The sequence below is a fragment of the Janthinobacterium tructae genome, from assembly GCF_006517255.1.
In the GTDB taxonomy this organism is placed as follows: domain Bacteria; phylum Pseudomonadota; class Gammaproteobacteria; order Burkholderiales; family Burkholderiaceae_D; genus Janthinobacterium; species Janthinobacterium tructae.
On record NZ_CP041185.1, the window covers coordinates 170,774 to 396,999 of the forward strand.

The 226,226-nt window shown below is 63.6% G+C and carries 203 protein-coding genes, 2 tRNA genes and 2 pseudogenes (2 of these 207 running past the window's edge); 113 read left to right on the forward strand and 94 right to left on the reverse strand.

The window, feature by feature from the left end:
- Positions 1 to 579, forward strand: partial view of a dienelactone hydrolase family protein gene (locus FJQ89_RS00775; protein ID WP_141168647.1) — the 3' portion only. The gene continues 87 nt to the left of window position 1, outside the view; the window shows 579 of its 666 coding nt (coding positions 88-666); its start codon lies beyond the left edge, outside the window; its stop codon occupies positions 577 to 579.
- 9 nt (positions 580 to 588) lie between these two features.
- Here FJQ89_RS00775 and fghA read toward each other — a convergent pair whose 3' ends face one another.
- The 5 genes from fghA to FJQ89_RS00800 all read right to left on the reverse strand — a co-directional run bounded on the left by fghA (position 589) and on the right by FJQ89_RS00800 (position 5,504).
- A complete protein-coding gene (gene fghA / locus FJQ89_RS00780; protein ID WP_141168648.1) occupies positions 589 to 1,455 on the reverse strand; it encodes an S-formylglutathione hydrolase in 867 nt (288 codons plus the stop codon).
- Positions 1,456 to 1,511: 56 nt separating this feature from the next.
- Positions 1,512 to 2,375 (reverse strand): NAD-dependent protein deacetylase, encoded by an 864-nt coding sequence (locus FJQ89_RS00785; RefSeq protein WP_141168649.1) that lies wholly within the window; start codon positions 2,373 to 2,375, stop codon positions 1,512 to 1,514.
- Between the two features lie 47 nt (positions 2,376 to 2,422).
- The gene (lepB, locus tag FJQ89_RS00790; RefSeq protein WP_141168650.1) at positions 2,423 to 3,094 is read right to left on the reverse strand and encodes a signal peptidase I; all 672 of its coding nucleotides are present in this window, start codon (positions 3,092 to 3,094) and stop codon (positions 2,423 to 2,425) included.
- Positions 3,095 to 3,254: 160 nt separating this feature from the next.
- On the reverse strand, positions 3,255 to 4,829 hold the full coding sequence (locus FJQ89_RS00795) for an oleate hydratase (protein ID WP_141168651.1): 1,575 nt from the start codon (positions 4,827 to 4,829) through the stop codon (positions 3,255 to 3,257).
- A gap of 135 nt (positions 4,830 to 4,964) precedes the next feature.
- Positions 4,965 to 5,504, reverse strand: a complete 540-nt coding sequence (locus FJQ89_RS00800; RefSeq protein WP_141168652.1) for a GNAT family N-acetyltransferase — start codon at positions 5,502 to 5,504, stop codon at positions 4,965 to 4,967.
- A gap of 81 nt (positions 5,505 to 5,585) precedes the next feature.
- Between FJQ89_RS00800 and FJQ89_RS00805 the strand changes: the two genes are divergently transcribed.
- Positions 5,586 to 5,978: a VOC family protein gene (locus FJQ89_RS00805; protein ID WP_141168653.1), complete on the forward strand. Its 393-nt coding sequence runs from the start codon at positions 5,586 to 5,588 to the stop codon at positions 5,976 to 5,978.
- Here the strand turns inward: FJQ89_RS00805 and FJQ89_RS00810 are convergent, their stop codons facing one another.
- Positions 5,979 to 6,563: a DinB family protein gene (locus FJQ89_RS00810; protein WP_141168654.1), complete on the reverse strand. Its 585-nt coding sequence runs from the start codon at positions 6,561 to 6,563 to the stop codon at positions 5,979 to 5,981. It lies immediately after the preceding gene.
- Positions 6,564 to 6,727: 164 nt separating this feature from the next.
- Between FJQ89_RS00810 and FJQ89_RS00815 the strand changes: the two genes are divergently transcribed.
- Positions 6,728 to 7,714, forward strand: a complete 987-nt coding sequence (locus tag FJQ89_RS00815) for an HDOD domain-containing protein (RefSeq protein ID WP_141168655.1) — start codon at positions 6,728 to 6,730, stop codon at positions 7,712 to 7,714.
- 26 nt (positions 7,715 to 7,740) lie between these two features.
- Here FJQ89_RS00815 and FJQ89_RS00820 read toward each other — a convergent pair whose 3' ends face one another.
- The 8 genes from FJQ89_RS00820 to FJQ89_RS00855 form a co-directional block, all read right to left on the reverse strand.
- The gene (locus tag FJQ89_RS00820) at positions 7,741 to 8,442 is read right to left on the reverse strand and encodes an ABC transporter ATP-binding protein (RefSeq protein WP_141168656.1); all 702 of its coding nucleotides are present in this window, start codon (positions 8,440 to 8,442) and stop codon (positions 7,741 to 7,743) included.
- On the reverse strand, positions 8,435 to 9,148 hold the full coding sequence (locus tag FJQ89_RS00825; protein WP_141168657.1) for an ABC transporter ATP-binding protein: 714 nt from the start codon (positions 9,146 to 9,148) through the stop codon (positions 8,435 to 8,437). The genes FJQ89_RS00820 and FJQ89_RS00825 overlap by 8 nt, the downstream gene beginning before the upstream one ends.
- Positions 9,141 to 10,124 (reverse strand): branched-chain amino acid ABC transporter permease, encoded by a 984-nt coding sequence (locus tag FJQ89_RS00830; RefSeq protein ID WP_141168658.1) that lies wholly within the window; start codon positions 10,122 to 10,124, stop codon positions 9,141 to 9,143. The genes FJQ89_RS00825 and FJQ89_RS00830 overlap by 8 nt, the downstream gene beginning before the upstream one ends.
- Positions 10,121 to 10,993, reverse strand: coding sequence for a branched-chain amino acid ABC transporter permease (locus tag FJQ89_RS00835; protein ID WP_141168659.1), 873 nt, complete (start codon positions 10,991 to 10,993; stop codon positions 10,121 to 10,123). Before FJQ89_RS00835 ends, FJQ89_RS00830 begins: the two co-directional genes overlap by 4 nt.
- Before the next feature lie 117 nt (positions 10,994 to 11,110).
- Entirely contained in the window at positions 11,111 to 12,277 is a 1,167-nt protein-coding gene (locus tag FJQ89_RS00840; protein WP_141168660.1) for an ABC transporter substrate-binding protein, read from the reverse strand.
- Between the two features lie 60 nt (positions 12,278 to 12,337).
- Positions 12,338 to 13,876, reverse strand: a complete 1,539-nt coding sequence (locus tag FJQ89_RS00845; RefSeq protein ID WP_141168661.1) for a class I adenylate-forming enzyme family protein — start codon at positions 13,874 to 13,876, stop codon at positions 12,338 to 12,340.
- A gap of 11 nt (positions 13,877 to 13,887) precedes the next feature.
- On the reverse strand, positions 13,888 to 15,042 hold the full coding sequence (locus FJQ89_RS00850; protein ID WP_141168662.1) for an acyl-CoA dehydrogenase family protein: 1,155 nt from the start codon (positions 15,040 to 15,042) through the stop codon (positions 13,888 to 13,890).
- A 51-nt stretch (positions 15,043 to 15,093) separates the two neighbouring features.
- On the reverse strand, positions 15,094 to 15,918 hold the full coding sequence (locus FJQ89_RS00855; RefSeq protein WP_141168663.1) for an IclR family transcriptional regulator: 825 nt from the start codon (positions 15,916 to 15,918) through the stop codon (positions 15,094 to 15,096).
- A gap of 293 nt (positions 15,919 to 16,211) precedes the next feature.
- Between FJQ89_RS00855 and FJQ89_RS00860 the strand changes: the two genes are divergently transcribed.
- Positions 16,212 to 18,194: a TonB-dependent receptor plug domain-containing protein gene (locus tag FJQ89_RS00860; protein ID WP_205704546.1), complete on the forward strand. Its 1,983-nt coding sequence runs from the start codon at positions 16,212 to 16,214 to the stop codon at positions 18,192 to 18,194.
- Between the two features lie 29 nt (positions 18,195 to 18,223).
- Complete coding sequence (locus tag FJQ89_RS00865; RefSeq protein ID WP_141168664.1) at positions 18,224 to 18,763, forward strand: molybdopterin-dependent oxidoreductase; 540 nt, start codon at positions 18,224 to 18,226, stop codon at positions 18,761 to 18,763.
- A 50-nt stretch (positions 18,764 to 18,813) separates the two neighbouring features.
- Here the strand turns inward: FJQ89_RS00865 and FJQ89_RS00870 are convergent, their stop codons facing one another.
- The 3 genes from FJQ89_RS00870 to FJQ89_RS00880 are packed head-to-tail and all read right to left on the reverse strand — an operon-like array spanning position 18,814 to position 21,693.
- Positions 18,814 to 19,743, reverse strand: coding sequence for an alpha/beta hydrolase (locus tag FJQ89_RS00870; RefSeq protein WP_141168665.1), 930 nt, complete (start codon positions 19,741 to 19,743; stop codon positions 18,814 to 18,816).
- Positions 19,740 to 20,618, reverse strand: coding sequence for an alpha/beta fold hydrolase (locus FJQ89_RS00875; protein WP_141168666.1), 879 nt, complete (start codon positions 20,616 to 20,618; stop codon positions 19,740 to 19,742). The genes FJQ89_RS00870 and FJQ89_RS00875 overlap by 4 nt, the downstream gene beginning before the upstream one ends.
- A gap of 13 nt (positions 20,619 to 20,631) precedes the next feature.
- Positions 20,632 to 21,693, reverse strand: a complete 1,062-nt coding sequence (locus FJQ89_RS00880) for a sugar phosphate isomerase/epimerase family protein (protein WP_141168667.1) — start codon at positions 21,691 to 21,693, stop codon at positions 20,632 to 20,634.
- 140 nt (positions 21,694 to 21,833) lie between these two features.
- Here FJQ89_RS00880 and FJQ89_RS00885 point away from each other — a divergent pair, with 140 nt between their 5' ends.
- On the forward strand, positions 21,834 to 22,430 hold the full coding sequence (locus FJQ89_RS00885) for a TetR/AcrR family transcriptional regulator (protein WP_141168668.1): 597 nt from the start codon (positions 21,834 to 21,836) through the stop codon (positions 22,428 to 22,430).
- A gap of 14 nt (positions 22,431 to 22,444) precedes the next feature.
- Here the strand turns inward: FJQ89_RS00885 and FJQ89_RS00890 are convergent, their stop codons facing one another.
- Positions 22,445 to 22,816, reverse strand: coding sequence for a flagellar basal body protein (locus FJQ89_RS00890; RefSeq protein WP_141168669.1), 372 nt, complete (start codon positions 22,814 to 22,816; stop codon positions 22,445 to 22,447).
- Between the two features lie 213 nt (positions 22,817 to 23,029).
- Here FJQ89_RS00890 and FJQ89_RS00895 point away from each other — a divergent pair, with 213 nt between their 5' ends.
- The 5 genes from FJQ89_RS00895 to FJQ89_RS00915 all read left to right on the forward strand — a co-directional run bounded on the left by FJQ89_RS00895 (position 23,030) and on the right by FJQ89_RS00915 (position 28,630).
- On the forward strand, positions 23,030 to 24,160 hold the full coding sequence (locus tag FJQ89_RS00895) for a dienelactone hydrolase family protein (RefSeq protein WP_243136333.1): 1,131 nt from the start codon (positions 23,030 to 23,032) through the stop codon (positions 24,158 to 24,160).
- Positions 24,161 to 24,272: 112 nt separating this feature from the next.
- Positions 24,273 to 25,775, forward strand: a complete 1,503-nt coding sequence (locus tag FJQ89_RS00900; RefSeq protein ID WP_168208316.1) for an NYN domain-containing protein — start codon at positions 24,273 to 24,275, stop codon at positions 25,773 to 25,775.
- A gap of 85 nt (positions 25,776 to 25,860) precedes the next feature.
- The gene (gene trhA / locus FJQ89_RS00905; RefSeq protein ID WP_096234910.1) at positions 25,861 to 26,478 is read left to right on the forward strand and encodes a PAQR family membrane homeostasis protein TrhA; all 618 of its coding nucleotides are present in this window, start codon (positions 25,861 to 25,863) and stop codon (positions 26,476 to 26,478) included.
- A 69-nt stretch (positions 26,479 to 26,547) separates the two neighbouring features.
- Positions 26,548 to 27,429, forward strand: a complete 882-nt coding sequence (locus tag FJQ89_RS00910) for a LysR family transcriptional regulator (RefSeq protein WP_141168670.1) — start codon at positions 26,548 to 26,550, stop codon at positions 27,427 to 27,429.
- Positions 27,430 to 27,577: 148 nt separating this feature from the next.
- Positions 27,578 to 28,630: an MORN repeat-containing protein gene (locus FJQ89_RS00915; protein ID WP_141168671.1), complete on the forward strand. Its 1,053-nt coding sequence runs from the start codon at positions 27,578 to 27,580 to the stop codon at positions 28,628 to 28,630.
- A gap of 12 nt (positions 28,631 to 28,642) precedes the next feature.
- On the opposite strand, the gene FJQ89_RS00920 is transcribed toward FJQ89_RS00915, so the two are convergent.
- Entirely contained in the window at positions 28,643 to 31,519 is a 2,877-nt protein-coding gene (locus FJQ89_RS00920) for a bifunctional diguanylate cyclase/phosphodiesterase (protein WP_141168672.1), read from the reverse strand.
- 154 nt (positions 31,520 to 31,673) lie between these two features.
- Entirely contained in the window at positions 31,674 to 32,444 is a 771-nt protein-coding gene (locus FJQ89_RS00925; protein ID WP_141168673.1) for a spermine/spermidine synthase domain-containing protein, read from the reverse strand.
- Between the two features lie 165 nt (positions 32,445 to 32,609).
- Between FJQ89_RS00925 and FJQ89_RS00930 the strand changes: the two genes are divergently transcribed.
- Positions 32,610 to 32,885 carry a hypothetical protein gene (locus FJQ89_RS00930; RefSeq protein ID WP_071078435.1) on the forward strand — a complete coding sequence of 92 codons (276 nt, stop codon included), beginning with the start codon at positions 32,610 to 32,612 and terminating at the stop codon, positions 32,883 to 32,885.
- Positions 32,886 to 32,922: 37 nt separating this feature from the next.
- On the forward strand, positions 32,923 to 34,074 hold the full coding sequence (locus tag FJQ89_RS00935) for a GGDEF domain-containing protein (protein ID WP_141168674.1): 1,152 nt from the start codon (positions 32,923 to 32,925) through the stop codon (positions 34,072 to 34,074).
- Between the two features lie 6 nt (positions 34,075 to 34,080).
- On the opposite strand, the gene FJQ89_RS00940 is transcribed toward FJQ89_RS00935, so the two are convergent.
- Complete coding sequence (locus tag FJQ89_RS00940) at positions 34,081 to 34,419, reverse strand: hypothetical protein (RefSeq protein ID WP_141168675.1); 339 nt, start codon at positions 34,417 to 34,419, stop codon at positions 34,081 to 34,083.
- Between the two features lie 238 nt (positions 34,420 to 34,657).
- Here FJQ89_RS00940 and FJQ89_RS00945 point away from each other — a divergent pair, with 238 nt between their 5' ends.
- From FJQ89_RS00945 to FJQ89_RS00965, 5 genes are all read left to right on the forward strand, one after another.
- Positions 34,658 to 35,740, forward strand: coding sequence for a calcium:cation antiporter (locus FJQ89_RS00945; protein ID WP_141168676.1), 1,083 nt, complete (start codon positions 34,658 to 34,660; stop codon positions 35,738 to 35,740).
- 164 nt (positions 35,741 to 35,904) lie between these two features.
- Positions 35,905 to 37,362 carry a Ppx/GppA phosphatase family protein gene (locus FJQ89_RS00950; protein WP_099759685.1) on the forward strand — a complete coding sequence of 486 codons (1,458 nt, stop codon included), beginning with the start codon at positions 35,905 to 35,907 and terminating at the stop codon, positions 37,360 to 37,362.
- Between the two features lie 93 nt (positions 37,363 to 37,455).
- Complete coding sequence (locus FJQ89_RS00955; protein ID WP_141168677.1) at positions 37,456 to 38,154, forward strand: hypothetical protein; 699 nt, start codon at positions 37,456 to 37,458, stop codon at positions 38,152 to 38,154.
- A 69-nt stretch (positions 38,155 to 38,223) separates the two neighbouring features.
- Complete coding sequence (gene fdhD / locus FJQ89_RS00960) at positions 38,224 to 39,051, forward strand: formate dehydrogenase accessory sulfurtransferase FdhD (protein WP_141168678.1); 828 nt, start codon at positions 38,224 to 38,226, stop codon at positions 39,049 to 39,051.
- A gap of 191 nt (positions 39,052 to 39,242) precedes the next feature.
- Positions 39,243 to 40,004 (forward strand): GNAT family N-acetyltransferase, encoded by a 762-nt coding sequence (locus FJQ89_RS00965; RefSeq protein ID WP_071077956.1) that lies wholly within the window; start codon positions 39,243 to 39,245, stop codon positions 40,002 to 40,004.
- A gap of 618 nt (positions 40,005 to 40,622) precedes the next feature.
- Here the strand turns inward: FJQ89_RS00965 and FJQ89_RS28670 are convergent.
- The 3 genes and pseudogenes from FJQ89_RS28670 to FJQ89_RS00985 all read right to left on the reverse strand — a co-directional run.
- Positions 40,623 to 41,030, reverse strand: a pseudogene (locus FJQ89_RS28670) (CHAT domain-containing protein); the annotation flags it as partial.
- A gap of 360 nt (positions 41,031 to 41,390) precedes the next feature.
- Positions 41,391 to 41,678, reverse strand: coding sequence for a hypothetical protein (locus FJQ89_RS00980; RefSeq protein ID WP_034786045.1), 288 nt, complete (start codon positions 41,676 to 41,678; stop codon positions 41,391 to 41,393).
- A gap of 179 nt (positions 41,679 to 41,857) precedes the next feature.
- On the reverse strand, positions 41,858 to 42,550 hold the full coding sequence (locus FJQ89_RS00985; RefSeq protein ID WP_141168680.1) for an ABC transporter ATP-binding protein: 693 nt from the start codon (positions 42,548 to 42,550) through the stop codon (positions 41,858 to 41,860).
- A 309-nt stretch (positions 42,551 to 42,859) separates the two neighbouring features.
- Between FJQ89_RS00985 and egtD the strand changes: the two genes are divergently transcribed.
- Both egtD and egtB read left to right on the forward strand, forming a co-directional pair.
- Entirely contained in the window at positions 42,860 to 43,852 is a 993-nt protein-coding gene (gene egtD, locus FJQ89_RS00990) for an L-histidine N(alpha)-methyltransferase (RefSeq protein ID WP_141168681.1), read from the forward strand.
- 11 nt (positions 43,853 to 43,863) lie between these two features.
- Positions 43,864 to 45,108 carry an ergothioneine biosynthesis protein EgtB gene (egtB, locus tag FJQ89_RS00995; RefSeq protein ID WP_141168682.1) on the forward strand — a complete coding sequence of 415 codons (1,245 nt, stop codon included), beginning with the start codon at positions 43,864 to 43,866 and terminating at the stop codon, positions 45,106 to 45,108.
- Between the two features lie 5 nt (positions 45,109 to 45,113).
- On the opposite strand, the gene FJQ89_RS01000 is transcribed toward egtB, so the two are convergent.
- From FJQ89_RS01000 to FJQ89_RS01015, 4 genes are all read right to left on the reverse strand, one after another.
- On the reverse strand, positions 45,114 to 46,718 hold the full coding sequence (locus FJQ89_RS01000; RefSeq protein ID WP_168208317.1) for a methyl-accepting chemotaxis protein: 1,605 nt from the start codon (positions 46,716 to 46,718) through the stop codon (positions 45,114 to 45,116).
- A 169-nt stretch (positions 46,719 to 46,887) separates the two neighbouring features.
- Positions 46,888 to 48,594, reverse strand: coding sequence for a 2-isopropylmalate synthase (gene leuA / locus FJQ89_RS01005; protein WP_141168683.1), 1,707 nt, complete (start codon positions 48,592 to 48,594; stop codon positions 46,888 to 46,890).
- 370 nt (positions 48,595 to 48,964) lie between these two features.
- Positions 48,965 to 49,234: a barstar family protein gene (locus FJQ89_RS01010; protein WP_243136336.1), complete on the reverse strand. Its 270-nt coding sequence runs from the start codon at positions 49,232 to 49,234 to the stop codon at positions 48,965 to 48,967.
- A 14-nt stretch (positions 49,235 to 49,248) separates the two neighbouring features.
- Entirely contained in the window at positions 49,249 to 49,908 is a 660-nt protein-coding gene (locus FJQ89_RS01015; RefSeq protein WP_141168685.1) for a hypothetical protein, read from the reverse strand.
- A 176-nt stretch (positions 49,909 to 50,084) separates the two neighbouring features.
- Here FJQ89_RS01015 and FJQ89_RS01020 point away from each other — a divergent pair, with 176 nt between their 5' ends.
- The 6 genes from FJQ89_RS01020 to FJQ89_RS01045 all read left to right on the forward strand — a co-directional run bounded on the left by FJQ89_RS01020 (position 50,085) and on the right by FJQ89_RS01045 (position 57,254).
- A complete protein-coding gene (locus FJQ89_RS01020) occupies positions 50,085 to 50,996 on the forward strand; it encodes a patatin-like phospholipase family protein (RefSeq protein WP_141168686.1) in 912 nt (303 codons plus the stop codon).
- A 70-nt stretch (positions 50,997 to 51,066) separates the two neighbouring features.
- A complete protein-coding gene (locus FJQ89_RS01025; protein WP_102123312.1) occupies positions 51,067 to 51,474 on the forward strand; it encodes a GlcG/HbpS family heme-binding protein in 408 nt (135 codons plus the stop codon).
- A 295-nt stretch (positions 51,475 to 51,769) separates the two neighbouring features.
- Positions 51,770 to 52,948, forward strand: coding sequence for a glutamine-hydrolyzing carbamoyl-phosphate synthase small subunit (gene carA / locus FJQ89_RS01030; RefSeq protein WP_141168687.1), 1,179 nt, complete (start codon positions 51,770 to 51,772; stop codon positions 52,946 to 52,948).
- Positions 52,941 to 56,171, forward strand: coding sequence for a carbamoyl-phosphate synthase large subunit (gene carB / locus FJQ89_RS01035; RefSeq protein ID WP_141168688.1), 3,231 nt, complete (start codon positions 52,941 to 52,943; stop codon positions 56,169 to 56,171). Before carA ends, carB begins: the two co-directional genes overlap by 8 nt.
- A 163-nt stretch (positions 56,172 to 56,334) precedes the next feature.
- Positions 56,335 to 56,811 (forward strand): transcription elongation factor GreA, encoded by a 477-nt coding sequence (gene greA / locus FJQ89_RS01040; protein WP_010397233.1) that lies wholly within the window; start codon positions 56,335 to 56,337, stop codon positions 56,809 to 56,811.
- The gene (locus tag FJQ89_RS01045) at positions 56,811 to 57,254 is read left to right on the forward strand and encodes a DUF4149 domain-containing protein (protein WP_205704547.1); all 444 of its coding nucleotides are present in this window, start codon (positions 56,811 to 56,813) and stop codon (positions 57,252 to 57,254) included. Before greA ends, FJQ89_RS01045 begins: the two co-directional genes overlap by 1 nt.
- Positions 57,255 to 57,449: 195 nt before the next feature.
- Here the strand turns inward: FJQ89_RS01045 and FJQ89_RS01050 are convergent, their stop codons facing one another.
- Positions 57,450 to 57,920 carry a YhbY family RNA-binding protein gene (locus FJQ89_RS01050; RefSeq protein WP_010397237.1) on the reverse strand — a complete coding sequence of 157 codons (471 nt, stop codon included), beginning with the start codon at positions 57,918 to 57,920 and terminating at the stop codon, positions 57,450 to 57,452.
- A gap of 42 nt (positions 57,921 to 57,962) precedes the next feature.
- Here FJQ89_RS01050 and FJQ89_RS01055 point away from each other — a divergent pair, with 42 nt between their 5' ends.
- The 6 genes from FJQ89_RS01055 to FJQ89_RS01080 all read left to right on the forward strand — a co-directional run bounded on the left by FJQ89_RS01055 (position 57,963) and on the right by FJQ89_RS01080 (position 63,638).
- The gene (locus FJQ89_RS01055; protein WP_096234939.1) at positions 57,963 to 58,646 is read left to right on the forward strand and encodes an RlmE family RNA methyltransferase; all 684 of its coding nucleotides are present in this window, start codon (positions 57,963 to 57,965) and stop codon (positions 58,644 to 58,646) included.
- A gap of 203 nt (positions 58,647 to 58,849) precedes the next feature.
- Complete coding sequence (ftsH, locus tag FJQ89_RS01060; RefSeq protein ID WP_071077941.1) at positions 58,850 to 60,733, forward strand: ATP-dependent zinc metalloprotease FtsH; 1,884 nt, start codon at positions 58,850 to 58,852, stop codon at positions 60,731 to 60,733.
- 115 nt (positions 60,734 to 60,848) lie between these two features.
- Complete coding sequence (gene folP, locus FJQ89_RS01065; RefSeq protein WP_141168690.1) at positions 60,849 to 61,682, forward strand: dihydropteroate synthase; 834 nt, start codon at positions 60,849 to 60,851, stop codon at positions 61,680 to 61,682.
- Positions 61,683 to 61,721: 39 nt separating this feature from the next.
- Entirely contained in the window at positions 61,722 to 63,059 is a 1,338-nt protein-coding gene (glmM, locus tag FJQ89_RS01070) for a phosphoglucosamine mutase (RefSeq protein WP_141168691.1), read from the forward strand.
- 333 nt (positions 63,060 to 63,392) lie between these two features.
- Positions 63,393 to 63,469: transfer RNA gene (locus FJQ89_RS01075), tRNA-Pro, on the forward strand.
- 94 nt (positions 63,470 to 63,563) lie between these two features.
- Positions 63,564 to 63,638: transfer RNA gene (locus FJQ89_RS01080), tRNA-Arg, on the forward strand.
- Positions 63,639 to 63,709: 71 nt separating this feature from the next.
- Here FJQ89_RS01080 and FJQ89_RS01085 read toward each other — a convergent pair.
- The 3 genes from FJQ89_RS01085 to FJQ89_RS01095 form a co-directional block, all read right to left on the reverse strand.
- The gene (locus FJQ89_RS01085; protein ID WP_141168692.1) at positions 63,710 to 63,889 is read right to left on the reverse strand and encodes a hypothetical protein; all 180 of its coding nucleotides are present in this window, start codon (positions 63,887 to 63,889) and stop codon (positions 63,710 to 63,712) included.
- A 171-nt stretch (positions 63,890 to 64,060) separates the two neighbouring features.
- Positions 64,061 to 64,627 (reverse strand): PEP-CTERM sorting domain-containing protein, encoded by a 567-nt coding sequence (locus FJQ89_RS28245; protein ID WP_243136339.1) that lies wholly within the window; start codon positions 64,625 to 64,627, stop codon positions 64,061 to 64,063.
- A 301-nt stretch (positions 64,628 to 64,928) separates the two neighbouring features.
- A complete protein-coding gene (locus FJQ89_RS01095) occupies positions 64,929 to 65,501 on the reverse strand; it encodes a GbsR/MarR family transcriptional regulator (protein ID WP_242428456.1) in 573 nt (190 codons plus the stop codon).
- Positions 65,502 to 65,618: 117 nt separating this feature from the next.
- Here FJQ89_RS01095 and cydD point away from each other — a divergent pair, with 117 nt between their 5' ends.
- The 6 genes from cydD (at position 65,619) to FJQ89_RS01125 (ending at position 73,975) form a co-directional block, all read left to right on the forward strand.
- Entirely contained in the window at positions 65,619 to 67,319 is a 1,701-nt protein-coding gene (gene cydD / locus FJQ89_RS01100) for a thiol reductant ABC exporter subunit CydD (RefSeq protein WP_141168693.1), read from the forward strand.
- The gene (locus FJQ89_RS01105; RefSeq protein ID WP_141168694.1) at positions 67,316 to 68,998 is read left to right on the forward strand and encodes an amino acid ABC transporter ATP-binding/permease protein; all 1,683 of its coding nucleotides are present in this window, start codon (positions 67,316 to 67,318) and stop codon (positions 68,996 to 68,998) included. Before cydD ends, FJQ89_RS01105 begins: the two co-directional genes overlap by 4 nt.
- Positions 68,999 to 69,103: 105 nt before the next feature.
- A complete protein-coding gene (locus FJQ89_RS01110) occupies positions 69,104 to 70,681 on the forward strand; it encodes a cytochrome ubiquinol oxidase subunit I (RefSeq protein WP_141168695.1) in 1,578 nt (525 codons plus the stop codon).
- 13 nt (positions 70,682 to 70,694) lie between these two features.
- Positions 70,695 to 71,849 carry a cytochrome d ubiquinol oxidase subunit II gene (gene cydB / locus FJQ89_RS01115; protein ID WP_141168696.1) on the forward strand — a complete coding sequence of 385 codons (1,155 nt, stop codon included), beginning with the start codon at positions 70,695 to 70,697 and terminating at the stop codon, positions 71,847 to 71,849.
- A 22-nt stretch (positions 71,850 to 71,871) separates the two neighbouring features.
- Positions 71,872 to 71,997 carry a cytochrome bd-I oxidase subunit CydX gene (cydX, locus tag FJQ89_RS01120; RefSeq protein WP_070258990.1) on the forward strand — a complete coding sequence of 42 codons (126 nt, stop codon included), beginning with the start codon at positions 71,872 to 71,874 and terminating at the stop codon, positions 71,995 to 71,997.
- 409 nt (positions 71,998 to 72,406) lie between these two features.
- Positions 72,407 to 73,975, forward strand: a complete 1,569-nt coding sequence (locus FJQ89_RS01125; protein WP_243136341.1) for a methyl-accepting chemotaxis protein — start codon at positions 72,407 to 72,409, stop codon at positions 73,973 to 73,975.
- Positions 73,976 to 74,026: 51 nt separating this feature from the next.
- Here the strand turns inward: FJQ89_RS01125 and FJQ89_RS01130 are convergent, their stop codons facing one another.
- Positions 74,027 to 74,206 (reverse strand): hypothetical protein, encoded by a 180-nt coding sequence (locus FJQ89_RS01130; RefSeq protein WP_141168697.1) that lies wholly within the window; start codon positions 74,204 to 74,206, stop codon positions 74,027 to 74,029.
- 165 nt (positions 74,207 to 74,371) lie between these two features.
- Here FJQ89_RS01130 and FJQ89_RS01135 point away from each other — a divergent pair, with 165 nt between their 5' ends.
- The gene (locus FJQ89_RS01135; protein WP_141168698.1) at positions 74,372 to 75,100 is read left to right on the forward strand and encodes a hypothetical protein; all 729 of its coding nucleotides are present in this window, start codon (positions 74,372 to 74,374) and stop codon (positions 75,098 to 75,100) included.
- Between the two features lie 15 nt (positions 75,101 to 75,115).
- Here FJQ89_RS01135 and FJQ89_RS01140 read toward each other — a convergent pair whose 3' ends face one another.
- On the reverse strand, positions 75,116 to 75,490 hold the full coding sequence (locus tag FJQ89_RS01140) for a DUF1294 domain-containing protein (RefSeq protein WP_141168699.1): 375 nt from the start codon (positions 75,488 to 75,490) through the stop codon (positions 75,116 to 75,118).
- 58 nt (positions 75,491 to 75,548) lie between these two features.
- Positions 75,549 to 76,115 (reverse strand): methylated-DNA--[protein]-cysteine S-methyltransferase, encoded by a 567-nt coding sequence (locus FJQ89_RS01145; RefSeq protein ID WP_141168700.1) that lies wholly within the window; start codon positions 76,113 to 76,115, stop codon positions 75,549 to 75,551.
- A gap of 104 nt (positions 76,116 to 76,219) precedes the next feature.
- Between FJQ89_RS01145 and FJQ89_RS01150 the strand changes: the two genes are divergently transcribed.
- Entirely contained in the window at positions 76,220 to 76,981 is a 762-nt protein-coding gene (locus FJQ89_RS01150) for a nucleotidyltransferase domain-containing protein (RefSeq protein ID WP_168208318.1), read from the forward strand.
- A gap of 15 nt (positions 76,982 to 76,996) precedes the next feature.
- Here the strand turns inward: FJQ89_RS01150 and FJQ89_RS01155 are convergent, their stop codons facing one another.
- Entirely contained in the window at positions 76,997 to 79,231 is a 2,235-nt protein-coding gene (locus tag FJQ89_RS01155) for a TonB-dependent siderophore receptor (RefSeq protein WP_168208319.1), read from the reverse strand.
- Positions 79,232 to 79,555: 324 nt separating this feature from the next.
- Between FJQ89_RS01155 and FJQ89_RS01160 the strand changes: the two genes are divergently transcribed.
- Positions 79,556 to 80,392, forward strand: a complete 837-nt coding sequence (locus FJQ89_RS01160) for a hypothetical protein (RefSeq protein WP_141168703.1) — start codon at positions 79,556 to 79,558, stop codon at positions 80,390 to 80,392.
- A gap of 3 nt (positions 80,393 to 80,395) precedes the next feature.
- On the opposite strand, the gene FJQ89_RS01165 is transcribed toward FJQ89_RS01160, so the two are convergent.
- The 4 genes from FJQ89_RS01165 to FJQ89_RS01175 form a co-directional block, all read right to left on the reverse strand.
- Complete coding sequence (locus FJQ89_RS01165) at positions 80,396 to 80,794, reverse strand: bacteriohemerythrin (RefSeq protein WP_071077924.1); 399 nt, start codon at positions 80,792 to 80,794, stop codon at positions 80,396 to 80,398.
- A 209-nt stretch (positions 80,795 to 81,003) separates the two neighbouring features.
- A complete protein-coding gene (locus FJQ89_RS27915; RefSeq protein WP_168208320.1) occupies positions 81,004 to 81,159 on the reverse strand; it encodes a hypothetical protein in 156 nt (51 codons plus the stop codon).
- A 149-nt stretch (positions 81,160 to 81,308) separates the two neighbouring features.
- Entirely contained in the window at positions 81,309 to 81,494 is a 186-nt protein-coding gene (locus FJQ89_RS01170; protein WP_141168704.1) for a hypothetical protein, read from the reverse strand.
- Between the two features lie 137 nt (positions 81,495 to 81,631).
- Positions 81,632 to 84,163 (reverse strand): PepSY domain-containing protein, encoded by a 2,532-nt coding sequence (locus FJQ89_RS01175; RefSeq protein ID WP_141168705.1) that lies wholly within the window; start codon positions 84,161 to 84,163, stop codon positions 81,632 to 81,634.
- Between the two features lie 196 nt (positions 84,164 to 84,359).
- Here FJQ89_RS01175 and FJQ89_RS01180 point away from each other — a divergent pair, with 196 nt between their 5' ends.
- The 3 genes from FJQ89_RS01180 to FJQ89_RS01190 all read left to right on the forward strand — a co-directional run bounded on the left by FJQ89_RS01180 (position 84,360) and on the right by FJQ89_RS01190 (position 87,751).
- Complete coding sequence (locus tag FJQ89_RS01180) at positions 84,360 to 85,460, forward strand: branched-chain amino acid aminotransferase (protein ID WP_141168706.1); 1,101 nt, start codon at positions 84,360 to 84,362, stop codon at positions 85,458 to 85,460.
- A gap of 69 nt (positions 85,461 to 85,529) precedes the next feature.
- Positions 85,530 to 86,246, forward strand: a complete 717-nt coding sequence (locus FJQ89_RS01185; protein WP_141168707.1) for a ribonuclease T2 family protein — start codon at positions 85,530 to 85,532, stop codon at positions 86,244 to 86,246.
- A gap of 101 nt (positions 86,247 to 86,347) precedes the next feature.
- Positions 86,348 to 87,751, forward strand: a complete 1,404-nt coding sequence (locus FJQ89_RS01190; RefSeq protein WP_243136343.1) for an MFS transporter — start codon at positions 86,348 to 86,350, stop codon at positions 87,749 to 87,751.
- A gap of 10 nt (positions 87,752 to 87,761) precedes the next feature.
- On the opposite strand, the gene FJQ89_RS01195 is transcribed toward FJQ89_RS01190, so the two are convergent.
- Positions 87,762 to 89,396 (reverse strand): acyl-CoA synthetase, encoded by a 1,635-nt coding sequence (locus tag FJQ89_RS01195; RefSeq protein WP_141168709.1) that lies wholly within the window; start codon positions 89,394 to 89,396, stop codon positions 87,762 to 87,764.
- Positions 89,397 to 89,509: 113 nt separating this feature from the next.
- Here FJQ89_RS01195 and FJQ89_RS01200 point away from each other — a divergent pair, with 113 nt between their 5' ends.
- The 12 genes from FJQ89_RS01200 to bla all read left to right on the forward strand — a co-directional run bounded on the left by FJQ89_RS01200 (position 89,510) and on the right by bla (position 100,740).
- The gene (locus FJQ89_RS01200) at positions 89,510 to 90,211 is read left to right on the forward strand and encodes a Crp/Fnr family transcriptional regulator (protein ID WP_141168710.1); all 702 of its coding nucleotides are present in this window, start codon (positions 89,510 to 89,512) and stop codon (positions 90,209 to 90,211) included.
- Between the two features lie 62 nt (positions 90,212 to 90,273).
- Positions 90,274 to 90,897: an AraC family transcriptional regulator gene (locus FJQ89_RS01205; RefSeq protein WP_141168711.1), complete on the forward strand. Its 624-nt coding sequence runs from the start codon at positions 90,274 to 90,276 to the stop codon at positions 90,895 to 90,897.
- 8 nt (positions 90,898 to 90,905) lie between these two features.
- Positions 90,906 to 91,304: a DUF2946 domain-containing protein gene (locus tag FJQ89_RS01210; protein ID WP_243136345.1), complete on the forward strand. Its 399-nt coding sequence runs from the start codon at positions 90,906 to 90,908 to the stop codon at positions 91,302 to 91,304.
- A 64-nt stretch (positions 91,305 to 91,368) separates the two neighbouring features.
- The gene (locus FJQ89_RS01215; RefSeq protein ID WP_168208321.1) at positions 91,369 to 91,965 is read left to right on the forward strand and encodes an SCO family protein; all 597 of its coding nucleotides are present in this window, start codon (positions 91,369 to 91,371) and stop codon (positions 91,963 to 91,965) included.
- A 17-nt stretch (positions 91,966 to 91,982) separates the two neighbouring features.
- Positions 91,983 to 92,447, forward strand: coding sequence for a copper chaperone PCu(A)C (locus tag FJQ89_RS01220; protein WP_205704549.1), 465 nt, complete (start codon positions 91,983 to 91,985; stop codon positions 92,445 to 92,447).
- A gap of 123 nt (positions 92,448 to 92,570) precedes the next feature.
- Positions 92,571 to 93,245, forward strand: coding sequence for a TetR/AcrR family transcriptional regulator (locus FJQ89_RS01225; RefSeq protein WP_141168712.1), 675 nt, complete (start codon positions 92,571 to 92,573; stop codon positions 93,243 to 93,245).
- The gene (locus tag FJQ89_RS01230) at positions 93,242 to 94,450 is read left to right on the forward strand and encodes a multidrug effflux MFS transporter (protein WP_141168713.1); all 1,209 of its coding nucleotides are present in this window, start codon (positions 93,242 to 93,244) and stop codon (positions 94,448 to 94,450) included. The genes FJQ89_RS01225 and FJQ89_RS01230 overlap by 4 nt, the downstream gene beginning before the upstream one ends.
- A 122-nt stretch (positions 94,451 to 94,572) precedes the next feature.
- The gene (locus tag FJQ89_RS01235) at positions 94,573 to 95,919 is read left to right on the forward strand and encodes a DUF3422 family protein (protein ID WP_141168714.1); all 1,347 of its coding nucleotides are present in this window, start codon (positions 94,573 to 94,575) and stop codon (positions 95,917 to 95,919) included.
- 104 nt (positions 95,920 to 96,023) lie between these two features.
- Positions 96,024 to 97,505 carry a hypothetical protein gene (locus FJQ89_RS01240; protein ID WP_205704550.1) on the forward strand — a complete coding sequence of 494 codons (1,482 nt, stop codon included), beginning with the start codon at positions 96,024 to 96,026 and terminating at the stop codon, positions 97,503 to 97,505.
- A 67-nt stretch (positions 97,506 to 97,572) separates the two neighbouring features.
- Positions 97,573 to 97,965 (forward strand): BlaI/MecI/CopY family transcriptional regulator, encoded by a 393-nt coding sequence (locus FJQ89_RS01245; RefSeq protein ID WP_071077911.1) that lies wholly within the window; start codon positions 97,573 to 97,575, stop codon positions 97,963 to 97,965.
- A complete protein-coding gene (locus FJQ89_RS01250; protein WP_141168716.1) occupies positions 97,962 to 99,719 on the forward strand; it encodes a M56 family metallopeptidase in 1,758 nt (585 codons plus the stop codon). Before FJQ89_RS01245 ends, FJQ89_RS01250 begins: the two co-directional genes overlap by 4 nt.
- A 58-nt stretch (positions 99,720 to 99,777) precedes the next feature.
- Positions 99,778 to 100,740 carry a subclass B3 metallo-beta-lactamase gene (gene bla / locus FJQ89_RS01255; protein WP_243136346.1) on the forward strand — a complete coding sequence of 321 codons (963 nt, stop codon included), beginning with the start codon at positions 99,778 to 99,780 and terminating at the stop codon, positions 100,738 to 100,740.
- 6 nt (positions 100,741 to 100,746) lie between these two features.
- Here bla and FJQ89_RS01260 read toward each other — a convergent pair whose 3' ends face one another.
- Both FJQ89_RS01260 and FJQ89_RS01265 read right to left on the reverse strand, forming a co-directional pair.
- A complete protein-coding gene (locus FJQ89_RS01260) occupies positions 100,747 to 101,070 on the reverse strand; it encodes a tetratricopeptide repeat protein (protein WP_141168717.1) in 324 nt (107 codons plus the stop codon).
- Positions 101,071 to 101,143: 73 nt separating this feature from the next.
- Positions 101,144 to 102,130: a zinc-dependent alcohol dehydrogenase family protein gene (locus FJQ89_RS01265; RefSeq protein WP_141168718.1), complete on the reverse strand. Its 987-nt coding sequence runs from the start codon at positions 102,128 to 102,130 to the stop codon at positions 101,144 to 101,146.
- 121 nt (positions 102,131 to 102,251) lie between these two features.
- Between FJQ89_RS01265 and FJQ89_RS01270 the strand changes: the two genes are divergently transcribed.
- From FJQ89_RS01270 to FJQ89_RS01280, 3 genes are read left to right on the forward strand one after another with little or no spacing between them, the layout of a single operon-like run.
- On the forward strand, positions 102,252 to 103,163 hold the full coding sequence (locus FJQ89_RS01270; protein WP_141168719.1) for a LysR family transcriptional regulator: 912 nt from the start codon (positions 102,252 to 102,254) through the stop codon (positions 103,161 to 103,163).
- 54 nt (positions 103,164 to 103,217) lie between these two features.
- Complete coding sequence (locus FJQ89_RS01275; RefSeq protein WP_168208322.1) at positions 103,218 to 105,320, forward strand: TonB-dependent siderophore receptor; 2,103 nt, start codon at positions 103,218 to 103,220, stop codon at positions 105,318 to 105,320.
- Between the two features lie 3 nt (positions 105,321 to 105,323).
- Positions 105,324 to 106,487, forward strand: a complete 1,164-nt coding sequence (locus FJQ89_RS01280) for an acetyltransferase domain-containing protein (protein ID WP_141168720.1) — start codon at positions 105,324 to 105,326, stop codon at positions 106,485 to 106,487.
- A 7-nt stretch (positions 106,488 to 106,494) separates the two neighbouring features.
- On the opposite strand, the gene FJQ89_RS01285 is transcribed toward FJQ89_RS01280, so the two are convergent.
- The 3 genes from FJQ89_RS01285 to FJQ89_RS01295 all read right to left on the reverse strand — a co-directional run bounded on the left by FJQ89_RS01285 (position 106,495) and on the right by FJQ89_RS01295 (position 109,969).
- The gene (locus tag FJQ89_RS01285; protein ID WP_141168721.1) at positions 106,495 to 108,372 is read right to left on the reverse strand and encodes a transthyretin-like family protein; all 1,878 of its coding nucleotides are present in this window, start codon (positions 108,370 to 108,372) and stop codon (positions 106,495 to 106,497) included.
- A gap of 106 nt (positions 108,373 to 108,478) precedes the next feature.
- Positions 108,479 to 109,009, reverse strand: a complete 531-nt coding sequence (locus FJQ89_RS01290; RefSeq protein WP_141168722.1) for an isochorismatase family protein — start codon at positions 109,007 to 109,009, stop codon at positions 108,479 to 108,481.
- Between the two features lie 42 nt (positions 109,010 to 109,051).
- On the reverse strand, positions 109,052 to 109,969 hold the full coding sequence (locus FJQ89_RS01295) for a LysR family transcriptional regulator (RefSeq protein ID WP_141168723.1): 918 nt from the start codon (positions 109,967 to 109,969) through the stop codon (positions 109,052 to 109,054).
- 121 nt (positions 109,970 to 110,090) lie between these two features.
- Between FJQ89_RS01295 and FJQ89_RS01300 the strand changes: the two genes are divergently transcribed.
- The 8 genes from FJQ89_RS01300 (at position 110,091) to FJQ89_RS01335 (ending at position 124,452) form a co-directional block, all read left to right on the forward strand.
- Complete coding sequence (locus tag FJQ89_RS01300) at positions 110,091 to 111,308, forward strand: ABC transporter substrate-binding protein (RefSeq protein ID WP_141168724.1); 1,218 nt, start codon at positions 110,091 to 110,093, stop codon at positions 111,306 to 111,308.
- A gap of 16 nt (positions 111,309 to 111,324) precedes the next feature.
- Positions 111,325 to 112,839 (forward strand): CoA-acylating methylmalonate-semialdehyde dehydrogenase, encoded by a 1,515-nt coding sequence (locus FJQ89_RS01305; protein WP_141168725.1) that lies wholly within the window; start codon positions 111,325 to 111,327, stop codon positions 112,837 to 112,839.
- Between the two features lie 10 nt (positions 112,840 to 112,849).
- Complete coding sequence (gene mmsB, locus FJQ89_RS01310) at positions 112,850 to 113,743, forward strand: 3-hydroxyisobutyrate dehydrogenase (RefSeq protein WP_141168726.1); 894 nt, start codon at positions 112,850 to 112,852, stop codon at positions 113,741 to 113,743.
- A 214-nt stretch (positions 113,744 to 113,957) separates the two neighbouring features.
- Positions 113,958 to 117,698, forward strand: coding sequence for a DUF4132 domain-containing protein (locus tag FJQ89_RS01315; protein ID WP_168208323.1), 3,741 nt, complete (start codon positions 113,958 to 113,960; stop codon positions 117,696 to 117,698).
- 14 nt (positions 117,699 to 117,712) lie between these two features.
- Positions 117,713 to 118,819, forward strand: a complete 1,107-nt coding sequence (locus FJQ89_RS01320) for an AAA family ATPase (protein WP_141168728.1) — start codon at positions 117,713 to 117,715, stop codon at positions 118,817 to 118,819.
- The gene (locus FJQ89_RS01325; protein WP_141168729.1) at positions 118,810 to 121,299 is read left to right on the forward strand and encodes a DUF5682 family protein; all 2,490 of its coding nucleotides are present in this window, start codon (positions 118,810 to 118,812) and stop codon (positions 121,297 to 121,299) included. Before FJQ89_RS01320 ends, FJQ89_RS01325 begins: the two co-directional genes overlap by 10 nt.
- A complete protein-coding gene (locus FJQ89_RS01330; protein WP_168208324.1) occupies positions 121,292 to 122,425 on the forward strand; it encodes a VWA domain-containing protein in 1,134 nt (377 codons plus the stop codon). The genes FJQ89_RS01325 and FJQ89_RS01330 overlap by 8 nt, the downstream gene beginning before the upstream one ends.
- Positions 122,422 to 124,452, forward strand: coding sequence for an SWIM zinc finger family protein (locus FJQ89_RS01335; RefSeq protein WP_141168730.1), 2,031 nt, complete (start codon positions 122,422 to 122,424; stop codon positions 124,450 to 124,452). The genes FJQ89_RS01330 and FJQ89_RS01335 overlap by 4 nt, the downstream gene beginning before the upstream one ends.
- Positions 124,453 to 124,465: 13 nt before the next feature.
- Here FJQ89_RS01335 and FJQ89_RS01340 read toward each other — a convergent pair whose 3' ends face one another.
- Positions 124,466 to 124,855, reverse strand: coding sequence for a DUF1090 family protein (locus FJQ89_RS01340; RefSeq protein ID WP_168208325.1), 390 nt, complete (start codon positions 124,853 to 124,855; stop codon positions 124,466 to 124,468).
- Between the two features lie 152 nt (positions 124,856 to 125,007).
- Between FJQ89_RS01340 and FJQ89_RS01345 the strand changes: the two genes are divergently transcribed.
- From FJQ89_RS01345 to FJQ89_RS01365, 5 genes are all read left to right on the forward strand, one after another.
- Positions 125,008 to 125,832: a tetratricopeptide repeat protein gene (locus tag FJQ89_RS01345; protein WP_168208326.1), complete on the forward strand. Its 825-nt coding sequence runs from the start codon at positions 125,008 to 125,010 to the stop codon at positions 125,830 to 125,832.
- Positions 125,829 to 126,830 carry a tetratricopeptide repeat protein gene (locus tag FJQ89_RS01350; protein ID WP_168208327.1) on the forward strand — a complete coding sequence of 334 codons (1,002 nt, stop codon included), beginning with the start codon at positions 125,829 to 125,831 and terminating at the stop codon, positions 126,828 to 126,830. The genes FJQ89_RS01345 and FJQ89_RS01350 overlap by 4 nt, the downstream gene beginning before the upstream one ends.
- A 68-nt stretch (positions 126,831 to 126,898) precedes the next feature.
- On the forward strand, positions 126,899 to 128,113 hold the full coding sequence (locus tag FJQ89_RS01355; RefSeq protein WP_141168734.1) for an AGE family epimerase/isomerase: 1,215 nt from the start codon (positions 126,899 to 126,901) through the stop codon (positions 128,111 to 128,113).
- Positions 128,110 to 129,030, forward strand: a complete 921-nt coding sequence (locus FJQ89_RS01360) for a carbohydrate kinase family protein (RefSeq protein WP_141168735.1) — start codon at positions 128,110 to 128,112, stop codon at positions 129,028 to 129,030. Before FJQ89_RS01355 ends, FJQ89_RS01360 begins: the two co-directional genes overlap by 4 nt.
- A gap of 232 nt (positions 129,031 to 129,262) precedes the next feature.
- Positions 129,263 to 130,903, forward strand: coding sequence for a diguanylate cyclase domain-containing protein (locus FJQ89_RS01365; RefSeq protein WP_168208328.1), 1,641 nt, complete (start codon positions 129,263 to 129,265; stop codon positions 130,901 to 130,903).
- A 22-nt stretch (positions 130,904 to 130,925) separates the two neighbouring features.
- Here FJQ89_RS01365 and FJQ89_RS01370 read toward each other — a convergent pair whose 3' ends face one another.
- Both FJQ89_RS01370 and FJQ89_RS01375 read right to left on the reverse strand, forming a co-directional pair.
- Entirely contained in the window at positions 130,926 to 132,023 is a 1,098-nt protein-coding gene (locus FJQ89_RS01370; protein WP_141168737.1) for a LacI family DNA-binding transcriptional regulator, read from the reverse strand.
- Positions 132,007 to 133,920 carry a glucokinase gene (locus tag FJQ89_RS01375; RefSeq protein ID WP_141168738.1) on the reverse strand — a complete coding sequence of 638 codons (1,914 nt, stop codon included), beginning with the start codon at positions 133,918 to 133,920 and terminating at the stop codon, positions 132,007 to 132,009. The genes FJQ89_RS01370 and FJQ89_RS01375 overlap by 17 nt, the downstream gene beginning before the upstream one ends.
- Positions 133,921 to 134,264: 344 nt before the next feature.
- Here FJQ89_RS01375 and FJQ89_RS01380 point away from each other — a divergent pair, with 344 nt between their 5' ends.
- From FJQ89_RS01380 to FJQ89_RS01400, 5 genes are all read left to right on the forward strand, one after another.
- On the forward strand, positions 134,265 to 135,551 hold the full coding sequence (locus FJQ89_RS01380) for a maltoporin (RefSeq protein WP_141168739.1): 1,287 nt from the start codon (positions 134,265 to 134,267) through the stop codon (positions 135,549 to 135,551).
- Between the two features lie 245 nt (positions 135,552 to 135,796).
- Positions 135,797 to 137,050, forward strand: a complete 1,254-nt coding sequence (locus tag FJQ89_RS01385) for an ABC transporter substrate-binding protein (RefSeq protein ID WP_035817882.1) — start codon at positions 135,797 to 135,799, stop codon at positions 137,048 to 137,050.
- 113 nt (positions 137,051 to 137,163) lie between these two features.
- The gene (locus FJQ89_RS01390) at positions 137,164 to 138,048 is read left to right on the forward strand and encodes a carbohydrate ABC transporter permease (protein WP_071077887.1); all 885 of its coding nucleotides are present in this window, start codon (positions 137,164 to 137,166) and stop codon (positions 138,046 to 138,048) included.
- The gene (locus tag FJQ89_RS01395) at positions 138,045 to 138,920 is read left to right on the forward strand and encodes a carbohydrate ABC transporter permease (protein WP_141168740.1); all 876 of its coding nucleotides are present in this window, start codon (positions 138,045 to 138,047) and stop codon (positions 138,918 to 138,920) included. The genes FJQ89_RS01390 and FJQ89_RS01395 overlap by 4 nt, the downstream gene beginning before the upstream one ends.
- A 9-nt stretch (positions 138,921 to 138,929) precedes the next feature.
- On the forward strand, positions 138,930 to 140,039 hold the full coding sequence (locus FJQ89_RS01400) for an ABC transporter ATP-binding protein (RefSeq protein ID WP_141168741.1): 1,110 nt from the start codon (positions 138,930 to 138,932) through the stop codon (positions 140,037 to 140,039).
- 69 nt (positions 140,040 to 140,108) lie between these two features.
- On the opposite strand, the pseudogene FJQ89_RS01405 reads toward FJQ89_RS01400, so the two are convergent.
- Together FJQ89_RS01405 and FJQ89_RS01410 are read right to left on the reverse strand one after the other, a co-directional pair.
- Positions 140,109 to 140,855: pseudogene (locus FJQ89_RS01405) on the reverse strand (ParB/Srx family N-terminal domain-containing protein); the annotation flags it as partial.
- A 301-nt stretch (positions 140,856 to 141,156) separates the two neighbouring features.
- Positions 141,157 to 142,392, reverse strand: a complete 1,236-nt coding sequence (locus FJQ89_RS01410) for a hypothetical protein (protein WP_243136348.1) — start codon at positions 142,390 to 142,392, stop codon at positions 141,157 to 141,159.
- Positions 142,393 to 142,608: 216 nt separating this feature from the next.
- On the opposite strand from FJQ89_RS01410, the gene FJQ89_RS01415 reads away from it, so the two are divergent.
- Complete coding sequence (locus FJQ89_RS01415) at positions 142,609 to 142,962, forward strand: type II toxin-antitoxin system RelE/ParE family toxin (protein ID WP_479723893.1); 354 nt, start codon at positions 142,609 to 142,611, stop codon at positions 142,960 to 142,962.
- Positions 142,943 to 143,281 carry a helix-turn-helix domain-containing transcriptional regulator gene (locus FJQ89_RS01420; protein ID WP_141168742.1) on the forward strand — a complete coding sequence of 113 codons (339 nt, stop codon included), beginning with the start codon at positions 142,943 to 142,945 and terminating at the stop codon, positions 143,279 to 143,281. Before FJQ89_RS01415 ends, FJQ89_RS01420 begins: the two co-directional genes overlap by 20 nt.
- 13 nt (positions 143,282 to 143,294) lie before the next feature.
- Here the strand turns inward: FJQ89_RS01420 and FJQ89_RS01425 are convergent, their stop codons facing one another.
- From FJQ89_RS01425 to FJQ89_RS01435, 3 genes are read right to left on the reverse strand one after another with little or no spacing between them, the layout of a single operon-like run.
- Positions 143,295 to 144,317, reverse strand: coding sequence for a Gfo/Idh/MocA family oxidoreductase (locus FJQ89_RS01425; protein WP_141168743.1), 1,023 nt, complete (start codon positions 144,315 to 144,317; stop codon positions 143,295 to 143,297).
- A gap of 28 nt (positions 144,318 to 144,345) precedes the next feature.
- The gene (iolG, locus tag FJQ89_RS01430; protein ID WP_141172571.1) at positions 144,346 to 145,332 is read right to left on the reverse strand and encodes an inositol 2-dehydrogenase; all 987 of its coding nucleotides are present in this window, start codon (positions 145,330 to 145,332) and stop codon (positions 144,346 to 144,348) included.
- The gene (locus FJQ89_RS01435) at positions 145,325 to 146,191 is read right to left on the reverse strand and encodes a MurR/RpiR family transcriptional regulator (RefSeq protein ID WP_141168744.1); all 867 of its coding nucleotides are present in this window, start codon (positions 146,189 to 146,191) and stop codon (positions 145,325 to 145,327) included. Before FJQ89_RS01435 ends, iolG begins: the two co-directional genes overlap by 8 nt.
- 260 nt (positions 146,192 to 146,451) lie before the next feature.
- On the opposite strand from FJQ89_RS01435, the gene FJQ89_RS01440 reads away from it, so the two are divergent.
- The 9 genes from FJQ89_RS01440 (at position 146,452) to FJQ89_RS01480 (ending at position 157,260) form a co-directional block, all read left to right on the forward strand.
- Positions 146,452 to 147,456: a sugar ABC transporter substrate-binding protein gene (locus FJQ89_RS01440; protein ID WP_141172572.1), complete on the forward strand. Its 1,005-nt coding sequence runs from the start codon at positions 146,452 to 146,454 to the stop codon at positions 147,454 to 147,456.
- Between the two features lie 170 nt (positions 147,457 to 147,626).
- Positions 147,627 to 148,748 carry an ABC transporter permease gene (locus FJQ89_RS01445; RefSeq protein WP_141172573.1) on the forward strand — a complete coding sequence of 374 codons (1,122 nt, stop codon included), beginning with the start codon at positions 147,627 to 147,629 and terminating at the stop codon, positions 148,746 to 148,748.
- 3 nt (positions 148,749 to 148,751) lie between these two features.
- The gene (locus tag FJQ89_RS01450) at positions 148,752 to 149,537 is read left to right on the forward strand and encodes an ATP-binding cassette domain-containing protein (protein ID WP_071077878.1); all 786 of its coding nucleotides are present in this window, start codon (positions 148,752 to 148,754) and stop codon (positions 149,535 to 149,537) included.
- An 8-nt stretch (positions 149,538 to 149,545) separates the two neighbouring features.
- Positions 149,546 to 151,492 carry a bifunctional 5-dehydro-2-deoxygluconokinase/5-dehydro-2-deoxyphosphogluconate aldolase gene (locus tag FJQ89_RS01455; protein WP_141168745.1) on the forward strand — a complete coding sequence of 649 codons (1,947 nt, stop codon included), beginning with the start codon at positions 149,546 to 149,548 and terminating at the stop codon, positions 151,490 to 151,492.
- On the forward strand, positions 151,489 to 153,330 hold the full coding sequence (gene iolD, locus FJQ89_RS01460) for a 3D-(3,5/4)-trihydroxycyclohexane-1,2-dione acylhydrolase (decyclizing) (RefSeq protein WP_141168746.1): 1,842 nt from the start codon (positions 151,489 to 151,491) through the stop codon (positions 153,328 to 153,330). The genes FJQ89_RS01455 and iolD overlap by 4 nt, the downstream gene beginning before the upstream one ends.
- A 1-nt stretch (position 153,331) precedes the next feature.
- Positions 153,332 to 154,246 carry a myo-inosose-2 dehydratase gene (gene iolE, locus FJQ89_RS01465; protein ID WP_141168747.1) on the forward strand — a complete coding sequence of 305 codons (915 nt, stop codon included), beginning with the start codon at positions 153,332 to 153,334 and terminating at the stop codon, positions 154,244 to 154,246.
- Positions 154,243 to 155,040, forward strand: coding sequence for a 5-deoxy-glucuronate isomerase (iolB, locus tag FJQ89_RS01470; protein WP_141168748.1), 798 nt, complete (start codon positions 154,243 to 154,245; stop codon positions 155,038 to 155,040). The genes iolE and iolB overlap by 4 nt, the downstream gene beginning before the upstream one ends.
- A gap of 10 nt (positions 155,041 to 155,050) precedes the next feature.
- Positions 155,051 to 156,550, forward strand: coding sequence for a CoA-acylating methylmalonate-semialdehyde dehydrogenase (locus tag FJQ89_RS01475; RefSeq protein ID WP_141168749.1), 1,500 nt, complete (start codon positions 155,051 to 155,053; stop codon positions 156,548 to 156,550).
- Between the two features lie 71 nt (positions 156,551 to 156,621).
- Complete coding sequence (locus tag FJQ89_RS01480) at positions 156,622 to 157,260, forward strand: ANTAR domain-containing response regulator (RefSeq protein ID WP_141168750.1); 639 nt, start codon at positions 156,622 to 156,624, stop codon at positions 157,258 to 157,260.
- Positions 157,261 to 157,302: 42 nt separating this feature from the next.
- Here FJQ89_RS01480 and FJQ89_RS01485 read toward each other — a convergent pair whose 3' ends face one another.
- From FJQ89_RS01485 to FJQ89_RS01495, 3 genes are all read right to left on the reverse strand, one after another.
- The gene (locus tag FJQ89_RS01485; RefSeq protein ID WP_141168751.1) at positions 157,303 to 159,825 is read right to left on the reverse strand and encodes a TonB-dependent siderophore receptor; all 2,523 of its coding nucleotides are present in this window, start codon (positions 159,823 to 159,825) and stop codon (positions 157,303 to 157,305) included.
- Between the two features lie 94 nt (positions 159,826 to 159,919).
- On the reverse strand, positions 159,920 to 160,924 hold the full coding sequence (locus tag FJQ89_RS01490) for a FecR domain-containing protein (protein ID WP_141168752.1): 1,005 nt from the start codon (positions 160,922 to 160,924) through the stop codon (positions 159,920 to 159,922).
- A complete protein-coding gene (locus FJQ89_RS01495) occupies positions 160,921 to 161,439 on the reverse strand; it encodes a sigma-70 family RNA polymerase sigma factor (RefSeq protein ID WP_141168753.1) in 519 nt (172 codons plus the stop codon). Before FJQ89_RS01495 ends, FJQ89_RS01490 begins: the two co-directional genes overlap by 4 nt.
- Before the next feature lie 245 nt (positions 161,440 to 161,684).
- Between FJQ89_RS01495 and FJQ89_RS01500 the strand changes: the two genes are divergently transcribed.
- The 6 genes from FJQ89_RS01500 to recD all read left to right on the forward strand — a co-directional run bounded on the left by FJQ89_RS01500 (position 161,685) and on the right by recD (position 176,045).
- Positions 161,685 to 162,863, forward strand: coding sequence for a CmpA/NrtA family ABC transporter substrate-binding protein (locus FJQ89_RS01500; RefSeq protein WP_141168754.1), 1,179 nt, complete (start codon positions 161,685 to 161,687; stop codon positions 162,861 to 162,863).
- A 14-nt stretch (positions 162,864 to 162,877) separates the two neighbouring features.
- Entirely contained in the window at positions 162,878 to 163,648 is a 771-nt protein-coding gene (gene cobA / locus FJQ89_RS01505) for a uroporphyrinogen-III C-methyltransferase (protein ID WP_141168755.1), read from the forward strand.
- Positions 163,649 to 163,886: 238 nt separating this feature from the next.
- Positions 163,887 to 166,943 (forward strand): CHASE domain-containing protein, encoded by a 3,057-nt coding sequence (locus FJQ89_RS01510; protein WP_141168756.1) that lies wholly within the window; start codon positions 163,887 to 163,889, stop codon positions 166,941 to 166,943.
- A gap of 75 nt (positions 166,944 to 167,018) precedes the next feature.
- Positions 167,019 to 170,438, forward strand: coding sequence for an exodeoxyribonuclease V subunit gamma (recC, locus tag FJQ89_RS01515; protein WP_141168757.1), 3,420 nt, complete (start codon positions 167,019 to 167,021; stop codon positions 170,436 to 170,438).
- Entirely contained in the window at positions 170,435 to 174,097 is a 3,663-nt protein-coding gene (gene recB, locus FJQ89_RS01520; protein ID WP_141168758.1) for an exodeoxyribonuclease V subunit beta, read from the forward strand. The genes recC and recB overlap by 4 nt, the downstream gene beginning before the upstream one ends.
- On the forward strand, positions 174,087 to 176,045 hold the full coding sequence (gene recD, locus FJQ89_RS01525; RefSeq protein ID WP_141168759.1) for an exodeoxyribonuclease V subunit alpha: 1,959 nt from the start codon (positions 174,087 to 174,089) through the stop codon (positions 176,043 to 176,045). The genes recB and recD overlap by 11 nt, the downstream gene beginning before the upstream one ends.
- Before the next feature lies 1 nt (position 176,046).
- Here the strand turns inward: recD and FJQ89_RS01530 are convergent, their stop codons facing one another.
- Complete coding sequence (locus FJQ89_RS01530; RefSeq protein ID WP_141168760.1) at positions 176,047 to 176,709, reverse strand: thiol:disulfide interchange protein DsbA/DsbL; 663 nt, start codon at positions 176,707 to 176,709, stop codon at positions 176,047 to 176,049.
- A 198-nt stretch (positions 176,710 to 176,907) separates the two neighbouring features.
- Between FJQ89_RS01530 and FJQ89_RS01535 the strand changes: the two genes are divergently transcribed.
- Positions 176,908 to 178,848 (forward strand): methyl-accepting chemotaxis protein, encoded by a 1,941-nt coding sequence (locus FJQ89_RS01535; protein ID WP_141168761.1) that lies wholly within the window; start codon positions 176,908 to 176,910, stop codon positions 178,846 to 178,848.
- Here FJQ89_RS01535 and FJQ89_RS01540 read toward each other — a convergent pair.
- On the reverse strand, positions 178,845 to 179,744 hold the full coding sequence (locus FJQ89_RS01540; protein WP_096235011.1) for a LysR family transcriptional regulator: 900 nt from the start codon (positions 179,742 to 179,744) through the stop codon (positions 178,845 to 178,847). The genes FJQ89_RS01535 and FJQ89_RS01540 overlap by 4 nt on opposite strands.
- 109 nt (positions 179,745 to 179,853) lie before the next feature.
- Here FJQ89_RS01540 and FJQ89_RS01545 point away from each other — a divergent pair, with 109 nt between their 5' ends.
- Positions 179,854 to 180,786 (forward strand): DMT family transporter, encoded by a 933-nt coding sequence (locus FJQ89_RS01545; RefSeq protein WP_141168762.1) that lies wholly within the window; start codon positions 179,854 to 179,856, stop codon positions 180,784 to 180,786.
- On the opposite strand, the gene FJQ89_RS01550 is transcribed toward FJQ89_RS01545, so the two are convergent.
- A complete protein-coding gene (locus FJQ89_RS01550; RefSeq protein ID WP_071077862.1) occupies positions 180,787 to 181,665 on the reverse strand; it encodes a serine hydrolase in 879 nt (292 codons plus the stop codon).
- Positions 181,666 to 182,082: 417 nt separating this feature from the next.
- On the opposite strand from FJQ89_RS01550, the gene FJQ89_RS01555 reads away from it, so the two are divergent.
- Both FJQ89_RS01555 and FJQ89_RS01560 read left to right on the forward strand, forming a co-directional pair.
- Positions 182,083 to 183,333: a sensor histidine kinase gene (locus FJQ89_RS01555; protein WP_141168763.1), complete on the forward strand. Its 1,251-nt coding sequence runs from the start codon at positions 182,083 to 182,085 to the stop codon at positions 183,331 to 183,333.
- Positions 183,330 to 184,079, forward strand: coding sequence for a LytR/AlgR family response regulator transcription factor (locus tag FJQ89_RS01560; RefSeq protein ID WP_099759595.1), 750 nt, complete (start codon positions 183,330 to 183,332; stop codon positions 184,077 to 184,079). The genes FJQ89_RS01555 and FJQ89_RS01560 overlap by 4 nt, the downstream gene beginning before the upstream one ends.
- A gap of 66 nt (positions 184,080 to 184,145) precedes the next feature.
- Here FJQ89_RS01560 and FJQ89_RS01565 read toward each other — a convergent pair whose 3' ends face one another.
- A complete protein-coding gene (locus FJQ89_RS01565; RefSeq protein ID WP_034757699.1) occupies positions 184,146 to 184,364 on the reverse strand; it encodes a TOBE domain-containing protein in 219 nt (72 codons plus the stop codon).
- A gap of 236 nt (positions 184,365 to 184,600) precedes the next feature.
- On the opposite strand from FJQ89_RS01565, the gene FJQ89_RS01570 reads away from it, so the two are divergent.
- Positions 184,601 to 185,782, forward strand: coding sequence for a LuxR family transcriptional regulator (locus tag FJQ89_RS01570; protein ID WP_141168764.1), 1,182 nt, complete (start codon positions 184,601 to 184,603; stop codon positions 185,780 to 185,782).
- Positions 185,783 to 185,819: 37 nt separating this feature from the next.
- Here FJQ89_RS01570 and FJQ89_RS01575 read toward each other — a convergent pair whose 3' ends face one another.
- On the reverse strand, positions 185,820 to 186,875 hold the full coding sequence (locus FJQ89_RS01575) for a sulfate ABC transporter substrate-binding protein (RefSeq protein ID WP_141168765.1): 1,056 nt from the start codon (positions 186,873 to 186,875) through the stop codon (positions 185,820 to 185,822).
- Between the two features lie 302 nt (positions 186,876 to 187,177).
- On the opposite strand from FJQ89_RS01575, the gene FJQ89_RS01580 reads away from it, so the two are divergent.
- Positions 187,178 to 187,708 (forward strand): GNAT family N-acetyltransferase, encoded by a 531-nt coding sequence (locus tag FJQ89_RS01580; RefSeq protein ID WP_141168766.1) that lies wholly within the window; start codon positions 187,178 to 187,180, stop codon positions 187,706 to 187,708.
- A 66-nt stretch (positions 187,709 to 187,774) separates the two neighbouring features.
- Here the strand turns inward: FJQ89_RS01580 and FJQ89_RS01585 are convergent, their stop codons facing one another.
- Positions 187,775 to 188,587 (reverse strand): class II glutamine amidotransferase, encoded by an 813-nt coding sequence (locus FJQ89_RS01585; protein ID WP_141168767.1) that lies wholly within the window; start codon positions 188,585 to 188,587, stop codon positions 187,775 to 187,777.
- 255 nt (positions 188,588 to 188,842) lie between these two features.
- Between FJQ89_RS01585 and FJQ89_RS01590 the strand changes: the two genes are divergently transcribed.
- The 3 genes from FJQ89_RS01590 to FJQ89_RS01600 all read left to right on the forward strand — a co-directional run bounded on the left by FJQ89_RS01590 (position 188,843) and on the right by FJQ89_RS01600 (position 191,531).
- On the forward strand, positions 188,843 to 189,688 hold the full coding sequence (locus FJQ89_RS01590) for an EAL domain-containing protein (RefSeq protein WP_141168768.1): 846 nt from the start codon (positions 188,843 to 188,845) through the stop codon (positions 189,686 to 189,688).
- A gap of 90 nt (positions 189,689 to 189,778) precedes the next feature.
- Positions 189,779 to 190,528 carry a YcbK family protein gene (locus FJQ89_RS01595; RefSeq protein ID WP_423245183.1) on the forward strand — a complete coding sequence of 250 codons (750 nt, stop codon included), beginning with the start codon at positions 189,779 to 189,781 and terminating at the stop codon, positions 190,526 to 190,528.
- Positions 190,529 to 190,649: 121 nt separating this feature from the next.
- On the forward strand, positions 190,650 to 191,531 hold the full coding sequence (locus FJQ89_RS01600; RefSeq protein WP_141168769.1) for a LysR family transcriptional regulator: 882 nt from the start codon (positions 190,650 to 190,652) through the stop codon (positions 191,529 to 191,531).
- Here the strand turns inward: FJQ89_RS01600 and FJQ89_RS01605 are convergent.
- The gene (locus tag FJQ89_RS01605) at positions 191,507 to 191,974 is read right to left on the reverse strand and encodes a PACE efflux transporter (RefSeq protein WP_141168770.1); all 468 of its coding nucleotides are present in this window, start codon (positions 191,972 to 191,974) and stop codon (positions 191,507 to 191,509) included. The genes FJQ89_RS01600 and FJQ89_RS01605 overlap by 25 nt on opposite strands.
- A gap of 194 nt (positions 191,975 to 192,168) precedes the next feature.
- On the opposite strand from FJQ89_RS01605, the gene FJQ89_RS01610 reads away from it, so the two are divergent.
- Positions 192,169 to 192,621 carry a hypothetical protein gene (locus tag FJQ89_RS01610; protein ID WP_141168771.1) on the forward strand — a complete coding sequence of 151 codons (453 nt, stop codon included), beginning with the start codon at positions 192,169 to 192,171 and terminating at the stop codon, positions 192,619 to 192,621.
- A 117-nt stretch (positions 192,622 to 192,738) separates the two neighbouring features.
- A complete protein-coding gene (locus FJQ89_RS01615) occupies positions 192,739 to 194,904 on the forward strand; it encodes a putative bifunctional diguanylate cyclase/phosphodiesterase (protein ID WP_243136349.1) in 2,166 nt (721 codons plus the stop codon).
- Here the strand turns inward: FJQ89_RS01615 and FJQ89_RS01620 are convergent.
- From FJQ89_RS01620 to flgB, 13 genes are all read right to left on the reverse strand, one after another.
- The gene (locus FJQ89_RS01620; RefSeq protein WP_141168772.1) at positions 194,889 to 195,989 is read right to left on the reverse strand and encodes a glycosyltransferase family 9 protein; all 1,101 of its coding nucleotides are present in this window, start codon (positions 195,987 to 195,989) and stop codon (positions 194,889 to 194,891) included. The genes FJQ89_RS01615 and FJQ89_RS01620 overlap by 16 nt on opposite strands.
- A gap of 142 nt (positions 195,990 to 196,131) precedes the next feature.
- Positions 196,132 to 197,175, reverse strand: a complete 1,044-nt coding sequence (locus tag FJQ89_RS01625; protein ID WP_243136350.1) for a hypothetical protein — start codon at positions 197,173 to 197,175, stop codon at positions 196,132 to 196,134.
- 5 nt (positions 197,176 to 197,180) lie between these two features.
- Entirely contained in the window at positions 197,181 to 198,092 is a 912-nt protein-coding gene (gene flgL / locus FJQ89_RS01630) for a flagellar hook-associated protein FlgL (protein ID WP_141168773.1), read from the reverse strand.
- A gap of 10 nt (positions 198,093 to 198,102) precedes the next feature.
- The gene (gene flgK, locus FJQ89_RS01635; RefSeq protein WP_141168774.1) at positions 198,103 to 199,473 is read right to left on the reverse strand and encodes a flagellar hook-associated protein FlgK; all 1,371 of its coding nucleotides are present in this window, start codon (positions 199,471 to 199,473) and stop codon (positions 198,103 to 198,105) included.
- Positions 199,474 to 199,554: 81 nt separating this feature from the next.
- Entirely contained in the window at positions 199,555 to 199,947 is a 393-nt protein-coding gene (locus tag FJQ89_RS01640) for a flagellar biosynthesis protein FlgJ (RefSeq protein WP_423245184.1), read from the reverse strand.
- Complete coding sequence (locus tag FJQ89_RS01645) at positions 199,947 to 201,059, reverse strand: flagellar basal body P-ring protein FlgI (protein ID WP_141168775.1); 1,113 nt, start codon at positions 201,057 to 201,059, stop codon at positions 199,947 to 199,949. Before FJQ89_RS01645 ends, FJQ89_RS01640 begins: the two co-directional genes overlap by 1 nt.
- A gap of 9 nt (positions 201,060 to 201,068) precedes the next feature.
- Positions 201,069 to 201,743 carry a flagellar basal body L-ring protein FlgH gene (gene flgH, locus FJQ89_RS01650; protein ID WP_243136352.1) on the reverse strand — a complete coding sequence of 225 codons (675 nt, stop codon included), beginning with the start codon at positions 201,741 to 201,743 and terminating at the stop codon, positions 201,069 to 201,071.
- Entirely contained in the window at positions 201,743 to 202,531 is a 789-nt protein-coding gene (flgG, locus tag FJQ89_RS01655) for a flagellar basal-body rod protein FlgG (protein ID WP_167389655.1), read from the reverse strand. The genes flgH and flgG overlap by 1 nt, the downstream gene beginning before the upstream one ends.
- 42 nt (positions 202,532 to 202,573) lie before the next feature.
- The gene (flgF, locus tag FJQ89_RS01660; protein ID WP_141168776.1) at positions 202,574 to 203,302 is read right to left on the reverse strand and encodes a flagellar basal-body rod protein FlgF; all 729 of its coding nucleotides are present in this window, start codon (positions 203,300 to 203,302) and stop codon (positions 202,574 to 202,576) included.
- Positions 203,303 to 203,328: 26 nt separating this feature from the next.
- On the reverse strand, positions 203,329 to 204,507 hold the full coding sequence (locus tag FJQ89_RS01665; RefSeq protein WP_141168777.1) for a flagellar hook protein FlgE: 1,179 nt from the start codon (positions 204,505 to 204,507) through the stop codon (positions 203,329 to 203,331).
- Between the two features lie 58 nt (positions 204,508 to 204,565).
- On the reverse strand, positions 204,566 to 205,222 hold the full coding sequence (locus FJQ89_RS01670; protein WP_141168778.1) for a flagellar hook capping FlgD N-terminal domain-containing protein: 657 nt from the start codon (positions 205,220 to 205,222) through the stop codon (positions 204,566 to 204,568).
- 3 nt (positions 205,223 to 205,225) lie between these two features.
- Positions 205,226 to 205,642: a flagellar basal body rod protein FlgC gene (flgC, locus tag FJQ89_RS01675; protein ID WP_071077840.1), complete on the reverse strand. Its 417-nt coding sequence runs from the start codon at positions 205,640 to 205,642 to the stop codon at positions 205,226 to 205,228.
- Positions 205,643 to 205,650: 8 nt separating this feature from the next.
- Positions 205,651 to 206,013 (reverse strand): flagellar basal body rod protein FlgB, encoded by a 363-nt coding sequence (flgB, locus tag FJQ89_RS01680; RefSeq protein WP_034758109.1) that lies wholly within the window; start codon positions 206,011 to 206,013, stop codon positions 205,651 to 205,653.
- Positions 206,014 to 206,267: 254 nt separating this feature from the next.
- On the opposite strand from flgB, the gene flgA reads away from it, so the two are divergent.
- Complete coding sequence (gene flgA / locus FJQ89_RS01685) at positions 206,268 to 206,915, forward strand: flagellar basal body P-ring formation chaperone FlgA (RefSeq protein ID WP_141168779.1); 648 nt, start codon at positions 206,268 to 206,270, stop codon at positions 206,913 to 206,915.
- Between the two features lie 5 nt (positions 206,916 to 206,920).
- On the opposite strand, the gene FJQ89_RS01690 is transcribed toward flgA, so the two are convergent.
- From FJQ89_RS01690 to fliE, 17 genes are all read right to left on the reverse strand, one after another.
- The gene (locus FJQ89_RS01690; protein ID WP_141168780.1) at positions 206,921 to 207,673 is read right to left on the reverse strand and encodes a glycoside hydrolase family 73 protein; all 753 of its coding nucleotides are present in this window, start codon (positions 207,671 to 207,673) and stop codon (positions 206,921 to 206,923) included.
- The gene (gene flgN / locus FJQ89_RS01695; protein WP_141168781.1) at positions 207,660 to 208,100 is read right to left on the reverse strand and encodes a flagellar export chaperone FlgN; all 441 of its coding nucleotides are present in this window, start codon (positions 208,098 to 208,100) and stop codon (positions 207,660 to 207,662) included. The genes FJQ89_RS01690 and flgN overlap by 14 nt, the downstream gene beginning before the upstream one ends.
- Positions 208,097 to 208,387, reverse strand: a complete 291-nt coding sequence (gene flgM / locus FJQ89_RS01700; RefSeq protein WP_071077837.1) for a flagellar biosynthesis anti-sigma factor FlgM — start codon at positions 208,385 to 208,387, stop codon at positions 208,097 to 208,099. The genes flgN and flgM overlap by 4 nt, the downstream gene beginning before the upstream one ends.
- Before the next feature lie 16 nt (positions 208,388 to 208,403).
- Positions 208,404 to 209,408, reverse strand: coding sequence for a flagellar motor protein MotB (locus FJQ89_RS01705; RefSeq protein ID WP_243136354.1), 1,005 nt, complete (start codon positions 209,406 to 209,408; stop codon positions 208,404 to 208,406).
- Complete coding sequence (gene motA / locus FJQ89_RS01710) at positions 209,392 to 210,249, reverse strand: flagellar motor stator protein MotA (protein WP_279239619.1); 858 nt, start codon at positions 210,247 to 210,249, stop codon at positions 209,392 to 209,394. The genes FJQ89_RS01705 and motA overlap by 17 nt, the downstream gene beginning before the upstream one ends.
- A 126-nt stretch (positions 210,250 to 210,375) precedes the next feature.
- Positions 210,376 to 211,119, reverse strand: a complete 744-nt coding sequence (locus tag FJQ89_RS01715) for a FliA/WhiG family RNA polymerase sigma factor (RefSeq protein WP_141168783.1) — start codon at positions 211,117 to 211,119, stop codon at positions 210,376 to 210,378.
- Between the two features lie 33 nt (positions 211,120 to 211,152).
- Entirely contained in the window at positions 211,153 to 211,617 is a 465-nt protein-coding gene (locus FJQ89_RS01720) for a flagellar basal body-associated FliL family protein (protein WP_243136355.1), read from the reverse strand.
- A gap of 11 nt (positions 211,618 to 211,628) precedes the next feature.
- Entirely contained in the window at positions 211,629 to 212,783 is a 1,155-nt protein-coding gene (locus FJQ89_RS01725; RefSeq protein ID WP_141168785.1) for a flagellar hook-length control protein FliK, read from the reverse strand.
- The gene (locus FJQ89_RS01730; protein WP_141168786.1) at positions 212,780 to 213,088 is read right to left on the reverse strand and encodes a hypothetical protein; all 309 of its coding nucleotides are present in this window, start codon (positions 213,086 to 213,088) and stop codon (positions 212,780 to 212,782) included. The genes FJQ89_RS01725 and FJQ89_RS01730 overlap by 4 nt, the downstream gene beginning before the upstream one ends.
- Positions 213,081 to 213,467: a flagellar export chaperone FliS gene (gene fliS / locus FJQ89_RS01735; protein ID WP_373629684.1), complete on the reverse strand. Its 387-nt coding sequence runs from the start codon at positions 213,465 to 213,467 to the stop codon at positions 213,081 to 213,083. Before fliS ends, FJQ89_RS01730 begins: the two co-directional genes overlap by 8 nt.
- Before the next feature lie 72 nt (positions 213,468 to 213,539).
- Positions 213,540 to 214,955: a flagellar filament capping protein FliD gene (gene fliD, locus FJQ89_RS01740; RefSeq protein ID WP_141168787.1), complete on the reverse strand. Its 1,416-nt coding sequence runs from the start codon at positions 214,953 to 214,955 to the stop codon at positions 213,540 to 213,542.
- 86 nt (positions 214,956 to 215,041) lie between these two features.
- Entirely contained in the window at positions 215,042 to 215,479 is a 438-nt protein-coding gene (locus FJQ89_RS01745; RefSeq protein ID WP_070289072.1) for a flagellar export protein FliJ, read from the reverse strand.
- An 8-nt stretch (positions 215,480 to 215,487) separates the two neighbouring features.
- Positions 215,488 to 216,798: a flagellar protein export ATPase FliI gene (gene fliI, locus FJQ89_RS01750; RefSeq protein WP_141168788.1), complete on the reverse strand. Its 1,311-nt coding sequence runs from the start codon at positions 216,796 to 216,798 to the stop codon at positions 215,488 to 215,490.
- Positions 216,795 to 217,484, reverse strand: a complete 690-nt coding sequence (fliH, locus tag FJQ89_RS01755; RefSeq protein ID WP_141168789.1) for a flagellar assembly protein FliH — start codon at positions 217,482 to 217,484, stop codon at positions 216,795 to 216,797. Before fliH ends, fliI begins: the two co-directional genes overlap by 4 nt.
- Positions 217,481 to 218,524: a flagellar motor switch protein FliG gene (locus FJQ89_RS01760; RefSeq protein WP_099759564.1), complete on the reverse strand. Its 1,044-nt coding sequence runs from the start codon at positions 218,522 to 218,524 to the stop codon at positions 217,481 to 217,483. Before FJQ89_RS01760 ends, fliH begins: the two co-directional genes overlap by 4 nt.
- On the reverse strand, positions 218,499 to 220,235 hold the full coding sequence (gene fliF / locus FJQ89_RS01765) for a flagellar basal-body MS-ring/collar protein FliF (RefSeq protein ID WP_141168790.1): 1,737 nt from the start codon (positions 220,233 to 220,235) through the stop codon (positions 218,499 to 218,501). The genes FJQ89_RS01760 and fliF overlap by 26 nt, the downstream gene beginning before the upstream one ends.
- 60 nt (positions 220,236 to 220,295) lie before the next feature.
- Positions 220,296 to 220,634, reverse strand: coding sequence for a flagellar hook-basal body complex protein FliE (gene fliE, locus FJQ89_RS01770; RefSeq protein ID WP_141168791.1), 339 nt, complete (start codon positions 220,632 to 220,634; stop codon positions 220,296 to 220,298).
- Between the two features lie 551 nt (positions 220,635 to 221,185).
- Between fliE and FJQ89_RS01775 the strand changes: the two genes are divergently transcribed.
- The 7 genes in view from FJQ89_RS01775 to FJQ89_RS01805 are tightly spaced (at most 12 nt apart) and all read left to right on the forward strand, a layout consistent with a single transcriptional unit that may run on beyond the window.
- Positions 221,186 to 222,064, forward strand: a complete 879-nt coding sequence (locus tag FJQ89_RS01775) for a FliM/FliN family flagellar motor switch protein (RefSeq protein WP_243136357.1) — start codon at positions 221,186 to 221,188, stop codon at positions 222,062 to 222,064.
- A gap of 1 nt (position 222,065) precedes the next feature.
- Positions 222,066 to 222,431 carry a FliM/FliN family flagellar motor switch protein gene (locus FJQ89_RS01780; RefSeq protein WP_099759559.1) on the forward strand — a complete coding sequence of 122 codons (366 nt, stop codon included), beginning with the start codon at positions 222,066 to 222,068 and terminating at the stop codon, positions 222,429 to 222,431.
- Positions 222,428 to 223,198: a flagellar type III secretion system pore protein FliP gene (fliP, locus tag FJQ89_RS01785; protein WP_141168792.1), complete on the forward strand. Its 771-nt coding sequence runs from the start codon at positions 222,428 to 222,430 to the stop codon at positions 223,196 to 223,198. The genes FJQ89_RS01780 and fliP overlap by 4 nt, the downstream gene beginning before the upstream one ends.
- A gap of 3 nt (positions 223,199 to 223,201) precedes the next feature.
- A complete protein-coding gene (locus FJQ89_RS01790) occupies positions 223,202 to 223,474 on the forward strand; it encodes a flagellar biosynthetic protein FliQ (RefSeq protein ID WP_034757874.1) in 273 nt (90 codons plus the stop codon).
- 12 nt (positions 223,475 to 223,486) lie between these two features.
- The gene (locus FJQ89_RS01795) at positions 223,487 to 224,284 is read left to right on the forward strand and encodes a flagellar biosynthetic protein FliR (protein WP_141168793.1); all 798 of its coding nucleotides are present in this window, start codon (positions 223,487 to 223,489) and stop codon (positions 224,282 to 224,284) included.
- Positions 224,277 to 225,416: a flagellar type III secretion system protein FlhB gene (flhB, locus tag FJQ89_RS01800; RefSeq protein ID WP_141168794.1), complete on the forward strand. Its 1,140-nt coding sequence runs from the start codon at positions 224,277 to 224,279 to the stop codon at positions 225,414 to 225,416. The genes FJQ89_RS01795 and flhB overlap by 8 nt, the downstream gene beginning before the upstream one ends.
- Positions 225,413 to 226,226: the beginning of a flagellar biosynthesis protein FlhA gene (locus FJQ89_RS01805; protein ID WP_141168795.1), read on the forward strand. The gene runs 1,274 nt beyond the window's last position; only the first 814 of its 2,088 coding nucleotides appear in the window; the start codon lies at positions 225,413 to 225,415; its stop codon lies off the right edge, out of view. The genes flhB and FJQ89_RS01805 overlap by 4 nt, the downstream gene beginning before the upstream one ends.

The window sequence follows — 226,226 nt, forward strand, 5'->3', positions numbered from 1 at the left end:
CTGTTTGCCCATGGCGCGGGCGCCGATAGCGATTACCTGGGCGCTTCCAGCCACGCCACTTCCCAGGATTTTTTGCGGGCGGGCATCGCCACCCTGCGCTTCGACCAGGGCGGTGTCGGGCCCGGTGGCGGCAGCAATGGCCACGCGTATTTCGTGCGCAGCGATATCGTGCTGCTGGCGCGTCAACTGGAAAAAGCCCTGGGCTGGCTGCAGCTCGACCCGTCCACGCGGCGCTTGCCCTGCGGCCTGTATGGCTATGGCACCAGTGCGGCCGTGGTGATGCAGCTGGCAGCCTGGCGCAGCGCGGAAATCGCCGCGCTGGCTGTCTGCGATGGCCAGGTGGAAATGGCGGGCAAGGCGGCGCTGGAAAACGTGCGCGTGCCATCGCTGTTGATCGTGGGCGGGCGCGACCCCGACGTGGCTGGCCTGAACCGCATGGCGTTTGCCACCTTGCGCTGCGACAAACAACTGGAACAGATCGCCGCACCCGGCGGCCCCGACACGCGCCACCAGGCGGCCTTGCTGGCTACCGACTGGTACACGCGCCATTTCAGCGGGCATACCAGTACGGCGCAGTAGCGCAGCTGGTCAGGCGGCGCGCAGGTTCTTCGCATGGAAGCGCACATGCTCTTCCATGAAGCTGGCGATGAAGTAATAGCCGTGGTCATAGCCGGCATGGCGGCGCAGCCGTAATGGCTGGCCGGCGTCGCGGCACGCAGCTTCGAAGACCTCGGGGTACAGTTGCTCGGGCAGGAACTTGTCGGCCAGGCCCTGGTCGATCAAGATGCCATTGGGAAATAGTGCCGGCTGGCCTTGCAGGCCGCGCATCAGTGCGCTGGCGTCGTATTGCTGCCAGCTGGCTGCGTCGCTGCCCAGGTAGCCCGTGAATGCTTTTTTGCCCCACGGACACTGGCTCGGCGCGGCGATGGGGGCGAAGGCGGAGACGGAGCGGAACAGGTCAGGGTTGCGCAAGGCCAGCACCAGCGCGCCATGGCCGCCCATCGAGTGGCCGAAAATACCCGTGCGTTGCGCGTCGATCGCCAGTTCCTGTTCCAGCAGGGCGCGCAGTTCCAGGATATAGCTGTACATGCGGTAGTGACTGCTCCACGGCGCTTCGGTGGCATCGACGTAAAAGCCGGCGCCCGCGCCGAAATCCCAGGCATCCGTCTCGCCCGCGATATTCGCGCCACGGGGGCTGGTGTCGGGCGCGATCAGGATCAAGCCTTCCTCGGCCGCCACGCGCTGCGCGCCACCCTTGATCATGAAGGTTTCTTCCGTGCACGTCAGGCCCGCCAGGTAAAACAGGGCGGGGCGTTTGGTGCTGGCCGTGGCGCCTGGCGGCGTATCGGGAATGAAGGCCGAGAAACGCATGGGCAAGCCGATGGCGTGCGCGTCGTGGCGATAAAAGCGTTGTACGCCGCCAAAACAGGCGTGTTCACTCAACAGTTCCAGCATGAATTCTCCTCGTTAATGCCACAGTATAGCGAGAGCGGCGCAGCGCCGACACAGCATCAGCCCAGCATGGCCGCTAATGCAGGCAAGATGTCCTGTGCCGGTGCTTCGGTCTTGAATGCCAGCAAATGGTCGGCGCGCGTCTTGCCCAGGTTGATGGCGGCCACGGGCTTGCCCGTTTCGGCCGCCATGCGGCACAGGCGAAAGCTCGAATACACCATCACGGACGAGCCAACCACCAGCAAGGCGCTGGCGGCCTGCATCTTGCGCTCGGCCTCGGCGGCGCAGGCGGCGGGCACGCCATCGCCAAAGAACACCACGTCGGGCTGCAGGGTGCCGCCGCAGCGGGGACAGGCGGGCAAGTGGAAGGTGGCCAGCTGCATTGGTTCCAGCAAGGCGTCGCCGTCGGGCGCCGGCGTGGCCGTGGCACCCAGCATCTGCGGATTGTCGCGTTCGAGCTGATCCTGGATCAGGCGGCGCGTATGGCGGGCCTGACAATCGAGGCACACCACGCCGTGTATGCTGCCGTGCAACTCCGTGACGGCGGCGCTGCCTGCCTGCTGATGCAGGCCATCGACGTTTTGCGTGACCAGGCCGCCGATGTGCTGGCGCTGGGCCAATTGCGCGATGGCCAGGTGACCGGGATTGGGCGTGGCGCGCGCCAGGGTGGGCCAGCCCACCATGCTGCGCGCCCAGTAGCGGCGGCGCACGGCTTCCTGGCGGCGAAAATCGGGACCTTGCACGGGGGCGTTGCCGCGCCGCACGCCGTCCGCATCGCGGTAGTCTGGTATGCCGGACGCCGTGCTGATGCCGGCGCCCGTCAGCAGCAGCACGTCGGGATGGCGGCGCAGGAACTGCGCCAGCTGTTCCAGGGCGGCATCGTCGCTGGCGCGCTGCAAGCTGGCTGAGGGAAAGTTTTGCATGATGCGCCATGCTAACCGAAAAGCGCGGCGCCGTTGCAAGCGGATGTTTACTCCAGCTTCATGCCGAAACGCTGCAGCCGCGGCTGCCAATGCTCGTCAATATTGGCCGAGACGAGGATGCGCTCGGCCTTGCCGATCAGTAATTCACGGGGCACGAAGCCGAAGTAGCGCGAGTCGGCGCTGTTGTCGCGGTTATCGCCCAGCATCATGAAGTGGTCGGCCGGCACCGTCACGGGGGCAAAGCTGCGCGCCGCGCCCGCGATTTGCGGCAAGACCTGGATGCGGTGCTGCTCGGTTGCGTTGCGCTCGCTGATGCGCTGCGCCGTCAGCTGGCCCAGGTGGGCGATGGTTTCGGGCGCCGTGTCGAGCGCCGTGTAGCGGGCGGGCTGGCCATTGATGACCAGCTTTTCATTGCGCATTTCCACCGTGTCGCCGGGCAGGGCGATGATGCGCTTGATCAATCGCGTGCCGTCTTTTGGCGAGGAAAAGGTGACGATATCGCCCCGCTGCGGTTCACCCAGGCGCTGCAGCACGATATCGGTGAGCGGCACTTTCAGGTTGAAGGCGAGGCGGTTGACGAAGACCACGTCGCCTTCGAGCAGGTTGGGCCGCATGGACGCCGACGGTATCGGATTCCAGTCCGCCACGGCCGTGCGGAACACGCCGAACAGCAGCAGAAACATCAAAAAACCTTTGTTGGCGCGCATCCATGTTGTCATCTTGGCTCTTTCGCTGGGCCGTGCCCGTGAGTGTGAGGGAAGGCGCCATTGCTGCTGGCGCCCTATCCACGATGCACGGCGAGGCTGAAGCCAGTCTTAAATCAGGCGCCTGCGCGGCCGATGGCGCGGCCGTTGTTGCGCGCAAGCGTCAGCAACAAGGCTATTTGAAGGCCTTGATGACGGCATCGAGCTTGACCTTGAGCGATTTGTCGTGCGCCTGGATGGCCGGCACTGCGCGCTGCACGCCGAGCAGCTGGTAGACGGCTGTCTGCGCCGCGCGCACCGAGTATTCCACGGTGAAGACGACATCGTCGGCGATTTCCACGAACTGGCTGACGAAGGCCAGGTTGACGGAGCTGGCCGGCACGGGCAGCGGGCGGTCGCTCTTTGCGCGGGGCATGAACATGCTGGTGATGTAGGGCATGCGGCAGGGAATGCAGTTTGCCGTGGCCATGATGTCGAGGTCGAAGTTCAGGTGGCCGCACAGCTCGCGCAGGATGTCTTCGCCGCTGCATTCGGACATGGGCTTGGCGACGAAGTTGCCGATGCGGTCAGGGTGCAGCGCATAGCCCCAGAATACTTGCACGCCCTCGGGCTGGCCGGCGAAATGGGGCTGGTGCGCCAGCACGACGGACATGAACCAGTTGCTGTCCTTGAAGGTGACGAGGCCGCCCGTGCCCGCGCTGTTGCCCGTGAATTGCTCCATCCTGTCAAAGAAGGCGCTGTCTTTCAAAGTGACCGTGTACGAGGCCCAGTACGATTCGGGGATGCTGCTGTTGAAGGCGGCTGGACGGCCCAGCGCCGGGCGGCCTTCGGCCAGCTTTTCCCACAGGCGCCAGCCCTGGCTGTCGTTTTTCGTGCGCTTGGCCGGTGCGCTGTGCATGCTGCCATAGCTGGAGGCATCCGTCATCGAGGCGTTCTGGAAAAACACCAGGTCGCCAGCGGCGACGGGAATCACGTCGGCCAGGCCGCGCCGCTGGCAGTGCAGGGCGGTGGCAGTCAGGCGGCCTTCGGGTTCCTGTACCTCGATATCGGTCACCGTGCAATCCATGATGATGTTGACGCCTTGCTCCTGCAGCCACGCGACCAGCGGGCGCACCAGCGAGTCGTACTGGTTGTAGACGGTGCGCTTGACGCCGGCCAGGGTTTCGATGCGCGAAAATTCCATCATGAAGCGGTGCAGATAGCGCTTGAACTCGACGGCGCTATGCCAGGGCTGGAAGGCAAACGTGGTGGCCCACATGTACCAGAACTTGGTGTCGAAGAATTCGGGCGAGAGCCAGTCCGTGATGGCGCTGCTGCCCAGCGTGTCTTCATCGGCTTCCGTCAGCTTCAGCAGTTCCAGCCTGTCCTGCATGGAAAAGCCCATGCTGCTGACATCGACCTTGAAACGGTTGCGGTCGACCAGACGCGCGCGCGAGTGGGGAATGTGCCGTTCGTTGAAGGCGATGGTTTCATCGTAGACGCTCTGGCCCGCATGTTCGAGCGAAGGGATGCTCTTGAACAGATCCCAGGTGCACTCGTAATTGTCGGTGGTCAGCATGCGCCCGCCGCGCAAGGTATAGCCATCCTCGGCATTGCCGCCGCCATCGAGGCTGCCGCCCGTCACGGGCGATGTTTCGAAGATGGTGATGTTGCTACCTTGCATGCCGCCGTCGCGTATCATGAAGGCGGCCGCAGCCAGTGAGCCGATGCCGCCGCCGACCAGGTAGGCTTTTTTGTTTGTATTGGTCATGTTTTTCCCCTGAATGTGAGCGCATCCGCATGCGCGAAAGGCTTCCAAGCGGCACGGCTGATGTCGTGCCATATTTGCCTATTTTACAACGCAAGGGGGAGACTCGGCGAAAAAATAGAGCGTTCGTTCGGTTTTTCAGGCGCCAGCGTGTTCCTTGCGCCGTTCAAAGTACAGCAGATCCGACCAGGCATCCTGGAAGCGCATGGCTTTTTCCGAGTGGCCATATTGGTGAAAGCCGTTGCGCTGCATGACGGCGATCGAAGCCAGGTTTTGCGGCCGCGCTGTCGCTTCCACGCGCCACAGTTCCAGTGTGCCGAAGGCCTCTTCCAGCAACAGGGCGACCACGCGCGTGGCGTAGCCGCGTCCGCCGAACCGTTCGCCGATGCGATAACCGAGCGTCGCCTTGTTGAAGTAGGGGCGCATGACGGCCGTCAGATTGACCCTGCCGATGATTTGTCCGTCCTGCTTGGCCAGATACTGGTAAGCGAGGTCTTGCTGGCGCTCGCGCTGCGCCTGCTCGATGGCGGCGGCGATGGCTTCCTGGTGATAATAGGACGGTGCGCGAGCCGTGACCCAGCGTTCAAAATACGCACGGTTGTCCAGTTCGAAGGCCAGCAAGGCGGGAAGGTCGGCGCTGGAGGGCGGGAGCAACTGAAGGCGGTCGAGGTCTGGCATGGAATCGTGTCGGAAAGCGATACGCCATTATAATCAGCTGGCGCATTTCGCCGCACATGCTTGAATTCATGAAGGAGCAGCATGCTGTCCCATCTCTGCCTCGGCACCAACGACTTTCCCCGCGCCTACGCCTTCTACACGGCCCTGCTGGGAGAACTCGATTTGATCGAAAAATTCCATGATCCGGCCCAACCCTGGGCCGGCTGGATGGCGCGGGACGTGCCGCGCCCCCTGTTCGTGCTGACGGCGCCGCACGACGGCTTGCCGGCGACGCCCGGCAATGGCCAGATGACAGCCTGGCTGGCGGCCAGCCGCGCCCAGGTGGACCGCAGCTACCAGGCCGCGCTGGCGCTGGGCGCCGTGTGCGAGGGGCCACCGGGCTTGCGGCCCCATTACCACGCCAATTATTATGGCGCCTACTTCCGCGACCTCGACGGCAACAAGCTGTGCGTCTGCTGCCACGCCGAGGAATGATTAACGCGGGCCCCAGACGTCGTTTTCTGTCCAGCCCAGTTCCAGGAAATCCTGCGCCCGCTCGTCCGCTTCGCCGGCGCAATAGAACTCGTCGAGCTGGGGCGCTTCGATGCGCGTGCCGGCCAGCATGGCGTGCACTTGCCCCCGGTGGTGGATCTGGTGCTGGAACACATGCGCCAGCATGCGCTGGCGCGTGTCGATTTGCGGATTGTCGCGCAGGATCATCACGGGCCGCGCCAGGTCCGCATCGCACAGGCTGCGGCAATGGGCGATCAGGCGCAGATCCGAGGCGCGCTGCGCCGCGTGCAGGGCCGTGCAGTCGGTGAACGGTTCGTCCTTTTCAAAGAAGACATAGCAGTCGGCATGGGGCGCTGCGCCGCGCAGCTCGCGTTCGAGCGCGTCGAGATAAAACCAGTCGCACGTCAGTATGTGGTTCAGGGTGAGCTGGATGGTGGGGAAAAAGCTGACGCGCGTGGCCTGGAACTCGGCCTGGGTCAGCTGCCCGCAAGCCTTCAGCAGGCGGTGGTTGGCCCAGGCGTTGTTATACGCCTGGCTGGTGATGTAGTGCGCAAGTGGATTGTTCATATTGGATCGCTGGTCGAGCAGGGCAGGGTGTATGTCGTGCCACTTTAGCATGTTGCAGCAGGTGGACAAAGCGCTCACGCCAGCCGCACCAGCGCTGCTGTCATCAAGTAAAATCACGGAGCGAACTTCGCGATAATGATGCATACAGGGCTTGGGATAGCAAAATGGGCTGGATAGGAAAATTACTGAACGGCGGCGACGAAAAAAACAAGCCTGCGCCGGTCACGGCAGCGGCGGCGCCCGAGGCGACGCTGCAGCCAGCCACCATCACCGAAATCGATGCCATGTACTACCGCTGGCTGGCGGCTGCGGGTTCGGCGCAGGCTCCGGCGGAGACTGAACAGAAGATTCTGGACGAATTGGCGCGCCTGGTGCGTGAACCGATCGCTGGCGCTGCGCTGGTGCCGCGCATTCCAGCCATCATTCCGCAGTTGATGCGTACCTTGCAAGATGAAAACATGAGCGCGGCCAAGCTGTCGGCCCAGCTGGCCCAGGATGTGCTGCTGGTCGCCGAGGTTTACCGCGAAGCGAACCGGCCCTGCTACCAGTCGCGCTACAACGCCAGCCCGTCGATCAACAACATGGAAGGCGCCATCATGCTGCTCGGGCAAAACGGCATGCGCATGCTGCTCGCCCGCGTCGCCTTCCGTCCCATCGTCAGCATGCAGAGCGGCGGGCTGACCGTGCGCACGGCGCCGCTGATCTGGCGCCAGTCCGAAAAATGTGCACTGGCGGCCAGCCTGGTCGCGCCGACGATGCATGCCAACGCTTTCGATGCCTATCTCGCGGGGCTGATGGCCAATGTCGGCCTGGTGGTGGCGTTCCGGCTGATCGACCAGATGCATGGGCCCGATGCCTTCCCGCAATCGGACGCCTTCATTGCGCAGGTGTTTGCGCAAGCGCGCATCTTGTCGGTACGCATCGCCGAATTGTGGGAGTTTCCCCAGTCCGTGACCCGCGCGATCGGGCAGGCGGGCGTCGATGCCAATGCCGATCCGCAGGCGCAGGCGCTGGCGCTGGGCGAGCGCTTGAGCAAGCTGCGCATGCTGGCCGATAGCGGCCGCTTTCCTGCCGACGATCCTTTCGTGACGACTGGACTCGGCAAGAGTGAGCTGCTGGCGTTTGGCAAACTGGCCGACGACGACGAGTGATGCCAGCTGCGTGCAGCTGATATCACTCAGCGTGCAAAATAGAGTTCGTGCAGGTGCTCCAGGTCGACGTCAAGCGCAGCCTGCGACAGCGCCACTTTGCCGCTTTGCATCAGGTAGACGTGATCGGCCACGCCCACGGCGCGCGCCGTGTTCTGTTCGACGAGGATGATGGTACGCCGGCCGTCGTTCAGGCGCGCGAGGATCTCGAACAGTTCGTTGACCACCAGCGGCGCCAGTCCCAGCGAAGGCTCGTCGATGATCAGCAGCGACGGGTCCGACATCAGGCCGCGCGCCATCGCCAGCATCTGCGCTTCGCCGCCGGACAATGAACCGGCCAGTTGGCGGCGCCGTTCGTGCAGGCGCGGGAACATGGCGTAGGCTTCGGCCAGGCGCGCCGGCATGTGGCTGCGGTGCTCTTTCGGGAAGGCGCCCATGATCAGGTTTTCTTCCACACTCATGTCGCGAAACGTCATGCGCCCCTCGGGGATCATGGTGACCCTGGCGTCGCTCATCTTCCAGGTGGGCGTGCCGTTGATGGCCACGCCGTCGAGCGCGATGCTGCCCGCACCCACGGGCAGCAGCCCCATGATGGCGCGCAGCAGCGTGGTCTTGCCGGCCCCGTTCGGGCCGATGATGGTGGTCAGCTTGCCCTTCTGAATGGACAGCGACACATCCCACAGCACATTGATGGCGCCATAGCCGGCGCGCAGATTTTCTATCTCAAGCATGGGCTGCCCCTGTATAACTTTCGATGACGGCCGGATCGCGGAAGACGGCGTCCGGCGTGCCGTCGGCGATCAGCTGGCCAAAATTGAGCACGGCCACGCGCTGGCACAGATTGCTGATGGTTTCGATGTCGTGTTCGATCATGACGATGCCCACGCCAAAGGCGGCGTGCAAGTCCTTCAGCATGCCCATGAAGCGGCGCTTGCCGTTCGTTTCCAGGCCGGCCAGCACTTCATCGAGCAGCAGCAGTTTCGGATTGGTGGCCAGCGCCTTGGCCACCTCCAGCGCCTTCAATTCCGTCAGCGCCAGTTCGCTGGCCGCATCGCGCCCGGCCTTGTCAAGCAGGCTCGTAAAATCGAGGATTTCATCGATCTTGCGCATGTCGACCTTGCCGGTGCCGAAGCGCTGCGCCACGACGAGGTTTTCGCGTACCGTCAACTCATGCATGGGCTGCGGAATCTGGAAGGTGCGGCCCAGTCCCAGGCGTGCGCGCTGGTACATGGGCGTGGCCATGATGTCGCGTCCTTCGAAGCGGATGCTGCCGCTGGTAGGGCGCACCAGGCCGGAAATCGCATTGAACAGCGTGGTCTTGCCGGCGCCATTCGCGCCCACCAGGCCGATCACGTCGTGGCTGCCCACCTTTAAGGTGACGGAATCGACGGCCGTCAGGCCGCCGAAGCGCACGGACACATTATCGAGTTCAAGCATGTGCTTTCTCCTTCGCTTTCTCCTTGACCAGCGCTTTTTTCAGCCATTTTTGCAGCAGCGGCAGCAGGCCGTTCGGACTGAAGACGATCATCGCCACCAGCAGCACGCCCAGCACCAGCTGGTGTCCCGTGGGGATCAGCGACTTGAAAATCAGCTGGTCGACCAGGTAGACCACCACGGCGCCCAGCACGGGGCCGAGTATGGTGCGGTAACCGCCGAAGATGGCCGCCACGATCGGCAAGGTCACCCACAGGCTGTTGAAGGCGTAGTCCGGCTCCAGGAAGTTGATGTAATGGGCGTTGAAGGCGCCGAACAGGCCCGCCATGAAGGCCGACACGAGCAGCATCGCGCCTTTCAGCAGGGTGCTGTTGACGCCGACGACGCGCGTGGCGTCTTCGCTGTCGTGCATGGCGCGCAGGGCGATGCCGTAATGGCTGGCGCGGATGCGGTTGTAGGCAAACGCGCAGCACACCACCAGGGTCAGCACCACCAGGTAGGCGCCCGTCTTGCTGGCCAAATCAAAACCGAAGACGGTAGGTAAAGCCGGAATATTGTTGATGCCGCCGGCGCCGCCCGTCACCGAGCTCCATTCCGTGGCCAGGATGCGGAAGATGTGCGCGTAGGCGAGGATGGCCAGCGCAAAATACGGCCCGCGCAGCCGCAGCACGGGCAGCATGATGACGGCGGCGATGGCCGCGCCCGCGCCACCGAGCAGCATGGCGGCAAATACGGGCACGCCCAGTTTCACGGTCGTGAGGGCGGAGACATACGCGCCCACGCCGAAGAACGCGGCATGGCCGAAGCTGACCATGCCGCCCAGATTGCCCAGCAAGGCCCAGGACATGGCCACGCCGCCGATGATCAGGGCCGCCACCACCATGCTCATCACATACTGGTTGCCGCCCAGGGCCAGCGGCACGGCGATATACGCGGCCAGCAGCAAACCGGCCGTTGAAAGGAAAGTTGAGCGCTTCATCCGCGCCTCCGTTGTGCGCCGAACAGGCCGTTCGGCATGATGAACAGCACCAGCAGGAACAGCACCATGCCGGACAATTCCTGCAGCGCGGAGCTGGCCAGGGTGACGGTCAGTGCTTCGGCCACGCCCAGCAGCACGGCGGCCAGCAGCACGCCGGGGATGGAGCCGATGCCGGCCAATACCGTGATGATGAAGGCTTTCACCGTCAGCGCGCCGCCGTAGGCGGGCTGGATCACGCCATAGCTGAACAGGGCGACGCCGGCGAAGGCGGCCAGGATGCCGGCGACCAGGAAGGACACCAGTTCCGTGCGGCCCGGGTCGATGCCCATCAGCTTGGCCGCATCGCGGTTGCTGGACACGGCGCGCACGGCGCGGCCATACCAGCTGGTGGCAAGCCAGCGCCACAGGGCCGCCATCAGCACCAGGCTGACGCCAAAGAAAATGACTTCGCTGCGCATGCTGAAAAACGGGCCGATCTCGATGCCTTCCTGCAGCCAGGTCGACGAAGTCGAACGGATATCGGCCTTCCACACCAGCAAAATGAAATTGGTGAGTATCACGCCGATGCCGTAGGTGAGGATCAGCGAATTGATTTCGCGGTCTTTCTTGATGCGGCTGACGATCAGATACACGCCCACGGACGTCAGGCTGACGATCACCAGCGCGATGGGAATGGCGAACATGGGCCCCAGGCCCAGGCCCGACTCCACGCTGTAGGCAATATAGGCGGCCAGCAGCACCAGTTCGCCGTGCGCCAGGTTGATCACTTTCATGGTGCCGAAGACCAGCGCCAGTCCCAGTGCGATCAGGGCGTAGGAGCCGCCCTGCAGCAAGCCCGAATACAGGGCTTGCAAGATTAATTCTGTCATGTCGTCATCCCGTCAGGCAGCCCTGGCGCCGCGTGTACACAGCGCGTACACTGCGCAGAACTGCCGTTCATCGGTGCGCGCCCGGCAGGCGCGCGCATGTGCAGCGGGAGGCTGCTGTTACCAGGGCAGGGCTGGATAGGCCAGCTTGCCCGTCGCGTGTTCTTTCGGCCAGACGATCACCACTTTCTTGTCCTGGTGCTGCGCCATGCGGTGCACGAAGTTCTGGTTGTCGCCATTCGCGGCGAACTGGACCCGGCCGATCAGGGTTTCGCGGTCCGTCTTGCGCATTTCCTCGGCCACGCCGCCTTTTTTGATGGTGCCCTTGTCGGCCGCGCGCGCGATGGCTTCGAACAGCAGCATCGACTGCACATAGCCGAACTGGCCCAGGTAGTCTGGCTCCTTCTTGTACAGCTGCTTGTAGGCATCACTGAAGGCCTTGCCGTCGGCTGTCTTGAATTCCGTGGGGAAGGGCAGCAGGGCCGTGCCGAATACATTCGGCATCAGGTCGGGGAAGTCGGCCGCCATTTTCGGCGTGGCCAGCGACCATACGCCCACCATGGCCTTGATTTTTGGTTTGAGCACGCGGGCGGCGCGGATGATGCCCACGTAATCGTTTTCGTAGCCGACCATGGCCACCACTTCCGATTTATCCTGCAGCTTGATCTTGTTGATGATGGGCTTGAAGTCGGTAATGGCCGGGTCGAACGAGTGCGTCGTCACCTTCACGCCTTTGGCCGTCAGGGCTTTCTCCACGTCCTTCGCCAGGCCCGTGGTGGCGTCCTTGGTCGAATACACGATGGAGACGGACTTGGCGCCCACGTCCTGCAGTAGTCCCAGCATGGCTTTCTCATAGCCGGCCGTGTTATTGATGCGGAAAAAATTCTTGCGCCCGCTGGCCACCAGGCTGTCGTCCACGCCGCCCGAGGTGATGTAGACCAGGCCCAGTTTGTTCGCCGTGTCCGAGGCGGGCGAGATATTGTTCGAACCATAGCCGCCAGTGATGGCCACCACGCCCTGGCTGGCCAGCTTTTCCACGGCGGCGATGGCCTTGGCGGGCGCCGATTCGTCGTCGACGGTGATGATCTTGATGGTGTGCTTGCCGTTGGTCTTGTTGAAGACCTCGGCCGCGACCATGATCCCCTCCTGCATGCCGGCGCCGACCCGCGCCAGGTTGCCCGTCAGCGGGATTTCCGCGCCGACCAGGAATTCGTCGGCGCTGGCCTGCGTCATCCAGGCGCTGGCAACCAGCGCTGCCATGGCGATGCGTGTGTAGGTGCGTTTCATCGTGTCTCCTCCGGTGATGTGGCTTGGTTTTATTCTCGGGTCTGCTACTACATGGTCAACTTATCGTGCATTCTGCGCCATTTGCCGCAGTTGCCCCTTTAAAATCTTGCCCGTGGCGGCCGCCGGCAGCGCGTCCATGACGATGATGGCGGACGGGCACTTGTACGGCGACAGCGTTTGCGCCAGCCAAGCCTGTAATTGTGCCACGCTGGCGGGCTGGCGCGGATCGAGCTCCACGTAGGCGATGACATCCTCGTTGCCATCGTCCAGGGTGCGCCCGACCACGGCCGACTGCACCACGCAGGGGTGGGCGTTGAGCGCCGTTTCCACTTCCAGCGGATACACATTGAAGCCGGAGCGGATGATCAGTTCCTTGGTGCGCCCGACGATGAACAACGCTCCGTCCGGTTCCTGGCGCGCCATGTCGCCCGTATTGAGCCAGCCGCCGTCGCGCATGGTGGCCGCCGTCATGGCCGGTTCGCGGTAGTAGCCGGCCATGATGTTAGGTCCGCGTATCCATAATTCTCCCGGCTCGCCCGGCGTCACATCCAGGCCGGCCACGTCCACCACGCGCACTTCCACGCCCGGGATCGGCATGCCGACCGAATCGTCGCGGCGCGGCGCATCCAGGCGCGTCTGGCTGATGGTGGGCGCGCTTTCCGTCATGCCGTAGCCATTGTGCAGCGCCGTGCCCAGCAGCTTTTCCACCTCGCGCTTGAGCGACGGCGCCAGCGGCGAGCCGCCCGCATACGCAAAGCGCAGCCGCGTGGGCAGCGGCGTGTCGGCGCCGCCCAGGGTTTGCAGCAGCTTGGCGTACATGGCGGGCACGCCCTGGACGATGGTCAAGCCGTCATCCTTCAGGGCCGAGAGCAGGCCATCGACGGAAAAGCGCGGCACCAGGTACAGCGCGGCGCCTGCATACAGGGTGCCCAGGGCCACCGAGGCCAGGCCGTACACGTGCGAAATCGGCAGCACGCCGTAGGCGCGGTCGCTGCACGTCAGGCCGCGCAAGGTGCTGGAGACTGCGGCGATGAACAGCAGGTTGCGGTGCGTCAGCATCACGCCTTTCGATTGGCCCGTGGTGCCCGTGGTGTAGATCAGCGCGGCCACCTGTTCGTTGCCGGGGACCGTGGCTTCCGCGATGGCTGCGTCGTTCGACTCGCCCGCCAGCAGCTCGCCCATGCCGTCGACCGTGGCGCTGGCCGCGCCCAGACGTGCAGCATGCGCTGCCGCTTCCGGCGAGGCGCCGGCCAGGAACAGCAGCCGCCGCGCCGAGCAGTGGCCTGCGATGGTGTCGATCTCGCGCGCCGACAGCCGTGCATTGACGTTGACGATCCACGCGTCGATGCTGGCGCAAGCAAAGATCAGCGCAACTTGCAGCGCGCAGTTCTCGCCCACCACCATCAGGCGGTCGCCGGCGCGCACGTCCAGCTGGCGCAGCAGCTGCGCGGCGCTTTCCACACTGTGCTGCAGCTGCGCGTAGGTCCAGTGCCGTCCGCCTTCATGCAGCGCCGGCGCATCCGGCGCGCGCGCCGCCCAGTGCGCGGGGATGGCCGACAGGCGCGCCGGCAATCCGGCCAGCAGGGCGGGAATGTCCATCGCGGCCTCCTTCACTTTTGTGCTGCCTTGATCATGTTGCGGGCGATGACGATCTGCTGGATCTGCGTCGTGCCTTCGTAGATGCGGAACAGGCGCACGTCGCGGTAGAAGCGCTCGGCTGCGTATTCGCTGATGTAGCCGGCGCCGCCGTGGATTTGCACCGAGCGGTCAGCCACTCTGCCGCACATTTCGGAGGCGAACAGCTTGCAGCACGACGCTTCCGTCGAAATGTCTTCCTTGTTGTCGCGCCGGCGCGCGGCATCGAGCACCATGCTGCGCGCCGCGTAAATCTCGGCCTTGCTGTCGGCCAGCATGGCCTGGATCAGCTGGAACTCGGCGATGGGCTGGCCGAACTGCTGGCGTTCCATGGCATACGCCAGGGCGTCGGCCAGCATGCGTTCGGCCGCGCCCACGCAGACGGCGGCGATGTGCAGGCGGCCCTTGTCGAGCACCTTCATGGCCGTCTTGAAGCCTACGCCTTCCTTGCCGCCGATGATGTTCGCGGCCGGCACGCGGCAGTTTTCAAAGATGACATCGCAGGTATGCGCGCCTTGCTGGCCCATCTTCCTGTCGATTTTGCCCAGCGAGAGGCCCGGCGTATCCTTTTCCACGATGAAGGCGGAAATGGCCGAGGCGCCCCGCTTGACGGGGTCCGTGCGCGCCATCACCGTGAAGATGCTGGCTTCGGGCGCGTTGGTGATATAGCGCTTGCTGCCGTTGAGGATATAAAAATCGCCGTCGCGCACGGCGCTCGTGCGCAGGGACGCCGCGTCGGAGCCGGATCCCGCTTCCGTCAGGGCGAACGAGCCGATGATCTCGCCAGCCGCCAGCTTGGGCAGATAGTATTGTTTTTGCGCTTCCGTGCCGTCGATGACGATGCCTTGCGAGCCGATGCCGTTGTTCGTGCCGATCAGCGAGCGGAAGGCGGGCGAGGTGCGGGCGATTTCAAATGCGACCCGCACTTCCTCTTCCATGCTCAGTTCCAGGCCGCCATAGGCTTCCGGGATGGACAGGCCGAACAGGCCCAGTTCGCGCATCTGCGCCACGATGGCGGGCGGTATCGTGTCCGTTTCGGCCACCAGCGCCTCGTTCGGCACCAGCACTTCGCGTACGAAACGGGCGATGCTGTCGAGCAGGATGTTCAGGGTTTCTTCGTCGCGTATCATCGGTTTCCTCGGCGCTTTGATGTGAGCTGTCGTTGAGAGGGGGCGCGCAGTCTAACCGCGTCCCAGGTTTTTTTCCACTGTCTTGACCAGGGCGACCAGGCGCGGTCCCAGGTCACCTTCGAGTTTTTCACGCGACAGCAAAAAGGCGGGGCCGCCGCAATTGAAGGCCATGACCTGTTCGCCGTCGGCACCCAGCATGGGCACGCCCACCGCATGCACGTCGTTCTGCCATTCGCCGGCCGAGATGCAAAAGCCCCGGTCCTGATAATCTTTGAAGCCTTGCTCGATGCCGGCCTTGATGCGCGGCCAGCGCTGCGTCTCGTGCAGGCGCGCATGGTCCATCAGGTAGTCGCGCTCGGCCTGCGGCAGGATGCACAGCAGGGCCTTGCCCATGGCCGTCGTCATCAGGGGGATGCGCGAACCGACGTCGAGGCGCAGGGTGACGTTGGCGCTGCTGCGGCAGGTTTCCACGTAGACCATGCTGAGGCGGTCGCGCGTGCCCAGCGAGACGGAGGCCTGCGCATGCTCGGCCAGCTCCTCCATCAGCGCGCGCGCCATCTTGCGCACGTCGAGGTTCGACAGCATGCGGTAGCCGAGGGCCAGCACGCCGGCGCCCAGCTGGTACTTGCCCAGGCTGTCCGAGTAATTCAGGTAGCCGAGTTTGGTGAGGGTATAGGTGAGGCGCGAAATCGTCGGTTTCGGGATGCCCGTGCGCTTGGCCATGTCCGCATTCGACAGATAGACTTCGCCGGGGCGAAAGCACCGCAGCACTTCCAGGCCGCGCGCCAGCGCGTTGACGAACTGGCGGTCCTTGGCTTCTTCGTCATCGCTGAAGACGATGAGTTCCGGATCGGCTGCGGTCTGAGTATTGCTCATATTTGCCTTCATTATTTTGACTCCCTGGAAATCAGTTTGCCTAGCCAAATTGGACGTGTCAACCGTTTTGTGAAACATTAGTTCGCACAGCGAAATGCTGCACTGCATGAAACCGTGCATGAAATTTTCCTGGAAAATTGACCTGCATAGCTGTTTCCGGCCTAGTCGCTTGAGCATCGTTGTATACGTCTGTATATTGCGCCATGGGATGACGGCCGCCGCACGAGTGGCCGCTTTTTTTGTATTTTTTTGTATATCGCTGTATAAGACGATATATAACGGAAGAGAACAACATGACGATGGTGAAACAGGTAATGGCGGGCGCCGTGATGCTGGCGCTGGTGCAGCAGGCCGCTGGCAAGGAAGACGCGGATGCGGCGGCGCCGTTCGTGCTGGGCACGGTGACGGTGATCGGCCAGCGCGACCAGCTGGGGCAAGTAGGCGAGCAGCAGGTGGGGTCGCAAGTGAGCCGCGCCGAGATGCGCCGCTTTAACCGCGACAACGTGGGCGATGCCCTCAATCTGCTGTCGGGCGTGTCGCTGTCGACCAATTCGCGCAACGAAAAAACCGTCGCCATCCGCGGCTTCGATGCGCGCCAGGTGCCGCTGTACATCGACGGCATTCCCGTCTACGTGCCGTATGACGGCTACGTCGATTTCAACCGCTTCACGACGGCCGACCTGGCCGCCATCCAAGTGGCCAAGGGCTTCAGCTCCGTGGCCTACGGCGCCAATACCCTGGGCGGCGCCATCAACTTGATCTCGCGCAAACCCGCGGCGCGCCTTGAGGGTGATACCTCGATCGGTTTCGGCTCGGGCAGCGAGCGCCAGGTATCGGCCAACGTGGGCACCAACCGGGGCCTGTGGTATCTGCAGGCGGGCGTGTCATACATCGACAGCGACGGTTTCCCCATGTCGTCCGACTTCCGCCCCACGGCCACGGAAGACGGCGGCACGCGCAACAATGCATATCGCAAGGACCATAAGCTGTCGTTCAAGATGGGTTACACGCCCGTGGGTGGTGATGAGTACGCGCTCAGCTACTACAAGCAGCATGGCGAAAAGGGCCAGCCGCCATCGACCAACCCCGTCGGTGCGCGCTACTGGCAATGGCCGTACTGGAACAAGGAAAGCGTGTATTTCGTCTCGCAGACGCGCCTGGGCCAGCAGGAACGCCTGAAATTACGGCTGTACCACGACAGCTACGACAATGAAATCACCTCGTTTACCAATGGCAGCTACGCGACCCTGAAAACCAGCGGCCAGGGCAGTGTCAGCGGCGGGCGCAGCATCTATAACGACCGCACGAACGGCGGCGCGGTGGAACTTGAATCGTTCCGCCTGGCCGCGCACAGCCTGCGCGTCGTTGCCAGCGTCAAGGCTGACGAGCACCAGGAACTCGATGCCAGGGGCGTGCGCAATACCTGGTACAAGGATGCCCTGTGGACCCTGGGTGCGGAAGACAGCATCGCCCTCAATGCGGCGACGGAACTGTCGCTGGGCGCCTCGCGCAATGCACTGCGCCCGGATACCGTCTACAGCGCCGGCAATGCGTATACCTTGCCGAGTAATCAATCGGCCACCGATCTGCAGGCGGGCCTGTTCCACAAGATCGGTCTTGATGCGCGCGTGTATGCCACCGTGGCGCGCAAGTCGCGCCTGCCGACCCTGAAGGACCGCTACTCGCAGCGCCTGGGCACGTATATCGAAAACCCGGCCTTGCGCGCGGAGGAGGCGATGAATTATGAGCTGGGGTATCAAGGCAATGCGCAAGGCCTGGTGCTGGAGGCGGCGCTGTTCTACAGCGACGTGAAGGACAAGATCCAGAGCGTGGCGAACGTCTCGGGCGTGCGCGCGCAGATGCAGAACGCGGGCCGGGCGCATATCAGCGGCGTGGAACTGGGCTTGCGCGGCCGCGCCGGCGCCTGGCTCGATTTCGGCGGCAACTACACGTATACGGACATGAAGAATGTCAGCGACCGCGCCATCCGCCTGACGGACGTGCCGCGCCACAAGCTGACGGCGCACGCCGTGCTGCACGCGGCGCGCCAGGTCGACGTGGTGGCCATCGCTGAATCGAACAGCGGGCGCTGGGTCTCGAACACCCTGGAACTTGGCGGTTTTACGACGCTGAACCTGAAGGCCGTGTACCGCCCCTTGCCGGCATTGACGCTGGAAGCGGGCGTGGCGAACCTGGGTGACCGCAATTACGCGCTGTCCGACGGCTTCCCCGGCGCCGGGCGCACCTGGCTGGCCAATGCACAGGTCCAATTCTGATTTTTGACTGTTCCATGAAAGGACTTCGCATGTTCAAGAAAATATTCGCTGCCTGCACCGCGGCGTCGTTGCTGGCGGCGGCACCGGCCGCGTGGTCGGCACCCGCTGCCGCGCGGGACAACATGAGCCACGCGCTGGCCGTGACGGGCATGGTGGAAACGCCGCTGACCCTGAAGGTGGCCGACCTGCGTCAGCTGCCGCCCGCGAATGGCGGAGAGATTGCCGTAACGCGCCATAACGGCGACAAGGCCGAGACCATCACCAGTTATCGTGGAGTGCGCCTGCGCGACATCCTCGACAAGGCGGTGCTCGATGCGCCTGGCCACAACGACGTCAAGAAGCTCGCCATCATCGCGACGGCCACCGATGGCTACGCGGTGGTGTTTTCCTGGGGCGAGCTGTATAACGCGCCGGCCGGCGAGGGCGTGATCGTCTACTACGAAAAAAACGGCAAGGCACTCGACGACAACGATGGCGAGATCGCCCTCATCTCGGCAAAAGACATTCGCACGGGGCCGCGCCATGTGAAATGGTTGAACGGCATCGAGGTGCGCAAGCTGGTGGAGTAATGAAGTGACAAGGTCGGCCGCCGTGGAGCCATCCCCGGCGGCCGATTTTCTTACATTGCCAGCGCTTTTCGCATCGCCAGTCCCGCCACATCGAACAATCCCCGCGCCGCTGGCGTCAGGCCCAGCATGTGTATCGCTGCATGGATCATGCCGTCGAGCTGCACGCACTCTGCCGCCACGCCGTCTTCGCGCAAGCGCCGTGCATACGCCGCGCCTTCGTCATGCAGCGGGTCGAATTCGCACACCAGCACCGTCGCCGGCGGCAAGTCCTTCAGCGAGGCCTCCCGCAGGGGCGCAGCATAAGGTTGCGCGCCCTCGGCCGGCTCGTTCAGGTACGCAGACCAGCAAAAACGCATGGCCTCGCGGGTCAGCAAATAGCCCTGCGCATAGCGCTCGTAGGAAGCCGTGTCGAAGGCGAAATCGAGCGCCGGGTACAGCAGCAGCTGGTGCGCCAGCGCGGGGCCGGCCTGGTCGCGCGCCATCTGCGCCGCTGCGGCGGCCAGGTTGCCGCCCGCGCTGTCGCCGCCCACGGCGAGGCGCTTCACGTCGATGCCAAGCGCCGCCGCATGTTCGGCGACCCAGCACAAGGCCTGATAAAAATCGGCTAGCGGCACGGGGAACTTGTGCTCGGGCGCCAGCCGGTAATCGACGGAAAAGATCACGCAGCCGGTGGCGTTGGCCAGCGCGCGGCACGGATTGTCGTACAGGTCCAGCGAGCACAGACACCATCCTCCGCCATGCGCAAAGACGATCGCGGGCAGGGGGGAGTTCATATCCGCGCCGGCCGGCACGTAGGCGCGCACGGCCAGCGCATGTTCGCCCGGCAGCACGTAATCCTTGATCGAGGCGACGTCTTCCAACGGCCCGTGCAGCTGGCGCAGCCCCGTTTCCGTGGCGGCGCGCAGGTCTGCCAGCGAGGCGGGCGGCGGCGCATTTTTGCTCTCTTCCAGCCAGGCGGCGATCAGTGGATCGAGGCTCATGCGTTGTTTCCTGACTTTTCTCCGGCCAGGAAGGGCAGCAGGTGGGCGATGAACGCTTCCGGCTGTTCTTCCATGATGAAGTGGCCGCATTCGGCGACGATGGCGCCTTGTAAATGATCCGCCTTGCCCTGCATGGTCAGCAGGGGCGCGTCATTCGTCGCGTGGTCGGCGCCGATGGCCAGCACGGGCATGGCCAGGCTGCGCTTGCCCCGCTCCAGGTTTTGCCGGATGGTTTCAGGTATGGCGCGGTAGTAGGCGAAGCCCGCGCGCAGGGCGCCCGGCGTGGCGTAGGCGTCCGCATACACGTCGACTGCCACTTTGTCGCGGCGGTACGACCAGCGGTCGAAAATGAAGCGGATGTATTCGCGCTCCTTGCCCGCCGTGAGCATTTCCGGCAAATCGAGCACCTGGTTGAACATGAAATGCCACAGGAAGATATTGTCGGACGGCGCCACGAAGATCGGCGGCGCCGGTGCCAGGCCGGGAATGACGGCTTCCGTCAGCGCCAGTTTCGTCACGGCCTGCGGGAAATCGCTGGCCAGCGCATAGCCGACCCACATGCCGATGTCGTGACCGACCACGTCGTAGTGCGCGTGGCCCAGGGCCAGCATGGCGCGGTGCAGGGTGGCCGCTACGGCACCCGTGTCGTAGCCATCGGCGGGGCGGCTGGAGTGGCCGCTGCCTGGCGGGTCGATGGCGATGGCCTGGTAGCCATTGGCGGCCAGCGCCGCCATCACATGGCGCCAGGCATACCAGGTTTGCGGCCAGCCGGGGATCAGGAGCACGGGTTTGCCTGCGCCGGCAATCACGCAATGCAGGCGCTGGCCGTCGATGCGGACGTAATCATGTGTAAATTCGTGTGTAAAATCGTTCATATGGTTTCCTTGATTAGTTGTGCTGGATGCCCAGCAATTGATGGATCTGTTGCGCGCTGACGGGGGCGCCGGCGAAGTCGTCGAAAATCTTGTCGGTCACGGCAATGATGTGGGCGTTGATGAAAGCCACGCCTTCGCGCGCGCCCACTTCCTGGTCCTTCAGGCAGCATTCCCATTCCAGCGTGGCCCAGCCCGCGTAATCGTTTTGCGCCATCTTCGAAAAGATCGCCTTGAAATCGACCTGGCCATCACCGAGCGAACGGAAGCGCCCGGCGCGGTTTTCCCACGACTGGTAGCCGCCGTAGATGCCTTGCCGTCCTGTCGGATTGAATTCCGCATCCTTTACATGGAACATGCGGATGTGCTCCTTGTAGATATCGATGAATTCCAGGTAGTTCAGCTGCTGCAGCACGAAGTGGCTGGGGTCGAACAGCATCTTGCAGCGCGGGTGGCGGCCCACTCTTTCATAAAACATCTCGAAGCTGATGCCGTCATGCAGGTCTTCGCTGGGGTGGATTTCGTAGCACAGGTTGACGCCCTGTTCCTCGCACACGTCGAGGATGGGCAGCCAGCGGCGCGCCAGTTCGTCGAAGGCCGTTTCGATCAGGCCGGGCGGACGCTGCGGGAACGGGAACAGATAGGGCCAGGCGAACGAGCCGGAAAACGTGCCCATGTCGGTCAGGCCCAGGCGCTTCGAGGCCATCGCCGCCAGCTTCACCTGCTCGATGGCCCATGCCGTGCGCGCCGCCGGCTGGCCGTGCAGGTGTGCCGGCGCGAAGCTGTCGCACAGCGCGTCGTAGGCCGGGTGCACGGCCACCAGCTGGCCGAGGATGTGCGTCGTCAGTTCGCTGATGACCAGGCCATGGCCGGCCAGCATGGCGACCAGTTCATCGCAGTATTGCTGGCTGTGTGCGGCCTGCGCCACGTCGAACAGGCGCGCATCCCAGGCGGGAATCTGCAGGGCCTTGAAGCCCATGCCGGCCGCCCACTCGGCGATGGCGGGCAGGGTGTTGAAGGGCGCCGTATCGGCGGCGAATTGGGCCAGGTGCAGGCTCGGTCCTTGGATGGTTTTCATATCGGCTCCTATTGTTTGTCGATCGACAAAGAATAGGTGAAATTGTTGGCGCGGTCAAGGCGTCGCTGCAAAATAAATCGCGAAGGCGGGTGGCATGCCAGGCGTTATACTGGCCGCCAGTTTGCAAGCAGAGGATCAACATGGCAGGAAGACCGAGGGAATTTGACCGCGCGCTGGCGCTGGCAAAAGCGCGCGACGCGTTCTGGACGCGCGGCTATGAAGGCGTGTCGATGGCCGACCTGGTGGCGGCGCTGGGCATCGCCTCGGCGCGCATCTATGCGGCGTTCGGCTCGAAAGAGCAGCTGTTCCGCGAAGCCGTGGAGCTGTATGAAACGGGAGAAGGCGCATTTGCCGTGCACGCGCTGGCGGCCAGCCTGAATGTGCGCGAGGCGGTGGCGCGCATGCTGGAAGAAGCGGTGCTGCTGTACACGCGCAGCGGCCAGCCGCAAGGCTGCATGGTGGTCACGGCCGCCACGAATACGAGTGCGGAAAACGCCGGCATCGCCGACTGGCTGGCGCAGCACCGCCGCGCGCGCACGCAAGCGGTCATCGATCGCTTGCGCGCGGCGCAGCTGGCAGGAGAGTTAAAAGGGGACGCCGACGTGCAGGCGCTGGGCGATTATTATGCGGCGCTGCTGCACGGTCTGTCGGTGCAGGCGCGCGACGGCATTCCGGCCGAACGGCTGCTGGCGCTGATCCAGCCTGCCATGGCGCCGCTGGCGCTGGCTATGATATAGATAGTCTCAGGGCGTCAAGTCTTGACGTCGATCAGGCTGCCTAGCGCCTGGTCGGCCGCCTTGACGACATTCGCCGACAGGTTGAAACCGGCCTTGTAGATCAGGTTGTCCGTCAGTTCGGACGCCAGGCCTACGCCGTTCGGCCGGCTTTCGGCCGCCTTGGCCGCAGTCGCATTGGCGCCGCTGACGCTTTCGCTGGCGGCCAGCTTGCGCCCTTCGACGGAGAGCGTGACGCCCGTGCCGGCCGGGCTGGACTCCCGGAACTCGGCTTTCTGCGGCTGGAAGCCCGGCGTATTCGCATTGGCGATATTGTTGGCGGCCACATCCAGCGCGCGCTGGTTGGCGGTCAGCCCCGAGGTGCCGCTGGTGAGGGCGGAGATGGACATGGCGACTCCTTCAGAATACGCCCAGTTTACTCCTGCCGGCGGGAAAAGTGTGGCAGTGTAAGGCAACAATTTTCCGGCCAGTGATTGCCGTAAAAAATAGCTGCATCACATAATATTTTCATATTGCTCTGTGGCACTTCACTGCCTAGACTGGCAGGGAAGTCGTCCACGGAGTCCGCCATTTTTCATCTGCTTCGCCCGATTTTCCTGGCTTTGCTGCTCAGTTTTCCTTGTGCGCCCCTGAAAGCCCAGCTTGTTCCCTCGCAGTTGCCGCTCGATGTGCGCCTGCACGAGCAGGTGATCATGGTGCCGGCCGGCGACGGCTTGCGCGAGGCGCTGGAGACGACGGTGTTCCGTCCCGCCGGCCCCGGCCCGTTTCCCTTGCTGTTGATGAATCACGGCAAGCAGGCCGGCCCGGCCCGGCTGCAGCAGCGCGAGCGCTTCATCTATATGGCCACCGAATTCGTGCGCCGCGGCTATGCGGTGATGCTGCCCATGCGCGCCGGCTTTGCGCGCTCCACGGGTGCCTACCGCGATTTCGGCTGCGACATGCTGGGCAATGCCCAGGGCCAGGCGCGCGACATGCTGGCCGCACTGGCGTATGCGCGCCGCCAGAGCTGGGTCGACCCGCAACGCATCGTCGTCGCGGGCCAGTCGTATGGCGGCATGGCGGCGCTGGCGCTGGCCACCCGGGTGCTGCCCGGCGTGCGCGGCGTGCTCAATTTTTCCGGCGGCCTGCGCGTCGATATGCCCGGCTGCGACTGGCCAGGGGCACTGGCCAAGACTTTCGCCACCTTCGGCGCTTACAATCACATTCCCAGCCTGTGGCTGTATGGCGCGAACGACTCGTATTTTTCGCCGGCGCTGGCGCAGCGCCTGTTCCGCTCTTTCACGGGTTCCGGCGGGCAGGCGGAACTGGTCGCGTATGGCCCGTTCAAGCGCGACGCCCACCTGACCCTGGGCAGCCGCGACGGGGTGGCCGTGTGGCTGCCCGCCACGGAGCGCTTCCTGCAGAGAATCGGCATGCCGGTGCGCCAGGTCTACCGCGTGGCCGATGCGCCGTCGCCGCCCGCCACGCATTTCGCGCCGCAGGACGATATCGCCGCCGTGCCGTATCTGGCAGAGCAGGGCCGCGCCGCCTACCGCGTCTTCCTGGAGAAAACCGCGCCGCGCGCCTTTGCCCTGTCGGCCAGCGGCGCCTGGGGCTGGGCCGAGGAGGGCGAAAGCCCCGATGTGCGCGCACTGGCTTCGTGCCAGCGCCGCAGCAGCCTGCCGTGCCAGTTGTATTCGGTCGATGAAAGCGTGGTTTGGCCGGGCGCCAGCGCCGTCGGCGGTGCGCAATAGGCTGCCGCGCACGATAGTTGTCGCCGAAACGGGGGATGGGCGAATATACTAGGCGAAAAGGGAGGCGTTGCGCTTCCCGTCCGCCCTTATTATCCAGCGAGAATTCATCCTTATGGCGTCATCCCCAGAAAACCTCAGCATGGCCGTGTTTTGCGACTTCGAGAACGTCGCGCTCGGCGTGCGAGATGCAAATTACGAAAAATTCGATATCAAGCCCATCCTCGAACGCTTGCTGCTCAAGGGCAGCATCGTTGTCAAGAAGGCATATTGCGACTGGGACCGTTATAAAAGTTTCAAGGGCACCATGCACGAAGCGAACTTCGAGCTGATCGAAATTCCCCACGTGCGCCAGTCCGGCAAGAATTCGGCCGACATCCGCCTGGTGGTCGACGCACTGGACCTGTGCTACACCAAGGCCCACGTGAACACCTTCGTCATCATCAGTGGCGATTCCGATTTTTCGCCGCTGGTGTCGAAACTGCGCGAAAACGCCAAGCAGGTGATCGGCGTGGGCGTCAAGCAGTCGACCTCCGACCTGCTGGTGGCGAACTGCGATGAATTCATTTTCTACGATGACCTGGTGCGCGAGAGCCGCCGCACGGCCGCCAAGCGCGACGCGCGCGAAAGCCCGGCTGCTGCCGGCAAGCGCTCGCCCGACGAAGAAGTGCGCCGCAAGGAAAAATACGAGTCGCGCAAGACGGAAGCGATCGAGATGGCCGTCGAGACGTTCGACGCGCTGGTGTCCGAACGGGGCGACAGCGGCAAGATCTGGGCTTCGATGCTGAAAGAAGCGATCAAGCGCCGCAAGCCGGACTTCAGCGAATCGTATTACGGTTTCCGCACCTTCGGCAATCTGCTGGAAGAAGCGCAGACGCGCGGTTTGCTGGAATTTGGCCGCGACGAGAAATCGGGCGCCTATGTCTACCGCAGCAGCGGCCTGGTGGCCGTGCCCGCCGCCGTGAACGCGGAAGCCGCCAGCGAGACCATCGCCAGCGGCGAGACCGGCGCGACGGCAGAAGAGGGCAACAGCCGCGAAGGCGGCAGCCGCCGCGATTCGCGCCGCAATGGCCGTGGCGGCCGCAAGCAGAACGAGCAACGCCGCGGCGAGTCCGCGCCACAGGCCTTCGTGCCGGTGGCTGAGGCCGAATCGGCTGTCATCGAGCAGTATGCGCCGGCGCCGCAGCCGGAAGTGCTGCACGAGGTGGCCGAAGCCGTGGAAGCGGTGGGCGAGGTGGTGGCAGAGGGCAACGCCAAGCGCGGTTCGCGCCGCAATGGCCGTGGCGGCCGCAAGAATGGCGACGGCGCCCGTGAAGCGCGCGCCGAGGCCGTCGAGGTGGCGGTGGTGGAAGCCATGCCCGTGCCTGAACCTGTCGCTGAAGTGATGGTGGAAACCGTCGCCGAAGCCAAGACCAAGGCCAAGCCGCGCACGCCGGCCCGCAAGGCGGCAGCCTCGAAAAAGCCGGCCAAGAAGGCGGTTGACGTCGTCGTGGAAGCGGCGCCTGTGATTGAGGCGGCGCCGGTGGAAGTGGCCGTCGTGGCGGAAGACAAGCCGGCCAAGGCGCCGCGCAAGACCCCGGCACGCCGTCCCGCGCGCAAGAAGGCGGAAGAAGCTTGATTGAAACCCCAAAGCAAGAACTGGGGGCAGAGCCGTCGGGTCTGACCCCGGAGTTTTGCTGCGTCTCCATGCGCAGGGCTTAGCCATGTACCACGGCGAACGCTTCAACAGCATTTCCCATACGGTGGGCGCCGCGCTGGCGGCCATCGGCGGCGTCATCCTGATCGTCGCGGCGGCCCGCACGGGCGACCCCTGGAAAATCGTCAGCTGCAGCGTGTATGCGGCCATGCTGCTGACCTTGTACCTCACGTCCACCCTGTATCACAGCGTGCGCGGCAAGGCCAAGGCCGTGCTGCAGCGACTCGACCACTGCGCCATCTATCTGCTCATCGCGGGAACCTATACGCCCTTCATGCTGGTGACCCTGCGCGGGCCGTGGGGCTGGTCGCTGTTCGGCGTCGTCTGGGGCCTGGCGCTGTTTGGCATCGTGCAGGAATATGTGTACGCGAAAGGCGCGCGCATCCTGTCGCTGGTGATTTACGTGGCCATGGGCTGGCTGGTCGTCATCGGCATCAAGCCGCTGCTGGCGGCGCTCGAGTGGAACGGTTTCCTGTGGCTGGTGGCAGGCGGGCTGTGCTACACGGGCGGCATCGCTTTCTACGCCACCGACCACAAGCTGCGCCATGGTCACGGCATCTGGCATTTGTTCGTGCTGGCCGGCAGTAGCTGTCATTTTATCGCCATTTTGTTCTACGTTGCCTGACGTAGCCGCTCGCCCTCACTGTTGCCGTCATTCCATTATAATGGCGCGATCTGTGAAACAAGGGCAAGAATGGATATCAACTCGGACGACCTGAAAATCTTCGTCACCGTCATCGACAGCGGCACCCTGAGCGCGGCTGCCGTGCACCTGGGGCAAACCACCTCGGGCGTCAGCCGCGCCCTGTCGCGTCTGGAAGACAAGCTGGCCACCTCGCTGCTGACGCGCACCACGCGGCGCATGGAGCTGACGGAAGAGGGGCAGCTGTTCCTGGACAAGGCGCGCGCCATCCTCGCCTCGATGGAAGACGTGGAGGAATCGATCCGCATCCGCCGCCAGAAGCCGGCCGGGCGCCTGTCCGTGGATGCCGCCTCGCCCTTCATGCTGCATTGCGTGGTGCCCCATGTGGCCGAGTTTCGCGCCATGTACCCGGACATCCGCCTGGAGCTGACCAGCAACGACCAGATCGCCGACCTGCTCGAGCACCGTACCGACATCGCCATCCGCATCGGCGCCCTGGTCGACTCGACCCTGCATGCGCGCCCGCTCAGTGCCAGTCCCCTGCACGTGCTGGCCACGCCCGCCTACCTGGCGCGCCACGGCGAACCGGCCACGCCGGAAGCGCTGTCCGGCCATGCACTGCTGGGCTTTGCCCAGTACGACCTGGGCAACAACTGGCCGCTGCGCCACGCTGCCGGCAACAGTCTGCAGATCGTGCCTGCGCTGGCCGCGTCCAGCGGCGAAACCCTGCGCCAGCTGGCGCTGCATGACCAGGGCATTGTCTGCCTGTCCGACTTCATGACGAAGGACGACATCGCGGCCGGCCGCCTGGTGCCGGTGCTGCAGCCGTTCTACACGGGCTACCGCCAGCAGATCCACGCCGTGTATTACCGCAATACGCAGCTGGCGCAGCGCATCAGCTGCTTCCTCGAATTCCTGCAGCAGAAGCTGTAAGCCCTATGCATGCAAGAGGCTGGCATGCAATGCCTGCCAGAGCCAGGCAAGCCCGCAGCAGCGACGTCGTGCAGCGCGTGAGAAAGTGTGTATTTTCTGTCATCTAGGTCATGTTAGCATGTTGCAACTTAAAACATTGTAAAACAACATGATTAAATACTATATTCTGCTTGCCTTGTTGTGTAGCTCCAGCGCCGGCGCCGCCGGTATCACTTATGCAGGCAGGGCGGACTGCCGCGTTGCCGAGCAGGCGAGGGTTGCCGGGCAAGTGGCGTACTGGAGTGGCGCTTGCAAGGAGGGCTATGCCAGCGGGCCTGGTGCTTTGCAATGGAGCAAGGATGGCAAGGCAACGGAACGTTACGAGGGTACGCTGAGCAGGGGTGTACCGGAGGGCGCCGGTATTGCGCAGTGGGCGGACGGCAGCCGCTACGAAGGGAACTACCAGGATGGCATGCTGCACGGTCCTGCCGTGGTGATGTTTAAAGAAGGTGACAAACTGGAAGCCAGCTTCGAACAGGACAAGCCCGTCGGCAATGTCAAGGTTCTTTATGGCGGTGGCGACCGGTATGAGGGCGGCTGGAAGAATGGACCGGAAGGCAGTGGCACCAGGGTATTTGCCTTGGGTGGCAGCTATCGGGGGCAATGGCGCGAGGGCAAGCCGTTCGGTGACGGAGAAATACTGTATCCCAATGGGCAGGTGTTGAAGGCGCACTTCAACGGCAGTTTCCAGATGACGGTGCCAGCGGAGAAGCTGGCGGTGGCCCAGCCGTATGTCCTCAAGCGGAAAGAACCGCCGACCGGGTCGGCTATACATTCCGCCATCGGCAGGGGGTATATCGCGCCGCCGGAAAAGTCGTATGCCCAGTTGACGCCGGAGCAGCAACAGCAAGTTAAAAGCAACTATCCGATTTTGCAGGATGACGATGCGCCGCCCTATCCAGAAAAGGGCATGCAGGAGCCATCGTACTCCATGTCCCGCCTGATTTCGCGTGGCGATGTCGTTGGCCAGTTCCATGCCCATGTCAGCGTGGACGAACTTGGCGTGGCGAAGAGTGTGGCCATGCTGAAAAGCCCGGATGGCGAGTCCGGCAAGCTGGTAGCGCTCATGTTGATGCAGGTCAAGTACACACCAGGCCGTTGCGCTGGCCAGCCGTGCGCGATGGCGGTGCCGTTCATCTTCGAGCTCAGCTACACGAAATAGTACGCTGCCCGGTCATTGCGCCACACACATATCGCTGCCCAGCAGCTGTTCCACCTCGTGCGCCGGCAGCGGGTGGCTGAAGTAATAGCCTTGCGCTTCGTCGCAGCCATGGCGGCGCAAATAATCCAGTTGTTCGGCCGTTTCCACGCCTTCGGCCACCACGCGCAGCTTTAAATTGTGCGCCAGGGCGATGATGGAGACGACGATGGCCGCGTCGTCCGCGTCGCGCGCCACGTCGCCGACGAAACTGCGGTCGATCTTCAGCACGTCGATGGGGAAGGTGCGCAGGTAGGCGAAGCTGGAATAGCCTGTGCCGAAGTCGTCGATCGACAGTTGCACCCCCAGCGCCTTCATGTCGTGCAACTGGCTGACGGCCAGCGCCACGTCGTGCATGAACAGGCTCTCCGTCAGCTCCAGTTCCAGACTGGCGGGCGGCAGGCCCGTTTCCAGCAGCACGTCGGCGATCGAGGCGACCAGGTTCGGCTCGTTGAACTGGCGCGCCGACAGGTTCACGGCCAGGCGCAGCGTGTCCAGTCCCGCCGCATGCCAGCGTTTCACCTGCGTGCACGCTTCGCGCAAGACCCAGGCGCCGATCGGTACGATCAGGCCTGTATCTTCTGCCAGCGCGATGAAGCGCTGCGGCGCCACCATGCCCAGTTCCGGGTGCTGCCAGCGCAGCAGCGCTTCCACGCCGACGATGCGTCCGCTGGCCAGGTCCACCTGCGGCTGGTAATGCAGCACGAACTGCTCGCGTTCGAGCGCGTTGCGCAGCGCCGTCTCGATGCGCAGGCGCTCCAGCGTGGCCTGGTTCATGGCCGTCGTGTAGAACTTGATGTTGTTGCGGCCCTGTTTCTTGGCGCAGTACATGGCGATGTCGGCCTGCTCGATCAGGTTTTGTGTCTCGCCATGCAAGGTCACGTCGCCGGGGGCGTTGTAGCGCGACATGTCGTAGACAGCCACGCCGATGCTGCAGGTGACGAAAAATTCCTTGCCGTCGAGTAGTACCGGCTGCGCCACGGCATCCATCACGCGCTGCACGATGGCGCCGCTGAGCACTTCGTCGGCCTGTTCGCACAGGATGGCGACGAATTCGTCGCCCGACAGGCGCGCCACCGTGTCGCTTTCGCGCAGGCTGGTCTGCAGGCGCGTGGCGATGGTTTTCAGCAGCTGGTCGCCGGCCTTGTGGCCCAGGCTGTCGTTGACGAACTTGAAGCGGTCGAGGTCGATCAACAGCACCCACAGGGCCCGGTTCTTGCGGCGCGACAGGGCCATGGCCTGCGCCAGACGGTCGCGCAGCAGGGCGCGGTTGGGCAAGCCCGTCAGCACGTCGTGGTGGGCGATGTGCTGAATTTTCTGCTCGGCCAGCTTGCGTTCCGTGATTTCGGACCCTGTGCCCCGGTAGCCGTGAAATTCGCCCAGTTCGTTGAACAGCGGTTCGCCATTGATGCTGAACCAGCGCAGCTGGCCATCGCGGTCTTTCATCGCATATTCGAGGTTGGAAAAGGGCAGGTGCGCTTCCAGGTTGGCGATATGCTGCTTGCCCCAGCGCGAATTGCGCATCTCCGGGTTATTTTCCCAGCGCGTCATGCCGATGAAGCGTTCCAGCGGCATGTTCGACTTGTCCGCAAAGCCGCCGGTGATGTGGGTGAAGCAGAAGTTGGCATCCTGTTCCCAGTACCAGTCCGAGGACAGGGCCAGCAGGCGGCGGAAGCGCTTTTCGCTTTCCTGCAGGGCGCGTTCCGTGCGCTGGCGCGCCCGCACGTCGGCGCTGAGCAGCTCATTGCTGCGCTTGAGGTCAGCCGTGCGCTGTTCCACCAGCAGCTGCACGCGGCGCGAGCGCTGCGTCAGCGACTGCACGAAGGCGGCCGTCAGCACGCTGAACAGCAAACCCGTGATGAGGGTGAACAATGAGCCCAGATGGTCGGCCAGGAAGGGGCGCGGATGGGCTACCACGCGCACATGCCAGGGCCGGCCGGCGGAGGAAAAGACCCGGTCATAATGGCTGTGATAGGCAAATTGCAGCCAGCGTGGCAGCGACTCCCAGGCGTCGCCCGCTGCGGCGGCCGGCGCCTGGCCATGCCGGAAGATTATCTGGTGCGGGTCGGCGTCAGCGTCGGCGTAGACGCTCAGTTCAAGCTGCGGGTCACCCAGCAGGTCGGCGCCGGCGAGGATTTTCTGTACCAGTTCGCCTGCGCGGACGATGGCTGCGGTATCGCCGATCAGCGCCGCGCGCCGCTGCTGTACCGTCTGCAGGGGCACGCCATGGCGGTACACGGGGCGCAGGATGACGAAACCCAGCTGCGGACCCTGCGCCAGGGCCAGCAGCCCGGTGGCGGTGGTCTGGCCGCTGATGATGGCCTGTTCCAGCGCGCCGGCCAGCAAGCCGTCAGGGCGCACGTTCATGCCAAAGGCGGGGCGGTTGCCCTGCAGCGGTTCGAGATAATCGACGATCAGGTAGGTCGCGTGGTCGGTCACGGGATGGATGACGCCATCGCGCATTTCCGTCATTGCATAGTCGGGCACGACGCGCCGCAGCTCCGTCTCGAACGCCGCGCGCTGCGCGTGCGGCACGAGGCGGTGAAAATTGAAGGCCTGGATGAATGGGTGGCGTTGCAGCAGCGGCGTGGTGAAGTTGTGGAACTGCTCGCGCGTGACCGGTACGACGGCGGCAAACAGCTGGTTCGTCGTGGTCAGCACCTCGACCGCGTCGTCGAGTCCCTGCTCGATGGCAGCCACGCGCGCGCCGGCGCGCTGCTGCAGACTCAGGCTCATTTTGTCGTATTCGAGCTGGCTGATGGCGGCGAACAGCACGCCGGTGATGCTGACGCCGAAGGCAAGGGTCAGCGCGGCCGCGGCAGAAATCGACAATGGCAGGCGGCGACGCAGCATGTTTTTTCCTATCTCACTTCATGGATACTTGGATTCGGCGGCGCCTGCCGGCCCCGCGCAGGCAATAGTTTGTCATAAACTATATCCATCATGCTGATTTTGCACCAAATTGCTGCTATTAAGCAACAATGCCCATGGCCGGGAAAGACGACGTTCAGCCGCTGCCCGCGCCTGCCCGCCGGCGCACGCGCCACAACTGCCATGCGGGCAGCCAGCGGTTCAGGAAACCCAGGCCGCATACGCGCCGCCAGCGCACCAGGCGCACGACGCGCAGGGCACGGCCCGCCCCGAGCGTGTCTGGCCTGGCGGCGAAGACGATGCGGTTGTTGCCGGCGATGCCGTCGAAGTGGCACACGGCGCCGCGGAAGGTGAGCATCAGGCGCGCCAGCATGGCAGGGTAGTGCTCGTCATAACTGAACAGGTTGGCTACCAGCACGCCGCCGGGCAGCAGGGTGCGCAGGCAGTCCGCATAGAAGCGCGCGCTGCCCAGTGCGGGCGGCAGGCCCGTTTCGTCGTAGCCGTCGAGCAGCAGCACGTCGGCGCAGCCCGGATGCTGGCGGATATAGCTGACGGCGTCCGTTTCGATGATGCGCAGGCGCGCGTCGTCGGGCGGCAGCATGAACTGCTCGCGCAGGGCGATCACGTCGGCACGCAGTTCCAGCACCGTGATGCGCGCCTCGGGCAGGTGGCGGTGGCAGAATTTCAGCAGCGAGCCGCCACCCAGTCCCACCATCAGGATGTGCTGCGGACGCGGCACGAACAGGGTGAAGCACATCATGGCACGCGCATAGCGCAGCAGCAGATGGTCGGGGCGCGACAGCAGCATTTCGCTCTGGATCATGCCTGGCTGGAATTCCAGGCGGCGCCGGTCGCCACAGGTATGCACCTGGGGCGCGCACACGGCAGGTAATTTGGGATACGGCATAGGACGACTTCGCTGAGTGGACTGGGGGAGATGCTTTGTTGCATTCAGAGAAATCTGATAAGCTCCCGTGAGCATACCCGATTAATCCGCGCCGAGCATGCGTATATGTATATGTACATGACGCGCGGCGGCACGGCCGCGCAGTCGGGCACCATGGAGACAAGCATGTTTTTGGATCACCCCATCATTACCGCGACGAACAGTTTTACCGAGCCTGACCGCATCGAGCGGCTGACGCGCGTATATGGTTATGCGGCGGCGCTGGCCGACGTGGCCGCCAACTTCGGATTCATTGAAAAAGTGGCGCAGATCCACGATCACAAGGGCACCCTCATCGTGTTCTGGCATGAGGCGCCCAGTGAAGTGGAAAAGCAGTATTTCGTGCAGGCGTGGGCCAGTAAGGTTGGCGACGGCAGCACGAATGTCGAACACGAAATCTGACCTGGCGCACCGCGCCTGCGCATCGATAGCGTAGCCCATGGATATCAAGACCCTGGTACTGGCCCTGGCGCTCGGCAACCTGAGCCTGTGCGCGGCCCTCTTCTTCTTCGAGTACGAGCGCAAGAAGTCACTCAGTCTGTCCACCTGGGCGGTAGCCAAGCAGTGCCAGGCCGTGGCCTGGTGTTTGCTGTATTTCCGCGGCGTCTTGCCCGATATGCTGTCCATCTTGCTGGGCAACAGCTTGCTGTTTGCCGGCATGGCGCTGGACGCGGGCGCGCTGTGGCAGGCGGCCGGGCGCAGCGGCTGGCGCCGTAGCATGCTGCCGGCGCTTGGTTTGTCGGTGGCGCTGTTTGCCGCCTGCTACCTGTTTGACGTGGCGCCGCTGCTGCGCAGTGCCGGCGGCTCGCTGATCGTGGCCGGCTTTTTCCTCGCCGGCTTAGCCGCGCTGTGCCTCAAATGGCGCGAGGCGAGCATGCTGCGCCGCTTCCTCGTCGTCAGTATGGGCGTCTTGTCGCTGGTGATCGCCGTGCGCGGCGTGCTCGCCGCCGCCGTGCCGGATGTTGACGCCGAGCTGCTGCAGCTGGCCGGTTTTGGCGCCCTGTACCTGATGATGCTGACGAACGCCTTCGGCTACCTGCTGCTGTCGCGTGAAAAACTGGGCGGCGAACTGGCGCGCCTGGAGGTGCTCGATGCGGCCACGGGCGTGCCGAACCGGCGCGGTTTTTACCAGGCGCTGGCGCCGTGGATGGCGCTGGCGCGCCGGCCCGGCTTGCCGACGGCCCTGGTGGTGCTCAATATCGACCACTTTAAAAGAGTCAACGACAGCTATGGCCATCCGGTGGGCGACGCGGTGCTGAAAACCATCGTCGACACGTGCCGCCAGCAATTGCGCGACAGCGACCTGATGGGTCGCCTGGGCGGCGCCGAATTTGCCATCCAGCTGCCGCGCACGACCCTGGCCGATGCGCTGATGGTGGCCGAGCGTATCCGCGCCGCCGTCGAAGTGCTGCCGGTCAAGACGGAACGCGCCGTGCTGCAGCTGACGGCCAGCCTGGGCGTGACCACCATCCGCGCCGAGGACAGCACCGTCAGCCTGTTCAAGCGGGCCGACGAGGCGCTGCAGGCGGCCAAGCAGGCGGGCCGCAACAGGGTGGTGGAAGCGCAAGGCGCCAGCACCCTGGATATTTGAATCGGCTTACTTTTTGCGCGAGCCCAGCCAGCTCGGTTCCTTGCCGCACTCCTTGCTCAGGAACAGGGCGTCGAGGCCGGGATCGCAGCGCCGGTCAGGCGCCTTCATCGGCTCGACGGTGAGCCATTCGCTTTTGGGCAGGATCTTTTCTTCGCGCGGCGCCACCGGTGGCGCGGGCGGCAGGCTGTCTTGCCACTTTGATTCAGCGGCAGGCGCAGGCGGGGTGGCCCAGTTCGCGTCAAGCTGCGCTTCGCGCGCCGGCGGCGTGTCCGCGTGCGCGGCGGCGCACAATACGCTGCCCGCGAAGAAGAAGGTGCGCATGGCCGTGTTGTTTATTGAAATCATGGTCTGTCCTGGGTCGTTGCCGTAAGGCGTACCCTGCAGTATGACGGCGGCAGCAAGCAACAAGACAAGAAAATTGCAACGGCATGTTACCAGACAGGCCATGCTGGCCGCCGGCACGCCGAACATGTGCATACTCTAACTTTCATTTAAGCTAGGCAAGTTATGCTGTGGGGTGCTCGCTCGGCCCCTCTTGTCGTCCGCACCGCAGTTCCCCTTTTTTACTCTTGCCAGGCCCATAATGAAAATGCTCAAATCCCTGCCTGTATGGCCGCTTGCCGCCCCCCTTGCCGGCTGGCTGTTCCTGTTCGGTTCCACCTTCAATGTCGGCGGCTACTATCAGATCCTGCTGGTGGCTGGCCTGATCGGCAGCGTGCTGGCCGCCGTGTACCACGCGGAAGTGGTGGCGCACCGCATCGGCGAACCGTATGGCACCCTGGTGCTGGCGCTGGCCGTGACCCTGATCGAGGTGGCGCTGATCGTCTCGCTGATGCTGGCCGGCGGGCCGGAAACGACGGGACTGGCGCGCGACACCGTGTTTGCCGCCATCATGATCATTTTGAACGGCATCGTCGGCATCTGCCTGCTGCTGGGCGCCGGGCGCCACCGCGAACAGACCTTCGGCCTGCTGGGCGTGAGCGCGTCGCTGGCCACCCTGGCGGCGATCGCCATCCTGACGCTGGTGCTGCCGAATTACACCTCCAGCGCCGTCGGCCCGTACTACAACTCCAGCCAGCTCATTTTCATCGCCGTCATCTCGCTGGTCCTGTACGGCACTTTCGTGCTGGTGCAGACAGTGCGTCACCGCGACTACTTCCTGCCCAAGGAAGCCGTCGGCGACGAAGAGGTGCATGCGGCGCCGCCCACGCCTACCGTCGCCTGGGTCAGCGCTGGTGCGCTGCTGGTGTGCCTGGGCGCCGTGGTGCTGCTGGCCAAGTCGCTGGCGCCCGCGCTGGAGACGGCGATCGCCGCCATGGGCGCGCCGAAAACCCTGGTCGGCATCGTCATCGCCGCCATCGTGCTGTTGCCCGAAGGCCTGGCCGCCGTGCGCGCGGCGCGTGCCAACCGTTTGCAAACGAGCTTGAACCTGGCCCTCGGCTCCGCCCTGGCCAGCATCGGCCTGACGATTCCCGCCGTGGTGGTGGTGTCGCTGGCCACTGGCCTGACGATCACCCTGGGACTCGATATCAAATCCACAGTGCTGCTGCTGCTGTCGCTGATGGTGGCCACCCTGTCGCTGGGCACGGGCCGCACCACGGTCATGCAAGGCACGGTGCATCTGGTGATTTTCGCCGTTTACTTATTTACCACCATCGTTCCGTAAGCCGCCGCATGGCTGCTGTTTTGTCACAATCCTGTCACGCCGCTGTCATACGATGGGGGTAGTGTGGTAGGATTTTTAAATCGTCTAAATGATTTATATAGTTTAGCAACTGATTTTGCCAACTTTTTTCAGTTGGTACAGCAATGACAAGACAAGAGGCCAGTATGTATGCAGCGGTGGACCTGGGGTCCAACAGTTTTCGTTTACACGTCGGCAAGCATGATGGCGACACCATACGCGTGGTCAAGAGCGTGCGCGATCCGATACGCCTGGCCGCCGGCCTGGACGCCAATGGCGACCTGACCGAGGCGGCGATGCAGGGGGCGCTGGCTTGCCTGCAGCGCTTTCGCGCAATCCTCGCGGGCTTCGAACTCGATGCCGTGCGCGTGGTGGCCACCTCGGCCATGCGCGTGGCGCGCAACGGCGCCGTCTTCCTGCCGCTGGCCGAGCAAGCCATCGGCTACCCCATCGAGATCATCTCGGGCGAGGAAGAGGGGCGCCTGATCTACATGGGCGTGGCCAATGCGCTGGCCATTCCCGGCGAACGCCGGCTGGTGATGGATATCGGCGGCGGCTCGACCGAACTGATACTCGGGCGCGGCAACGATATCGAGCGCGTCGAGTCGTTCAGCCTGGGCACCGTCAAGCAAAGCCTGTCGTTCTTCATCGGCGGGCGCATCGACGCGCCGTCGTTCGAGGCGGCCATCCTGTCGGCGCGCAGCCATTTCGAGGATGCCGCGCCGCCGTACCGTCCGCAGCACTGGAAGACGGCCTACGGCTCTTCCGGCACCATCCGCACCATCGCCGACATCATCGTTCGCAACAAGCTCGGTGATGGCTTGCTGTCTGGTGTCAGCCTCGATGCGCTGGCACGGCGCTTCATCGAACTCGGTCACACCAGCCGCATCGACATGCCCGGCTTGCGCCCTGATCGCGCCAGCACCATCGTCGGCGGCCTGGCCATCTTGATCGGCCTGTTCCGCGAACTGGCCATTCCCGTCATGACGCCGATCGAGGCGGGCCTGCGCATGGGCGTGATGTGGGATTTGTATCTGCGCTCGACCAAGCGCGACCGCCGCGAACAATCGGTGCAGGGCTGCATGGAGAAATTTCATATCGACCAGCAGCGTGCCGGCCGGGTGGCCGAGCAGGCGCTGGCCATGTATGCGCAGCTCAAGCCCACATCCGACGCTTTGGTGAAATGCCTGCGCTGGAGCAGCCTGCTGCACGAAGTGGGCCTGGCCGTGTCGCAGACGGGCTACCACAAGCACGCATCCTACATCGTGGAAAACGCGGACTTGCCCGGTTTTACCACGCGCGAACAGAAGACCATGAGCCGCTTGATCCTGGCGCAGAAGGGCAACTTGCGCAAGATCGGCGAAGTGCTGTCCGACCCCGATTTTGCCAAGGCCGTGCTGGCGCTGCGCCTGTCGATCCTGCTCATGCATGCGCGCATCGAAGCCGATTTCAGCGAACTGCGCCTGCGCATGAAGAGCCGCATCGAGCTCGACATCAAGCGCGGCTGGGTGGCGCACCATCCCACCGTGTCGTTCTGGATCGAGAAGGAGCAGGAATTCTGGGATGAGGTCGGGGTCGATTTCACCATCCGTGCCAGCGCCTAGGAGGTCATGCCGTGCACATGGCTTGATGTGCAGCAAGCAAGATTTCAAAAAAGAGTATATATTGTTTATATTATTTATTAGATTGGAAAATTCATGACCAAAACCGTCCCAGTGAAAAAAGCCGACAGCGCGCCCGTATCGATGTTCCCCACCAGCGCCTCGATCAATGCGGCAGCAGCCAAGGCCGCCCCGGCTGCCAAGCCTGCGGCAAAGCCGACAGCCAAGCCGACAGCCAAGCCGGTGGCCAAGGCCGCCGCCAAGCCAGTGGCCGTCAAAGCCGCCGCTGCGAAGCCGGCAGCAGTCAAGCCTGTTGCCGCCAAACCTGCGGTAGCCAAGGCACCCGTTGCCAAACCGGCGGCCAAGGCCGTCGTGGCCAAACCGGCTGTGGCCAAGCCAGTCGCCAAAGCCGCTGCCAAGCCGGCCGCCAAGGTTGCTGCGAAACCAGCCGCCAAGGCCGTCGCCAAGCCGGTAGCAAAAGCCGCCGTCAAACCGGTAGCAAAAGCTGCCGCCAAGCCAGCCGCCGCGAAAAAAGCGCCGCTCGCCAAGGTCGCCGCCGTCAAGGAAAAAGCCCGCAAGCCGAAGCTGGTGCGCGACAGCTTCACCATGCCCGAAGCGGAATATGAAGTCTTGGGCCAGGTAAAGAAAGCTTGCCTGAAGGCCGGTTTCGAGATCAAGAAAAGCGAATTGCTGCGCATCGGCGTGGCGCTGATCAGCCAGATCGACCTGGCCACCCTGCAAAACGTGCTGGCCGGCTTGCCGCAGCTGAAAACGGGCCGTCCGAAGAAGGATTGATGGCGCGAGCGGAGGGGCTGCCCCCGCTTGCCCATTCTGGTTTACCATGGGGCCTGTGATAGTTCCCCCATGGTTGCCATGTCAGAAGAAATCAGTATTGAACGCGCCGGCTTCGTCGAGCGCGCCATCGTTCGCCACCGCGCGGGCCAGTCCACCGATGCCATCGACCGCGTCGCCGAGGAAATCCCCGTGGCGCTGGTCTTCAATGGCATTTCCCACGTCGTCATGATGGCCACCCCGCGCGACCTGGAAGCGTTTGCCTATGGCTTCGCGCTGACGGAAGGCGTGGTCGCTTCGGCCGGCGCCATCTTCGACTGTGAAGTGTTCCTGCGCCCCGATTCCGCCGAAGTGTCCTTGAGCATCGCACAGGAGGATTTCGTGCGCCTGAAGGACCGGCGGCGCCAGCTGACGGGTCGCACGGGCTGCGGCGTGTGCGGCATCGACAGCATCGACATGCTCGACTTGCAGCCCGCGGCGCTGCCGCCATCCCTGATCCAGGTCGACCTGCCGGCCGCGCTGGCGCGTGCGTCGAGCGGCTTGCGCGAACACCAGGCGCTGATGCAGGAAACGGGCGGCGTGCATGCGGCCGCCTGGTGCACGCCCGATGGCGACATCGTGCACGTGTTCGAGGATGTCGGCCGACACAATGGTCTCGACAAGCTCATTGGCCATCTCGCGCTGCACGCTGTCGACATGCGGCGCGGCTTCGTGTTCCTGTCCAGCCGCGGCAGCTACGAGCTGGCGCGCAAGGCGGCGCGCATGCAGATTCCCCTGCTGGCGACGATTTCCGCCCCCAGTTCGCTGGCCATTTCCATCGCCACGCAGGCGCGCATGAAACTGGTGGGCTTCTGCCGCCAGGATGCTTTCGTCGACTACACTCCCGGCATCACGCTGTAAGTTCACCGCCGCAGGGCGTGATGTGCAGGCCATCCTGCTCTTTCATCCTGCCTTCTTGCGTGACGAGTGTGGTAATTTTGCATGATCCCCGCCTGGCATTGACTTGCGTCATGGAAATGACATTCGGCTGTCATTTTCCTGACATATTAGACAAGTACGCTGGAGTCGTCTTGATCACAGGGGATGAAACCATGCAAAACATAGTCGCATCAAACGAAGCCAAGGCCCGGCCGGTTCAACTGGTGCTGAGCCAGGCCACTACCGCGGCCGAATTGCGCGAAGTCCAGCGTTTGCGTTACAAGGTGTTTATCGAGACCATGGGATTGAGCTCGCTGGCGAATGCCGATGGCCTCGACAGCGATGAGTTCGACGCGCATTGCGACCATCTGATCGTGCGCGATGCCGATACCCTGAAAGTGGTGGGCACCTACCGCGTGCTGAGCGCGGCCAAGGCGGCCAAGATCGGCCGGCTGTATGCGGAAAACGAGTTCGACCTGAGCCGCCTGAAAAACCTGCGCGGACGCATGGTCGAAGCGGGCCGCGCCTGCATCCACCCGAAATACCGGGGCGGCAGCGTGATCATGCTGCTGTGGTCGGGGCTGGCCGAGTACATGCGCCGCGAGCGCTGCGACTACCTGGTCGGCTGTGCCAGCATCAGCCTGGCCGATGGCGGGCATAACGCCGTTGCCGTGTACCAGGCGCTGGCGGAAAAGCACATGGCCCCAAGCGAATACCGCGTCACGCCGCACCTGCCTTTCCCCATCCACCAGGTGGAAGCGGCGCACAAGCCGCAGGTGCCGCCGCTGATCAAGGGCTACCTGCGTTCGGGCGCCTGGATTTGCGGCGAACCGGCGTGGGACCCTGATTTCGAAAGCGCCGACATGTTCATGATGATGCCGCTGGCGAATCTGGACGAGCGCTATGCGCGCCATTATGGCGTGGTGCCTGGCTAAGGCTAATGCCGGGGAGTGAGGACTGCAGCTGGCTGGCCAGCGCCTGCACGGCGCTGCCCAAGCCGGTGTCCGCGCTGTCGGGCGGCAGCAGTTCGAGCAGGAAGCGCAGCGGCACGCTGATCGCTTCGGGTTCGCCGATGCTGCCGTGGCGCCGCACGGCGTCGTGGTACAGGGCCAGAAATACGGCGCGCGCGGGGACGCCGGCATCGATGGCGCGGTGTTCGTCCGCGTGGCGCTGGCGTCGTGCAGCAAGTCGCCCAGTTGCGCATCGAGTGCGCGCCAGGCATCGCTGGCGCCATGGGCTTTCAACAGCAGGGCACCCGCCAGCACCTGAAAAATCAGGTCGCTGTCGGCCACGCCGCTGCGCCGCCGCGCTTCTTCCAGCGCGGCCAGGCAGGCATCCGTCATTCCGCGCAGGGCCGGCGCGCCGGAGCTCCCCCCGGCGCCCGCCAGGCGCGCGTGCAGGGTTTCCAGGTCGGCCAGCAGGTGGCCGTGGTAGTGGTGGTCGGGCGCCTGCCAAGGGCGGCTCTGGGTGTTCGGAAAGCGGTAGCGGTCGTCGCCATGCGCCTGGTAGGCGCCCCAGGTGTTCGACGCCGGGAACTGCAGGTGCGCCGCTTCGCGCGCCAGGCGCACGGCGTCGCCGAAGTATTCGCCGCTCAGCATGGCGTGATAAAAGCTGTGCGCGAAGATGCTGGCCGCCTGGTCGCCGATGCGCCAGCCGGCCGCGATGACTGCCTGCGAGCCCATTTCAATGAAGGCCGTGGCCAGGCTGGCGGCCAGTTTCGACCACGGCGCGATGGCGTCCGGGCGCATCTCGCCCAGGTGGCAGCAATTGATGAAGACAAATTGCGGCACGCGTTTGAGCTTGCCCACCTGCGCCGCCGTCAGCCGCGTCTTCGGCCTCAGCACCAGGCCCGTATGGGCGATGCCGTGGCCGGCCACTTCGCCGTGGCCGGCCAGGTGGATGGCGAAATAGCGCCCGACAGCACGTGGGTCTCGCTGTGCCTGCCGGGTGCGGCGGGGCAGTCGCCTGCGTCGGCGGGGGGATCGCGCGTGAGCGTCAGGCGCAGCACGGGCGGCGCAAGAGGGGCGCTGGACATGCGGTTGGGATCACTGCTTAAAAGCTGACCTTGATGCCTGCGGAGACTATGCGTGTTGTGTCAGATCAAGTTTGAGTGGAAATGCTGGCTGGCAGGGGGAATGCGGAGTGAAAGCGGGGATGGCGCTGGAGCGGGTGGGCAGAGAAACGGTCAGCATGGTTTGGGCTGGGTCTCTTCGCTATCGTGCTCGGATGTTGTGCGGTGAGCGAACTACGCGAATTGCATGGCAAAAGTTCTTGGCGCCGGGGACCTGGGTGCCTGGCATGGCATTACAACAGCGGGTAATTCAATGGACTGGCGTGGCGGACAGTTCCTTCAGTTCGCGGATGGTGATGTCCGATTTTTCATGCATGCGCAATAAAATCGTTGCACCGACCGACAGTTTGCCGTGACGAATCTTGCTGATGATGGGGGGCTGGACTTCCAGAACACGGCACAGTTCCGCATCATTTTTCAGGTTCATCTTCTCGATCAGGGTATCGAGCAGCTTATTGGGCACAAAACTCGATGGTTCGAGCGCACGCGCCCGGTTCATCGCTTCAATCATTTCCAGCTTCTTTTGGCGAACGTTCATTTACTCCTCCTTCAGGTTATGCAAGGGACGAGACCACTGTATGTGGTCCCAGCTATAGTTCGTCATCGCAGCAAGGCTCTCCGGGTGACGTGATACCATTCGCGTTACAACATTGATAACCAGGCAAGTGTTTTCAATAATACTACGATAACAAAACTTGTGAAAGATGGTCAGTTAAATTAACTGATTGTTTGATCAATTTGGTCGACGGTTGTTGTATTTTGTAAGCCGTCTTTCGTCAGGATCATGGTTCTGTCCGCCATTTCGGCGGCGGCCAGCGAATGCGTGACCATGATCGCGCAACTGCCGTTGGCCTTGATTTCGGCGCGCAGCAATTGCAGGATGCTGTGCGCCGTATCGGGATCGAGGTTGCCGGTCGGCTCATCGGCCAGCACCAGCGCCGGCTTGTGCACGAGCGCGCGGGCAATGGCCACGCGCTGCATTTCGCCGCCGGACAATTGCTGCGGAAAGTCGCCGCCGCGTCCGCCCAGGCCGACCGCTTCGAGCATGCTGGCGGCACGCTCCTGGGGCAGTCCGTTGAGCAGCAGCGGCAGGGCCACGTTTTGCAGCAGGGTCAGGTGCGGCAAGACGTGGAAGGCCTGGAAGATAAAGCCCATGCGGGCGCGACGCAGCCGGGTGGCGGCGGCGTCATCGAGGCTGGACATGGCTATGCCGTCCACCAGGATAGGGTGCGCTTCGGCACCCGCATCGGGCGTATCGAGGCCGGCGATCAGGTTCAGCAAGGTCGACTTGCCGACGCCCGAGTCACCCATGATGGCGATGAATTCCCCTGCCTTGAAGCGGCAGGAAATGTTGGCCAGCACGGGACGGGCATGGGCATAGGACTTCGACAGATGGCGCAATTCGAGCATGGTGTTAACGGCTATCGTAAAGGGAGGCACGCGGGGGAGAGGGGGGCCTGGGAACTGCAAAGGGGCGCGGATTGTTTGGCCGGCAATGTGTAGTATACGACAGGCTTATCATTTTTGCTGGGCAATACCCATTTTGTGTGCACACTGCTCGTTTGATCTTACGTTACCTGTCGCACGGCTGGCTTGTGCGGATTCCGCTATGATGGAAAAAGTCATCGGAAAAGGTGCCCGCAAACCGCTATGGCAGGGGCGGCGCCCGGTGGCTGACCGCGCAAGCCCTTCGTGAACCTTGATAGACGACGCCAACCCATGACCATGCCACTCGCGCAACCGCAGTCAGATTTGTCTCCCGCCAGCAACGTCCGAGTGGCCAGCGCCACTCCTGCCACGATAGTCGAGATCAGCAGCGGCCTGCTGGCGCGCGAGGCCTGGACCTCGCCCAAGTACCTGTACGACGCGCTGGGCTCGAAACTGTTCGAGGCCATCTGCGCCTTGCCCGAGTACTATCCGACGCGCACCGAGGCGGCCATCTTTGCCCGTCACGGCGCCGAGATCGCGCACGCTGTGGGGCCGGGCAGCACCCTGATCGACCTCGGTGCGGGCAATTGCGCCAAGGCCGCCGGCCTGTTCCCCCTGTTGCACCCGGCCCAGTATGTGGCCGTGGATATTTCCTATGATTTCCTGAGTGAATCGCTGAGCCGGCTGCAGCAGCGCTTTCCGCATATCGAGATGACGGGCCTGGGCCTGGATTTCTCCAGCCGCCTGGACTTGCCCGACAGCGTGCGCGAGGCGCGGCGCTTGTTCTTCTATCCCGGCTCGTCGATCGGCAATTTTGCGCCTGAACAAGCGACCGCCTTTTTGCGCCGCCTGCGCGCGAATGCGGACGGCGATGGCGGCTTGCTGATCGGCGTCGACCTGATCAAGGACGCCGCCATCCTCGACGCCGCCTATGACGATGCGCTGGGCGTCACGGCCGCCTTCAACCTGAACATGCTGCGCCATGTGAACGGCCTGATCGGCGCGGACTTCGACGTGCGTGCCTGGCAGCACCACGGCTTTTTCAACGCCGACGAGCGCCGCGTCGAAATGCACCTGGAAGCGCGCAGCGAACAAGTTGTCCATTGGAAAGGTGGCCAGCGGCGTTTCGCGAAAGGCGAACGCATTCATACAGAAGACAGCTATAAATACACGCGCGCAAGCTTCGTCGGCTTGCTGGAGCAGGCGGGGTTTTCCACCGTACAAGTCTGGACGGACCCGCAGCAGTGGTTTGCCGTCATTTACGCTAGAGTGATCCGGGATTAAGAAGGAAACAGATGCTGATCGATCACTACAACAAGGTGCGCCAGCACTCGCTGCGCCTGGCCGAACCCCTGTCCGACGAGGATTGCTGCGCCCAGTCGATGCCGGACGCCAGTCCCGTGAAATGGCATCTGGCGCACACCACCTGGTTTTTCGAAACGTTTATTCTGGAAAGCATGGAAGCGGCGTTCGCGCCATTCCATCCCGCCTTCCGCGTGCTGTTCAATTCCTACTACAACGGCGTGGGCGAGAAGCATCCGCGCGCCCAGCGTGGCTTGCTGACGCGCCCCGGCATGGCGCAAGTGCGCGCCTACCGGATCGATGTCGATACGCGCATCGCCCGCCTGCTCGCGGGCGAGCTGGCGCGGCCCGAGCGCGAACGCCTGACCATGCTGCTGGCGCTGGGCCTCGAACACGAGCAGCAGCACCAGGAGTTGCTGTTGACGGACGTGAAACACCTGCTGGCGCAGAGCGCGCTGTTTCCCGCTTACATGGACAGTGCGCCGGACAGCGCAGTGGCGCCAGCGCAAGAACACGCGCAGCCCACGGCCTGGCTCGCGTTTGACGGCGGCCTGGCGCAGATCGGCCATGCGGGCGACGGTTTTTGCTTCGACAATGAATTGCCGCGCCATCCGCAATATGTGGCGCCGTTCGAGCTGGCCACTGCGCTGGTGACGAATGGCGAATTTCTCGCCTTCATCGAGGCGGGCGGCTACCGCTCGGCGCACCTGTGGCTGGCCGAAGGCTGGGACTGGGTGCGCAGCGCGCAACTGGCATGTCCGTTGTACTGGCAGTGCGATGACGCCGGGCACTGGCAGGAATTCACGCTATTTGGCTTGCGCCCGCTCGACCTGCAGGCGCCAGCCACGCATTTGTCCCTGTTCGAGGCAGATGCCTATGCGCACTGGGCTGGCGCGCGCCTGCCGACGGAAGCGGAATGGGAAGTGGCGGCGCAAGGCATCGCCGTGGAAGTGGGGCAGCTGCATCCGGCCGCTGGTAGGCCGGGAGCGGGACTGATGCAAATGTTTGGCCACTGCTGGCAGTGGACCAGCAGCAGCTATGCGCCGTATCCCGGCTACCGCACGGCGCCCGGGGCGTTGGGCGAGTACAACGGCAAGTTCATGCTGAACCAGTATGTGCTGCGCGGCTCGTCGTGCGCCACGCCGGCCGGCCATGCGCGCGCCAGCTACCGCAATTTCTTTCCGGCTGGTGCGCGCTGGCAGTTTTCCGGCATCCGCCTGGCGCGCCAGGTGGAATAGCTGAACTAGTTCAAGCGCGGGGTGGAGCTTGGCGCAGGGCGGGGCGGCGCCTTGGCGACGGCGTTCTGTTCCAGCTTGAACTGGCTGACGAGGGTTTCCAGTTCGCCCGCCTGTTCGTGCATGGCTGCCGCCGCTGCGGCCGCTTCCTCGACCAGGGCCGCATTCTGCTGCGTCGTCTGGTCCATCTGCATGATGGCGGCATTGATCTGCTCGATGCCTTCGCTTTGCTCGTGGTTGGCGACGCTGATTTCACCGACGATGGCGCTGACCCGGCCCACGCTGGCCACCACTTCATCCATCGTGGCGCCCGCCTGGCTGACCAGCTGCGCGCCCTGTCCCACGCGGTTGACGGAGTCGGCAATGAGTTCCTTGATTTCCTTGGCCGCCGCCGCCGAGCGCTGCGCCAGGTTGCGCACTTCGGTGGCCACCACGGCAAAGCCGCGTCCCTGTTCGCCGGCACGCGCCGCTTCCACGGCCGCGTTCAGGGCCAGGATATTCGTCTGAAAGGCGATGCCGTCGATGACGGCGATGATGTCGACAATCTTGCGCGAGGAGGCATTGATGGCATCCATGGTGCCGATCACTTCCGCCATGGCCGTGCCGCCGCGCTGGGCGATGGCGGATGCCGAGCGTGCCAGGCTGTCCGCCTGGCGCGCATTGTCGCTGTTGCTGCGCACGGTGCTCGTCAGTTCGATCATCGACGAGGCCGTTTCTTCCAGCGCGCTGGCCTGCGCTTCCGTGCGGGCCGACAGGTCGGCATTGCCGCTTGCAATCTGGCTCGACGCCACGGCGATGGTGCCGGTGCCGCCACGTACTTGCCCCACGATGCTGGCCAGGCTGGTATTCATGTCGCGCAGCGCCTGCAGCAGCTGGCCCGTTTCATCCTTGCCGTCGGCCACGATTTTACTGCTCAGGTCTCCTGCGGCCACGGCTTGCGCTACGCGCAGGGCATACGCGATGGGCGTGGTGATCGAGCGCGTGACCCACCAGGCAAAGAGCACGCCCAGCAGCAGGGCGGCCGTGCCCAGGCTGGCCATCAGCATATTGGCTGCTGTAATATTGTGCTGGATTTGCTGGCCGCCATGCACGACCACTGCGCGCTGCAGCTCGTTCAGCTGGTTCACCGTCTTTTGCAAGCGGTTCAAGGCGGGCAAGGTATCGTCGCGCACATGCACGGCCGCTTCCGCGCGTTGTCCCGCCATCAGCAGCTTGTCGGCCTGGCTGAACGAGACGACATAGGCCTTGCGCTGCTGCTTCAGGGTAGCCAGCAGTTCCTTGCCTTCAGGCAGCACGACGAGACGGTCGAGCACGACCAGCGCATCGCTGATGGTGGCCTTGTTGGCGTCGATTTCGCCGTGGATGGCGTTGGCGCGCGCGGGATCTTCATGGATGAACAGTTCCAGAACGAGCGCCGCGTTCGAACGCGTGGTGCTGCGGATGGTGGCGATGGCGTCGGCCTTGGCCCAGTCTTTCTCGATGATGGACTCGCTGAGCCCGCCGATCTTGTCCAGGCGCAACAATCCCGTGCCCACCAGTACTGCCATCAGCAGCAGCACCACGCCAAAACCGGCGCCCAGGCGCACGCCTATCTTCATATCCGTCAATTTCATACTCATTCCCTCGGTAGCTAAAATCTTGTCCCCGGTGGTCTTATTATGAAACGATTATACGGTGCGTGATACTTCTTTTGCAGCAACAATTGCTTAAGGGAAATGAAAAAGCGGCACGGCGATCAAGCCGTACCGCTTTTTTTACCTATGAGGGATGCCAGGGCCGCGCTCAGGCGGCGCTGGCCGCCACGTCGGCCGCTGTTGTTTTTTCGGCTTCCGTCTGTCCGATGCGGCGGTTCACTGCCGACAGCACGGCCTTGAACGAGGCGGTGACGATATTGCTGTCGATGGCGGCGCCGAACAGGGTCGGGCCATTATCGAGGCGCAATTCCACGTAGCACGCCGCTTGCGCGTTGGCGCCCGAGCCGATCGAGTGTTCATGGTAATCCATCAGCTTGATATCGAGACCGAGCGCATTGACGAAGGCGTCGATGGGGCCGTTGCCGCCGCCTTGCAGGGCCAATGGCGTCTGGCGGTGCGACAGGCTGATGTCGATCTGCACGGATTCATCGCTGCTGGTGTCTTCCACCATGCGGTGCGCAGCGTAGGCGTACGGCGCTGTCTGCTGCAGGTATTCCTTCTGGAAGATGTCGTGGATATCCTGCGCGGCGATTTCGCGGCCCGTGGCGTCGGCCACGGCTTGCACGGCGCGCGAGAATTCGATCTGCAGGCGGCGCGGCAAGACCAGGCCGTATTCCTGTTCCAGCAAATACGCCATGCCGCCCTTGCCGGACTGGCTGTTGACGCGGATCACGGCATCGTAGCTGCGGCCCAGGTCGGCCGGGTCGATCGGCAAGTACGGCACTTCCCAGATGCTGTCCGGTTGCTGCTTGGCAAAACCTTTTTTGATGGCATCCTGGTGCGAGCCGGAGAAGGCCGTGAAGACCAGGTCGCCCGCATACGGGTGGCGCGGGTGGACGGGCAACTGGTTGCACTCTTCCACGCACTTGCGCACGGTATCGATGTCGGAGAAATCCAGGCCCGGGTGTACGCCCTGCGTGTACAAATTCATCGCCAACGTCACCAGGTCGACGTTGCCGGTGCGCTCGCCATTACCGAACAAACAGCCTTCCACGCGGTCGGCGCCCGCCATCACGGCCAGCTCGGCCGACGCGACGGCCGTGCCGCGGTCGTTATGCGGGTGCACGCTGATGATGATGGAATCGCGGCGCGCCAGCTTGCGCGACATCCATTCGATCTGGTCCGCATACACGTTGGGCGTGCTGCATTCCACGGTCGATGGCAGGTTGATGATCATCTTGTTGGCCGGCGTCGGCTTCCAGATGGCGCTGACGGCGTCGCAGATATGCTTGGAGAAATCGAGTTCCGTGGTGGAAAACGATTCCGGCGTGTATTCAAAGCCCCATTCCGTTTCCGGATGCTGCGCCACCAGCTGTTTGACCAGGGTGGTGCCGGTGGTGGCGATATTCGTGATTTCTTCGCGCGACATGCCGAACACCACCTTGCGGAACACGGGCGCGACGGAGTTGTACAGGTGCACGATGGCGCGCTTGGCGCCGACCACCGATTCGACCGTGCGGCGTATCAATTCTTCGCGCGACTGGGTCAGCACGATGATGGTGACGTCGTCCGGGATGCGGCCTTCATCCACGAGTTTACGCACGAAGTCGAAATCCGTCTGCGATGCCGATGGGAAACCCACTTCGATTTCCTTCAGGCCGATGGCGATCAGCATCTCGAAGAAGCGCAGCTTCTTTTCCGCGCTCATCGGCTCGATCAAGGACTGGTTACCGTCGCGCAAGTCGGTGCTCATCCAGATAGGCGGTTTGCTGATGATCTGATTCGGCCATTGACGGTCGGTCAATTTGACGGGAGGAAAAGCGCGGTATTTGGAAGCTGGGTTTTGCAACATCATGATCGGGTACTCCTGAAGATAGGGGGGAAATCAATGGTTGTGGCGCAAGCTTGCCGGGCGGCCACGCAACACTAGGCCAGGCAAGCGGTCGGTAGTTTTAGCAGGCAAAGCAGGGCAACGGCGCCAGCGGTGGCGGTCGCGTCAGAAGTTACGGGTGTAGCGGGGGATGGTGCAAACATCATCAAACCTTCCAGGGTTTTTGAAACACGCCGGCGTGTGGCCAGGCGAAGCAATGCGGCAAACTTATGCGCTTGCTAGCAGTAGTCGCGATAGCGACAGCAGGGAAGGGGAGGAATGTTTGAAGGAGGACATGTACTTAATGTAAGGGAAGTTGGGCTGGGCTGTCAAGCGTTTCCGTTTTACCGCTTATTTACAAGTAATGCACGTGCGCCGCCAGGGCCGGCATTTCCTGCGCCATGCGCGCCAGGATGCGCTGCAGCAAGGCCGCATCGCCGGGCAGGCGTGCGGCGAAGGTTTGCCAGCCGCGCAGTTCCAGCTGTTGCGGCATGTCCACCAGGCCCGTGATGGCATCCCAGAAGGCATCCCAGTTCATGCCATACATGGAAGGAAAGGCCAGCGCGGCTGCCAGGCTGGCATGCAGTTGGCGTGGCGAGTTGATCTCGCTCAAGTCGATAGTCACCAGAGCTGGCCTGTTCACAATATGCCTTTGAGCAGGTTCTGCAGGTTTTCGCGCATGCCGCCCACCACGGTCGCGTGTTGCTCCAGAATGGCGGGCGCATGCTTGAACGGTGCCGGATCGAGGTACAGGTGCGGCAAGTCGGCCACGGCCACGCCGCGTGGACCGCCGCGCAGGATCTCGTCCACATGCTGGTTGATCGAGTTGACGGCCGCCTGGATGCGTGGCGTCGCTGACGCGGCCAGGCAGGCGGCCAGCGCGGCATCCAGGTCGGCGCGCGCGGGCGCTTGCGGCAGCACGGGGGCGGCGATCTGTTCCAGCGGCGACATGTTGACGGCGGGTTTTCGGTAGGCGTACAGGGTGTCGAGCGCCATCAGCCGGTGCGCGCCGCCGCGCTGCAGCCAGTCAAGGATGCGCGGCCAGGGCGTGCCCAGCAGCGCTGCCGCCACGCCCCATGCTCCTGCCACAGGCGAGCCGACATTCGCGTCGATCCAGTCGATGGCGGCCGGGTTGCCCGTGTAGGCCAGCAGGATGGCGTTCGACGAGCGCAGGGCGGGCGCCTGGGCGGCCAGCACGCAAGTCAGCCAGGCGAGGGCGCCGTCGCCGGGGTGGCTGGCCAGCTGCTGTGAAAAAGGGGCGCTCAGGGCGCGGCTGTCGGCAAATTGATGTTCTGACATAGCGGGAGCAAGTAACAAACCAGGCGCCAGTCTAGCAGCCGTGTGGTGGTAGAGTCAGCCCGCACGAACCTTGTCACCGCAAACATTTAAGACTGCCTTCAGTGCCAGCGGCCCCGCTTGCGCTACAATCGGCTCTCCTTTATTGCCACTGCCGCGCGCGGTTTCCCCTCTCCACCATGTTCCCTAAACGCCTGACCCTGCTTGCCCTGGCCGCCTTTGCGCTGGCCGGCTGCGATACCACCGCCCCGAAACCGATACAAGTATTGACGCCACCGGAACCCATCGTCGTCACGCCGCGCAAGATCAAGATCGGTCTGGCGCTGGGTGGTGGCGCGGCGCGCGGCTTCGCGCACATAGGCGTGATCAAGGCGCTCGAATCGCAGGGCATCCACGCCGACATCGTCACCGGCACCAGCGCTGGCAGCGTGGTGGGCGCCCTGTATGCGGCAGGCAACTCCGGCTTTGCCCTGCAAAAGATGGCCTTCGACATGGACGAGGCGGCCATTTCGGACTGGGCCTTGCCCCTGTTCGGCAAGTCGTCCGGCGTGCTCAAGGGCGAAGCGCTGCAAAGCTATGTCAACAAGGCTGTCGGCGGCGTGCCGCTGGAAAAGCTGAAGATTCCGTTTGGCGTGGTGGCGACCGATTTGAAAAATGGCCAGCCGATCCTGTTCCAACGTGGCAACACCGGCATGGCTGTGCGCGCCTCGTCGGCCGTGCCGGGCGTGTTCCAGCCCGTGACGATCGCCGGCCACACCTATGTCGATGGTGGCCTGGTCGCTCCCGTGCCCGTGCGCTTTGCGCGCGACATGGGCGCCGATTTCATCATCGCCGTGAATATCTCGTCGCAAACGGATACGCAAAAGGCCATCAGTTCGATGGAAGTGCTGATGCAGACCTTCGCCATCATGGGCCAGCGCATCAACCAGTTCGAACTGAAGGATGCGGACGTGGTGATCCAGCCCAGTCTGGGCACCATGAAAGGCAACGATTTCAACAGCCGCAACCAGGCCATCCTGGCGGGCGAGCAGGCGACGTTTGCCGTGATGGCGCAGCTCAAGCAAAAGCCGAAAGCCAAGCGCGAGCAGTAAGCGTTCAGGAAGCGATCGCGCCGCTGCGCATTTCGTATACAATTTTGATTCAACATAACAAGGACGCACCATGCAATCGAAACCGATTTTGACCCTGGACGACGTAAAGAAAATCGCTGCCGCCGCCGAAGCGGAAGCGGTCAAGAATAACTGGGCGGTCGCGATCGCCATCGTCGATGATGGCGGCCATCTGCTGTGGCTGCAGCGCATGGACGGCGTGGCGCCGATCTCGTCGCACATCGCTCCATCGAAAGCCAAGACGGCCGCACTGGGCCGCCGCGAATCGCGCATCTACGAAGAGATGATCAATGGCGGCCGCGTATCGTTCCTGAGCGCGCCGGAAATCGACGGCTTGCTCGAAGGCGGCGTGCCCATCGTGTTTGACGGTCACTACGTGGGCGCCGTCGGCGTCTCGGGCGTGAAGTCGGCGGAAGATGCGCAAATCGCCAAAGCGGGTATTGCTGCTTTGACGGCCTAAGTAGTCGCCGCAGTTGCAGAAGCAGCCGCCTCGCGCACGCCAGGCGGCTTTTTTCATGGGGCAGGGGATTTATGCTGCTGCGCAAAAAAATGCCGGGCCTTCTGTATTTTCTTCCTTGTGGAAAAGCTTCCTTTTGGTTATAATTCAAAGGTTTAGCCAATCACACATATACCGTAGCGACTACCCATCCCCTCATTCAAAATGACCGTTGAAACACCCTGAGTGCATCTGGCTCGGGTATCTAGGCGGTCGGTCTGACGTGGCGCAGCTACGGTAACTTTATCAGGAGTTGCCCTTGCCGCCATTTTTTTCTGGCCCTGCCGTTCCAGCCATATTAGCGCTTGCTGATGGAACGATTTTCAAAGGTTTTTCGATCGGTGCCGCCGGTCATACCACGGGCGAGGTTGTTTTCAACACCTCGATGACCGGGTATCAGGAAATCCTTACCGACCCAAGCTATTGCCGCCAGATGGTCACCCTGACCTATCCGCATATCGGCAATACGGGCGTCAATCCGGAAGACGTCGAGTCTTCCAAGGTACACGCCGCTGGCCTCATCATCCGCGATCTGCCATTGCTGGCATCCAATTTCCGTTCCACGCTCTCCCTGTCCGATTACCTGAAAGCTGAAAATATCGTCGCCATCGCCGGCATCGATACACGCAAGCTCACGCGCATCCTGCGTGAAAAAGGTGCGCAGGGCGGCGCCATCCTGGTCGGCACGCAAGGCAATGAGCCATCCGCCGCGCAAGCGCTGGAACTGGCCCGCTCCTTCCCCGGCCTGGCCGGCATGGACCTGGCCAAGGTGGTATCGAGCAAGGCCGTCTATGAGTACCGCGAAACGGAATGGACCTTGGGCGAAGGCTACGGCCAACTGGCTGACGCGGACGCGAAGTACCACGTGGTCGCCTTCGACTACGGCGTCAAGCGCAACATCCTGCGCATGCTGACGGCACGCGGCTGCAAAGTTACCGTGCTGCCGGCGCAAGCCACCGCTGCCGACGCCCTGGCGTTGAATCCGGACGGCATCTTCCTGTCGAACGGTCCCGGCGACCCGGAACCGTGCGACTACGCGATTGCCGCGACCAAGGAGCTGATCGAGAAGGGTATCCCGACCTTCGGTATCTGCCTGGGCCACCAGATCATGGCGATCGCTTCCGGCGCGAAAACGCTGAAGATGAAGTTCGGCCACCACGGCGCGAACCACCCGGTGCAAGACCTGGAAACGAAACAGGTCTTGATTACCTCGCAAAACCACGGTTTCGCAGTCGATGCGGCAACTCTGCCCGCGAATTGCCGCGTGACCCATGAATCGCTGTTCGACGGCTCCCTGCAGGGCTTTGCCCGCACGGACAAGCCGGCCTTCTGCTTCCAGGGCCACCCTGAAGCGTCGCCGGGCCCGATGGATGTTGCTTACCTGTTTGACCGCTTCATCAACTTGATGGCTGCGGAGGAGAAAAAGAAAAATGCCTAAACGTTTAGATATCAAAAGTATTCTGATTATTGGCGCTGGCCCGATCGTGATCGGCCAGGCCTGCGAATTCGATTATTCCGGCGCGCAAGCGTGCAAGGCCCTGCGCGAAGAGGGCTACAAAGTCATCCTGGTCAACAGCAATCCCGCGACCATCATGACGGACCCGGAAATGGCCGACGTCACCTACATCGAACCGATCACCTGGTCGGTCGTTGAACGCATCATCGCCAAGGAGCGTCCTGACGCCATCCTGCCGACGATGGGTGGCCAGACGGCACTGAACTGCGCGCTGGACCTGTTCAACAATGGCGTGCTGGCGAAGTACAACGTCGAGCTGATCGGCGCATCGCCGGAAGCCATCGACAAGGCGGAAGACCGTTCCAAGTTCAAGGACGCGATGACCAAGATCGGCCTCGGTTCGGCCCGTTCCGGCGTGGCGCACTCGATGGAAGAGTCGTGGGCCGTGCAGCGCACGCTGGGCTTCCCGACCATCATCCGTCCATCGTTCACCATGGGCGGTTCCGGCGGCGGCATCGCCTACAACGAAGAAGAATTCGAAACCATCTGCAAGCGCGGCCTGGAAGCCTCGCCGACGAAAGAGTTGCTGATCGAAGAATCGTTGCTGGGCTGGAAAGAGTACGAGATGGAAGTGGTACGCGACAAGGCGGACAACTGCATCATCATCTGCTCGATCGAAAACCTGGACCCGATGGGCGTGCACACGGGCGACTCGATCACGGTCGCGCCGGCGCAAACCCTGACGGACAAGGAATACCAGATCATGCGCAATGCCAGCCTGGCAGTGCTGCGCGAGATCGGCGTCGACACCGGTGGCTCGAACGTGCAATTCTCGATCAACCCTGTCGACGGCCGCATGATCGTCATCGAGATGAACCCGCGCGTGTCGCGTTCGTCGGCGCTGGCCTCGAAAGCGACGGGTTTCCCGATTGCAAAGATCGCCGCCAAGCTGGCCGTCGGTTACACCCTGGACGAGTTGCGCAATGAAATCACGGGCGGCGCCACGCCGGCATCGTTCGAACCGTCGATCGATTACGTCGTTACGAAGATCCCCCGTTTCACGTTCGAGAAGTTCCCGACCGCCGACCACCACCTGACGACGCAGATGAAATCCGTCGGCGAAGTGATGGCCATAGGCCGTACCTTCCAGGAATCGTTCCAGAAAGCCTTGCGCGGCCTGGAAGTGGGCGTGGACGGCATGAACGAAAAAACCAAGGACCGCGAAAAGATCGAAGAAGAACTGGGTGAGCCCGGTCCTGAGCGCATCTGGTACGTGGGCGATGCGTTTGCCCAGGGCTTTACCCTGGAAGAAGTGCACAACCTGACCAAGATCGACCCATGGTTCCTGATCCAGATCAAGGAAATCGTCGACCTGGAACTGTGGCTCGATACGCAGAAGCTGGACAACCTGGACAAGAACACCCTGTACAAGTTGAAACAGAAGGGCTTCTCGGACCGCCGCCTGGGCTTTTTGCTGCAGACGACCGACACGGCCGTGCGCCTGCAGCGCCATGCGCTGGGCATCCGTCCCGTCTACAAGCGCGTCGATACCTGCGCAGCGGAATTTTCGACCGACACGGCGTACATGTATTCCACGTACGACGAAGAGTGCGAATCGAATCCGACCGACAAGAAAAAGATCATGGTGCTGGGCGGTGGCCCGAACCGTATCGGCCAGGGTATCGAGTTTGACTATTGCTGCGTCCACGCGGCCCTCGCCATGCGCGAAGATGGCTATGAGACCATCATGGTCAATTGCAATCCAGAAACGGTTTCGACCGACTACGATACTTCGGACCGTCTGTACTTCGAGTCGCTGACCTTGGAAGACGTGCTGGAAATCGTCGCCATCGAAAAACCGGTGGGCGTGATCGTGCAGTACGGCGGCCAGACACCATTAAAACTGGCGCTGGACCTGGAAGCGAATGGCGTACCGATCATCGGCACCTCGCCCGACATGATCGATGCGGCCGAAGACCGCGAGCGTTTCCAGCAACTGCTGCACAAGCTGGAACTGCGCCAGCCGCCTAACCGCACCGCGCGCACGGAAGCCGACGCTTTGGCGCTGGCGCAGGAAATCGGCTACCCGCTGGTGGTGCGTCCATCGTACGTGCTGGGCGGGCGCGCCATGGAAATCGTCCATGAACAACGCGACCTGGAGCGCTACATGCGCGAAGCCGTCAAGGTTTCGCACGATTCGCCCGTACTGCTGGACCGCTTCCTGAACGACGCCATCGAGTGCGACGTCGATTGCATCTCCGACGGCGAAACGACGTTCATCGGCGGCGTGATGGAACACATCGAACAGGCTGGCGTCCACTCGGGCGACTCGGCTTGCTCCTTGCCGCCATACTCGCTGTCGCAAGAAACCATCGATGAACTGAAGCGCCAGACGGCGCTGATGGCCAAGGGTTTGAACGTGGTCGGCCTGATGAACGTGCAGTTCGCCATCCAGAAACAGGAAATCGATGGCGAAATGAAAGACGTCGTCTTCGTGCTGGAAGTCAATCCGCGCGCTTCTCGCACCGTGCCTTTCGTCTCGAAAGCCACCGGTCTGCAACTGGCGAAGATCGCCGCGCGCTGCATGGTCGGCCAGTCGCTGGCCTCGCAAGGCATCACGCAGGAAGTCGTGCCGCCTTACTTCAGCGTCAAGGAAGCCGTCTTCCCGTTCGTCAAGTTCCCGGGCGTGGACACCATCCTCGGCCCTGAAATGAAATCGACGGGCGAAGTCATGGGCGTGGGCCTGACGTTCGGCGAAGCGTTTGTGAAATCGCAACTGGGCGCCGGCGTGAACCTGCCAAAATCGGGCAAGGTCTTCATCAGCGTGAAAGCGTCGGACAAGCCGCGCGCCGTGCAAGTGGCGCGCGACCTGGTCGAGTCCGGTTTTACCGTGGTCGCCACCAAGGGCACCGCCGCCGTGATCGCTGCTGCCGGCATCGCCGTCACGCCAGTGAACAAGGTGATCGAAGGCCGTCCGCACATCGTCGACATGATCAAGAATCATGAAATCGTGCTGGTGATCAACACCGTGGAAGAAAAACGCAGCGCCATCGTCGATTCGCGGGCCATCCGCACTTCGGCCCTGGCGTCGCGCGTGACGACCTACACCACCATCGCGGGCGCGGAAGCGGCCGTCGAAGGCATCCGTCACCTGGATGAGTTGCGTGTGTACGATTTGCAAGGTCTGCACAAGACCTTGAGCTAAGTGCGTTTGCAGTGGCCGCCGTTAGGCGGTACACTGCATGCTTATCAACCACAGAGTTCCGTGCAGAGCAGCGCGCGGCCTCTGTGGTTTTCACTTGGTAAGTCCGTTAACCGTGGCAAAACACGGACAACGGCACCGATAACCAGCAGATAGTAGAGATAACATGACCTCAGTCCCATTGACCAAATACGGCGCAGAACTTCTGAAGGAAGAGCTGCATCACTTGAAGACCAAGGAACGCCGCATCGTCATCGATGCGATCGCCGAAGCGCGTTCGCACGGAGATTTGTCGGAAAACGCCGAGTACGATGCCGCCAAGGAACGCCAGGCCTTCGTCGAAGGCCGCATCGCCGAACTCGAAGGCAAGCTGGGCGCAGCGCAAATCATCGACCCGACCGCGCTCGACGCGGAAGGCCGCGTGGTGTTTGCCTCGACCGTGAACCTGGAAGACCTGGAATCGGGCCAGAAAGTCACGTACCAGATCGTCGGCCTCGATGAAGCCGACCTGAAAAAGAACAAAGTATCCGTGACGTCCCCGATCGCGCGTGCGCTGATCGGCAAGTACGCCGGCGACGTGGTGGAAGTGCAGGCGCCGTCCGGCCCGCGCGAATACGAAATCCTGGAAGTGCTGTACATCTGATGCTCGCCCGCGTGCGCTTCCTGGTTGCAACCCTGTGGGCCGGCAGCCTGTGGACCATCGGCTTCATCGTGGCGCCCACATTGTTTGCTACCTTGAGCGACCGCGTGCTGGCGGGCAATATTGCCGGCAGCATGTTCCGCGCCGAAGCCTGGCTGTCGATCGCCTGTGCTTTGGTGTTGCTGGCCTTGCTGCAATGGGGTGCGGGCGCGCTGGAGCTGAAACGCCGGCGCCTGCTGGCCGCGCTGGTGCTGGCTATGCTGGTGTGTGCGCTGCTCAGTCATTTCGGCATTTCGCCGCTGATGGCCGAGCTCAAGGCGCAGGCCCCGTCGGGCATCATGGACGAGGCCATGCGCAGCCGCTTCGGCATGCTGCATGGCGTGTCGACCCTGATCTTTGCCGTGCAGAGCTTGCTGGCGGGCGTGCTGATCTGGAAGCAGCAGTAATCGGCAGTGGTGTTGTCGGATTACGCGCTGCGCGCTAATCCGACCTGCATGGCAACACGTAGGTCGGATTAGCGAGGCCGCAGGCCACGCGTAATCCGACGCCGCAGCAGCAACAAAAAAAGCGGAGCAGGGGATATCCCGTGCTCCGCTTCTTGTTTCAAGCCCGGCAGCCTTGCGGTTGCCGGGTGAACAGGCTTACTTGCTGCCCAGTGCGCTTTTCTTGGCGCTTTTCTGACGTGGCTTGGCACGCTTGATGGAACCGCCTTCGGTAACGCGCTCATTGCCCTTGATCATGACTTTCGTCACGCTGGGGCGCTTGGTGCCGCTGGCGCTGGCCTTGACGATGGTCACTTCGCGCATGCCTTTGCCGGCGCTGACCTTCTCCTTAACCACTTCTTTTTTCGGACGGTAGATTACCAGCAGTTTGCCAATATGTTGTACCGGGGCGGCGCCGAGATTGCCGCAAATCGTATCGTACATTCCGACGCGGGCTTCGCGGTCGTCGCCGAACACGCGGACTTTAATCAGACCGTGCGAATCCAGGCCAAGGTCGATCTCTTTGAGGACAGCAGGTGTCAAGCCCGCTTCGCCAATGATGACGATAGGCTTCAGCGCGTGTGCTTCGGCGCGCAGTGCGCTGCGCTCTACGGGTGTAAGTTTTAGCATAATAATATTTAGTAATTCCCTTAAAAGCAGTATTCTACGCGAATGGCAAAGAAGAAATTAAACAAAAACTGGTTGCACGACCACATAAATGATCCTTATGTGAAGTTGGCGCAAAAAGAGGGCTACCGCGCCCGGGCAGCATACAAGCTCAAAGAAATCGATGAAGACGAAAAACTGATCAAGCATGGCCAGGTAATTGTCGACCTTGGTTGCACTCCTGGCAGCTGGGCCCAGTATCTGCGGCGCAAGCTGGCCGGCAAGGACGGCGGCGGGGTCAATGGTACCCTGATTGGCCTGGACATGCTGGAAATGGAACCGATCGCCGATTTCCACTTCATCCAGGGCGACTTCCGCGAAGCGCGCGTGCTGCGCCAGCTGGAAGTGGTGTTGCAAGGACGCAAGGTTGACGTGGTCCTGTCGGACATGGCACCGAATCTGTCGGGCATCGCCACGGCGGACGCTGCGCGCATGGAACATCTGATCGACCTGGCCATCGAATTTTCGCAATTGCATTTGAAACCATCGGGCGTCTTGCTGGTGAAATGCTTCAAAGATATGGGTTTCAGCCAGATCGTGGAGAAATTCCGCGCTGAATTCAAGGTCGTGGTGCAGAAAAAGCCCAAGGCCAGCCGCGACAAATCGTCAGAAATCTTCCTGATGGGGCGTGGTCTCAAGAATCCGCTGAAAAATGCCGTGCAAGAAGATGATTCCGCCCTTGATATTTAAGCGGGAATCCGCACATGGGAACGAGAAGTGCAGTAGCGTCTGATGGCATAAAAGCCTAAATTGTTTATACTGCATTTTTTTTGCGTGAGCGCGGTTTTTTCGCGCGCACGGATCGGCGGGCTTTGGCACGGCCCGCTTATTGCGAGTAAAATCGTGTTTCTAGCTATTGGTAAAGAGATGCGCACTGCATCCAAGGAGTCTTCGTGAATAACATGTTTTCCAAATCTGCCATCTGGGTAGTCGTATTGCTGCTGTTGTTCATGCTGTTCAAGCAATTCGACAGTCATGGCGCCACAGGCGGCAGCAAGGCCATCGCTTATTCCGATTTGCTGGATGAAGTCAAAGCCAAGCGTGTCAAGGATGTCGTGATCGAAGGTTCGTCGATCACCGCCAAGCTGATGGACGACACCAAGGTGCGTACCACCGCCACCAGCCTCGACAAGGGCCTGATCGGCGACCTGCGCGACAATGGCGTGCACTTCGATGTGCGCCCGCCCGAGGAAGCGTCTTTCCTGCAAACTATTTTTGTATCCTGGTTCCCCATGCTGCTGTTGATCGGCGTCTGGGTCTTCTTCATGCGTCAGATGCAAGGCGGCGGCAAGGGCGGTGCATTCTCGTTCGGCAAGTCGAAGGCGCGCATGATGGATGAAGCCAGCAACACCGTCACCTTCGCCGATGTCGCCGGTTGCGATGAAGCGAAAGAAGAAGTCAACGAAGTGGTCGACTTCCTCAAGGATCCGAGCAAATTCCAGAAACTGGGCGGCCGCATTCCCCGCGGCGTGCTGATGGTCGGTCCTCCGGGCACGGGTAAAACCCTGCTGGCGCGCGCCATCGCCGGCGAAGCCAAGGTGCCGTTCTTCTCGATTTCCGGTTCCGACTTCGTGGAAATGTTCGTCGGCGTCGGTGCAAGCCGCGTGCGTGACATGTTCGAAAACGCGAAAAAGCATTCGCCGTGCATCATCTTCATCGATGAGATCGACGCTGTCGGTCGTCACCGCGGCGCCGGCATGGGCGGCGGCAATGATGAGCGCGAACAGACCTTGAACCAGTTGCTGGTCGAGATGGACGGTTTTGAAGCGAACTCCGGCGTGATCGTCGTGGCCGCCACCAACCGCGCCGACGTGCTCGACAAAGCCTTGCTGCGTCCGGGCCGTTTCGACCGCCAGGTCTCCGTCGGCTTGCCCGATATCCGCGGCCGCGAACAGATCTTGAACGTGCACATGCGTAAAGTACCTATCAGTACCGACGTGAAAGCCGATATCCTGGCCCGCGGCACTCCCGGTTTCTCGGGCGCCGACCTGGCCAACCTGGTCAACGAAGCAGCTCTGTTTGCCGCCCGTCGCAGCAAGCGCCTGGTGGAAATGGCCGACTTCGAAGATGCGAAAGACAAGATCTACATGGGTCCTGAGCGTAAATCGATGATCATCCGCGAGGAAGAGCGTCGCAATACGGCTTACCATGAATCCGGTCACGCGGTGGTGGCCAAGTTGCTGCCGAAGGCCGATCCCGTGCACAAAGTGACGATCATGCCGCGCGGCTGGGCCCTGGGCCTGACCTGGCAGCTGCCGGAACACGACAACTTGTCCGCCTACAAGGACAAGATGCTGGAAGAAATTTCCATCCTGTTCGGTGGCCGCATCGCCGAAGAGATTTTCGTGGGACAGATGTCCACGGGTGCGTCAAATGACTTCTCGCGTGCCACCAAGCTGGCCCGCTCCATGGTGACCCGCTTCGGCATGTCCGACAGCATGGGCGTGATGGTCTACGAAGACAGCGAAAACGAAGGTTTCTTCGGTGGCGCCACCAAGACGATCTCGGAAGCGACCCAGCAAAAGGTCGATGCTGAAATCCGCAACATTCTCGACAAGCAATATGCTTTGGCGCGTACTTTGCTGGAAAGCAACCGCGACAAGGTCGAAATGATGACCAAAGCCTTGCTGGAATGGGAAACCATTGATGCAGAGCAAATTAATGACATCATGGCCGGCCTGGAGCCGCGTCCACCGAAAGTCATTCCGCCACGCCGCAATGCGGGTGGTGACAGCGGCACGGGCGGCATCTCGCCAAACGTGACGGCGCCAGCCTGATAACGGCCGCTCTGACGGGCGGCACGCAAGGGTATGGCAAGAACGAGGGTAAGGAGCAATCCTTGCCCTTTTTCGTTGCCGCAGCAGTTTTTCCCTGACGACTACAAAGATTTACATGCGACACTATTTGCAATTCGGCCGTTTCGGCTTCAACCTGTCCGGCACGCAGGCGCTGGTGATGGGCATCCTGAATATCACGCCAGACTCGTTTTCCGATGCGGGCCAGTATCAACTGCTTGAATTTGCCCTCTCGCGCGCCGAGCAGATGATAGTCGACGGCGTCGATATCATCGATATCGGCGGCGAATCAAGCCGTCCCGGCGCACCGCCGTTGCCGCTGCAGGACGAGCTTGCGCGCATCATGCCGGTGCTGTACGCCTTGCGCGACTGCGGCAAGCCCCTCTCCGTCGACACGTACAAACCCGAAGTGATGCGCGAAGCCATTCTGGCGGGCGCCGACATGATCAACGACATCAACGGTTTCCGCGCGCCGGGCGCCATCGAGGCCGTACAGGACAGCGATTGTGCGCTGTGCATCATGCACATGCAAAACGTGCCAGAAACCATGCAAGCCCAGCCCCAGTACGAGGATGTGGTGCGCGAAGTCACCGACTTTCTGCGCCAGCGCATCGACACGATGATGGCGGCGGGCATCGCCCGCGAGCGCCTGTGTGTCGATCCCGGCTTTGGTTTCGGCAAGACGGTGGAGCAAAACTATGCCTTGCTGCGCGCCACGCGCCAGTTGCGCAGCGAGCTGGATCTGCCCGTGCTGGCGGGCCTGTCGCGCAAGTCGATGATCGGCGCCGTCACGGGACGTCCCGTCGAGCAGCGCCTGGCCGGCAGTGTTGCCGGTGCGCTAGCTGCGGTAGCGCAAGGTGCAGAAATTATCCGTGTGCATGATGTAGCTGAAACCGTCGATGCGCTGAAGGTCTGGCGCATGGCGCACTGAGCCTGTAAGATTCATTATAAACAACAAAAAGAGAAATATATGACGCGTAAATATTTTGGTACCGATGGCATCCGTGGCCTGGTGGGCGCCGCTCCGATCACTCCCGATTTCGTCATGCGCCTCGGTTATGCGGCCGGCAAGGTGCTGGCCAAGTCGCAAGGCGGCAAGGCACGTCCGACCGTACTGATCGGCAAGGACACGCGCATTTCCGGCTACATGCTGGAAGCGGCGCTGGAAGCGGGCCTGTCGGCGGCCGGCGTGGATGTGATGCTGGCCGGCCCCATGCCGACGCCGGCGATTGCCTACCTGACGCGGGCGCTGCGCCTCTCGGCCGGGGTGGTCATTTCCGCCTCGCACAATCCGTATCACGACAATGGCATCAAGTTCTTTTCCGGCCAGGGCACCAAGCTGCCCGACAGCGTGGAACTGGAAATCGAAGCGGCGCTCGACGAGCCCATGGCTTGCGTACCGTCGGACAAGCTGGGCCGCGCCAAGCGCCTGGACGACGCCCAGGGCCGCTACATCGAATTTTGCAAAAGCACCTTTCCGAACGAACTGGACTTGCGCGGCCTGAAGATCGTCGTCGACTGCGCGCATGGCGCCGCCTACCATATCGCGCCGCACGTGTTCCATGAGCTGGGCGCGGAAGTCATCGCTATCGGCAACAAGCCCGATGGCTTCAACATCAATGCGGGCTTCGGCGCCACGGCAACCAAGGCGATGGCCGATGCCGTCGTCGAGCACGGTGCGGATCTGGGCATCGCTCTCGATGGCGACGCCGACCGCCTGATCATGTGCGACGCCACGGGGCGGCTGTATAACGGCGACGAGTTGTTGTACGTCATGGTCAAGGACCGGCTGGCAACGGGCCCCGTGGCGGGCGCCGTGGGCACCCTGATGACCAACATGGCGCTGGAAGTGCTGTTCAAGCAGCAGGGCATCGGCTTTGCGCGCGCCAAGGTGGGCGACCGCTACGTGCTGGAAGTGATGAAGGAAAAGGGCTGGATACTGGGCGGCGAGGGTTCCGGCCATCTGCTGTGTCTGGACCGCCACACGACGGGCGATGGCATCGTCTCTGCGCTGCAAGTCTTGTCCGCGCTCAAGCGCAGCGGCCAGAGCCTGCAGCAATGCCTGGCCGAACTGGTGCTGTTCCCGCAAACCCTGATCAATCTGCGCGTAGCGCCCGGTTTCGACTGGCAAAAAAATGCCGCCATGGTGGCCGAAAAAGAATTGGTCGAGGCCGAACTGGGCGACACGGGCCGCGTGCTGATCCGCGCATCGGGCACCGAACCGTTGATCCGCGTGATGGTGGAAGCGAAGGACAAGGGTCAGGCCGAGTCGATGGCGCGCCGCATCGCGGATAAAGTCGGCGGCTGAAATCGCCCAGGGCGGCGTTGCACTGCCTTGCCGTACTAAGTAACCCCCAATAAATTATTGTGATTTCTGACTTCCATAACCGGCGCTCTGCGGTGTTGCCCGCTGCTAGCAGTGCTCGCACTGCGTCGCAGCGGACGCCTTGCATAGCAGTCGGTTCTGTTCGTCATAAATTCACAATAATTTCCCGAGGATTACTTAGCGTACTGTCTTCGGCAGCGCGCCTTGCCCTGAACGTTTTCAGCAAGCCTCTTCAAGCAAGCGCCGATAGTTTTTTCCATCTAATTCGTCTATGGCAATTGACGAAATTGGCTGGGGGCGGTATTATCTTGTCTTCGGAGTGTGGCGCAGCCCGGTAGCGCACCTGGTTTGGGACCAGGGGGTCCAAGGTTCGAATCCTTGTACTCCGACCAAAGTCATAAGCGGGCTGTCAGAAATGACAGCCCGTTTTCTATTCCGCGCTGGCATTTCATTGCTGGCGCGCATGGATTAAAATACTGCACCTTTCCGCCCATCGTTCAACGGATAGGACAACGGTCTTCTAAACCGTGAATGGGGGTTCGATTCCCTCTGGGCGGACCAGTTTCATATTGGCCACGGCTTGCGCCATGCGGCTGCCATCTTCTCTCTTTCCTGTCTGTCAGCACGCGGCCCTAAGGCTGCGCAAACAGCACTACGCTCAGCAAATACAACAACGGCACCGCGCACAGCAGCGCAGAACATACCGAAACGATTTTTCTGTTGGCCAGTCGGGCCAGACGCAGCCTTTCCCGCACGGGCAAGTGCTGGCGGATCACGCTGCGCGCGCGTGGCTGAAACGGTTGTTCGTGCATGAGTTCTCCCTTGTCGATCAGCAGTTGATGCTGTCGAGCATAGCGAGGGGGATCTAAAAATGGTGTAAACAGTGGGCCTTGCGCCGCAAGCGCGGCGTAAAGATGCGACTGGCATTGAGGGCGGCAGCGGACGCTGCTGCGCCACTGCCGTTATGCGGCTTGTGATGAGACTTACTTTCCCTGGCGGCGGCGTGCCAGGAAGCCCAGCATGCCCAGGCCGGCCAGCAGCATGGCATAGGTTTCAGGTTCCGGCACGGCGGAAATGAAGGCCCTGTAGTTGCTCAGATCCTTGGGCAGGCCCGCCACCGTGAAAGTGGCGCCGGCGGCCACGGGTGCGGCCCAGTGGAACACCAGTTCGCCCTTGCCGAAGTGGATGGCCAGATAGTCATAGGCGGCTGCGCTCGTATAGGAATTGACACCGCCGCTCAAGCCTGCCGTGGTGCCGGCAGTGCAGCCCGAGGTGGCGTTGTCGCAATACGAGACGGCGGCGCCCAGGCTGGTGCCGAAGACAGCGTTGATATACCCCTGGATGTCGGATGGGCTTTGCGGCGTCAGGTTGTCGTCATAGTATTTCACCATCAATGCCGGCGACGGCGTGTAGGTAACGGTGTTGCCGGCGATGACGAAACCGCTGGCCGGACCCACATCCACCCAGGTGGCCGCTTGCGCCGCACTTGCCAGTACGGTCATTGCGGCCAGCATGGATGCCTTGATGGCAATGCTCTTTATGCTTTTCATGAAAATCCCCTTGTGCTTGAGACAGTCGCTTCATAATGTTGGGACGCGCCCCTGCATGCCGGGGAAGTCATCCCGTTGCCCGTTTTCAGCTATTTCCTGTACGTAGCGAGTAGGCAAATGAAAGCTTACTCTTGATGTAAACTAATGCAATTTTAATAATTCTATTGGTTCGCTTGACAACATCGTATATGGCTATGTATGGCTGTGCTAGCGATAGCCAGCATGACGTTGGGAAATGGCGTGACAAGGCGCGCCAGTTTGTGCTGGCGGCGCCTTGGCTTGGGGAGGGGAGGCGGGTGCGTCAGTCGTTGTTGTTGCTGACGCCAAACAGACGGTCCTTGGCGTTGAGCAATTTTTGCACCTTGGCGCCCATTTTCATCAGTTGCGCCATCGATTCGGGCGACAGGCGCTGCAAGTCGTCGAACCAGGTGTTGGCCAGGTCGACCAATTCATACATTTCGCGCATGCGCTCCTGCGCATACTGGTCCACGGGTTCCGTGGCCGGCGCCAGCAGCGATTCGCGCAGCACCGTCAGCGTGGGCGCCACTTCGCGGCGGCGGCGTTCGGCGGCTACCACGCGGAAGATTTGCCACACATCGCCCAGGGACGAAAAATACTCGCGCCGGTCGCCGGGGATGCGCGACTGGCGGATCAAGCCCCAGCCCTGCAATTCCTTCAAGCCGATGCTGACGTTCGAGCGTGAAAAACTCAGGTGTTCCGCGATTTCGTCCGCGTGCAAAGGATGCTCCGCGACAAACAACAAGGCGTACACTTGTCCCACCGTACGGTTAAAGCCCCAGCGGCTGCCCATCTCGCCGAAATGGCTGACAAAGGTCAGGATCAGCGGCGTCATGTGGATATTTTGAGTTTTCATAATTATCTGAATTTTTTCACGCCACACCCGCAGGGTCAATTGATATATGTCATGTTTCGCAGTATTATACAAAAAATCGAATTTACAGAAAATTCTGAAAACTCAAAAAGTATAGAGATGCCGACCACGCCACTGTCCTTGCCCCGCTTTATCCTTCCCCGCGCCGCCAGCCTGGCGCAAGGTGGCGCCGCCTTGCTGTGGCTGCCACAAGCGGCCTTGCTGGCCTGGGCCGTGCAAGCCATGCTCGATGGTGCACCGTGGCGTGCGGCCCTGCTGCCGGCCGCTGGCGTGCTGCTGCTGGGTGTGCTGCGCGCCGGCGGCGAAGCGTGGGGCGCGCGGCGCATGTATGCGGCGGCGCGCGACCACCTGTCCACCTTGCGCGCCCAGGTGGCGCAAGCGCTGGCGCAGCGTTCGCCGCTGGACCGCCAGCGCGCGCAGTCGGGGCAGGCGGCCAGCGTCATCGCCGAGCAGGCCGAAGCCATCGTGCCGTATCTGGTGCGCTACAAGCCGGCGCGCTGGAAAGTGCTCACCGTGCCGCTCGTGATTCTCGCCGTGGTGACGCCGCTGTCGTGGATCGCCGCCTTGATCCTGCTCATCGCCGCGCCCCTGATTCCCGTCTTCATGGCTCTGGTGGGCATGGGCGCGCAAGCGGCCAGCCGCGCGCAGATGGTGGAAATGGGCAGCATGAATGCCTTCCTGCTGGATCGCCTGCGCGGCCTGGCCACCCTGCGCGCGCTCGACGCTGTCGACGCCACGGCCGAACGCCTGGACGCCTCGTCGCAATCCGTGCGCCGGCGCACGATGGTGGTGCTGCGCATCGCCTTTTTGTCGTCCGCCGTGCTGGAACTGTTTTCCGCGCTGGGTGTCGCCATGGTGGCGGCGTTTATCGGTTTCTCCTTGCTGGGCAGCATCAATTTCGGCACCTGGGGCCGCGAACTGAGCCTGGGACAGGGCTTGTTCATCCTGCTGCTGGCGCCCGCATTCTTCGAGCCCCTGCGCGAACTGGCCGCCGTCTGGCACGACAAGGCGGCCGGCGAAGCGGGCCTGGCCGGCCTGCACGACCTGGCGGCCGATGGCGTACCCCTGCCTGGTGCCGGTGTGGAAGTGGCCGCCGTTTCCGCCGCCGCCATGGCGGTGGCGCCGCCACCGGCCGTCGAACTCCATCAACTGCGCTTTGCCCATCCCGGCGAAGCGCCCGTATTCGAGCGCTTCGACTTGACGGTGCGCGCCGGTGAACACGTGGCCCTGCTGGGCGCCAGCGGCGCCGGCAAGACCACCTTGCTGTCCCTCCTGGCCGGCTTGCTGCCCGTCAGCGATGGCGAGATCCGCATCGGCGGCGTGCGCCTGACTGACAGCACCGTCAATACCTTGCGCCAGCGCATGGCCTGGATGGGCCAGCGTCCGCACGTGTTTGCCGCGTCCGTCAGCCAGAATGTGACCCTGGGCCGCCTCGGTGCGAACGCTGCGCAGGTGACGCAGGCGCTGCACCTGGCCGACCTGGCTAGCGTGGCGCAGGCGCAGCCGGCCATCATGCTCAGCGATGGCGGCCAGGGCTTGTCCGGCGGCGAAGCCGTGCGCCTGGCGCTGGCCCGCGTGGCCCTGCATCCGCATGCGGACTTGCTGCTGGTCGATGAACCGACGGCCCACCTGGACAGCGAAACGGCGGCGCGCGTCACGGACGCCTTGCTGGAATTGGCCAGGGGCAAGACGATGCTCGTCGCCACGCACGACCCCGTGCTGGCCGGCCGGCTGCAGCGCGCGGTGCAGGTCGATGTCCGGGCGCAGGCACAGGAGCACGAACAGGAACAGCCAGCATGAAAACTTCCCTCATATCGAACCCCGTCCTGCGGCAATTGCTGCTGGCCCAGCCCGGCAAGCTGATCGGGGGGGCCTTGCTGGCGGCCCTGACGGCGGTGGCCGGCATGGCCTTGTTGGGCTTGTCCGGCTGGTTTATTACCGCCACCTCGATTGCCGGCCTGCATGCCTCGACGGCCATCCTGTTCGACGTGTTCGGCCCGTCGGCCGGCATCCGCCTGCTGGCCATCGGCCGCACGGGTTCGCGCTATGCGGAACGGCTCGTCACGCACGACGCCACGTTCGCCGCGCTGGCCAGCATCCGCGTGCAACTGTTCCGCGGCTGGTCGCGCGCGGAAGCGGCCAGCCGCCTGCTGCGCCAGCCGGCCAAGCTGCTGTTTCGCCTGACGGCCGATATCGACGCGCTCGAATCGCTGTATTTGCGCCTGCTGGTGCCGGCCTTCACGGCACTGTGCGTGGCCTTGCTGGCCGGCGTGGCGCTGGGCGTGATGCAGTGGCAGCTGGGTCTGGGCCTGGCCGCGTGGCTGCTGCTCGCCGGCGGCGGCATCAGCTGGCTCGTGGCGCTGCGTGCCCGCCGTCCCGCCATCGTGCGCTCGCGTGCCATCGAAAAATTGCGTTCCGGCACCATCGACCTGGTGGCGGGTCAGACGGACCTGGTGATGGCGGGCCGCATCGATGCCCAGTGCGCCGCGCTGGGGCAGATCGACCGAGCGCTGGCACAAGCCGATTTCGCCCTGCTGCGCCTGGAGACGGCGGCCGGCGCCGCATATGGCGTGGCCGGCAGCGCGACCCTGGCAGGCGTACTGCTGGCCGTGGCCGCGCTGGTGCAACAGCAAACGCTGAACGTGCCGCTGGCGGCGCTGGCCCTGCTGATCGCCCTGACGGCCGTGGAGCCGTTTGCGGGGCTGCGCCGCGGCGCGCTGGAAGCAGGGCGCATGCTGCTGGCCATGCGCCGCCTGGCGCCGCGCCTTGACGGCAATGAGGTGGCGCTGCCGCCCTTTGACGCCGCACCGGGCTTGCGCCTGGAACACGTCAGCGCCGCGCATGCTGGCAGCCAGGTCGCCATTTTGCATGACGTATCGCTGCATATCGGCGAGGGCGAGCGCGTGGCTTTGATCGGCCCCAGCGGCGCGGGCAAGTCCACCTTGCTGGCCATCGCCGCGCGCGAGCTGGCGCCGCTGTCGGGAACGGTGGCCGCACCGCGCGCCTGTTTGTTCACCCAGAAGACGGAACTGTTCCAAGACAGCCTGCGCGACAACTTGCGCCTGGCCGACCCGTCCGCCAGCGATGCGCAGTTGTGGGCGGCGCTGCAAGCGGCCGGCCTGGACGACGAGGTGCGCGCCCTGGCGGGCGGCCTCGACACGCAACTGGGAGAGGGCGGCCTGGGCTTGTCGGGCGGGCAGGCGCGGCGCCTGGCGCTGGCGCGGCTGTTCCTGCACGAATCGACCTTGTGGCTGCTGGACGAAGCGACGGAAGCGCTGAATGCGCAGGTGGCCATCGATGTCTTGCAGCGCCTGCGCGCGCGCAGCGACGGACGCAGCTTGCTGATTGCAACCCACTTGCGGCGCGAAGCGGCGCTGGCGGACCGGCTGGTCAGCCTGCGCGATGGCCGCATCGTCGGTGACGCGCGCCGGGGCACAGCCGCCTTCGAGGCGGCGCTGGCCGGCTTGCGCGGAGATTGATGGGCGGGCGGCACAGCCCGATAGTTTACAGCAGCAGAAGCTATCGAACAGCCGCATATGGATACCAGGTTTACACTTACAGTAGGGAAACACCAAGGAAATCATATGGACTTCGATATTGTCGCTTTATCCAGACTGCAGTTCGCGCTGACAGCTCTGTACCACTTTATATTCGTTCCGCTGACGCTCGGCCTGTCAGTGATCCTCGCCATCATGGAGACGGTTTACGTGATGACGAACCGCCCCATCTGGCGCGACATGACCAAGTTCTGGGGTGTCTTGTTCGGCATCAACTTCGCCATGGGCGTGGCGACGGGCATCGTCATGGAATTCCAGTTCGGCATGAACTGGAGCTATTACAGCCATTATGTGGGCGACATTTTCGGCGCGCCGCTGGCCATCGAGGGGCTGATGGCCTTCTTCCTGGAGGCGACCTTCGTCGGCCTGTTCTTCTTCGGCTGGGACAAGCTGTCCAAGCGCGGTCACCTGATCACCACCTGGCTGGTGGCCATCGGCTCGAACTTCTCGGCCCTGTGGATCCTGATCGCCAACGGCTGGATGCAAAATCCCGTCGGCGCGGCTTTCAATCCGCAGACCATGCGCATGGAAGTGACGGATTTCGGCGCCGTGCTGACGAATCCCGTGGCACAGGCGAAATTCGTGCACACGGTGTCGGCCGGCTATACGGCGGCTGCCATTTTCGTGCTGGGTATTTCCGCCTGGTATCTGCTGAAGGGCCGTCACGTGCAGCTGGCCAAGCGTTCGATGACGGTGGCCGCCTCGTTCGGCCTGGCCGCCACCTTGTCGGTGGTGGTACTCGGCGATGAAAGCGGCTACCTGTCGTCCGAACATCAAAAGATGAAGCTGGCCGCGATTGAAGCCATGTGGACCACGGAGCCGGCGCCCGCCGCCTTCACGGCCTTCGGCTTCCCCGACGCGCAAGCACGCGAGACGCATTACGCCGTGCACATCCCGATGGTGATGGGCCTGATCGGCACGCGTTCGCTGACGACGGAAATCCCCGGCATCGAGCAATTGGTCGATCGCGGCGAGCTGCTGATCAAGGATGGCATCAAGGCCTATGACGCGCTGCAAACCATCCGCAGTGTGGCGCCGGGCGCGCCTGTGCCGCAGGACGCGAAGGACATGTTCGAGTCGAAAGGCCAGTCCCTGGGCTATGCCTTGTTGCTGAAACGTTATGTCGACGATCCGCGCCAGGCCACGCCCGAGCAGATCCACAAGGCCGCGCTCGACACCGTGCCGCCCGTGGGGCCATTGTTCTGGTCCTTCCGCGTGATGGTGGGCCTGGGCATGTTCTTTATCTTGCTCACCGGCACATTCTTCATCCTGTCGACGCGCCGCACACTGGACAAGCACCGCTGGCTGCTGAAGCTGGCCGTATTCGCCATCCCGCTGCCGTGGGTGGCGATTGAGGCGGGCTGGATCGTGGCCGAAGTGGGCCGCCAGCCGTGGGTCATCGAAGGCGTGCTGCCAACGGCCGTGGCTGTCTCCAACCTGGGCGCGACGACTTTGCTCATCACCATTGCCGGCTTTGCCGCCATCTACACCGTGCTGTTGATTATCGAAATGAAGCTGATGCTCAAGGCCATCCGCAAGGGGCCGGAAGAAACGGCGCCGGCCCCCGTGCCAGCGGCGGCAGCCATTCATACTCAACGCGCCTAAGGAGGGCCGGACCATGATTTTGCATGAAATGATTTCTTACGAAACACTGCGCCTGATCTGGTGGCTGCTGATCGGCATCTTGCTGGTGGGCTTTGCCATCACGGACGGCTTCGACCTGGGCACGGGCATCTTGCTGCCTTTCGCCGGCAAGACGGACCTGGAACGCCGCGTCATCATCAACAGTATCGGTCCCGTGTGGGAAGGCAACCAGGTGTGGCTGATCCTCGGTGGCGGCGCCATCTTTGCCGCCTGGCCGCAACTGTACGCCGTCTCGTTCTCGGGCTTTTACCTGGCCATGTTCGTCATCCTGGTGGCGCTGATCGTGCGTCCCGTGGCGTTCAAATTCCGCAGCAAGCGCGAAGATCCGCGCTGGCGCGCCCGCTGGGACGCGGCCCTGTTCGTGGGCGGCTTCGTGCCGGCCCTGATCTGCGGCGTGGCGATCGGCAACGTGCTGCAAGGCGTGCCGTTCCGTTTTTCGCCGGACATGCACATCTTCTATGACGGCACGTTCTTTGCGCTGCTCAACCCGTTCGCCTTGCTGTGCGGCCTCGTTTCGGTGGCCATGCTGGTGATGCACGGCGCCACCTGGCTGCAGCTGAAAACGGACGGCGCCGTGGCTGACCGTTCGCGCCGCTACGGCAGCGTGGCGGCGATCGCCACCGTGGTGCTGTATGCGGCCGCCGGCGTGGCCCTGTGGCTGTGGGTCGATGGCTACCGCGTCACCAGCGCCGTCGTCGTCGATGGCCCGTCGAACCCCATGCTGAAAACGGCAGAAGTACACGTGGGCGCCTGGTTCCTCAACTTTGCCGCCCATCCGTGGACCTGGATCGCTCCTGCCTTCGGCTTGCTGGGCCCCCTGCTGGCGTTCGCCTTCCTGCGCGCGCGCCGCGAAGTGCCTGCCTTGCTGGCCAGCGCGGCGAGCATCGCCGGCATCATCCTCAGCGTGGGCGCGGCCATGTTCCCGTTCATCCTGCCATCGTCGATCGATCCGCGCGCCAGCCTGACCGTGTGGGATTCCTCGTCCAGCCACATGACCCTGTTCATCATGCTGGTCGTCACGGCCGTCTTCATCCCCCTCATCGTGGCGTACACGACCTGGGTATATAAAGTACTGTGGGGCAAGGTTGACGGCAAAGCCATCGAAGACGAAACCGGTCACGCTTATTAAGAATTAAGGAAAGGAACTAACTATGTGGTATTTCGCCTGGATACTGGGTCTTCCGCTGGCGGCGACGTTCGCCGTGCTCAATGCGATGTGGTATGAAATTGCCGATGGCGACACGACGCCCGAGCAATACCGTGACACGCCGAAGTAGGCGCGTGTCGGCTTGACTGGCCCCGCCCTGCGCGATGGTTTTACCATCGCTGCCCGGCGGGGTTTTTTTTTATGCTTGTTCACGGAGGTCCGGAAAGCAGCCACAGGAACAGGAATGCGCTGAAGAAAGGCTCGCTTTGTTGTACGAGCAACATAGAAATCGTCTCCATGCGGGCAGAGATTTGCGACGTAAATTTATGTATTTTGTTTTATTTTCGTTGTTTTCGTTAATTTTAATTGGCTTTGCGTAAAATTGGCATAAATTCGATGTAAAATAAGTTGCCTCTTATAAAAATAAAATGATCTTTCAATAAGAAATTTGACTTTGAATGATCGCCTGCCATATATGCGAGAGTCGTGTTGCTCCGCAGGTGAAGCAGAGGCAAGCACAGCTAATATAAGGAAACATCATGCATATGTTACGAGCACTCAAACTGTCGCACCGTTTAGCTGTGCTGATTGTGATCTTTTCAGCCGGCTTCATCCTCTATGGCCTATGGTCGTTCAAGACTTTGCACGAATGGAAAGTGAACGGTCCTGTCTACCAGAAAATTGTGCAAAGCAAGGATCTGATTGCGGACGTGTTGCCACCACCGGAATACATACTGGAATCCTATCTGGTCACTTTTCAGCTGATGGCGACCGATGATCGTGCCGAACAGGCGCAGTTAATCGCACGCTTTACAACGCTCAAACATGATTACGATGAACGCCATGTGTTCTGGACGCGTGAGAAACTCGATGCCGATATCGCCGAGCTGTTGCTGAACAAGTCCCATGCGCCGGCTCAGGACTTCTATACGGTGGCACTGCAACAGTTCATTCCCGCAATAGAGGCACAGGATAAGGCTGGCGCCGCGGTGGCGATGAAAAAATTAACGATCAGTTACATCCAGCATCTGCAGGCAATCAACCGGCTGGTCGAGATGACCACCCAACGCGCGTCGGCGATAGAGGCGGAGTCGGGCGCGCGCATCACGGTAGCGAACAGCTTGCTGTTGGCGATATTGGTGCTCTCGCTGGGCACGGGGATTGCTGTGGCTGTGCTCATTACCAGGAGCATTACCAGACCACTGCAGGACGCCGTGCAGCTTGCCCGTATTGTCGCTTCCGGTGATCTGCGTAGCGTTATCGCGACCGATTATCACGACGAGCCGGGCGAATTGATGAGTGCTCTGAAAAGCATGAATGAGAGCCTGCGTCACACGGTGGGCCGCGTGCGCAGCGGTACTGAAACCATTTCGACTGCCTCGCAGGAAATCGCTGCTGGAAATATGGACCTCTCGGCGAGAACGGAGGCACAGGCCGGTGCACTGGAACAAACGTCGTCGGCGATGGGGGAGTTAACCAGCACTGTGCAGCAGACTGCCGAAAACGCTCAGCAAGCCAATCAACTGGTCTTGTCGGCTTCAGCGGTAGCGCTGCAGGGCGGGCAAGTGGTCGACCGTGTCGTCGCGACCATGGTATCCATCAAGGACAGCTCAAAGCGTATCGTCGAGATCATTTCCGTGATTGACGGCATCGCCTTTCAGACCAATATTCTGGCCCTGAACGCGGCTGTCGAAGCCGCGCGCGCCGGTGAACTGGGGCGCGGTTTTGCTGTCGTCGCGTCGGAGGTGCGCACCCTGGCGCAACGCTCCGCCAGTGCCGCCAAAGAGATCAAGCAGCTGATTGCCGAGTCGGTCGAAAAAGTCGAGCTTGGCAGCAATCTGGCCGACGAGGCGGGCGGCACGATGCAGAAAATTGTCTCCTCTGTGCAGCAGGTGGCGGGCATCATGGGGGAAATCGCCGTCGCCAGCCACGAACAAAGCGACGGCATCAAACAGGTGAATCAGGCCATCAGTCAGATGGATGCAGTGACCCAGCAGAATGCCGCCCTGGTCGAACAGGCCACAGCGGCAGCGGCCAGCATGCAGGAGCAGGCGCACAATATGATGCAGGACGTGCGCGTGTTTAAATTGCTGGCGTGTGCTGATTGACCGGTCTTACGCTCCAGAACAGCGCTTGGCCGGCCAGGAAAAGCATGGGACTCAGGCCGGCGTCTTGCTGACCGGCTTGGGGATGGCTACGGCAATCGGATCGCTGGCCGGAAAGCTTTCCTTGAGCGCTTCATCCAGCGCTTCTTCGGCATGGCTTTCGCTGGCAGGCGTGGGCGAATCGCGCTCCGGTGGCGGGGCGGGCGTGGTGGCGGCGTTGGTGCTCGAATGCATGGTCATCCCCTTGCGGTGGTGTGCCACGCGGCCGGAATGGCCGTGGCACATGCTGATGTTTCCAGCCTAGCACATCGCGTAAAAAAAGCGCGCCCGTTGCGCCTGCCCAAGGGGAGGATGGCGGCGTCTGCTACACTGCGCTCCACTTTCAGCTACGGAAACACCATGACTTCCATCTCCCTGCCGTACCGCGCCACCGCCCTTGAAGCCTGTGCCTGGCTGGCGCAACAGACGGGCACGCCGTGGACCCTGGCGCGCCTGCTGGAGCAGGGCGGCTTGCCGTATGTCTGGCTCGATTACAGCGACGCCTGGGCCGAGCTGTTCCATGACGGCGTAACGCGCTATGCGGCGCCCGTCGTGTTTATCGGCGACAAAGAGCACCTGGCTTCGGGGGCGGACGACGCGTGGCTGCGCTTTACGCGCGACTCCGGCAATATCGCCATCGAACTGAAGGCGCCGGGCTTGCGCGTGCCGCTCGACGGCTTGCACTTCCAGGAGCGCGACTTATTGCGCTTGCTCAAGGAGTTGCAGCACCCGCAGCCGGCCGAGCCGGAAGCCGGAGCTGACAATGCAGCGCCGTTTGTCTTGCCCAGCGCCCTGAAGGGCCTGGGGCGCGAGCAGATTTTGATTGCCTTTGGCGGCGTGGGCAAGGTTGACCTGGACAAAGGCATGGCCAGTGGCGTGGGCATCTTTGGCGACGATGGCGCACGCGTGCGCAAGAATTCGCGCGGCGGCAAGAACAGCCACCTGTGGCATCCCGTCACCCTGGCGTTCGGCTTGCACGACGTGCACCGCGTGCCGATGGCGCACCTGAAGAAGGCGTTCGCCACGCAGCCCTTGCTGCGCGACTGGAAGGCGGACTGGCTCGAGTCGCTGCGCCTGCTGGGCGAGTAAAGGGCAGGGACAGTCCTACAGCTCGATGGGTGCGACCTCGGTGCCGATATCGGGCGCTGCGTAATGCACGCTGAAATACACGAAAGCGCCGATATTGAGGGCGACCGTGATCCAGAACAGCACGCGGAACGAACGCTTGCCGGACTTGTGGCGCAGCCATTGCTGGGCCAGCACGGCGCCCGGCCAGCCGCACAGCAGTCCCAATAGCAGCAAGGTGCGCTCCGGGGTGCGCCAGCGCCCCTGTTTGGCGGCCGACTTGTCGATCGCATAGGCGACGAAACAGCTCAGGCTCAGCACGCCATATACGAGGGCTACCAGGGCGGGGATGTGGAAAAAGAACGTGGCCAGTAAATACAGAACGACAAAGAACAGGATGACAAGGTAGGGCATAGGATGTGGTGGCTTGAGCGGGGGCGTGAGTATCCCACACGGGGAGCGATGCTGCTGTCTAAAATAAACAGCCTTGCGCCATATCAACATGCACGGCGCGGCGGCGGGCGTGGCCCGTCTTCAGCGCTTCGCGGTCGCTGGACAGGCCGATGCCTTCCAGCGTCAACAGGGTTACCTTGGCATGCAGGCCGCCCGCAAAGCCCGTCAACTCGCCCGTGGCGCCGATGACGCGGTGGCAGGGGGCGATGATGGAAATGGGATTCTTGCCGTTGGCGGCGCCCACGGCGCGCACGGCGGCGGGACGGCCGATCTGGCGCGCGATCTCGCCATAGCTGCGCGTCTGGCCGTACGGTATCGTCAGCAGCGCGCGCCAGACTTCCTGCTGGAATGGCGTGCCGGAAAAATCGAGCGGTACCGCAAATTGCTGGCGCGTGCCGGCAAAATACTCGCCCAGCTGGCGCGCCGTTTCCTGCAGCACGGCGCAACCGTCAGCGACGCGCATCTCGCCCAGGCGCACGCGGTTCGGCTTGTCGTTTTCCCACAAAATCGCGGCCAGCGCCGCGCCGCGCGCCACCAGGGTCAGCTCGCCCACGGGCGAGGGCATCACGAGGCAGTCGTATTGCATGTGTCTTCCTGTGTCTTCCTTGCTCAGATAACGCCAGTGTAGCAGGATGGCGGCGTGCCGCGTATTGCGTGTAGGATAGCGTTTTTCGGCATGGAGCACTGGCTTTGACGACGATCCCCACCTATGACGCCATCCGCGCGATTGCCGTGCGGCTGGTGCAGGAACACTATCCCACGGCCGTGGCGGCCATCATTGGCGGCTCGTTTGCCACGGGCCGGCAGACGCCCAGTTCCGATATCGATTTGCTGCTGCTGTTCGAGCACGTCGATTGCGCCTGGCGCTCGACCATCGTGGCCGAAGGGCGCACGGTGGAACTGTTCGCACACGACGTGGCCACGTTCACGTATTTTTGCAAGGAAATGGATGCGCCCGGCGGAACGGTGCCGCTGGCGCACATGGTGCTGGAAGGGGGAAACATCCTCGTCGCCGGCGACGCCTATGCCCGGCTGCACGCGCTGGCGCACGCCATCGATGCTGCCGGGCCGCCCGTGCTCGACGCGGAGAACTTGCAACGGCGCCGCTACGCCATCACCACCGCGCTGGAAGACCTGGTCGACAGCACGCAGCCGGGCGAGGCGCTGGCCGTGGCCTGCCAGCTGTATGGCGCGCTGGCCGACCTGTACTTGCGCGCGGCTGGTGTATGGAGCGGCGGCGGTAAGCACCTGTTCCGTTGCCTGCAGGCATTTGACGAGGCCATCGCCGGGCAGCTGGACGGGGCCTTGCGCCTGGTCGCTAGCGACTTGCCGGCGGGCCAGCGTGCGTTCGAACACGTCACCGCCGCCGTGCTGGCGCCCGTGGGCGGGCCCTTGCTGCATGGCTTCTGCCTGCCGGCGCCCGCGCACTGGCGCAGCGCGCCGGCAGCTTGAGGTATTGCAGCCGGCTTAGAACGCCGTGCGCACGGCCAGGCTGACGTTGCGCGGTTCGCCCCAGAACACGCTGTCGTAGAAGCCTACGGTGCGGTAGTACTTTTTATCGAGCAAGTTATTCACGTTCAGCTGCACGCTGGCGTGGCGGTTGATGGCATAGCTGGCCATGGCGTTGACCAGTGCATAGGCCGCTTGCGGGATATTCGTCATCTCGCCCGATGGCGGGCGGCCGTACCACGATGCGCTGTAGGTGGCGCTTTGCGCCGTCATGCTGGCGCCCGCTTTCAGCCCTGCCAGGCGGCCGTCGAAGCGGTAGCTGGTGGCCAGGCGCAGCAAATGGCGCGGCTGCGTGGTGGCGGCGCGGCGGCCATCGGCCTCGGCTGCGTGCAGATAGGTATAGCCGCCGCTCGCTTCCCAGCCGCGCGATAATTGGCCGGAAATGTCGAACTCGACGCCCTTGGCCGTCACGCCGGTACCATTGGCCACCATGGCCTGGCTGCCGTCGGGCAGCAAAAAGCCGGGCGGTACCGTGCGGTCCAGCTCGGCCATGTTCTTTTTCTTCGTGTGGAACAGTGCGGCCGACGCGTTCAGCTTGCCTTCATAAAATTCGCCCTTGACGCCCAGTTCCGCATTGTCGCCCGTTTCCGGCGCCAGGAACTGGTTGTTGCGGTCTTTGCTCGATTGCGGGTTGAACAGCTGCGTGAAGCTGGCGTAGGCCGAATATTGCTTGTTGATGTCGAACACGGCGCCCACATACGGCGTGACTTCATTGCGCGTTTCCACCAAGCCGCCGCTGCCCGTGTACGCGCCCCGCTTATCGTAGCTGCGTGTGTCCGTGCGGTAAGTACTGCTGCGCGCGCCGATGATCACGTGCAGCGGGTCGGCCAGGCTCAATCGCGTGGCCACGTAGCCGCCCGCCAGGCGCGTGACGGTTTCCGTGTGCGAGCCATCCGGGTGGAACACGGGGCGGGGAATGTTGCCCGTCCAGCTGCGATAATCGGGGACGATGTTCGGGTAGTTGATTTCCGCTTTGCCGCCCAGCGAGCGGGCGCGCTGGTTGCCGCCGTTCCAGCCGACGATGGCCGTGTGCTGGCGCCCCAGCAAGGTGAACGGGCCGCTGGCGTAGACATCAAAGTTGTCGCCCGTGCTCTTGCCCGCGCCCCAGGCGCCCGTCCACAGGCGCATGCCTTTGCCCGTGGCCGGGTCCGGGTAGCCCGCGCCCGCGTAGGCGACGGTGGTGCGGTTCGTGCTTTCCGTGCGCGCATAGCCCAGGTGCATGTTCCAGTTGCCGGGCAGGCGCTGGTCCAGCGACGTGAATACGGTGTGCTGCTTGTTGGCCCAGGTGCTCCATGGCGTCGTGAGGCTGGTGTTGCGCGGCAAGTTCGCCAGGCTGCCATCCGCATTCCAGTAGGGTACGGCGCCCCAGGTGGCGCCTGTCGGCGTGTTGTCCTGGAAGTCGACGCCGGCCGTCAGCAGGGTGCCGGGGCGCAAGTCCGCCTCAAGGATGAGCATGCCGACTGTCTTGCGCTCGTGATACATGTCCAGATAGGAATCGCGTTTTTGCCAGGCCAGGGCCGTGCGTGCGCGCACGCTGCCCTCCGCGTTCAGCGGCGTGGAGAGGTCGGCTTCGAAGCGCTGGTCATCCCAGCGGCCCATGATGAGGCCGGCGCTGGCCTGGAACTCTTTCGTCGGCCGCTTGCGTATCATGTTGATGGTGGCCGAGGGGTCGCCCGTGCCGCCCATCAAGCCAGTGGCGCCGCGCACCACCTCGATGCGGTCGTACAGGATGGTGTCTTGCAGCGGCGCATTGCCGCCGCGCGCCATGCCGTCAATCTGAAGATTGTTGATGCCGAAGCCGCGCGCATAAAACCGCGTGCGCTCGGTGTCGTTCTGGCCCACCTGGATGCCTGTTGTCTGGGCCAGCGCCTGGTCCAGGCGCACGGCGCCCAGGTCGTCGAGCAACTGGCGCGTGATGACGCTGACCGATTGCGGCGTCTCGCGCAAGGACAGGTCCATGCGCGTGGCACTGCGCGTTTCGCCTGCCGTGTACGATTGCGTGCCTTCCGTCGTCGCTGTCGACTGGCCGGTCACGGTGACGGCCGGCATGGTGACGTCGGCCGCAGCGGCATCGGCGGCCTGGGCCGGCAGGGCCACGCCAGCGGCAAGGCTGAGCAGGCTGATGTGTAATAAACGGGGTAGGGGGCGCAAGGCGGGCTGGCGCGAAGAAGAGAAGACTGTCGTTGATGGCATCATTTTCCTGGAATATTTTAGTCGTGTGTTTTCCTATCTCGTCTGGCGAGGTGCGCAGTAGCTGGGGGGATGGCATGACGCTGGCCCGTGGTCTGGCTTGGATAGCAGTTCCACCGCAAGGCCCGGCGCGGTCGGGCAGTGGAAAAGAAGGGCGCGCGATTCCCCTCACTTTAGTGAATAAGAATCATTATCAATATAGATGGTATTTGCCAAATAATCAAGCGTGTCCACCAACATAGTGCGACAGGCCAATGGAGGCGCATCGTCCGGCCTTCTGCGATAATGCAGGCGCTGATAAAATATTTTCCTCATTGAAAGAAATGCATGCGTACATGGATCGCTTGTGCCGGATGGTTGTGTGTCGTGTCGCTGGGGCAAGCCCAGGAACACGCGCCGCCGCTGGCTGTTCCCGCGCCGCTGCACAGCGCCAGCGTGCCGCCCGCCATGGATGCCGCATCCGCCACATCTGTTGCGTCGGCGGCGGCGCCCGCAGAGGACGCCTTGCCATCGCAAACGGTGACGATCACGGCCAATAGCGACGCCAAGGCGCCGCGCATCCGTTTCATGGCTTACCGCGAGAGTTATCTGACGGCCAGGAAAGTGTGGCAAGTGTCGAGCGGCAGCGTGGTCATGGCCCTGCGCCTGATTCCCGCCAAGCTCAGCGCCACCATCGACGATGTGCGCGTGGCCCTGCAAGGCAATGGCGCTGCCGTGCCGATCAAGGTGTCTGCCGGCGGCGTGTTTGTCGTGCCGCTCAACGACGACATCGCCGCGCAAGATGGCACTTTCCTGGTGAACAAGGGCAGGGGCGAGCTGACGGCCAATATCGTGCTCCAGCCGTCCGTGGCACGCGACGCGTGGAATGTCACGCGTGTGGGGCAAGTCCTGCACGATGCGCGGCGCGCCGTGCGGGCCATCACGCCGTGGTACAAGCGGCCATTCGCCAGCGATGTGCAATCGCTGGCCTTTTGCGCGAGCGAGCGGGGCGGTGCTTTGCAGCTGATGGATGGCGAGCAAATGATCGCCACCTTGCCCATGAATGAACCGGCCGTCAACGACATCAATCAGCCCGTGTTTTGCAAGATTTTCGACGGCGAAGACAAATACCCGGGACACTACCGCGTCGTCCTGCCCGAGCAAGCCACGGTGCTGCTGCTGTAGCGGCTAGTTGGGCTGGCGCTGCACCAGCTCCAGCGCCGCCGCCAGGGCCAGATCCATGGTGGCCTGGTGGAAGATCAGCCATTGCGGCAGCAGCGACAGCGCATGGCGTCCCTGTTCCAGGTCGCCTTCATCGACGGCGGCCCACGCATGGTGCAAGCCGCTGAGCACGCGCGCATGCTGTTCCCGGTGATTCGCCAGCGAGGGGAAGGCGATTTGTTCCATCAAATCCTCTTCCTCGCGGAAATCGCGCTCGACGGCCGCAATCAGCTCGCGAAACGCCACGCTGAAATGCTGGTCGCTCAACTGGCCCAGCCGCGCCAGCTCCTGAAACAGCGCCTCATGTGCCTCGTCGATGGCCGGAACGCCCAGCGCCATCTCATCTTTCCAAGCCGATATACCCATGCCGATGCTCCCGGTTAAGTCCGTCGCGATGTGAAGCGGACTGTTCCAGTGTGGCCGCAGCGTAGGGGGAAATCCATGATCTGGATCAAAAATATGGTGAAGAGGGGGAAGGTTGAGGCACTGAGAAATGAAGGAAACGGGGAACAAATCACCATCCGCAATAAAGCGGTTTTAATGATGCGCCGAGTTACCGAGTGCCGCCGCGCTTTTTAATGCTTGGGCCAGCGGGCCCAGAGAGCTTGTGCGTCTACATTCGGTACCTGCATCTGCTGCACGGCCGACGTCTGCATCGCGTCGCGCAGTACGAGGGGCACCAGCAGCAAGGCCGACAAGGCAAGGCAGGCCAGCACTTTGAGCGTCAACATGGTCGTCTCCCGGTGTCCCGGTGGCGCGCGGGGATGCGGGGCCTGCCGGTCACTTCCTATGTACTACCATGCTTGCAGTTTAGTTCATCTGATTGAGACGTCAACTAATTGCTGTGATGCACCGCACCAGTTCACCTGTTGCCAGGGGCTTATTTGGCCTTGCGGCTGCGCCGTGGCTTGGCAGCTGGCGGCAGGAAGGAATCGAACCACACTTGCGTCAACTGCCGTGTATTTTTTGCCGCTTCACGCTTGACCGCGGCCGTGGCGTGGCCGCGCGCCGTGTTGGCGATGCGGTTGGCGGCGCTCAGGTACATGCTCATCCAGGGGTTTTTCATGGGGTGCCTCGCAGATAGTGGGTGGTGCGGCGCGGGTATGTCCCCAGGCCGCGATGTCCCCACTCTAGTCCGATGGCTGGCGCTGACTGTGCGCCCGCCCACATAGCCGGGCGGTGCTGGCAATGTGCTGAGGCAGATCAATACACGTCGCGGCGGTAGCGTCCCGCCGCCAGCAGGGCGTCGAGGCCTTCCTGGCCCAGCACTTCTTGCAGCACAGCATCGATTCCTGCCGCCATGCCTTGCAGGCTGCCGCATACGTAGACGATGGCGCCTTGCGCCAGCCAGTCGCGCAGTTCATCCGTGCTGCTGCGCAGGCGGTCCTGCACGTATTCACGTTTGCCACCTTCGTCACCATCGCGCGAAAAGACACGGTCCAGGCGCGCCAGGTGGCCAGCGTCCAGCCAGCCTTGCAACTCTTCGCCGCAGACACTGTCAAAAGCTTGCTGCCGCTCGCCGAACAGCAGCCAGTTGCGGGCCAGACCCGCCCGTTGGCGCGCGCGCAGGTGCGCACGCAGGCCCGCCAGGCCGGAACCGTTGCCGATATAAATGCAGGGCACGTCGACCAGGGCAGGGGCGAACGCGGGATTGGCTTGCAGGCGCAGGCGGATGGTGGCGCCCGGCGGGGCGAAGCGCGTGAGCCAGCCGGAACAAATGCCCTGGCCCTCGTTTTCGCTGCCCGCATGGCGCTCCTGGCGCACCAGCAACTGCAGTTCGCCATCCGATGGCAGCGAAGCGAGCGAGTAGCTGCGCGGTGCATGTTGCGCACCGTGCGCGTCACCCTCGCTGCCGTCCGCGTTGCATCCGATGATTACCGCCAGCGCGCCCGCTTCCCAGGTGGCGCCGGCCGGACCCGTCAAGGTGATTTCATGCAGTTCGCCGCCCAGGCTGCCAGGGTTGAGCAGCACGCGGCGCAGCAAACGCCAGTCTTCGTATGATGCCTGTTCCTGCACGCCGATGGCGTCGATGGCGCTGCCGCTGCAACGGGCCAGCGCTTGCGACCAGTCGGCCAGGGCGGCGGGGTCGTGCTTGTCCACTTCGATCAGGGGGAACAAAGGCGTGGCGCCCAGCGCGCGCAATTGGCGCTCCAGCGCATGGCCGAAGCCGCAGAAGTCGCTGTAATGGCGGTCGCCCAGGGCCAGCATGCCCACTTCCAGGCCTGCCAGCGGCGTGCCCGTCGTTTGCTGCAGCAGGCGCGCGAAGCGGCGCGTGCCGTCCGGCGCTTCGCCTTCGCCAAAGGTGCTGGCGACGATCAGGGCCCGCTCGTACTGGCGCAATTGCGCGGGATCAAAGCGCTCCAGCGACTGCACATCGACGGCCACGCCAGCCTGCTGCAGGGCGCGCGCGCTTTCCAGGGCCAGGCGCTCGGCCTGGCCCGACTGGCTGGCGTAGGCCACCAGAGTGGGCAAGCCAATATCTTGCTTGCCCGCAATATCAGCCAGCAGAGCCCGCTGCGCCTGCACAGCGCGCTTGGCCTTGCGGCGGCCCAGGTACAACATCCAGCCCGTGATGGCGAACAGGGGCAGGCCCAGGCTGGCGAGGGTGACGATGATGCGGCCTGGCAAGCCGAAATACGTGCCCATGTGCAGCGGATAAATGATGTTGACGAGGCGCGCGCCCAGCGCCTGCCGGCTGTACGGCTCGTTTTCCGTGAGCGTGCCGTCGGCCGGGGCAATGCTCATGCGGCTGCGCGCCCGCTCGTGTGGCGCATCGCTGGCCAGCCACGTGAATTGCACGGCTTCGCCGGCGCGCACGGGCAGGCGCAGCGTGGCCAGGGTCCAGCCGGGGGCGTGTTGCTGGAAGCTGCTCCAGGCCAGGCCGATGTCAACGGCCGGCGATGGCTCTTTCGGCGCGCCTTTCTTGCCCGGTGCTTGCGCCGCCCGCGGCGGCTTGCCGGCCCAGGCATCGATATTGTCGCGCACCACGTCATAGCTCCAGTAAATGCCCGTCAGGGTCAGCGCCACGTACACGACCAGGCACCAGGTGCCGGCCACGGCGTGCAGATTCCACAAAAACGAGCGGCCTTTTAATGCAGGATCGAAGGTCAGCCAGGTACGCCAGTCCAGCGGACGGCGGGGCCAGCGCAGGTACAGGCCTGAGAGTGCCAGGCCCAGCAGGCACAGGGCCAGCGCGCCCGCCACTTGGCGGCCCGGATCGCGCGGCAACAGCAGCCAGCGGTGCAGCGACTCCGTCCACTCGAAAAATTCCGCTCCCGCCAGCGCCGGCTGGGTCGCGCCCGTGTACGGGTGCACATAAATGGACGCGCCGCGCCGCTGGCCGTTCTTTGGCGCGAAGAACAGGCGTGGCGCCGCGCCAGCCTGCGCATAGATGGTGATGGAGGCCACGCGCTGGCCGTGTTCGGCGGCGGCAATGTTGCTCAGCTGGGCCGGCGTCAGCGGCGCGCGTGTTTCCACGGGCACATGGCGCACGCCGGGGTTCATGACGTCGAGCAATTCATCCTTGAAGGCCAGGGTGGCGCCGCTCAGGCCGATGATCACCAGCACCGTGCCGGCCGTGATGCCGATGAACCAATGCAATTGAAACCAGACCTGCTTCCAGCTCCAGTGCCAGCGCCGTCGTTGCGGGGCGGCAAGCTGGCGCTGCTGGCGAGTCTGCGGCGCATCGTCGACGCTGGCGCGCGGCAGGGGTTGTGGCAGGGAGGAGGTCGTCATGAAGCGGCTTTCGATAGCGCTGCCATGCAGGGCATCAGGCATGGCGGGGAAGAGAAGGCTGATATAGTAACGCAAACGAGAATCATTCGCAAATGATGGCGCGCTGTTTTCGCGGGGCGGGGGTCATCCTCGTTTGCCTGATTGGCCGCTATAGGCGCTACAATAGGGATACTGTTCACTAGTTTCCATTGCCGCCATGACCACTTCCACACCGAATCTCGTCGTCACCCCGTCCGCCCACCCCTTGTCCGACGCCGAGCGCGCCGCGCGCATGGTCAATCCCGCCTTCGGCCGCATCTTCACCGACCACATGGTGGTGATTCCTTACCGTGACGGCAAGTGGCAGCAAGGTGAACTGAAGGCTTATGGCCCCTTGATGCTGGACCCGTCCGCTTCATCGCTGCATTACGGCCAGGCCATCTTCGAAGGCTATAAAGCGTTTGCCCAGCCTGATGGCAGCATCAAGACTTTCCGTCCAGAACAGAATGCCGAGCGCTTCAACCGCAGCGCCGCACGCCTGGCCATGCCGGCCATTCCTGTCGAGCTGTTCCTGGAAGCGGGCGATGCGCTCATTGCGCAAGACCGCAACTGGGTGCCGAAGAACACGGGCGAAAGCTTGTACATGCGTCCGCTGATGATTGCCACCGATCCTTACCTGGGCGTGCGCCCATCGGAAGAATACCTGTTCGTGCTGTTCGCCTCGCCGGCCGGCGCCTATTTCCCGAAAGGCGTGAAGCCCGTCACCGTGTGGATCAGCGAAGACTTCGTGCGCGCCGCGCCCGGCGGCACCGGTGAAGCCAAGTGCGCAGGCAACTACGCGGCCAGCCTCATGGCCCAGTCGCAAGCGCAAGAGAAGGGCTGCGACCAGGTTGTGTGGCTCGACGCCGTGCACCGCGAATTCATTGAAGAAATGGGCGGCATGAATTTGTTCTTCGTCTACAAGGATGGCGAGAAAATCACGGTCGTGACGCCGGAACTGACGGGCACTTTACTGCCAGGCATCACCCGCCGCAGCCTGCTGGAAATGGCGAAAGACCTCGGTTATGCGACGGAGGAGCGTAAGTTGTCCGTCCAGCAATGGCGCGACGACATCGCTTCGGGACGCATGACCGAAGTGTTCGCCTGCGGCACGGCCGCCGTCATCACGCCCGTGGGCGTGGCCAAGGCGAATGGCTTTGAAATGACCATCAACAACAATGAAAACGGCGCCGTCACGCTGGCCCTGCGCGAAGCGCTGCTGGGCTTGCAGCATGGCACGGCACCGGATACCCACGGCTGGATGCACAAGGTTTGCTGATCAACTTGCTTGATTGATACCGCGCCGGCACGCAGTTGCCGGCGTTTTATATTCTGAAAAGGAAACTTGATGCAATTTCGAACTGTTGTGCCCGCGCTGGCCGCCGTTTTCCTCAGCTTGTCCGCTGGCGCCGTCCACGCGGCCGACGCCACCTGCGCCATTCCGCGCAACGTCAGTTATGTCGATTACGACGTCAAACCGTCGGACGAGAAAAACACCTGCTACAAGCAAAGCACCAACGTGCCTACCGATTACTTCATGCTGGCGCTGTCGTGGTCGCCAGGCTTTTGCGACAGCCAGCGCCGCCGCGGCGCAGTGTCGAAGAAGGCCGCCTTCCAGTGCGCCGAGAGCAATCAGTTCGGCTGGATCGTGCATGGCCTGTGGGCGCAGTCGGCCAATCCCGCCACGTGTGAAGACATTTCCGTGACGCCACCGCGCAAGACGGACATGCATCCGCGCTATTGCAAGGGCAATTTGCCCAAGCTGGCGCCGTCGGAGATCCTGCCCTACATGTGCATGCAGCCGGGCGAAGCCTTGTTGCAAGGCGAATGGGAAAAGCATGGCGCCTGCGATTTCGACACGGCCAAGCAGTATTTCGAGAAGGAACGCGAACTGTTCCAGGCATTGAAGTTACCGGACAGCACCATGCCGAAAAATGAACTGTTCCAGTGGATGAAGCAGCACAACCCGCAACTGAAGGGCCGCTGGCTCGGCTATGAAAAGCACTCGGGCGAGCTGCGCATCTGCTACTCGAAGGATTTCAAGGTCATCGACTGCCAGAAGTAAGCTTGCCGCTCCTGCAGCTTTCTTTCATCCATGCTAGTGTATTGCCCGGATTAGCAAGATGAACAGGTAGTGTTTTTATGCGGCAGTCTATGCAGCGGTCTATGCAGCAGCAAACGCAAGCCGTGATGGTGGGTGAGGACGGCTTGCCGCCCGGCGCCCGTTTATGGGCCATGCTGGCGCTGGCCATCGGCGTGGGCATGGCCTCGCTCGATACGGCGATCGCCAACACGGCCTTGCCGGCCATCGCCAGCGAGCTGCACACGACGCCGGCCGCTTCCGTCTGGATCGTCAACGTGTACCAGCTGGCGATGGTGGCGACCCTGCTGCCGTTTTCCGCCCTCGGCGAAATCGCCGGCTACCGTCGCGTGTTTATCTCCGGCATGCTGTTATTTACCCTGGCGTCGCTCGCCTGTGCGCTGGCCTGGTCCCTGCCGTCGCTGGTGGTGGCGAGGCTGTTTCAAGGCGTCGGCGCCAGCGCCATGATGAGCGTCAATACGGCGCTGCTGCGCGCCCTGTATCCGAAACATTTGCTGGGACGTGCATTCGGCAACAATGCGCTGGTGGTGGCTGTCGCGTTCGCCATCGGCCCCACGGCCGCCTCGCTGATCCTGGCGACGGCGTCGTGGCCGTGGCTGTTCGCCATCAATGTGCCGCTGGGCGTGGCGGGCTTCTTCCTCGCCAGCCGCATGCTGCCGGCCACCAAATTGTCCGGCCACACGCTCGATACGCGCACGGCGCTGTACAACGTGGGCGCCTTTGGCTTGCTCATCTTGCTGTTCGGCGACGCCGCCCATCACGCGTCCGGCGCCGTCCTGCTGGCGGAACTGGTGGCCGTGGCCGTGTTCTTTGTCCTGTTGCTGCGCCGCCAGGCGGGACATGCGGCGCCCATGCTGCCGATCGATCTGTTCCGCCGCCCCCTGTTTTTGCTGTCTTCGCTGACGGCCATCTGCACCTTTGCCGCGCAGGGACTGGCGTTCGTCTCGCTGCCGTTCTATTTTGAAGTGACGCTGGGCCGTTCGCCCGTCGAAACGGGTTTTTTGATGACGCCGTGGGCCGTGCTGGTGGCCGTGATGGCGCCCGTGGCCGGGCGCCTCAGCGACCGTTACTCGCCGGGCGTGCTGGGCGGCATCGGCCTGGCCGCGCTGGCCGGCGGTTTGCTGACACTGGTGTGGATACCGGCCCACCCCAGCGCGTTTGACATCGGCTGGCGCATGGCCTTGTGCGGCATCGGTTTCGGCTTCTTCCAGGCCCCCAATCTGAAAGCCATCATGGGCAGCGCGCCGCCCGAGCGCGCAGGCGGCGCCAGCGGCGTGGTCGCCACCTCGCGCCTGATCGGCCAAGCCACGGGCGCGGCGCTGGTCGCGTATTGCTTCACGGTTTCCGCAGCCAAAGGCACGACGTATGCGCTGTGCCTGGCGGCAGGGTTTGCCGCCGTGGCCAGCGTCGCCAGCTTTGCGCGTCTGGTGGTGGCGCAGCCGGCGTGGCTGGCCGGCAAGCGCGACTGACCTGCAGGTGTCAGACGTCGATGGCCTTGTCCGACTGCATGCGCTTGCGCAATTCGAACTTCTGGATCTTGCCGGTGGACGTGCGGGGCAGGGGGCCGAAATAAATGGCTTTCGGCACCTTGAAACCGGCCAGGTTGTTCTTGCAGAAGGCGATCAATTCCGCTTCCGTCACGCTGGCACCTTCGCGCAGTTCGACGAAGGCGCATGGCGTCTCGCCCCATTTTTCGTCCGGCTGGGCGATGACGGCGGCGGCCAGCACTTGCGGGTGGTGGTACAGCGCGTCTTCCACTTCCACGCTGGAAATATTCTCGCCACCGGAAATGATGATGTCCTTGCTGCGGTCCTTCAGCTTGATATAGCCGTCCGGATACATCACGCCAAGGTCGCCCGTGTGGAACCAGCCACCGGCGAAGGCTTCCTGCGTCGCCCTTTCATTCTTCAGGTAACCCTTCATGCAGATGTTGCCTCGGAACATGATCTCGCCGATCTGTTCGCCATCGGCCGCCACATGCTGCATGGTTTCCGGGTCGATCACGGCGACGGCGCTTTGCAAGTGGTAGCGCACGCCCTGGCGCGACTTTAATACGGCGCGCTCTTCCTGGCTCAAGGCCGCCCACTCGTCCTGCTCGGCGCAGATGGCGGCGGGGCCGTACACTTCCGTCAAGCCATACGAGTGGATCAAGTCAAAGCCCATGGCTTCGATCTTCGCCACCATGGCGGCCGGCGGCGGCGCGCCGGCTACCATGCCGCGCACGGTCCAGTCGATTCCCTCGCGCCAGTTGGCGGGCGCGTTGGCCAGGGCTGCGTGCACGATGGGTGCCGCGCAATAGTGGGTGATGCGCAATTCGCGCATCAGGTCGAACACCAGTTTCGGTTCGAACTTGCGCAGACACACGTTGACGCCGGCGCGCGCGGCAATGGTCCACGGGAAGCACCAGCCATTGCAGTGGAACATCGGCAATGTCCATAAATACACGGCATGCTTGGGCATGTCCCACTCTAAGATATTCGACAGGGCATTCAGGGCCGCGCCGCGGTGGTGGTAGACCACGCCTTTCGGGTCCCCCGTGGTGCCGGACGTGTAGTTGAGGGCGATGGCGTCCCACTCGTCGGCAGGCGGCTGCCAGTCGTAATCGGGGTCGCCACTGGCCAGCAAGCTTTCGTAGTCGAGGTCGGAAAAGGCCTCGACTTCCGGTCCCAGCACGTCATTGACCTGGATCACGCGCAGGCCCGGAATCTGCGCCGCCATCTGGCGTGCCAGCCCGGCAAATTCCGTGTCGGCCAGCAAGACTTTTGCGTGGCCATGGCGCAGCATGAAGGTCAGCGCCGCCAGGTCGAGGCGGATATTCAGGGCGTTGAGGACGGCGCCGGCCATGGGCACGCCAAAACTCGCTTCCACCATGGCGGGCGTGTTCGGCAGCATCACGGCCACCGTGTCGCCCGTGCCCACGCCCAGCTTGATGAGGCCGGAGGCCAGGCGGCGCGTACGCGCATAGGTTTCGCGCCAGGTCTGCCGCACGGCGCCATGTGCAATTGCCAGGCGATTGCCATATACTGCCGCTGCCCTGGCGATATAGTCGAGCGGGGTGAGGGCGGCGTAGTTGGCGCTGTTTTTGTCGAGGCCGGTATTGAAATCAGGTGTCATGCTTGTCTCCTGTTAAATAAAATTCTGTAGCTCCCTGTTTCGGGATTGATACCGGTTAGCATAGCACCGGTGCTGGAAAATCACTGTCATCTTAGTGACAACTGAAGGATGGAATGGATAGCAACGATAGTGTAGACCGTGCGGTGCCGGAACTCGATAGCCATGACTGGTTCACGGCCCTCGATGCGCGGCATCAGGCCCTGTTGCGCGCCGGCAGCGTGCTCCGCCATTACGAGGCGGGGGCCTTCATCACGCGGCGCGGCGAACCGTCGGCGCACTGGATAGGCGTGCACACGGGCTTGATCAAGCTGGCCGTCTACAACGCCGATGGGCGCGGCGCCACGTTTTCCGGCGTGCCGGCCGGCGGCTGGTGCGGCGAGGGCAGCGTGCTCAAGCGCGAACTGCGCCGCTACGACGTGGTGGCCGTGCGCGCCGCAAACATCATCCTGGTGCCGGTGGACCTGTTTCACCTGCTGCTGGCCGAGAGCCTTTCCTTTAACGCCTTCGTCATCCGCCAGCTGAACGAACGCATGGGGCAATTCATCGCCACCATCCAGAACCAGCGCCTGCTGGCCGTCGACGCGCAAGTGGCGCAAGCGATTGCGCAGCTGTTCCACCCCATGCTATATCCGCGTACCTCCAGCGTGCTTGAGCTGTCGCAGGAAGAAATTGGCTTGCTGACCGGCATTTCGCGCCAACGGGTGAACCTGGCCCTGGGCCGCCTGGCCGAACTGAAACTGATCAGCATCGCCTACCAATCCATCCGCGTGGTGGACCTCGACGGCTTGCGCCGCTATGGCGTGGCGTCGCTGTGATGACAGACTGCTTTCCTGATGTGTGGCATGCTGGCGGCTCGTTCACCACATTAACCTGACGCATGGCCCTCGTTTCCGATCATCCCTTGTACTTGCTGGGCTTGCGTTTTCCGCTCCGGCTGCGCGTCACCGTGCGTCAGGGTTTTGTCACCTTGCACAATGAAATCACGACCAAGAAACTGGGCAGCGGCGACAGTTTTGTCGTGCCCGCTTTTTTGCGCTTCGCCTGCGACGTGATGCCGGGACGGGGCAAGCCGGCCGTGTTCACCCTGGCGCTGGAAGGCGACGAGCCGGATGGCGGCCACGGCGGCGGCAAGCGCTGGAGCCAGGCGCTGGCGCAGCACATCTTTGATACGCCGCAAGGCAAATGGACGGCGGCGCGCCTGGCGGCCCTGTGGCAAGTGACGCCGCACAAGGCCCGCGCACGCCTGTTTGCCGAGGGCGAGGCATTGCTCAGCCTGGTGCGCGAACAGCGCCTGGCGCATGCGCTGCACACGGCGGCGCAAGCGGGCTCCGATGGCGAAGGTGGCGAGCGCGACCTGGCACAAGTGGCGGCCGGCTCCGGTTTCGCCTCGATCCCCGCGTTTTGCGACGCCTGCGTGGACGTGGCGGGCGTGCGCCCCAGCCTGTTCCTGCGGGGACAAGCGGGCGCGCCTGCGCTACGCGAAAGCCATACTCCGCTATAATCGGGGCCATGGGATCTTTATTGAAGCGCAAACAGTGGCATATGTGGTTCGCCTGCCTGGCGATACTGCTCAATGCGTTGTCGCCGTCCCTGTCGTATGCGTTTGCCTCGCTGCACGCGAACGCGAACAGCGCTGCCGTCGAGATCTGCTCGGCCAGCGGCGCCGTTTATACGCAAGCGGACCTGGCGCCGGCCGCCAAATCCACTACCGATTCCGTACTGCACCACATCGAGCATTGCCCGTTCTGCATGAGCCATGCGGGCAGCGTGGCCTTGCCGCCATCGTCATCCTCGCCGCTGGCCGTCATCATGGGCCACGACCACTATCCGCCCTTGTTTTACCAAGCGCCGCAGCCCCAGTTTGCGTGGCTGGGCGCCAGCCCGCGCGGCCCGCCTTTGGCTGCCTGAACGCACCAGTCACGCCTTCTACGTCCTAACTTGTCTCAACTACGCCCATCGGGCTGGAATTACCATGAAACGTCGTCTTTTCCTTCTCGCCGGCACGGCGGGATTGCTTACGCTTGCCGCCTGCGAACAAGCACCGAAACCCCATTACAATGGCCTCGATTTGACGGGAGGCGATTACAAGCCCGACTTCAAATTGAGCGGCCCCGACGGCAAGCTGTATACCCTGGCCGATTTCAAGGGCAAGTATGTGATGGTCTTCTTTGGCTTTACGCAATGCCCGGACGTCTGTCCGACGGCCCTGTCGCGCGCGCTCGAAATCCGCCAGAAACTGGGCGCCGATGGGGATAAACTGCAAGTGATCTTCATCAGCATCGATCCCGAACGCGACACACCCGCCTTGCTGGGCGAGTACATGCGCGCCTTCGACCCCAGCTTCCTGGGCTTGCGCACGGACCCGCAGGCGACGGCGCAGACGGCCTTCAATTACAAGGTCTTCTACCGCCGCGTGCCGAGCGGCAGTTCGTACACGATGGACCACACGGCCATCAGCTATGTGCTCGATACCGAGGGACGCATGCGCCTGGGCTTGAAGCACCAGTTGACGGGCGACGAGTGCGTGCAAGACATCAAGACCCTGATGAAATCGAAATACACCTTATAACTACCGAGGAAATGATCATGACCCATTTGAAAACCCTGCTGGCCACGGCCCTGACCGTACTGTCCTTCTCCGCTGCTGCTCAGACTTCCGTGCAGATTACCGACCCGTGGGTACGCGCCACCGTGCCGCAGCAAAAAGCCACGGGCGCCTTCATGCAGATCACGGCGCCGAAAGCCATGCGCCTGCTGGAAGTGCGCTCGCCCATGGCGGGCGTGGCGGAAATCCATGAAATGAGCATGACGGACAATATGATGCGCATGCGCCAGATCAAGGAAATCGCCTTGCCAGCCGGCAAAGCCGTGGAACTGAAGCCGGGCGGCTACCACGTGATGCTGCTGGACCTTAAAGGGCAGGTGAAGGCGGGTGACAAGATTGCGCTGACCCTGGTGCTCGAAGGCGAGGACAAGCACCGCGAAACCATCGAAGTGACCGCCGTGGCCCGTCCGCTGGGCGCTGCCAGCATGCCGGCGATGAAGCACTAAGCTTCCCGCTACGTCCTTGAAAAGCCCGGTACGCCGGGCTTTTTTACGGTCATTTGAAAATTAAACAGCTGTTTGATACAATGTCGGGCAATATTGAACGGTTGTTTAAATGATGGGATTGGCATGACGGAAGACAAGGAAAACGAGAAAGAAAGCGAACCGGCGCGCGCGCGCATCCTGCAGGCGGCGGCGGACCTGTTTGCCGACGAGGGCTACAAGGCCGCCTCCGTGCGCCGCATATGCGAGGCGGCCCACGTCAACGTGGCGATGGTCAATTACTATTTTCATAGCAAGGAAGAGCTGCACCTGGCCGCCTTCGACCATGCGCGCGAACTGGCGCGGGCTTCGGCCGCCGAGGTAGCCGCCGCCAGCGCGCGGGCGCAGCTGCCGCCCGTGGAACAGTTGCGCCTGGCCATCGAGGCGCTCGTGTCCGACATGCTGCGCTCGGGGCACGCATCGCTGTTCAGCCGTCTGGTGGCGCGCGAACTGATCGAGCCCACGGCCGCCATCCACAAGCTGGCCGAGCGCAATGTGCGTCCCCAGCATGCCTTGTTCACGGGCTTGATCCGTGGTGTGGTGGGGCCGGCCATGCCGATTGAGGTGGTGCAGAAATGCGTGTTCAGCGTGATCGGCCAAGCTGTGTTCTATGCCCGTTCGCGCATCGTGCATGAACTGGTGGCGCCGGAACTCACGTATGACGAGGCGGGCATCGCCGGCATTGCGCGTCATGTGTCGCAATTCTCGCTGGCGGCCCTGGAAGGCATGCGCCTTCAATATACCGTGCAGGCGGGCGCATGAAGGCGCGCAACCTGACCCTGGTGCTGGCCGGCCTGGCCATGCTGGGTCCGTTCGCCACCGATACTTTCTTGCCATCGTTTCCCGCCATCGGCACGCATTTCGACGTCAGCAGCGTGCTGGTGCAGCAGACTCTGAGCGTCTACCTGGCCGCCTACGCCTTCATGACCTTGTTCTACGGCACCTTGTCCGACTCGTTCGGCCGCCGTCCCGTGATCCTGGCATCCCTGCTGATCTTTGCCGTCGGCTCCATCGGCGCCGCGTTCGCGCCCAGCTTTGGCTGGCTGCTGTTCTTCCGCGGCATGCAGGGCGCCTCGGCGGGAGCGGGCAGGGTCATCGGGCAAGCCATCGTGCGCGACACCTTGTCGGGCGCGGCCGCGCAAAAGATGCTGGCCAACATCATGATGGTATTCGGCATCGCACCTGCCATCGCCCCCATCATCGGCGGCTGGCTGCACGTGGCCTACGGCTGGCAATCGACGTTCGTCTTCACCTTTTCCGTCACCGTGCTGCTGGCGCTGGCCTGCTTGAAAGGCTTGCCGGAAAGTTTAGCCGTCGAGCAACGCCAGCCTTTTCACCCAGGTAACATCGCGCGCAATTACTGGCTGGCCTTGCGCCACCGGGCATTCCTCTTGCGTTCGCTGGCCGTGGCCTTTGCCTTTGGCGGCTTTGCCCTGTACATCGCCTCGGCCCCGCATTTCATCCTGGAATTGCTGCGTCTGCCGGAAACGGCGTTTGGCTGGATGTTCATCCCCATGGTGGCGGGTCTGGTGCTGGGCTCGGCGCTGTCGGGCAAGCTGGCCCATGCGGTGAAAAGCGCCGTGCTGGTGCGCTGGGGCTTGCTGGCCATGGCGGCCACGGGGGCGCTCAACATCGCTTACAACCACTGGTTCGCGGCCAGCATCCCGTTCGCCGTCGTGCCCGTGATGCTGTACGCGTTTGGCATGTCGCTGGCTTTGCCGGGCATGACCATGTCGACGCTCGACATCTTCCCGCAGATGCGGGGCCTGGCCGCCTCCCTGCAAAACTTCGTGCAAATGCTGGTGTTTGCGCTGGTGTCCGGTTTTGTCGCACCGTTGCTGTTCGACAGTGCCTTCAAGCTGGCGCTGGGACAGGCTTCTGCCGTGGTGCTGGCCGCCGTATTCTGGTGGCTGGGCAGCCGCCAAGTGACGGGGCAGGGTGCATCTGCAATTATCAAAACAACATGACGGGCCTTGGAAAAGAGTGGCATGCTTCCTGCTTTGTTACACTGTGACAATCAGACCCCCGCTGCGGGCGCCACAGCACGCTCGCGGGTCTAAGCAGTTTTGCAACTTTACCTTTGGCTATCATGCACTTGATTAACTCCAGTTTGAACCACGCCTTGCGCGTGCCGCTGGCTGCGGAAATCCACTCGCGGCCGTTTTTGCAGCTCGATGCTCCCGAGCTGATCACCCATCTGGCCGTCTACAAGGATGACAGCGCGGCGCCCGGTGCGTCGAATATGGCGGCCCAGCACGCCACCCTGGCGGCCCTGTGCACGCATTTCGGTGTCACGCCGCCCGCCGCTGAAGCCAAGTATTTTTATTACGACTTTGGCCGCTTCCGCCTGAAATGGGAATGCCATACGGAATTTGCCACGTTTACCTTCGCCGAACATCCGGGCGCCGCCTTGCCTTTGGAACAGGCGTTCGAGCGCATGCCCCTGGAACAGTTGCCGCAGCAGTGGCTGGCGGGCTTGAAGGGCAAGCTGATGGTGGCCGCCCACGTGGTGCTCGAGCAGGCAACGGAGCCCGCCGAGATTTTCATGCAGGGCTTGTCGCGTGTGTTCGAGGGCAATACCCTGGCCGGCAGCAAAGTGTTGCAGGGCGGCGAATTGTGGACGGATTTTACGATCCAGTCGGACGGCTTCAGCCGTTTCGTTATCCGCGATGCGGGCATGCACTCGCAGCAGTCGGGCCGTTTGGTGCAACGCGTGCTGGAAATCGAAACTTACCGCATGATGGCTTTATTGGGCCTGCCCTACGCCATGCAGGCGGCGCCATCGTTGAACGCCATCGAAAACGAACTGGCGACCCTGGCCGCCGCCATGGTCGATACGGACGACGCGCCTGGCCTTGCCAAGGCTGACGAGGGCGTTGCCGAGCAAGCCTTGCTTGACCGCATCACGCGCCTCGCGGCCCGCATTGAGAAGCTGTCACTCGACAATAGCTACCGATTTTCCGCCTCGAAAGCCTACATGGGCCTGGTCAAGGCGCGTATCGACGAGTTGCGCGAAGAGCGCATCGAGGGCATCCCGACGGTCGAGGAATTCATGGATCGCCGTTTGACGCCTGCCATGAACACGTGCGAAGCGATGGCCAGCCGCCAGGAAGCGATGGCGCAGCGCATCGCCAACACGAATGACTTGCTGCGCACGCGCGTGGGCATCGTGCAGGAATTGCAAAACAGGCAAATCCTGCAATCGATGAATGCGCGCGCGGCGCAGCAGCTGCAGCTGCAGCAAGCGGTGGAAGGCTTGTCCGTGGCGGCCATTTCGTACTACGTGATCGGCCTGTTCAGCTACACAGGCAAGGCGGCCAAGGTGCTGGGCCTGCCCGTGAACCCGGAAATCCTCGTCGGCGCCCTGGTGCCGTTCGTGGCGGCCGGCGTGTGGCTGGGGCTGCGCCGCATGCATCACAAGCTGCACGCTGACTGAGCGGGACGACACTGCGCTATCATTTTTGCTATCTTTCAACATTCGACCGTCAGGTGTTCTGAAAAGGAAAATGCGTGCTACCGAATGTTGGAGATGTTTACAGTGTGTTTTCGTCCGAGTTGCAGCAGTACGTGGCTTGCCAGGTCACCCGCGTCAAGGATGCTTCATCGTCCAGGCCGTTAGCTGCCGTGCTGGAGCTGGACTGGGCCGGTGACGCCTTGCCCGATGCGGCCGCCGTGCAAGCCATGCGGCCGCTGCTGTGCGATTATTCCTTCTGGAACAAGCGTCACGATCACTGCTATGCCTCGGCGAACGTGCCGCCTGGCCATACCCTCGTCGGCAATATCGCGCCGCTGGTGGATGTGGAAGTCAACAGCTACCGCAGCGGCTGGAACGTGGGCGACAGCGTGCTGCGCCAGCGGACCTGGGAGCGCATCGATCCGCTGCGGCGCCAGCAGTTCAAGGCCGCGTCGCGCGAGCGTGAAGTGACGCTCGGCGGCCACGTCTTCCGCCAGAACGCGACGAAAATCAATGACAGCGTCTTGCAGGCGCTGGGTGACCTGTCCGAACTGGAGCAGCTGCCTTGCCTGATGTCCATCGAGACCAGCCACGGCACGCCAGCCTTGATGGAGTTTATCCAGGGCAATCCCTTCATTAATGAGCTGGACTGGCAATCATCGACGGTGCATGCGCTCGATTTCAGCGGCAGCGGCCTGGAACGCCTGATCCTGCAGCCCGATGGCGTCAGCAGCCTGGTCTTGAACAAAGGCTTGGGTCTGCTCGCGCTGCGCAGCGCGCCATCGCCGGCGCTGCGCATCAAGGATGGCGCCGATGGCCGCCATCTGACACTGCAGTGCAAGCAGACTCTGCCGCCGTTCCACGGTCTCGACCAGTTGGGCGGCCTGTCGCTGGTCGGCATGAAAGAAGTCGATCTGGCGCAAGTGGCGCAGCGCTTTCCTCACCTGACGGCCTTGCGTATCTGGGGCAAGCCGGGGCTGGCGTCGCAGATGGCCAGCCTTGCGCAGCTGACTCAGTTGCGGATGTTCACCGCCTGTGATCTGTTCGCTTACACGGCGGAGGAGTTTCCATCGGTCTCGCAATTGCCGCAGTTGTCGGTCCTGTGGCTGACCAGCTTGCCCGCCGATGCCGCCAAGGCCATCAAGGCCGGCTACAAGAAAGCGGCGGCGCTGGGACTGGATTTGTCGGTCACCAAGGCGCGCAAGCCGGAATGGCTGGCGGAAAACCTGCTCAACCCGTTCCGCGACTGGGATGGCCGCGAACATATTTCCCCTGCGTATGCGAAAAAGGCGGCGCTGGCCTACAAGAACATGCTGGCCGTGACGCGCGGCATCGATGCCGCCATGGCGGCGACGGCGGCGGCCGCCGCGCTGGAAGCGATGGTCACCGCCTATGTCGCGGAATTCAACAAGATCGAGCGGCGGACGAGCATCATCGAGACGGTCGAGCGCGAGGAAATTTATACGGTGCTGGCGGAATTGCTGGCCCAACTGGCGCAGCAACTGGGGCCGGCGCTGGTCGACGAGGCGGCCTTGCTGGCGCTGTTCGACCGCTTGCGCGAGTTCTAGGGCCATCGCCGAGCCATCTAGAAAAAAAGTTCTAGACGCGAAGTTCTAGAACGGGTATTCTGGCGGCATGTTAAAAAATACCTCCACTCCCCATCCCACGGCCGCCGAACTGGACCTGCTGCGCATCCTGTGGCGGCGCGGTCCGTCCGATGCCAGGGCCGTGTACGACGCCTTGGCCGAAGAGCGTGCCGACGCCAGCTACGCCACCGTGCTGCGCCAGTTGCAGCTGATGCATGGCAAGGGACTCTTGAGCCGCGATGAAAGTCAGCGGCCGCAGCTGTATGCGGCCGTCGACGCGCAGGAAAAGTTGCAAACGAGTTTGCTCAAGGATTTGATCGGCAAGGTGTTTTCCGGTTCCGGCAAGGCGCTGGTGCTGACGGCGCTGCGCGAGCACGTGAGCGACGCGGAGCGCCTGGAAATTGAAAAGATCCTGCGCAGCAAGGACGGCAAGGCGCCATGAACCTGGACATGCGCTTGGGCATCGAGTTGGGCAAGCTTGTCCCGGCGCTGGGCTGGGTCTTGCTGTATTTTGTCTGGCAGGGCGTGATCGTCGGCGCCGTCTCCGCTGTACTGCTCTGGCTGCTGCGCCATGCCAGCGCGCGCTGGCGCTATGCCGTCTGCGCGCTGGCACTGCTGCTGTGCCTGTGTATTCCCACCATCCATCTGCTGTCTCTGCTGTCCGGCACTTCACTGGCCCAGCTGCCGATGGCTGCGCCGCCCGCCTGGCGCGCCGCACTGCAAGCGTGGATGCCGGCCCTGGTGCTGGCCTGGAGCGCCGGCGTTGGCCTGATGAGCTTGCGCCTGTGCCTGGGCCTGGCCTGGGTCGGCAGGCTGCGGCGTCAGGCCGTGGCCGCCCCGGCCATCTGGCAGGCGCGCCTCGATGCGCTGGCGCTGCGCATGGGCTTGCACCGGCGGCTGCCGCTGAAGCTGCATGCTGGCCTGGCCAGTCCCGTCACCGTGGGCTTCTGGCGCCCCGTCATCCTGCTGCCGGCCGCCTTGCTGAGCGGCATGCCCGTCGCCTTGCTCGAAGCGCTGCTGGCGCATGAACTGGCGCACGTGCGGCGCTGGGATTACCTGGTCAATCTGTTGCAAAGCGTGGCCGAAGCGCTGCTGTTCTTCCACCCCGTCGTCTGGTGGCTGTCGGCGCGCATGCGGGCCGAACGGGAACAGGTGGCCGACGCGCTGGCTGCGCAAGCGCTGCAAGACCCGCAGCAGCTGGCCACGGCCCTGCATGCGCTATCGCTGCACACGGCCGCGCCGCAACATTCCGGCTTGCTGATGTCGGCCCGCGGCGGGGCGCTGCTGACGCGCATCGAACGCCTGATGGCCCCCGGCCCCGACACGGCCGGCTGGAAACTGGCCGTGCCGGCCTTGCTGCTGGCCTGCGCCACCTTGCTGTTGCAGGTGCAGGGCAAGCCTGCCGTCAGCGGGGCGACCCTGGCCGAGGCCGCCGTCGCGATGCTGGACTTGCCCGTCAGCGCGAAACACATGCTGGTATTTGACGACAGCACGGGCCAGGTTCTGATGGCGAAAGATGCGGATGCCGTCGTGCCCATCGCCTCGATCACCAAGCTGATGACGGCCATGGTGGTACTGGACGCGGGACTCGATCCCGATGAACAGCTGCGCATCGTGCGGGCCGATGGGGATGCTTCGCTGCAGCGCCACAGCCTGCTGGCCGATGGCGTGGCCGTGTCGCGCGGTGCGCTGTTGCAACTGGCGCTGCTGCCATCGGAAAACCGCGCCGCCGCCGCGCTGGCGCGTACCTATCCCGGCGGCAGCGCGGCGTTTCAGCAGGCACTGCAGGCAAAGATCCGGCACCTGGGCTTGCACCGCACTACCTTGCTGGACCCGGTCGGCAGCTCGCCCACGAATACGTCCACGGCCAGCGAGGTGGCGAAGATCGTCGCGGCGGCCGCGCGCTATCCGGACATCGCGCGCATCACCAGCCACCCGCAGGCCAGCGTGGCCGTCAATGGCAAGGTCCGTACCTTGCGCAACACCAACCCGCTGGTGGGCGGCAAGGGCTGGGACATTGTGCTGTCCAAGACGGGCAGCAGCCATGAGGCCGGCAGCTGTCTGACCATGCGCATGCGCAGCGGCGGCAAGCACGTCACCGTGGTGTTGCTGGACGCCGACGGCGCGCAGCGGCGCTCGCTCGACGCCGGCCACATCCGCGACACCCTGGCCGACAGGACTGGCCGCATGCACTGATACCCCCCCCCGGGCGCGCCAGTGCGGGCGCCCTTCTTTTTACACTCTGGAGATGAAGATGACACTATTGGCGAAGTTGATGCTGGCTACGGTTGCGACCATGGCGGCAAGCACGGTGCAGGCAAAGACGCCGGCCCCGGTGCAGGATAAACCTGTTGATTGCGACAGTTGCAAGGAATGGAATGCGCCCGTCAAGCCATTCAATATCCATGGCAATAGCTGGTATGTGGGCACGGCCGGCCTGTCCGCCGTGCTGGTGACGAGTCCGCAGGGCCATATCCTGCTCGACGGCGCGCTGCCGCAATCGGCGCCCCTGATTGTGGAAAACATCAAGGCGCTGGGCTTTCGCATCGAGGATGTGAAAGTCATCCTCAATTCGCATGCGCATTGGGACCATGCGGGCGGCATTGCCGCGCTGCAACGTGCGAGCGGCGCCACGGTAGTGGCCAGCGCCTCGGGCGCGCTGGGGCTGCAAAGCGGCACGAATGGCAAAGATGATCCGCAATACCAGGCTGATCCCGTCGTGCATGTCGCGAAAGTCGCCAAGGTCAAGGTGGTGGGCGAGGGCGATACCGTCAAGGTGGGCCCATTGGTATTGACCGCCCACATGACACCGGGCCACACGCCCGGCGGCACGACATGGACCTGGACCTCGTGCGAAGGCGCGCGCTGCCTGAACGTGGTGTACGCGGATAGCCTGAACCCGTATGCCAGCGGTGATTTCACGTATACAGGAAAAGGCGCAGGCAAAGGCAAGACGCCCGATATTTCGGCCTCGTTCGAAGCGAGCATCGCCAAGGTGGCCGCCTTGCCATGCGACATCATCATCCCCGTGCATCCGGGCACGACGGACGTGCTGGGCAAGGCGGCCAAGCGCAGCGGCACGGACAATCCCCTGATTGACGCCAACGCCTGCCGCGCCTATGCGGCCGAAGCGGGCGGCTTGCTGGCCAAGCGCCTGGTGAAAGAGCGGGGCCTTGCCTTGCCTGCGGAAGCCAAGGGTGCCGCGCACGCGCATTAAACGGTTTTACCCGGCCGCCTGCTGCTGTTTTTGCAGGCGTTTCAGGAACACCGTCATTTCCTTGACGGCTTGCAGGTCGCCTTGCTGCTGGGCTACTGTGACGCCCGTGGCCCAGGCGGCCTGCGCTTCCTCCAGCCGGCCCAGCTGGTGCAGGGCCTTGCCCAGCAGTTTCCAGGCGGCCGAGTAGCCGGGTTGTTGCACGGTGGCTTGCGCCAGATGCAGGGCCGCTTGCTCGGCGTCATGCTCTTTCAGGCAGGCATCTCCCAGGCCAAAGCGCAGCAGGGCGCTGTCGCGTCCCTGCGCCAGCAGTTTTTCCAGTTTTTCACGCATTGCCGGCCTCATCTTGATATGCAAGTATATTCTTGCATATTAACGCTTCAGTGCGCGGGAAACAAGCCCGCGTTCAGTCCTGCACCTCCACCACCAGCTTGCCGCGCGCGCTGCCGTCCATTTGCGCCACATGCGCCTCGTGCACCGTGTGCAAGGTAAAGCGGCGCGCATCGAGTCGCACCTGCAGCTTGCCCGCCTCTATTAACTTGTTGGCTTCGCGCAGAATCGCGCCATGGCGCGCGTGGTCCTCGCCGCTCAACAGCGGCAGCAGGGTGAACACGCCCGAGTAGCTGGCCGCGCGCGCCGTCAGCGGGCTCAGGGCGAACGTGCCCCAGCCCAGGCAGCTGACGACGTGGCCGCCATAGATGCGTGCCGCCTGGAAACTGGCGTCCAGGGTGGCGCCGCCCACCGTATCGTAGACGATGTCGAAGCCGGCGCCACCCGTATGTTCGGCCACGTAATCATCGACCGTGCTGGCGCGGTAATCGATGAAGCGCGCGCCCAGCGCCTCGATGACAGCGCGGCTGGCGGCGCTGCCCGTGGCATATACCCTGGCGCCGAGGGCGACGGCGAGCTGCACCGCCATGTGGCCCACGCCGCCCGCGCCGCCATGCACGAGCACGCTGTCGCCCGCCTTCACATGGGCGCGATCCACTAAACCTTCCCAGGCCGTGATGAAGACGAGGGGCAGGGCGGCCGCTTCGCGCAGACTCAGCGCTGACGGTACGGGCGCCAGCAGGGCCGCGTCGAAGACGCCGTACTCGGCCAGCGAACCCTGGATGCCGGCTATGCCGCCCGCCATGCCATAGACTGTTGCGCCGATGTGAAAAGTCGTCACGCCATCGCCCACGGCCGCCACCGTGCCGGCCAGGTCGATGCCGAGGATGGCGGGCAGGCGGGGCCGGGCGTGCGGGGCGGCGCCGGCGGCGATTTTCGCATCGAGCGGATTGACGCCGCTGGCAGCGATGCGCACGAGGACTTGCCCGGGGCCGGGCTGCGGCACGGGCAAGTGTTCGATGGTCATAGGGGTGGCAAAGGCAGTGAGGACGAGGGCTTGCATGGGGTTCTCCGTTCGGTTGATGCGGCCAGTCTAGGCGGTGACGGCACAAAGAAAAACGGGGCGCGGCGCAATGCACTATTGCCGTATCGTGGATAATCATAGTCAAACAGGAAGGAAATACATGGACAGGCTGGCAGCAATGCACGTGTTTTGCGTCGTGGTCGAGGCGGGCGGCTTCAGCAAGGCGGCGCAGCGCCTGGGCATTTCCACGTCTTCCGTGACGAACCAGGTGGCGGCGCTGGAAAAGCACTTCGGCGTGCGCCTCTTGCAGCGCACCACGCGCAGCATGTCGCTCACGGCCGAAGGCCAGCAGTGCCATGCGCAGGCGCGCCGGGTGCTGGCCGATATGGCCGCGCTGGAAGCGAGTCTGCTGCAGGCGGCCGGGAAACCCTTGGGCAGCCTGCGCGTGGATATGCCCAGCAGCATCAGCCGCAACCTGGTGGCCCCCGCCTTGCCCCGCTTCATCGCCGCCTATCCCGACATTTCCCTGCGCCTGACGGTCAGCGACCGCCTGGTCGACATGGTGGAAGAGGGCATCGACGTGATGCTGCGCATCGGCGAACCGCAGGATTCGTCCTTGGTGGCGCGCAGCCTGCTCACCATGGATTACCTGTGCTGCGCCGCTCCCGCCTTTGTCGCCAGGCATGGCATGCCGCGGTCGCCGCAGGAACTCGATCAATTTTCCTGCCTGCATTTCCTATACCCGAAAGCGCGCCAGGTGCGGCCCTGGCTGTTCCAGGATGGGGGCACGGGCGAGCCGTATGCGCATACGCCGTCGGCCGCCTTGTCCTTCGACCATATCGAATCGATGATCGCCGCCGCGCAGGCCGGCTGCGGCATCGTGCAGGCGCTGTCCGTCTCCGTGCTGCAGCCCTTGCGCGAGGGTAGCCTGGTGCCCGTGCTGCAACCGTTCCGCACGCGGGGACCGGACCTGTGGGCGCTGTTCCACCCGCGCCACTTGCGTGCGGCCAAGGTGCAAGTGTTCGTGGATTTTCTGACGCAGATTTTTCATGATGACTTTAATGAGAATTGATTATCAATTATAATGCAAGCCTATTGCATTAAATTGCCCATTGTCAGGAATCCCATGTCCGTGTTTTTACGTCGCCCCGTGGCGCTTTTACTTGCAGCTGCCAGCCCTCTGGCGCTGGCAGCTGACCCTGTCGCCGACAAGCCCGATGCGCAGGATGTCGTCACCGTGAAAGCCGAGCGCCAGCACTACCGCAGCCTGTCGGCCACGGGCGCCACCAAGACGGACGCTTTATTGATGGATTTGCCGCAAAGCGTGCGCGTGCTGACCGGCGACCTGCTGCGCGATGCGGGTGTGACGACCCTGGCTGGCGCGCTGGACCTGGCCAGCGGTATTGCAAAACAAAGTCCGCTGGGCGGCTTGTGGGATAGCTACGCCATGCGCGGCTTTACGGGCGACCCGAATTTCGGTTCCGACTATATGGTCAACGGTTTCAGTTCCAGCCGGGGCTACAACGGCCTGCGCGACGCCGGCAATACGCAGAATGTGGAAGTGCTGAAAGGCCCCGCGTCGGCCCTGTACGGCCGGGGCGAGCCGGGTGGCACGGTGAACATCACGACGAAAAAGCCGAAGTTGGCGCCGGAATACGGCGCCGACGTTTCCCTCGGCAGTTTCCAGACGCGCCGCGCCGCCGTCGATTTGACCGGGCCCTTGAGCGACACCGTCGCCTACCGATTGAACGCGGCGCATGAAGAGGGGCACAGCTTCCGCGATACGCTGCATGTCGAGCGCAGCCTGTTTTCTCCCTCCTTCCTCTGGCTGGCGGGCGAGCACACCACCGTCTCGTATGAAATCGAAGCGGTGCGGCAGCGTGTGCCGTTCGACCGCGGCGTAGTCGCCGCGAATGGCCAGCTGGGTCTTGTCCCCGTCGCGCGCTTCCTGGGCGAACCGGGCGACGGCCCCATGACGGTCAAGTCGCTGGGGCAGCAGCTGTTCATCCATCACGCGCTGTCGGACGACTGGACGCTGCAGGCGGGCGCTTCTTACCGCGACAGCGAATTGAGCGGCTATTCGACCGAGGCGAACAAGCTGCTGTCCGATGGCCGCACCCTGAACCGCCAGCGCCGCCACCGCGATTTTTCGGCCACCGACGTGTCGGCCCGCGTTGAAGTACTGGGCAAGTTCAGGACGGGCGCGCTGGCGCACGAGGTGCTGGCCGGTGTCGACGCCTACCACTTCGATGACCACCGGGTGCAGCTGCGGCGCAATCCCTCGGCCGCGAATGCCTATGCCATTGATATTTTCAATCCCGTGTATGGCGGCAAGGCCGCTGCGCTGGCGCTGTCCATCGACACGCAGGAAGGGCAAAAGGCGCGCGGCCTGTATGCGCAAGATCAACTGGATCTGGGCGCGCAATGGAAGGCGCTGTTCGGCGTGCGCCACGACACGTACACGCAGGATGTGACGAATAATCGCCTGGAAGTGAGCAGCGGCCAGTCGCTGTCGGCCACCAGTCCCCGCGCGGGCCTCGTCTACCAGCCGTCGAAAACATGGTCGCTATATGCGAGCGCGGCCAAGGGTTTTCGCCCCAACAGCGGCATCAGCATCGCCAACCAGGCGTTTCCGGCCGAGCGCAGCCGCTCGTATGAGCTGGGCGCGAAACTGGAAACGGGCAAGCTGACGGGCACGCTGGCCGTGTACGACATCCGCAAGCGCAATGTGCTGACCACCAACCCCGCCAACACGGATTTTGCCATCGCGGCGGGCGAGGTGGGCAGCCGGGGCCTGGAACTCGATGTGTCGGGCGAAGTGGCGCGCGGCTTGCGCGTCTCGGGCGCGTATGCTTATACGGACGCCAGCGTCACGCGCGGCGACACTACGATAGTGACGGGCAGCCGCTTGGCCAACGTGCCGCGCCACAGCGCCAATCTGCTGGCCACGCAGCAATTCGCGCTGGGTACGGGCGCGGCCAGCGTGGGCGGCGGCGTGCAGTACGTGGGCGAGCGCCTGGGCGACGTCGCCGCCAGCAGCAGCTTTACCCTGCCGGCCTACATGACGGCCAGGCTGCTGGCGTCGTATTCGCCGTCGGCGAAACTGCGCTTGGCACTGAATGTGGAAAACCTGTTCAACCGCAGCTACTATGCGAGTTCCTATAGCCAGCTGTGGGTGGCGCCGGGGGCCGAGCGCACGCTGACCTTGAACGCCCATTACCGTTTTTAAACGATGACCATGACCTTGACTACATCCACCACCCTGCGCACCCGCATCGCCGTCATCGACGTACTGCGCGGCCTCGTCATGCTGATCATGCTGTTTGACCATGTGCGCGAAACGGTCTTTTTACACCACCAGGTGGGCGACCCGATGGATGCGGCCCACGTCGATCCGGCCCTGTTCTTCACGCGTCTGGCGGCCCACGTATGCGCGCCCATGTTCGTTTTCCTGACGGGACTCTCGGCCTGGCTGTATGCGCATCCGGCCGCCGGGCCCCGCAGTGCTGCTGGTTTCCTGTTCAAGCGGGGCTTGCTGCTGGTGGTGCTGGAACTGGTGTTCGTCAATGTCGCCTGGAGCGGGGCGTTTCCTCCCGCCGTGCTGTACTTGCAGGTGATCTGGGTCATCGGCCTGGCCATGATGGCGCTGGCCGTGCTGCACCAGCTGCCGTTGAAAGTGCTGGCGCTGCTGGGCGTGGCGGTTATCGCGGGCCAGCATTTGTTTACCTGGCTGCACGCGGAAGAGGGCAGCCCTGGCTACTATCTGCTGACGGTGCTGCTGCAACGCGGTTACCTGGTCGCCGATGGCGCCATGAAGATCAAGGTCAGCTATCCGCTGCTGCCGTGGATAGGCGTGATCGTGCTTGGTTATGCGGCCGGGCCGCTGTACGCGCGCAGCCGTTCGCCGGAGGGGCGTCGTCGCCTGCTGCTGGCGCTGGGCACGGGCAGCTTGCTGCTGCTGGCCGTCTTGCGCGGCTTCAATCTGTATGGCGAAACCCTGCCCTGGGTGGCGGGCGACACGGCCGTGCGCACGGTCATGAGCGTGCTGAACTTCACCAAGTACCCGCCGTCGCTGGACTTTTTGCTGTTCACCCTGGGCCTGGGCTTGCTGGGCCTGGCCTGGCTGGAAAGCGTCGATAACTGGTTTACGCGGGCCTGCGCCACGTTCGGTGGCGCGCCCATGTTTTACTATCTGCTGCATTTATATCTGCTGTTGGGCATCGGCCTGGCCTTGAAGGCTATGCTTGGCGTCAATCACGCTGGCCGCTATGGCGTCGAGCATATCTGGCAAGTCTGGCTGCTGGCCTTGCTGCTGATGCCCGTGCTGTACTTTCCCTGCCGCGCGTTTGCGCACTACAAGCGCACCTCGCAACAGGCGTGGGTGCGCTATTTCTGAGTCAGGCCTATTTACAATACAGCCTGTCGATGCTGTGGCTGGACGCCAGGTAATGCCGCGTCTGCCAAGCAATCGCCACACGGTAGGCGCACGGCGGGTCGAGTGCCACGTTGACGGGAAAACCGCCGTTGTTGCCCGATAAATGCGGCCCGCCCGCGCCGCCGCGGAACAAATAATTGCTGGGCGGTGGCGGCGGCGTGAAGCTGGCGGACGGCAACGGTGGCGGCGGGTGCGCGATGCCGTTGTTATTGGAAATCGTGATATTGAAAAAGCGCAAATGCGGGTGGTCGATCGTGTACAGGATATGCACGAGGCCGCCCGCGATGGGGTTGCAGGCATTGCTGCGCAACTCTTCCAGGTCCAGCGCCACGATGACGGGCGAATTGTCGAAGACGATGGAGTCGAGCCCGTCCGTGGCCACCAGCGCCAGGCTGATGCCGTCGCGTACCTCGAAGCCGAGGCGGTAGCGGCGTATCGGTTCGCTCTCGGCCGCCGTCAGGCTGCGGCCCGCGTCGAGGATGGGCAAGCCGCCCGGCAGCTTGGCCGGATGCAGGCTCGTGATGGCGGGCGTATTTATGGTCAGCAAGTCAAACGTGCGCAGGAAGATGTTGGGCGCCACGTTGACGACGGCTGTCGTGCCGTCGCGCATGTCCACCGTGACGGCCTTGCCATCGACCCGTATCCAGCCGCCAGGCTTCAAATCGCCCGCATCGATGATGACGGGCGCCGAATCGCCGAGGCCCAGTCCATTCGTATAGAACACATAGCCGACATGCGTGCCGAGGATTTGACTCAAAGGCGCCAGGCTGGCCGGCGCTACCGTGGGGATGGCTGCCGGGTCGTCGCTGCCGCCGGGCCAGGACCATTCGCCGATCAGGAAACGGTATTCGAGCGGGTTGGCGGGGATGGCGCTATTGCGCAGCGGACAATTGCCTTTCAGTGTGACGCCGCCGGCGAACACGTAGGACGCGCCGGCGCCGCCCGCATAGCCTTGCGCGGAAAAGCCGGCCAGCGAGGGAAACGGGTGGATATCGAACACTTCCACCTGCTGCCAGTGGGGCACGCCTTCCACATCGGGCGGCAAGACGTCTTTTGAACACAATTCCACGCAGAAACAGTAGCCCACGTTTTCGCGCCCCGGCTGGCGGCCGTTGGCCTGGGTTTCCGACAGGATGGTCACGCTGCCCAGCTGCGCCGTGAAATACACGTCAGGACCGCTGGCGAACTCGACGTTGATGAACGGTGAAAGCGGCGTCAGCGTAAAATCCGACGTCAGGTAATCGATGCGGAAGCGCCCGCTGGCATCGGTCACGGCCACGCCCAGCGCATCGTCCTGCAGCCAGTCCGCGTCGAAGGCCCGCACGGTGGCGCCGGCGATCGGCGTGTGGGGCGCATCGCAGGTGCGCAGCCGGCCGCAGATGGTCCAGGCGCCGAAGCGGGCGCGCACCAGGCACCAGAAGCGTTGCGGCAGGCAATAGTCCCAGACGGCGAGGAAATCATTGTCGGCCTGGCGCCAGCGCGGCTGGAGGGTGGTGGTGGAGATTTGCAGCGGCACGGGGTCTTTCGGCCCCGGTTTCAGGTGCGGCACGGTGGGACATAACACGTCCACTTCCACGGCCTCGCCCTGGTATTGTTCCTTGTCGCCCAGGGTGAAGCTGTAGTTGCCATCGTCATCCGTGCGCGCTTCGGCCAGCAAAAATGGCGCTTTCGCCTGCACTTCCTCGTCCGTGAGGATGGCGAAGGTTTCCTTGGCGCTGGCCACGGCCAGGGCCGTGACGTTTTGCGACGCGCGCGGGCGATACAGGCGCACGATGACGTGCGACAAGGCTTCAGGACACTCGGCACAGATCAAGCCGCACAGCTTGCCCCGCAGGATATAGGCCATGATGGCTCCCTTGCTGGTTGGAAATGGGCGCCGCGAACGGTGGCGGCGCTGTTACCAAGCTAGCAAATGAAAGGCGGTCTGGCTTGATCTGGCTTAAACCTGCGTTCTATTTAATCAGCGCCAATACTTCGCGGAAGCGCGGGTGCTTGCAGTCTCGCAACCATTCAAAGGCCAGCATTTCCACCGTCACCAGGTGGGCGCCCAGCTTGTCCAGGCGGGCCAGCGCGGCATCGCGGCTGGCGGCCTGGCGCGAGCCGACGGCGTCGATGGCGATGATCACGTCATGGCCCAGCTGCAGCAGGCCGATGGCCGTCTGCAGCATGCACACATGGGCTTCGCAACCGGTGACGACGATTTGTCTGCGCCCGGCGGGCAGCATGTCCTGCAAGCCATCAAAGCAGGCGCCGAAATGTGTCTTGTGCAAGGTCTGTTCGCACAGGGCGGCGATTTCCTCCACGTTCGGTCCCAGTCCCTGGCGGTTCTGTTCCGTGCCCAGCACGGGCACGTCGAGCAGACGGGCGATCTTCGCCAGGCGCAGGTTTTGCGCCAGTACCAGGCCGGCGTCGTGGATGGCCGGCATCAAGCGGCCTTGCAGGTCGACAATGACGAGTACGGACTGGCTTGCATCCATCAGCATGGCATTCTCCTTATTGGTATGTGACGACAGTGTAGCGCGTAGTCAGCTTGGCCAGCTGGGCGCGGCCGTCTCGCCCATCAGGTAGGCGTGATTCAGGTCGATGGCGGTACGCAGGTAATTCCACAGGGCGCTGACCCGCGCGATGTTGCGCCGCTCGCTCGGTGAAATCATCCAGAAGGCGCGCAGCAGGTCGATCTCGCCGTCGAGCACGGGCACCAGTTCGTTCGATTGCTGCGCCACGAAGCAGGGCAGAATCGCCAGTGCCTGGCCCGCGCGCGCCGCATGGTATTGCGCGATCACGCTGGTGCTGCGAAACGCGCGCAGGGAATCGGGCGCCACGTTGTCCATGTAGCGCAGCTCCGAACTGAACACCAGGTCGTCCACGTAGCCGATGATCGGGTGCTGCGCCAGCTGCGCCACGCTGGTAATGGGCGCGTGGCGCGCCAGGTAGCCTGGCGTGGCGTACAGTTTCAGGCGGTAATCGGACAACTTCGTCACGACGTACGGGCCGGACAGGGGGCGCTCGATGGAAATGGCCACGTCCGCCTCGCGCTTGGACAGGCTGACGAAACGCGGCACGGCGATCAGGTCCACGCTGATGTGCGGATAGCGGCCGCAAAACTGCGCCAGGTGGGGCGCCAGCACGATGGCGCCGAATCCTTCCGTGGCGCCCAGGCGCACCTGGCCCGACAGCAGGCGGTTATGTTCGCCCAGCTCCTCGGTGGCGGCAAACACCGTGCTTTCCATCGTTTCCGCGTATTCCATCAGGCGGTGGCCTTCGGGCGTCAGCTGGTAGCCCACGTAGTTGCGGTCGAACAGCTGCGTGCCCACCTGCTCCTCGAACTTGCGCATGCGCCGCGACACGGTGGAATGGTCGATGCCCATTTTTTTCGCCGCATCGACAAGTCCCGCGCTGCGCGTCAGTTCCAGGAAGACCCGTACATTGTCCCAATCGAGCATGGCAATCCCTCTCTGTGCATTTTTGCAAAGGAATTATGCATTAATTTCACTTGAGTGCATATTTTTACACATGCAGAATGCATCTATACATATAAGAAAACCCATCCACCTGGAGACACGCATGAAAAAAACCGTTCTGGCCATGGGCGCGCTGGCGCTCACCCTTTCCTTTGGCGGCGCGCACGCGCAGATTTCCGATGGCGTCGTCAAGATCGGCATCCTGACCGACATGTCCGGCCCGTATTCGGCCATGGGCGGGCGCGGCTCCGTCGTCGCCAGCCAGATGGCCGTCGAGGATTGTCTGAAAGCCGAATGCAAGGGCATGAAAATCGAAATCGTCTCGGCCGACCACCTGAACAAGGCCGACATCGCCGCCTCCAAGGCGCGCGAATGGATAGACCGCGACAAGGTCGACGCCATCGCCGACCTGACCAATTCCTCGGTGGCCTTGTCCGTGCAAAAGCTGATGAAAGAGAAGGGCGGCATCGCCATGTTCAGCGGCCCGGCCACCACGCGCCTGACCAATGAAGACTGCTCGCCGAACGGCTTCCACTGGATGTTCGACACCTATTCGCAGGCCGCCGGCACGGCGGCGGCGCTGACCAAGCTGGGGCAAAAATCGTGGTACTTCGTCACCGTCGATTACGCGTTTGGTCATTCGCTGGAAAAAGACGCCAGCGAAGTCGTCAAGCACAATGGCGGCACGGTGCTGGGCGCCGTGCGCCATCCGTTGAACGCGTCCGATTTTTCATCTTTCCTGGTGCAGGCGCAGGGTTCCAAGGCGCAGGTGATCGGCCTGGCAAACGGCGGCGCCGACACGGTCTCCGCCATCAAGCAGGCGCGCGAGTTCCGCATCGGCAGCGGCAAGGACCAGCGCCTGGCCGCCTTGCTGGTGTTCCTCTCCGACGTGCATGCGCTGGGGCTGGAAACGGCCCAGGGCCTGGTCTACGCGGACGGTTTTTACTGGGATTACGATGACCGCAGCCGCGCGTTTGCCAAGCGCTTCGAGGCGCTCAACAAGGGCGCCAAGCCGACCATGGTGCAGGCGGGCGTGTATTCGAGCGTCTACCACTACCTGAAATCGGTGGCGGCGGCGAAAAGCGACGACTCGAAGATCGTCGCCCAGAAGATGCGCGAGCTGCCCATCAAGGACTTTGTGATGAACAATGCCTCGATCCGTCCCGACGGCCGCGTCATCCACGACATGTACCTGGTGCAGGTGAAGACCCCGGCCGAATCGAAAGGCGCGTGGGATTACCTGAAAGTGCTGTCCACCATCCCCGCCGACCAGGCGTTCAAGACTATGGATGCGACGGCGTGCAACCTCGTTAAAAAATAATCACGGAGCCAAACAAATGAACCAAGCCCTCACCTCAGTCCCCGCCATCCCGCTGCATATCGGCGGCAAGCATCACGCCTCGACCAGCACCGAATGGCGCGACGTCGTCAACCCGGCCACGCAGGAAATGGTCGCCAGGGTGCCGTTTTCCACGCCCGATGAAGTCAACCTGGCCGTCGCCACGGCCAAGGAAGCGTTTAAAACCTGGCGGAATACCCCGCTGGCGGCGCGCATGCGCATCATGCTCAAGTATCAGCACCTGATCCGTGAAAATATCGGCGCCCTGGCCGCACTGATCACGCGCGAGCACGGCAAGACCCTGCCCGACGCGGAAGGGGAAGTCATGCGCGGCCTGGAAGTGGTGGAGCACGCGTGCTCGATCGCCACCCTGCAGCTGGGCGAAATCGCGGAAAACGCCGCCACCGGCGTCGATGTCTACAATATCTACCAGCCGCTGGGCGTGGGCGCCGGCATCACGGCCTTCAATTTCCCCGTCATGCTGCCATGCTTCATGTTCCCCATCGCTATCGCCTGCGGCAATACCTTTGTGCTGAAACCGTCGGAGCAGGACCCGTCATCGACCATGTACCTGGTCGAACTGATGTATCAGGCGGGCTTGCCGGCCGGTGTGCTGAACGTCGTGCACGGCGGCGCCGACGTCGTCAACATGCTGTGCGACCATGCCGACATCAAGGCCGTATCCTTCATCGGCTCCACCCACGTGGGCACGCATGTGTACCGCCGCGCCAGCGAATCGGGCAAGCGCGCGCAATCGATGATGGGGGCGAAAAACCATTGCGTGGTGCTGGCCGACGCCAACAAGGAGCAGGCGATCAATAACCTGATCGGCGCCGCCTTCGGAGCGGCCGGCCAGCGCTGCATGGCCAATTCCGTCGTCGTGCTGGTGGGCGAGGCGCGTTCCTGGCTGCCGGAAATCGTCGCCCGCTCGCAGGCGCTGAAAGTGGGGCCGGGCAGCGACCGCGATGCCGACCTGGGTCCGATGGTCTCGAAAGCGGCCATGCAGCGCGCGGAAAAGCTGATCCAGGCGGGCGTGGACGAGGGCGCGCAGCTGCTGCTCGACGGCCGCGGCCTCAAGGTGGCCGGCTACGAGGGCGGCAACTTCATGGGACCGACGATTTTCTCGAAGGTGGCGGCATCGAACTCCGTCTATACGCAGGAAATCTTCGGCCCCGCCATGTGCGTGGTCGAGACCGATACGCTGGACCAGGCCATCGCTTTTATTAACGCCAACCCGAACGGCAACGGCACCTCGATCTTCACCTCGTCCGGCTGGGCGGGGCGCAAGTTCCAGAACGAGATCGACGTTGGGCAGGTGGGCATCAACGTGGCCATACCCGTGCCCGTCGCCTATTTCAGCTTCACGGGATCGCGCGCGTCGAAACTGGGCGACCTGGGGCCGAACGGCAAGCAAGCCTTGTACTTCTGGACGCAGACCAAGACCGTCACGGCGCGCTGGTTTGCCCCGGACGACGGCGGCAGCGGCGTCAATACCACCATCTCGATGAAATAAGGGGGCGGCGATGAGCACCAATATCGTTTTCATCGGCCTGGGGAACATGGGGCTGCCCATGGCGCAAAACCTGGTGCGGGCCGGCCATGCCGTCACGGGTTTCGATTTGCTGCCGGCCAGCGTGCAGCAGTTTGCCGATGGCGGCGGCCTGGTGTCCGATGACCAGGCGGCGGCGATCCAGGCGGCCGACATCGTCATCACCATGCTGCCGGCCAGCCGCCATGTGCTGGGGGCGTATTTGGGCGACGCTGGCATTCTGGCGCAGGCGCGGCCCGGCACCCTGTTGATCGACTGCTCGACGATTTCCACCGAGGCGGCGCGCCAGGTGGGCCGCGCGGCCGAGGAAAAGGGCATGCCCATGCTGGACGCGCCCGTCTCGGGCGGCACGGCGGGCGCCACCAACGGCACGCTGACCTTCATGGTGGGCGGCGAAGAATCCGCGCTGGCGGCGGCGCGGCCCTGCCTGGAGATCATGGGCAAGGCGATTTTTCACGCAGGCGGCTCCGGTTGTGGCCAGACGGTCAAGATCTGCAACAACATGCTGCTGGGCATACTCATGATCGGCACCAGCGAAGCGATACGCCTGGGCGTGGCCAATGGCCTCGACGCTAAGGTGGTGTCGGACGTGATGGCGAAAAGCTCGGGCCGCAACTGGACCCTGGAGGTGTACAACCCGTGCCCCGGCGTGGCCGAGAACGTTCCCGCGTCGCGCGGCTACACGGGCGGCTTTGGCGTCGACCTGATGCTCAAAGACCTGGGCCTGGCGATGGAAAGCGCCGAGGCGTCGGGCGCCAGCATACCGCTGGGCGCCCTGGCGCGCACGCTGTATGACATGCACAGCAAGGCAGGATCGGGCGGGCTCGATTTCTCCAGCATCTACCGGCTGCAGGATACGCCGGCATAAGGCCGCTGTCGTGGCGATGGCGCTCCTGCGGGAGCGCTTTTTTTTTGTTGATCGTCATCCAAACGTACATGCTATCAGGACGGTAAGAATATACAATCAGCAACTTGATTGGAAGCAAGTTTGATGCAAGATGCAGGCTGCCGATACGGACGCCGATTGCGAAAAGAAAACACGCCCGGCAAGGGCCTTGATGAACAGGAAAGACGGATCCCCGATGTTTAAAAAAATACTGGCACTGGCGCAGGGCGTAGTAGGCCTGGATGAGCAGGCGCAGTTGAAGAAGGGCTTGCGCGGCCTGGCGCAGATCTCGCCTGCGCTGTGGGAGCGCGCCTGCGAGTTTGTCTGCGAAGGGCGCCAGGAAGGCGTGCTGCTCGATGTGCAGGCGGCGGCGCCGCGCGGCGGCACCTTGCTGGGCAAGCCCGGGCGCCTGTACTCGCATTTTTATACCCATAACCTGAGTAACAAGGATGGCGCGCTGGCCAATGAAAGCCTGCGCCACCGGCACCAGTTCTACGCCCAGTCCGACGCGGCGACGCTGGACGCGGCGCTGCTGGTACGCCTGGGCAAGCTGCTGCAGGCCGCCGACGGGGGAGATACGCTGGAACGCACGGGCGCCGCGGTGCCGCAGTGGCTCGACTACCTGCTCGGCGACGCGTTGTTCGCCAGTTTTTCCGAGACCCGCGCGCAGGCGACCATGGTCAACCGGCGCGGCTGGGACGTGGTGCTGCTGGCGCGCCTGCTGGCCGCCGATGGCGAGGCGGAAGAAGGCGCGCTGCAACTGGTGTTCGAGCGGCGCGAATTGAACGAATACGTGCGCGACAACTGCCTGCAGCGCCTGCTGGCGCCGGGCGCGCTCGACGCTTACATGCTCGCGCATGCCGCGCAGGTGGAGCAATTGCCAACGCTGTTGTCGGCCAGCGGCAAGGCGCAGCTGGCCAGGCGCCTGGGCGCCGCGCCGGCGCTGGCCGACGCCTATGCCGCCATCCTGGTGCGCCTGGCCGTCGATGGCGGCAAGAGCGTGCGCATCGAAGCGGCTCCGCATCTGGCCGCCATTCCCGTGGAACGCAGGGCCGTCTTGCTGCAGCAATGCCTGTTGACGGGCAAGACGGAAGAGCGCGTGCAGGCGGCCGAGCTGCTGGGCCGCAGCCTGGGGCCGCAGCAGGGTGCGCTGCTGGAACAGGCGCTGGCGCAGGAGGCGAGCAAGCCGGTGCAGGCGGCCATCCGCAATGCGCTGTCGTGGCTGGGCGCGGCCAGCGATGCGGGCGCGGCGGAACTGCCCGTGCCGCCGCTGCCGCCCGCGCCGCCGGCGGCGCGCCTTGGCGACGCCGCGTTGCAGCTGCTGCAGGCCAATCATGCGGCGTTGCTGGAAAAGTACCGCGCCGAAGCACGGCAGGAGCGCGAAGACAACCAGCACGCCAAACACAAGTACGAATGGAAGCAGGAGCGTCTGAAGCGCTATGAGGCGATCAAGCCGGCCTGGCTGGAAGCGGCCATCCGCGTGTTCAATGGCGAGGCGTCGAAGGGCGAGATGCAGCCACTGAAAAACAACCAGATGCGCGAGCCCGTCGAGCTGCAGGGCAAGCTGGCCGCCTTGCCGGATTTTGGCGTGGCGCACATGGCACGCTGGCTGCAGGCCACGCGGCGCAATATTTTTCATTTCTGGCACGATGACTTTTTCCAGCAATGGCTGGCGCGGCAGGACCTGTCCACCTTCGACCTGCGCCTGCTGGCGCGCGCCATGCGCGAGGCCGGCGACGAGCATGACAGCGTGGCCATGGCCTGCATGGGCAGCAACTGGTGGGGCGCCAAGCCGCAGCAGGTGCTGGCGGCGGACATGGTCTGGCCGCTATTCGCGGAACGCCCCGAACTGATCGAGCAGGGCCTGGGCTTGCGCGCCGTCGAAAGGCGCCAGGGCGTGGCACCCGAGCTGGGTCCCACACTGGAAGTGCTGGCCACCTTTCCGGTGCTGCCGGCGCAATGGCTGCCGCGCGTGATGGAGATCGCGCTGGGCGAGGGCAAGCAGCACCGCGCCAGCGCGCAGCAGGTGCTGGCCAGCCTGCCCGATATCGGCAAGCGCGTGGCCGAGGCGCTGGGATCGAGCAAGCAGGATATGCGTATCGGCGCCGCGCGCTGGCTGGCCGACCTCGATTACCGCGCTGCCGTCCCGGCGCTGTACCAGGCGCTGGACAAGGAGACGCGCGAGACCGTGATCGCCGCGCTGATGACGGCGCTGGAAAAACTGGGCGAGGACCTGAGTCCGCGCCTGTCGCCCGAGATCCTGCTGGCCGCCGCGCGCAAGGGCTTGAAGGGCAAGGCGCCCGTCGGCCTGGCCTGGTTCGCCTTCGAGGCGCTGCCCGCCTGCCGCTGGCAGGACGGCACGCCGGTCGACGCCGACATCATCCGCTGGTGGGTGGTACTGGCCTGCAAATTGAAGGAGCCGGGCGGCAACGCCTTGCTGCTGCGCTATCTGGGTCTGCTGGACGCGGCAGGCCGCGCCGCCCTGGGCGAGACGGTGCTGCGCCTGTTCATCACCGAGGATCTGCGCGGCCCGAGCCTGGAAGTGGCGACCGCCGAAGCGCAGGCGCGCGCGCCGCAGGCCTACCTGAGCTACCAGGACCAGGCCAGGCGCTATCCCGAATATTATGCCGCGCTGGGCAAGATGAGCGAAGAGCAGGTGTTCGACCAGATCCGCCGCAACAAGATGGCCGAGTACCTTGGCAGCGCCATCGGCGAGAAGGGCATCCTGGCGCTGGCCGCGCATACGCCTGGCCATGTGGCGATCAGCCTGCTGCAAGCGTATATGCGCGACCATTACCCGCGCCGCGCGCAGATCGAAGCGATGCTTGACGCTCTGGCTGACGGCTACGACCCGGCCGTCATCCAGTTATTGCTGGGCATTGCGCGGCGCTATCGCACGGCCTCGGTGCAGGAAAAGGCGCGTCTGCTGGTCGAGCGCATCGCGCAAGGCAAGGGCTGGAGCCATGACCAGCTGGGCGACCGCACCATCCCGACCGGCGGCTTCGACGACAGCGGCCGCCTCGACCTGTCGTATGGCGAGCGGGTCTTCCAGGTGACGCTGGACGGCGCCATGAAGCCGCGTCTGCACAACCCCGACGGCAAGGAGATCAAGGCCTTGCCCGAGCCGCGCCAGGACGAATCGCCCGAACAGGCCAAGGAAGCCAAACAGCAGCTATCCGTGTGCAAGAAAGAACTCAAGCAAGTCATCGCCATGCAGACGGCGCGCCTGTACGAAGCCATGTGCGCCGGACGTGTCTGGCCGGCGCAGGAGTGGCGCGATTACCTGCTTGGCCATCCGATCGCGGGCCGGCTGGTGCAGGCGCTGGTGTGGATCAGCGAGGACGACGCAGGCCGCACCCTGCTGCGCCCCAGCGACGATGGCAGCCTGCTCGACGCGGACGACGAGGAAGTCGCGCTGCCAGAAGGCAGCCGGCTGCGCCTGGCGCACGCCTCGCTGCTGGACGCGCCGCAGATCGCCGCCTGGCAGCGCCATTTCAAGGATTACAAGGTCAAGCCCCTGTTCGAGCAGCTGGCGCACCAGTTGCCCGACGCCGCGCTGATGGCGGGCCGGTACATCGCGGACCGCGAAGGCTGGGTGGGCGACACCTTCGGCTTGCGCGGCGCCTTCGGCAAGCATGGCTATCAGCGCGGCCAGGCCGAGGATGGCGGCGTCTTCACCGAGTATCACAAGGATTTCATCAGCGCCGGCCTGCGCGCAGTGATCGAATTTTCCGGCAGCAGCCTGCCCGAGGAATTGATGACGGCTGCCCTGAAAACGCTGCAATTCTATCCCTTGCCGCGCTCCTGGCGCGACGAGGCGGTGCCGCTGGCCGACGTGCCGTCCGTGCTGCTGGCCGAAACCTATGCCGATTATCTGGCGGTGTCGAAGGCGTGCGGCGGCTATGATGCGCAATGGGAAAGTAAAATGCCGTGGTGAACAAAGAGAACGACATGATGACGGAACAACATACCGATAACCAGGTGGTGCGCCGCAGCGCCGAACAGCGCTACGCGAGCGAGCTGGAACGCCTGAAGGCGGCCGATACCGATCCGCGCCCGCAGGGCTGGCAGCTGTCGCCGCGCGCGGTGCGCCGCTTCATCCTGGGCGACGCGGCGCTGCAAGTGAGCCGCAAATTCTATGGCGACGATCCGCTGGTCGACCGCGCCATCGTCACTCTGATGGGGCACCAGGGGCTGATGCTGGTGGGCGAGCCGGGTACGGCCAAGTCGCTGCTGTCCGAATTGCTGGCCGCGGCCATCAGCGGCGACTCCGCGCTGGCGATACAGGGCACGGCCGGCACCACTGAAGACCATATCAAGTATTCGTGGAACTATGCCTTGCTGCTGGCCGAAGGGCCGAGCCGGCGCGCACTGGTGCCGTCGCCCTTGTTCCAGGCCATGGAAGCGGGCAAGCTGGTGCGCTTCGAGGAAATCACGCGCTGCGCGCCCGAGATGCAGGACGTGCTCATTTCACTGATGTCGGAAAAGCAGCTGATGATTCCGGAACTGGGCGGCGACGCGCGCGTGCATGCGCGGCGCGGCTTCAATATCATCGCCAGCGCCAACTTGCGCGACCGCGGCGTGCATGAAATGTCGTCGGCGCTGAAACGCCGCTTCAACTTCGAAACCGTCAAGCCGATCCGCGACCATGGCTTCGAAGTCGAACTGGTGATGCAGCAGCTGCAGCGCGAACTGGACGCCATCGGCGCCGCCGTCATCGTCAGGCGCGACGTGGTCGAACTGCTGGTGACCACGTTCCAGGAACTGCGCGCCGGCCAGACCCGCGAAGGCACGGCCATCAAGACGCCGGAGGCGGTGATGTCGAGTGCCGAGGCGGTCAACCTGGTCTATGCGGCCTCGCTGGAGGCGCTGCATTTCGGCGACGGCACCTTGCGCCCGCGCGAACTGGCCAACCAGTTGCAGGGCGTGGTCCTGAAGGACAACGCCGATGACCTCAAGCGCGTGCGCCATTATTTCGACACGGTGGTGCGCGAACGTGGCCGCCGCGACGATTTGTGGAAAAGCTTCGGCGACGCGGCGCGCCAGCTATGGCTGTAGTGCAGCCGGATTTGCAGCCGGATTTGCCGGCCGGCGTGGCCGCTGCGCGCGCCAGGCTGTTCGAACATGGCGTGTACTTTGCGCCGGTACGCCACCACAGCCCGGCATGCGCCCACGCATTGCAGGCCATGTTGCGCGAATTGCGCCCGGCCGCCGTGCTGATCGAAGGGCCGGAAGGCTACACGGACATGCTGCCCTTGCTGCTGGACGAACGCACGCGCCCGCCCGTGGCGCTGCTGTGCCAGACGCAGGCGGCAGGCGCAGAGGGCGCACGCACGGCATCGGCGTTTTTCCCGTTTTGCGATTACAGCCCGGAATGGGTGGCGCTGCGCGAGGGGGCGGCCGTGCAGGCGCAGCTGGCCTTCATCGACCTGCCGTGGCAGGCGCGCGCGGACACGGCGGATGCGCACGATGCCGATGCGCGCAGCCTGATGGCCGAGCGCTACCTGGCCCACAGCCGCTATCTGAACGCCCTGGCCGCGCGCGCCGGCTGCCGCGACCAGGACGAACTGTGGGATCACCTGTTCGAGGCGCGCTCGCGCGCGGCGCTGGCGGACTGGCGCAGCGTGTTTGGCGACGTGTTTTCCTACTGCGCCATGGCCCGCCTCGATTACGAGCCGGCCGTGCTGGAAGCGGAGGGCAGCCTGCCGCGCGAACGTCACATGGCGGCGCATATCGCCCGCTGGCGCAAACAGGTGGACGGCCCCGTGGTGGCGGTCACCGGCGGCTTTCACACCAGCGCGCTGATCGAACTGCTTGACGCGAATCCCGTACCGGCCGCGCCGGCCGCGCCGGCCACCGCTGGCGCCAGCTGGCTGATACGCTACAGCTTTGAGCGGCTCGATGCCCTGAATGGCTACGGCGCCGGCATGCCGGCGCCCGCCTACTACCAGGCCGTCTGGGATGCCCTGCAGTCGCCGGCGCCGGGCGAGCATCAGCTTGCCGTCGCCGTGGATCAGTTGACCAGGCTGGCCCAGGATAGCCGGGCGCGCGGGGTGCAGGAGCGCATCTCCACGGCGCAGGTACAGGCGGCGGTGCTGCAGGCAGCCAGGCTGGCGGCCTTGCGCGGCCATGCGGGGCCGGGCCGCCAGGACGTGCTCGACGCCATGCGCTCCTGCTTCGTCAAGGGCGCCATCGACGATGGCATGCAAGGCCTGTTCGACGACGTGCGGCGCCAGATGACTGGCAGCCGGCTGGGCGACGTGCCGCCATCGGCCGGTTCACCGCCGCTGGTGCAAGACGCGCGCGCGGCTGCGCATCGCCACGGCTTGCGCCTCGACGACGGCGACAAGCGGCTGGCGCGGCTGGACCTGTACCGCAAGGAACGCCACCGACTGCGCAGCCGCTTCTTTCATCTGATGCAGTATCTGGACACGGACCTGGCGCGCTGGCAGGGCGGCCCCGATTTCATGGCCGGCAGCCGGCTGGAACTGTTGTTCGAGGAATGGACGTATGCGTGGACGCCGCTGGTCGAAGCGCGTCTGATCGAATTGGCTGCCGATGGCACCACCCTGGCCGAGGTGGCGCTGGCGCGGCTGCTGCGCGAAGAGCAGGCGCTGGGCGCCGCGGGCCGGGCCCGTTCGGCCGGCAGCGCCGCTGCCCTGCTGGTGCGTGCCTGCCAGGTGGGCTTGCATGAACGTTTGCCCGATCTGCTGTCGCTGTTGTCGCGCCATCTCGATGACGATGCCGATTTTACCTCCGTCGTCGCCTGCGGCCATGCGCTGGTGACCCTGTGGCGCGCGCGCGAGCCGCTGGGCGTGCGCGAGCATCCGGGCGTGCTGGCGCTGATGCGGCGTGTCTGGCCGGCCGCGCTGTTCCTGCTGCCCGGGCTGGCCGATACGGGCAAGGACGGGGAAGGCGCGCAAGTGGGACAGTTGCTGGCATTGCGTGAATTTGGCCGTGCCGCACGCAGCGCCTTGCCGGTGCGGGAGGCTGGCCTGGCTTTCGAGGCCGGCGACCTGCACCGGCGCCTGCAGGCCCTGACGGCGACGCGCACCTGCGCGCCCGGCATCTGCGGCGCTGCCGCCGCGCTGCTGTTCCTCGATGGCGCCTGGGGTGAACAGGATTTGTCGCGCTTGCTGGAACAGCGCTTCGGCGCCGGCGCCACGCCGCAGGATGCCGTGCGCTTCCTGTCGGGCCTGATGGCCGCCGCGCCTGAATTGCTGCTGACGCAGCCGGGACTGCGGCGCAGCTTCAATACCCTGGTCGGCAGATGGGACGAGGCCAGTTTCATCCGGTATCTGCCCGATTTGCGGCTGGCCTTCACGGGCCTGAAGCCGCAGGAGACGAGCGACCTGGCCGAGGCGCTGGCGGTGCTCAACGGCGCCGCGCCGGACGCCTTGCAGGTCGAATTCCACTACGACGTCAGCGAAGATGAGATGCTGGCAGGCGGCCGCCTGAACGCGGCGCTGGCCGCCTGCCTGGAGCGCGATGCGCTGTCTGTCTGGCTGGAGCCTTCAACGGAGAAGCCGCATGGCTGAGAATCTGCATCATCAGGAAATGCTGCGCCGCTGGCGCCTGATGCTGGGACGCTACGCGCAGCCGCTGCAAACCGAAGCCTGGTCCGCCAACGATGGCCGGCTCGATGCCAGCCTCGATTATCTGTATGGCCGCGAGTATGAGCGCAAGGGCATGCTGCGCGCCGGCGGTGGCGGTTCGCTGGACCCCAGCCAGCTGCGCGCCATCGACTGGCTGGCGCAGGCGCGCAAGCTGTTTCCGCAGGATGTGTACGAGCGCGTGCAGGGCCACGCGATCGAACGCTATGAATTGAGCGGCCTGCTGCGCGACCCTGCCGTGCTGGCCAGCCTGGAGCCGAATCAGGCGCTGGCGCGCGCCCTGATCGGCATGCGTGGGCGGCTCGGCGCGGACATGCATGACGCGGTGCGCGCCGTGATACGCCACGTGGTCGAGGAAATCACCGAGCGCCTGCGCAAGGATTTCGTCAACGCGGTGGTGGGGCGGCGCAACCGCTTTCGCCGCACGCAGATGAAGAGCGCGCAGAACTTCGATTGGCGCGCCACCATTGCCGCCAACCTGAAACACTATGATCTGGCCAGCCGCCGCCTGCTGATGGCGCGGCCCGTCTTCAACGCGCGCGTCAAGCGCAGTCTGCCGTGGGACGTCATCCTGTGCGTCGACCAGAGCGCCTCGATGATGGATTCGGTGATCTATGCGGCCGTGGTGGCCGGCATCCTGTCCGGCCTGCCGGCCGTGAATGTGCGGCTGGTGGTGTTCGACACCAGCGTGGTGGACCTGACGCACCTGGCCGCCGACCCGGTCGAGGTGCTGCTGACGGTGCAGCTGGGTGGTGGCACGAATATCGGCCGCGCGGTGCAGTACTGCGAGCAGCTGGTGAGCAATCCGCAGCGCACGGTACTGGCCCTGATCAGCGATTTCGAGGAGGGGGCGCCGCCAGGGCCGCTGCTGGCGGCGCTCAAGCGCATGGCCGAGTCGCGCGTCACCCTGCTGGGCCTGGCCGCGCTCGACGCGCGCGCACAGCCTGTGTATGACCACGGCATGGCGCAGCGCCTGGCGGATCAGGGCATGCACGTGGCGGCACTGACGCCACAGCACTTTGCCGAATGGCTGGCCGGGGTGATGGGATGAGCTGGCACGCCGTGTACCGCAGCTTTGACGACGACAGCCTGGCGACGCTGGCCAACGCGGGCCTGCTGCGCCGCGCCCTGAAAGATATCGAGGCGGGCAAGGTAGGCTGGCAGGATGACGTGGGCGGCGCCCTGGTCGCCGACGGCCAGCGGGTGCTGCTCGATGCGGGAGGGCCGCAGAAGGGCCGCTGCGATTGCCCGGCGCCCGGCATGTGCAAGCATATCCTGGCCGCTGCCGTGTGGCTGCGCGAACTGCCGCAGGGGAGTGGACAAGACAGTGGACAGGACAGTGCGCAGGAGGTGTCGCCGGCCGGCGTGCTGGATGAGGTGCTGGCGCTCGACAGCGCGACCGTCTGCAAGCAGGCGGGCAAGCCGGCGGTGCGCCAGGCGCTGGCCTGGCTGGCGCAAGGCGACCAGGCGGACGTCACCATCGTCAACGCCAGGCTGCAGATCGAGCTGCCCCTGTTGAAGCTGGGCTGCAGCTATCTGCGCGGCGCCGGTGTGGACGCCATGGTGTCCGATACCCCGGCCGCCTTGCGCAAGGCGCTGCACCTGTATGCGCTGGCCTGCGTCTGGCGCAAGCATGGCCAGGACTTTGCCTGGCCGGACGGCGCCGTGACGGCGCCCGCCGCCGCAGCGCCCGGGATGAGTACATCCGAGCTGGTGTTCCTGGCACAGGTGCGGCGGCTGCTCGGTGAGCTGTACGACAATGGCCTGTCGCATGCCAGCGCGATTGCCGCCGGCCAGTTGCGCGCGCTGACCATGTCGGCGCGTAGTGAAAACCTGCCCCGTCTTGCCGCCCTGTTGCGTGGCTTGGGCGGTACGCTGGACTTGCTCGTGCGGCGCGATTACCACGCCAGCGAGCGCCAGGCATTCGAGGAGATGGCGACCATCGGCGCCTTGTGCGCGGCGTTCGAACACGCGCCTGGCCCGCTCTTGCAGCGCTTGCGCGGACAGGCGCGGCGCAGTTTTGATGCGGCCGGCGACGCGCCCATCGACCTGCTGCCGCTGGGCGCGTATTGGTGGGAAACGCGCGGCGGCGCGCATGGCCTGACCTTGTCGTTCTGGCAGCATGCCGAGGGGGGCGAGGGGCGGATCGTGCAGGCGGTGCTGGCGCGGCCCGACGCCAGCGACCGCTCGTTTACGCGCGAATCGGCATGGGATGCGGGCAGCCTGTGGACGGGCGCCGGCAGCGCCCGGCATATGTGCGGGGCGAGCTGGCAGTTGGCAGGCGCGTCCCTGGCTGACGATGGGCGGCTTGCCATGGACAGCGGGGTTCGCGCCAGTGCGGCGCCGCTGTGGGCGCTCGACGATGCGCGCTGGCAGAGTCTGGGTTTCAGCGACTGGACGGCGCTGGCCGCTTTCATGAGCGGTAACGTCGGCTTGACGCCGGAGCCCGTCGATTGCGTGGTGCTGCGTCCGGCGGCCGTGGCGCGGCCGCAGCTCGACGAAGTGGGGCAGCGGCTCGATTGGCAAGTGTTCGACGCCTGTGGCGCCGCCCTGGACTTGCAGATTCCGGCACTGCCGGCGCTGCGTCCGCGCATCACGCGGTTGCAGGCGGCCGTGGCCGATGGCGCCGATATCCGGGCCGTGCTGGCCAGCCGCGCGCGTGGCGAGCCAGGTGGCTGGCAGCCGGTGGCGCTGCTCATCGCCAAGGATGGCAAGCTGCGCGTGGTGTCGCTCGATTTCGAGATCGACGCAGGCAAGCTGCCGTCGGCGCTGGCGCGTTTTTTCAAGAGCCTGGGGGGCGCCAGCCTGGCGTCATCGGTGCCGCAGCAAAGCTCGGCGGCAGCGCGGGTGCTGGCCCAGGTGCTCGATCTTCTCGCACTGCAGGCGCGTAGTGGCCGGCCACGGCTGGAAGCCGAGCTGGCTGGCGAACTGGCGCGGCACGGCGCCACCTTGCGCGCGCTGGGCCTGGATTTGCCGGCCGGCCTGCTGGCGGCCTACGTCAGCACGCCGCGCGCGGCGCAAGCCTTGCGCCTGGCGTACGTCTGCACGACGTGCCTCGCGCTGGAGGCTGCCGGGTAGCCGCGGCTTGCCGTCACGGCTGCTGCGCCTGCAGGGCGGCCAGTTCCGCCCTGGCTTTTTCCAGCTTGCCTTCCAGCTTGGCGATTTTCTTCGGCTCTTTATTTGCTTCCTGGGCCAGGCGCAGCGAACGCTCCGTCTGGTTCACTTTCGCCTGCGCCTTCAGCACCTTCTTGTTGTGGCGTTCGATCAGGGTGCTGTCGCGGCAGTGGGCGTTGACTTCGTCGAGCGCGCGTGTCAGGCCCGCGACCTTGTCGGACAGACCCTGTTCCTGCGCTTGGCGTAATTCGCTGCGGATGCTTTCGCGCTTGGCGGCGCAGCCGGCCAGCTGGGTGTCTGCGGCGCTGGCGCCCACGGAGGCTGCGGCGAGCAGCAGGGTCAAGGCGGTGGTGGCGAGGCGGTTCATGATGTTCCTGTCTAAGTGGTGAGCCCGTGCAATGTAAGCCTGCCAACGCCCCCTGTCAAACTTCTCCTGCCGTGCGCGCCTTTCTGGCGAGCCATCGGCTACCATGCATGTTTTCCTCTTCCCGACTCCGCCGCATGCCCAGGAAATTACTCTTGCTGATCCCTTTACTATTGCCGCTGCCTGTTGTGGCGCAAACCTCGCCCACCTTGCTCGATCTGCAACTGATCGCCATCAAGGCAAGGGCCGGTGTGACGACCCATAGCCCGGAAAGCATCGCCGAGTTTGTCGAGACCCGGCGTGCGGCCGAAGGCGGCGACGTGGAGGCGCAGCTGGAACTGGCGCGCATGCTGCAGCTGGGCGTCGGCGCGCCGCAAAGCACGGCGCAGTCGATGGCCTGGGTGCGCAAGTCGGCCGAAGGCGGCTATGCGCCGGCGCAAGCGGCTTTGGGGCTGGCCTATACCGTAGGCGGCAAGGTGCCCATCGACCGCGTGCAGGGCGAATACTGGTTGCGCCAGGGCGTGGCGCAGGGCGATGCACTGGCGCAGACCATTTTGGCGCTGGAATTCATCGATGGCGCCAGCAGTGCCGAAGAGCAGGCGCTGGCCATCATCTGGCTGAAGGCGGCGGCGAACGAGCAGCACTTTGTTCCTGCCTATAACGCGCTCGGCGAGCATCTGATGCGGTCGGCCACGGACGATGCACAGCGCATCGATGCCTTCGCCTGGTATCAACGATCGGCGCGTGAAAAGCAGCCTGCCGGCATGCGCAACCTGGCCCGCGCGCACGAGCTGGGCCTGGGCGTGAAACAGTCGGACAAGCTGGCCCTGGTCTGGTACGAGCGGGCCGCATGGAGCGGCGACTTGCCCGCCATGCGGCGCATGCTCGACGTGTATGCCAAGGGCGGACTGGGACAAGCGGTAAATGCCGAAGACGCCGCCGAATGGCGCGCCAAGCTGGCGGAAAGGGAAAAGAAATGAGAACCATCCTGTGTATATTCACCCTGGCGCTGGCGCAGAGCGTGCTGGCGCAGCCAGTGTCCCTTCCCGTGCCGCGCCAGCATCCGGCGCTGGCCGAATTCGATATGTCCGGTCTCGACGCCATGCGCGCCAGGGTGCGGGCCGTGATCAACCGCCCGGCCGACCTGTCGCCAGACAAGGTCGTCGCCTTCGACAAGGCACGCCGCGCGGCGGAAGCGGGCGACACGGCCGCCCAGCTGGACCTGGCGCAGATGCTGCACGGCGGCGAGGGCACGCCGCGTGACGTCGACGCCGGCCTGGCGTGGATGCGGAAATCGGCCGAAGGCGGTTATGGCCCGGCGCAGGCATTCCTGGGCGTGGCCTATACGCTGGGACAGGGCATGGCCATCGACCGCAAGCTGGGCGAATACTGGTCGCGCAAGGGCGCCGCGCAAGGTGTGGAACTGGCCAACTTCACCGTGGCCATGCACTTTGAAAACATTCACAGCAGTCCGGAAGAACAGGCGCACGCACTGCACTGGCTGAAGTTTTACGCCGAAAATGGCTTCATTCCCGCCTACAATGAAATCGGCTACCGCCTGATGATGACGGCGCAGGAAGAGGCGCAGCGCAAGGAAGCGTTCGGCTGGTACATGCGGGCGGCCAAGGCGCTCGATCCGCCCGGCTTGAACAATGTCGCTTACTCGTATGAAGTGGGGCAGGGCGTGCCGCAGAGCGACGAGGCGGCTTTGGGCTGGTATGAAATGGCGGCCATCGCCAAGAGTCCACCGGGCCAGACGGGTTTCGCGCGCCTGCTGGAGCAGGGCCGTGGCGGCCCCACCCGCCAAGGACCGGCGCCCAAGCCCTTCGCGCTGTACCTGCTGGCGGCGAAGCAGGGCGATGTGGAAGCCATCGAACGGCTGGTCAAGGTGTACGATAAGGGCGAACTGGAACAGGCGGCCGACCCTGCCCAGGCGGCACTGTGGCGCGAAAAGCTCAGGCTGGCCAAGACTCATTGAGAGGGCATGACGGAGTGGATACGGCATGCTATCATCATTGTTATCGATAACAATATCATGAGAGACCAATGAATCCCGATTTCCGCTCCAGGGCAATGCTCGAAAAGCACATCCTGCACACGATGCACTTTTATCACCCGCGCGCCATCGATGCGAGCGGCGGCTTTTATCACTTCTTCCTCGACGACGGCACGGTGTACGACGCGGCCACGCGGCATCTGGTCAGCAGCACGCGCTTCATCTTCAATTACGCCATGGCTTACCGCCGTTTCGGCGATGACGATTACCAGGCGGCCCTGCGCCACGGCGTGGCCTTCCTGCGCGACGTGCACCGCGACCCTGCCACGGGCGGCTACGCCTGGCAACTGAAATGGCAAGACGGCGTCAAGACGGTGGAAGACGGCGCCAACCACTGTTACGGCCTGGCCTTCGTGCTGCTGGCGTATGCGCACGCCTTGCAGGCGGGCATGTCGGAAGCGCGCACGTATCTGGACGAAACGTTTGAACTGATGGAACAGCGCTTCTGGCTGCCAGAACACGGCCTGTATGCGGACGTGGCCAGTGCCGACTGGGCGACGCTGGACGGCTACCGGGGCCAGAACGCCAACATGCATGCCTGCGAAGCCATGCTGGCCGCGTTCGAGGCGACGGGCGAAGCGCGCTATCTGCACCGCGCCGAGACGCTGGCGCACAACATCACGGTGCGCCAGGCGGGTCTGGCGAACGGCATGATCTGGGAGCACTACACGCCCGACTGGGCTATCGACTGGGATTACAACCTGCACGACAAGAGCAATATCTTCCGTCCCTGGGGCTACCAGCCCGGCCACTTCACGGAGTGGGCCAAGCTGCTGCTGATCATGGAGCGCCACAGCCGGTTCATGGCCGGTCCGTCGGACTGGCTGCTGCCGCGCGCGCGCGCCCTGTACGACACGGCCCTGGCCAAGGCCTGGGATGGCGCGCATGGCGGCATCCATTACGGTTTCGGCCCGCACGATGAAATCTGCGATGGCGACAAATACTTTTGGGTGCAGGCGGAAAGCTTCGCCGCCGCCGCCGTGCTGGCCGCGCGCACGGGCGACGACGCCTATTGGCGCAGCTACGACAAGATCTGGGATTACAGCTGGACGCACTTCGTCGACCACGAACACGGCGCCTGGTACCGCATTTTGACGCCCGAGAATCAAAAAATCAGCAACGAGAAAAGCCCTGCCGGCAAGGTCGATTACCACACCATGGGCGCCTGCCATGAAGTGCTGAACGTGCTCAAAGGTGCAGCATGAGCGCCCCTTTCCCTTCCTTTGTGTCGGCCGGCGAAGCGCTGACGGACATGCTGCGCACGGGCGCCGATACCTGGAGCAGCCAAGTGGGCGGCTCGACCTGGAACGTGGCACGCGTGATGGCGCGCCTGGGCGTGCCCAGCGCCTTTGCGGGCGCCGTCAGCCTCGACGTCTTCGGTGACGCGCTGGCCGCTGCCACCGAGGTAGCGGGCCTGGACATGCGTTTCCTGCAGCGCCGCGCGAAGTCGCCGCTGCTGGCCATCGTGCATGAACTGCATCCGCCCACCTATTACTTCATCGGCGACGACAGCGCCGACCTGCATTTCGACGCGGCGCAGCTGCCTGCCAGCTGGATGCCGGGCGCGCAATGGGTGCATTTCGGCGGCATCAGCCTGGCGCGCGAACCGCTGGCGGGCAAGCTGGTGGCGCTGGCGCAGGAACTCAAGGCCGCTGGCGTGAGCATCAGCTACGACCCGAATTTCCGCATCATGATGGATGAGCGCTACGACGCCACCCTGCGCCGCATGGTGGAGCTGGCCGACGTGGTCAAAGTATCGGATGAAGACCTGGCGGGCCTGTTCCGCCACGATGACATCGATGGCGCGTTCGCCACGCTGCGCGGCTGGAATCGGCACGCCACGTATTTGTATACGCGTGGCGCGCAGGGCGCGGCCCTGTACCGGGGCGAGCAGACATGGCAGGCGGCGCCGCCCGTCATCGAGGTGGTCGACTCGGTGGGGGCGGGCGACGCCAGCATCGGCGGCTTGCTGTACAGCCTGATGTTCCGGCCAGAGGCCGACGGCGGGGAACACTTGCGCTTTGCCGTGGCGGCCGGGGCGGGCGCCTGCCTGGCGGCCGGCGGCGCACCGCCATCGGTGCAATTGGTGGAATCGTTGCTGGAGCGCACTATATTGGGATGATGTGGGTAGCGCGTGCGTATTTAGCAGCGCCAGTGCGCCCTGCTTGCAAGAATAGGCGTAAGCTTTGCTTTCTTGCCATGTCAAGAGTCTGTCCCGTCAACTGGATTCATCTGCGGGGACAGGCTCCAAGTCATGCGCTGAAAACTATGCCATTCCTCCCAGTGCCATGCATGGCGCCACCTGGCCGGATCTGTGTGCTTTGCAGAGCATGGGTGCTGAGAAGGAAGGCCGCATGCACAAGATCTGGAAATTTTTCAATCCCAGGAGCTTCAAATTCAAGATGACTGTGCTCGTGGGCGTGCTGGTGCTGTGCGCGACGGGTTCTGTTGCGCTCACAGCGCTGTCTGTCGCGCAAGGGCAGATGGTATCGGTCATCGGCAATCAGCAATATGCCTTGCTGAGCAGTGCGGCGGCCTATATCGACGACGACTTGAATGCGAAGAAAGCACTGCTCAGGGTGCTGGCGGAAGGGCTACCCGCGGACGTGGTTGCACATCCGCAGCGGATGCAGGCATTTATTGAAAAGCATCCAAGCCTGCGCGAGGAATTTTTCAATCTCGTCGCCGTTGATGCCACCGGAAAATTAATTGCCAGCATGAATGACCGGCGCGTGGTCGGCAAGCTCAATTTCGCCGCGCGCGACTATTTTATCGATACCGTGAAACTCAGGGAAGGCGTGATATCGCGTCCATTCAAGAGCCAGTTGTCGGGCAAGCCGATTGTGCTGGTAACCGAACCGATCTATGACGCAGCCGGCAAATTGCTGTATGTGATCGCTGGCGGCATCAATTTGCAAAGCCCGACATTTTTTGGCCAGTGGGAGCAGCTCAAGCCGGGCAAGAGCGGTTATCTGTTCATGTTGACCGACGACGGCACGATACTCCACCATCCAGACCCGGCGCGCGTCCTGAAGCGGGTGAGTGAGGAGAAGGGTGGGCCTACGCCTTCCACCTTGGCCGCATTGCGTGGATTCGACGGCTGGATGCAGGGTGAAACCAAGCTGGGCGTGCAGGCCATTATCACGTACAGGCATTTGCATGCGGCCGATTGGATCATCGGTGCCGTCTACCCTGAAAGCGAGGCATTCACGCCGATCACCGATATTTATGCCAAAGTCATCATTGCTTCGTCAGGCGTCGCCTTGCTGGCCAGTTGTGCCGGCTGGCTGGCGGTGATGCTGCTCTTGCGTCCCTTGGGCGATCTGGGCCGGCATGTGGCGAGCATACGCTCCGGCAATGCTGATATTGCGGTGTTTGACATTGCCCGCAAAGACGAGTTCGGAAAACTGAGCCGTGCATTCTATGCGCTGTCGCTGCAGAGGGAAGCTGCGGAGAGCAACCTCGCTGTTCTGGCGCACACTGACATGCTGACCGGCCTGCACAACAGGCGCATGTTTGACGAGGCGCTGGCCACGGCATTGACGCGCGCCCGACGCGCTGGTACGGGCCTGGCACTGGCTTATCTGGATATCGATTTTTTTAAAACAATAAATGACACCTATGGGCATGGCATCGGCGACCTGGTGTTGATTGAATTTGCCAAGCGGCTCAAAGCTTGCGTGCGGGCCTCGGACACGGTGGCGCGCCTTGCCGGCGACGAGTTTGTGATCATTTTTGAACAACTGACGGATCAGTCCGAACTCGCGATACTGGGCAAGAAAATCGTGCAAGAGATGGTCGTGCACTTCGATTGCAGCGGTATCGGTCTGCATGTTGCCACCAGTGTCGGCCTTGCGTTCAGCGCCCGGGGCGATACGACGGCAGGGACATTATTGACGGCGGCCGATACGGCGCTGTACCAGGCAAAAAGCGCTGGCCGCAACCGTTATGCCATCACTTCCATCGGCAGCCCCGCCATGACCGAGGCGCTGTAGGGCATCGCCTGTTCTCGCAGCGTCAAGGTTTGCGCTGGCCCTTTGCCGCCAGCGGCGCATACACACCCGACGATGCCCGCTCGACCAGCGTAAATTGCATCAGGCGATGCGTCGCGGGCGCCGTTTCCCCGGCGCGGCGCTGGCGGATTTCGTCGATGACGAGACTGACGGCGGCGCGCGCCATGTCGGCGATGGGCTGGTGGATGGTGGTCAGCTCGGGCCAGACGGTGGTGGCGACGGGCGTGTCGTCGAAGCCGCACACGCTCAATTCGGCCGGCACCTGCAAGCCCATGCCGTGTGCCACGGCCAGGGTGGCGGCGGCCATGTCGTCGTTGCTGGCGAAGATGGCGCTGGGGCGCGGTGTTTGCGCCAGCAGCTGGCGCGCCGCGTCCAGTCCCGAGCGATACGTAAAGTAGCCTTGCGCCACCCTGCGCGGCGGCACCTGCAAGCCCGCTTCGCGCATGGCGTCCTCGAAAGCCTGGCGCCGCAGCAGGGCGGGCGTGTGCGCCGGATCGCCTTCGATGAAGCCGATGTCGCGGTGGCCCAGCGCGAGCAGGTGGCGCGTCATGGCCAGCGCGCCTTCGTAGTCGTCGATGCGCACGGCCGACACATCGGGCGAGGGGCGCGCCGTGGCCACGGCGATGGCGGGGATGCCCATCTGGTTCAGCTGCGCCAGCACTGCCGGCGAATCGCACAGGGGCGGCGGCACCAGGATGCCGTCCACGCCGGCCGCCACCAGGCAGGCGATGCCGGCGCGCTGGCTGTCGATGTCTTCGCAGCGTTCGAGCAGCAACTGGCCGCCGCCCTGGCGGCATTGGTCCATGGCGCCGACGAGGAATTCGCTGAGGAAGGCGGCGCTGGGGTTGCTGTACAGCAGGCCGATGCGCAAGGTGCCCGTGCGGGCGAATCTGGCCGCCAGGTTGGGCTGGTAGTGCAGGCTGGTGATCGCCGCCTCGACCTTGTCGCGCGTGGCCGCGCTGACGCTGGCGCGTCCGTTGATGACGCGCGACACCGTCATGGCCGATACGCCGGCCACGCGCGCCACGTCATGCACGGTGGCGCCGCTGGCGGCGTCGGAGGAGGCGGGGGCGGCGTGCGCCGCCTTATTCGAGGTGGCCACCGAATTTCAGCTTGCCGCTGATGCGCATGCCGTGCAATTGACCCTCTTCCAGTTCGGCGGCGCTGGTGCGCTGCGCCGTGTCGCGCCGCGCCAGTCCCACGGACAGGATATCGAGCATCATCAGCTGCAGCAGGCGCACGATCATGGGCACGAAATTGAGGTTGCCTTCCGGGTGGTTCAGGGTCAGCAGCACGTCGGCCAGCTTGGCCAGCGGCGAACCGCTGGCTGTAATGGCCAGCACGCGCGCGCCGCAGCCCTGCGCTACCTTGACGGTGCGCAGCAGCTCGGGCAGGGCGCCCGAGCGGGAAATGACCAGCGCCACGTCGCCTGGTTTCAGCATGGCGGCGCTCATTTCCTGCGCCTGCGGATCGGCAAAGAAGCTGCTGACGATACCCAGGTTGAGCAGCTTGTGCTGCATGTCGTCGGCCACCACGCGGGCGCTGCCCACGGCCAGCAATTCCACGCGCTGCGCGCTGCGCAGCAGTTCGATGGCGGCCGTCAGCGCCTTCACGTCGAGCATGTCGCGCAGGGCCAGCGCGGCCGAGGCGTTATTGCCCAGCACCTTGCGCGCCAGTTCCGCGTCGGAGTCCGAGATCTCCACGTGGCAGTGTGCCACCGTGATGGCGCCGCCCGTCAGACCGGACGCCAGCTTCAATTTGAAGTCGGCCAGGCCCTGCACGCCGATCGAGCGGCAAAAGCGCATCACGGTCGGCTGGCTCACGCCGACCCTCTGGGCGATTTCGGCGATCGGCAACGTGAGCATGGCGTTCGGCTCCTTCAGCACCCAGTCTGCCACCTTGCATTCCGATGGGCTCATGCGCCCGCGCGCCTGGCGCACCGATTCGAGCACGGGAGCGCCGGAATGGGCGCGCTTGAGCTTTTGCGCCAGGATGGCGGCGATGCCCAGAAAAGTAGGCAGTTCGGCCGTGATCAGAAAGGTGGGGATCTGCGCCAGGTATTCGTTCAGGCGGCCCTTCTGTTCGAAGCGGGCGCGGAACTGCGACTGTTCGAACAGCGGGCCCAGGCGCGGCACGATGCCTCCGCCTATATAGATGCCGCCCAGCGCACCGAGCGTCATGGCCACGTTGCCGGCGATGGAGCCGAGGATGGCGCAAAAGCAGTCCACCGCTTCGATGCACACGTCGCATTCATTGTTCAGGGCGCGGCTGGTGATGTCGGCCGCCAGCAGCGGCGGCGCATCGGGCTTGCCTGCGCGCTCGGACAGGGCGCGGTAGATCAGTTCCAGTCCGCGCCCGGAGGCGAGGCGCTCGGCCGAGACGTGCGACAGTTCGCGCCAGGCGAAGGACAGCACGTCCATCTCGCGCTGGTCGCAGGGCGCGAAGCTGACGTGGCCCCCTTCGCTGCCCAGCGCGATCCAGCGGTCTTCGGCGGGAATCATGCCCGACACGCCCAGGCCCGTGCCGGAACCGAGCAGGCCGATGACGCTGTCGGCGCGCGCCATGCCGCCGCCGATCTGCTGGCGCTGGTCGGGCCGCAGATAGGGCAGGGCCATGGCCAGCGCCGTGAAGTCGTTCACCACCAGCAGTGTGTCGAGGCCCAGCGCGGCGCGCATCGCTTCGATCGAGAAGAACCAGTGATGGTTCATCATGCGGATATTGTCGTCGTCGATGGGGTTGGCGATGGCGATGGCCGCATGGCGCACGCGCGCCGAACCGGCGGCACGCGCCTCGCTGCTATCCATATAGGCGGTGATGGCGTCGAGCAGCGAAGCGTAGTCGTCGCAGGGCAGCACGGCCACCGCTTCCAGGTGGCCCTGGCGCGTTTCGAGCACGAAGCGGGCATTGGTGCCGCCGATGTCGGCCAGCAAACGCGGCCCTTCACTGAAACGCTCCGCCGGATCGCTGCCTGCTACTTCCATTTTTTCATCAATTTTCATGGCGGTGCTTAGTCTCGTCTGCGTGCGCGGTCGTGGCGGCGCACTGTCGTTATGGGCAAAAACCAAGGATTTTAATTCGTATACGTGCCGCGTGCCGAAAAATGCAGGGTGGCTGCGCAAATGCCTGCATGCAGCGCCAGAAACGCTGGCGCCAGCGGAAAAACAGGGCAGTCAACTCGCACATCAGTACGCAAATAAAGTGTCGCAGAGTAGTCGTAGGATTACAACATAATATGTTGATATTTGTTCGTAGTATAGTTACTATGTCCCTGCTGGAAAGAATTCTGGCCAGTACATTCGGCCACGAATGACTAGATAAAAAATAACTACTGAGGAGACTTACCATGCTGCATCGCACCATGTTGAAGGCCGTGTTGAAAACGCTGCCAGCTGCCATCGTCTTAGCCATCGCCAGCGGTTCCGCTGTCGCCGATCCCATGTACCCAAGCGATGCCGAAGGCTTCCATGGCTACCTGCGCGCCGGCGCCGGCAGCAATACCTCGGGCGACGGCGGCTCGCAAGGCTGCTTCGGCCTGGGTGGCAATACCATGAAATACCGTCTGGGCAATGAGTGCGACGCCTACACGGAATTCGGCTACACCAAGTCCGTCGCCAAGTCCGGCGGCGTGAACTACCTGGCCACCATCTGGGTCAACGCTTACGCGCCAAACTCCGATTTCGGCGACAACAAGCTGGGCATCGTCAAGGCCTACGTCGAAGCGCAGGGACTCGATTTCCTGAACGGCGGCACGGCCTGGATCGGTAAACGCTTCTACTACCGTCCTGACATCCACATGCTGGATCTGCAATACATCAACATGAACGGCACGGGCGCCGGCCTGGACCGCATTCCTGCCGGCCCGGGTAAATTCTCGTATGCCTTCTTCAAGGACAACGACATCAAGATCGCGTTGCCGAACGGCGGCGTCAACACCAAATCTGCCGTGCGCCAGAACTTCATCTTTGGCGAGATTCCCGTCAATGAAAACGGCACCCTGGACCTGGCCGCGACCTACATCATCGGCGAAGGCAAGGATGATGTCGCCACGGGCAAGCGCAATAACGGCTGGCAGCTGTCGGCCTTCCACCGTCAAGGTAAAGTGTTCGGCGGCGGCAACACCTTTGGCGTGCAGTACGGCGTCGGTCCTGGCACCGGCAATGGCGCGCAGTTCGGCGCTTCGGGCGACACCAATTTCGGTTCGGACGTGAAACGCACGCGCATCTTCAATGATATGGCGATCCAGCCGATGGCCAATTTCGGCATGGAATTCGTCGCCCTGTGGCAAAAAGACGAGTCGAACGCCAAAGGTTCCTCGACCTGGACTTCGGTCGGCGTGCGTCCTGTGTATGCATTCACCGACAACTTCAAACTAGTGGGCGAACTGGGCACGGATCGCGTGACGCAAGCGGGTGGCCAGCCGGCCAAGCGCCTGACCAAGCTGACCATCGCGCCGACGATCTCGGCCGGCCCAGGCCTGTGGTCGCGTCCTGAACTGCGCGCTTTTGTTACCTACGGCAAATGGAACGATGCGGCCACCGCGTCGGTCAATGCGTCGAACAACGGCGGCCCGATCTACAACAACAATACCAGCGGCACGTCGTATGGTTTCCAAGTGGAAACTTGGTTCTAAGTTTGCAGGCTTTGTAAGTGCAGATCAACCTGGCGCATCCTTCGCGGATGCGTTTTTGGCGCCGTCCCGTGATATAAATACAATGTAGGCATGTCATGGATCACGGCGCCGTCTTTTCACTGAAGATGATGCCCGTTTGCAAGCGGGTCTGAGCACAAGAGCGCCGGTACAGGCGCAGATTTCACCTTTTTCGGCTCCCGTATGCCGAAGCCCCCTAAAAGCTTGATCAAAAAAGGAATGTGGAGATGAAACTGAAATTCAAGATTACCCAACTGGCCGCACTGACCACCCTGGCATTTGCCGGCAGCGCCTTTGCGACCGACGTGGAAGTGTTGCACTACTGGACCTCCGGCGGCGAAGCGAAGTCCGTGGGCCAGTTGCAGCAAATCGTGAAAGAAAGCGGCTTCGGCTGGAAAGACTTCGCCGTGGCTGGTGGCGCTGGCGAAAACGCCGCGACCGCGCTGAAAACCCGCGTCATTTCCGGCAACCCGCCAACGGCCGCCCAGATCAAGGGTCCATCGATCCAGGAGTGGGGCGCGGAAGGCGTGCTGGCCAATATCGACGATGCCGCCATTCCAGGCAAATGGGATGCCGTGCTGCCGAAAGTTGTCGCCGACATCATGAAATACAAGGGCCACTACGTTGCCGCTCCCGTCAACGTCCACCGCGTCAACTGGATGTGGGTCAATCCGGAAGTGCTGAAAAAAGCCGGCGTGGCCACCACCCCGACCACTTGGGATGCGTTCTTCGACGCGGCCGAGAAAATCAAGAAATCGGGCGGCATCGCGATCGCCCACGGCGGCCAGCCATGGCAGGACGCCACCGTGTTTGAATCGGTCGCGCTGGGCGTGGGCGGCACGGAATTCTACAAAAAGGCCATCCTCAAGCTGGACCAGAAGGAATTGACCGGCCCGACCATGCTCAAGGTGTTCGACACCCTGGGCAAGGTGAAGACCTACATCGACAAGGATGCGGCAGGCCGCGACTGGAACCTGGCGACCGCCATGGTCATCAACAACAAGGCTGGCTTCCAGTTCATGGGCGACTGGGCCAAGGGCGAATTCACGGCCGCCGGCAAGGTGCCGGGCAAGGATTACCTGTGCGTGGCAGCTCCTGGCACGGACAAGGCCTACACCTTCAACATCGATTCGTTTGCCATGTTCACGCAAAAGGATGCGAATGCGAAGAAAGGGCAGATCGCTCTGGCCAACGCCATCATGAATCCGAAGTTCCAGTCGATCTTCAACCTGAACAAGGGTTCCATCCCTGTGCGTTCCGGCGTTTCCAAGGACAAGTTTGACGCTTGCGCCCTGAAATCGATGGAAGACATGGACGCCACCAACAAGACCGGCGGCCTGGTGCCATCGTTCGCGCACGGCATGGCGCTGCCATCGGCCACGCAAGGCGCCGTGACCGACGTCATCGCCAAGTTCATGAATACCAACATGAGCTCGAAAGACGCGGTTGCTGCATTGGCCAAAGCGGCAAAGGTGAAGTAATCACGCCGGCGCCGGCACTCCCGCCGGCGCCCGCTGCATCGCATGCATCGCAGGCGCCCGCCCTGGCGTTCGTCCAGGCCGGCGCCACACGCAGTTCTCTCTACGGCTCTCCTATGTCCATACGCAAGCAATTCGACCGATGGATACCGCAGATGGTGCTGGGCCCCACGCTCATCGCCAGTCTGCTGTTCGTCTATGGTTTTATCTTTTTGACCGGTTGGCTGTCGCTGACCGAATCGCGGCTGATGCCGAACTACGAGTTCGCCGGCCTGGTGCAATACGTCGAGCTGTTCGACAATGAGCGCTGGTGGACCTCGCTCAAGAACCTCGGCATCTTCGGTGTCCTGTTCATCGGTTGCAGCATCGCCATCGGCCTGTTCCTGGCGATCCTGCTGGACCAGAAAATCCGCGCCGAAGGCGCGCTGCGCGCCATCTACCTGTATCCGATGGCGCTGTCCTTCATCGTCACCGGCACGGCCTGGAAATGGATGCTCAATCCCAGCCTGGGCCTGGAAAAGGTCATGCACGACTGGGGCTGGACCTCGTTCACCTTCGACTGGCTGGTCAATTCCGACATGGCCATCTACACGGTGGTGATCGCCGGCGTGTGGCAGTCGTCGGGCTTCGTCATGGCGCTGTTCCTGGCCGGCCTGCGCGGCATCGATGATGAAATCATCAAGGCGGCGCAAGTCGACGGCGCATCGCTGCCGACGATCTACTGGCGCATCGTGATTCCCGCCATGCGTCCCGTGTTCTTCAGCGTGCTGCTGATCCTGGCGCATATTGCCATCAAGAGCTTCGACCTGGTCATCGCACTGACGGCTGGCGGACCTGGCAACTCGTCATCCGTGCCGGCCATCTTCATGTACCAGTTTTCCTTCACCCGCGGCCAGCTGGGCCTGGGCTCGGCATCGGCAATGATGATGCTGGCCACCATCGTGGCCGTGCTCGTGCCGCTGATGTACCTGGAAACGCGCAGCGCAAAGGCGATGAGATGACACACACTCCTACACGTAACAACAAACTCACCCTGGGACGGGTGGTGCTGTACCTGCTGCTGATTCTGTTCGCGGTGTACTACATCGTGCCCCTGTACGTGACCCTGTCGACGTCGTTCAAGTCGCTCGACGAAATCCGCAGCGGCAACCTGCTGGCCTTGCCGCACGTATGGCAGTTCGATTCCTGGGCCAAGGCCTGGTCTTCGGCCTGCACGGGCGTCACCTGCGACGGCATGCAGCCGTTCTTCTGGAACTCGATCAAGATGGTGATACCCGCCGTGCTGATCTCGACCTTCCTGGGCGCCTTCAACGGCTACGTGTTCGCGCACTGGCGCTTCCGTGGTTCGGAAATGCTGTTCGCCGCCTTGCTGGTGGGCTGCTTCATTCCGTTCCAGGTGGTGATACTGCCGATGGCGCGCCTGCTGGGCGAATTCGGCCTGGCCAATACCACCACGGGTCTCGTCTTCGTCCACGTGGTGTATGGCACGGCGTTCACGACCCTGTTCTTCCGCAACTACTACATCGGCGTGCCGGAAGAACTGATCAAGGCGGCGCGCATCGATGGCGCCGGCTTCTTCCTGATCTTCCGCAAGATCGTGCTGCCGATTTCGGGTCCGATTTTCGTCGTCTGCATCATCTGGCAGTTCACGCAGATCTGGAACGACTTCCTGTTCGGCATCGTCTTCGCCAGCGGCGATTCGCAACCGATCACGGTGGGCTTGAACAATCTGGTCAACACGTCCACGGGCGTGAAGGAATACAACGTCAACATGGCGGCCGCGGTGATTGCCGCGCTGCCTACCCTGCTGGTCTATCTGGTCGCAGGCCGATATTTTGTGCGCGGTCTGACCGCAGGCGCAGTCAAAGGTTAAGGAAATAATATGTCCAGTTTATCGATACGCGGTATCCGCAAGGTGTACACGAATGGCGTCGAAGTCTTGAAAGGCATCGACATCGAGATCAAGGATGGCCAGTTCCTGATCCTCGTCGGCGGCTCCGGCTCCGGCAAATCGACCCTGCTCAACATGGTGGCCGGCCTGGAAAGCGTCACCTCGGGCGAAATCCTCATCGACGGCAAGGTCGTCAACGACCTGCCGCCGAAGGACCGCGACATCGCCATGGTGTTCCAGTCGTATGCGCTGTACCCGTCGATGACGGTGCGCGAAAACATCGCGTTTGGCCTGAACGTGAAAAAGGTGCCAAAGGCGGAGCAGGAAGAAATCGTCGCCCGCGTTGCCGAAACGCTGCAGATCACGCACTTGCTGGACCGCCGTCCGGCGCAGCTGTCGGGCGGCCAGCGCCAGCGCGTGGCCATGGGCCGCGCCATTTCGCGCAAGCCTTCGCTGTTCCTGTTCGATGAACCGCTGTCGAACCTGGACGCCAAGCTGCGCGTGGAAATGCGCGCCGAGATCAAGCTGCTGCACCAGCGCCTGAAAGCGACCATCGTCTACGTCACGCATGACCAGATCGAAGCGATGACCATGGGTGACCTGATCGCCGTCATGAAGGATGGGGTGGTGCAGCAACTGGGCACGCCGCAGGAAATCTATGACAATCCGGCGAATCTGTTCGTGGCCGGCTTCATCGGCTCGCCATCGATGAACTTCATTACCGTCAAGCCTGTCATCGAGGGTAACGAGGTGTTTGTCGCCATCGACAACGCGGGCAAGAGCATGCGCCTTGCCTTGCCTTTCGACGCCGACAAGCTGCGCGCCTACGCGGGCCGCGAGGTGGTCCTGGGCGTGCGCCCGGAGCAGATCACGGACATGAGCAGCGCGCACGGCGACGTGGGCCAGGAACTCGGTTGTCTGATCGACCTGGTCGAGCCGACCGGCCCGGATACTCTGCTGACGACGCGCCTGAACGGTGCGGCCGTCACTTGCCGCACGCACCCGCGCGAAGCCGTGCTGCCGGGGCAGACCATGCAGTTGTCGTTCAATCTGTCGAAAGCGGCCCTGTTTGATCCGGCCAATGGCGAACGCATCGCGTAAGCGGCACTTGCCATAGATAACGGCCCGCCTGTCAGCTGACAGGCGGGCCGTTGTTGTTTGCGCCGGCGATTATTGCGCCAGCGATTTCCTGTACGCGATGGCGTAGCCCAGCTTGCCTTTGTTCTGCGTCAATTGTTCCAGCGTTTTGCGCTCGACCTTGTCCAGTGCGCCCAGGTCTGCGGCGCGCTTGCCGCCGCTGACGATGTCATCGGGCCGCAGCGCCACCATGGCCTGCGCCGCTTGGAGGATGACGCCGGCATACGCGGCGCGATCAAGCAGGTCGATGCGCGCCAGGTCCAGCGCCGGTTTGCCGCGCAGCCAGCCGGCCCAGTAAAACTCGAGAAATTCCGTGGCCTGAGCAGGCGGCTTGTAGCCGATCTCGCGCGTAAAGTAGACGAGCGAGCGGTACGGGTCGTCGCCCAGCGACGCCAGGCCGATGGCGGCCGGCAGTTGCTGCGGCGTGATGGCCTGGTTGCGGCCGTTCTTCAGCCACACCTTGTTTTCTGCGCGCATGCGCGTCCAGAACGCCGCTTCGTCCAGCGCGCTGAAATTGTCGCTGACCTTGACCCACACCTTCAATTGATGATTGCGTCCGCCATCGGCCTCCCAAAAGGTGGAAAACGTGTGGTGGCCATCGGTCAGGTATACGACGCCGCGCGGGCCGATGACGACGCTCTTCATGTCGCCCGGGCGGCTGCCCACGGCCGCCTTGCAGCGGTAGCTGGCCGGTGGCGCGGCCAGGGTGGCACCTGGCACATTGGCCGTGTCGGGCAAGACGTCGCCCTGGCCATTGGCCTCGCACAGGTCGGCGATTTCTTCGGCCTGGCGATGTCGGCGATGTGTTTTTCTTCGGCTGCATAGCGTCCCAGCTTGTAGTACACCTGGTCGTAACCGATCGCGGGCTGGGTCGGATGCAGTTCATCGAGGCGCAACTGCAGGATGCGCGGATGGGCGGCGCTGCCCACGACGGTGGCCATCAATGCCTGCTGGCGCGTACCCGGCGCGGGTGTCGTGGCGACGGCGGCATCCCTGGCCCACGCCGCATGGCTGAAGGACAGGGCCAGCAGCAGGGCGCTGGCAGTGTGCGTGGTGTGCATGCGATTCTCCTGTGCGCGCCTCATGCCAGCAGCGCGCTGGGCACGCGCGGCGAAGACATCAAATCGCGGAAGGCGGCCCAGTGCTCGGCGCGCGTACCGCCCTGGCGTTCGACATAGGCTTTCGCCATGTCCTGGCCCAGGTTGTAGTTGATGACATAAGCACCCATGGCATCGTAGAACTGCAGGCGCTGCGCCGATTTCTCGGCCGGATACAGGCGCACGTTGACCAGCCATTCCAGCGCTTCTTCGCGCGTGATGCTGCCTTCGAGGTACTGGCGCGCGATGTCGTTGTCGGCGTAGCCGAGTTTGGCCAGCAGCGCATTGAGTTGTGCATAGCGGGGCGCCAGCGCCGGGTCCAGGCCGGCCAGCGGATACAGTACCTGCTGCTCGAACGCCAGCCGCTCTGCATCCGTGAAACTCAGTTCGATGCCGTAATTGGCCGTGCCTTCCGCGATCAGCGATTGCGGCGAATACAGCGGATAAATACAGTACTCCATCCAGCCCTTGCCGCGCACCAGGTCGCGTTCCAGCAGCACGTTGTAGACGTGGTGGCCCGGATACGCTTCGTGGCAACCGAGGTCGACGGCGCGATCGATGTACACGGGCAAGTCCGTATTGATCTGGATCACGCTCTGGTAGTTGCCCTTGTACCAGTTGTAGCCGCTCCAGGGTTTGTCGGTGACGAATTCCAGCACGAAGTCTTCGCCTTCGGGCAGGGCGATGTACTGCAGGGTGCGCTCGCGACCCATGCGGATGGCCGCGTCCATGACGGCGCGCAGCTTGTCGGCGGGAATGACGAGTTGCGCGCGCAAGGCGTTGACCCTGTCGCTCACCGTGCCGTCGCCTGGCAGCAAGGCGTCGATTTCCGCCACCAGTGCCTCGTAGTATGCGCGGCTGTGGTGGGGCGAGACGGCATCGTACAGGCGTGCGCTTTCCGTATCGAAATCGAGGCGTGCTCCCTGCAGCATATCGGCCTTGGCCAGTACGGCTTGCAACTGCTTGTGCAGGTTGACGGCGCGCAAGGATGCGTCATCCGCCAGCAGGGCCAGCGCCGCGTTTGCGCCATCCTTGATATCGCTCAAACCCTGTGGCTGTTTGACCGCGTCTTGCTGCCACGCGGGCGGGCCGTAATACGCATCGACATATGAGGCATCGTGCTGGCCCATGGCCAGGACCAGCTTGACGTAGCGTACGGCCACGTCGGCGAGGGAGGGGGAGTTGCTGTCGTTGTGCGTCATGGAGGCAGGGTTTTTCACGGTTGGACAGCGCTTATTGTATAGCGCAATCGGATGCGTGTGAGGCGTGTACGCGCCACATGATTTCTTTACAGTAACTGGGGAAACGCGTCTTGATATACATCACTGATCCCGGCATTCGGCACCTGCGTCACGCGGTTTAGTCGCAAGATGACGTGGTCTTCTTTTTGTATTCACGTGATTTTCTCCTTGATCTTTCTTCGTTTATGGACGAATATGATGTTTGAGATCCGGCACTACCTGACATCATCGGGCAGGGACTTGTATACGGAATGGCTGAAACGCCAACGCGACAATACGGCCAGGGTGGCCATAGCCAGGCGCGTGCTGCGTATGATTCCCGGAAATTTTGGCGATCACAAGTTTTGCCACGACGGCGTGTGGGAATTACGCATCGATGTGGGGCCCGGCTACCGCGTGTATTACGCTATTGCCGGGACGCAGCTCATTTTGTTGCTATGCGGAGGCGACAAGCGCACGCAGCCGAAAGATATCGAATACGTCTGTGCCTGCTGGCACGACTGGAAGGAGAGAGGACATGAGAGAGAACATGAGCGAGGATATCCGTAAAGCACCGAGAGACCGCTCGCATGACGAGGCAATGGCTGAGCTGTACCGCGACGATCCCGCCTTCGCCCTTGAATTGATCAACAATATCCTCGTCGATGGCGATCACGGCGAACTGCTGGCCGTGCTGCGCCAGCTGACGCGCGCCTTTGGCGGCGTGCCCGCCGTGGCGCAGGCGGCCAAGCTCAATCCTACCCAGCTGTACCGCACCTTGTCGCCCGAGGGCAATCCCTCGCTGAGCACCTTGACGGCCATCCTCGATGCCATGGGCTTGCGCCTGGCCGTGGAGCCAAAGCAACCGTTTCCTGCACCGGCTGCCTGAGTCCACTGGCGGCTTAAAACTCGACGGGCCGTGCCTCGCGCATCGCTTGCGTCATGGCCAGGCCGATGCGCGTCGCTTCCGTCGCGTCGTGCAAGGTCAGTGACAGGGTGCGCCGGCCCAGTGCCGCGTCCGTGAATTCCTGCGCCTCGATCAAAAAGGCGTCGGCGAAGCGGGCATAGAAGTCCGGCGTGCATTCATTGCGCACGCCATGCGCATCCGAAATTTCCACCCTGTTCAGACGCGGATTGCTGCCCACGGCCAGGCGGCCGCCCGTGCCGAACACTTCCGTCAGGGTTTCATGGCCATGCGCCATGGTGCGCGATGCCATGAAGCTGGCCATGCTGCCATCGGCAAACTCGACCGTGGCCAGGCCGTTGTCGACGTCGCCGAACGCCTGCAAGCCCGTGTGGATGGCGTTGGTGCCGCTCGCATACACGCGCTTGGGCACGGGATTGCCCAGCAGCCAGCGCGCCAGGTCGATGTCGTGCACGCTGCAATCGAGAAAGATGCCGCCGCTGGTGGGGGCGAAGCGCATGAAGGCGCCGCTGGGGTCGTTCTGGTCGCAGGTTTGCGAACGCACGAGATACGGCTTGCCGATCAGCCCTTGGGCGATCTTTTGCTGCGCGTCATGGTAGCTGGCGTCGAAACGCCGTACGAAGCCGATCATGATGGTCAGCTGCGGGTGGCGCGCCGCTTCCGCTTCCACCTTCAGGCAATCGGCCAGGTCCAGTGACAGCGGTTTTTCGCAAAACACATGCTTGCCTGCGCGCAGGGCGGCGATGATCTGGTCCGCATGCAGCGAGGTGGGTGTGACGAGGAAGACGGCGTCCAGGCCCGGATGGGCCAGCAGGGCGTCGTAGTCCGCATAGCCGGTGGTGATGCCGAGTGTGCTGGCGGCCCAGTCCAGTTCGGCTGGCACAGGGCTGCAGGCGGCAACGACTTCGGCATTGGGCACGCGCTGGGCCAGGTTGATGGCGTGGCGCTGGCCCAGACGGCCCAGGCCGACGATGCCGACTTTTAATGTTGGGGATGACATGCTGTCTCCAGATATTTTTATTTTTGGTTTATAAAGTGACGACGCGCTGTTCGCGCCACGACAGCGTGGCCGCCTCGGCCAGTTCCAGTGCCTTCAAGCCATCGTGGACGGTGGTGCGCAGTGGTGTGCCGTGGCTGAGGGCGTCAAAGAAATGCGCCATTTCCTGCGCGTAAGCCACACGATAACGTTCCAGGAAGAAGTCTTCCGGCTTGTCCACGCTGACGTTGACGGCACCATAGGCCGTCACTTCCGTCGGCTTGTGGTTGCCCGCTTGCAGCATGCCGGCGCTGCCCAGCACTTCGAAGCGCTGGTCGTAGCCGTAGGCGGCGCGGCGCGAGGCATTGATCTGGCACAAGCGCCCCTTGGCCGTGCGGATGGTGACGACGGCCGTATCGAGGTCGCCCGCCTCGCCGATGGCCGGATCGACCAGGCAGCTGCCCGTGGCGTGCACGCTGACGGCTTCGTCGTCGAGTATCCAGCGGAAGATGTCGAAATCGTGGATCAGCATATCCTTGAAGATGCCGCCCGAGACCTTGATGTAGCTCACGGGTGGCGGGCCCGGATCGCGGCTGGTCACAATGAGCAGCTCCGGCGTGCCGATTTCGCCCGCTTCGATGCGTGTCTTGACGGCATTGAAGGTGGGGTCGTAGCGGCGCTGGAAGCCCAGCATGCACATGACCTTGGCTTCCTTGACGGCGGCGGCGCAGGCGCGCGCCCGGTCCAGCGTCAGGTCGACGGGTTTTTCGCAAAAGATGGCCTTGCCGGCGGCGGCCGAACGCAGGATCAGGTCCGCGTGGGTGTCCGTGCTGGAAGCAATGACGACGGCCTTGATGGCCGGGTCGGCCAGCGCCGCTTCCACCGTGGCGCTGCTGCCACCATGCAAGCCGGCCAGCGCGGCGGCCGCTTCCTGGTTGACGTCGACCACGTACTTGAACTGCACGCCGGGTTGGGCAGCCAGGTTGGCCGCGTGGATTTTGCCGATGCGTCCGGCGCCAAACAATGCTACTTCAATCATCATGTTCTCCTGGGGTGTGGATTTCTTCGATGTCGAGCTCTAATTTATAGGCCAGCGCGATGAACAGCGCCTGGCACAGGCAGATGGTGCTGGTCAGCGAGCGGAAGGCGAAGGCGCTGCCCTCGGTGACGGTGAGCAGCGCGTCGGCGGCCCGCGCGAGCGGGGCCAGCTTGCTGTCGGTAATCACCAGGACCTTGGCGCCCTTGTCTTGCGCCGCCTTGATGCACTGCTGGGTTTCCTTGCCGTAAGGCGAGAAACTGATGGCGATCGCCACATCGCGTTCGCGCACGCTGCGCATCTGTTCGCGGTGCATGCCGCCCAGTCCGCTAATCAGGTGCACGCGCTTGTCCGTGTGTTCGAGCGCGTAGGCGATGTAGGAGGCGATCGGAAAGGACCGGCGCACGCCGATCACATAGATATTGTCTGCTTTTAACAGCAGGTTGACGGCCGCTTCCAGCTGCGCGTCGTCGAGTCCTGCCGCCAGGTCGTCGAGGCCGGCACGGCTGGCGCCGACGAATTCGCGCGTCAGGTCGCCTGCGCTGAGGGCGGCGTCGCGCGTGGAAATGAGCTTGCGGATGCGCTGCTGGTAATCGGGCGTGGCGCCGGCCTGGTCCGTATAAGCCTGGCGAAACACATCTTGCATTTCGGAAAAGCCCGTGTAGCCGAAGCGCTGTGCGAAACGCACGATGGCCGACGGCTGCACGTCGCAAGCGGTGGCGATGTCGCTGATGCGTTCGAGCATCAGGCTGGCCCGGTGCTTTTCAATGTATTGGGCGATGACCTTTAACTGGCGCGACAGATTGTCGTACTCGGCGGCGATATGTTGCATCAGTTGTTCGATGGGGGCGGTGGCTGCCATGTTGTTTCCTTTGGGCTGGTTCTGGCGAGAATTATAGGAGTGAATGCAGAAAATAGAAATGATTTTCTATTTAAATTTATTTTGAAAATTTTATTGCATTTGTCTTTTTTGTGGCCTAAGCTGTGCGCAGTGCATCGGGTCTTGCCGGCTTTCCGGCTCCCCGTTGACACGCTTCAAAAGCTGGCAACTATAAAAATTAATCCTTCAAGGAGACATTCATGCAAAGCAATAAGCGTAAGGGATTTCTGAAGAGCCTGGCCATGCTGGGCCTCGGCCTGGGACTGGGTCTGGGCATGAACGCCAGCCACGCTGCGGGCGAGAAATTCGTGTTGATCAGCCATGCGCCCGATTCCGATTCCTGGTGGAATACGATCAAAAATTCCGTCAAGCAAGCAGGTGAAGACTTCAATGTCAGCGTCGACTACCGCAACCCGCCGAATGGCGACCTGGCCGACATGGCGCGCCTGGTCGAGCAATCGGCAGCCCGCAACTACGATGGCGTGATCGTCAGCATCGCCGATTTCAGCGTGCTGCAAAAACCGCTGGGCCAGGTGGCGGCGAAGAAAATCCCCTTCATCACGATCAACTCGGGCACCCTGGCGCAAAGCGAACAGCTGGGCGCCGTGATGCATGTGGGCCAGCCTGAATACGAGGCAGGCAAGGGCGCGGGCGAAAAAGCCAAGGCGGCCGGCATCAAGTCCTTCGTCTGCGTCAACCATTACGCGACGAACCCGTCGTCGTTCGAGCGCTGCCGTGGTTTTGCCGATGCGATCGGCGTCGACTTCAAGGCCGCCACCCTGGATGCGGGCGAAGATCCGACCACCATCGAAAGCAAGCTGAGCGCCTTCCTGCGCAACAATCCGAAGACGCAAGCCGTGCTGGCGCTGGGACCCACCTCGGCCCACGCTTCGCTCAAGGCGCTGGAAAAAATGGGCTTGAAGGGCAAGATGTGGTTCGCCACCTTCGACCTGTCCGATGAAATCTCGAAAGCGATCAAGGATGGCAGCATCCAGTTCGCCATCGACCAGCAACCCTACCTGCAAGGCTACATCCCCGTTGCCGTGCTGGCCATCATGAAGCAGGACAAGACCACGGACCTGGCCAAGGTACGCGAAAAGCTGATCAATAACGCCAAGTTCAAGGCGCGCCTGGCCGAGTATGGCCTGGCACCATCGTATGGCCCGCGCCATATCGGTTCCGGTCCTGGGTATGTCACCAAGGACAATATCGGCAAGGTGGAGAAATACGCCGGCCAGTTCCGTTAAGCACCGGCTTTTCAATTCAATTAATACTTAGTTGTTGTCCCCGCGCGCAGGCCATGCTTGCCGGCGCGCGGGTCCTGCCGCCCTGGAATTGTTGTCGAGGCTGGCAGGTTGCTATAAAACAAGGGAGACATAGCATGAGTACCGTGAAATTAAGCGTGGAACAGGGCGGCATGGCCGCCTCGGGCACGCCGCCGCAAAAACAGGGTGCCGATGAGCGCGTGGGGCAGGTCAGTTGGCTCAAGCGGCTGTTCAGCCGTCCCGAGTTCGCCTCGATCTCGGGCGCCATCCTGGTGTTCGCCTTCTTCATCCTGACGGCCGGCGACTCTGGCATGTTCAACCTCGACGGCGTGATCAACTGGGCGCAAGTGGCCGCCTACCTGGGCATCATCGCCATCGGCGCCTGCGTATTGATGATCGCCGGTGAATTCGACCTGTCGATCGGCTCCATGATCGGCTTTTCCGGCATGATGATCGCCATCCCTTCCGTGTATTTCCACTGGCCCGTGTGGGCCGCCATCCTGTTCGCCTTTGCCGGTTCGATGGCGCTGGGCTGGCTCAACGGCTACCTGGTCATCAAGACGCGCTTGCCGTCGTTTATCGTCACCCTGGCCTTCCTGTTCATCTTGCGCGGCCTGACCCTGGCCCTGTCCATCATGTTTGCCAACCGCACCATCGTCAGCGGTATCGGCGCGCTGGCCGCCGACGACTGGCTGGCCACGACCCTGTTCCATGGCGAAGTGGGCACCTCGCTGTTCGCCTGGATGGCCAAGGCTGGCTGGATCACGGCGCTCGACAGCGGCGCGCCGCTGGTCAAGGGCATCCCCAAGGTCATCGTCTGGTGGGCCGGCCTGGCGCTGGTGTCCGGCTTCGTCCTGGCCCGTACCCGCATCGGCAACTGGATCTTCGCCGTCGGCGGCGATGCCAACGCGGCCAAGAACGTGGGCGTGCCCGTGAAAACCATCAAGGTCTCGCTGTTTGTCTTCACCGCCTTCTGCGCCTGTCTGTTTGCCACGTTGCAAGTATTTGACGTGGGTTCGGCCGCCGCCGACCGCGGCATGCAGAAGGAATTCGAAGCCATCATCGCGGCCGTCATCGGCGGCGCCTTGCTGACGGGCGGCTACGGTTCCGTCGTCGGCGCCTGCTTCGGCGCGCTGATCTTCGGCGTGGTGCAGATCGGCATTACTTATACCAATATCAATTCGGACTGGTTCCGCGTCTTCCTCGGCGTCATGCTGCTGATCGCGGTACTGTTCAACAACTTTGTCCGTGCACGTGTCACGGAAGCGAGATAAGCCATGAGCGAATACATCCTTGCGCTGGAAAATATCAGCAAACGTTTCGGCTCCGTCATCGCCCTGCAAAACGTTACCCTGCGCTTGAAACCGGGCGAAGTGCATTGCCTGCTGGGTGACAACGGCGCCGGCAAGTCGACCCTGATCAAGACCCTGGCCGGCGTGCACCGGCCTACCAGCGGGCAATATCTGGTCGACGGCCAGAGCGTCAGCTTCAATTCGCCGAAGGAAGCGCTCGACCTGGGCGTGGCCACCGTCTACCAGGACCTGGCGCTGGTGCCCTTGCTGTCCGTGGCGCGCAATTTCTTCATGGGCCGCGAGCCGATCAAAAAAATGTTCGGCGTGCTGCCCGTGATGGATATGGAGTATGCGGCCACCACGGCGCGCGACAAGCTGGCCGAAATGGGCATCATGGTGCGCGATCCGCACCAGGCCGTGGGCACCATGTCGGGCGGCGAACGCCAGTGCCTGGCGATTGCCCGCGCCATCCACTTCGGCGCGCGCGTGCTGATCCTCGACGAGCCGACGGCCGCGCTGGGCGTGAAGCAGTCGTTCAACGTCCTGAAACTGATCTACAAGGCGCGCGAGCGGGGCTTGTCCGTGATCTTTATTACCCATAATGTGCACCACGCCTACCCTGTGGGCGACTCGTTCACCCTCTTGAACCGGGGCAAGTCGCTGGGCACTTACACCAAGGAAACCGTTTCCAAGGATGAAGTACTCGACATGATGGCGGGCGGTGCGGAAATGCAAACGCTGATGGCTGAACTCGACGGTGTCACGATTTAAGGATAACCATGAATAACCCGACACAATTTGCCCACGGCCGCGCGCTCGACGTGATTTGCCTGGGCCGCCTGGCGGTGGACCTGTATGCGCAGCAAATCGGCAGCCCGCTGGAAGACGCGACGAGTTTCGCCAAGTACCTGGGCGGCTCGTCGGCGAATATCGCCTTCGGCACGGCCCGCCTGGGCTTGAAATCGGCCATGCTGTCGAAAGTGGGCGACGACCACATGGGCCGTTTCCTCACCGATACTTTGTCGAAAGAGGGCTGCGACGTCAGCCATGTGGGCATCGACCGCGACCGCCTCACCGCCCTCGTCATGCTGGGCATCAAGGATAAAAACACCTTCCCCCTGATCTTTTACCGTGAAAATTGCGCCGACATGGCCATCGACCTAGCGTCGGTGGATGCGGCCTTCATTGCCTCGAGCAAAGCGCTCCTGATCACCGGCACGCATTTTTCTACCAGTGCCATGCACGCCGTCAGCACGCAAGCATTGCAATTGGCCCGCGCCAACAACGTGCGCACCGTGCTCGACATCGATTACCGGCCCGTGCTGTGGGGCTTGTCGGGCAAGGCGGACGGTGAAACACGTTTCGTCTCGAACGACGGCGTGACCAGCCATTTGCAGGCGATCCTGCCGCAATTCGACTTGATCGTCGGCACGGAAGAGGAATTCATGATCGCCGGCGGCGGCGCGGACATCATGGCGTCCCTGCGCGCCGTGCGGGCCGCCACCCTGGCGACGCTCGTTGTCAAGCGGGGCCCGCTGGGCAGCGCCGTCATCGACAATGTGGTGCCGGCCAGTTTGGATGACGCGTATAACTACCGTGGCGTGCGCGTGGAAGTGCTCAACGTGCTGGGCGCAGGCGACGCCTTTCTGTCCGGCTTCCTGAAAGGCTGGCTGCGCGGCGAGGATTACGAAGCGTGCTGCCGCTATGCGAATGGCTGCGGCGCCCTCGTCGTATCGCGTCACGGTTGCGCGCCGGCCATGCCGTCGCCAGTCGAACTCGACTATTTCCTGGCCAATGCGGCCAAGCTGACACAGCCGGACCAGGACGCCACCTTGTCGCGCCTGCACCGCACGACGGTCGCACGCCAGCAGTGGGACGAGCTGTGCGTGTTTGCGTTCGACCACCGCACGCAATTTTTTGAGCTGGCGCAACAAACGGGCGCAGCCGAGTCGCGTATCTCGGCCTTGAAGCAATTGATGGTGCAAGCCGTGGCGCAGACGGAAACGGCCTTGCAGCTGGCCGGCAAGACGGGCGTGCTGATCGATGGGCGCTATGGCGTCGATGCGCTCAACGATGCGACGGGGCGCGGCTGGTGGATAGGCCGTCCCGTGGAATTGCCGGGCTCGAACCCGCTGCAATTCGACTGGGGCCGCTCCATCGGTTCGCATCTGCTCAGCTGGCCAAAGGAACACGTGATCAAATGCCTGGTGCAGCTGCATCCGGACGACACCGTGGAAAACCGCCTGGAACAGGAAGCCCAGATCAAGGCCCTGTACGACGCGGCGCAAGTGAGCGGTCACGAACTGCTGTTGGAGGTGATCCCGTCGGAATCCCTGCCGCACAGTGACGATACGGTCTTGCGCGCCGTCAAGCGCCTGTACAACCTGGGTATCTATCCGGAATGGTGGAAGCTGGAAAGCATGTCGGCCAAGCAGTGGCAAGCCATCGACGCCCTCGTGCACGAGCGCGATCCGTATTGCCGTGGCGTTGTCTTGCTGGGTTTGAATGCGCCGATCGAGAAACTGGCTGCCAGTTTTGAGCAGGCCAGTGCCAGCACCACGTGCCGCGGCTTCATGGTGGGCCGCACCATCTTCCAGGAACCGAGCCGCCGCTGGCTGGCTGGCGACCTGGACGATGCGGGCCTGATCGCCGCCGTGCGCGCCAACTTCGAACAACTCATCAGCTTGTGGCAACGCACGCGCAAGCACCTGGAGCGTGCCGCATGAAGACGACGATCCGGTTGACCATGGCGCAAGCCCTGGTGCGCTACCTGGCTGCCTTGCGTACGGAAGACGGTGACGGTACCTTGCTTCCCTTGTTCGGCGGCGCCTTCGCCATCTTTGGCCACGGCAACGTGGCGGGCCTGGGCGAAGCGCTGTACCAGTACCGCGACAGCTTTCCCACGTATCGTGCCCACAACGAGCAGGCGATGGCGCACTCGGCCATAGCCTATGCCAAGGCGCACATGCGCCGGCGCATGATGGCGGTGACCAGTTCCATCGGTCCCGGCGCTACCAATTTGCTGACGGCCGCCGCCCTGGCCCACGTGAACCGCCTGCCGGTATTGCTGTTGCCCGGTGACGTATTCGTCTCGCGTGCGCCGGACCCGGTGCTGCAGCAGCTGGAAGATGGTAGCGACGGCAGCGTCTCGGTCAACGATGCGTTCAAGCCACTGTCGCGTTACTTTGACCGCATCGTGTATCCGGAGCAAGTGCTGACGGCCTTGCCGCGCGCCATTGCCGCCTTGACGGACCCGGCCGCCTGCGGTCCAGTGACCTTGTCGCTGCCGCAAGACGTGCAAACGATGGCGTATGACTACCCCGAGGAGTTCTTTGCGCCGCGCATCGTGCGTTTTCGCGCCTTGCCGCCCGTCGAGCAGGAGCTGGAAGAAGCGGCAGCACTGTTGAAAAACGCCAGACAGCCGCTGATCGTTGCCGGTGGCGGCGTGCTGTACGGCAAGGCCTGCGCCGCCTTGCAGGCGTTTGCCGAGCGGCATGGCATCCCCGTGGCGGAAACCCAGGCCGGCAAGAGTGCCTTGCCGTGGGATCATCCGCTGCAGCTGGGCGCCATCGGCGTGACGGGCTCGCCTGCGGCGAATGCCCTGGCGTTTGATGCGGACATGGTGCTGGCCGTCGGCACGCGCTTGCAGGATTTCACCACGGGCTCGAACTCCCTGTTTGCGCAGGCGCAACTGGTCAGCCTGAACGTCAACAGTTTTGACGCCTTGAAACGCCGTGGCTTGGGCTTGCAGGCGGACGCGACACTCGGCTTGCAGGGCCTGTCGCGGCTGCTGGGCAGCTGGAACAGCGCGGGACAATGGATGGACCGGGCGCAGCAGGCGGGCAAGGCCTGGCGCGCGACGGTGGCATCCATTACCGGGAAAAGGGAAGTGGCCGGCTTGCCGTATGACGGCGAAGTCATCGGCGCCGTGCAGCGTTCATCCGAGGACTCCACCATCCGCGACATCGTCGTCTGCGCGGCAGGCACCTTGCCGGCCGAGCTGCACAAGCTGTGGCGAACGGAAACACCGGGCGGCTACCACATGGAATACGGCTATTCGTGCATGGGTTACGAGATTGCCGGCGGCCTCGGCGTCAAGATGGCGAAACCGGATGCCGAGGTGATCGTCATGCTGGGCGACGGCAGTTACCTGATGATGAATTCGGAAATCGCCACTTCCGTCATGCTGGACAAAAAGCTCATCATCGTCGTGCTCGACAACCGGGGCTATGGCTGCATCAACCGATTGCAGCAGGCGTGCGGCAATGCCTCGTTCAACAATATGTTGCCCGACAGCGCCCCCGTGATCGACTTTGCGCTGCATGCGCAGTCGCTGGGCGCGCTCTCCGAACACGTTGGCAATATCTCCGAACTGGAACAGGCCATGCTGCGCGCCCGGGCAGCTACCCGTACGTATCTGATCTGCATCAATACGGACGACACGCGCACGACAGAAGAGGGTGGTTGCTGGTGGGAAGTGGCCGTGCCCGAGGTCTCCACCCAGCCAGGCGTGCAAGCTGCGCGCGCCCGTTATGAACTTGACCGTCTGAAACAAAGGAATTGAGATGAACACTTGGAATGTCAAGATCGGCATCAACCCGATCTCATGGATGAACGACGATTTGCCCAGCCTGGGCGGCGAGACGCCCCTGGAGACAGCGCTGAAAGAGGGCGCCGAGATCGGCTACGTGGGTTTCGAGCTGGGTAACAAGTTTCCGAAAGATGCTCCGGCTCTGAACGCCGTGCTGGGCAAGTATGGCCTGGCGTGCGTCTCCGGCTGGTATTCTGGCCGCCTGGCGCACCGGTCGGTGGAAGAAGAGATCGCTTCTGTTGGCCCTCATTTACGGCTGCTTGCCGACAGCGGCGCGACCGTCATGGTGTACGGGGAAGTGGCCGACGCCATCCAGGGCGAAGCGCGCCCCTTGTACAAACGCCCGCGTTTCCAGACGCAGCAGCAATGGCAGGCCTATGCCGACAAATTGACGGTGTTTGCCAGGCACTTGCTCGATAACGGCGTGCGCCTGGCGTATCACCACCACATGGGCGCCTATGTGGAAACCCCGGCCGACGTGGATCAACTGATGGCCCTGACGGGGGGCGAGGTCGGTTTGCTGTTTGATACGGGTCATATCACCTTTGCCGGTGGCGATGCGCTGGCGGTGCTCAACAAGCATATCGATCGCATCTGCCACGTGCATTGCAAGGACGTGCGCCCGAACGTGGTGAAACTGGCCCGCAACGGCCACTGGAGTTTCCTGCAGGCCGTCATCAATGGCGCCTTCAGCGTGCCCGGCGACGGCAGCATCGACTTCCCGGCCATCCTGACGCGCTTGTATCTGCATGGCTATGAAGGCTGGCTGGTGGTGGAAGCGGAGCAAGACCCGGCTGTCGCGCCCAGTTACCAGTACGCGAAGATGGGCCACGATTACCTGGCCCAGCTCGTCGAGGCGATTCCCCACCTGGGCCGGGAGGCGGCATGAGCCCGCTGCTGGTCAAGGCAAAGTCCGGTTCCACCATCGTCGAGGTGACACCGGCGTCCGCCGGCTGGACGCATGTGGGCTTTGCCGCCCACCGCCTGGCTGCCGGCGAGCACATCAGCCTGGAGACGGGCCAGCGCGAACTGTGCATCGTCGTGCTGACGGGCACGGTCACCGTGCAGGCGGGCGAGCAGCGCTGGGAAGCCATCGGCAAGCGCGCCAGCGTCTTCGAGAACGTCTCGCCCTACGCCGTGTATGTGCCGCTCGATACTCAGGTCAGCATCACGGCCGTGAGCGCCGCCGAAGTGGCCCTGTGCAGCGCGCCGGCCACCACGCATCGTCCGGCGCGCCTGATCGAACCGGCCAGCATGACGCGCTCCGTGCGCGGCCAGGGTGCCAATACGCGCTATGTGTGCGACATCCTGCCGCAGACGGAGGAAGCGGACGGCTTGCTGGTGGTCGAGGTGGTCACGCCGTCCGGCCACTCGTCGAGCTATCCGCCGCATAAACACGATAGCGACAATGTGCCGCTGGAAAGTTCGCTGGAAGAAACGTATTACCACCGCCTCAATCCGGAGCAGGGCTTTGCGTACCAAAGAGTCTACACGGATGACCGTTCCATCGACGAAGCCATGGCCGTGGAAAACCACGATGTGGTGATGGTGCCCAGGGGTTACCACCCCGTCACCGTGCCGTATGGCTATGACGGCTATTACCTGAATGTGATGGCGGGGCCGAAACGCGTGTGGCACTTTAAAAACGACCCGGCCCATGAGTGGCTGATGCATACCAAATAGAGGATTCAAGATGACAACGCAACAGATCGGCCACTTTATCGGTGGCAACCCCATGGCTTCGCGCTCCGAGCGCACGAGCGATGTGTTCAATCCCGCCACAGGTGCCGTCACGGCGAAGGTGTCGCTGGCGACTGCCGCCGAGCTGAACGCGGCCGTGGCCGCCGCCCATGCGGCCTTTCCCGCCTGGTCGCAAACCTCGCCCCTGCGCCGCGCACGGGTCATGTTCAAGTTCAAGGAATTGCTGGAAGAGCATGCGGATCAATTGGCCGCCCTGATCACGGCCGAACACGGCAAGGTGTTTACCGATGCCAAAGGGGAAGTGACGCGCGGCATCGAAGTGGTGGAGTTTGCCTGCGGCATTCCGCAGATGATGAAGGGCGAGTACAGCGAGCAGGTGGCCGGCGGCATCGACGCCTGGTCGATCCGCCAGGCGCTCGGTGTCTGCGTCGGCATCACGCCGTTCAATTTCCCCGTGATGGTGCCGATGTGGATGTTCCCGATGGCGATTGCTTGCGGCAATACGTTCGTACTCAAACCGTCGGAGCGCGACCCGTCGGCCAGCCTGCTGCTGGCGCAGCTGTTGACGGATGCAGGCTTGCCCGATGGCGTCTTCAACGTGGTGCAGGGCGACAAGGAAGCCGTGGACGGCTTGCTGCACCATCCGGATGTGCGCGCCGTCAGCTTTGTCGGCTCCACGCCGATCGCCGAATACATCTACGCCACGGGCTGCGCGCAGGGCAAGCGCGTGCAAGCGCTGGGCGGGGCGAAAAATCACATGGTCGTCATGCCCGACGCCGATATTCCCCAGACGGTCGATGCCCTGATGGGCGCGGCTTTTGGCTCGGCGGGCGAGCGCTGCATGGCCATTTCTGTCGTCGTGGCGGTCGGCAATGTGGCGGACCAGCTGGTCGAAGCGCTGGTGCCGCGCATCGCAGCACTCAAGATTACGCAGGGCATGGATTTGTCGGCGGAAATGGGGCCGGTTGTCACGCAAGTGCACAAGGAGAAGATCGCCGGCTACATCGCCACCGGCGTCAAGGAAGGCGCCAAGCTGGTCAGTGATGGACGCGGTTTCGTGCTGCCCGGCCATGAAAACGGCTTTTTCCTCGGCGGCAGCCTGTTCGACCATGTCACGCCCGAGATGACCATCTATAAAGAGGAAATCTTCGGCCCTGTCCTGTGTATCGTGCGCGTGCCCGATTTTACGACGGCGCTGGACCTGGTCAACGCCCACGAATATGGCAACGGCACGGCAATTTACACGCGCGATGGCAACACGGCGCGCGAATACACGCACCGGGTGCAGGTGGGGATGGTCGGCGTCAACGTGCCGATTCCCGTGCCGATGGCCTTCCACAGCTTCGGCGGCTGGAAGCGCAGCCTGTTCGGCGACCATCACGCGCATGGCCCGGAATCCGTGCGTTTCTACACGAAACAGAAGGCGGTGACCCAGCGCTGGCCAGCCTCGACGGCTGCTGGCGCCGAATTTGCCATGCCGACCCTCAAGTAAAACGCAAAACCATCTGGTTCGCTTCTTGCTTACTGCAATGGTTAATCATTTAGCCATTGCAGATCGCTCCCATGACGTCCAGCCGTACCCAGCCTTTGCGCATCGTTGTCGTCAACACCATCGTCGAGCATGGCGTGCACGCGGACACGGCATTGGCTGCCCAAGTGCTGCGCGGCAATGCCTTGCGCATCGGCTTGCTGGAATCGGGTTTCGACATCGTCGCCTCGCTGCCAGCCGACCTCTACCTTCCCGAGCGCATCGCGCAACTGCAGCCTGACCTCATCATCATCGATGCCGAATCGGACGCGCGCGACGTGCTCGAACACATCGTCATCGCCACGCGCGACGAGCGCCGCCCCATCGTCCTGTTTACGGAAGACGGCGCCACGGCCAGCATCGACGCGGCCATGGCGGCCGGCGTATCCGCCTACATCGTCGCCGGCCTGCAGGCCGAGCGCATTCAACCCGTGCTGAACGTGGCCCTGGCGCGCTTTCGCCAGGAAGAAAAACTCCGCGCCGAATTGCTCGACACGCGGCACAAGCTGCTGGAACGCAAGGTGATCGAACGGGCCAAGGGCCTGTTGATGACGCATCAGGGCTTGACGGAAGAGCAGGCTTACCAGCGGCTGCGCAGCATGGCGATGAATAAAAAGCTGAAGCTGGCGGAAATTGCCCAGCGCATCCTCGACGTGGAGGACTTGCTGGGATGAGTCGATGTGGTGCAATGCACCACATCAGTGCGTACTTGCCTGTCAGTAGCTGGCACGCAAGATCAGCGCCGCGCTGCGTGGTTCTCCATAGAAATTGCCATTACTGGAGCGGCCCATGGTGCGGTAATAGGTTTTGTCGAAGACATTATTGATATTGACGCTGGCGCTCCAGTGGCGGTCGATTCGGTATTGCGCCATGGCATTCCAGACGGCATAGCTTGCCTGTGTATAGTTGAATGGCACGGCAGGGCCGTTGAACTTGCCTGTGGCCGCATTCCAGCTGGCAGCCGTGCCTTGCGCGTATTGCTTGCTCTGCATGGTTGCACCGGCGCCCAGTTTCCAGGCGGAAGCCTCCCCGGGCAATTGCCAGCTGCCCCACAGCTTGAGCGCATGCCTGGGCGTGATCGTGCTGAAAACGGCCTTGTCTGTTTCATTGCTGTTGTGGTTGTAGGTATAGCCGCCGGACAATTGCACGCCAGCGGCCACTTCACCGTTGACTTCCATTTCCACGCCTTGGCTGACGACCTTGCCGGAAGCCAGGTAGCAGCAATTGCTGGAAAATAGGGCGGACTGTTCTTCATAGCGGGGATCGTTGACGGCCCGGCCATCCTGCACGATGCGGTACAGGGCCAGTGCCGTATTGAGCTTGCCGCCCAACAGTTCCCCTTTCAGGCCCAGTTCGCTATTTGCACCGCGCATGGGGCGTAATCCCGTGCCCGGCGCGGGGCCAGCCTTGAAGTCTGCTTGCGGCTTGAATATTTGCGCGTGGCTTGCATAGGCCGACCACTCGTGATTGATATCGTGCATGAAGCCGATGAAAGGGGTGACCTTGGTCGGCTCCGCGTATTGCGTCAAACCTGAAGTGTCCCAGATGCCCGTGTCCGTATCGAGTTCGCGATAGTGCTGGCGGTAACGGTAGCGGTTGACCCGCGCGCCTGCGATCAGCTTACTGCCTTCGGCCACGTCCAGGCGTAAGGTGGCGTAGGCGCCATACTGGGTCTGGCCCCAGGGATCGTAGTCGCGTTCAACGGGGCCATACACAGGTTTGGGAAAAGGGGTATTTCCTGGGTGAAACAAATCTCCCGGCGTGCCGTTGCCTTCCAGCGGATAGCTGGCCACCCAGCTGCTGGTGACTTTCTGGCCATCAATGCCGGCCAGTACTTCATGCGTACGGCCGAACCAGTCGAAGGCGCCGCTGACGTTGATATCGAGCAGTTGTTGCTTGTTATGGTATTGCGTGTGGCCGCTTTGCCAGCGGCCGCCCGTCAAGGTTTGCGGATCAATGGCGCCCAGGATGAAACCATCATCCGTCGCGCCGGCCTGGCGCATCTGCGCAGCATTCGCGCGCAGGGTCCAGCGCTGTGCCAGGCGCCAGGTCAGCTTGGCAAACAGTTCTCTCGAGGTGGAATCGACGCCGGCCCAGTCGGCCATCGCGCCCGTGTTGCGGGGCAAGTGCAGCTCGGCGCCCGTACTGTAGCGGGGCAAGCCCGGCCAGGTTCCCCGGTCATGCGTGCGCTGTTCGCGAGCGCCGATGGCCAGTACGGCACCGGGTGCGATATCGGCTTCCAGTACGCCATAGATGAGCGGCTTTTCCGTCGCGCGGATGGCCGTGAAGTATTTACGGTTTTCATAGGCGACGACGACGCGTCCGCGCAACTTGCCGTCGAACGCCAGCGGGCCGGAAGCATCGAGGTCGCTGCGGTAATTGTTCCAGCTGCCGGCCGCTACGCTGGCATTGAACTGCGGCGCGGCAGTAGGCATCTTGCGCACGAGATTGACGGCGCCGCCTGGATTGCCTGTGCCGTTCAGCAAACCCGCCGCGCCGCGCAGGATTTCCACACGATCATATTCCGCCAGGTCGGCCGCGATGCTGGCGGAAAAGCCCGTATCCATGGGGGCACCGCCATCGAGCTGGTAGCTACTGATTTCAAAGCCACGCGCATACAGCTTTTGTATCAGGAAAGTATTGTCCTGTACGGTGATGCCGACGGCTTGTTCGGCTGCCTTGCTCAAGTCGCTGATATTCTGGTCGTCGAGGCGCTGGCGCGTCAGCACCGAGACTGTTTGCGGGTGTTCGCGCAAGGATTGGGCCGTTTTGCCTATGGTAATGACAGGCGTGGTATACGAAGCCGTACCTTCCGTTTCGCCGTCGCGCCTGCCCGTCACGCGGATTTCACGCATGCTGATTTCCGTTGCCTGCGGCGCAGCCGCCGCCTCGCGCAACACATAATTGCCGTCGCCAAGTTGCTCCGCTTCCCAGCCGCTCCCTTGCAGCAATTGCGCATAAGCCTGGTCGACTGTGTAGTTGCCGTGCAAGCCAGGCGAACTCAGGCCGGCCAGCTGCGTGGCATCGAAGGCGATGGCGACACCGGCCGTGCTGGCATAACGGCTGATGGTGGCGCCCAGTGGCCCGGCGGGAATGGCGACGTTGCGGGCGGTGCTGGTGGCGTCAGCAGACGCGACGGCTGGAGTGAGTAATGGCGCGGTGGCCAGCATGGCCAGCAGGACGGAGTGTACAGCGTGGGCGACGGCGGTGCGGCGCGCGATACTTGGTGCGGCGGTCATGGAATTCCTTCAGGGTTAACGCGTCTTTCAGGACGCTTGCAGGAAGGAGGTCGGATCAGCGGCAAAAAAAGTGCACGCTTTGGGAATATATTTTTCAGGCGGGCAGCACGCGTACCCAGAAACGCGTGTGCATCACGATGTGCAGCGGGAAGCCGTTGGCCAGCACTTGCAGGGCGCGGTCGCTATCTGCCAGCGGGAAGTTGCCCGATATGCGCAGGTCGGCCACGCGCGGATCGCATTGCAGTACGCCACGACGGTAGCGTCCCAGTTCAGCCAGCAAGCGAGACAGTGGCATGTTGTCAACCAATAAACTGCCGTTTTGCCACGCGCCCGCGCCGAATGCTGCCGGCATGGGGCCTTGCATGGCGCCATCGGCGCCGATGCGCAATTGCTGCTCCGCTTGCACCAGCATGGGGCGCTGCTGTCCGCTGCGCACTTCCACGGCCTTTTCCAGTACGGTGACCAGCGTGCCGGCATGATCGCTGCGCACGAGGAAGCGCGTACCGAGCGCGCGGATGCGGCCATGTGGCGTATCTACCAGGAAAGGCCGGGCGCCATAGCCGATGGCCAGGTGGGGATCGGCGACCGTGCCGATGAAAATTTCACCCCTGCGCAACAGCAGGCGGCGCTGCGCCTCGTCATAGGCCAGGTCCACGGCGCTATCCGTATTGAGCACGAGGCGCGAGCCGTCGGGCAAAATCAGGCGTCGCTGTTCGCCCGTTGCCGTGGATATGTCGGCCAGCATGGCCAGCCGCCATTCCCGCGCGGCGGGCTGGCGCCAGCCATGCCATGCGAGGCCGCCGGCACCCAGCACGGCCAGGGTGCCGCGCAGCACGCCACGGCGCGATAGCTGCGCAAGCCCGGTTTGTGCCGCAGCCTGCAAGGCTGGCGCGGCCAAGGCACCGGGCACGCTGCCCAGTTGCCGTTGCATCGCTTCGATGCGTTGCCAGGCGGCGCCGTGGGCGGGGTGTACGTCGCGCCAGCGCTGCCAGCGCAACCGGTCTTCCGGCGTGACGTGGCCCGAGCACAGGCGCGCATACCAGGCGGCCGCCGCGCGCAGTGCGCGCAACTCCATGCCGGACAGGCCGCCTGCGCTCATGCTTCGAGCGCCGCTTGCAGCAGGCATACCTGCAGCACGGCCTTCGCCATGTAGTTGTTCACGCTGCGCAGGCTGATGCTGAGCTCCTGCGCAATGCAGGCATAGCTGAGGCCCTCGAATTGCGACAGGATGAAGACTTGCTTGACTTTCGCCCCCAGGCCGTCGAGCAGCGCATCGATCTCGTGCAGTGTTTCCAGCACGATGGCGCGCGCCTCGCACGATAGTTCCTGTGCTTGCGGCCATTGCGCCAAGGTTTCCAGGTAAGCCTGTTCCAGCGCGCGGCGGCGGTAATGATCGACCACGACTCTGCCGGCGATGGTCGCCAGGTAGCTGCGCGGTTCGCGGATGGCTTGCGCATTGCGGTCGACCAGCAGGCGCACGAAAGTGTCATGCGCCAGGTCGGCGACATCGCCCATATTGCCCAGGCGTGCGCGCAGCCAGCCTTTCAGCCAGCCGAGGTGTGCGCCGTAGAGCGTGCCGACAGGGTGGGAGGAAAGGGGGAGCGGGGCGGGCATGGGGGCGTGGCGGTCGTGAATGGAGAGGTCTTGAATCTAAATGGGAATTGTTCTCATTTTAACGAGGAAGGGTGCTTTGTGCAATGAGGCCGTGGCTAGCCCATCCATTCCGGCCGGCCACGGCACGCTTTTGGTGCATATTTAACTCGCGCGTCTGGCACGGCTCTTGCTGGCTAAAGCACAGGGGCGCGGTTTGCGCAGGGAATGGTCAGCGGTATGTCGCAAAGTTAAGTAAGGACGCGGGTATGACAGAGGGAAAGGGCGCAAGCGCCCAGGTGATGCGCTCCATGCATCCGGAAATACAGACGATACGCATCGGCTACCTGCCGCTGGCCGATTGCGCCTCGCTGGTGATGGCCTCAAAGCTGGGCCTGGATGAAAAATACGGCATCAAGATCGAACTGAGCCGGGAGATGTCGTGGGCCGGCGTGCGCGACAAATTGAATAACGGCGAACTCGATGCGGCCCACGTGTTGTACGGTCTCGTGTATGGCGTGCAGATGGGCATCGGCGGGCAGCAGCGCGACATGGCCGTGCTGATGAACCTCAATCACAGCGGCCAGGCCGTCACCCTGTCGGCGGCGCTGGCGCGCGAGGGCGCCCACGATGGCCCCACCTTGGCGCGCTACATGCGCGGCGCAGCGCGGCCGTTTGCGTTTGCGCATACTTTCCCGACCGGCAACCACGCGATGCTGCTGCAATACTGGCTGGCCGCGCATGGCATCGATCCGCTGCGCGACGCGCGCGTGATGACGGTGCCGCCGTCGCAGATGGTGGCGGCCCTGCGCGCGGGCCAGATGGACGGCTTTTGCGCGGGCGAACCGTGGGGCTACAAGGCCATCGTCGATGGCGTGGGCGTGACGGCCGCCAGCAGCGGCGCCATCTGGCCCGACCATCCGGGCAAGGTGCTGGGCACCAGCGCCGCGTTTGCGCGCCAGTATCCGAACAGCTGCCGCGCCCTGATCGCCGCCGTGCTTGAGGCGGGCCGCTGGATCGACGCCAGCGACACCAACCGGCTGGCCATGGCGGCCACCCTGGCCGAGCCCGCTTATCTGAATACACCGCAGGAAATGCTGGCGCCGCGCATCCTCGGTCACTACCAGGATGGCCTGGGCAAGACCTGGGACGAGACGCACGGTTTGAAGTTCTATGCTGAGGGCGCCGTGAATTTCCCCTGCCTGTCCGACGGCATGTGGTTCATGACCCAGCACCGGCGCTGGGGCTTGCTGCGCGACGAACCCGACTACCTGGCGGTGGCAAGGCAAGTCAACCGCATCGACCTGTACCGCCAGGCGGCGGACATGACGGCTACTCCCTTGCCGGCATCCTCCATGCGCAGCTCGACCCTGTGCGACGGCGTCGTGTGGGACGGCAGCGCGCCGGAAGCGTACGCGGCATCATTTGCCATCGGCCATTTTTTCTGATTGGAGACTGCAGCATGGCGCAAATTGGAAGCGTGACCCTGGTCGGCGCCGGTCCCGGCGACCCGGACCTGTTGACATTAAAAGCGGTGAAGGCCATCGCGCGGGCCGACGTGGTGCTGATTGACGACCTCGTCAATCCAGCCATCCTCGCGCATGCGGCACAAGGCGTGCGCGTGGTCGAGGTGGGCAAGCGGGGCGGCTGCGCTTCCACGCCGCAAGCGTTCATCGAGCGCCTGATGCTGGCCGAGGCGCGTGCCGGCCAGCATGTGGTGCGCCTGAAAGGGGGCGATCCCTATCTGTTCGGGCGTGGCGGCGAAGAGCGCGCCTACCTGCGCAGTCACGGCGTGGCCGTCGAGGTAATCCCCGGTATCAGCAGCGGCCTGGCCGCGCCATCGTCCATCGGCGTGCCGCTGACGCACCGCAGCTGGAGCCAGGGCGCGATCTTCGTCACGGGCCATGGCAAGGATAGCGCTTCGGAGCCGAACTGGGCAGCATTGGCGCAAAGCGGCCTGACCCTGGTCATCTACATGGGCGTGGCGCGGGTGGCGGCCATCCAGGCGGGCTTGCTGGCCGGCGGCATGGCGCCCGGCACGCCCGTCGCCGTGGTGCAATCGGCCAGCTTGCCGGCGCAGCGCGAATTGCTGAGCACTTTGCGCGATTTGCCCGCCGACTTGCTGGCCAGCGGCCTGGGCAGCCCCAGCATCATCGTCGTGGGCGAGGTGGTGCGCTGCGCTGATGCCTGGGATGCGCATGGCGCCGGCGCCTTGCTGGCCGCCGCCGTCTGACTTTAACGGACAGGCAGGCCCACGGGCCGGATGGGCGCCGCGCCGCCGCCACGGAATTTCAACGAGGCGCAGATGAAGGCAAACTGGCAGATCCTGTCGCGCAGTGTTTTCCAGGGCAACCATAGTACGCGCTTTTTTTCGTGTCCGGATGCGTCGGGCAGGGGCTTTGATAGTATCCTCGTACTTGCTGGGCGGCGCGGCGCCGCACATTCGAGGAAACCGGAATAAGCGATCGACAATGCACACTTTGAGCAAGGGCGGGGCGGGATCAGGCATCAGAATCTGGGCAGGCGGCCTGTTGCTGGCCTTGGCGGTGGGCGGCGCCTTGTATGCGGGCGCGGTGCGCACGGTCAATGACGACGCCGAACAGCGTTTCGACAACCTCACGCACGGTGCCCAGCATAGCCTGGCCACGCGCGTCAAAAGCTATTCCGACCTGCTGCGTGGCCTCGAAGCGCTGTTTCGCACCAGCGAGCAGCTGACGCGCCGCCAGTTCCACGATTACGTGGCCGGCCTCGATATCGCGCGCCAGTTCCCCGCCATCGAATCGGTCAATTATGCGGTGGCGCTGACGCAGGCGCAGCGCGCGGCCTATGTCGCCGATGTGCGCAGTGACACCAGCATGGCGCCGCGCGGCTATCCCGCTTTCACCATCCGCCCGCCCGGCGAGCGGCCCGAATACACAGTGCTCACTTACCTGGAGCCCGATTCGCTGCTGGCCGAACGCATGGGCGTCGATATCGGCGCCAACCCGCTGGTGGCGCAAGCCCTGGCGCAGTCGCGCGACAGCGGCGAAGTCAGCGCGTCGGGGCAGGTGATCATGATCAAGGGACCGCCCGCGCATGTGGGCCTGGGCATGCGCCTGCCCGTGTACCGCAATGGCATGCCGCAAGGCAGCGTGGCCGAGCGCCGCGCCGCCTACCAGGGGTCCGTGGGCATCGGCTTTGGCGTGGCGCAGCTGGTGCACAGCGCGCTCGAACGCAGCGTCCTGGAACCGCTGCACCTGACTCTGTACAGCGCGGTCGAACCTCTGCCGGCCCAAGGCGTCCTGCGCATCGCGCCGCAGGACCGTCTGCTGTTCAACGATGACGGCGACCTGGCGGCAACGCCGCCGCAACCGGGCGGCGATGCCGCGTATTTCGACCAGGTCCTGCCCATCGCGTATCAGGGGGGCGTATGGAAAGCCCATTTTCGCATGCGCAAGGCGGAGCTGTACAGCCCCTTTGACCGCTATTTCCCGTGGCTGGCGCTGGGCGTCGGCGTGGCCGGTACCCTGCTCATTTATGGCTACATCTTTACCCTGTACCGTTCGCGCCGCAACGCGGTGGCGCAGCGCACCCTGCTCGATACGGTGCTCGACAGCGTCGATGCCTACGTCTACATGAAGGATGCCGACCTGCGCTACCGCTACGTGAATGCGCGCACGGCGAAGATGTTGGGCCGCTCGGCGGAGCAGTTGATCGGCCGCCAGGATGGCGAGTTGACGCTCGGCGATGCGGCCGCCGCCGCCCAGCTGACCGAACGCCAGGTCTTCGACAGCGGCGCCAAATTCGTCGGCGAAGAGCGCTTCGTCGATGCGCAGGGCCAGGTGCACCATCTGTGGAGCGTGAAGGTGCCGCTGGGCTTGCCCGGTCCCGTCACGGGCCTGATCGGCCTGTCCACCGATGTGACGGAACTGCACCGCCTGAAGGAGCAGGCCGACGCTGCCAGCCAGGCCAAGAGCGACTTCCTGTCGAACATGAGCCATGAAATCCGCACGCCGATGAACAGCATCATCGGCATGGCGCACCTGGCGCTGAAATCGGTGGCCGATGCGCGCCAGCGCGATTATCTGCAAAAAATCTTTCATTCGGGCCAGCATTTGCTGGGCCTGATCAACGACATCCTCGATTTTTCCAAGATCGAGGCGGGCAAGCTGGAGCTGGAAGTGCTGGACTTCCGTCTCGACACCCTGCTGGAGAATATCGCCAGCCAGCTCGGCGATGCGGCCGCCGTCAAGGGCCTGGCGCTGCAGTTCGATATCGCGTCCGGGCTGCCGCAGCGCTGGCGCGGCGATCCGCTGCGCCTGGAGCAGGTCTTGCTGAACCTGACCAGCAACGCCATCAAGTTTTCCGACAATGGCAGCATCTACGTGCGCGTGCGCCAGTCGGAGGAACGCGGCAGCCACGCCATGCTGCGCTTCGAAGTGCAGGACCGGGGCATCGGCATGAAGCAGGAAGAAGTGGCGCAGCTGTTCCGTTCCTTCCACCAGGCCGACCCCTCGACCACGCGCAAGTATGGCGGCAGCGGCCTGGGGCTGGTGATCAGCAAGCAGCTGGTTGAACTCATGGGCGGCAAGGTGGGCGTGTACAGCCAGCCGGGCCAGGGCAGCACCTTCTGGTTCACGGCGCGCCTGGAGAAAAGCGTGCAAGCGGGCGATGAGCGCATCGCCGAAGTCGAGCCCGACGTCCTGGGTGTGATCCGTGGCGCATCCATCCTGCTGGTGGAAGATAACGTCTTCAGCCAGCAGGTGGGCTGCGAATTGCTGGAAGACGCCGGCGCCACCGTCTGCATCGCCTGCAATGGCCGCGAAGCGCTGGAATTGCTGGCCCACCAGCGCTATGACTGCGTGCTGATGGACGTGCAGATGCCGGAGATGGACGGCTTCGAAGCGACGCGCCGCATCCGCGCCGACCCCAGGCTCAGCGGTTTGCTGGTGATCGCCATGACGGCCAATGCGGGCAGCGAAGACCGCGCCCGCTGCCTGGCGGCCGGCATGGATGAATTCGTGACCAAGCCGATCGCCCCGAATCTGCTGTTTCACCTGCTGGCGAAATGGTTTCGCCTGCGTGGCGGTATTGGCGGCATCGGCGGCATCGGCAGCCTTGGTCATGCGCGCGTGGGCGACAGGCTGGCGGCGCTGCCGAAAGCGTCGCCATCGGCCGCCGCGCCGGACTTGCGCGACATGGCCGTCCTCGATCTGGCCACCCTGGCGCTCACGTTCAGCAATGACGCCGTGAAGATGCGCAAATACACCCAGCTGTTTCTCGATACGGCGCGTGACGGCATCGCTGAAATGGAGCAGGCCATGGCGCTGGAAGACCTGGGGCGCCTGGCCGACCTGGGACACCGCAGCAAATCATCGGCGCTGGCCGTGGGCGCCCATGCCTTCGCCAGCCTGTGTGTGTCGATCGAAGGCTTGCGCCTGGGCGGCGACCTGCAACAGGCGCGCGCCTTGCTGACGGCCCTGGGGCCTGCGCTGGCGCAGGTGGCCGAACAAATTTCAATGGAATTTGCCGTCAGCGACGCCCCCTGACGCAGGCAGCGGCGATAATATGCCTTTGACGTCTCCGGCCACCTTGCCAGAGACGCGGCAACCCATCGGATCAGCATGCATACTCCCGTCACGCCCGGCCTTCTCATCCTGCATGGCAACCAGCTGGAACAGCTGCGCGCCGCCGTCTTCCAGTGGCTGCGCCAGCATCCGCTGGCACCGCTGGAAACGGACATCTTTCTGGTGCAGTCGAACGGCGTGGCCGAATGGCTGAAGATCGCCCTGGCCGAGGAGATGGGGGTGTGCGCCGCCACGCGCATCGCCCTGCCGGCGCGCCTGCTGTGGGAAAGCTACCGCGGCATGCTGGGGCGCGAACGGGTGCCGCGCGTCTCGCCATTTGATAAATCGCCGCTGACCTGGCGTTTGATGCGTCTATTGCCGTCGCTGCTGGCCGACCCGGTGTTTGCGCCGCTGCGCTACTTCCTTGCCGATGGCGATAGCGAACGCCGGCTGCAACTGGCCGAGCGCCTGGCCGATTTGTTCGACCAGTACCAGGTCTACCGCGCCGACTGGCTGGCTGACTGGGCTGCCGGGCGCGACCAGTTGCGCACGGCGCGCGGCGAAGCTAACCCGTTGAAGGAAGACCAGCGCTGGCAGGCGCAGTTGTGGCGCGCCGTGGCGGCCGACGTGGAACCGTTTGAGCGCGACACGGGCCGCGCCGACATCCACGACGCTTTCCTGGCGGCGATCGCCGCCGGCGATGCGCCTGCCGGCAAGCTGCCGCGCAGGGTGGTGCTGTTTGGCGTGTCGGCCCTGCCATACCAGACCTTGCAGGCGCTGGCCGCGCTGGCGCGCCACACGCAGGTGGTGCTGGCCGTGCCCAATCCGTGCCAGTTTTACTGGGGCGACATCATCGACGGGCGCGACTTGCTGCGCGCGGAAAACAAGCGCCAGCGGCAGCGCAATGGCACCGACCTGGCGCAAATTCCGCTCGAAGCACTGCATGCGCACAGCCATCCGCTGCTGGCCAGCTGGGGCAGGCAAGGGCGCGACTTCATCCGCATGCTCGACGAGTTCGACGAACACGCGCAAGCCGAGGGGCGCGACGACAGCCTGCGCATCGACCTGTTTGGCGAGGAAACGGGCGAGACCCTGCTGCAGCAGGTGCAGGTGGCCATCCGCGAACTGCGTCCGCTGGCCGAACACGCACAAACGCCGCCCGATATCGGCGACCGCTCGATCGAATTTCACGTGGCGCACAGCGTGCAGCGCGAAGTGGAAGTGCTGCACGACCAGCTGCTGGCCATGTTCGCGCACAGCGCCGAGACGGGCTTGCGTCCGCGCGACGTGGTGGTGATGGTGCCCGACATCGACACGTTTACGGCCGCCATCCACGCCGTCTTCGGCCAGTACCGGCGCAATGACGAGCGTTTCATCCCGTTCGAGATCGGCGACGTGAAGGACCGCAGCGTCAATCCGCTGCTCGTCGCGCTCGAATGGCTGCTGCAGCTGCCGCAGCAGCGCTGCCGCCAGAGCGAAGTGCGCGACCTGCTCGACGTGCCGGCGCTGGCGGCGCGCTTCGGCCTGCAGCCGGACGACCTGCCCACCCTGGGCGCCTGGATCGAAGGGGCGGGCGTGCGCTGGGGCCTGGACCAGACGCACCGCGCCGGCCTGGGGCTGGGCGCGGCCGGGGAACAGAATGCGTGGATTTTCGGCGTGCGGCGCATGCTGCTCGGCTATGCCAGCGGCAGTGGCGCCAGCTTTGGCGGTATCGAGCCGTATGCGGAAGTGGGCGGCCTCGATGCGGCGCTGGCGGGCTCGCTGGCGCAGCTGGTCGAGGCGCTGCTGCACTGGCGCAGCGTGCTGGCCAACGCGCACACGCCAGCCGAATGGGGCGTGCAGGCGCGTGCGTTGCTGGCCGCCTTCTTTGATGCCGACGATGAAGGCGACCGTTTGACCCTGGCGCAGCTCGAAGGCGCCTTGCAGGGCTGGCTGGAAACCTGCGAACATGCGGGCTTTGTCGAGCAGGTGCCGCTGTCCGTGCTGCGCGTGGCGTGGCTGGGCGCGCTGGACGAGCCGACCCTGAACCATCAATTCGTCTCCGGCGGCGTCACCTTCTGCACCTTGATGCCGATGCGCGCCGTGCCGTTCCGCGTGGTGTGCCTGCTGGGCATGAACGATGGCGACTTCCCGCGCCGCGCGCAGAAGGCCGATTTCGACTTGCTGGCGCTGCCCGGCATGGCGCGCCCGGGCGACCGTTCGCGCCGCGACGATGACCGCTACCTGATGCTCGAAGCCTTGCTGGCCGCGCGCGACAAACTGTACGTGAGCTGGGTGGGACGCAATGTGCGCGACAATTCCGAGCAGCCGCCGTCCGTGCTGGTGTCGCAGCTGCGCGATTACCTGGCCGCCGGCTGGTCGCTGGACCGGCATCTTGTATCGCTGACCACCGAGCACGCGCTGCAGCCGTTCAGCCGCCGCTATTTCGAGGCCGATGGCTTGCTGACCTACGCGCGCGAATGGCGCGTGGCGCATGCGGATGCGGCGGCGCAGGCCGCCGTGCTGCCGCTGGGCCCCTACGAACTCGATCCCGGTACGCGCTTGAAACTGGGCGAGCTGGCCAGCTTTTTGCGCCAGCCTGTGAAGTACTTCTTCCGCCGCCGCCTGAGCGTGTATTTTTCCGATGCGGCCATGCTGGGCGAGGATGAAGAGCCGTTCGGCCTGAATGCGCTCGAACGCTATCTGCTGGAAGACACCATGCTCGACGACGGCGGCGCCGTCGAAGCGCTGGACGACGTGCGCGCCAGCCTGCAAGCGCGCGCGCAGAAGCTGGCGCGCGAAGGCGTGCTGCCCATCGGCCTGATCGGCCAGCAGGTGCAGGCGCAGCTGGTCGAGGCGCTGGTGCCCGTGCGCAGCGCGTGGCTGTCCTTACGCGCCTCGTTCCCGCTGGCGGCCGACAAGCGCGCCATCAATTTGCCCTTCGGTGAGCTGCAGATCGACGACTGGCTCGACAAATTGTGCAGCAACGGGCAGGAGACGGCCTGGCTGATGCAGATTTCCTCGAAGGTGACGGACAAGAGCGGCCTGGCGCGCGGCGACAAGCTGATGCTGATGTGGCTGCGCCAGCTGGCCGCCGCCGCCCTCGGCTTTCCCGTCACCGGCTATCTGGTGGCGCGCGACGCCATCGTCAGCATGGCGCCGCTCGATCCCGCCGTGTCGCGCGATGCGCTGGCCACCTTACTGGCACTGTGGCGCGAAGGCATGAACCATCCGCTGCCCACGGCGTGCAAGACGGGCCTGGCGCTGGTGCAGCAGGGCGACCCGCGCGCCGTCTACGATGGCGGCTTTGAACTGTCTGGCGAGCGCGATGAACTGTGCCTGGCGCGCCTGTGGCCCGAGTTTTCCGCGCTGGCTCTTGAGGAAGCATGGGAAGACTGCACGCGCGAGCTGTATGGCCCGCTGGCCGACTGGCTGCAACAACATATCACGATCGACCCGATCAGCGCGCCCGATGATGGCGCGGGAGAAGAACAATGACGAGCCATCTGCTCAACCCCCTGGCGTTCCCGCTGCACGGCTCGCGCCTGATCGAAGCCTCGGCCGGCACCGGCAAGACCTGGACCATTGCCGCGCTGTATGTGCGTCTCGTGCTGGGGCACGGCGACGACGACAGCCGCTTTACGCGTCCGCTGCTGCCGGCCGACATTTTGGTGATGACGTTTACGCGCGCCGCCACGCGCGAATTGTCGAACCGCGTGCGCGAGCGCCTGATCGAGGCGGCCGCCTATTTCCGCCACGAGTCCGGTGGCAGCGACCCGTTTCTCGACGCATTGCTGGAATCTTATCCGGACGAAAGCGAACGGCAAAAGGCCGCGCACCGGCTGATGCTGGCCGCCGAGACGATGGATGAAGCGGCGATCTTCACCATCGATGCGTGGTGCCAGCGCATGCTGCGCGAGCACGCGTTCGACAGCGGCAGCCTGTTCGACGAAGAACTGGTCAGCGACGAGCAAGCCCTGTTCGAGGATGCGGCCCACGATTACTGGCGCCAGCAAGTCTATCCCTTGCCGCCGCAGGCGCTCGACGTGCTGCTGGCCTGCTGGCCCGACGTGGGGGCGCTGAAGAAAGGCGCGCGCGAGCTGGCGCGCCGCGCGGACATCATGGGCATGGCGCACGAAGAACCGTTGTCGGCACTGATCGCGCGCGAACAGCGGGCGCTGGCCGCGCAGCTGGCCAACCTGAAGGCAGGCTGGGTCGAACGCACGGAGCAGATGGCCGCGTGGATCAACGACCATCGCGCCGCCAATCCCAAGTGTTTTAACGGCGTCAAGATGAAGCCGGACAACCTGGCGAAGTGGTTCGACGGCTTGCGCAAGTGGGCACAGGACCCGCTGTTGCTGCTGCCGGCCATCACGGCCAAGGCGTGGGAGCGCTTGACGCCGTTCGGCATCGAGGATGCGTTTGCCAAGAGTTTCACGGCCCAGGTGCCCGAGTGCTTCGAGCATACCGAGGCGCTGGGGATCGCCCTGGCGGGAATTACGCCGCTGGGGCACAAGCTGCACCTGCATGCGGCGGCGGCCATTGCGCGGCGCATGGATCAGTTAAAACGCCAGTCGCGCCAGTTCGGCTTTGCCGACATGCTGCAGCGCCTGCACGACGCGCTGGCGGGCGAAAATGGCGCAGCCCTGCGCCAGCGCATCGTCGATCAATACCCGCTGGCGATGGTCGATGAATTCCAGGATACGGCACCGGCGCAGTACCAGATCTTCAATCTGCTGTACCGCATTGCCGACAACGACCCGGCGCAAGGCCTGTTCCTGATCGGCGACCCGAAGCAGTCGATTTACGGCTTTCGCGGCGCCGACATCCAGAGTTACCTGGCGGCGCGGCGCGCCACCGCAGGCCGCCACTACCAGCTGGGCACCAACTACCGCTCGACGGCGCCGCTGGTGGCGGCTGTCAACCAGCTGTTCCTGCACGCCGAGCGCGCCGAGGTGCCGGCTGGCGCCTTCCGCTACCGTAAAGGGGACGAGAATCCGCTGCCGTTCGAGGCCGTCGATGCCAAGGGCCGGTCCGAGCACCTGGTGAACGCCGGCGGCCCGCTGCCGGCCCTGCTGGCCGCCTGCGCCAGCGATGCAGGACTGCGCGGCGACAGCTACCGCGAGTATTTCGCGCAGCATTGCGCGGAGCACATCGTCGCCATGCTGGGCGACACGCAGGCGGGCTTCGATGGCCCCGACGGTTTTACGCGCTTGCAGCCGGCCGACGTCGCCATCCTCGTGCGCGACCGCAAGGAAGCAGCAGCCATCCGCCGCGCGCTGGCGCGCCGCCGGGTCGCCAGCGTCTACCTGTCCGACAAGGATTCTGTCGTCGACAGCGAGGAAGCGCAAGATGTGCTGCGCTGGCTGGCGGCGCTGGCCAACCCCCTTGACGGGGGACTGGCGCGCGCCGCGTTTGCCACGCGCACCATCGGCCTGTCGCTGGGCGAGCTGGCACGCCTGTCGAGCGACGAACTGGAGTGGGAGCGCCGCGTCGAGCAACTGAAGACCCTGCATTTGATCTGGCAGCGCCAGGGCGTGCTGGCCATGCTGCGCCGCTTCATCCACGAATTGCAGCTGCCCGCCATGCTGCTGCAGCAGACGGGCGGCGAGCGGCGGCTGACGAATCTGCTGCACCTGGCCGAACTGCTGCAATCGGCCAGCCGCCAGCTCGATGGCGAGCAGGCGCTGATACGCTGGCTGGCCGAGCAGATCGCCGGTGAAGGCGAGGGTGGCGACGAGCGCGTGCTGCGCCTGGAAAGCGATGCGGAGCTGGTGAAGGTCATCACCGTGCATAAATCCAAGGGCCTCGAATACCCGCTCGTGTATCTGCCGTTCGCTGTCACGGCGCGCAAGGTGGATAAACGCAACCGCAGCTTCTTCGACTATGCGGGGGACAATGGCGAACGCCGCCTCGACCTGTCGCTGTCCGATGAAGCCATGGCCGCGGTCGAAGAAGCGCGCATCGAGGAAGACTTGCGCCTGCTGTACGTGGCGCTGACGCGCGCGCGCCACTTCCTGTGGCTGGGCGTGGCCGCCCAGGCGGCGCGCAAGGCGGGCGAGAATACCCTGCACGAATCGGCGCTCGGTTATCTGCTGACGGGCGGCGACAAGCTGCCGGCGGAGCAGTTGCTGCCGCGCTGGCAGCAGGTGGCGGGCGATTGCGACGCCATCTATGTGGGCTCCCTGGCGCAGCCCGATGCCTGCACGGTACTGGACCGGGTCGAGCGGCGCCCCGCCTTGCGTCCCGCGCCCGTGTTCGTGGGCGAGTTCGAACGCGACTGGTCGGTGGGCAGTTTTACCTCGCTGACGCGGCAGATCGGCGCCGTGGCGGCCGCGCACGTGCCGCAGCGGGCGCTGGAAGAAACCTTGCTGGAAGACGGCACGGCTGTGGCCGTGGTCTCGCCGATGCACGTGGGCGATGCGCCATGGCACCGCTTCCCGCGCGGTTCCGTGCCCGGCAATTTCCTGCACGAGCAGCTCGAGTGGATGGGCGGCGAAGGTTTTGATTGCGTCCACGATGCCAATTTCGACACGCGCCTGGCGGCGCGCTGCGAGCGGGCGGGCTGGGGCCACCGCCAGGAAGACGCCATCGCCTGGCTCAGGGAAATCGCCGTCACGCCGCTGCCGCTGCTCGATGCCTCGCTGTCGCAGTTCGATAGCACCCTGTCCGAGATGGAGTTCTGGTTCCCCAGCGAGCATTTGTCCACCGCAGCGCTCGATCAGCTGTGCACGCGCTTGCTGTTGGGCGGCGCGCCGCGTCCCGTGCTGCCGCGGCGCCAGCTGCACGGCATGCTCAAAGGTTTTGCCGACCTGGTCATCGAACAGGATGGCCGCTATTGGGTGCTCGACTACAAGTCGAATGCGCTCGGCGCCAACGACGCTGCCTACCACACGGCCGCGCTGGCGGCCGGCATGGCGCAGCACCGCTACGATATCCAGGGCGCCATCTACATGCTGGCCCTGCACCGGCTGCTGAAAAGCCGGCTCGGCGACGCGTATGATCCGGCCGAGCACCTGGGCGGCGCCATCTTCCTGTTCCTGCGCGGCATCGCGAATGCGGACACGCATGGCTGCTACTGGCTGGCGCCGCAGCTGGAACTGCTGGACGGCCTCGATCAACTGTTATCTGAAGAAGCGGAACATCATGCAGCATAGTGAGCAAATGAATGCCTTGTTCGGCCACATCGACGGCGTTGCCGGGGATGGCCATTTGCGCCGTCTGAGCGCCGCCTTTGCCCGCTTCATCGCCAGCCTGGACGAGCAGGCGCCGGATGCCGCCGCCGTGGCCGTGGCCTGCGTGGTGCTGTCCGAGCTGGAGGGGCGGGGGCATAGCTGTCTGATGCTGGCCGACCTTGCCAGCGAACCGTCGCAGCTGCTGGGCTGGAGCGAGGAGCTGTGGCATGCCGTGCTGGCCGTTTCCGGGCCGCTGCCCGACAGCGTCGACGGCTGGCGCGCGCTGCTGGCCGGCGCGCCGCAAGTGTGGCAGGTGGGCGCGCCCGATGTGCGCCAGCCGCTGGTGCTCGACGGCGACCGTCTGTATTTGCGCCGCTACTGGCGCGATGAGACCCTGGTGGGCGAGAAAATTGCCGTCCGCGCGCAGAGTTTGACTAATCCGCCGCTGGCACAGGTGCGGCAATGGCTCGACATCCTGTTCGACCAGCCCACGCAGGACGCTGGCCCTGACTGGCAAAAGGTGGCGTGCGCCATCGCCCTGCGCGGCAAGGTGGCCATTATCACGGGCGGTCCCGGCACGGGCAAGACGTACACGGTGGCGAGCCTGTTGACCCTGCTGTTTGCCGTCTCGCCGCAGCCGGAGCAGTTGCGCATCGCGCTGGCCGCGCCGACCGGCAAGGCGGCCGCGCGCCTGAAGCAGTCGATCGACAAGGCCTTGAGCGGCCTGGCGGAAAAGGTCGGGGAAGCCTTGCCACTGCTGGAACTGGCGCGGCGCATGGGCGCGGCGCGCACCCTGCATAGCTTGCTCGGCGCGCGGCCCGACACGCGCGCCTTTGCCCACCACGCGGGCAATCCGCTTGACGTCGACGTGCTGATCGTCGATGAAGCATCGATGGTGCACCTGGAGATGATGGCCTCGGTGCTCGACGCCTTGCCGCCGACGGCCATCTTGATCCTGCTGGGCGACAAGGATCAACTGGCGTCGGTGGAAGCGGGCGCCGTGCTGGGCGACTTGTGCCACGATGCGCAGGCGGGCGGCTACACGGAGGCCACCATCGCGTATGCGCAGGCGGCCAGCGGCGTGGCCATTCCGCCCGCCTTCGCGGGAGCGGCCGGCGCGCTGGCGCAGCAGACGGTGATGCTGCGCCACAGCCACCGCTTCAGCGGCCCGATAGGCGAGCTGGCGCTGGCCGTGAATGGCGGCAGGCCCGATCTGGCCAAGGCCTGCTTCGCCAGCGATAGCGGCGGCCAGCTGGCGTGGAGCGTGCCGGCGCAGCAGGAAGACGTGCTGCGCCTGGCCTTGTGCGGGCGCGTGGATGCGCCCGGCGGGTATCAGCCTTATCTGCAACTGGTCAATGCCGGCGAGGCGGCGTACGCGCAGCATGACGACTGGGTGCGCGCCGTGCTGCACGCATTTGAAGCGTTCCGCATCCTGTGCGCCGTGCGCGAAGGCGAGTGGGGCGTGGCGGGGCTGAACACGGCCATCGAACTGCGGCTGGAAAAGGAAGGCTTAATACGCCGCAGCGAATGGTATGTGGGCCGCCCCGTGATGGTCACGCGTAACGACTATGGCACGGGCGTGTTCAATGGCGACATCGGCCTGACCCTGCGCGACCCGGCGCGGCCCGGTTCCCTGCGCGTGTATTTTTTGGAAGGCGAGCATGTGCGCAGCGTGCTGGCCACGCGTTTGCGCCACGTGGAAACGGCGTTCGCCATGACGGTGCACAAGTCGCAGGGCTCGGAATTTCGCCACACGGTGCTGGTGCTGCCGCAGGAGGGCGGCGCCATGCTGGCGCGCGAACTGGTCTACACGGGCATCACGCGTGCGCGTGACTTCTTTACCCTGGTCTCGCCCACGCAGGCCGTGCTGTTCGACGCGATTCTGCGCCGCACGCAGCGTGCCAGCGGGCTGCGTGGCTTGATCGGCTGAGTTACTTCGCCAGCTTCGCCTTGGCCACCAGCGCCTGCACTACTTGCAGGGTGGCTTGCTCCACGCCCTGGCGCGGCAAGCCCGGATTGGCGCCGGCGACCATCGAGGGATTGGTCAGGTAGCGCCCGCCTACGATCAGGGTGGGCGTGCTGTCGACCTGGTAGGGGGCGGCCAGGCGGGGCAGATTTTTCAGCTTGGTCTGCACGCCAAACGACTGGTAGGCGCCTTCGAAGGCGGCCTTGTCCAGGCCATTTTTCAGCGCCCAGTCGAGGTTGTCCCTGTCGCTGGCCAGGCGCTTGCGTTCCATATGCCAGGTGTGCATGACTTGCGCGTGCAGCGCCTCTTCCTTCTTCAACGCTTCCAGAGTCAGGAACAGATGCGCTTCCGGATCATTATCCGGCGTGTGCGGCAAATGGATGCGGCGGAACGACACCGTGGCAGCATTTTCCTTGACCCAGCGCGCCAGGCTCGGCTCGAACGCATTGCAGGCGGGGCAGTGATACATGAAAAATTCGATCACTTCCACCTTGCCCGGCGCCGCCTGCACCGGTTGCGGCGTGGCCAGCACCAGATAGTCTGCACCCGGCACGGGCGCTTGCGGTGAGGCGAAGGCGCTGGAGGCGGCGAAACTGGCGCAAGCCAGGATGAGGTGGTGCAAGCGCATGGGAGCTCCTTTGAAAAAATTAACTATGAGGCAATCATGCTGGAGCGTCAATAGTCGATGGTGTTGCTTTGATGTAATAAACATTCATTATTCCGAATATTGAACAATAATGTTCCGATTTTTATGTAAAAATAACAGCGAGTGTGCGTGGCAAGGCCGCTGATTCACACCATAAAAATCACCACAAAGGAGTACACCATGTTTTCATCGTTGCGCACGCGTCTGGTGCTGATTTGCGTTTCCATCGTCGTGTTGTCCATGCTGGCCTTGTCGGTCGCCAATTACATCACCACGCGCAACAGCATGCTGGCCTCGGCTGACCAGCAGATGCAGCAGCTGCTGTACAGCCAGTCCGCCGTGCTGGCGCAATGGGTCGATGGCAAGAAAAAGGTCATGGCGTCGGTCGTCATGTCGGCCGAGACGCCCGATCCGCTGCGCGCTTTCCAGATCGCCGAAAAGGCCGGCGATTTTGCGGAAGTGTTCATCGGCTATGCGGACAAGCGCTCCGTATTTACCCATCCGGGGCGCCCGGCCGATTTCGACCCGACGGCGCGCGCCTGGTACACGGACACCGTCAAGGCGGGCGTGCCGATGCTGACGCCGCCGTACGTGGACGCGGCCAGTCACAAGCTGGTGGTGTCGTTTACGGCGCCCGTCGGCCCGAAACAGGCGTTGCTGGGCGTGGCGGGGGCAGACGTGCTGCTCGATACGGTGATCGCCAATGTGGTGGCGATCAAGCCCACGCCGCACAGTTTTGCCTTCCTGGTCGACCAGGAAGGCACCATTATCGCCCATGCCGACAAGGAACTGAGCCTGCAGCCACTGGCCAAAATCGATGCGGCGCTGTCGGCCGCGCAGGTCAACCGGCTGGAAAGCACGCGCACGAGCGATGCCGTGCGCCTGAACGAGCGCGACGGCAAGCTGTACGTCACGCGCGTGGCGGGCACCGATTGGCTGCTGGCCGTGGTGCTGGACCAGCAGGAAGCCATGCAAGCCTTGCAGACGATGCTGACGACGGCGACCGTCACGGCCGTGCTGCTGGCCGGCGCGGCGGCGGTGCTGCTGTCGCTGCTGGTCTTTAAAATGCTCAAGCGCCTGGAACTGGTGCGCGATGCGCTCGACGATATCGCTTCCGGCGAAGGCGACCTGACGCGCCGCCTCGACGCTTCCGGCGTGGATGAACTGGCGCAGATCGCGGACGCCTTCAACCGCTTCATCGACAAGATCGCCGCCGTGCTGGTGAAAATCCGCACGGCCAGCGAATCGGTCAAGGTGTCGTCGTCGGAAATCGCCGCCGGCAACCAGGACCTGTCGTCGCGCACGGAACAGCAAGCCAGTTCGCTGGAAGAAACGGCCGCCTCGATGGAGGAGCTGACTTCCACCGTGAAACAGAATGCCGACAATGCGCGCCAGGCCAACCAGATGGCGCAATCGGCGTCCGGCGTGGCCAGCAAGGGCGGGCAAGTGGTGGCGCAGGTGGTCGAGACCATGGCCTCGATCAATGACTCGTCGAAGAAGATCGTCGACATCATCAGCGTCATCGACGGCATCGCCTTCCAGACGAATATCCTGGCCTTGAACGCGGCCGTGGAAGCGGCGCGCGCGGGCGAGCAGGGACGCGGCTTTGCCGTGGTGGCGACGGAAGTGCGCAGCCTGGCGCAACGCTCCGCTGGCGCAGCGAAGGAAATCAAGCTGCTGATCGACGATTCGGTGGGCAAGGTCGATTCAGGCGCGCGCCTGGTCGACGAGGCCGGCGCGACGATGCAGGAAATCGTCGACAGCGTGCGCCGCGTCACCGACATCATGGGCGAGATCACGGCCGCCAGCGTCGAGCAGAGTTCCGGCATCGAGCAGGTCAACCAGGCGATTGCGCAAATGGACCAGGTGACGCAGCAGAATGCGGCCCTGGTGGAACAGGCGGCCGCCGCGGCGGAAAGCCTGCAAGACCAGGCCAGCACCCTGGCGCAGGTGGTGGGCGTGTTCAAGCTCGATGAAGGGCAAGCAGCGCAGCAGCAGAAACCGCAGCCGCAGCCAGTCCGGCCCGTGGCGCGGGCAGCCGTCGCGCCGCGCCTCGCCAGCCGTCCCGTAAAAACGTCCGTCGCCAAGCCCGAGCGCAGCGACGAGTGGGAAACGTTCTAGGCGCGCCGGGGCGCCAGGGTCGGCGCCATCTGTTTCGCCACCGCAAAAAAAGCGTTGGTGGCCGGCGTGTTCTGGCGCCGGTCGCGCACGGCCAGGCCCACCTTGCGGCTGACGGGCGGATGTAACGGCAGGGCGACCAGCTCCGGATACTGTTCGCGCAGGCGCTGCGGCAGGGCCAGTTCGGCGACGATGGACAGGCCGTCGCCGCGGCTGACCATGTCGAGGATGGTGATCACCTGGCTGATGCGGTAGGGGACATTGGGCTGCAAGCCCGCGTTGGCGAACAGCGGTTCGATCAGGCAGGCGCAGCCCGCCTCGGACATGATGAACGGCCCTTCGCACAGCTGCGCCAGGGTGATGGCCGTTTCGCTGGCCAGCGGGTGGCTGCGCGGCACCAGCGCCATCATCTGGTCTTCCACCAGCGGCGCCGTATCGAAGCGCTCGTCGGGCAGCACGACGAAGCCGACGTCGACGCGGCGTTCGCGTATCCATTGCACCACCTCGTGGTCAGCGCCTTCGTCGATGCGCAGGGTGATGCCCGGATAGCGCAGGCGGAATTGCGCCGTGATGGCCGGCAGCAGATTCAACGACGAGGTGGGGCCGAACGAGCCGATGCGCAGGCTGCCCTGGCGCTGGCCCAGCACATCGGCCGCTTCCTGGCGCATGGCTTCCGACAAGCCGAGGATTTCGCGCGCGCGCAGCAGCAGCTGGCGGCCCACGTCCGTCAGCTCGGCCGAGGCCTGGTGGCGCACGATGAGGTCCACGCCCATTTCCTTTTCCAGCGCCTTCAAGGCATGCGAGACGGCCGACTGGCTGATGCCCAGCTGCGCGGCGGCGGCGGAAAAGCCGTGCAGTTCGGCCACCAGGGTAAAGATTTCCAGTTGCGTGAAGGTCATGCTGTGGCTTTCCTGTTATATGAGTATTTACTCATTATTTCATGAGTTGATATTAGTATTAATATATATGGACACTACCCGCCGCGCAAGCGGCATCACCGGACTTTCCATGCCTACTACCGCCGCACCTCCTTCGCCGCTGCTCGCCGTGCAGTCGCCGCTCGTCTACATCAAGCTGATTTTCGTCGCCCTGTTCTGGGGCGGTACCTTTATCGCGGGACGCGTGCTGGCGCAGCAGATGCCACCGATGACGGCCGCCAGCGGGCGCTTTGGCGTGGCCGTGCTGCTGCTTGTCGTGCTGGCGTGGAAACTGGAAGGCGGCTTGCCGCGCCTGGACCGCAAGCAGCTGATGACGACGGCGGCGCTGGGCCTGACGGGCATCTTTTTATATAACCTGTGCTTCCTGGCGGCCCTGTCGCGCATGCCGGCCGGCCGCACGGCCCTGTTCGTGGCCCTGAACCCCATCGTCACGGCATTGGCCTCGGCCATGCTGTTCCGCGAACGGCTCGGTTCCTTCAAGTGGCTGGGTATCATGCTGGCGTTTTGCGGCACGGCCATCGTCATCACGCGCGGCGATCTCTCCGGCGTGCTGCACGGCACGGGCGGCGGCATCGGCATGGGCGAAGTATTCATGTTTTGCGGCATTTCCAGCTGGGCCGCCTATACCCTGATCGGCAGGGTCGCGCTGAAGGGCCTGAGCCCGATCGCCGCCACCACATATGCCGCGATGTGGGGCCTGGCCTTTTTGCTGGTGGGGGCGGTGGTGGAGTTCCCGACGGTGCCATGGCACAGCTTTGGCTGGCAAGTGTGGGCAGCCATCGGCTACCTGGGCGTGTTCGGCACGGTGATCGGCTTTGTCTGGTATTACGAGGGCGTCAAAGCGCTGGGACCGTCGCGCACGGCCGTGTTCAACAACCTCGTGCCCGTGTTCGGCATCGTGCTGGCGGCGGTGCTGCTGGGCGAGCCCGTGCTCGCCTCGATGCTGGTGGGCGGCGCGGTGACGATAGCCGGCGTCATCATGACCAACCGGCAAGCGAAATAGTTACTTGGCGCGGCGGCGCTTGCTCGGTTTCGCCGGCGCTTTTTTATGCCGGCTGACGGAGGCGCGCATCACCTTCGGCTCTTCGATGCCGTTCTCGGCCGCCAGCATGCGGCGGATGTTGACGGCGTCCATGGCGCGCACGGAGTTGGCGCGTGCGTTGAGCAGGATCATGGTGGCAAACTTGCCGGCCGACTTGATGCGCATGATCAGGCAACGCCCCGCTTCATTCGTGTAACCGGTCTTCGACAGGCCGATATCCCAGCCCTTGGCACCCACCAGGCGGTTCGTGTTGTGGTATTCCACGTCGCGGCCCTTGATCTGGATGACGTCCTTCGAATCGGTGGTGATGCGGCTGATTTCCGGGTAGCGCGAGGCGGCCACGGCCATCTTGACGAGGTCCGCTGCCGTTGACTGGTTGTTCGGCGACAAGCCTGTCGGCTCTTCGATGACGGTCTGGCGCATGCCCAGGGCCTTGATCTTGGCGTTGACGGCCACGGCGAACGCCGTCGGGCCGCCGGGGAAGGTGCGCGCCAGCGAGGCGGCGGCGCGGTTGTCGGACGACATCAGCGCCAGCTGCAGCACGTCGTGGCGGCTCAGGGTAGCGCCCACGGGCACGCGCGAGGTGCTGTGTTTCAAGGTGTCGACATCCTCGCGGTCGATGCTGATCTCTTCCTGCATATTCGCCTTGGAGTCGAGCACGACCATGGCAGTCATGAGCTTGGTCAGCGAGGCGATGGGCACCACTACGTTGGAATTTTTTTCAAGCAAGATTTTGCCTGTGCCGTCTTCGACTACCAGGATCGACTGGGAACCGAAGGGCACGGCGATGGCCGCTGTCGAAAGCGTCATCAGCACCGCGGCGAACATTTTTTTGAGCATGGGATTTGTATGTGGGAAAGCAGTTTTGGGGCGCCATCAAGGGCGCTGCGCGCAAATCCGGAACGGGGCCGCGCGGGGACGCGGCGTGTATCTCGGAGGCAATATTTGCCAAGCTTAAACAATACCATTAAAGATCAAGCGATGTCTACGGTACAAGCCCGCAACAGGCGGCGTTGCGGCCAATTTGGCAAATAAATGGGGCTATTCTTGCCGTAGTGAAAATTGTTGGGCAATTATTGATTTCGTCCTGGAAACTTCGTATTATTTCAGCAATATTGGCAGCCATGGTCCGGCAGGCGCCGCGCGCTTCGTCGTTGATGCCTGCCCCTTCGTGCTTCGTCGCCCCGCGCTATGCCCTGCAACAGGGGCGCCGTAGACTGCGTTCATGCCTGAATCACGGACCACGGAGAACGCATCGTGTTAAAAAAATATACGGACTGGTACCGCAGCATCGACGAAGAAACGCTGCGTGTGCTGAAACATCCCGAGCTGGCGGAGCAGGTCCAGGGTAGAGTGCGCCGCTACGTCGCCATGAAGCTGGTCAAGCTGACGCCGATAGAGCGTCAGCAATTGCATGATTTCCTGCTCAAGTACCGCGGCGCCGGTTTCTATATTGCCGCGTTCAAGCTGATGCTGCTGTTCAGCGCCATCGGCCTCGCCCTGCACCTGCTGCTGCCGGCCAGATTCGAATTGCTGAAGGCCCTGGCTTTCAGCAACGGCCTGGGTTTTGCGCTGGCGTGGGGTCTGGTGGGCGTCTGGTTCAATTACCGCAGTTCCGTGCGCAACAAGTTCAAGAGACTCTTGCTGATCGTTTCGACCTGCGCGGCAGGGGTAGCGGCTGGCGTGCTGCTGGCCGGTTGGAGCGATACCGGTTCCATGGGCATGGCCTTCGAGCGCTTGCTGCGCGTGGGCGGCATCGCCTTGCTGGTGGCCGGTTTGTTTTACATGGTGCCGCTGGCGATCGTGACCAGCTGGCGCAACCGCCAGTACGAAGCGCTGACGGTGCAGCTGCAGCAGGATGCCGAGCGCGACCGACTGGCGCGCGAACTGAGCGAATCTCAGCTGCGCCTGCTGCGCGCGCAGATCGAGCCACATTTCCTGTTCAATACCCTGGGCGCCGTGCAGCAGCTGGCCGAGCAGGGCGCGCCCAGGGCAGCGGCGCTGACGGCCGACCTGATCGCCTTCCTGCGCGCCAGCCTGGCGGAGATGCGCAGCGAGCAAGTGCCCTTGCAAAGCGAGTTCGACATGGTGGCCGCGTATTTGCGCGTGATGCAGGCGCGCATGGGCTCGCGCCTGCGCTATGTGCTGGACTTGCCGGCCGAGTTTGCGCACGCGACGATACCCAGCATGATCTTGCTGACCCTGGCGGAAAATGCCATCAAGCACGGTATTGAACCATCGTTGCGCGGTGGCGAGATCCGCCTCTCGGCGCTGCGGGTGGGCGGCATGCTGTGCCTGCGCGTGCAGGATACGGGCATGGGCTTGCCGGCAAGCGGTGCGGGCAGCGTACCCGGAGGCGGCCTGGGCCTGGAAAACGTGCGCAGCCGGCTGTTGCTGTCCGATCCGTCTGCCAGCCTGAGCCTGCGCGATGGCGAAGAAGGCGGCGTGATCGCTGAAATAGTGTTGTCCATTAACATTGCATCCAGCCTGAAGGAACCCGCCGCATGAACACTTCCATCCTGATCGCCGAAGACGAACCCCTGATGCGCGAGCGCCTGCAAATGCTGCTGGCGCAAGCCTGGCCCGAGGCGCAAGTCGTGCTGGTGGCGGAAAACGGCAACGACGCCTGGGACGGTTTCCTTGAGCACGAGCCGGACGTGGTCTTCCTCGACATCCGCATGCCTGGCCTGTCGGGCCTGGAAGTGGCCGAGCGCATCGGCAAGCGCGCCCACGTGGTGTTCGTCACGGCCTACGACCAGTACGCCGTCGATGCCTTCGACGCGGGCGCCGTCGATTATCTGTTGAAACCCGTGCAGGCCGAGCGGCTGCAGCGGGCGCTGGCCCGGCTGCGCGACAAGCTCGGTGCGCAGCCGGCCGACATGGCCAATTTATTGCAGTCGCTGCGCGCCGCCTTGCCGGCGCCGCCGCGCGACAAGTTGAAATGGATCAAGGCCAGCGTGGGCAAGCAGATCCGCCTGATCGACATCGACGACGTGCTGTTCTTCCAGGCCGACACCAAATACACGCGCGTGGTGCTGGCCGGCTCGGAAGCGCTGGTGCGCACGCCGCTGAAGGATTTGCTGGGCGGGCTCGATCCGGAACAGTTCTGGCAAATCCACCGCGGCACCATGGTCAACGTGAAAGCCATCGAGGCGGCCGAACGCATCGACGCCGAGCGCATGCAGGTACTGGTGCGTGGCAGCACGGAAAAGCTGCCCGTCAGCCGCACGTTTACGTATCTGTTTCGCGATTAGCCTGCAATGCAAACGCCGCGCCGCTGCCGGATGGCAAGGGGCGCGGCGTCAGTGGGTGGGCGACGCTTACTGGATCTTGGCGATCGATACTTCCGTCGATTTCACCAGGGCGATGACTTCGCTGCCCACTTTCAAGTCCAGGTCCTTGATCGAGCGCGAGGTGATCACCGAGGTGACGATGCCGTGCGGCGTTTCCACGTCCACTTCCGAGACCACGGGGCCAAAGATGATTTCCTTGATCTTGCCACGAAACTGGTTGCGTACATTCACTTCCGAGATAGCCATGATATTTCCTTTGTGCCCGTAAAACGCCGTGCGGCGCGACATGGCCAGAGTACGGCGCGCGCCCGCGTTTGACCACGAATCGATGCGCATATGGTTATGCGGAAAGCGGGCCATGCCGGCACGGCACTTGCCGTGGCGGGGCGCGGAACTTGTGGCCAGGGCCGCTGTCTTAGTGGCATGGCGTTGCTGTGTGCCCTTGCGCGTGCGCATGGATGTTATCTGCAGGACGTGTTTTTGTGATCGTACCGACGATGGAAAATGACGGCGCCGATCCAGTCATTGCCGCTTTTTACCGGGCGGCACTGGAGCCTGGGCAGTGGGATGCCGCCCTGAGCGCGTTCGCGCGGCTGGCGGGCGGTGACGTCGCCTGCTGTTTTCTGAAGGCCGAGGCGGGCCTGGCGCCGTCGCGCGCGCATATCAGTGGCCTGGACGAGCAGGCCTGGGAAGCGGGCTACCGCCGCTACTACCATGCGATCGACCCCGGCTATACGGTGCTGGTGCGTGGCGCACCCGGCCGCATGTATCTGATGCAGGACTACATCGGCGAGCGGGCCGTGGCCCGCAGCGAATACTTCCAGGACTTTTATCTGCGCGCGGGCCTGCGCTATTCCTGCAGCGGCACCCTCAGCGACGGCAGCGGCCTGACCATCCTGTCGGCGCACCGGACGGCGGGGCAAGGGCGCTACGATAAGCGCACGCGGCTGCAATTGCAGCGCGTGCTCGACCACTTGCCGAATGTGTTCCGCCTGCGCGACACGGCGCAGCAGGCCCAGGTGCACGGCGCGCTGGCCTGGGCGGCGCTCGACGAGTTGCCGCGTGCCATCTTGCTGGTTGATGCATGCCTGCAACTGGTTTTCATGAATCGCGCCGCGCAGTGCCTGCTGTGCGGCCCGCCGCTGGTGCCAGCCCTGGTGGCGGCCACGGCCACCATCGTGCTGCGTGGCGGCAGCGTGGGCTTGCGCGCCAGCCCGCTGCAGCAGCGGCTGGCCCAGCGCGTGCGCCAGGTGTGCGCGGGCCAGGCCTGCGCCAGCCCCGCGCCCCTGTACCTGGCCGATGGCGCGGGCCGGCCCGCGCTGGAAATCGGCATCCTGCCCTTGCCCATTCCGGCGGGGATGGGCGCGTGCGGCGATGCCGCGCGCCTGGCGATGCTGGTGCTGCGGCCCCTGTTCCGCACGGCGGCGCGGCCGTGGCCGCTGGCCGCGGAACGCCCGTGCGGCCTGACGGCGGCGCAATGGGCGCTGGCGCAGGCGCTGGCCGATGGCGTCGAACCGACCGACTATGCGCGGCGCCACGGCGTGCGCATCAGTACCGTACGCAGCCAGATCCAGGCCATCCTGGCCAAGACGGGCACGCGCCGCAGCAGCGAGATCGCCAGCCTGTTCAGCGCCATGGAGTGGGGCGCCGGCACGCCGCCATAAAAAAACCGGGGCAAGCCCCGGTTGTCGATGAGAATGATTACTTCTGATAAATCTTGTCGAACTCGCCACCGTCGTCAAAATGTTTCTTTTGCGCCTGTTTCCAGCCGCCAAACACATCATCGATGGTAAACAGGCTGATCGGCTTGAAGCTGGCCGCGTATTTCTTCGCCACTGCCGCCGAACGGGGGCGCAGGTAGTGCTTGGCGACCAGTTCCTGTCCCGCTTCCGAGTACAGGTATTGCAGGTAGGCCGTGGCTTCCTTGCGCACGCCGCGGCGGTCGACCACCTTGTCGACGACGGCCACCGGCGACTCGGCCAGGATGGAGATGCTTGGATACACCACTTCGAAGTTGTCGCCGAATTCGGCGCGCACCAGTTGCACTTCATTTTCGAACGTCACCAGCACGTCGCCGATTTCACGCTGGGTAAACGTGGTGGTGGCGCCGCGGCCGCCGCCGTCGAGCACGGGCACGTTCTTGAACAGCTTGGTCACCAGTTCGCGCGCCTGCGCTTCGCTGCCGCCTTTTTTCACGGCATAACCCCAGGCTGCCAGATACGTGTAGCGGCCGTTGCCCGAGGTTTTCGGGTTCGGCACGATGACCTTGATGCCGGGCTTGGCCAGGTCGTCCCAATCCTTGATGTGTTTCGGGTTGCCTTTGCGCACCAGGTACACCATGGTGGAGTAGAACGGCGCCGCATTGTTCGGGAATTTCTTGGCCCAGTCGGCCACCACCAGGCCGCGATCGACGAGGATATCGATGTCATTCGCCTGGTTCATGGTCACGACGGACGCTTCCAGGCCATCGGCGACGGAGCGCGCCTGTTTGCTCGAGCCGCCGTGCGACTGCTTGATGGTGATGGTTTCGCCCGTTTTGGCTTTCCAATCAGCAATAAACGCGGGATTCACATCCTTGAACAATTCGCGCATCACGTCGTACGAAGCGTTCAGCAAGACCACGGGTTCGGCGGCGGACACGCTCATGGGCAGGCTCATGGCGGCGGCAGAAGCGGCCAGGGCGCTGGCCAGGAACCAGCGGCGCGAGCGTCGGGTGAATGTCGCTGCGGCAGTCGATACGGCGTTGGAATGGGTCATGTTGAACTCTTGTTGTGAGAATAGACAGTCATAGTCTAAAATTCCGGCCGGAAAAGAAACGAATTTTTCGTAATATGCTTAGATTCGATTCCCGTTTGCGCTAAAAAACAGATATCGATTTCTGGAAACATTCGTGGGCAAGATGCGCATCAGCACTTAGTCTGCAGCCATTGCGTCATAGGCAAAACCATCCTGTGGCGTGGCGCGAAAAAACCCGATCGCGCCGCTTGGTGTATAGTCGAATGGCGCGATACAGGGGTAAAACCGTCTGCATCGGCAACTGGAATATTTTGTGAGCGTACATGAGTCTTGAAATTCGTATTGCAACATCGACCGACGCTTTCGAGGCGTGCAACGTATTACGACGCTCCATCGTCGAATGCTGCAGCCTCGATCATCGGGGCGATCCTGCCATCCTGGAAGCCTGGCTGGGCAATAAAACACCGCAGATGGTGGCGTGCTGGTTTGCGTCGCCTACCAATTTTTCGCTGGTCGCAGTCGAGCAGGGCGCCGTCGTCGGCGTCGGCTTGCTGACGCGTGCCGGCAAGCTGGCCCTGTGCTACCTGCTGCCCGAGGCGCAAGGCAAGGGCGGCGGCAAGGCCTTGGTGGAACAACTGGAAGCGCAGGCGCGCGAGTGGGGCATCAAGGCCCTGCAATTGCACAGCACGGCCAGCAGCCAGGCCTTTTTCGTCAGGCAGGGGTATCTTGAGGCGGGCAATGTGCGTTCGCCGTATGGCGTGGAAACGATTTTCTGCTGGAAACAGATTGACCCCGCAGGGATCGCTAGCGGCGACCCCAAGCGCAAGCGCTTTTGCAACTGCAATTCGGCCTGACGGCTATCCTGCACTTCAGCCCGCCCATCCGGCGGCGGGCCTTTCCCTCACTTTGAATATTTCCCTTCAGTAACTGATCTGGATATACACGTCTTGCGGCGCGCTATCGTTTGCTGGCAGCAAGGTGCCGCCGGCAAACAGTTTCAGTTCGCCGGGCGCGAACGCCAGCCAATCTTCGTTTTGCGTCAGCGGATGCGTGGCGATGACGGCGATGCGGTCGTCCAGGTGGTTGTGCTGGCGAAAGTCGATGCTGCGCTCGCAGTCGATCAGTTGCGCCACGGAAAACGGGTATTCGCGTATCACGTAGTGCAAATGCGTGGAACAGTGGGCAAACAGCAGGTCGCCGTCCGACAGGATGAAATTGAAGCTGCCGTGCGCGGCAAGCTCACGCGCCACCTCGCCGATGGCGGCGCGCAAGGCCGCGCGCGCCGGTTCACCTGCGGGAAACTGCGTGCGCAAGCGGGCCAGCAGGTGGCAGAAGGCCTGTTCGCTGTCCGTGTCGCCGCTGGCGCGGTAGTAGGCATTGGCGGGCGGGCGCCAGGTTTTCAAGTCGCCATTGTGGGCGAAGGACCAGGTCTTGCCCCACAGTTCGCGGGCGAACGGGTGGGTGTTTTCCGGTGCGATGCGGCCATGCGTGGCCTTGCGGATGTGCGCGACGATGTTTTTCGCCTTCACGGGATGCTGCTGCACGGTGGCGGCCAGCGGTGAATCGATGGCCGCCAGGTGGTCCGTCAGCAAGGTACAGCCGCGACTGGAATGATAGGCGATGCCCCAGCCGTCGCGGTGCTCGTCCGTGCGGCCGCCCCGTTCGGCAAAACCGGCAAAGGAAAATCCCAGCGCGGCCGGCTTGCTGCTGTTCATTGCGAGTAACTGGCACATGGCGGCCCTTCCTGATGGTCTCGGTACACGCTCACAGTAAAGGCCGGGGCAGGGTGCTGGAAGGAATGTTTCCGACTATCGTTATGCGCTGGCTGTCGCATCCCTTATGCGCTGGCTGTCGCATCCCTTATGTGCTGGCTGCATATCAAATGGCGAAACCATTCGTTCTCCTTTGCTTGGCGCCGCCTTACTCTGCACACTTTGGCGTCGTCTTCCCCATGCGGGATGCCGGCGCAGCCCGATGAAGGAGCACGTATGGCATTTCCCGTCCTGAAAAATTACCTGGCCCGTTTGTCGCATCAAACCCAGGCCGGCACCAGCGTCTGGCTCGACGGGGAGGGCAGGGCGCTGGGGCGCTTTTTCAATTGCACCATGACCAGCGCCTTCCAGCCGCTGCGCGAACTGGACAGCGGCAAGCTGGTGGCGTTCGAGGGCCTGGCGCGCAGCGTGTCGAAGGCGGACGAGGGCTTGTCGCTGTGGCGTTTGCTCGATCACGCGGCCAGCGACGACGAATCCGTCGAGCTGGACCGGCTGTGCCGCATGCTGCACGCCATCAATTTCTTTCGCCAGGGCGAAGCGGAGCAGTCCGACCTGTACCTGAACGTGCATGACCGCCTGCTGAGCGCCGTCAGCAGCAATCACGGCCACGCCTTCCAGCGCATCCTCGACGCGCTGGGCTTGCCCATCGAGCGCATCGTGCTGCAATTGCCGACGGTGACGCCGAACCAGGGTTGGCTGCTCAACTACGTGGCCGACAATTACCGACGCAACGGTTTCCGCCTGGCCATCAACGTGGCCAGCGTGCAGGAGGCCACAGGCATGCTGGAGCGTCTGCACCCGCATGCGTTCAAGCTTGACGCGGGCAACCTCAGCGACGAGCAAGCCGTTGCCAGCTTCGTCACCGTGTGCCATGCGGCGAAAATCCGCGTTATTTTTAAACGCCTCGACACGCCGGCGGCGCTGGCCGCGCTGCAGCGCGTCGCTACCATCACGGGCTTGCCCATCGTGGCCCAGGGCTATTTATTGGATAAGCCGTTGACGGCGCTGGCGCAGGCAAACCGCGACGTGGCGGCCAGCGCGGCGGCCGCCCAGGGCGCCTGATGCTGAAATGAGGGCGACACGATAGGCATTGAGGGTTTTTCTTCGCAGCACAATACGCTATAGTATTCCCATCGTTAAATTGGACTGACTATGGCATCGCGCAGAAATTTTCTACATCACGGTATGGGCCTGGCCGCGCTGGGCCTGGTAGCTACTCCTCTCATCGGCTGCGCTTCGCGCACGGCCGCTCCCGCCTCGGCTTCGGCCAGCGCCAAGCCACGCGCACCGCGCACGGGCGTGCCGCCCCAGCCGACGCAACTGGCCAGCGTCGACCGTTCGATCACTTCGCAGTCGGGCCAGGCCATCACGGAAATGGAACCGCCTCCGGACATCTTCGATGCGCAGGCGCTGGACCTGGAATTCTGGCTCAAGCCGCGCACCCTGGAAGTGGTGCGCCCGGCCAGCAATGAAAAGGCGAAATTGCTGTACTGGAAAGATGGCGAAGTCATCGATTCGGCCTACCAGGAGCTGTGCCACTTGCTGCGCGACGTGAACGGCAAGAAGACGGCGCCCATCGACCCGAAACTGCTGGAAACCCTGTGGGGTACGCAAGCGTTCGTGGCCCGCTACGGCATCGAGCAGCCGCTGGAGATCCTGTCGGGCTACCGCACGGCCGAGTCGAACAGCCGCCTGCGCGAAGCGGGCGTGCCGGCCGCGCGCCAGTCGCTGCACATCTCGGGCCGCGCCGCCGACATCCGCGTGGCGAATCTGAACGCGGAAGTGCTCGGTTCGCTGGTGCGCAGCTTCAAGCAGGGCGGCGTGGGCTTCTATTACCGCTCCGGTCCGCGTGGCGGCTGGATTCATGCGGATACGGGATTGCAGCGCGTCTGGAAGGGCTAAATGCCCACGCCGGGCCGGCGCCATATCAACGCCGCGGTAGGGTAGTGGATGAGGCACGTTGACTTCGGTCTTTGCCGATTTGAGCGCCGGCGCGTCAAAAAGTGCCATCCTTTTCCAGACCATGAAACTCTCCAGCCATAACATCGAACTGTTCCTGGCCGTCGTCGACGGCGGTTCGTTTTCGTCAGCCGCGCGTGCCTTGCGGCGGGCGCCGTCCGCCGTCAGCATGGCGATGGCCAACATCGAGGCGGAACTGGGCATCGCCCTGTTTGACCGGGGTGCGCGCGAAGCCGTGCCCACGCCGGCCGCGCTGGCGCTGCTGCCGCATGCGCGCCTGATCGCTGAACAGCTGAAACAGTTGCACTTGCACGTGCAGGAATTGTCGCAGGGTCTGGAAAGCCGCATTTCGCTGGGCATCGCGGCCGAGCTCGACCATACGCCTTTTCTGGCCGCCGTGCGCGCGCTGTCGCAGCGCCATCCGCTGCTCGACATCGAGGTGCTGACAGCGCCGCAGGACGATGTGCTCGACATGCTGCACCGGGGCCGCATCAGTGCCTGCATGGCCTTCGCTGGCGGGCGCATCAATCACGAGGAACAGTTCCAGCTGGTGGGCAGTGACGCCTTGCTGGCGATTATCTCCACCCAGCATCCGCCCGACGTGGCGGGCCGGCCCCTGTATATCGAGGAATTGGTGAATTTGCGCCAGATCATCGTGGCCAGCCGCGAACTCGACCTGGCCGATGCGCGCCCCGTGGTGGGCTTGTCTTACTGGCGCACGGACAGCTTGCCGATGGCGCTGGCGATGGTGGAGGCGGGACTGGGGTGGGGCAATTTTGCCGCCTCGGCCATCGCCCATTCCCTGGCGGCGGGGCGGGTGCGCCGCGTGGCGTTCAAGAATACGGGCAATGGCCTGGTCGTGCCCATCCACCTGGTGTGGATGAGGGACCGGCCGCTGGGCATGGCGGCGCGGTCCTTTCTTCAGTTGCTCAACGACGCAGCCTGAACGTTGCCGGGCTCTTCCTTGGGCTGCTGCGCCGACAGCGGCACGCCGAACAGGCCGTCGAAGAAGTAGTTGAAGATGAAGCTGTAGCACGGGATGATCAGCATCAGCGCGAAGTCCAGCACGAAGGCTTGCCACAGGCTGATGTTGAGCCACCAGGCGATCAGCGGGATCAGGTAAATCACCAGCGTGATCTGGAAGCCGATCGCGTGCAGGATGCGGCGCCAGACGGTGCGCGTGCGCGACACCTGGCGGATTTCCCAGTATTCGAAGGCCGTGTTGTAGAGCAGGTTCCAGATCACGGCGATGGTCGTGATCATGATCGCCAGCGGGCCCGTGCTGGTGGGCGACTCGCCCGAAAGCAGGGTCAGCCAGGCCGTGGAAATGGCCATGCCGATGATTTCAAAGGCGGTGATGTAGACGATTTTGCGTTTGATGCCTTGCATGTAAAGCCTGTAAAGAAGAGATGGCGCGTATTTTAAGTCAGGTATGCTGATGTTAAAAGTTGATAGCTGTCAGTTTTTCTGATGAATGCGCGCCAGCAATACCATGCTGGCCATGAACGGTGGATAATGGCGGCTGGTGGGCAACCGCTCCCGCGCATCACCGCAGAACATCACCGCAGAAAAGGTCAACGAGCATGCAAGGCGCAGCAGACAGCAACATCCCCGACATTCCCGACACGGCGGCCAGCCCGGACGAGCGTCCCCGTTTTCGCCCCGTTCCGTGGCAGCACCTGGAAACGCCGTATGATGTGGAAGTATGGATCGAGGAGCATAACCGCAGCATGCAGGACAATATCCGCGCCACGGAAACGGGCGTGGGCATCTGCTTTACCCTCGCCGAAGGGGGCGATATCTATATGCAGACCAGCGCCGACGGCGCCGTCATACTCGACGTGACGCCGGACGCGGCCTGGGTCGCGCCCCTCATCAGTGCTGCGACGGGCTGCGAGGCGCCGGATTCGTCACTGTGGATCTTGCCTGACGACAAGCTGATCCAGCTGATCGTGGGGCTATCGAGCCTGGTGGCCAGCACCTTGCTGGTGGTGGGCCATGATTTCGGCTTGCGCCGGCGCAGTATGGGCCGCTGAGGGGGCTTGTGGCAGAAACGCTATCTGCGGCAGGCAGCGCTCGACACTGCGCGTGGTGCATGCTAGTCTCGCTACTGCACCTGCCTGTTTGCTTGGGCGGCGGTGCAAAGGACAGCCATGGACACACCACCGCAAGCGGTACCTGCTCCGGATTCCTCCCCGCGCTGCCACGACGGCGTGCCGCAGCATGCCGCGCCCCTGCTCGACGATGGCGTTTTCAGCCCGGAACGGGTGAAGGCTGAGCGCGAACAAGCGTATTTCAACGATTTATACCTGCTGGCGCCCGTCGCTTATTTCGTGCTGGGTCTCGATGGCGTCATCGTGCAGATGAACCTGGTGGCGGCCGAATTGCTCGGCCTGCCGCGGGAACGGCCCGGCCACGTGCTGTTCCGTTCCTATATCCACGAGGCGTTCCGTCACGATTACGAGCAGTTCGTGCAGCGCGTGCTCAATAGCAGCGAGCCCGAGCGCATCCAGCTGCCGTTGCGGTCCCGTCCCGGCGCGCGCGCGGCCGGCTTGCCCGTCAGCCTGCTGGGCAGCGCCGATCCGAACGGCCAGGCGCTGCGCCTGGTGCTGGAGCAGGCCGAGGGCAAGCTGGCGGCGCTTGAGCGCAGCGAAGAGCGCTTCCGGCGCATCGTGCACAGTGCCGAGGAGGGCATCTGGGAAATCGATGCGCAGGCGCTGACCAGCTTTGTCAATCCGAAGATGGCGCACATGCTGAGCTGCCAGATCGAGGAGATGCTGGGCCAGCCGCTGGCGGCCTTCATGGATGACGAGGGACGCGCCATCCTGGAGCGCAACATTGCGCGGCGCCAGGATGGCATTGCTGAACGCCATGAGTTCAAGTTCCTGCGGCGTGACGGCAGCACCTTGTGGGCAACCCTGGCCACTAACCCTATCTTCGACTCCGGCGGCACCTACTTGGGTGCGCTGGCGCTGGTCAGCGACATCACGGCGCAGCGCGCGGCGTCCGAGCGCATCTGGCGGCAAGCCAATTTCGATCAGTTGACGGGCTTGCCGAACCGCCACATGTTTCTCGACCGGCTGCAGCACGAGGCGTGCCATGCCGGGCGCGAAGGCGCTTGCCTGGCCCTGCTGTTCATTGACCTCGACCACTTCAAGCAGGTGAATGACCGCCTGGGCCACGAGAAGGGCGACATGCTGCTGCGCCAGGCGGCACGGCGCATCAGCGAACGCGTGCGCGCCACCGATACGGTAGCGCGCCTGGGCGGCGATGAATTCACCGTCATCCTGGCCGGCGTGAGGCAGCTGGGCGGCATCGAGCGCGTGCTGCAGGAGTTGACGGGCGCGCTGGCTCTGCCTTTCTTGCTCGACGGCGATACGGCGCACGTGTCGGCCAGCGTGGGCGTGGCGCTGTATCCGGCTGACGGCGAGGCGCCGGACAGCTTGCTGCGGCATGCCGACCAGGCGATGTATGCGGCCAAGAGCGCGGGGCGCAACGGCTACAGCTATTTCACGCCGGCCGTGCAGCAGGCCGCCGAAGTGCGCCGCAACACGGTGCGCGAGATGCGCCTGGCGCTGGCGCAGGACCAGTTCGAAGTGCATTACCAGCCCATCATCCGCCTGTGCGATGGCGTCGTCGAGCGGGCCGAGGCGCTGCTGCGCTGGCGCCATCCGCTGCGCGGCCTGCTGCTGCCCGCCGATTTCATCGCCTTTGCCGAGGCGAACGGTCTGATCATCGATATCGGCGAGTGGGTGTTTCGCCAGGTGGTGCGCCAGGCACGGCAGTGGCAAGACGAGCATGGCGCCGCGTTCCAGATCAGCATCAACAAGTCGGCCGTGGAATTTCGTTGCGACGCCGCGCTGTACCAGGACTGGGGCGGGCACCTGGCGCGCCAGGGCCTGGCGCCGGGCGCCATCGTCATCGAAACAAGGGAAGCGGTGCTGCTCGACGAGGCGTGCCAGGTGGTCGACCGGCTGCGCCAGTTCCGTGCCATGGGCCTGGCGCTGGCGCTCGACGATTTCGGCAGCGGCCAGGTATCGCTCGCGTGCCTGAAAACGGCCGATATCGACATGCTCAAGATCGGCCGTTCCCTGGTCGCCGAGTTGGGGCGTGACGATGCCGGATTGGGCCTGTGCGAGGCGCTCATTGCGCTGGCGCAGCGGCTGGGGCTGAAAGTCGTGGCCGAAGGCGTGGAAACGGCGTCGCAGCGCGATTTGCTGCGCGCCGCCGGCTGCGATTATGCGCAGGGATATTTCTTTTCCCGCGCGTTACCGGCGGGACAGTTCGCGGCCCTCTTGACCGCTCAGCCCGCTGCTTGAGCGGTGGCTTGCAGCGGCGTATCGCCGGCCATCAGCTCGTCGACGGCACCCAGGGTAGCGTCCGTGCTGACCGCTTCCAGGGTCAGGCCGGGCGCCACGATGACGCGGTAGTGGCGGCTGGCGGGATAAAACCAGCGGTAGTTGTCGGTGCGGATATAGTAGCCGACGATTTTCTTGTCGTACACGGACGCCAGGTGGATCACCGAGGTGTCGGGCGAGAGCACCAGTTCGCAGCGCCGTATCAGGGCCGCCAGCTCCAGGATGTGGCCGGTGGGCGGCGCGGCCATCACGTTGGCATGGCCGGCGCCGTGCACGATTTCGGCCGCGCGCGCCTCCGTGCCCGGTGCGGCGATCACCAGCAGCGCATGGCGCGGGTAGCGCGCCGCCAGAGCCGCGCAGCAGTGCTGGGCATCGGCCACGCTGACCGTGCGTTGCGCATTGCTGCCCTGGAAATTGAGGCAAAACAAGCCTTCATGGGTCTGCAGCAGGGTGTCGCAGGCGGTGTCGACCTGTGCCGCGTGCGCGTCCACGCCGAACAGTTCGTAGCACATGTCGATATCGCGCAAGCCAAATTGCCCGAACGCGGCGAAGAAACTATGCAGGATGTGGCGGCTGCGGTCGCACGGCACCGTGTAGTCGAACATGCCCAGTTTGGCCGTCGAGCTGCCGTACTTGGGAATGGCGAAGCCCGTCAGATAGCGCGCGCCCAGCCATTTGATGCGTAACAGCAAGGGAATCGAGAAACGGTTGTACGGATTGAAGATGACGTCATAGCGGCGCCGGCGCAGGTCGGCGATGGTGGTGCGCAAGTCGCGCAGCAGCGGCTGCTTGTCCCAGATGATGATTTCGTTGACATGCGGATTGTCGGCGAGCACGGCGCGGTTGGCGCTGCTGGCGGCCACGTCGATTTGCCAGTGCGGGTAGTTTTTCTTCAGTTCGCGCAGCAATGGCGTGGTGACGATCATGTCGCCGATCTTGTCGTTGCGCAAGATTAATACCTTGCGCACCTTGGCGATATCGAGGGGCTGCTTGTCGGATTTGCCCAGCAGGGCGTAACTGATCAGCCGGGCGGCGGTTTTTATCAAGGGGACTCCGGATGTGGATGACAGGTGCTGGCGCTCCAAACAACATGCCGGCACGCAAGCAGCATCTTACGGATTTCCACCGCCCGAAGCTAGGGGAGATGATGAATTGGCCAGGCCCTGCGCCAGCGCAGGGCGTCCGCGATCAGCGCAAACCCAGCAGGGCGACCACTCGTTCGCGGCTGATGCCGACCAATGCCGAGCTGATCGCCAGCAGCGATTCATAGCCGGGCTGGCTGGCCTTTTGCGTGAAATTTTCCGCCAGGGTATCCATGCTGACGCTGGCCTGCACCGGCTGCGCCTTGGCCACGCGTCCCGTCGCTTGCGCCAGCGCCAGGCTGACGGAGCTGCGCGCCGCCTGCAACTGTGCCAGCGCCTGCACCACTTTCTGCAAGGTGGCGCGCAAGGCTTCCACGTCGTCGGTATGCCATTCTTCCGGGGCGATAGCGGCCGGTTCCGCATCCGTGCGCACGCGGCTCATCTGGCCGGTCGGGTAGCGGATGCCGCTGCCGCGCACGGACAGGCTGTCGCGCACGTTGGCCCAGGCCGCTTCCGACGTGCTGAATACCAGCTCGCCATTCTCGCCCAGCTTGACGCCGATGCCTGACGGCATGAGTGCGCGGTCGAAGCGGGACACGATTTCGCTCTCGCTCAGGCCCGGTTCGATATTCACCGAGCGCAAGGCCTGGTTCGCGCCGCCGACGGAAAACGCCAGCACTTCCTGCGGACCTTCCTTCAGGCTGGCCATGGTCAGGCCGCGGATACTGAACTGCTGCTGTGCCGACTGCGGGCTGGTATAGCCGAGCTGCGCGTCGAGCGAGCCGGCCGAGGCGCTGGCGCGCTGGCGCCAGGTATTGCCGAACTGGCGCACGCGCGCTTCCACTTGCCCCTCACGGCCCTGGCGCGCGGCCAGTTTGGCCGCCAGCTCGCTTTTCAGCGCCTGCAGCTGGCTGCTGCTGCGTTCCAGGTAATCGAGCGTTTGCTGCGCGTTGGAAATTTCTCCCTGCAGCTGGTGATCCCAGTTGTTCAGGCCGTGCTTCAGGCTTGCCGTCGAACTCCTCGCCGCCGGCGCCTCGCTGCGCGTGCTGGTGCTGCCATTGATGGTAGCGGACGCGTCATCGACGACGCGGGCTGTGCCGGCGCCTTTGGCATTGACGCCGGAAGAGGAGGAGGTCTGAACGATTTGCATGATGGTCAGAGAAGATCGAACAGGGAAATGGTACCCACCTTGGCATAGGCTTTGTACGTGGCCTGCAGCGCCGTCTGGTAGCCGTTCAGGTCAATGGCTGCCGCGCCCATGTCGGTCTTCTTCAGATCTGACAAGGCCATGTCGTTCGACAGCGAGACGTTGCTCAGATTGCCGGACAGCGTGGAGAGGATGTTTTGCGCGCCGCCGAAGATGGCGATTTTGCCTGAAAGCAATTCCATGCCATCATCGGTGCCATCGAGCGCGGCGACGACCGCGCCGCGTACGGCCGGATCGCTGGTGCTGAGGCCGGGCTTGCCCAGGGTGTCGATGACCTGGTCGATCTTGTTCAGCCATACTTGCAGCTTGTCCACATCAACGTTGGCCGTCTGCGTCACGCCATTGCCCACCACCACGGTCTGCGTGTCGGTATTGCCGATGTAGGTGTAGCGCGAACCGGCAGTTGCCAGCGGATCGAATTTGATTGCGGGCTGGTCTGTAGCGGTGCCGGAAAACATGTAGCGGCCTTCCTGGTCCTTCAGGTTGGCCGTGTACAGTACACTGTCGCGCATGGCGATCAGCGATTGCGTCATCGCCTTCAGGTCGTCCGGCGCATTGCTTCCGTCCGCGGCCCATACCAGCAGGTCGCGCGCCTGGCCCATGTCGGTGACCATGCTAGACAGGTAGTTTTCGTTTTTCAGCAGGCGCACTTTCACCGTCGCGATATTGTCCTGGTACTGGGTCACCATGGCTTGCTCGCGCGTCAGGCGCGAAATGCGCACATTGCCGATCGGATCGTCCGATGGCAGCTGGATGCGCAAGCCCGAGGACATCTGCTGGGTCAGGTAATTGATGCGTTCCTGATTTTGCTGAAGAGAAATATTAATCAGCGTTTGGTACTGGCTGCTGGCGACACGCATGCTCTTCTCCTTAACCCATCATTTGCAAAGTGGCATCAAACAAGGTATTCGCCACGGAAATGACTTTCATGTTTGCCTGGTACATATTCTGGAATTCGACCAGGTTCATCGCTTCCTCGTCCTTGTTCACGCCGCTGGTGGATTTCCAGTCGTCGACGGCTTGCGCGCGCACGGTATTGGATGTCTTCAGCAGGGCCTGGTTCTGCTGACTGTAGATGCCCAGCTTGCCGACCAGCTGGGTGTCGGCATCGCTCATCAGGACATTCCCCACCCAGCTGACGCTGATCGGTTGATTCTTGATGTCGATTAATTTCTGCAAGTTGCCGCTATCGCCAGCGGCGCCCGTCAGCGACAGGGCCAGGTCCTTCGCGTTGAAGCCGGGAGTAATGCCCAGCTTGCCATTTGCGTAGACCAGCAGGGCGGTGCCGTTATTGCCGGGAGGCGGGGCCATGGTCGTGCCCAGGGCCAGCTGCGTGTTGACCTTGCTGGTTAGCTGGGTGGCCATGTCTTGCAGCGACTGCTGCAGCGGTTTCAGGGTATTTTGTTCGAAGTCGCCCAGGCCGCCCATCTGGCCGCCGATGGCGACCGGATCGAGGTTGTACGACGATTTGGCGAAATCGAGGGTCAGGGTTTGGTCGCCCGTGCTCGTCATGTTGCTGCTGAGGGTAGCGGCCAGGCTGCCGATGACCAGCGGCTGGCCCGATTTCAGTGCGATATTGCGCGAGCCGTCCGGCTGGTCAAGCACGTCGATGCCCATTTGCGCGGCCAGGCCATCGATCAGCTGGTCGCGCGCATCCATCAGCGATGACACATTCGTGCCCGAGGCGGCGGAGGTGCTGATGCGCTGGTTCAGCACGGCGATGTTGGCCAGGGTGGTATTGGCTTGCGGCACGATCGCCGACCGTTGCTGCTGCACCGACAGCAGCTGGTTGCCCATGACGGTGCTGATGCTGTTGAAGCGTTGCGCCATGGCGTCGGCGGAGGTGACGATCTGCTGGCGCAGCGGCGTCGACGTCGGGTCGACGGCGGCCGCGTTCAGGGACTTGAAGAAACCGTCGATACCGTTGCTGATGCTGGAGGCGTCGTCACCCATCACGCGCTCGAGCTGCGTCAGGTAAGGCTGGGTCTGCGCACGGGCGCCCTGGTCGGACGCGGCGCGCCACATTTGCTGGCTTTTATAAGCATCGGCAAAGCGCAGCAGGGCCGACACTTCCACGCCATTGCCGGCCGAGCGCACGCCCACGCCGGCGCCAAGCGAGGACAGCAGCACGCCCTGGCGGGTATAGCCCGCCGTTTGCAGGTTGGCGATGTTCTGGCTGGCCGCATTCAGTGCGGCCTGGGCGGCGATGCTGCCTGACAATGCATTGCTGATGATGCTCATTGGGCAATTTTCTTTCGTGAAGAGTGTGGCGCGTGCGGGTGGGCAGGCAGTGAATCGTTATTACCTTGTACAGGCGACGTTTCAGACAGATTTATTAAGCGGCGCTGCAATATTGTCGGTCTTGACAGTGCTTTTGGCCGAAACGGGGGCGCTGGCCGCCGGCAGCAGCTGGCGCAGGATGGCGTCGGCGATGCCGAAGGCACGCTGGCCGGCCATCTTGTCGGCCACCAGGTTGTCGGCCATTTCCAGCATGTCGCTGTTGATGGGGTCCTTGAAGACGCTGTCCTCGCCCGCCATCTCGCGCGTGCCCGAACGCATCTGGCGCAGCATGTGCGAGATGAAGAATGCTTCGAACTTGACGGCCGCCTCGGTGGCCTTGGCCGCATAGCGGGGATCGGCCGGCGTGGCCGCGGCGGGGGTTTTGTCATCGAGCGCCGAGGGCAGGGCGCTGCCGCTGTCGTTAATATTGATCATCAAATTACCACCAGTTCGCCTTCGATGGCCCCGGCCTGGTCAAGGGCTTGCAAGATTGCCATGATGTCATCGGGTGAGGCGCCCAGGCTGTTGACCACGTCGATGATCGATTGCAGCTTGGCACCGGCCGGCCATTTGAACATATTGCCATTGCCCTGGTCGACGGAGACCTTCGACTGCGGCGTGACGGTGGTCTGGCCGCGGCCGAACGGTGCCGGCTGGCTGACGTTGGAACTTTCGGAAATGACCACTTTCAGCGAGCCGTGCGTGACGGCGGCCGCCTTCACGCGCAAGCCTTCTGCGATGACCACGGTGCCGGTGCGCGAATTGAAGACCACTTTCGGCGTGTCGACGCCCACATCGACGGTCAGCGCTTCCAGTTTGGCCATGAACGCCACGCGCTGGGTCGGGTTTTCCGGCGCCAGCACGTCCACACTGGTGCCGTCGCGCGTGGTGGCGACGGCGCCGAAGCGGCGGTTCACGGCTTCGACGATATTGATGGCGGTCTCGAAATGCGGGTGGCGCAAATTCAGGGTGACGGAAGGCTTGGTGGAAAAATCGCTGAGAATCTCGCGCTCGATGTTGGCGCCGTTGGGAATGCGGCCCGAGGTGGGCGTGTTGACGGTGACGGACGAGCCGCTCTTGCCGGTGGCGTTCAAGCCGCCAACGACCACGTTGCCTTGCGCCAGCGCATACGTTTCATTGTCGGCCGCGCGCAGTTGCGTCAGCAGCAAGGTGCCGCCGCGCAAGCTTTTCGCATCGCCCAGCGAGGAGACGGTGACGTCGATGGCCTGGCCACGGCGGTATCCTGGAGGAAATACGGCGCTGACCATGACGGTGGCGACGTTCTTGCTTTTCGCTTCGGCGCCGTCCGGCATCTTCACGCCGAACTGCTTGAGCATGTTGACCACGGACTGGCTGGAGAACTTCACCTGGGTGGTGTCGCCGCTGCCGTTCAGGCCGACGACGAGGCCGTAGCCGATCAGCGGGTTGTCGCGCACGCCCTCGATGCTGACCAGGTTGCGCAGCACTTGCGCGGCGCTGGCGGGCAGGGCAAGGCCGGAGAGCACGGCCAGCATGGCTGCCAGGGGCAGGGCGGAACGAAATTTCATGAGCTTACCTTAAAACGGCATCCATGGGCCGACGAAGAAGCGCGTCAGCCAGCCCGGTGTATTGGCTTCGGCCAGGGTGCCCTGGCCGGAATAGGCGATCTGTGCATTGGCGATGCGCAAGGACGATACCTGGTTGTTCGAATCGATGTCGGCCGCGCGCAGGTAGCCGCGCAGGCGCACGAATTCCTCGCCCTGGTTCAGGGTCAGCGTTTTCTCGCCCTGCACGCGCAGCAAGCCGTTCGGCAGCACTTCCTGCACGATCACGGTGATGGCGCCGGACAAGGCATTTTGCTGCGTGCTGGTCGAGTCGCCGGCGAAGTTGCGGTCGGCCGACAGGTCGATGCCCGTCTTCGGCAAGGTCTTGCCGAGGAGGTTGGCCGCCTTCACGCCGACGGACGAGCCCTTGTTGAACGAGGTGCCGGCCTTCTTGCTGGCCTGCGTGGTTTCCTGCAGGGCTACCGTGACGACGTCGCCGACGCGGAAGGCGCGGCTGTCCGAGATCAGGTCCAGGCCCGCATCGGGATTGAACACGCCGCCGCCCACGCCGCCGCGCGCCACGCTGCGCGGCGCCACGGGCAGCGGCGTATCGGAAAAGCTGGGGGCCACCGGCGCGGCTGGCTGGCTGGCGCAACCGGCCATCAACACCAGCAGCAGGGCCGCCGTGGCTTTCATGGCGACTGTCATCAGCGTGCCGCTTGCGCCAGGTATTGCAGCATATTGTCGGCGGCCGACAGCACCTTGGTGTTCATTTCATAGGTGCGCTGGGCCGCGATCATGTCGACCATCTCTTCGACCACCTGCACGTTCGAGCCTTCCAGCGCAAACTGCTTCAGCTTGCCCAGTGCGCCTTCGCCGGGACGGCCTTCCGTCGGCGTGCCGCTCGATGCCGTTTCCTGGAACAGGTTTTCACCGAGTGCCAGCAAGCCCGTCGGATTGATGAAGCTGGAGAGGTTCAGCTGGCCCAGCTGGGTGCCGTTGACATTGCCCGGCACGGTGGCCGTGACCATGCCGTTTTCGCCGATGGTGATCGCCGTGGCATTGTTCGGCACGGTGATCTGCGGCACCAGCGGCAAGCCCTGGGCGTTGACCATCACGCCGTTTTCATTGATGCCCAGCTGGCCAGCGCGCGTGTAGGCCGCTTCGCCGTTCGGGCGCAGTACTTGCAAAAAGCCGTTGCCGGTGATGGCGACGTCAAATTCGCGGCTGGTCGTTTGCAGGCTGCCGGTGGTAAACACCTTTTGCGTGCCCACCATATGGGTACCGTTACCCAGCTGTACGCCCGATGGCGAAAGGGTATTGTCGGCGCGCTGCGTGCCTGGCTGCTGCTCGACCTGATAAAACAGGTCTTCGAAGACGACGCGGTCGCGCTTGAAGCCGACCGTGTTGACGTTGGCCAGGTTATTCGCGATGGCTTGCAGTTTTGCATCTTGCGCCTGCACGCCGGTCTTGCTGATCCACATTGCTGGATTCATGGTTTGCTCCTTGAATATTTCGTCGCGTTGAGCCCGGTACGCTTAGGTAGCGAGCAGGCGGTTGCCCGATTCCGTCATGGAATCGCTGGCCTTGAATACTTTCATTTGCATCTCGAAACTGCGGTTCAGGCTCATGGTGGCGACCATTTCCTCGACGGCCGAGACGTTGCTGCCTTCCAGGTGGCGGTCGCGCAGGCGCACCGTCGGATCGGCTTGCAGGTCTTCGCCGCTGCGCGCCACGATCAGGCCAGCCTCGTTCTTGGTCAGCTCGCCCGCTTCGGCATTGACCAGCTTGAGCTTGTCGACGGTCTGCATCTGCGCGGTACCCGGCACCTGAATGGAGATCGTGCCATCGGCGCCGATCGACAGGCTGGTGTGCTCGGGAATCGTGATGGGACCGCCTTCGCCCAGCACGGGCCGGCCGTTCAGGGTCAGCGCGCCCGTTTCATCGAGGTCCATGGCGCCGGCGCGCGTGTAGGCTTCGCCGTTTTGCCACTGTACCGCGAGAAAACCGTTGCCCGTGACGGCCACGTCGAGATCGCGTCCCGTTTCCTTGATGGCGCCCGTGCGCGTGCCGACGGCGCTCGACTGTGTCTGCGTCATGTGGCGGTCGTCGTAGCCATAGCCGTTTTGCAGCGGCTGTGCAGTGGACACTTCCAGGTTGGCGCGAAAGCCGCCCGTCTCGATATTGGCCAGGTTGTTGGCGTGTACCTGCTGTGCCCGCAGGGCACGGTCGGCCCCGCTCATGGCGGTATAAATCAGCGCATCCATTGCTCTTTACCTTTGCGTATCGTGGATTACAGCGCTTGCATCAGCGATTGCAGCATGGCGTTCTCGGTCGAGATGACCTTCGAGTTCGCCTGGTAATTGCGCTGCGACGTCATCAGACCCACCAGTTCGGAGGTGATGTCGACGTTCGACTGTTCCAGCGAGCTCGTCACCAGTTTGCCGGCCATGCCGACGCCCGGACGGTCATACATGGCGGTGCCGGACGTGGTCGAGGCAACCCAGCTGGTATCGTTGACGGCCGTCAAGGCGCCTTCGTCGGGGAAGGTGGCCAGGGCGATCACGCCGATGCTTTGCTTCTGGCCGTTCGTGTATTTCGCCACGACGGAGCCGTCAGTGGCCAGTTCCACGCCCGTGTAGGTGCCCGAGGCATAGCCGTCGGCGCGGTCGGTCGAGGTGGTCGATTCGCCGGCGAACTGGGTCGTGCCCGCGTAGTCGATGGCGACCGACATCGGTGCCGCGCCAGGCGGCGTCGGCAGCACCGGCGTGGCTGACGTGCCCGTCACCAGCTTGCCGGAGGTGTCGAAGGTCATCTTCGTCACCGGCGTTACATCGGCGTTATCGAAGGTGTAATGCACGTCCACGCCCGCCGCCGTCTTGACGAAGTACTGGCCCAGCGAGTGCTTGGCGCCCAGCGAATCGTAGAGGATCGAGGACTTGCCGCTGTTGTAGCTCAGTTCGTTGGTCTTGTCGAAGGCCACGGCCTTGATAGGCCATTCGGACGACATGTTGGCGGCATACGCCAGCTTGGTCGACGCCACGGCGGGAATCTGGCCCGTTGGAATCAGCATGTCGCCCATGGTGCCCAGGGCGGTGCTGTCCTTGACGGCGGCATAGCCCTGCACCAGGCGGCCGTTCGCATCGATCAGCTTGCCTTCATTGCTGGCCGAAAAGATGCCGACGCGGCTGTAGCTCATGGTGTTTTGCGCGTCGCGCGAGACGAAGTAGCCGCGGCCGTCAATGGCCGCGTCGAGCGCGCGGCCCGTGTTCAGCACGCCGCCGTTGAGCGACATGCTTTGCGTCAGCGAGCCGATTTCCGTGCCCGTGGCGCGCGAACCGGCGTACATGGCCGAAAAGTTGGCGCGGCTGCTCTTGAAGCCGTAGGTGCCGGCGTTGGCGATATTGTTACTGGTGCTGTTCAACTGTTGGTTGATGGACTGGATGCCGGACAGGGCGATGTCGAAACTCATGTTGACTTCCTTTAGTGAAGGACGAGATTAGTGTTCAGGAAACGAAGAGGCGAGCGGATCAGGCCGTCTTACCGTTAAAGCCGGTGATCGCGCCCGGGTTGACTTCGCCCAGGTTCGACACGCTCAGAATCATGCTGCCGCCGGACGACAGGCGCACGCTGTTGAGCTTGCCTGCGATGTCGACCGATGGCTTTTCGGTGCCGTTGGTGGTGACTGCCATGGTATAGGTGCCGGCAGGCAAGCCCAGCGCGACGGGGTCGATGGTGAAGGGAACGGTACCGGCCGACTTGGCGCCCAGTTCGATCTTGTATTCCTTGTCGTCAAGGCCTGTCAGGGTCACGGTGGTCTTGGTGGTGCCAGCGGCCAGCGCGATGCTGCCGCTGACTTTGCTTTTGTCGAGCTGCACCGTTTCGCTGTTGACCATCACTTCGGAACCCACTTGCGCGCCCAGGGCCAGCACTTGCATCGATTGCAGCACGCTGGCATTGGCGCTGGTCAGCGAGGACAGGTTCTGCATCGCTTCCGTTTGCGCCTGCTGCGTCAATTGATTGACGAACTGGCTCGGATCGGTGGGCGCGAGCGGATCCTGGTTCTTGATCTGCGCGACCAGCAATTTGGTGAACATATCCTGGGTGGCACTGCCTTGCGACTTGACGGCATTGCTGCCGTTGTTGCTGGCGCCACTGTTGTTGTTTGTAAAGAGATTGGTTTCCATGGATTATGCTTCACCTAATTTGAGGAGCGATTGCTGCATCGACTTGATGCGGCCCAGAACTTCGACATTGGTTTCAAACGCGCGCGAAGCCGACATCATGTCGGTCATCTCGGCGACCTGATTGACGTTGGGGTAGAACACCATGCCATCGGCATTGGCCATCGGGTGGCCCGGTTCATATACCTTGCGCAGCGGCTCATCGCTTTCCACCACGTCGAGCACTTGAACGCGTCCGCCGGCGCCGCTGGCACCGGAACCATCCATCACGGCGGCAAACACGGGCTTGCGTGCGCGGTAGGTTTCGCCTTCGGAACCGGCAACGGAATCGGCATTGGCCAGATTGCTGGCGATGGTATTGAGGCGCACGGTCTGCGCCGCCATCGCCGAACCGGCGATCTTGGAAATATCCTGGAAGCTCATGCTGATCCTTATTGTCCGGAAATGGCCTTGGACAGACCCTTCAGTTTCATGTTGACGAAAGTCAGGCTGGTCTGGAAGTCGGTGGCATTTTGCGAGAACGCCGCCTGCTCGACGCCGATTTCGACGGTATTGCCGTCGCGGCTCGGGTGGTAGGGCACGCGGTACAGGGCGCTGGCATCGTCATCGGTCGACAGCAGGCCAGCTTCGTTATCCTGCAACTGCTGCAGGGCGCTGCCGAAATCCATGTCCATGGCCTGGAAGCCGGGCGTATTTTCATTGGCAATATTGGCCGCCAGCACGCGGGTACGGTCGGCGCGTAGCGCGAGTGCATCGGCATGCACGCCCAGCGCATCCTTGAAATTAATCCCCATGGTCTTCCTTTGTATTGAATTCGATCGTGCTTTTTGCGGTTCGGGCTAGAAAATAGGTGGTGCAGAGGTAAAATCCCAGCCTGGTCATGTTGACGCATGGTAAGGTCATGCCGCTTCAGTATCTTTGATTAAGGTTAGCAATGATTCATTTCAACAGCACTACGATGATCCGAAACAAGGTGCCACGTCCTCATATACTGCTTCCTGGCCTATTTTTACTGACCAGCCTATATAGTAGTGCAGGTCGCGCAGAATTGCCAGCCGACAATATATTTTCGCGTGTGGAACAGCTGGCGCGAGAGCAATTGGCGCAGCAGGCAGCCACGGCAGGATTGCTGGAACCGCAGTTCCAGGTGGCCGTGGTGAAAAGCACGCGCCCCGTGCCCGCTTGCGCGGCGCCTGTCACGCTGGAGACGGCGGACAGCCGTTCGGCGCAGCGCATGCGCTTTGTGGCAGTGTGTCCTGGAAGCAACGGTTGGCGTTATGAAATGTTGGCGCGCGGTAGCATCACGGCCCAGGTGGCCGTCACCAGCGCACCCGTCACGGCCAACACGCCGTTGCAGGCGGGCGACATGGCGCTGGCGCGGCGCGACGTGACGATGGTGCCGGACAGTATTTCCTCCTTGCCCGGCGCCATCGGCCTGTCGAGCCGGCGCAGCTTGCGTGCCGGCGAAGTGCTGCGCCAGGGGCAGCTGGCCGCACCCATGCTGATCAAGCGGGGCAGTGCGGTGAATATCGTGGCGCGCAAGGAGCAGGTGGAAGTGAGCATGGCCGGCGAGGCGCTGGATCCGGGCGCGCTGGGCGAGGTGATCCGCGTGCGCAACGCCACCAGCGGCACGGTGATACGTGCCAGGGTGGTCGATGCGGGCGTGGTGGAACCGGCCGATATTGCCGGCCGTTAAGGAGGTCAGTCTGCGGCGGCCGTGCGCTGCAAGCGCGTCGCCAGCTGGGTCAGCTTGGTGGCGTAGTCGGGGTCGGTGGCATAGCCGCCGCGTGCCAGGCCTTGTGCAAAGGCGCCCGCGTTGGCGCCCGTGTTCAGGGCGGCGCGGTAGCGTGGATTGTCGAGCAACACTTGCGCATAGTCGCGGAAGGCGCTGGCCTGGTCCGGATAGCTGCGGAAACGCTCGGTTTTCTTCAGCGCCGTGCCGCTGCCGGCCGCGTATTCGGTGGTGACATTGCTGGCCACGTCACCCTGCCATTTGCCGCCGGCCTTGATGCCGAACAGATTATTCGTGTCCGCGCCCGTGCTCTGGCGCAACGGACGCTGGCCCCAGCCCGATTCCAGCGCGGCGTGGGCGGCGACAATTTCCGGCGCCACGCCCAGGCGCGCACCCGTTTCTTCCGTCCACGGCTTGATCGAGGCGAGGAACTGCTGCTGCACTTCGCCGATCTCGCCGCCCTGGTTGATGTTGCCCAGCACATTCACGGGCTGGCTCTGCTCCAGGTAGGCGCGTCCTTGCGGGCTCAGGCTGGTGGCGTTGCCGCCGCCCTGTTCGATGAAGCGGGCCACTTCACCCTGCACTTGCCGGAACACGCTGCTGAAGTTGCCGCCGGCGCCGGTGGCGTCGGTGGCGCGCATATTGCTCTGCACGGCGGATGTGGCCGCCGTCGATGGCGTCGCCGCCATGGCGCGGGGTGTGGTGAAATCAGCCTGGCGCATACGTATCTTCCTCGCCATGCAGCACGCGCTGCATGATGCTGTACTGCTCTGTTAATAAATCGCTGTTGCGGGCATTCAGGCGCTTGCATTCCAGCACCATCTGCTCCAGCGCGACCCAGTCGGCCTCGGCCTTGCTGCGCGCGTCTTCTTGCAACAACGCAAACAATTGCGGCATATCGCCTTGCGGGCCCAGCAGGGCAGTGACCAGGCTCACGCGCTGGCGGCGGCGCGCATCGAGGGGCTCGACGGCGGCGATGACCTGGTCGGCCAGTGCCGTCAGCCGGGTGCTCTGGTGCTGCAAGGTGGCCTGGAATTGCTCTTCCAGCAAGGTTTGCAAGGCGGCGTAGCCGACGCTGTCGTCCGTCATGCCTTGCAGCACGCGGCGCACGGCTTCCTGACGCGTGATGCCCTTGCGCGCTGCGGTCACGATTCACCGCCGTGGAAACGCTGGATCAGGCCTGCCAGTTTTGCTGGATCGAATGGCAATTCGCCCTTGGCCAGCGCATCGCGCAGCATGGCCACGCGCTCGTGGTCGATCTCGGGCATGGCGCGCAGGGCGGCCATGGCCGGTTGCAGCACGGCCGATTGCAGTTCCGCCCCGGCCGACGAGCCACCCATGGCGCCTGCGGCGCCCGCGTTCTCGGCGATCGCCTCGGCCGGCGCGATGGCGCTGCTGCGTACGGCAGCACCGGTATTGCCGGAGGAGATTTTCATACGTTGTCCCTTGCCCTTAATTTGCATGCTCATCGCGCTCCTTCTTTGCAGGCAGGCCCAGTTTGTCGCGCAGGCGCTGCAAGGTTCCCGAGTCCGGTTCACCCACTTGCAGCTCTTCGCCTTGCGCCTTTTGCCCGGCCATGCCGAACATGGCGGCGATGCTGTCGGCCTGGCCACGCGTCAATATTAACAGTTCGATGCGGCGGTTGATGCCGGCGCTGGCATTTTTCACGTCCAGCGGCGCGCGGTCGGCCATGCCCACCACTTGCAGCACGCTTTCCGGATTCATGCTGCCGATCAACAATTGCGCGCGCGCCGACATGGCGCGGTTGGCCGACAGGGTCCAGTTCGAATAGCCTTCATAACCGTTATTGGCGTATTGCAGCGAGTCGGTGTGGCCGACGATCAGCATCTGGTTGTCCATCTGCGCGAAGACAGGGCCCATCTGGCGCAGCAGCTTGCGGAAACGATCGGTCGGCACGGCGCTGCCACGCACGAACATGCCTTGCTTGTCCGTGTCGTGCAGCATGACGCGCAAACCGTACGGCGTGATCACCGATTGCAGATTGCTCTTCAATCCCGCTTCGTCGCTGAGCTTGTCGAGCGCGCGCGACAGCGACAGCAGGTCTTCCGGCGACTGGTAGCTGACCTTGGTCTGGTTTTGCGGCGCCGCGCCGTCCTTGCCGTCCTGCGTCTGCTTGCCTTCCGTGCGCGTGTCGCCCGATCCCTTGCGGGGCATGGGGAAACGCTCGATCAGGCTGCCGCGCGGACCGCCACTCTGTTCCGGCATGACGCCCTGGCCTTCGCCCTGGCGGCTGCTGGCCGACGCGTCCATCATGATTTCCTTCATCGCCTGCTGCTCGCGTGCGGCCATCAGCCACAGCACGAGGAAGAGCGACAGCAGGGCCAGGCAAAAGTCGGCGAACGCCACTTTCCAGGCGCCGCCATGGGCATCGTCGTCATGCTTGCGACCGGCACGCTTGATGATGGCCTGTTCATGTTTCTCATGCGGCTTTAGCACGGCGGCCTCCCCGGCCTTGGCCCTGCTCTTGTTCGGCGCCGCCACCTTCGAGCGCATTGATCCAGCTTTCCAGCTGGGCGAAGCTTGGCTTGATGTTCAGTTGCACCAGGCGGCGGCCAGCATCGATGGCCAGCAGGGGCGGCTTGCCCGCCACGTGCGTGACCAGCACCACTTTCACGCATTCCATGGTCGAGCCTTCCTCGCCCACCAGCTGTTTCATCATGTTGCACATCGGATCGAGCACGCCGTAGCAAAAGAAGATGCCGATGAAGGTACCGACCATGGCGGCGCCCACTTTTTCCGAAATTTCCGCCGCATCGGCGCCGTCGGCCACGGAATTCATGGCCATCACGATACCCAGAACGGCCGCCAGAATACCGAAACCGGGCATGGCTTCGGCGATCTTGTGCAGCGACTTCGACGGTTGCAGCAGTTCGTCGTGGATGGCTTCGAGTTCCTGTTCCAGCACGCCTTCGAGCTCATGCGCGTTGATCTTGCCCATCGCCATCAAGCGGAAGTTGTCGACGATGAAGGCCAGCAGCTTCGGCTCTTCCAGCACCAGCGGATAGCGCTGGAACAGGGCGCTTTCGCGCGGCGCCTCGACGTGCGCGTCGAGCGCCTTCAGGCCGCCGGCGGCCGTTTGCAGCAGTTCATACATCAGCAGCAGCAACTGGCGCTGGAATTCCGAGCCTTGCTTCTTGTGCGTGACGATCTTGCGCATCTGGTGCAGCATTTCCCCGAGTACATGCTTCGGGTTGCCCAGCACCAGGGCGCCGACGGCGGCGCCGATGATGATGATCAACTCGACCGGTTGCCAGATCGCGTGGACGGTGCCGCCCATCAGGGCGAAGCCTCCGAATACACACCCCATCACGATTAAGATACCGATAATTACCATGTCAACTGCCTTTCTGCGTCATTGTGCTACATCAATTTGATGGGTCTTGCTGAAACTACTGCTTCACTTTTATGTATCTTGCAGCATGGCTTTCATCTTGCCCAGTGCCGTCTTGTTCAGCTGGCAGACGCGGGCGTCGCTCAGGTCCAGCACGGCGGCAATTTCTTTATAGCTCAGTTCGAATTCGTAGTACATCTGGATCACGCGCTGCTCGCGCTCGTCGAGCGTACGCAGCGCCTGTTCCAGGCTGCGCCGCACCATCAATTGCTCTTCCGGACTCGGTGCGCTGTCGGCCTGTCCCAGGCTTTCCTGCAGCACTTCGTCGAAACTGACGATCAACTCGGCGTTTTCCGCCAGCTGGTATTCCTGGAAGGCTTCCGGCGTCAGCTTCAGGGCGGCCATGATTTCCGCTTCCAGCGGTTCGCGCCCCAGGCGCCGGGTCAGGGCGCGCACGCTGTCGCGCAAGCGATGGCTTTCCTGGCGCACGGCGCGCGGGCGCCAGTCCTGGCGCCGCAGCTCATCGAGGATGGCGCCGCGAATGCGCAGGCTCGCATAGCTGCCGAAAGACTGGTCCGGCACGCCGTAGCGGCGCAGCGCCTCCAGCAAACCCATCAGGCCGATCTGCTCCATGTCGTCACGGTCGATGGCGCCCGACACCTGCGAATTGAGCTGGCGCACGATGCGTTTCACCAAAGGGGCGTACGCCACCAGATGTTGTTGCTCTTCAGCAACGCTGAGCACGGCCGCGCAAGCGCTGGCGGCGGCGTATTCGCCGGCGCCATACGCTTCCTGGTATTGCTCTGCATAGGCCACGGGGTCTCCCACTAGGTCGGCTGGCGTGTTGGCTTATTCAATGATCAGCTTGCCGACCATGACTTCAGTGTAGGGTTTTTCCATCTGTTCGCGTTCATAGCTGACATTGAAGGCCTTGTTGATCTGTTCGGCAAATTGCTCCACCGTCATGGACTGTGCCTTGTCCACCGGAAAGCTCGACAAGGTACTCACGGCGATCGAGCGCATCAGTGGCAAATGGTCCTTGGTCAGCTTTTCCTTTTCCTCGGTGGTGGCGATCACCAGATCGGCCGACAGATAATGCGTATCGCTGTCGCCGGGGCCGCGGCGCAGCATCACGATGACCTTGTCCAGGGTGATGAACTTGCGCGCCTTCTTGCCCGTGGCGGGCGGTGGGGGGGCTTTGGCTTCGGCAGCCTCGGCATGGCCGGCGACCGGCTTGGACAGGTACCACATGGCGCCACCGGCCGCGCCGGCAGCCAGCACGGCCACGGCGATGAAGCCGGCTATCAGTTTCATTTTCGTATTCATCAGGCAGTATCTCGCTCATGCATGGCGTAAGTGGTAGCGGCAGTGCTGCCGTCGGACAGGGCGCGCCCCGGCTCGGCGTCGTCGTTCTGGCGGCCGGGCTGACGCTGGCCACGTGCATCGCCTTCGGCAAACGCCTGTGCGGCAGGGCTGCGCGGGGTGGCGCTGATATTCACGGCCACGTCGGTGTACTGGCGCTGTGCCAGGTCGCTGCGCATGTTTTCGCCGATGCCTTGCAACTGGCGCAACACTTCCGAGTTCGACGCCGTGACGTTCACCTGCAGCGCGCCGGCCGTGTGGCGGATGGAAATTTCAATGCGGCCCAGCATGGGCGGATCGAGGCGGATCGTCGCGTGTTCGCTGTTGCGGCCGATCTGTGTCTGCAGGCGTTCGCCCAGCGCTTCGCGCAACGGTTCCTGCCATTGCTGGGCAGGGCCGTTGAGTTTGATTGTCTCGGCGCCCGGCGTTGCAGCGGGGCCATTGTTCACGCCGCCTGCCGGGCCCGGGCTGACGGGCGTGGCAGCACCGCGCTCGCCATCGCGCGTGGCGGCGGGCGCCGCTGCCGCGGGCGTGGCCGTCATGGCCGGCGCCGCATCGAAGCCGGCGGCTGGCAGCGCGGTTTTGCTGCCGGCCGCAGAGGCTGGTGTTGGCTGGGCTGCCGCCACCGGTTCGCCCAGATCGCGTGCAGGCGCCATCCTGGCGGTCTGCACATTGAAAGCCAGGCCATCGGGATGCAGGCGGCTGTTCAGGTCCAGGGTCTGCTGTGCATTGCCTTGTTGCGTAGCCGCTACGCCATCGTTTCCCTTGGCGGCGGCTGCTGCTGCGGCGTCGGCTTGAGGCGCGATGGGGAGCATGGGCGCCATCAGCGGTGGCGTCATGGCGGGCAGGCCCGCGTCCTGCGTCGTCGCAGCCTGAGTGATGTCGGCAGCTACGTCGGTGGCGGGGGCGCCATCGTCCGTCAGGTCCGCGGCCAGGTCTTGCGCCAGGGCGGCATCGCTGGCGACCGTTCTTTGCGCTGGCGCGGGCAGGGAGAACAGGAGGTTGCGCGCGGTGCCAGTCTCGGGCGCGCCCTTGCTCACGGACGCGTTAACGCCCGCATCGGCGCTCCTCGATGGCGTGGTCGCGCTGCTCGTTGTTGTGTTGAAGCTCATTTTCATGCTGGATTCTCATCTTGATACATGGCATTTTCAATCGCATACGCGACCCAGCCTTCTTGTTTCGAATGGATTTCGCCCAACTGCATGCCCAGCCGATGTTTTTCGTCGGAACATGCCTGGTATGCCTGCGCATGCGCCTTGCGCAAGGCGAGCAGGGCGGTTTTTTCACGTTCGCTCAATATGCCCAGGCTGGCAAGGTGCTGTGCCAGTTTTCTGTCGAGTAATTCCAGCGCGTCCCAGTTCTGGCTGGCGCTCGCCGCCAGCACTTCGCGCGTCAGCTGGAGCGACAAGGGAGTGCTATCCATTCTTGGCCTGGACGCCGAGCCAGCCTTGTTTGATCGTCGTCAACAGCGTGGTCACCTCGTCGATCAGGGCAGGATCGAGCGTGATGCCGGCCGAATACAGGCGGCCGGTGCAGTACTCGTACAGACGGCCCAGATTGGCGACGACTTCGCCGCCATTCTCGAAATCGAGCGAGCTCGACAGTCCGTTGATGATTTCCGTACACTTGTTCAGGCTGATGGCCTTTTGTTCATAGCGCTTGCCGACGATATGTCCGCGCGCGCGCGCCAGTTCTTCCAGCAAGCCGTCGGTGAGCAGCAAGACCAGTTCGACCGGGGTGGCGCGCGACGTCTGCGCATCCAGGTTGACGGCGTGGTAATTACTGTATGCATCGTGATTCATTATTTTTTCTCACTGTAAAAGCTTGGTGCGGCTGGAAGGCCGGCGCCGCCGTCATGCAGACGGCGCCGGCCTCTATTTAGTCTTGTCACTGCTGAACAGGGCATCGAACATATCGGTCGTTTGCGCCATGCGTGCCTGCAAGGATTGCAGTTGGGTGAACTGTGCCTTGTAGCGGTTGTACATCGCCGTGTAGTCGGCCTCGAACTTGGTCTGGCGTTCACCCAGCGATTTTTGCAGCTTGGCCACCGATGTCTCGCGCTGCGACAGCTGGCCATTGGTCGAGGTCCAGGTTTCGATGAATTTATCGAGCTTGCCGGCGATGCCGCTAGGCGCGCTGGCGGAATTGTTGCCGATTGCCTTGTCCAGGCCGCCCGGATTCGTCTTCAGCGCCGCCGTCAGCTTGGTGGCATCGAGGGCCAGCGTGCCGTTGCGCTGAGCGGTGATGCCGAAATTGGCGAGGGCGCCCGTCGCCGTTTCGCGCAAGGTGCGCACCAGCTGGTCACGCAGCACGCGCACGCCGCTGTCGGACGAAAAGACGCCGGCAGCCTTGGCCGATGCCGGATCGCCCGGGTCGGTCAAGCCGTCCAGCACGGCCTTGAGCTTGTTGTAGGCAGTAACAAAGCTTTGCGCATTGGTCGTCGTGGCGGACGAATCGAGCGCCACGGTCAGGGTCATCGGCGCGTCGCCGCTCGCCTGCGCCTTGGTGAAGGTCATCTTCACGCCATCGATGTTGCTGAAGGTATTTGACGATTGCTTGACGCGGTTGCTGGTGTCGAGCGGATCGGCAGGCTTGCCACCGACCCAGATGACGGCATCCTGGGCAGCGACCAGCTGCTTGGGCGCGACATCGAGCGCATCTTTCAGCGCGCCCGGGTCCATCGCGCTCGTATCGAGCGACAGCGCGCCTTCCTCGCCGCTGACATTCGACGTCAGCACCAGCTGGGCGATACCGCCGATGGTGATGACGGACGCCGTCACGCGCGAGTTGTTCTTGGGTTCCGCATTGATGGCGGCGGCGATATCCTTGGCTGACAGGGTCGTGCTGTCGGCATCCGTATTGGCCTTGCTCAAGTCCACCGTGAAATCGGTATTGTTGGCCAGCTTGATTTTCAGCGTGCCTTTGTCGGCAGCCGGCATGGCCATGGTGCTCAGCCCGCCCAGCGAAACCTGGTTGTTTGTGGCAACCTTTTCCACGAATAGCGAATACGTGCCGGCGGCAGCCGATTCCGACGCCGTGGCGCTGCCCAGCGCCGTATTGCTGAAGGTGGCACCTTGCACCAGCATGGTCTTGCCACTCGTCAGGCCCAGCAAGCTGGAGCTGAAGGCGGTCAGGGCCATCTTCAGGTTCACCAAGCCACCCGAAGTGGCCGTGGCGGCCTTGGTCTGGGCCGTGATGCGCGCCTGCAGATCGGCCGTGTATTTGTCGGTCAATGCCTGGGCCGACGCCGTCGGGTCGTAGGTATTCGAAGCGGAAGTGGAAAAGGCCATGTCAAACTCCTAAAATTAGCATGCAGGATATACCCAATGACAAGGCGACCAAATATTCACTTTTCTGAAATTATTTCTGTAAAACATTATTTTACCTGCCCGCGGAACCAGAACTGCGTCGCCAGCTCATCTTGCCGCTTGGCATCGACACGTTGTTGCTCATTCGCAACATGTTTTTGTTTTTGCGTCAACACCTGGTCCAGCACCTCGCGTTTTGCCCAGGCCGTATTCAGGGCGCGCTGCGAGACGGCCATGTTGGCCTCGTGCAGGTGCAAATCGGTACGGTGCTGGTCGGCCATCTGCATGACCGCTTGCTTGAAGTTGCCGCAATTGACCGACAGGGCCAGGGGCAGGGCGCCGCTGGGGCCGCTATCCGTGTACAGACCCGTCAGGCGCTCCAGGTTTTTCTGGTAGCGTTCGCGCACGGCCGTCTGCGCCGCCATTTCGCCTTGCAGGCGTTCCACTTCCGTGCTGCGCAGGCCGACCAGGGTGGTCAGGTTGCGGATGGTATGCGCGTCGCTCACATATGCTCCTAGGCCATGATCTGTTCAAGTTGGGCGATGCACGGTCCCATTGGCGCCTCTTCCTTGGTGCCCTGGCACAGGAAGGCCTCGATGGGGGTGTGCAACTGTACCGCGCGGTCGGTGATCGGATCGGCGCCCGGCACGTAGGCGCCCAGCGGGATCAGGTCGCGCACGCGCGCATGGCGCGCCATCGACGCTTTCAGCGCGCGCGCCGCCTGCATGTGCTCGGGCGTGATCACCTGCGCCATGCAGCGGCTGATCGAGGCGGCGATGTCGATGGCGGGGTAGTGGCCCCGCTCGGCCAGTTCGCGCGTGAGCACGATGTGGCCGTCGAGAATCGCGCGCGCGGTGTCGACCACCGGGTCTTGCTGGTCGTCGCCTTCGGCCAGCACCGTGTAGATGGCGCTCATGCTGCCATCCTGGTGGGCGCCGTTGCCGGCGCTCTCCACCAGTTGCGGCAAATTGGAAAAGACGGAGGGCGGATAGCCGCGCGTGGCGGGCGGCTCGCCCAGGGCCAGCGCCACTTCGCGCAAGGCCATGGCATAGCGCGTCAGCGAGTCGACCAGCAGCAGCACGTGCTTGCCCTGGTCGCGGTAATGCGCGGCAATCGAGTGGCACAGCTCAGTGGCCATGATGCGCATCAACGGCGATTCATCGGCCGGCGCGATCACCAGCACGGCTTTCTTCAAGCCTTCGGCGCCGAGCGACTTTTCGACGAATTCGCGCACTTCGCGGCCCCGTTCGCCGATCAGGCCGACGACGACGACATCGGCCACCGTCTGGCGCGTGATCAGGCCCAGCAGCACGCTCTTGCCGACGCCGGAACCGGCCATCAGGCCCACGCGCTGCCCCTTGCCCAGGGTCAGCATGCTGTTGATCGCCCGCACGCCCACGTCCAGCGGCTCGATGACGGGCTGTTTCTTCAGGGGGTTGATTTTCGGCGGCGTCACTTCCAGGATGTGTTCGCCGCCGAGGCGGCCCAGGTCGTCGATCGGTTCGCCCAAGCCGTTTACCATGCGGCCCAGCCACGAGGGGCCGATCTGCAGGCTGGCCTTGTCAGGCAGGGGCAGCACGCGCGCACCGGTGGTCAGGCCCGTGGCCTTCTTGAAGGGCATCAGGTAGGACAGCTTTTCGCGAAAACCCACGACTTGCGCATCGAGCCACTCGCCGCTCACAGTTTCAATTTGACAACGCTGGCCCGTGTGCAGCCGGCAGCCGGCGCTTTCCAGCAGCAGGCCGGAGGCGCCGACCAGGCGGCCGGTCGGTGTCGCGACCGGGATATCGCCGATCTCGAAGCTGCGCAGCGTGTCGGCGATCATGCAGGCGCGCCCTGGTCCGCATGCTCGGCGGCCAGCGCCAGATGGCTGCTGACCTGTTCCATGCAGGCCGACAGGCGCTGGTGACAGCCAGCGTCGACTTCATTGTCGCCCGCCTTGATGCGGCATTCGCCCGCGTCGAGGCGCGCGTCGGCGATCAGGTTCCAGCGCTTGGCGCGTTTCGGATCGAGTTCGCTGATGCGTTTGAGTTCTTCCGGATTGAGGAAGACGTCGATTTCCTCGCGCGTGGGCGGCATCGAGGCCAGGGTCTCGTCGACCAGGGCCAGCAATTGCACCGGCTGCAGCGCCAGTTCCGCGCGGATCACCTGGCGCGCCACCTTGGCCACCAGGTCGACCACTTCCTTGCGCTGCGCTTCGCGGTAATCGGCGCGCACTTTTTTCAGGTCGCGCAAGATGGCGTCGACGGGGCGCGCCAGGCGGTCCAGCGCCACCAGGGTTTCATTGCGGCCTTCTTCGCGGCCTTGCACCAAGCCGTCGCTGCGTCCGGTGTCGTAGCCGTCCTGCTGGCCTTGCACCAGGCCCACTTCGTAGCCATCGCGCTGGCCCTGCTCGAAGCCTTCCGAGACGGACGCCTGCCACTGGCCATCCGTATCCTCGTTGGAGGCACGCTGGCCGGCGGCGATGAATTGCGACAGGGGCGGGAAACGATACGAGCGGAAGTGTTTCATTCGATCACCGCTTCGGCAAACAATTGCACTTCGATCTCGCCCGCATCGGCGAGGCCCTTGACGGTGGCCATGATTTCCTGGCGCGTCTGTTCGATACGCGAGAGCGGCACGGGGCCGGAACGGCGCATCATGTCTTCGAAGCTCTGTGCCTGGCGACGCGGCATGGTTTTCAGTACGGCGTCGCGGATCGCCGGTTCCGCGCCCTTGAGCGCGATAGCCCACTGTTCCATCGGCACGTCTTCCAGGATGCGCGTGAGCGTGACATCGCTTTGCGTCGACAGGATCAGGAAGTCGTACATGCTCAGTTCGATTTCCGAGACCACGTCCGGGTCGTGCGCGCGCAGCAGTTCGACCAGCGCGGCGCGGTTGCCCGGCATGCGGTTGAGAATTTCGGCGGCCTGGCGTATGCCTTCGACGCTGGTGCTTTGCGTGTCGAGCGTGCCCAGGCAGCGGCCTACCAGTTCGTCGAGCTCGACCAGCAGGTCGCGGTCGATCTCGTCCAGGCGCGCCAGGTTCAGCAAGACCAGGTCGCGGCCTTCGACGGGCAGGGCGTCAAGGATCTGGCCGGCCAGCGCGGGCGGCAAAAAGGCCAGGAACACGGCTTGCATCTGCACGTGCTCGTTGACGATGTATTCGGCCAGCCATTTTGGCGAGGCCCACTGCAGGCGCGCCATTTTTGGACGGATGGCGTCGCCATAAATGTTGTTCAGCACGCTATTTGCGATATCGCTGCCCAGCGCCAGGTCCAGCGAGCGTTTCAGGTAGCTGCGCGAGGCGCCGTGCACGCCGCTCTGCTGGCGGTAGTCGTCGAAGAAGGTCTGCATGGCCGTTTTTACGGATTCGACCTTGATGCCGCTCATGCGCGACATCACTTGCGTGACTTCCAGCAATTCTTCACGCGACAGGCAGCGCAGCACGTTGGCTGCCTGTTCCTCGCCTATGCTCAGCAGCACGATGGCGGCCTGCTCCACGGGATTCAGGCTGGCACTTTCGTACTCGGCGCCGTCGGAGGGATTATTGTTGTTGTTGAGTTCGGCCATTTTTCTGCATCCATTGTTTGACGACTTCGGCGACACGCTCGGGTTCTTTTTCAGCCAGTACTTTCAGGTGATCGACCATCACGTCGACCGCCGAGCCTGGTGGCGGCAAATCATAGTTTTCCAGCAGCGGCACGACCGGCATGCTGCCAGTGCCGGTCGCTTCGCCTTCGAGCGCCAGCGGGCTGCCATTCACGCCCAGTGCCGGCGCGCCAGCGGCGGCCACGCCAGGCGTGCCGGCGGCGCTGCCGCCGCCCAGTGCCAGGGCAGGATCGAGCTGTTTCAGTGCCGGCGGCGCCATGCGCGTGGTCAGCAAACGCATCAGCGGACGCAGGATCAGGAAGTAGCCGAGCACGGCGCCCAGGGCGTACAGCAGCCAGCTGCTGAAATCGACGACGGTATCGCGCTCTTCCCACCACTGCGCCACGGGCGGCTTGGCAGGGAAGGCCAGCGCAGTCAGGCTCAGGCTGTCGCCGCGCTGGGCGTTGATGCCCAGGCCGCTGTTGAGCATTTTTTCAATATTGCCCAGTTCAGCAGGGGTCCAGCCGGTTTTCGGATTCGGTGCGGCGGCGCTGTTGAGCACGACGGCCACGCTGAGTTTTTCCAGGCGGCCACGGCTGCGCTTGATCTGCGTGATGCTGCGGTCATACGCGTACTGGCGCGTGGTGGCGTTCTTGCGCGCAGTGCCGTCGTCGGCCGCTTTCGGTGCGCCGTTGGCCGGCGCGGCGCCCGCGGCGTCGGCCGGTGCCGGTACGGCGGCCGCTGGTGGACGGTTCGACAGGCTGCCGGGAACGCCGGCCACGGTGCGGTTGCGTTCCTGCTCTTCGCGCATCGCTTCGCTGGTCACTTTCGGGGCTTCGCCGTACTTTTCCAGCGTTTCGTCCACACGGTCGTTGTTCACGGCGGCCGTCACGCTGAGCTTGAAGTTGTCTTCGCCGATAACGGGACCGAGCAGGCCCGTGACGTTGCGGCGGATTTCATCCTGGAAGCGCTTCGCGCCTTCATTGCCAGCGGCCGAGGCGTCGAAGCCGTCCGTCAGGTCGACGTGCGAGGACAGCAGGTTGCCGCCCTGGTCGACCAGGCTCACGCGCGTAGGCGCCAGGCTGGCGACGCTGCCGGCCACCATGTTGATGACGGCGGCGATCTGTTCCGGCGCCAGGGTGCGGCCCGGTTTCAGCGCCACCACCACGGAGGCCGACGATTTGTCGCCGTCGCTGGCGACAAACGAGGTCGACTTGGCAATCGACAGATGGACGCGCGCCGAAGCGATCGCGTCCATCGTCATGATGCTTTGCGCCAATTCGCCTTCCAGGCCGCGGCGGAAGCGCACGTCCTGCACGAATTGCGATACACCCAGCGGGTCATTCTTGTCCATCAGCTCCAGCCCGGCCGGCAGCTGCGCCGTCACGCCCTTCGAGGCGAGCAGCATGCGCACCTTGCCCAGCATGGCATCGGGCACCAGCACCTGGCCGCTGTCCGGATGCAAACGGTAGGGGATGTGCTCGGCGTCCAGCGTGGCCATCATGTCCGTCACGGCCACTTTTTCGCGTGCGCCAAACACCGGCTTGTAGTTGGCCTGGTCGCGCCAGGCATACATGGTCACCATGGCGGTGATGCCGATGGCCAGCACGACGATGGGAACCAGGTTTTTCAGCAGGGCGGGCGGAATGGCGGGCTGGGCACCAAGGCGCCAGCGCGCAAATGCGGACTTCATGGGGGTAATCACTTGGGGTAACTTTCGCTGGGAGGCTGGGCGTGGATCAGGGCGTGAAGATTACAGAGGCAATTTGATGAGTTCGTCGACGGCGCCCATGACCTTGTTGCGCACCTGCATCAACATGGAGAAGGACAGGCTCGCTTCCTGGCTGGCCAGCATGGCGCCGACCATGTCGTCACTCTTGCCGCTGTCGACGTCGCTCATTTTCTGCGCTGCCATGCGGTCGTCGCCATTCACCTTGCCGATGGCGTCTTTCATGCTTTGCGCGAAGGAGAAGCCGGATTGTTCCTGCGTGCCGAACTGGGCGGCGGGCGCGATGCTGGCGCCCAGGGCGTGCGCGTCATTGCTCAGTGCTGCCAGATCGGCCTTGATCAGACCTGCGAGTTCGTTGCTCATCTTGCCCTCTACTTTCAATATGCGGTGACGTATCAATCAGAATTACTGGTGTTGCCAATCCGGCAGTCGTGCATGTAAATGCCATCCTGCCCGGCCCGATCCGCAAGGCCCATCAGTTTTATCAGTTGCCACACCATCCGCTCAAGCAGACTCAAACAAACCCAGTAAACCCACGTTGACATGATTTACATGGCCATGATAACTAATATTTATCTGATAAAAGTTTCTCTTGGTGGCAATAACAAGGACTGAAAACTGCCATAAAAACCGGAATCAGGTAAGCGGAATGGCGCACTGCAAATCACTATTTTGTCACTATAAGCTTACCTCGCGGCAACTATAAAGTAAAGAGAGGATTGGCTCAAGGAATATTGATACATGGCAATATTTGGCTTTTTCATGTATTGTTCAGCACCGTAGTCATCTAGCATGCGATACGATGCGCAATCGTTTGCTTGCGCAGCTGTGGGCAAAGCCAAGATGATGCTGTATTTAATTTCGGGCGATCCGTATAATTTGTTCTGCCACCGCAATACCGACATGACTACTACATGACAATCATTACCAAGACAGATCAAACTGCGCGCCATCAAGTCCTCGATTCCTGTCTGCTTGGACGTCCTGTCCATTTGCTGCATGTATTCGGCGCCCAGCTGCGCGACGACCTGGCCGCGGCCCTGCGCCAGCCGATGAGCCGTCGCTACTGGGGTAATTTCCAGATTGGCGCGGTGACGTTGTCGCGCGTGGAAAACGAGGACAGCGTGAATCGCTGGCTGAGTTTTTCTACACCAGCCGGTCAGACGGGCTTTACGCTCGAACGGCAGATACTCTTGAGCGTGCTGAATTATCGTTACGGTAGTGCCGGCGCCAAGGGCGTGCTGCCCGATCCGGCACAGGTGCGCGTGACGGCCACCGAGGAGCGCCTCGCTGTGGTGCTGGGACAACAGTTGGTGAACAACTTGTTTACCCGCATCCACAAGAATCTGCAAACCGTGGGCAAAAGCAGCGACATCGACACCAGTGCCGAGGTCGCCGTGCAGTCGGGCGTGCATCCGGCGCGCGGCAGCTGGATCGTCAGCGTGGCGCTCAGCGACGTCGAGGCGGGGCAGAGCGGCCACTTCTGGTTCTCGCTGGACAAGCGCCTGATGGCCGACGTGCTGCGCGGCTTGCTGCCCGAGCGCGCGCAGGCGAAGAAAGCCTTGCGTGGCAGCGTGCGCCCGCTCGCTTCGCGCCTGCAAGTGACCCTGGAAGGGCGGCTCGTCAGCAAGCAGGTGCAGCTGGGCGCCTTGTTCGACCTGCGCGTGGGCGACGTGATACCCGTCAGCCTGAGCCGCACCGACGTCATGCTGGACGATTCCCGTTTATTTACAGCGGCTGTTTCCGAACACAAGGGCAAGCTCTGTTTAACCTCATTTGAAGATGTCGAATAATATGAATATCACCGATACCAACCAGAGCGAAACCCTGCTGGAAGACCTGGGCGATGACATGATCATCGACCAGGGCGACATGTCCGACGTGGCCAGCACCCGCGCGCGGCGCGACATTCCGCAGATGATGCGCAAGATCCCCGTCACCCTGACGCTGGAAGTGGGTTCGGCCCGCATTTCGCTGGAAGAACTGATGGCCATCGGCCCGGACAGCGTGATTGAACTCGACATGCTGGCCGGCGAACCGCTGGTGATCAAGGTCAACGGCACGCCGATCGGCCGTGCCGAAGTGGTGGTGGCCGGCGAGAACTATGGCCTGAAAGTCATTGACCTCGACGGTCTTAATCTCGACCTGATGACAGCATGAAGCTGGCGGTACCCGGTTTAAGCCGGCGCCGCGGCGCGCTGGCTGCCGCGCTGGCTGTCCCCATTTTGATGCTGTGCTGCAGTGCCGTCGGGGCGCAGGATTTGTTGTCCGGCGTGGTGCCGGGCGCGAAGACCGACCTGTCGGTGAAGATGCAGATCCTCGTCGTCATGACCCTGCTCGGGCTGTTGCCCGTGATGGTCATGATGATGACCAGCTTTACCCGCTTCGTCATCGTGCTGTCCCTGCTGCGCCAAGCCTTGGGCCTGCAGCAGGGTTTGCCCAACCGTATCGTCACCGGCATCGCCCTGATTCTCACCCTGCTGGTCATGCGCCCCATCGGCGACCAGGTGTGGAAGGACGCGTTCGTGCCCTACGACCGCGACCAGATTGGCATGCAGGAAGCGCTGAAGATCGCCGAAGTGCCGATTTCGCGCTTCATGCTGGCGCAGACGAGCAAGGCCGCGCTGGCGCAGATCGCGCACCTGGCCGGCGAGCCGTCGAGCATGCGCCCGCAAGACCACAGTTTCACGGTCAAGCTGGCGGCGTTTGTGTTGTCCGAACTCAAGACGGCGTTCCAGATCGGCTGCATGCTGTTCATACCGTTCCTCATCATCGATCTGGTGGTGGCGTCCGTGCTGATGGCGATGGGCATGATGATGCTCTCGCCGCTGGTCATTTCGCTGCCGTTCAAGCTGCTGCTGTTCGTGCTGGTCGACGGCTGGACCCTGACCGTCAACACCCTCGTTACCAGCATACAGGGCTATTGATCGATGTTTACCCCTGAAGTCGCCGTCGACCTGATCATCGAAGCGTTGCATGTCGTCATGCTGCTGGTGGTGATCCTGGTCGTGCCAGGTCTGCTCATGGGCCTGCTGGTCGCGCTGGTGCAGGCGGCCACCTCGATCAATGAACAGACCATGAGTTTCCTGCCGCGCCTGCTGGTCACCCTGTTGGCGCTGATCCTGGCCGGACGATGGATGGCCGGTTACCTGATGGATTATTGCGTGTCCATTTTTCAGCGCGCGGCCACCCTGGTCGGATAGCGCCGCGCGCCCATGGATCAGATTTTCAATCAGGTGCTGCCGTTTGTGCTGGCCGTATGGTGGCCGTTCTGCCGCATCCTGGCCATGCTCAGCGCCTCGCCCGTAATCGGCGACGGCGTCGTGCCCGTCACCGTGCGCATCCTGCTGTCGCTGGTGCTGGCGATCCTGATGCTGCCCGTGATGCAGGCCTCGGGCATCTCGCAGGACTTGTTGAAAATCGATCCGTTTTCCCTGTACGCCATCGTCGCCACTCTGGAGCAGGCCGTCATCGGCTTCGTCCTCGGCCTGGCCTTCCACTTCGCCATGTCGGTGATGTCGGTGCTTGGCTACCTGGTGTCGAGCCAGGTGGGTTTTTCCATGGCCGTCATGAACGATCCGCTCAACGGCACTTCGTCGGACGTGATCACGGGCCTGCTCACCATCATGTGCATGATCGTGTTTTTTGCCATCGACGGCCATCTGGTGCTGACGGGCGTGATCGGCGCCAGTTTCAAGGCCTGGCCCGTGGGGCAGGGCTATGCCCCGCTGCTGCTGCAGACGGTGGCGTATAACGTGGCGTGGATCTTCGCCGCCGCCATGCTGCTGGCTTTGCCCATCGTCTTTTCCACCATGGTGGTGCAGCTGGGCTTCGGCTTCCTGAACCGCGTGGCGCCATCGCTGAACCTGTTTTCGCTGGGCTTTTCCATGATCACCGTGTTCGGCCTGCTGATGCTGGCGCAGATCGTGCGCTTTATTCCCGAGCACTACATCGCCATGACGAATCGCGTGCTCGATATGATCGCCGAACAGATGCGGGTGGCCCATGGCTGACAATAGCACCGGCGACAAGACCGAAAAGGCGTCACAGCAAAAGCTGAAGAAGTCGCGCCAGGAAGGGCAGGTGGTGCGTTCGCGCGACCTGTCGACGGCGCTGGGCATCCTGATCAGCATGAAGCTGTTCGTGTTTCTGCTGCCTTCTTATCTGGATAGCTTCCGTGAGCTGTTCGCCATGGCTTTCATGCCGCTCGACAGCAAGGGCGCGCTCGACAATGCCATGTCGATGGCGTTCACCACCTCGGTGGGCTTGCTGATCAAGATGATCGTGCCGCTGTTTTGCGTGCCCCTGTTTGTCGTGCTCGGCTCCTTGATTCCCGGCGGCTGGGTCATCAGCGGCAAGAACTGGATGCCGAAGATGGAGCGCCTGAGCCCGGCCAAGAATCTGGGCCGCCTGGTGTCGCCCAAGCATGGCTTTGAATTCGGCCTGTCCATCGCCAAGGCAGGAGTGCTTGGCATGGTGATCGTGCATGTCTGCCGTTCCAGCCTGACGCAGTACGTGGACTTGCAACACCGGCCCCTGCAGCAAGCCATGCTCGATGGCTCGGCGCTGATGCTCGACGGCTTGATGTCCCTCATTTCCGTCTTCATCCTGTTTGCCATCATCGACGTGCCGGCGCAGGCGTTCTTTTTTGCCCGCGGCCAGCGCATGAGCAAGCAGGACGTCAAGGAAGAGCATAAAAGCAGCGAAGGCCGGCCCGAAGTGCGCCAGCGCATCCGCCAGTTGCAGCAGCAGATCGGCCGGCGCAGCGTGCGCAAGACCGTGCCCGACGCCGACGTGGTGATCGTCAACCCCGAGCATTACGCCGTTGCATTGAAGTATGACCAGGACCGCGCCGAGGCGCCGTTTGTCGTTGCCAAGGGCGTCGACGAGATGGCGCTGTATATCCGGCAAGTGGCGAAGGAGCACCATATTGAAACGCTGGAGTTGCCGCCGCTGGCGCGCGCCATCTACAACACCAGCCAGGTGCAGCAGCAGATTCCCGTGCAGCTGTATCAGGCCGTGTCGCAGGTGCTCAACTACATACTGCAACTGAAAGCATTCCGGTCCGGGCAGCGTGCTGCCCAGCCCGTATTACCCACCGAGATGGCCGTGCCGTCTCATTTGAGCGAGGTAGTCCCTTCATGAATTTCCTGAACCGGTTGGTTGCCGAAATGCGCCGCCACAAGTTCGCCACGCCGCTGTTCCTGCTGGTGATCCTGGCAATGATCATCCTGCCGCTGCCGCCGGTGCTGCTCGATATCTTGTTCACTTTCAATATCGTGCTGGCCCTGATCGTTATCCTGGTCAGCGTGTCGGCCAAGCGGCCGCTCGATTTCTCCGTCTTCCCGACGGTGATCCTGGCCACCACCATGCTCAGGCTGACCTTGAACGTGGCATCGACGCGCGTGGTGTTGCTGCACGGCCACACGGGCGCGGACGCGGCCGGTAAGGTGATCGAGGCCTTCGGTAACGTCGTGATCGGTGGTAACTTCGTCGTCGGTATCGTGGTCTTCGTGATCTTGATGATCATCAACTTCGCCGTCGTCACCAAGGGGGCCGAGCGTATTTCCGAAGTGTCGGCGCGCTTTACCCTCGATGCCTTGCCGGGCAAGCAGATGGCCATCGATGCCGACCTGAACGCCGGCCTGATCAACCAGGAAAAAGCCCAGCTGCGCCGCAAGGACGTGGCCGCTGAAGCGGATTTCTATGGCGCCATGGACGGCGCGTCGAAGTTCGTGCGCGGCGATGCCGTCGCCAGTATCCTGATCCTGATCATCAACATGGTCGGCGGCGTGGCCATCGGCTCGCTGATGCACGACCTGTCGTTCGGCGATGCTTTCCGCCAATACGCACTGCTGACCATCGGTGATGGCCTGGTGGCGCAGATCCCGGCGCTGCTGCTGTCGGCCGCGGCCGCCATCCTGGTGACCCGTATCAGCGATTCGGGCGACTTCG

Bases quoted from the DNA above. Each gene is read 5' to 3' on its own strand.
- FJQ89_RS00820 (WP_141168656.1), bottom strand. From the start codon at position 8,442: ATGCTTGAGATAGAAAATCTGCGCGCCGGCTATGGCGCCATCAATGTG.
- greA (WP_010397233.1), top strand. From the start codon at position 56,335: ATGACCTCAGTCCCATTGACCAAATACGGCGCAGAACTTCTGAAGGAA.
- FJQ89_RS00870 (WP_141168665.1), bottom strand. From the start codon at position 19,743: ATGAGCCTCGATCCACTGATCGCCGCCTGGCTGGAAGAGAGCAAAAAT.
- FJQ89_RS01435 (WP_141168744.1), bottom strand. From the start codon at position 146,191: ATGGCAGCCACCGCCCCCATCGAACAACTGATGCAACATATCGCCGCC.
- FJQ89_RS01790 (WP_034757874.1), top strand. From the start codon at position 223,202: ATGTTTACCCCTGAAGTCGCCGTCGACCTGATCATCGAAGCGTTGCAT.
- FJQ89_RS01485 (WP_141168751.1), bottom strand. From the start codon at position 159,825: ATGACCGCCGCACCAAGTATCGCGCGCCGCACCGCCGTCGCCCACGCT.
- FJQ89_RS00880 (WP_141168667.1), bottom strand. From the start codon at position 21,693: ATGAAAACCATCCAAGGACCGAGCCTGCACCTGGCCCAATTCGCCGCC.
- fliD (WP_141168787.1), bottom strand. From the start codon at position 214,955: ATGGCCTTTTCCACTTCCGCTTCGAATACCTACGACCCGACGGCGTCG.
- FJQ89_RS01545 (WP_141168762.1), top strand. From the start codon at position 179,854: ATGCCTACTACCGCCGCACCTCCTTCGCCGCTGCTCGCCGTGCAGTCG.
- FJQ89_RS01305 (WP_141168725.1), top strand. From the start codon at position 111,325: ATGAACCAAGCCCTCACCTCAGTCCCCGCCATCCCGCTGCATATCGGC.
- recD (WP_141168759.1), top strand. From the start codon at position 174,087: ATGCAGCATAGTGAGCAAATGAATGCCTTGTTCGGCCACATCGACGGC.
- FJQ89_RS00840 (WP_141168660.1), bottom strand. From the start codon at position 12,277: ATGAAACGCACCTACACACGCATCGCCATGGCAGCGCTGGTTGCCAGC.
- FJQ89_RS00885 (WP_141168668.1), top strand. From the start codon at position 21,834: ATGGCAGGAAGACCGAGGGAATTTGACCGCGCGCTGGCGCTGGCAAAA.
- flgM (WP_071077837.1), bottom strand. From the start codon at position 208,387: ATGAAAATCTCCTCCGGCAATACCGGTGCTGCCGTACGCAGCAGCGCC.
- FJQ89_RS01605 (WP_141168770.1), bottom strand. From the start codon at position 191,974: ATGCAAGGCATCAAACGCAAAATCGTCTACATCACCGCCTTTGAAATC.
- FJQ89_RS01110 (WP_141168695.1), top strand. From the start codon at position 69,104: ATGGACTTCGATATTGTCGCTTTATCCAGACTGCAGTTCGCGCTGACA.
- mmsB (WP_141168726.1), top strand. From the start codon at position 112,850: ATGAGCACCAATATCGTTTTCATCGGCCTGGGGAACATGGGGCTGCCC.
- FJQ89_RS00920 (WP_141168672.1), bottom strand. From the start codon at position 31,519: ATGCTGCGTCGCCGCCTGCCATTGTCGATTTCTGCCGCGGCCGCGCTG.
- FJQ89_RS00930 (WP_071078435.1), top strand. From the start codon at position 32,610: ATGTTTTTGGATCACCCCATCATTACCGCGACGAACAGTTTTACCGAG.
- FJQ89_RS01045 (WP_205704547.1), top strand. From the start codon at position 56,811: ATGCTCGCCCGCGTGCGCTTCCTGGTTGCAACCCTGTGGGCCGGCAGC.
- FJQ89_RS01130 (WP_141168697.1), bottom strand. From the start codon at position 74,206: ATGCATTCGAGCACCAACGCCGCCACCACGCCCGCCCCGCCACCGGAG.
- FJQ89_RS01205 (WP_141168711.1), top strand. From the start codon at position 90,274: ATGGCCCTCGTTTCCGATCATCCCTTGTACTTGCTGGGCTTGCGTTTT.
- FJQ89_RS01235 (WP_141168714.1), top strand. From the start codon at position 94,573: ATGCACTTGATTAACTCCAGTTTGAACCACGCCTTGCGCGTGCCGCTG.
- FJQ89_RS01550 (WP_071077862.1), bottom strand. From the start codon at position 181,665: ATGCTCAAAAAAATGTTCGCCGCGGTGCTGATGACGCTTTCGACAGCG.
- egtB (WP_141168682.1), top strand. From the start codon at position 43,864: ATGCTGATCGATCACTACAACAAGGTGCGCCAGCACTCGCTGCGCCTG.
- FJQ89_RS01390 (WP_071077887.1), top strand. From the start codon at position 137,164: ATGTCCATACGCAAGCAATTCGACCGATGGATACCGCAGATGGTGCTG.
- FJQ89_RS00855 (WP_141168663.1), bottom strand. From the start codon at position 15,918: ATGAGCAATACTCAGACCGCAGCCGATCCGGAACTCATCGTCTTCAGC.
- FJQ89_RS00805 (WP_141168653.1), top strand. From the start codon at position 5,586: ATGCTGTCCCATCTCTGCCTCGGCACCAACGACTTTCCCCGCGCCTAC.
- fliE (WP_141168791.1), bottom strand. From the start codon at position 220,634: ATGAGCAACGAACTCGCAGGTCTGATCAAGGCCGATCTGGCAGCACTG.
- carB (WP_141168688.1), top strand. From the start codon at position 52,941: ATGCCTAAACGTTTAGATATCAAAAGTATTCTGATTATTGGCGCTGGC.
- FJQ89_RS01335 (WP_141168730.1), top strand. From the start codon at position 122,422: ATGAGCTGGCACGCCGTGTACCGCAGCTTTGACGACGACAGCCTGGCG.
- FJQ89_RS00910 (WP_141168670.1), top strand. From the start codon at position 26,548: ATGGATATCAACTCGGACGACCTGAAAATCTTCGTCACCGTCATCGAC.
- FJQ89_RS01490 (WP_141168752.1), bottom strand. From the start codon at position 160,924: ATGAGCGCAGGCGGCCTGTCCGGCATGGAGTTGCGCGCACTGCGCGCG.
- FJQ89_RS01105 (WP_141168694.1), top strand. From the start codon at position 67,316: ATGAAAACTTCCCTCATATCGAACCCCGTCCTGCGGCAATTGCTGCTG.
- flgL (WP_141168773.1), bottom strand. From the start codon at position 198,092: ATGCGTGTCGCCAGCAGCCAGTACCAAACGCTGATTAATATTTCTCTT.
- FJQ89_RS01455 (WP_141168745.1), top strand. From the start codon at position 149,546: ATGAATAACCCGACACAATTTGCCCACGGCCGCGCGCTCGACGTGATT.
- FJQ89_RS01245 (WP_071077911.1), top strand. From the start codon at position 97,573: ATGTTAAAAAATACCTCCACTCCCCATCCCACGGCCGCCGAACTGGAC.
- FJQ89_RS00965 (WP_071077956.1), top strand. From the start codon at position 39,243: ATGCAAAACATAGTCGCATCAAACGAAGCCAAGGCCCGGCCGGTTCAA.
- FJQ89_RS01625 (WP_243136350.1), bottom strand. From the start codon at position 197,175: ATGCAAATCGTTCAGACCTCCTCCTCTTCCGGCGTCAATGCCAAAGGC.
- FJQ89_RS01795 (WP_141168793.1), top strand. From the start codon at position 223,487: ATGGATCAGATTTTCAATCAGGTGCTGCCGTTTGTGCTGGCCGTATGG.
- FJQ89_RS01450 (WP_071077878.1), top strand. From the start codon at position 148,752: ATGAGCGAATACATCCTTGCGCTGGAAAATATCAGCAAACGTTTCGGC.
- FJQ89_RS00935 (WP_141168674.1), top strand. From the start codon at position 32,923: ATGGATATCAAGACCCTGGTACTGGCCCTGGCGCTCGGCAACCTGAGC.
- egtD (WP_141168681.1), top strand. From the start codon at position 42,860: ATGACCATGCCACTCGCGCAACCGCAGTCAGATTTGTCTCCCGCCAGC.
- FJQ89_RS01440 (WP_141172572.1), top strand. From the start codon at position 146,452: ATGCTGGGCCTCGGCCTGGGACTGGGTCTGGGCATGAACGCCAGCCAC.
- FJQ89_RS01185 (WP_141168707.1), top strand. From the start codon at position 85,530: ATGCAATTTCGAACTGTTGTGCCCGCGCTGGCCGCCGTTTTCCTCAGC.
- flgH (WP_243136352.1), bottom strand. From the start codon at position 201,743: ATGACAGTCGCCATGAAAGCCACGGCGGCCCTGCTGCTGGTGTTGATG.
- FJQ89_RS00940 (WP_141168675.1), bottom strand. From the start codon at position 34,419: ATGATTTCAATAAACAACACGGCCATGCGCACCTTCTTCTTCGCGGGC.
- trhA (WP_096234910.1), top strand. From the start codon at position 25,861: ATGTACCACGGCGAACGCTTCAACAGCATTTCCCATACGGTGGGCGCC.
- bla (WP_243136346.1), top strand. From the start codon at position 99,778: ATGACACTATTGGCGAAGTTGATGCTGGCTACGGTTGCGACCATGGCG.
- FJQ89_RS01420 (WP_141168742.1), top strand. From the start codon at position 142,943: ATGAGCGAGGATATCCGTAAAGCACCGAGAGACCGCTCGCATGACGAG.
- FJQ89_RS00955 (WP_141168677.1), top strand. From the start codon at position 37,456: ATGACCAAAACCGTCCCAGTGAAAAAAGCCGACAGCGCGCCCGTATCG.
- FJQ89_RS00915 (WP_141168671.1), top strand. From the start codon at position 27,578: ATGATTAAATACTATATTCTGCTTGCCTTGTTGTGTAGCTCCAGCGCC.
- flgG (WP_167389655.1), bottom strand. From the start codon at position 202,531: ATGAATCCAGCAATGTGGATCAGCAAGACCGGCGTGCAGGCGCAAGAT.
- FJQ89_RS01595 (WP_423245183.1), top strand. From the start codon at position 189,779: ATGGCATCGCGCAGAAATTTTCTACATCACGGTATGGGCCTGGCCGCG.
- FJQ89_RS01415 (WP_479723893.1), top strand. From the start codon at position 142,609: ATGATGTTTGAGATCCGGCACTACCTGACATCATCGGGCAGGGACTTG.
- FJQ89_RS01320 (WP_141168728.1), top strand. From the start codon at position 117,713: ATGATGACGGAACAACATACCGATAACCAGGTGGTGCGCCGCAGCGCC.
- FJQ89_RS01325 (WP_141168729.1), top strand. From the start codon at position 118,810: ATGGCTGTAGTGCAGCCGGATTTGCAGCCGGATTTGCCGGCCGGCGTG.
- FJQ89_RS01380 (WP_141168739.1), top strand. From the start codon at position 134,265: ATGCTGCATCGCACCATGTTGAAGGCCGTGTTGAAAACGCTGCCAGCT.
- FJQ89_RS01600 (WP_141168769.1), top strand. From the start codon at position 190,650: ATGAAACTCTCCAGCCATAACATCGAACTGTTCCTGGCCGTCGTCGAC.
- FJQ89_RS01645 (WP_141168775.1), bottom strand. From the start codon at position 201,059: ATGAAATTTCGTTCCGCCCTGCCCCTGGCAGCCATGCTGGCCGTGCTC.
- flgC (WP_071077840.1), bottom strand. From the start codon at position 205,642: ATGAGCTTCCAGGATATTTCCAAGATCGCCGGTTCGGCGATGGCGGCG.
- FJQ89_RS01210 (WP_243136345.1), top strand. From the start codon at position 90,906: ATGGGATCTTTATTGAAGCGCAAACAGTGGCATATGTGGTTCGCCTGC.
- FJQ89_RS28245 (WP_243136339.1), bottom strand. From the start codon at position 64,627: ATGAAAAGCATAAAGAGCATTGCCATCAAGGCATCCATGCTGGCCGCA.
- FJQ89_RS00825 (WP_141168657.1), bottom strand. From the start codon at position 9,148: ATGCTTGAACTCGATAATGTGTCCGTGCGCTTCGGCGGCCTGACGGCC.
- FJQ89_RS00800 (WP_141168652.1), bottom strand. From the start codon at position 5,504: ATGCCAGACCTCGACCGCCTTCAGTTGCTCCCGCCCTCCAGCGCCGAC.
- FJQ89_RS01560 (WP_099759595.1), top strand. From the start codon at position 183,330: ATGAACACTTCCATCCTGATCGCCGAAGACGAACCCCTGATGCGCGAG.
- FJQ89_RS01230 (WP_141168713.1), top strand. From the start codon at position 93,242: ATGAAGGCGCGCAACCTGACCCTGGTGCTGGCCGGCCTGGCCATGCTG.
- FJQ89_RS01170 (WP_141168704.1), bottom strand. From the start codon at position 81,494: ATGAAAAACCCCTGGATGAGCATGTACCTGAGCGCCGCCAACCGCATC.
- FJQ89_RS00860 (WP_205704546.1), top strand. From the start codon at position 16,212: ATGACGATGGTGAAACAGGTAATGGCGGGCGCCGTGATGCTGGCGCTG.
- FJQ89_RS01575 (WP_141168765.1), bottom strand. From the start codon at position 186,875: ATGACCCATTCCAACGCCGTATCGACTGCCGCAGCGACATTCACCCGA.
- FJQ89_RS01565 (WP_034757699.1), bottom strand. From the start codon at position 184,364: ATGGCTATCTCGGAAGTGAATGTACGCAACCAGTTTCGTGGCAAGATC.
- FJQ89_RS27915 (WP_168208320.1), bottom strand. From the start codon at position 81,159: ATGTTGACGCTCAAAGTGCTGGCCTGCCTTGCCTTGTCGGCCTTGCTG.
- FJQ89_RS01400 (WP_141168741.1), top strand. From the start codon at position 138,930: ATGTCCAGTTTATCGATACGCGGTATCCGCAAGGTGTACACGAATGGC.
- FJQ89_RS01395 (WP_141168740.1), top strand. From the start codon at position 138,045: ATGACACACACTCCTACACGTAACAACAAACTCACCCTGGGACGGGTG.
- FJQ89_RS01720 (WP_243136355.1), bottom strand. From the start codon at position 211,617: ATGAAACTGATAGCCGGCTTCATCGCCGTGGCCGTGCTGGCTGCCGGC.
- FJQ89_RS01055 (WP_096234939.1), top strand. From the start codon at position 57,963: ATGGCAAAGAAGAAATTAAACAAAAACTGGTTGCACGACCACATAAAT.
- fdhD (WP_141168678.1), top strand. From the start codon at position 38,224: ATGGTTGCCATGTCAGAAGAAATCAGTATTGAACGCGCCGGCTTCGTC.
- FJQ89_RS01495 (WP_141168753.1), bottom strand. From the start codon at position 161,439: ATGCCCGCCCCGCTCCCCCTTTCCTCCCACCCTGTCGGCACGCTCTAC.
- FJQ89_RS00865 (WP_141168664.1), top strand. From the start codon at position 18,224: ATGTTCAAGAAAATATTCGCTGCCTGCACCGCGGCGTCGTTGCTGGCG.
- FJQ89_RS01145 (WP_141168700.1), bottom strand. From the start codon at position 76,115: ATGCAATACGACTGCCTCGTGATGCCCTCGCCCGTGGGCGAGCTGACC.
- FJQ89_RS01280 (WP_141168720.1), top strand. From the start codon at position 105,324: ATGACCATGACCTTGACTACATCCACCACCCTGCGCACCCGCATCGCC.
- FJQ89_RS01615 (WP_243136349.1), top strand. From the start codon at position 192,739: ATGGACACACCACCGCAAGCGGTACCTGCTCCGGATTCCTCCCCGCGC.
- flgF (WP_141168776.1), bottom strand. From the start codon at position 203,302: ATGGATGCGCTGATTTATACCGCCATGAGCGGGGCCGACCGTGCCCTG.
- FJQ89_RS01155 (WP_168208319.1), bottom strand. From the start codon at position 79,231: ATGCCATCAACGACAGTCTTCTCTTCTTCGCGCCAGCCCGCCTTGCGC.
- FJQ89_RS01275 (WP_168208322.1), top strand. From the start codon at position 103,218: ATGTCCGTGTTTTTACGTCGCCCCGTGGCGCTTTTACTTGCAGCTGCC.
- FJQ89_RS01330 (WP_168208324.1), top strand. From the start codon at position 121,292: ATGGCTGAGAATCTGCATCATCAGGAAATGCTGCGCCGCTGGCGCCTG.
- FJQ89_RS00810 (WP_141168654.1), bottom strand. From the start codon at position 6,563: ATGAACAATCCACTTGCGCACTACATCACCAGCCAGGCGTATAACAAC.
- fghA (WP_141168648.1), bottom strand. From the start codon at position 1,455: ATGCTGGAACTGTTGAGTGAACACGCCTGTTTTGGCGGCGTACAACGC.
- motA (WP_279239619.1), bottom strand. From the start codon at position 210,249: ATGGGCGGCACCGTCCACGCGATCTGGCAACCGGTCGAGTTGATCATC.
- FJQ89_RS01760 (WP_099759564.1), bottom strand. From the start codon at position 218,524: ATGGCCGAACTCAACAACAACAATAATCCCTCCGACGGCGCCGAGTAC.
- FJQ89_RS01585 (WP_141168767.1), bottom strand. From the start codon at position 188,587: ATGTGCCAGTTACTCGCAATGAACAGCAGCAAGCCGGCCGCGCTGGGA.
- FJQ89_RS01015 (WP_141168685.1), bottom strand. From the start codon at position 49,908: ATGTCAGAACATCAATTTGCCGACAGCCGCGCCCTGAGCGCCCCTTTT.
- fliS (WP_373629684.1), bottom strand. From the start codon at position 213,467: ATGAATCACGATGCATACAGTAATTACCACGCCGTCAACCTGGATGCG.
- FJQ89_RS01250 (WP_141168716.1), top strand. From the start codon at position 97,962: ATGAACCTGGACATGCGCTTGGGCATCGAGTTGGGCAAGCTTGTCCCG.
- recB (WP_141168758.1), top strand. From the start codon at position 170,435: ATGACGAGCCATCTGCTCAACCCCCTGGCGTTCCCGCTGCACGGCTCG.
- FJQ89_RS01220 (WP_205704549.1), top strand. From the start codon at position 91,983: ATGACCCATTTGAAAACCCTGCTGGCCACGGCCCTGACCGTACTGTCC.
- FJQ89_RS01140 (WP_141168699.1), bottom strand. From the start codon at position 75,490: ATGCCCTACCTTGTCATCCTGTTCTTTGTCGTTCTGTATTTACTGGCC.
- FJQ89_RS01225 (WP_141168712.1), top strand. From the start codon at position 92,571: ATGACGGAAGACAAGGAAAACGAGAAAGAAAGCGAACCGGCGCGCGCG.
- FJQ89_RS00795 (WP_141168651.1), bottom strand. From the start codon at position 4,829: ATGACCAATACAAACAAAAAAGCCTACCTGGTCGGCGGCGGCATCGGC.
- FJQ89_RS01265 (WP_141168718.1), bottom strand. From the start codon at position 102,130: ATGCAAGCCCTCGTCCTCACTGCCTTTGCCACCCCTATGACCATCGAA.
- lepB (WP_141168650.1), bottom strand. From the start codon at position 3,094: ATGACAACATGGATGCGCGCCAACAAAGGTTTTTTGATGTTTCTGCTG.
- fliH (WP_141168789.1), bottom strand. From the start codon at position 217,484: ATGAAACACTTCCGCTCGTATCGTTTCCCGCCCCTGTCGCAATTCATC.
- cobA (WP_141168755.1), top strand. From the start codon at position 162,878: ATGGCGCAAATTGGAAGCGTGACCCTGGTCGGCGCCGGTCCCGGCGAC.
- FJQ89_RS01290 (WP_141168722.1), bottom strand. From the start codon at position 109,009: ATGCTGATGGATGCAAGCCAGTCCGTACTCGTCATTGTCGACCTGCAA.
- iolG (WP_141172571.1), bottom strand. From the start codon at position 145,332: ATGATTGAAGTAGCATTGTTTGGCGCCGGACGCATCGGCAAAATCCAC.
- iolD (WP_141168746.1), top strand. From the start codon at position 151,489: ATGAAGACGACGATCCGGTTGACCATGGCGCAAGCCCTGGTGCGCTAC.
- FJQ89_RS01500 (WP_141168754.1), top strand. From the start codon at position 161,685: ATGACAGAGGGAAAGGGCGCAAGCGCCCAGGTGATGCGCTCCATGCAT.
- FJQ89_RS01160 (WP_141168703.1), top strand. From the start codon at position 79,556: ATGCGTACATGGATCGCTTGTGCCGGATGGTTGTGTGTCGTGTCGCTG.
- iolB (WP_141168748.1), top strand. From the start codon at position 154,243: ATGAGCCCGCTGCTGGTCAAGGCAAAGTCCGGTTCCACCATCGTCGAG.
- flhB (WP_141168794.1), top strand. From the start codon at position 224,277: ATGGCTGACAATAGCACCGGCGACAAGACCGAAAAGGCGTCACAGCAA.
- FJQ89_RS01000 (WP_168208317.1), bottom strand. From the start codon at position 46,718: ATGAAATTGACGGATATGAAGATAGGCGTGCGCCTGGGCGCCGGTTTT.
- FJQ89_RS01445 (WP_141172573.1), top strand. From the start codon at position 147,627: ATGGCCGCCTCGGGCACGCCGCCGCAAAAACAGGGTGCCGATGAGCGC.
- FJQ89_RS01365 (WP_168208328.1), top strand. From the start codon at position 129,263: ATGCACAAGATCTGGAAATTTTTCAATCCCAGGAGCTTCAAATTCAAG.
- glmM (WP_141168691.1), top strand. From the start codon at position 61,722: ATGACGCGTAAATATTTTGGTACCGATGGCATCCGTGGCCTGGTGGGC.
- FJQ89_RS01085 (WP_141168692.1), bottom strand. From the start codon at position 63,889: ATGCACGAACAACCGTTTCAGCCACGCGCGCGCAGCGTGATCCGCCAG.
- FJQ89_RS01475 (WP_141168749.1), top strand. From the start codon at position 155,051: ATGACAACGCAACAGATCGGCCACTTTATCGGTGGCAACCCCATGGCT.
- FJQ89_RS01665 (WP_141168777.1), bottom strand. From the start codon at position 204,507: ATGAGTTTCGACATCGCCCTGTCCGGCATCCAGTCCATCAACCAACAG.
- FJQ89_RS01195 (WP_141168709.1), bottom strand. From the start codon at position 89,396: ATGACACCTGATTTCAATACCGGCCTCGACAAAAACAGCGCCAACTAC.
- flgB (WP_034758109.1), bottom strand. From the start codon at position 206,013: ATGGGGATTAATTTCAAGGATGCGCTGGGCGTGCATGCCGATGCACTC.
- FJQ89_RS01350 (WP_168208327.1), top strand. From the start codon at position 125,829: ATGAGAACCATCCTGTGTATATTCACCCTGGCGCTGGCGCAGAGCGTG.
- FJQ89_RS01260 (WP_141168717.1), bottom strand. From the start codon at position 101,070: ATGCGTGAAAAACTGGAAAAACTGCTGGCGCAGGGACGCGACAGCGCC.
- FJQ89_RS01190 (WP_243136343.1), top strand. From the start codon at position 86,348: ATGCAGCAGCAAACGCAAGCCGTGATGGTGGGTGAGGACGGCTTGCCG.
- FJQ89_RS00890 (WP_141168669.1), bottom strand. From the start codon at position 22,816: ATGTCCATCTCCGCCCTCACCAGCGGCACCTCGGGGCTGACCGCCAAC.
- FJQ89_RS01125 (WP_243136341.1), top strand. From the start codon at position 72,407: ATGCATATGTTACGAGCACTCAAACTGTCGCACCGTTTAGCTGTGCTG.
- FJQ89_RS01510 (WP_141168756.1), top strand. From the start codon at position 163,887: ATGCACACTTTGAGCAAGGGCGGGGCGGGATCAGGCATCAGAATCTGG.
- fliP (WP_141168792.1), top strand. From the start codon at position 222,428: ATGAAGCTGGCGGTACCCGGTTTAAGCCGGCGCCGCGGCGCGCTGGCT.
- FJQ89_RS01315 (WP_168208323.1), top strand. From the start codon at position 113,958: ATGTTTAAAAAAATACTGGCACTGGCGCAGGGCGTAGTAGGCCTGGAT.
- FJQ89_RS01580 (WP_141168766.1), top strand. From the start codon at position 187,178: ATGAGTCTTGAAATTCGTATTGCAACATCGACCGACGCTTTCGAGGCG.
- FJQ89_RS00985 (WP_141168680.1), bottom strand. From the start codon at position 42,550: ATGCTCGAATTGCGCCATCTGTCGAAGTCCTATGCCCATGCCCGTCCC.
- cydX (WP_070258990.1), top strand. From the start codon at position 71,872: ATGTGGTATTTCGCCTGGATACTGGGTCTTCCGCTGGCGGCGACGTTC.
- FJQ89_RS00815 (WP_141168655.1), top strand. From the start codon at position 6,728: ATGGGCTGGATAGGAAAATTACTGAACGGCGGCGACGAAAAAAACAAG.
- FJQ89_RS01610 (WP_141168771.1), top strand. From the start codon at position 192,169: ATGCAAGGCGCAGCAGACAGCAACATCCCCGACATTCCCGACACGGCG.
- FJQ89_RS01540 (WP_096235011.1), bottom strand. From the start codon at position 179,744: ATGACCTTCACGCAACTGGAAATCTTTACCCTGGTGGCCGAACTGCAC.
- cydD (WP_141168693.1), top strand. From the start codon at position 65,619: ATGCCGACCACGCCACTGTCCTTGCCCCGCTTTATCCTTCCCCGCGCC.
- FJQ89_RS01300 (WP_141168724.1), top strand. From the start codon at position 110,091: ATGAAAAAAACCGTTCTGGCCATGGGCGCGCTGGCGCTCACCCTTTCC.
- FJQ89_RS01385 (WP_035817882.1), top strand. From the start codon at position 135,797: ATGAAACTGAAATTCAAGATTACCCAACTGGCCGCACTGACCACCCTG.
- FJQ89_RS01025 (WP_102123312.1), top strand. From the start codon at position 51,067: ATGCAATCGAAACCGATTTTGACCCTGGACGACGTAAAGAAAATCGCT.
- FJQ89_RS01020 (WP_141168686.1), top strand. From the start codon at position 50,085: ATGTTCCCTAAACGCCTGACCCTGCTTGCCCTGGCCGCCTTTGCGCTG.
- flgK (WP_141168774.1), bottom strand. From the start codon at position 199,473: ATGAGCATCATCAGCAATGCATTGTCAGGCAGCATCGCCGCCCAGGCC.
- FJQ89_RS00980 (WP_034786045.1), bottom strand. From the start codon at position 41,678: ATGAACGTTCGCCAAAAGAAGCTGGAAATGATTGAAGCGATGAACCGG.
- FJQ89_RS01200 (WP_141168710.1), top strand. From the start codon at position 89,510: ATGGATAGCAACGATAGTGTAGACCGTGCGGTGCCGGAACTCGATAGC.
- FJQ89_RS00845 (WP_141168661.1), bottom strand. From the start codon at position 13,876: ATGGACATTCCCGCCCTGCTGGCCGGATTGCCGGCGCGCCTGTCGGCC.
- FJQ89_RS01730 (WP_141168786.1), bottom strand. From the start codon at position 213,088: ATGGATAGCACTCCCTTGTCGCTCCAGCTGACGCGCGAAGTGCTGGCG.
- iolE (WP_141168747.1), top strand. From the start codon at position 153,332: ATGAACACTTGGAATGTCAAGATCGGCATCAACCCGATCTCATGGATG.
- FJQ89_RS01050 (WP_010397237.1), bottom strand. From the start codon at position 57,920: ATGCTAAAACTTACACCCGTAGAGCGCAGCGCACTGCGCGCCGAAGCA.
- fliI (WP_141168788.1), bottom strand. From the start codon at position 216,798: ATGATCGCCGACACGCTGCGCAGCTTCGAGATCGGCGATATCCCGGTC.
- FJQ89_RS00850 (WP_141168662.1), bottom strand. From the start codon at position 15,042: ATGATACGCGACGAAGAAACCCTGAACATCCTGCTCGACAGCATCGCC.
- FJQ89_RS00875 (WP_141168666.1), bottom strand. From the start codon at position 20,618: ATGAACGATTTTACACACGAATTTACACATGATTACGTCCGCATCGAC.
- FJQ89_RS00785 (WP_141168649.1), bottom strand. From the start codon at position 2,375: ATGCAAAACTTTCCCTCAGCCAGCTTGCAGCGCGCCAGCGACGATGCC.
- FJQ89_RS01165 (WP_071077924.1), bottom strand. From the start codon at position 80,794: ATGGGTATATCGGCTTGGAAAGATGAGATGGCGCTGGGCGTTCCGGCC.
- FJQ89_RS01480 (WP_141168750.1), top strand. From the start codon at position 156,622: ATGACGTCCAGCCGTACCCAGCCTTTGCGCATCGTTGTCGTCAACACC.
- FJQ89_RS00830 (WP_141168658.1), bottom strand. From the start codon at position 10,124: ATGAAGCGCTCAACTTTCCTTTCAACGGCCGGTTTGCTGCTGGCCGCG.
- FJQ89_RS01535 (WP_141168761.1), top strand. From the start codon at position 176,908: ATGTTTTCATCGTTGCGCACGCGTCTGGTGCTGATTTGCGTTTCCATC.
- FJQ89_RS01175 (WP_141168705.1), bottom strand. From the start codon at position 84,163: ATGACGACCTCCTCCCTGCCACAACCCCTGCCGCGCGCCAGCGTCGAC.
- leuA (WP_141168683.1), bottom strand. From the start codon at position 48,594: ATGATGTTGCAAAACCCAGCTTCCAAATACCGCGCTTTTCCTCCCGTC.
- FJQ89_RS01270 (WP_141168719.1), top strand. From the start codon at position 102,252: ATGGACAGGCTGGCAGCAATGCACGTGTTTTGCGTCGTGGTCGAGGCG.
- FJQ89_RS01780 (WP_099759559.1), top strand. From the start codon at position 222,066: ATGAATATCACCGATACCAACCAGAGCGAAACCCTGCTGGAAGACCTG.
- FJQ89_RS01530 (WP_141168760.1), bottom strand. From the start codon at position 176,709: ATGCGCTTGCACCACCTCATCCTGGCTTGCGCCAGTTTCGCCGCCTCC.
- fliF (WP_141168790.1), bottom strand. From the start codon at position 220,235: ATGAAGTCCGCATTTGCGCGCTGGCGCCTTGGTGCCCAGCCCGCCATT.
- FJQ89_RS01355 (WP_141168734.1), top strand. From the start codon at position 126,899: ATGAATCCCGATTTCCGCTCCAGGGCAATGCTCGAAAAGCACATCCTG.
- FJQ89_RS01360 (WP_141168735.1), top strand. From the start codon at position 128,110: ATGAGCGCCCCTTTCCCTTCCTTTGTGTCGGCCGGCGAAGCGCTGACG.
- FJQ89_RS01215 (WP_168208321.1), top strand. From the start codon at position 91,369: ATGAAACGTCGTCTTTTCCTTCTCGCCGGCACGGCGGGATTGCTTACG.
- FJQ89_RS01690 (WP_141168780.1), bottom strand. From the start codon at position 207,673: ATGCGCCAGGCTGATTTCACCACACCCCGCGCCATGGCGGCGACGCCA.
- FJQ89_RS00900 (WP_168208316.1), top strand. From the start codon at position 24,273: ATGGCGTCATCCCCAGAAAACCTCAGCATGGCCGTGTTTTGCGACTTC.
- FJQ89_RS01725 (WP_141168785.1), bottom strand. From the start codon at position 212,783: ATGAAAATGAGCTTCAACACAACAACGAGCAGCGCGACCACGCCATCG.
- FJQ89_RS01375 (WP_141168738.1), bottom strand. From the start codon at position 133,920: ATGAAAATTGATGAAAAAATGGAAGTAGCAGGCAGCGATCCGGCGGAG.
- FJQ89_RS00945 (WP_141168676.1), top strand. From the start codon at position 34,658: ATGAAAATGCTCAAATCCCTGCCTGTATGGCCGCTTGCCGCCCCCCTT.
- folP (WP_141168690.1), top strand. From the start codon at position 60,849: ATGCGACACTATTTGCAATTCGGCCGTTTCGGCTTCAACCTGTCCGGC.
- FJQ89_RS01670 (WP_141168778.1), bottom strand. From the start codon at position 205,222: ATGGAAACCAATCTCTTTACAAACAACAACAGTGGCGCCAGCAACAAC.
- FJQ89_RS01340 (WP_168208325.1), bottom strand. From the start codon at position 124,855: ATGAACCGCCTCGCCACCACCGCCTTGACCCTGCTGCTCGCCGCAGCC.
- FJQ89_RS01590 (WP_141168768.1), top strand. From the start codon at position 188,843: ATGGCATTTCCCGTCCTGAAAAATTACCTGGCCCGTTTGTCGCATCAA.
- FJQ89_RS01135 (WP_141168698.1), top strand. From the start codon at position 74,372: ATGACTTCCATCTCCCTGCCGTACCGCGCCACCGCCCTTGAAGCCTGT.
- FJQ89_RS01775 (WP_243136357.1), top strand. From the start codon at position 221,186: ATGACAATCATTACCAAGACAGATCAAACTGCGCGCCATCAAGTCCTC.
- FJQ89_RS01285 (WP_141168721.1), bottom strand. From the start codon at position 108,372: ATGGCCTATATCCTGCGGGGCAAGCTGTGCGGCTTGATCTGTGCCGAG.
- FJQ89_RS00835 (WP_141168659.1), bottom strand. From the start codon at position 10,993: ATGACAGAATTAATCTTGCAAGCCCTGTATTCGGGCTTGCTGCAGGGC.
- FJQ89_RS01425 (WP_141168743.1), bottom strand. From the start codon at position 144,317: ATGTCATCCCCAACATTAAAAGTCGGCATCGTCGGCCTGGGCCGTCTG.
- cydB (WP_141168696.1), top strand. From the start codon at position 70,695: ATGATTTTGCATGAAATGATTTCTTACGAAACACTGCGCCTGATCTGG.
- FJQ89_RS01295 (WP_141168723.1), bottom strand. From the start codon at position 109,969: ATGCTCGATTGGGACAATGTACGGGTCTTCCTGGAACTGACGCGCAGC.
- FJQ89_RS01640 (WP_423245184.1), bottom strand. From the start codon at position 199,947: ATGATCAATATTAACGACAGCGGCAGCGCCCTGCCCTCGGCGCTCGAT.
- FJQ89_RS00925 (WP_141168673.1), bottom strand. From the start codon at position 32,444: ATGCCGTATCCCAAATTACCTGCCGTGTGCGCGCCCCAGGTGCATACC.
- recC (WP_141168757.1), top strand. From the start codon at position 167,019: ATGCATACTCCCGTCACGCCCGGCCTTCTCATCCTGCATGGCAACCAG.
- FJQ89_RS01095 (WP_242428456.1), bottom strand. From the start codon at position 65,501: ATGAAAACTCAAAATATCCACATGACGCCGCTGATCCTGACCTTTGTC.
- FJQ89_RS01180 (WP_141168706.1), top strand. From the start codon at position 84,360: ATGACCACTTCCACACCGAATCTCGTCGTCACCCCGTCCGCCCACCCC.
- FJQ89_RS00950 (WP_099759685.1), top strand. From the start codon at position 35,905: ATGTATGCAGCGGTGGACCTGGGGTCCAACAGTTTTCGTTTACACGTC.